The following is a 162,488-nucleotide window of genomic DNA, read 5'->3' on the forward strand; positions in this document are numbered from 1 at the left end:
GCAGCTGAACAGCTTTCCGAACCTGTGGGGTACGTGTGATTACATTACGCACCCCCCGACCAACGGTCAATTACAAGCCGCACCCCGGGCGTGTCGCCCACCCACAGTCCGAGGGTCGGCCCACGAGGTTTCGACCAGCGCGCTCCGCGCGCAGGCTCAACCAGCGAAATGTTTACCCTCCCGCTGGTTGAGCCGCGACGGCGGAGCGGGCGCCACGCCCCCGCGCGGCCTAAACGAACGCGCACCCCGGTCCGTGGATCGGCCCACGAGGTTTCGACCAGCGCGCTCCGCGCGCAGGCTCAACCAGCGAGATGGACCAGCGCGCTCCGCGCGCAGGCCCCCGGATTGAGCCTGTCGAAATCCGCCGGATTGAGCCTGTCGAAATCCGCCGGATTGAGCCTGTCGAAATCTCAACTAGCGAGATTGGGACCAGCGCTTCGGGGCGGGTGGCTGACGAGCGCGAGGAACAGGAACGGGCCGACCGGCCGAAGCCGATCGACCCGCGGTGGGTGCTGAGGGAATTAGTCGATCAGGTCGTGGCGGACTACGACGGCCTCGCGGTCGGGGCCGACGCCGATGACCGACATGCGCGATCCGCTGATTGCCTCGAGCGCCAGCACGTAGTCCTGGGCGTTCTTGGGCAGGTCGGAGAACTCGCGCACTCCGGTGATGTCTTCGGTCCAGCCGGGGAACTCTTCGTAGATCGGGGTGGCATGGTGAAAGTCCGACTGGGAGACCGGAACTTCTTCTACGCGCACACCATCGACGTCATACGCGACACAGACCGGGATCTTGTCCAGACCCGTGAGTACGTCGAGTTTGGTCAGCACGAAGTCGGTGACACCGTTGATGCGGGCCGTGTAGCGCGCGACGGGGGCGTCGTACCAACCGGTGCGGCGAGGCCTGCCGGTCGTCGTGCCGAACTCGAAGCCCTTGGCGCGCAGGAACTCGCCGGAGTCATCGAACAGTTCGGTCGGGAACGGGCCCGCGCCGACGCGGGTCGTGTACGCCTTGACCACGGCGATGATGCGGTCGATGCGGTTCGGGGCCACTCCCGAGCCGGTGACCGCGCCGCCGGAGGTGGCGTTCGACGACGTCACGAACGGATACGTTCCGTGGTCGACATCGAGCATGGTCGCCTGGCCGCCCTCGAAGAGCACGGTCTTGCCGTCGTTCAGCGCCTCGTGCAGCAGCAGGGCGGTGTCGGTGACCATGGGGCGCAGGCGTTCGGCGTACGTCAGCAGTTCGGTGACGATCTCGTCGACCTCGATCGCGCGGCGGTTGTACACCTTCACCAGCAGGTGGTTCTTCTGGCCCAGGGCGCCCTCCACCTTCTGGCGCAGGATGTTCTCGTCGAAGAGGTCCTGTACCCGAATGCCGACGCGGTTGATCTTGTCGGCGTAGGCCGGGCCGATGCCGCGGCCTGTGGTGCCGATCTGGCGCTTGCCGAGGAATCGCTCGGTCACCTTGTCGAGGGTTCGGTGGTACTGGGTGATGAGGTGGGCGTTCGCGCTGACCCGCAGCCGGGAGACGTCCACCCCGCGCGAGCTCAGGGCATCCAGCTCTTCGAACAGCACCTCGATGTCGATGACGACACCGTTGGCGATGATCGGCGTGACGCCGGGGCTCAGGATGCCCGACGGCAGCAGGTGCAGCGCGTACTTCTCGTCGCCGACGACGACGGTGTGGCCGGCGTTGTTGCCGCCGTTGAACTTGACGACATAGTCGACGCGGCTGCCGAGCAGGTCGGTTGCCTTGCCCTTACCCTCGTCGCCCCACTGCGCTCCGATCAAAACGATCGCGGTCATATTTAGTCTTCTCCTCGAATAACAAAAGCTTCGGTCGGCGGTGCCGGGTCAGAGCCCGGCGACACGGCGGCCGCAATAATCTGTGCCACGGCGGTCGGATCGGCGTCGGCGAGGAACGCGCCCAGGCGTTCAACCTCGTCGGTTTCACCGATCTCGGCGGCGGCACGGCGCAGCGCGAACAGGGCGCGCAGCACCCCACGGTTGGGTTCGTGGCGCCACGGCACGGGGCCGGCACCCTTCCAGCCGGACTTGCGCAGGGCGTCGAGTCCGCGGTGGTAGCCCACGCGCGCAAAGGCGTAGGACTCGAGGATGCCGCCCTCGGCGTAGGCCTTGTCGGCCAACAGCGCCCAGGCGAGGGAGGAGGTCGGATGCGCCGCCGCAACACGTGCGAGATCGGGCCTGCCGGTTCGGCTCAGCGCCTCGAGTACCTCCACTTCTGCGGGGAGGAGGGTCTCGGGCCTATTGAGCAAATTATCGCCGGTCACAGTAGATCTTATCGCGGCGCGGTTGAGGACCGAGTGACGAGCGCCGGAGGGATCGATATCGGCGGTATGGCGGGGTCGTTCTGCGTAATACGGGCCAAAAGAGTCTCGGCGGCCTGCACTCCCACGTCGAAGTTGCGGTTGTCGACGGTGGTGAGGTCAAGATAGCGGGACGCGGCCAGGGGGGAATTGTCGTAGCCCATGAGGGAGACATCCGTCGGTACCGCCCGCCCCTGCTCGCTCAGGGCGGCGAGGGCGCCGAAGGCCATGGTGTCGTTGGCGGCCAGGATCGCCGTGAGCTCGGGAGCCGCCCGCAGCAGGGCGAGACAGGCCTGGTAGCCACCTTCCTCGGTGGCCGGCCCGCCCAGTCCGGCCAGGTGCGGGGTCAACCCCGCCGCCTGCACGGCCTCCTGGTAGCCCTCGCGGCGCCGCGCCGCCGAACCGCCCGCGGCCGTGAGGTGCCCAATGTGGCGATGCCCGAGCCCGACCAGGTAGTCCACGGCGAGCCGGGCACCGAGGGCATCGTCGTTTCGCACGATATCGGCGCCGACCATCGTGGTGTCACGGGCTCCGGCGATAACCACGGGCACCCCGACGGGCCGGATGCCCTCGGTTCCCGGTTCTGCGGCGAACACGATTCCGTCGACGTTCATCGACAGGAACCCGTCCAGGGCGCTCTGGCGCAGCACGCCGGTGGAATGCTGGTCGCTCACCGTGACGTGGTAACCGTGGGCGTCCATCACGTGTCGGATTCCCTCGAGAAGCTCCACGAACCACATGTTGCGATAGTCGTCGATGATGACGCCGATGCTGCGGGAGTGGTGGCCCGCCAGCGTCGCGGCGGCACGGCTGGGCTGGTAGCCCAGCTCGGTTATCGCCTGCAGTACGGCGGTGCGGCGTTTCTCGCTCACTCCGGGTGAGTCGCGCAGCACGAGCGACACGAGCGATTTCGACACCCCGGCCTGACGGGCAACGTCGTAGATGGTCGGTCGATTGTCGTCGGACCGCTTGTCGTCGGACACGGGGCATCCATTCAGATTGAGTCTTGACACGGGAGCGTGGTGGTCCTTATCTTATATGGAGCGCTGCAATTGGAGCGCTCCAATTCAGTATTCTCGGTGCCGTGCGCGGCACCCAGGTCAAAGGAGACACGAGTGTCCGACAGCATCGGCGTTGCAGTCATCGGGGCAGGCATGGCGGGCAAGGCCCATGCGGCCGCCTATCGCACCGCACCCACCCTGTTCAGTCCCGTCCTTCCGCGGGTGCGCCTGGTTTCGATCGGCGATGTGAACGAGCAGCTCGGCGCGGCCACCGCGGCGCGCTTTGGCTACGAGCGCACGGATGCCACCTGGCAGGCCATCGCGGCAGCCGACGACATCGACGTGGTGAGTGTCGTCATCGCCAATCGCCTGCACCTCGAGGTGGTGGAGGGCCTGCTCGCCGCCGGCAAGCACGTGCTGTGTGAAAAGCCCTTGAGCGATGGGCTGGCGGATGCCCGGGCGATGGCCGCGGCCGCGGCGCGGGCCTCCTCGGTCGCCCGGGTGGGCTTCACCTTTCGCCGCACGCCGGGTATCGCCGCCATCCGTCAGCTGATCCAGGACGGCACCCTCGGCCGGGTGCTGCACTTCAGCGGCCGCTACTGGACCGACTACGCCGCCGACCCGATGGGCCCCATGAGCTGGCGCTTCACAGGCGGCGCCGGCTCCGGCGCCCTCGCCGACGTGGGCAGCCACCTGGCCTACGTCGCCGAATTTCTCTGCGGCGACGTGCGCTCGGTCAGCGGTGGTCGGCTCGCCACCGAGATCACCCGACGCCCGGTGCCGATCGGGCCGGTCGTCGGGCACGACCACGCCGAAGTCAGCGACGTATTCGAGACCGTGGATAACGACGACTACGCCGCGTTCTCGGCCGAATTCGAACACGGCGTCGGCAGCCTCGAGGTGAGCCGCGTCGCCGCCGGCCACGCCAACACCCTCACCTTCGAGGTGTTCTGTGAGAACGGCTCGGCCACCTTCGACCAGCGCCGACCGGCCGAAATCGGCCTGTTCCTGAATAAGGGACAGGCCACGCACAACGGCTATCGGCAGGTGATCCTGGGCCCGGGTCATCCTTATCTGGCCGGTGGCCTGGCCATGGATGCCCCGAGCGTGGGCTTCGGCCAGAACGACGCCTTCGCCTACCAGGCCCGCGCCTTTCTCGACGAGGTGGCCGGCCTCGACCCGGCGTCGTCACTGCCCCGCAACGCCTCCTTCGACGACGGCGTCCACAACATGGAGATCCTCAGTGCGGCCACCGAATCGGCCACCCGGAACGGACACACGGTCACCGTCGACCAGAAGGAGATGGCCCGATGAGACTCGGTATCTACAACGCAATCCTGCACGATCGCTCTCTGCCGGAGGCCCTCGAGGTCGTCGCCTCCCTGGGCCTGACCGGCATCGAGATCAACTCCGGCGGTTTTCTGCCCCCGGTGCACATCCCCAACCTCGACGAGATCATCGCCAGCCCGCGGGCAGCGGATGCCTACCTCGCCCAGTTCGCCGGCACCGATGTCGAGATCGCCGGTCTCAACTGCAACGGAAACCCGCTGCACCCGAACCCGGCCATCGGGCACAAGCACGCCGAGGACATCCGTCGCTCGATTCGGGCCGCGGCCGCGCTCGGCCAGACCCGCGTGGTGACCATGTCAGGCCTGCCCGGCGGCGAACCGGGCGCGACCCGACCGAACTGGATCGTGAACGCCTGGAACTCCGGCTCGCTCGACCAGCTCGACTACCAGATGGACGTCGCGGCCACACTCTGGTCGGAGATCGACCAGCTCGCCCGCGACCACGGTGTCAAGGTGGCCCTCGAACTGCATCCGCAGAACCTGGTCTTCAACCCGGCCGGGATCCGCGAACTCGTCGAGCGCACCGGCGCCACCAACATCGGGGTCGAGCTCGATGCCAGCCACCTGTTCTGGCAGCAGATGGACCCGGTCGCCGTCATTCGCGACCTCGGCCCGCTGATCTTCCACGCGGCGGCGAAAGACATCCGGGTGAACCCGGCCGCCGCCGTGTACGGCGTGCTCGACAATCGGTTTCGCCGGCTGCGCGACGACGAAGATCGCACGAGCCTCGGCGGAGACGAGTGGGTGAACGAATGGCCGACCAACTCGAGCTGGGACTTCGTGGCCCTCGGTAAGGGCCACGACACGGCCTACTGGACCGAGTTCCTGCGGGCCCTGCACGAGGTCGACCCGGACATGGCCGTCAACATCGAGCACGAAGACGTACAGCTGGGCCGCATCGAGGGCCTCGAGATCGCCGCCGCGGTGCTCAAGGACGCCGACGCGGCCCTGAGCCGGTCGCTGGCAGGAGTTGCTCGCTAGGCGGGGGTCTGCTGGCGGGCCGCGACGCGCCATCCGCCGTTGACGAAGACGTAGGTGGTCGAGACGTTGACCTCGATCACCTCGGCTCCGCGCTTGGTGACGGCGCGGTAGACGACGACCCCGGCGTGATCGCCCAGGCGGATGATGGCGGGGTCGCGGATGCCGTAGTTCTCCCAGGAGGCGGTGTCGTCGAAGTGTGCGGCGACCTTGTCGCGGGTCACGATCGCGCCCGGCAGGATCATCAGGGCGTCGTCGGTCATTTCGCGCTGGAAGTATTCACCGCCACGGCCGGCCACCACCGCCTGCCAGGCGGCGTTTTCTTCGTGCAGCAGTCGGGCGGGCAGATCGTCAGTGATCGCAGTCATGACCTCACGGTATCTCCTGCGCCTGCGCCGTGGGGAGAAAGTTGAGGTAAAAAGCCACCCTAGAAGTGGTGCTGCATCACCCAGGAGTGCATCGTGACGGCGGCGGCAGCGGAGGCGTTGATCGACCGGGTGGAGCCGAACTGGCTGATCTCGACCACGGCGTCCGCCGACTCGATGGCCGCCTCGCTCAGCCCGGGGCCTTCCTGGCCGAACAGCAGCACGCAGCGCTCCGGAAAGGTGAAGGTTTCGATGATGACCGAACCGGGCACGTTGTCGATCGCGATGATCGGCAGGCTTTCGGACTCGGCCCAGGCCACGAAGGCGGCCACGTCGGGGTGGTGCAGCACGTGCTGGTACCGGTCGGTGACCATGGCGCCGCGCTTGTTCCAGCGTTTGCGGCCGATGATGTGCACGGTATCGGCGGCGAACGCGTTGGCGCTGCGCACGATTGAGCCGATATTCATGTCGTGCTGCCAGTTCTCGATGGCCACATGGAACGGATGCCGGTGCTCGTCGAGGTCAGCCACGATCGCGGCCATGTTCCAGTACCGATACCGGTCGATCACGTTGCGGGTGTCGCCGCGCTCGAGCAGCTCGGGGTCGTAGTAGCTCTCGGTCGGCAGTTCTCCGGTCCAGGGTCCCACGCCGTAGGTCGTCAGTTCGGGCGTGGGGTTCGGCTCGGTCGGGTTCAGCGCATCAGTCACCTCCCAAGGGTAAGGGCTTTCGGCACGCCTAAATCTTGGCTAGGGTTTCGGTATGCCTAAATTCGCACGCCGCACCGCCCTCGTTTCCGTTCTGCTCGGGGCATCCGTTGCCCTGAGCGGATGCGGCGCGGCGGTCGATGCCGGCGACCCGGCCGGGTCCGGGGCGGGTGACGACGACCGGCCCCTCGTGCTGACCACCTTCACGGTGCTCGCGGACATGGCCCGCGAGGTGGGCGGCGACGCGGTGCGGGTCGAGTCGATCACCAAGGTCGGCGCCGAAATCCACGGTTACGAGCCCACGCCGTCTGACCTGACCCGCGCGCAGGACGCCGACCTCATTCTCGACAACGGCCTCGGCCTCGAAAAGTGGTTCGAGCAGTTCACCGAGGGCCTCGACGCGCCGACCGTGACGTTGAGCGACGGCATCACCCCGATCAACATCAGCGTCGGCGAGTACGAAGGCACCCCGAACCCGCACGCCTGGATGTCCCCCACCGCCGGCGAGATCTACGTCGCCAACATCGCGGCTGCCCTGACCGAGCTGGCACCGGATGCCGCGGCCGACATCGCGGCGAACGCGTCCGCCTACACGGGCGAGCTGACGGCCCTGTCTGCGGAGCTGGCATCCGCGGTCGCCGAGATCCCCGAGGCCGAGCGCATGCTCGTGTCCTGCGAGGGCGCCTTCAGCTACCTCGCCCGCGACGTGGGACTCGACGAGGGCTACCTGTGGGCCGTGAACCAGGAGAGCCAGGGCACGCCGCAGCAGGTCGTCGCGCTGATCGAGACCGTCAAGGAGCGCAACGTGCCGGCCGTGTTCTGCGAGTCGACCGTCAGCGACGCCTCGCAGCAGAATGTGGCCGAAGAGTCCGGCGCGCGCCTCGGCGGCACGCTCTACGTCGACTCCCTGAGCGATGGCGACCCGGTTCCGACCTACCTCGAGCTGTTGCGCTACGACATCCGCACCATCGTGGAAGGGCTGACCGAATGAGCACTGCCGTGACCCCCGCTACCGAAACCGAAACCGACACCGGCCCGCGACCCGGTACCACCGGCCCCGCCATCGAGGTGCGCGACGTGACCGTGCGCTACGGCGACGTGACGGCCCTCGACCGCATCACCCTCACCGTGGCCAGCGGCCAGATCGTGGGCCTGCTCGGCATGAACGGGTCAGGCAAGTCAACCCTCTTCAACGCGCTGATGGGGCTCGCGAAGCCGGACGCGGGCAGCATCCGCCTGTTCGACGGCAATGCGAAGCGCGCCCGGCTGGCCAACCAGGTCGCCTACGTGCCGCAGTCCGAATCGGTCGATTGGGACTTTCCCATCTCGGTGCGGGAGGTCGTGATGATGGGCCGCTACGGCACCCTCGGTTTCACGCGGCGGGCCAAAGCCGCCGACCGCCAGGCGGTCGCCGAGGCGATCGAACGGGTCGGCCTGACCAGCCTCGCTCACCGGCAGATCGGCGCGCTGTCGGGCGGGCAGCGCAAACGGGCCTTCGTGGCCCGCGGCATCGCCCAGAACGCGCGGCTGCTTCTGCTCGACGAACCGTTCGCCGGCGTGGACACCACGAGCCAGGCGACCATCAGTCGGTTGCTGCACGAGCTGCGCGACGAGGGCCGCACCATTCTCATCTCCACGCATGACCTGGCGGGGGTGCCCGCACTCTGCGACGATGTGGTGCTGCTGCAGCGGCGCATCCTCTTTCAGGGCCCACCAGACCAGGCGCTGACCCCGGCGCTGCTCGCCCGAGCGTTCGAATCAGCGGAGGTCCCGTCGGACGTGGGGAGCGCAGCATGATCGACTGGCTGATGGAACCCCTGCAGTACGGCTTCATGACCCGTGCCCTGCTCACGACGCTGATCGCGTCGGTCACCTGCGCGCTGCTGAGCTGCTGGCTCGTGCAGATCGGCTGGTCACTGATGGGCGACGCGGTCAGCCACTCCGTGCTGCCCGGCGTGGTGCTCGCCTACATTCTCGGCTGGCCCTTCGCGGTCGGCGCTTTCATCTTCGGCATCGGCGCGGTCGCGCTGATCGGCGGCATCCAATCCACGACGAAGATCAAATCGGATGCCGCGATCGGCGTGGTCTTCACGTCCCTGTTCGCGCTCGGTGTCGTTCTCATCAGTGTCACCCCGAGCCAGACCGATCTCTCCCACATCCTGTTCGGCAACGTGCTCGGCGTGAGCGTCGGCGACCTCTGGCAGGTGTTCATCATCGGCCTGCTGACCTGCGTGATCCTCGTCGTCAAGCGCCGCGACTTCACCCTGCTGGCCTTCGACCCGACCCACGCGCACGCGATCGGCATCAACGTGCGCGTGCTGCGCGCCCTGCTGCTCGGGCTCCTCGCCCTGACGGTCGTCATCACGCTGCAGGCCGTCGGCATCATCCTCGTCGTCGCGATGCTGATCATTCCGGGCGCGACGGCTTATTTGATGACGGCAAGCATGGGGCGGATGCTCGTGCTCGCGGTGGGGGCAACATCCGTCGCCGCACTCGCCGGTGTCTACGTCAGCTACTACGCCGACGTGTCCACCGGCGGCGCGGTCGTGCTCGCCCAGGCCGTCTTGTTCCTCGCGGCCTACCTGTTCGGCCCGCGCGGCGGCATGCTCCCCCGCATCGCCCGCCGCCGGCGAGCCACCCGCGACCGCCTGGCCGTTCAGACCACTACCGTTATAGACACAGATGAAAGAGACCGGAATGAAGCAGTCCACGCCCGCGGCTGAGGACTACCTCAAGACCATCTACGGCCACACCGAGTGGCAGCCCAACCTCATCACCCCCTCTGTGCTGGCCGCGCGCCTCGGCATTGCGCCGTCATCGGTGACGGAGATGGTGAAGAAGCTCGCGGCCGCGGGGCTACTGCACCACGTGCCATACGGCCCGCTGATGCTCACCCCCGCCGGACTGCGCGCCGCCACGGCCGTCGTGCGCCGGCACCGGCTGATCGAGACCTGGCTGGTGCGCGACATGGGCTTCCACTGGGACGAAGTCCACGAGGAGGCGGAGGTTCTCGAGCACTCCATCTCCGACCGGCTGCTCGACGCGATGGATGCCCGCCTCGGGCACCCCGCGCACGACCCGCACGGCGACCCGATTCCCGATGCCAACGGCGCGGTCGCCCGGGAACCGGCGATTCTGCTCGCCCAGGCCACCGCCGGGCACAGCGGACGGGTGCTGCGCATCAGCGACAAGGACTCGGCGATCCTGCGCGACCTCGCCACCGATTCGATCGGGCCGGGGTCGGCGTTGACCGTCGTCGAAGCCCTGACGGTCGTCGAGCCGCTGACCGTGCGGCTGCCCGACGGCCAGATTCGCCAGCTGTCACCGGCCGCCGCCGAGCTCATCTGGGTGTCCGCCTAACAAGCGTCCACATGATTCAGCGGACGGCATCCGTGACGTGGCGCGGCGAGATTAACCTCGGGGAAACCTCCCCCGGTTAGGCTGAAACCCCGACGAGAGGAACGCCACCATGGCCCGCCGAGACGAAATCGAATGCTGGCTCACCGACATGGACGGTGTGCTCGTGCACGAAAACGCGCCGCTTCCCGGTGCTGCCGAGCTACTGCAGCAGTGGACCGACACCGGCACGCCGTTTTTGGTGTTGACGAACAACTCCATTTTCACGCCGCGGGACCTGAGCGCGCGGCTGAAGGCATCCGGGCTCAATGTTCCCGAGGATCGCATCTGGACGAGCGCCCTCGCCACCGCCGACTTCTTAAAGCAGCAGATGCCCGGCGGTTCTGCGTTCGTGATCGGCGAGGTCGGCATCACGACCGCGCTGCACGAGGCCGGTTTTGTGATGACCGAGACGAACCCCGACTACGTCGTGGTCGGCGAGACCCGCAACTACTCGTTCGAGGCGATCACCAAGGCGATCCGCCTGATTCTCGGCGGCGCCCGCTTCATCGCGACGAACCCGGATGCGACCGGGCCGAGCGCGGACGGCCCGATGCCCGCCACCGGCGCGATCTCGGCCCTGATCACCAAGGCGACGGGCATGGACCCGTATGTGGTCGGCAAGCCCAACCCGATGATGTTCCGCTCGGCGATGAACAAGATCGGTGCGCACTCGGAGAACACGGCCATGATCGGCGACCGCATGGACACCGACATCGTCGCGGGCATCGAGGCCGGGCTGCACACCATCCTGGTGATGACCGGCATCAGCGACGCCGCGGAGATCAGCCGCTACCCGTTCCGTCCCGACGAGATGCTCGCCGGCGTGCACGAACTGGTCTCGAGCGAGCTCATCGAGAGCGACGAGATCTAGCCTCTGGTCGGGCTTCGCGAGGGTGAGGTGCGGAGAACGTGCCTTCCTCGCGCCCAGGAGAGCACGAAGTCCGCACCTCAGCGCAGCGGCAGCCGCGCGCGGATGCTGCCGCCCGGCCGTCAGGGGTGAGGTGCGGAGAACGTGCCCTCCTCGCGCCCAGGAAGGCACGAAGTCCGCACCTCAGCGCCCGAGATGGCCTCAGGCGGTCGGGCCGGGGCCCGCGAGGGTTGCGGTGAGGGGCCCGCCGCTCGAGCGGCTCACGAAGCAGTAGTAGTGGCGTTCGCCGGCGGTCCACTGCTCGTCGGTGACCGGGTAGCTGCCCTGCACCTGCACGTCGGCGAGGGTCGCCGCGGCGGTGAGGTCGATGAGGCCGACCGCGCTGCAGAGCACGTTGATCTGCGCGGCGAGTTCGGCCTCACCGGGGAAGGGCGTCGCCGCGTCGCCATCGAAGGTTCCGCGAAAGACGAGCTGTGCGGTGTGGGCGGCGGCGCAGTCCACCACGGTGAACTCTTCGGCCCAGGGCGAGTCGTAGGGTTCGAGGCATTCGCCGCCGAAGAGCGTGTTCCACGGGTGCACGCCGGCCGACTGCATGGCCGTGACCTCGGCCGCCGCGGTGGGCGTCGGAGTCGGGGTGGGCGTCGCCGACGGCGTGCTCATGGGCGTCGCGACCGCGACCGGCGCCCCGCCGCCGAGTCGCTGCCCCACGAAGAACAGGCCGACCAGAACGATGACCACGACGATTCCAGCCAGCACCCACACCAGGGTGTGGGGACGTTTGCTCTCGATGCCGACCCGACGGCCGGACGAGTGCCGCAGGGCCGCGACGGGTGCTGCCTCCGACGCGTCCACCGCGCGGGCACGCGTGACCGGGGGCTCAAGCGGCTTCGGCATGACGGCGGTCGGCGCATCGACGGCGGGGGGCGTGATGACTTCGGTCGGCGCATCACCTTCGGCCGGCTCGGACAACGTTTCCGGTCGCGATTCGGGTTCGGGTTCGGGTTCAACGGCGGGCTCGGGGGCGATGACGGATGCGGCTTCAACGACGGGTGCAGCCGGATCACCAGCGTCTGTGGACGGGGCCCACGCCGACACCATCGGGGTCGTCCACCATGGTGCGGGAGGCACGACCGGCGCGTCCTCGCCCTGCGGAACGATGGGCGCAACCGCAGGAGCATGCACGGCCGGCGTCGGCGCGAGCGGCTCAGACTCAGACTCAGACTCAGACTCAGACTCAGACTCAGACTCAGACTCAGACTCAGGCTCAGGCTCAGGCTCAGGCTCAGGCTCAGGCTCAGGCTCAGGCTCAGGCTCAGCGTTCGGCCCGGGAGCGGGGGCCGCCTCTGGCGGAGCGGCCGCGATCGGTGCGTCGTTCTGCGGGGCTGGCGCCGGAGCATCCGTCGCCGGTTCTGTCGGCTCGGGTGCCGCAGTCGGCTCGACCGGATCGTCGCTGAGTTGCGCGCTCAGCCAGTCCAGATCGCCGTCGCGATCGTCGTCGCGGGGCACTAGCTCAGTCCCAGGTCCTCAAGGGAGATGGCGGCGAAGTAGGGGTAGCCGGCGGCTTCGATGATTTCGCGGGCGCCGGTGGCGCGGTCGACGACCACGGCGACGCCGGCGATGATGGCGCCGACCTTGAGCAGGGCTTCGATGGCGGCCAGCGGCGATCCGCCGGTCGTCGAGGTGTCTTCGAGCACGATGACGCGCTTGCCGTCGAGGTCGGGGCCCTCGACCTGGCGGCCGCGGCCGTGGTCCTTGGGTTCCTTGCGCACGACGAAGGCGTCATATTTCGCGCCGCGGGCGACACCCTGGTGCAGCACCGCGGATGCGATGGGGTCGGCGCCCATGGTGAGGCCGCCGACGGCCGCGACATCGGGGATGTCCTGGATCAGGTCGAGCATGACCTGCCCGATCAGGGGCGCGACGCGGTGGTCGAGGCTCACGCGGCGCAGGTCAACGTAATACGTTGCCTTCTTGCCGCTCGTGAGGGTGAAGTCCCCATGGAACACGGCCTCGGCCGCGATGTAGTCGATGAGCTGCTGCCGTGTATCCGTCACAGTAAATACTGTACCGGTCGGCGGCAGCAGCGTGCTTCAGCTAAAAACGCGCGGCTAGAAGGCGCGAACGAGGTTGCGCTCGGGGAGCTGACGGTAGCCGTCGCGGGACACCTCGCCGACGAGGGCGGTGAGGGAGGTGAGGGCGACGATGACGATGACTGCGATGAGGACGAACACGAGAAAATGCCTTTCGAAGGGGGGTGGAGTGGCCGTGCACGGAGGCGCCATTGCTCGTGTTGACCCTTCAGTTGACCACGCCAGACCATTCACCACAATCGCATTGTTCTGCACTCTAGATGTAGCTTGTCTTAAACGTTAGAGTGAGGGAATGGAGCTGAACTGAGATGGACGTGCAGCGACTCGAACTCCTGCGCGAACTCGCCGACCGCGGCAGTGTGACCGCGGTCGCCGCGGCCACCCACCGCACGCCATCTGCCGTGTCCCAGCAGCTCAAGGTGCTCGAACGGGAGGCAGGCCTGCCCCTGACCGAACGCCGCGGCCGGGGCCTCGTGCTCACCGACGCCGGTCGGGCCCTCGCCCGCAGCGCAGCGGATGTCGCGGTGTCCCTCGCGAAGGCGACCGCGCTCTGGGATGAATTCCGCAACCACGCCACCGGCGAGGTGAGCCTCGTGACCTTTCCGACTGCCGGCCAGATGCTGCTGCCCGGTGTGATCCGGGACCTGGCCGCGGTCACCGGCCTCGTGCTCAACTGCGCCGACGACGACCCCGAACTCAGCGACTTTCCCGCCCTCACCGCCGACTTCGACATCGTGCTCGCCCATTCCATGCGCGGCGCCCTCTCGTGGGCGGGGCGCGGGCTCACGGTGGCTCCGCTCATGACCGAGCCGCTCGACGTGGGTGTGCCGGTCGGGCACCGCCTCGCCGGCCGCACCTGGGTGTCGCCGCGCGACCTCGACGGTGAGACCTGGATCGGAGTGACCGACGGGTATCCGTTTGAACGGGTGCTGCAGGCGATCGAGCAGGAGGCCGGCACCCGACTCTCGATGGCGCAGCGCTTCGCCGACCTCTCACTCATCGAGTCATTTGTCACTGCCGGACTCGGCATCGCGCTCGTGCCGCGGTACACCTCGGGCGGCGGCCGGCCCGGCCGGCTCGTGCTGATCCCGCTGCGCGGCGTCGAAGCGGAGCGGCAGATCGTGGCGCTGATGCGCCCCGACCGGGCCGAACGCCTCGCCGTGCGCACCGTCGTCGATCTGCTGCGCGTGCGCGCGGCGCGCGTGCAGGCCGAGCACACGCATCCGCTGCCCGCCGAGTAACCACCCCGCTGCTCTGCCCGCGGATTGACCATTCGCTGGTTGAGTAGCGGGCACGCTCCACCGCCCGCGTATCGAAACCTGGCGGGCCGACCCTCGGACCCGCGCGGCGGGGTGTGAAGTCGGCTCGCGAGGTTTCGACACGGGCGCAGAAAGCGCGCGCCCCACTTAACCGGCGGGATTTCCGTCAGTCGTGCTGGGGGAACCCGAGGTTGATGCCGCCGTGGCTCGGGTCGAGCCAGCGACTCGTCACGGCCTTCTCGCGGGTGAAGAAGTCGACCCCGGCCGGGCCGTAGGCCTTGGACGCCCCGAACAGCGAATCCTTCCAGCCGCCGAACGAGTGGTACGCGACCGGCACCGGGATCGGCACGTTGATGCCGACCATGCCCACCTGCACCTCGTTCTGAAACCGGCGCGCGGCCCCGCCATCGTTGGTGAAGATGGCCGTACCGTTGCCGTAGCGGCTGCGGTTGATGAGCGCGAGGCCCTCGGCGTAGCTGTCGACGCGCACGATCGACAGAACCGGGCCGAAGATCTCGTCGATGTAGACGGCCGAATCCACGGTGACCTTGTCGAACAGGGTCGGTCCCAGCCAGAAACCGGATGCCTCCCCGTCGACCTCAACGCCGCGTCCGTCGACGACGACCTCGGCCCCATCCGCTGCCGCGACATCGATATAGCCGGCAACCTTGTCGCGGTGCGCCTCGGTGATCAGCGGCCCCATGTCGCAGCCGCGCAGCCCGTCGCCGACCCGCAGTCCGCTCATGCGCTCGGTGATCTTGGTGATCAGGTCGTCGGTGACCGGCTCCACGGCGACGATCACGCTGATCGCCATGCAGCGTTCGCCGGCCGATCCGAAGCCGGCGTTCACGGCCGCGTCGGCGGCGAGGTCGAGGTCGGCGTCGGGCAGCACGAGCATGTGGTTCTTGGCCCCGCCGAGGGCCTGCACGCGTTTGCCGTGCCCGGCGGCGGTCTCGTAGATGTACTTCGCGATCGGGGTGGAGCCGACGAAGCTGATCGACTGCACGTCGGGGTGCACGAGCAGCGCGTCGACGGCCTCCTTGTCGCCGTGCACGACGTTGAAGACCCCGTCGGGAAGGCCGGCCTCGGCGAAGAGGGCGGCCATCCAGTTCGCGGCCGAGGGGTCCTTCTCGCTCGGCTTCAGCACGACGGTGTTGCCGGCGGCGATGGCGACCGGGAAGAACCAGAGCGGCACCATCGCGGGAAAATTGAACGGGCTGATGATGCCGACCACGCCGAGCGGCTGCCGCAGCGTGTACACGTCGACGCCGGTCGACACGTTCTCGGAGTAATCCCCCTTGGTCAGGTGTGGCATGCCGAGCGCGAACTCGACGACTTCGAGGCCGCGGGCGATCTCGCCGAGGGCGTCAGCGGTCACCTTGCCGTGTTCGGCGGTCAGGATGTCGGCGAGCTCGCCCTTGCGGGCGTTGAGCAGCTCCCGAAACGCGAACATCACGGCCTGGCGCTTGGCCTGACTGCTGTCGCGCCAGCCCGGGAACGCGGCGAGCGCCGCGGCGACGACGGTGTCGACATCCGCTGCGCTGGCCAGAGTGACCAGCTTGGCCACGGCGCCGGTTGCGGGGTTGTAGACGGGGGCGGTGCGGGTCGAGGTACCCGCGAACGGCGTATTGCCGCGCCAGTGCGGGATGGTCGGGGTGGCGGTGATCGGGGTGGCGGGAGTGGTGACGGTCATGGCAGGGATCCTTCAGTGAGTCTGGCGCCGTACCATTCGACGGAGTTCGGCCTCACAACGGGCTATTTTCGGCCGAAAAGCATGTTCTCGGGGCGAAACTCCGTCGAATGGTACAGGGCGCGAGCGGTCAGGGGGCGAGCAGGTCGAGGGCGAGCACCTCGTCGATGATCGCGATGCCCTCGGCGATCTCGGCGTCGGTCACGACGCACGGCGGCACGACGTGGATGCGGTTGTCGATCACAAACGGCAGCAGTCCGCGCCCGAGCAATTCGGCCTTGATGCGGGCCATCACCTCCGGACCGACGGGTTGCCGGGTGACCGGCTCGGTGACGAGGTCGAGCGCCCAGAAGACGCCCTCCCCGCGCACCGCGCCGATGATCGGGTGCTTCGCCTGCAGCGCGGCGAGCGCCGGGGCGAGCACGTCCCGGCCGATGCGGGCCGCGTTCTGCACGATTCCCTCCGCGCTCATCGCGTCGAGCGCGCCCACGATCGACGCCATGGCGAGCGGATGCCCGCTGTACGTCAGCCCGCCGGGAAACACGGTCTCGTCGAAGTCGGCCGCAATCGGGTCGGAGATCAGCACCCCGCCGGTGGGCACGTACCCCGAGTTCACGCCCTTCGCGAAGGTGATCAGGTCGGGCACCACCCCGTAGCCCTCGAACGCGAACCAGCGGCCGGTGCGGCCGAATCCGCACATGACCTCGTCGAGAATCAGCACGATGCCGTACTTGTCGCAGAGCGCCCGCACCCCCGGCAGGTACCCCGGCGGCGGCAGCATCACGCCGGCGGTGCCGGGGATCGTCTCGAGCAGCACCGCCGCGATTGACGTGCTGCCCTCCCCCACGATCACGTGTTCGAGGTGCTGGAGGGCACGCTCGCACTCCTGCTCTTCTGTGGTCGCCCAGAACTCGGTGCGATACAGGTAGGGCCCGAAGAAGTGCACGTGCCCGCGGGCGTACTCATTGGGCACCCGGCGCCAGTCGCCGGTCGCCACGATCGCCGCGCCGGTATTACCGTGATAGGAGCGGTAGGTCGACAGGATCTTGTCGCGCCCCGTGTGCAGGCGGGCCAGGCGGATGGCGTTCTCATTCGCATCCGCCCCGCCGTTGGTGAAGAAGACCCGGTTGAAGCCTTCGGGAGCGCGGGCCACGATGCGGCGGGCCGCCTCGCCGCGGGCGAGATTCGCGGTCGCCGGCGAGATGGTGGTGAGCAGCGCGGCCTGATCGGTGATCGCTTTCACCACCGACGGATGCTGGTGGCCGATATTCACGTTCACCAGCTGACTCGAAAAGTCCAGGTAGGTGCGGCCGTCGTGGTCCCAGACCCGGCAGCCGAGCCCCCCGGCGATGACGAGCGGTTTCAGGGCGGCCTGCGCCGACCAGGAGTGGAACACGTGCGCCCGGTCGAGCTGGGTGGTGCGGGCGTTGAGACCGGTGCCGGTTGTCGTGGTGCTCGTCATCAGTTACCGCCCTCCTCCAGGGTGACCTCGATGGGCTCCCAGTCGGCGCCGTTGACGTCGACGCCTTCGGCTTCGAGCTCGTCGAGGGCCTGCTGCACGTACTCGTTGGAGTACGCGGTGGCCGGCGGGTCGTCGGTGATGATGGTCGCGCCGGTCTCGTTCGTCGTGTCCTGGGCGATCTCGACCGTGGTGTCCCACGCGTCTTGGTCGATCAGGCCGACCCCATTCTCGGAGGGGAAGATGAGCTTGCTGACCTCGTTGGTCATCCACAGCTGGTGGCTCTGGCCGAGCGTCGAACCGGCGGCCGTGACGATGCCGGCGGCCTCTTCGGGGTTCTGCGCGGCATAGATCCAGCCCTTGATCGATGCCTTGATGAACTTGACCGTGGTGTCGGCGTAATCCGCGTCATCGGCGAGCCGGTCGGCATCCGCCCAGATGGCGTCCTGCAGCATCGCGGTGCCCTCGTCGTTCCAGTCGATCACGTTGAGGTCGTCGGGCTGGTACAGCTCACCGGTGTCGGGGTTGATCGTTTCGAGCACCTGCGCGTACTCGTTGTAGGTCATCGCCTGCGCCGCGTCGATATCGCCGGAGAGAAACCCGCTCATGTCGAAGGCCTGCTGGATGAGCGTGATGTCGTCGAGGGTGACGTCGTTTTGCTGCATGCCGGCGAAGAGTTCCCACTCGTTGCCGAAGCCCCAGCTGCCCACGTTCTTGCCGGCGAGGTCGGCGGGGGTCTCGATGTTCTTGTCCGCGAAGGAGATCTGGGTGGTGGCGCTGCGCTCGAAGATCTGGGCGACGTCGGTGATGTTGGCGCCCTGTTCGATCGAGCCGAGCACCTTGGGCACCCAGGAGATGGCGTAGTCGGCGTCGCCGGCCGCGAGCACGTCCTGCGGCACGATATCGCCGCCACCCTCGGCGATGGTCACGTCGAGGCCCTCGTCTTCGTAGTAGCCCTGGTCGACCGCGGCGTAGTAGCCGGCGAACTGGGCCTGGGCGACCCACTGCAGTTGCAGGGTGACGGGGGTGAGGTCGCCGGCATCCGCCGAATCATCGGGGGTGCCGCCGCTGCTGCAGCTGGTCAGGGCGAGGGCGCCGAGCGCGAACGCGGCCACGCCGGCGATCGAACGGATGCGTCGGGTCTGGTGTGTCATGTGAATCCTCCAGTAGCTGTGCGGATGAATGCGATGCAGGGAGCGAGACTAGGTGCGTCGGGTGGCAAGCTTTTCGATGCCGAGGGCGCCGCCGTAGAAGACGAGGCCGAGAATGATGGAGCCCAGAACATAGGCCCAGGCGAGGCCATAGTTGCTGCTCGCGGCGGCCGACGTGATCGACTTGCCGAGGCCGCCGACCGGGCCGCCGAAGTACTCGGCGATCAGGGCGCTGATCACCGCAAGCGACGACGCGATGCGCAGGCCGGTGAACACGAACGGCAACGCCGTGGGCAGGGTCACCGTGCGGGTCGCCTGCCAGCTCGACGCGGCGTAGGAGCGCATGAGGTCGCGGTGCACCGGGCGCACCTGCCGCAGGCCCCGCAGCGTGTTGAAGTAGACCGGCACGAACACGGCGAGCGCGGCGACGAGCTGCCGCGCGGTCTCGGCGCCGGCGCCGAACATCGTGTAGAGCACGGGGGCGAGAGCCACGATCGGCACGACCGCGATCGACGACACGATCGGGGCGGCCATGCCGTCGAGCACCCGCACGAGCGCGGACAGGATCGCCAGCAGCACCCCGAGCACCGCGCCGAGCAGCAGCCCAACGAGGGCATTGCCGCCGGTGACGGTCATGCCCGCGAGAACGCTCTGCAGGTTGGCGGCGAGTTCCGCCCCGATCGCGAACGGCGCCGGCAGGATGAAGGGCTTGATGGCGAACGCGGTCACCGCACCCTGCCAGGCCAGCACCACGAGGAGGCCGAGCACGATCGGCGCGAGCACGGCCTGCACCGGTCGCGCCCGGCGAAGCTCGGTCGCGGTGCTCATCGGGTTTCCACCCCCCGCGGCGCGCCGATCGCCGGACCGTCGTCGCCGTGCAGCAGGTCACGCACCGTGCTGAGCGACCGGAAGAAGCCGGCGTCTTCGCGCAGGTCTTCCCCGCGGTCCCTCATCGCCCCGAGTCCGACCGGCACGACCCTGCGGATGCGCCCGGGTCGCGGCGACATCACCACCACCCGGTTGGAGAGGAACACGGCTTCGGGAATCGAGTGCGTGACGAAGACCACGGCGGCGGCGGTTTCGGCACAGATCCGCACGAGCTCGTTCTGCATGCGCTCCCGGGTCATCTCGTCGAGGGCGCCGAACGGCTCGTCCATCAGCAGCAGGCTCGGCCGTTCGGCGAGCGACCGGGCGATCGCAACCCGCTGCTGCATGCCGCCCGAGAGCTGGTCGGGATAGCTCCCGGCGAACTCGGTCAGCCCGACCAGCTCGATGAGTTCGGCGGCGCGGGCGCGGCGGCCCGGCCGGTCGACGCCGTGCAGCTCAAGCGGCAGTTCGATATTGCCGGTCACCGTGCGCCACGGCAGCAGCCCGGCCTGCTGAAAGGCGATGCCGTAGTCCTGGTCGATGCGGGCCTGCCGGGCCGGCTTGCCGAACACCCGAATGTTGCCGCTCGTGGGCACGTCGAGGTCGGCGATCAGCCTCAGCAGGGTGCTCTTGCCGCATCCGCTGGGCCCGATCAGGGACACGAATTCGCCCGGTGCAACGGTCAGGCTGACATTGTCGAGCGCGGTGACGGATGCCCCCTTGCGCCCCGGGAAGATGCGGCCCACACTCCGTATATCAACGGCGGGCACATCGACCGCGGGCACTGCCGAGTTGCTCAGTGTGCTCATGCGTTGACCTCTCCCCTGCGGAAACGACGAAGGAACAGGCCGATCAGGCCGACAAAACCGGCGGCGACGAGGCCGACCAGCACGGAGCCGAAAATGGGTGCCCAGGGTTTGCCCGGGTCGCCGCCGGCCGCTCCGGCGTACTCCACGATCAGCCGCCCGATGCCGCCGCGCAGCCCGATCGACACCTCGGCGACGACACTGCCGATCACCGCGCTGACCGCCGCGAGCCGAAGCGCGGGCAGCAGGTAGCCGACGCTCGCCGGCAGGCGCAGTCGCCAGAGGGTCTTCCACCAGCCGACCGCGTAACAGTGCATCAGGTCGACGTGGTTCGCATCGGGTGCAACGAGCCCCCGCAGCGCCCCGATCGACACCGGGAAGAAGGCGAGGTAGGAGGCGATCAGGGCCACCGACATCCAGTTTTCCCAGGCGAACTCGCCGAGCTGCACCTGTGCGCCCCAGCGGCGCACGAGCGGGGCGATCGCGATGAGCGGCACGGTCTGGCTCAGTACGATCCACGGCAGGATGGCCGCCTCGGCCAGCCGGAACCGCTGCATCAGCAGCGCCAGCGCAAGGCCCACGGTGACCCCGACGATCCAGCCGACGGCGGCGATGCCGAGGGTGAAGGCGCAGGCCTGCAGCACGGCCAGCCAGAGCGGCAGCGCGGTCGCCGCCCCGGTCACCGGCTCGAACAGGCGCAGGGCCATCGTGGCGAGGTGCGGCATGGCGAGGTCGCTCGTGCGGGGCAGCACGGTGAGGTCGCCGATCAGGACACCGTTGTTCGGGCCGAAAAACTTGTACAGCTCCCACAGCACGGCGAGGGCGACCAGCCCGAGAACACCCAGCAGCGCCGGACGGGCGAGGCGGGGTATCCGCCATCGCCTTTCTGGTGTCAGCGTTCGTTCGGTCATGCCGCTGGCTTCTGGGTGGCGACGATCTGTTCCGCGAGGGCGGGAATCACCGCTTCGCCGTAGACGCGCAGGGTTTCCTCTTTGTTGTCGTGCTGCAGGTACCCGGCGAACTGGTCGACGCCGATGGCCTGCAGGGCGCGCAGCTTTTCGATGTGATCGCTCGCGGTTCCGAGCAGGCAGAACCGGTCGACGATCTCGTCGGGCACGAAGGCGGCGTGTTCGTTGCCGGCCTTGCCGTGCTGGTTGTAGTCGTAGCCGGCGCGGCCGGCGATGTAGTCGGTCAGCGCCTTCGGTACCGGGGAATCGGCGCCATACTTGGCGACAATATCGGCCACGTGGTTGCCGACCATGCCGCCGAACCAGCGGCACTGGTCGCGCATGTGCGCCCAGTCGCTGCCGATATACATCGGGGCGGCGACACAGAATTTAATGGATGCCGGATCCCGGCCCACATTCGCGGCCGCCGCCCGAACGGTGGTGATCATCCACTCGGCCACGTCGAGGTCCGCCATCTGCAGGATGAACCCATCGCCCACCTCGCCGGCGAGCTTCAGGGCGAGCGGGCCGTAGGCGGCAACCCACACGTCGAGGGTCGAGCCGCGGCTCCACGGAAACCGCACGGTCGCGCCGTTGTATTCGACCGGGCGGGAGTTGGCGAGTTCGCGAATGACGTGAATCGATTCCCGCAGGGTCTTCAGGGTCGTCGGGGCGCCGTTGGTCGCCCGCACCGCGGAATCACCGCGGCCGATGCCGCAGATGGTGCGGTTGCCATACATCTCGTTGAGGGTGGCGTAGGTAGACGCGGTGACCGTCCAGTCGCGCGTGGCCGGGTTGGTGACCATCGGGCCGACGATGATGCGGCTGGTCTCGGCCAGGATCCGGCTGTAGATCACATAGGGTTCCTGCCAGAGCAGGTGCGAGTCGAAGGTCCAGACGTGGCTGAAGCCGTGGGCCTCGGCCAGCTTGGCGAGTTGCACCGTGCGGGCCGACGGCGGGTTGGTCTGCAGTACTGCTCCAAAATCCATGGGGCTTCCTCTACTTGTCCGGCCTAGATGAGGTACTGGCTCAAGCCGCGCTTGATGAATCGGCCGTCGCCCTTGGCGCCCAGGTACTCGCCGCGGTCGATGACGACCTTGCCGCGGCTGATGACCGTGTCGACGTGGCCGTCGATCTCGTAGCCTTCGTAGGCGGAGTAGTCCATGTTCATGTGGTGGGTCTTGCCGACGCCGATGGAGGTGTGCCCGTTCGGGTCGTAGATCACGACGTCGGCGTCGGCGCCGGGCTGGATGACTCCCTTCTTTCCGTACATGCCGAACATGCGCGCCGGGGTCGTGGAGCAGACCTCGACCCACCGTTCAAGCGAGATCTTGCCGTCGACGACGCCCTGGTAGAGCAGGTCCATGCGGTGTTCGACCGAGCCGATGCCGTTCGGGATCTTCGAAAAGTCGGTCAGGCCCATGTCCTTCTGGCCCTTCATACAGAACGGGCAGTGGTCGGTGGAGACCATCTGGATGTCGTTCGTGCGCAGGCTCTGCCACATGTGGTGCTGGTGGCCCTCTGACTTTGCCCGCAGCGGCGTCGAGCAGACCCACTTCGCACCCTCGAAGCTGCCCCACTCGTCGCTCCGGGCACCGAGGTTGTCTTCGAGTGAGAGGTAGAGGTATTGCGGGCAGGTCTCGCCGAACACGTTCTGGCCCTTGTCGCGGGCCTGGGCGATCTGGTCCACGGCCTGCTTCGCCGACACGTGCACCACGTACAGGGGAGCTCCCGTCAGGTTGGCGAGCATGATCGCCCGGTGCGTGGCCTCCTCCTCGGCCTGCCAAGGTCGGGTGAGGCCGTGGTAAAGCGGGCCGGTATTGCCGGCGGCGACGGCCTGCTGCACGAGCAGGTCGATCACGCTGCCGTTCTCGGCGTGCATCATGATCATGCTGCCGTTGCTCGCCGCGCGCTGCATGGCCTTCACGATCTGGCCGTCATCGCTGAGGAACACGCCCTTGTAGGCCATGAACAGCTTGAAACTCGACACGCCCTCGGCGACGAGCTCGTCCATCGCCGTGAGCGAACTGTCCTGTACGTCCGAGAGGATCTGGTGAAAGCCATAGTCGATGGCGCACTGACCGAATGCCTTCTCGTGCCACTTCCGGTACTGCTCCAGCACGTTCTCCCCCGCGTACTGCACCACGAAGTCGACGATGCTCGTCGTGCCGCCCCACGCGGCGGCGCGGGTGCCGGTCTCGAAGGTGTCGCTGGCCTCGGTGCCGCCGAACGGCATCTGCATGTGAGTGTGGGCGTCGATGCCGCCGGGGATCACATATTTGCCACCGGCATCGATCACCCGGTCGACATTGGCTTCGACGTCGAACCCCAGCAGCGTCGAGCCGGGCGCCAGCACCGCCGCGATACTCTCCCCATCGATGAGCACGTCGGCGAGGGCGGAACCCGTGGCGTTGACCACGGTGCCGTTCTTGATGAGCGTCTTCATGGCATCCTCTGCTTCGGTGCTGAGTCAGAAACGGCGGGCGATCAGGGCGCGACGAGTTCCTCGTAGGAGTCGGGGCGGCGGTCGCGGTAGAACTGCCAGGAGTTGCGCACCTGGCGGATCAGGCCGAGGTCGAGGTCACGAATCACGATCTCCTCGGTATCTGTCGAGGCGACCTCGCCGACGTAATTGCCCTGCGGGTCGACGAAGTAGGAGCTGCCGTAGAAGGTGACGGCCTCGTCGCCGAACTCCCCGGTCTCGGTGCCGATGCGGTTGTTGGCACCGATGTAGTACTGATTGGCGACGGCCGCGGCGGGCTGCTCGAGTTCCCACAGCCGGTTCGACAAGCCCGGCTTGGTGGCGGAGGGGTTGAAGACGATCTCCGCACCGGCGAGGCCGAGCGCCCGCCAGCCCTCGGGAAAGTGCCGGTCGTAACAGATGTAGATGCCGACCTTGCCGACCTTCGTGTCGAAGACGGTGTAGTCGGTGTTGCCGGGACGAAAGTAGAACTTCTCCCAGAACTGCGGCAGGTGGGGCAGGTGGTGCTTGCGGTATTTGCCGAGGTAGCTGCCGTCGGCGTCGATCACCGCTGCGGTGTTGTAGAGCACCCCGGGTCGCTCCTCCTCATACATCGGCACGACGATGACCATGTTGAACTCGGCCGCGAGTTTCTGGAACCGCTCGACGATCGGGCCGGGAACGGCCTGCGCGTACTCGTAGTACTTCGCGTCCTGCACAATACCGAAGTACGGCCCGTGAAAGAGTTCCTGGAAGCAGATGATCTGCGCGCCCTGCGCGGCGGCCGAGCGCACGAAGCCCTCGTGCTTCTGAATCATCGACTCTTCGTCGCCGGTCCAGGTGGCCTGGGTGATGGCCGCCCTCACAATGTTGGTGTCGGGGTAGGTCTCGCTCATGCTGTGCCTTTCGCTTGAGGTGCTCGGGCCGTGCTCGTGATGCTGTGCTGGCTAGTATCTGGGCTGCGGATTTCGAAAATGTTTCTGCTGGTGACGCGCGCGTTAAGCATCCTGTCGGCGCCCGGCCCCGCGGGCAAGCAATTTCTGGCTGCGTGTCCAGATTGGAATAGGCTTGCTTACAGACCGCCGGTTGGCTATAACCGGTCGAGCTGACCTGGATTTGGGCAGCAGTCCCGCACCTGCCCCCACTCTCGACTCCTCTCGACTCGAAAAGGTCTCATGACACGTCGCCCTGTTCGCGCGCTCACCGCATTCGCCCTGCTGGCCGGTTCGGCCCTGCTGCTGAGCGGGTGCGCCGCCGCCGACCCGGCCCCGGCGGCCGCCACGGCGACGGATGCCGGCTCGGGCTATCCCGTGAACCTCACCAACTGTGGCGTCGACGTCACGGTGTCGGCGGCGCCCGAGCGGGTCGTGACGATCAAGTCGTCAACGACCGAACTGATGCTCGCGCTGGGACTTTCCGACCGCATCGTGGGGTCCGCGTTTCTCGACGGCCCGCTTCCGGACTCCCTCACCGACGAAGGCGCCGATCTCAACGTGATCAGCGACTTCGTGCCCGGGCAGGAGGCGACGCTCGGGCTGACCCCCGACTTCATCTACGGCGGCTGGGAGTCCAACTTCTCCGCCGACGGTGTCGGCGAGCGCGCCGGCCTCACCGAGCTCGGGGTGGGCAGCTACGTCTCCCCCGCCGCCTGCAAGGGCGACTTCATGCCCGACCCACTCACCTTCGACACCGTCTTCGACGAGATCATCGAGGCTGGCGCCATTTTTGACGCGACGGATGCCGCCACCGAGCTGGTGTCGAGCCTCGAATCCGACCTGGCCGCCCTGAACCCGGCCGCTGGCGACGACGGCACCACCGCCCTCTGGTACTCAAGCGGCACGACCACCCCATATGTCGGTGCGGGCATAGGCTCGCCCGCCATGATCATGGAGGCCGCCGGTCTGACGAACATATTCCAGGACGTGCATGACACTTGGAGTTCGGTGGGCTGGGAGTCGATCATCGAGGCCAACCCCGACGTCATCGTGCTCGTCGATGCCACCTGGAACACCGCCGCCGACAAGATCACGAACCTCGAAACCAGCGCCGCCACCCAGAACCTCGACGCGGTGCTGAACGAGCGCTACATCGTGCTGCCGTTCGCGGCCACCGAAGCCGGCATCCGCAACGTGGAGGCCGCGGCGTCAACCATCGACCAGCTCGCCGCATTCGACCTGGACTGAGAATGGCGACGGGTGGCGTGACGCGCGAGGCAGGGCCGGGAGCGCCGGGCAGGGTTCCGCGCACCGCTCGGTCACTCGCGCACGCCCGTTTTGTGCTCGCGCTGGCCCTCGCCGTGATCACCCTCGTGCTGGTCGTGATGCTTGCGGTGACCATCGGACCGGCCAATGTCGCCCTCGGGCAGGTGAGCGGCAGCATCCTCGGTCATCTGGGGCTGGGGCCGAGCGGCGCGGAGGCCGGGGCGGTGCCGCTGCTGATCGACTCGATCGTCTGGGAGCTGCGACTGCCGCGGGTGCTGACCGCCGCGATCGTCGGTGCCGGGCTCGCCATCAGCGGCGCGGTCATGCAGAGCGTCACCCGCAACCCGCTCGCCGACCCATACCTGCTCGGGCTCTCGAGCGGGGCATCCCTCGGCGCGGTCTGCGTCGTCATCCTCGGGGTCGGGTTCGCCCTGCCGGCCGCCGCGTTCCTCGGTGCCCTGCTCGCCTTGTTCGCCACGCTCAGCATCGCCCGGGTCGGCGGCACGATCACGCCGGCACGCGCGGTGCTCGCCGGCCTCGCGATCGCCCAGCTGGCCGGAGCCGGCACCTCGTTCATCATCTTCTGGTCGGCCAAGGGCGACTCCTACCGCGAAATCCTCAATTGGCTGCTCGGCTCCGTCGCCGGCGCCACCTGGGAGAGCGTCATCATCAGCGGCACGGCCCTCGCGCTGGTCGGCACCGGCGTGGTGCTCGCCGCAACCCGCCTCGACGCCTTCGCGTTCGGTGACACCGCCGCCGCGAGCCTCGGCATCAACGTGAACGCGACCCGGTGGGCGCTGCTCGGCTCGGTCGCGCTACTGACCGGCGCGATGGTCGCCGTGAGCGGGGCCATCGGCTTCGTCGGGCTCATCCTGCCGCACCTCGTGCGCGGGCTGAGCGGGCCGGGCCACCGCCGCCTGCTGCCCCTCGTCGCGGTCTGCGGCGCGCTGTTTTTGGTGGTGGCCGACACCCTCGCCCGCACCATCTTCGATCCGCGGGAACTGCCCGTGGGCATCATCACCGCCTTCATCGGCGTGCCCGTCTTCATAGTGCTGATCAAACGAAAGAAGTCCTCCGCATGGTCGTAACGAGCGCGGGCGTGGTGATTGAGAACCTGGGGTTCTCGATAGACGAGCAGGTCATTTTGGCGGGAGTAAGCGCATCCGTCGCCGCGGGAACCGTGACCGGGCTGCTCGGGCCGAACGGAGCCGGCAAGTCCACGCTGTTGCGCCTGGTCGGCGGGCTCGCCACGCCCGCGACCGGGTCGGTGACCCTGGACGGCGACGAGATCGGCTCGCTGCCGCGGCGGGAGGCCGCCCGGCGCATCGCACTGCTGGAACAGAACACCGCCCCGAGCGTCGACCTGTCCGTGGAGGATGTGGTGCTGCTCGGCCGGATTCCGCACCGCACCCGCCTGCTCGGCAGTTTCGGCGGCGACGACGACCGAGCGGTCGCGGCGGAGTCGCTCGCGGCGGTCGGCGCCGGGGAACTCGTCGATCGCATGTGGCACACGCTCAGCGGCGGGCAGCAGCAGCGGGTGCAGATCGCCCGGGCCCTCGCCCAGCGGCCGAGCCTGCTGCTGCTCGACGAACCGACCAACCACCTCGATGTCAGCGCGCAGCTGTCGCTGCTCAGTCAGGTCGGCGGCCTCGGCATCACCGCGATCATGGCGTTGCACGACCTCAACCTCGCGGCCGCGTTCTGCGACCAGATCCTGCTGCTGCAGGATGGCCGGCTGGTCGCGGCCGGCACCCCCGCCGAGGTGCTCGTGCCCGAGATCATCGGCGCGGTCTACGGGGTCGAGTGCGACATCATCGAGCACCCGCGCGACGGGCATCCGGTGATCGTGTTCTCGGCGCCGCGCTCAGCGGGTTCGTCTTCGGATGCCCCGGCAGCGGACCTCGCGGCGCCCGCGTTCTCGGCGGTGCACGCATGAAGATCGTGCTGCTCGCCGGCGGCGTCGGTGGCGCCCGCTTCACCCGCGGACTGCTGGCGGAGCTCGCCGCCACGCGGCCGGGGGCATCCGTCACCGTGATCGTGAACACCGGCGACGACATGTGGCTCGACGGGCTGCGCATCTGCCCCGACCTCGACACCGTCATGTACACCCTCGGCGGCGGCATCAACGAGGAGCAGGGCTGGGGGCGGCCCGAAGAGACCCGCCGGGCCTCGGCGGAGATCGCCGCCTACGGCCGCGGCTGGTCGTGGTTCACACTCGGCGACCTCGACCTGGCGACCCACATCGTGCGCACCGACCTGCTGCGCGGCGGGGCGACGCTCTCCGAGGTCACCGCGTTCCTCTGCCGGCGCTGGCAGCCGGGGGCGACTCTGCTGCCGATGAGCGACCAGCCGGTCGAGACGCACGTGCGCCTCGCGGCGGATGCCGGCGAGCACCGCGCGGGCGACCTGATCCACTTCGAGGAGTGGTGGGTGCGCTACCGGGCGTCGCTCGAGGCGACCGAGTTCGTACAGCGCGGGCTGGAGGGGGCCGTTCCGGCGCCCGGGGTGCTCGCGGCGATCGCGGGGGCCGACCTCGTGGTGCTGCCGCCGTCGAACCCGGTGGTGTCGGTCGGCACGATCCTCGCGGTGCCGGGAATCCGTGCGGCGCTGGCAGCGACGTCGGCGCGGGTCGTGGGCGTCTCACCGATCATCGGGGGAGCTGCGGTGCGGGGCATGGCCGACGCGTGCCTGCGCACGATCGGCGTCGAGACGAGCGCGCTGGCGGTGGGGCTGCACTACGGCGGGCGCGGGGACGGCGGCCTGCTAGATGCCTGGCTGGTCGATGACGCGGATGCCGCGGCGCTGCCCGAGCTCGCGGCCGTCGGCATCCGCTCGGCCGCCGTGCCGCTGTGGATGCACGACGAGGCCACCACGCGGGCCCTCGCCGCCGCCGTGCTCGCGGTGGCGGGCCTCAGCCCAGTGCCCCAACCCTGAGTTCGGTGTCGCAGGCCTGATCGGCAGCGAGCTGCGCGCACTTGAGCACAGCAAGGGCGCAAATATGGCATGCGCGAGGTGCTTTTCGTGGCCATCGAGCGTCGGCGAGAAGACTCTGACGCGCGGTGGTGCAGGTGACCCCGTGCCCCGCTCACGAGTGGGCTCAAAAGGCCCCATGGTGTGCGCGAGTGGGCTCAAAAGGCCCCACGAAGCGAATTCAAGGGGCTATTTGCGCCCACTCGCGGCGGGCGCGTTCCCCTCAACGGGCGTTCTGTGACACCTCGCTCACGAAGTGGCAGAGATGGCCCCTTGGGCACGCAGATGCCCGGGTTCATCGGGGCTGTCCGGCGGGGAGGGCATCCGCTGCCAGGAGTGCGGCGGTGTGCGGGCCGAGGCCGAGCGTTCGCGCCACCTCGAGGTCGGCGGGGGTGTCAACATCACGACGGATGCTCGCGGTCGCCGCCACCTCGAGCGGCACGTGCCCGGCCGCCTCGTGAGCGGCGCGGGATCCGAGCCCGAACCGGGGGGTGAGGCTGACGCCGACCCGCGCGAGCAGCATGATCGTGCCCGTCCCCTCCGCGTCGGGCATCATCGAGCATTCGTGCCTCGCGGCGAGGCGCAGGGCGTGGTCGACATCATCGCTGCGGAGGGCGGGCAGGTCGCCGGTGACGATCGCGAGGTGGGCCGTCGGTGCCAGGCGGCGCGCGGCATCCGCCCCCTGAACGATCGCGGCGTTGAGCGGATCACCCGCCGCACGCGTCTCGGGCACAATCACGGCGCCGAGCGCGGCCAGCCGGACGCCCAGGGCGGCGTCGGCCGTCACCACGACGACCCGCTCGACAGCGGATGCCGCCACCAGCGCGGCAACGGTGTCGAGCGCGAACGCATCGGCGAGCGCCGCCCGTTCGGGCAGCGCCTCGAGTCGGGTCTTGGCGCCCGGGTTGCCCTTGACCGGCACGACCACCACCCAGCTCACTGCGGGTTAGACCTGTCGTCGAGAGTTGCATCCATGCGCAAAAGCTACCAGCGCGGGTCGTGCAACCCCCCGCAATGTGGGGCAACGCGGGGTACACGGTCGCCGCGGTACCCTCAAGGGTCGGCCGCACGCATCCGTCGACCCGATTTTCAGATGAGCGGCCCAGGAGGTCCCATGTCACCGTCACTCACGTCCGAGCCCGTCGCCACGCAGTCCCCCGAGCTGGCGACCGCGATCGTCACGTACCTCGACCGCAGCGTCAGCGCTCGCCCGCAGTCCGCGAGCCTCACCTTCGTCGACGATGCCGTCGTCGTGGATGACGGCAAGACCTACACCGGCCAGGCGGCCATCGCCGGGTGGCTTTCCGCCACCGCAGCAGAGTTCGAGTACACGACCACGCGGCTGAGCGTCGGGAGCGATGACGCCGCGACGACCGTGGTCAACCGCATCGAGGGCAATTTCCCCGGCCGCAGCGTCGACCTCAGCTACCGGTTCGAGCTGAACGCCGAGAGCGGCCTCATCCAGAAGCTGACCATCTCGCTGTAGGGCTCACGCCTTCGGGCCCCTCCGGGAGTGGCGGCACTCGTTTGGCCAGCCGGCACCTAGTACAACGAGTGCCGGCTTGCTGAAGCAGCGCCGCGACGCGCGGAATTACCGAGCAGGGTCGATCAGGCCGGTACTATCCCGCCTGAGCTCCGCCGGTTCGCCCGGGGGGGCAACTGGTGGCGGCGGGTTCAGCGCGCGGCGGCGGCCTGGCCCGCGGCGAACCCCTCGGCGTAGGCCTCCGCGGTGCCGAGGCGGAACATGTCCGTTGCACTCGGGCGCTGCAGGGCGCGAGCCCCGACGACGGATGCCGCGGCATCCGCTGTCGACACCACCAGGTGCCCCAGCCCGCGCACGACCGCGACGGGGTTGCCGCTGGTCTTGCCCTTGACCAGGTCGGCGGCGCCCGCGATCTCGTCGCCCACGGCGGCGACGGTGACCTCGAGGCGGCGGCCGGAGGCATCCGTCTGACCGCGCAGGTCGTCGAGCACGAGCACGCCGGCGGCGCCGATCGCGATGTCGGTCTGTCCTTCACGCCAGGGGCGACCGGCGGTGTCGGTGATGACGACACCGAGGCGCAGCCCGGTCGCCCTGACAACCCCCTCGAGCAGCGCGCGGGCCGAGGCATCGGGGTCGACCGGGAGCAGCAGCACGACCCCGTCGGGCGCGTTGCTGGTGTCGACACCGGCGGCGGCCATCACGAGGCCCTGCCGGTTTTCGACGATGCGGGTGACCCCGCCCGGGTATTCGCGGCTCGCCACGACGCGCACGGTCTCGTCGGTGATCGCCTGCTCCCGGTCGGCGGCCGCGACAGCACGCCCCTCGGCCTTCGAGACGATTTTGCTGGTTACGGCGAGAATGTCGCCGTCCTGCAGCAGGCCGGCGGCGGCATCCGCGATCAGCGCGGCGAGGTCGTCACCGGCCGCGATCTCGCCGAAGCCCTCGAGGGCGAAAACGCTGAGCATGGGAGAAACGCGAAGCTGCACTAGCGAACGAGCTTCGGCAGCACCTGCGCGCCGAAGACGTCGATCCACTGCTTCTGGTTACGGCCCACGTTGTGCAGGTAGATGCGGTCGAAGCCGAGGTCGACGAACTTCTGGATGTACTTGCGGTGCTCGTCGGGGTCGGCGGAGATGACCATGCGACCTTCGAAGTCCTCCGGGCGCACGAGCTTGGCGATCTGCTCGAATTCGAACGGTGAGCGGATGTCCCCCTTCGGAAACTTCATGCCGCCGTTCGGCCACTCGAGCAGGGCATTCTTCATGGCCTCTTCGTCGGTCTCGGCCCAGCTCATGTGCAGCTGCAGCACCTTCGGCATGGTGGACGGGTCTTTGCCGGCATCGCGGGCGCCGTCGTCGAACTTGCCGAAGAGCATCGAGATCTTCTCGAGCGGAGCGCCGACCGTGATGAGGCCGTCGGCGTGGCGGCCGGCGCGCTTGGCGGTGACCGGTCCGGCGGTCGCGACGAGGATTTCGGGGGCGACCTCGGGCATCGTCCACAGGCGGGTCGACTCGAGCTTGTAGAACTGGCCGGAGTGCTTGACGTCCTTGCCGGCGAGCGATCCGGTGAACAGTTTCGAGATGATCTCGATGGCCTCGAACATGCGGTTGATGCGCTCGGGGGCTTCGGGCCAATAGCCGCCGACGATGTGCTCGTTCAGGGCCTCACCGCTTCCGAGGCCCAGCCAGTGCCGACCCGGGTACATCGACGCGAGGGTCGCGGAGGCCTGGGCGACCATCGCAGGGTGCCAGCGGAAGGTGGGCGCGGTGACGCCGGGGCCGAGGTCACCTGTCGTGCGCTCGGCGATCGCGGCGAGCACGCTCCAGACGAAGCTCGACTGCCCCTGCTGCGGAACCCAGGGCTGAAAATGATCGGCTGCCATCACGCCGCTGAAGCCGTGCTCTTCGGCGTAGGCCGACAGGGCCACCGCCTCGGCGGGGGCGAACTGCTCCAACATGGCCGCGTAGCCGATCTGCAACTCCGTCATGAGTGACCCTTCTGTCGTCGATGGCAACTTGAGCACTGCTACCCAGCACTGCTACTCAGTACTCTGCCACCCAACCGGCACAACACGGGCCGGACCGACTTCGTTACCCGGCCCGCGGCATCCGCCCACAGAGCGGTCAGAACCAGCGCACGCGGCGCCGCGACAGCCCGCGGCGGTCGGGCGCGGGGCTGACGATGCGCGGGCCGAGCGTTCCGGTGTCTTCGACGGGATAGAAACCGGTGCCGAACCGGTCCGTGAGCGCCAGGGCGCCCAGTGCGGCGGCACAGCCCACGGTGATGCCGGCGATGAAGAACGACGGAAAGACGAAGGCGAGGCCGATCATGACCGCGGTCAGCGCGATCCCGGCAAGCTGGGCCCGACGCCCGACGACGTGCACGGCGAACACGAGCCGGGCGGGGGACTCCGGGGCGTCGGCGTCACACCAGATCGTGTGCACGGCGAGCGCGGGCGGCAGGGCCGCGTCGGGGAGCAAGGCATTGGTGGTGGTCAAGTGTGTGCGTTCCCCGGTCATGCGCCCCCTGATTTCCGACGACTCGCAGCCGCCCCCTCAAGCATACCGACTGACCCGGTTATCCGCGTCGGAGCGGAGCCGGGCCCGCCCCCGAATAGGCTGGACCCATGCGAATTGCCACCTGGAACGTCAACTCCATCCGTGCCCGTGTCGACCGCACCGTGGACTGGATGGTGCGCGAAGACGTCGACGTTCTGGCCATGCAGGAGATCAAGTGCAAGCCCGAACAGTTTCCGACCCAGCAGTTCGAAGACGCCGGCTACGAGCTCGCGATCCACGGGCTGAACCAGTGGAACGGTGTCGCGATCGCCAGCCGACTCCCGATGACGGATGTTCTCACCGGCTTCCCCGGAATGCCCGGCTTCCTGAAGGGCCAGGAAGGGCCCGACCAGCCGCTCGAAGCCCGAGCGCTCGGCGTGACCGTGAACGACCAGCGGCTCTGGAGCCTCTACGTACCCAACGGCCGTGCCCTCGGCGACCCGCACTACGCCTACAAGCTGGACTGGCTCGCCGCCCTGCGCGAGCACGCCCGCGCCGAACTGGCCGCCAACCCGCGGCTGGCCCTCGCACTGATGGGCGACTGGAACGTCGCCCCCCGTGACGAGGACATGGGCGACCCGAGCTTCGTGCCCGGGGAGTCGACGCACATCTCCCAGCCCGAACGGGACGCCTTCGACGCGTTCGAGGGCGCCGGCCTCACCGATGTGGTGCGGGAACTCGTGCCCGAGGGCTTCACGTTCTGGGACTACAAGCGCCTGCGCTTTCCCCGCAACGAGGGCATGCGCATCGACTTCATCCTCGGCTCCCCCGCCTTCGCCGAGCAGGTGACGGATGCGAGCATCCACCGCAATGAGCGCAAGGGCGAGGCCCCGAGCGACCACGTTCCGGTGCTCGTCGACCTGATCACCGACGATGAAGACGACGACCGGCCGATGATCTTCTAGTTCTCGGCCGGCTCAGGCACTGCTTCTGATCGTGACACCGCGGACATCTGCCGGGTAGGCGGCGGGGCGATACTGGGGCAATGACTTCACAAGAGTCGGATCGACTCACGCCGGCGTCACCCTCGCCCGCCTCGGCATCCGTCACCGTTTCCATCACCCGTACCGTCGACCCCGCCCGGTTCACCGAGGCCAGCGAGTGGGTGCAGTTCGGCATCAACCTGGCCCAAAAGTACCCCGGCTTTCTCGGGTCGGGCTGGGTGCGCGGCAGCGAAGACTCCGCCACCTGGAACATGCTGTACCGCTTCTCCAACCCCGACAGCCTCGAGGCCTGGGAGAACTCCGACGAGCGCACCGAGTGGCTCGAAGCCGGCACCGACCTCGTGCTCGACGCCCACGTCGAAAAACGCACCGGCATCGAGGGCTGGTTCGACGGCATGCAGCCGGGTGAGCCGGTGCTGCAGCCGCCGCCGCGGTGGAAACAGTCGGTGAGTATCTGGCTCGGTTTCTTCCCGGTCAACCTCGTCTTCACGCTCCTCGTGACCTGGCTGGTTCCCGGTTGGGGCGACCTCAATACGGCGCTCAAGGTGTTGCTCACCACGCTGGTACTCACCCCGCTGATGGCGTACTTCGTGTTGCCCTGGGTGACGCGGATGCTGCGGCCCTGGCTGCACCGTCAGCCACAGTAGGCCTGGCGTGCGTCAGGCCAGCAGCGCGGCGACGACGATGAGCGCGGGCACCGAGGCGATCGTCGTCAACAGCACGGTGTCCCGGGTCGCCACGACGCCGCGGTTGTAACGGGACGCGAAGTTGAAGATGTTTTGCGCCGTGGGGAGCGCCGAGACGGTCACGACGGCAAACAACTCGGCATTGTCGAGGTCGAAGACGAAGCGTCCGAACAGATAGGCAATCACCGGCATGAACGCAACCTTGATGACGGTGGCAACGATGACCTGCCGGCGGCCCGACCCCGGTTCCAGCAGCCGCTGGCCGTGCAGGGACATGCCGAAGGACATCAACACCATGGGGATGGCGGCGCCGCCGATCAGGTCGAGTGGAGCCATGACGGCCTCGGGGATCGGGACCTCGAGGGTGGCGAGCACGACTCCGGTGACCGACGCGATGATCATCGGGTTGCGCAGCGGCTGAGTGAGGATGGAGCGCAGCGAGACCTTGCCGCTGGTCGTCACGTCGAGCACCGCGAGGGTGATCGGCGCGAGAATGAGCAGCTGCAGCAGCAGCACCGGTGCCACGTACTGGGCACTGCCGAGCACGTAGATGGCAACGGGCAGCCCGATATTGTTCGCGTTCACATAGGTCGCCGACGTCGCCCCGAGCATAGATTCCGGAACCGGCATACGAAAGAAGATGCGGGACAGAATGACGTAGATCAGCATGCCGACCAGCACCGTACAGAGCACGGTCACGAGGAACGACGAGAAGAGCACCCGCACGTCGGAGTGCACGAGAACGGTGAACAGCAACGCGGGGGTGGCGACGAAGAAAGCCATGCGGTTCAGCACCCGCCCGGCACCGGGCCCGGCGACACCGAAGCGTTCGACGAGGTAGCCCACCAGGATCACGAACCCGATGATCGAGAACCCGACCAGTACTCCACCCATCTCACTGAGCCTAGGCGACCGAGCCGCAGCTCAAAATTCGAAGCCCGCAGACGTGCGCACGCAGGCGGGCCGCTACTACGCTCGGACCATGCCGAACCTCAACGTTGCGGGAGCCGATCTGTACTACGAGACCGATGGGGATCCGGCGGCGCCCGCGCTGCTGCTCATCCACGCGGGTATCGCCAACCTGCGCATGTGGGACCCGCAGATCGCCGCCCTCGCGAGGCACCATTTCGTTGTGCGGTTCGACACTCGCGGCTTCGGCCAAACCGTCACGAAGAACGTCGGGTTCTCCAACCAGGCGGATGCCCTTGCCGTGCTCGATCACGTCGGTGTCGACCGGGCGACCCTCATTGGGTGTTCGCGCGGTGGCTCCATCGCGATCGATGTGGCGGTCGAGCATCCGGAACGGGTGGCCGGCCTGGTCGTGATCGGCGGCGGCCCCAGCGGGTTTCCCGAGGTCGAGTTGACCGACGCCGAAGACGCCCTGTTCGACGCCCTCGACGCGGCCTTCGAGGCCGGGGACTGGCCGCAGCTGGCCCGGCTCGAGGTGGAACTCTGGGCGGTCGGGCCGCTGCGGAGCGCGGCCGACCTCGACCCCACCTTCATCGCCGCCGCACAGACCTTGAACCTGGCCAACGTCGTGCACGCCGAGGACGCTCCGGTGCCGCAACGCCTGGATCCCCCGGCCGTCGACCGGGTCGTCGACCTGGAGGTGCCGGCGTTGATCGCGGTCGGGGAGTTCGACATCACGCCGGCCCTCGCGCAGTACGAGTATCTGCTCGAGACCGTGCCGCAGGCCACCGGGTGCACGTTTCGGGACGCCGCGCACCTGCCGAGCGTGGAGCATCCCGAGGAGTTTCAGCGGGTGCTGATTTCGTGGCTCGCGCAGAATGGCCTGTAGCGAACACAGCCTGGAGCGAACACGGAACCGGCGCACAAAAAGGCCAGAAAGAAGGCCAGAAAAAAGGCCGGAGCCCCGGTTTCGTGGTCACCATCCCTCGCGGGTCAGTGCCGACAATATAACTCGGGGCTCCAGCTACAAAAAATAATAATCCGGCCTCGAACGGTGTCAAGGCCGCCGCGATAAATACTATGGAGAATTTTTCAATGGCTGGTGAACGTATGATTCCGCTGCTGCCGTGCGCGTCGATCGACGACATGCAGTCGTTCTTCGAGCTGTTCGGCTTCGAGACGACGCATCGGCAGACGAAGCCGAATCCGTACATCTGCTTTCGACGCGAGGGCATCGACCTGCACTACTTCGGCCTGCCCCAGTTTCGGGCCGCGGACTCCTATGGTTCGTGCGTCATTCTGGTCGACGACACGGAACCCCTCTTCGAGGTCTTCGCTGCCGGGCTGCGGTCGCGCTTCGGCAAGTTGCCGCAGACCGGGTTCCCCCGCATCACGCGTCCGCGCCGTCGGGCGAACGCCGGCAACCTCAGCGGATTCAGCCTCGTCGACCCCAGCGGCAACTGGATTCGGGTGATGGCGGCCCCGGCGAGTGGCGACGTGACAGCGGCAGCGGATGCAGCGGCCTCCGCTGCCGCACTGTCTCCGCTCGCGCGGGCCCTCGCCAACGCGATCGTGCTCGCCGATTCGAAGGGTGACGTGCCCCAGGCGACGAAGATTCTGCGCGGTGCGTTGGCGCGCGCGGCCGCCGACACCCCGGAGGCCGACCGCGCCGCCGCGGCCGAGTTTCTCACCGAGCTCGACGAGCGCGCCGAACCCGAGGCTCCCGTCGCCGAACTGTGAGTTAAGCATCGGTTTCGGCCCGAAAGCCATGCTCAACTCACAGTTCGGCGAAGGGGACTACGGGAGGGCGTTCGCGCGGGCGACGGTGCCGAGCCAGGCGAGGCTCGGCTTCGGGGTGCGCACGAAGGTCTCCCGGTCGACGGCGATGAGGCCGAAGGTCGGGCGGAATCCGCTGGCCCACTCGTAGTTGTCCAGGGCGCTCCAGTGCTCGTAGCCGATGACCTCGATGCCGTCCTCGATCGCGGCGTGGAGGCCGCGGAGGGCGCCGTCGGTGTAGTCGATACGGCGACTGTCGTCGGCGGTCGCGATGCCGTTCTCGGTCACGAACACGGGCACGTGCTCGGTCAGGTCCCAGGCGGCGCGCACGCCGAGTTCGAGGGCGGGCGGGAAGTACTCCCAGCCGGTGAGGGTGGTTTCCACGTCATCACGCACGGGGATGGGACCGTCGGGGCCGATGAAGGTGCGCGTGTAGGCCTGCACGCCGATGAAGTCGTCGCCGCGGGCGTTCTCGAGGTACCAGTCGTCGCTCGGGTAGGCGTATTCGCGCAGCTTCTCGTCGGCGCCGGGTTCGCCGGTGGAGTGGAACGCCTGCGTCGCCACGGTCCAGCCGCTCTTGATGCCGGGGACGCTGGCCAGCACCTCGCGAGATGCCTTGTGGGCGGCGAGCAGGGCATCCGCTACCTGCAGATCGGGCCGGGGCAGGCCGAACGCGACGAGGTTCGCGGCGGTCTCGCCGCCGGCGAGCATCGCGGCGATGTTCGGCTCGTTGATGGTGACGACGTAGTCGACGTCGGCAACGATGGGCAGCGCCGTCTCGGTGAACCGGGCGAACAGGCTGGCGGCGTCGGGGTTGCGCCAGAAACCCTGTTCGAACATCCACTGCGGCACGGTGAAGTGCAGCAGGGAGACGACCGGGTTGAGGCCGAATTCGCGGGCGGTGTCGACCATGCGGCGGTAGTGGTCGATTTCGGCGCGGGAGACAAAGCCGGGTTCGGGTTCGATGCGGCTCCATTCGAGGCTGAACCGGTAGGAGGTGAGGCCGGCGTCGGCGAGCAGGCGCATGTCTTCGCGGTAGCGGTGATAGCTGTCCATGGCGTCGCCGCTGGGTTCGACGATCGTCGTGCCGGCGGCGTGCTCTTTGACCCACCAGTCGTTGTTGGTGTTGTTGCCTTCGACCTGATGGGCGGCCGTGGCGGCGCCCCAGAGAAATCCGTCGGGAAAAGTGAGCATGGTGTTCCTTACTATCGGTGCAGATTTCGGAAAGTCAGTGCCCCACGGTGGGGTGGGGAATGGCATCGAGCAGCCGGATCGTGTACTCGTCCCGCGGGTTCTGCAAGACGGATGCCGTAGCCCCCTCTTCGACGACGGCCCCCTGGTTGAGCACCATGATCTGGTCGGTGACCAGGCGCGCCGAGAGCAGGTCGTGGGTGATGTAGAGCATGCTCACGCCCCAGGTTTCGCGCAGGCTGTCGAGCAGGGCGAGCACCCCGGCGCGCAGGGACACGTCGAGCATCGAGACCGGCTCGTCGGCGATGATCACCTGCGGGTCGCTCGCGAGCGCCCGGGCGATGACCACGCGCTGGCGCTGCCCGCCCGAGAGCTGGTGCGGCAGCCGGGCCGCGAACTGTTCCACGGGCGTGAGGCCCACGGTTTCGAGCAGTTCGAGCATGCGGCGGCGGGCGTCCCGCCCCCGCAGCCCCCCGAAGTTCACGATCGGCCGGGTCAGCGTGTATTCCACGGTGTGCAGCGGGTTCAGGGCCGAATACGGGTCCTGAAAGACCATCTGCACCTCGGTGTGCAGGCGTTTCAGTGACCGGCGTTTGATGCGGTCGACCTGCAGGTCGCCGAAGGTGATCGTGCCGCTCGTGGGGTGTTCGACCCCGGTGATCATCTTCGCGATGGTGCTCTTGCCGCTGCCGCTGGCCCCGACGAGCGCCATCGAGGCGCCCGGCTCGAGCGTGAACGACACGTCATTCACGGCCCTCACCGGCTTCTCGCCGCGCCGCGGCGGCGGGTAGACCTTCGACACGCCGCTCACCACGATGGCCTCGCGGGCGGCGCGGCCTTCGCGGCGCTGCACGCCCTCGGTGCCGGCGGCGCGCGCGCGGGCCTCGTCGGAGACCGGCACGAAGTCCGTCTTCAAGTGCGACACCGCGGGCGCACGCTTGGCGCCGCGGGCGGCGAGCCCGGGCACCTCAACGATCTCGGCGCGCGGGTCGCCGTAGTGGCTGAGCAGCATGCGGGTGTACGGATGCTGCGGCGAGACCAGTACGTCGGCCGCCGGCCGGTCCTCGACGATCAGGCCGTTGTGCATAACCATGACCCGTTCGGTTACCTCGAGCACCATGCCGAGGTCATGGCTGATCAGCACGGCGGTGAAGCCCTCCGACTTCTGCAGCTCACGGATGGTGTTCATCACGGCATGCTGCACGAGCACGTCGAGTGCGGTGGTGGGTTCGTCGAAGATCATCAGCTGGGGTTCGAGCGACAGGGCCAGCGCGATCGACACGCGCTGGCGCATCCCGCCGCTCAGTTCGCCCGAGAACCGGTCGAGCACACCGGCGGGCAGTTCGACCTTGCCGACCAGTTCGATCGCCCGGGCTTCCCGGTCGCCGCGACCGACGTGGCCGTGCGCGGCGAAGATGTCGAAGAAGTGGTTGCGGATGCTGCGCACCGGGTTGAGCGCGTTCATGCCCGACTGCAGCACCATCGCAAAGCCGCCCTGGCGTTGCACGCGCAGGTCTTCGTGGCTCATCCCGGCGATATCGACGCCATTGAAGAGGATGCTGCCCCCGCCGATGCGCGCCGGCGGCTTCGAGAGACCGGTCAGGGCAAACCCGAGTGTCGACTTTCCGGAGCCGCTCTCGCCGACGAGTCCCACGAAATCGCCGCGGCCGAGGTCGAAGGTGGCGCCGGAGACGGCGTGCACCGGCTCGCCGCCGGTGGGTTCGTAGACGACCGACAGGTTCTGCACGCTCAAAAGTGTCGCGGCCTGGGTTTCGGTGGCGCTCATCGTTTCGCTCCTTCGCGCAGGCGCGGATTGCTGAGGCCGTCGACGCCGAAGTTGATCAGGCTCAGCGACGTCGCGAGCAGGGAGATGCAGAGTCCGGGAGCGAAGAGCAGAATCCACTGGCCGGTGAGCAGCGCGTTGCTGTTCTGCGCCCAGAACAGCATGGTGCCCCAGCTGATCGTGGTGGAGTCGCCGAGCCCCAGGAACGACAGCCCGGCTTCGGCGAGAATAGCGGCGGTCGCGGCGCCGAAGAAGCTGCCGACGATGAGCGAGGTCATGTTCGGCAGAATTTCGCGGAACACGATGCGGAACGAGCTCTCGCCGCTGAAGATCGCGGCGGTCACGAAGTCGCGGGAGCGCAGCGACTGGGTCTGCGAGCGCAGCACCCGGGCGCCCCAGGCCCAGCCGGTGATCACCACGACGAGGATGATCATGCCGATGCCGCCGTTCTGCAGGTAGGCGGCGATCACGATCATCAGCGGCAGCGCCGGAATCACCAGGAACAGGTTGACGATGAAGTTGATTACGTCGGCGGTGACGTTACGCAGGTAGCCCCAGCTGAGGCCGATCAGCACGGCGATGATCGTGGAGAACAGGCCGGCTACGAAGCCGACGAACACCGAGACGCGGGCGCCGTGAATGATCTGGGAGAGCACGTCCTGGCCGGCGGCGGTGGTGCCGAGCAGGTGCGCCGCGGTCATGTCCTCGCTGCGGCCGAAGTCGTTGGCGGTCGGGTCGTAGGGCGCGATCAGCGGGGCGAAGACGGCTCCCAGAATGAAGATGCCGAGCATGACGACACCGATGCGGGCCTTCGGAACGCTCCAGATCGTGGTGACCGCGCGCCAGAGCACGGCCAGCGGATGCGCCGGGCCGGCAACATCCGTCATCGGCTTCTGGTCGGGACTTTTATCGGTGAGGGTCATCGTCTCGTCCTCGGGTCCAGGATGCCGTACAGAATGTCGACAATGAAGTTGGCCAGGAGCACGCTGATCGTGATGATCAGGAAGAGCGCCTGCATGAGCGGAAAGTCCTGGTTGGTGACGGCGGTGTAGAGCAGGTAGCCCACCCCGGGGTAGGCGAAGACCCGCTCCACGAGCAGCGAACCGCCGACGACACCGCCGAGGGCGAGACCGAAGCTGGTCAGGTTGGGCAGAATGGCGTTGCGGGCGGCGTAGCGGATGGCCACGGTGCGGGGCCTCAGCCCGTTGGCCTCCGCAAAGGTCACGTAGTCGTCACCGAGGGTGTTGATCATGGTGCTGCGCATGCCGAGGATCCAGCCGCCGAGCGAGGTGATCAGGATCGTGGTGGCCGGCAGGATCGCATGGTAGATCGCGTCGAGCAGAAACTCGACCGAGAATTCGGGGGTCGTGCCGCGGCCGTAGGCGCCGCTGGTGGGAAACCAGCCGGCGACGTAGCCGAGGAAGAAGAGCAACAGCAGCGCGGTCCAGAAGTAGGGGAACGCGCTCGCGAAGGTGCCGCCGACGGTGGGGAGGGTGTCGAGCCAGGTGCCGCGTTTCCAGGCGGCGAGCACGCCGAGCAGGGTGCCGAAGATGAAGGCGATGATCGTGACGAGGCCGACGAGCACGAGGGTCCACGGCAGGGCCGCGGCGACGAGGCCGGCGACGGGCTGCGGGAAGAAGGTGTACGAGACCCCGAAATCGAAGGTGGCGACGTTGCCGAGGTACTGCAGGTACTGGTCGAACATGCTGCCGGTCGGCACGCCGAGTTGCGCCTCGACGGCGGCCCGGGTCGCGGGGCTGACCGGGCCGTTCTGGGCGAGTTTGGCGAGGGCGGCATCCGCTGGTGACCCCGGCATCAGCCGGGGCAGCAGAAAGTTCAGCGTGACGGCGGCCCACAGGGTGAGCAGCAGGAGGCCGAGTTTGGTGAACACAAAGCGCACGGGGACAGCACCTTTCTCAGGCTTTCTGGGGTTGTGGAGAAACCCCGCTGGGTGGGCCTGCTCTCACCGATGAAGGGAGAGCAGGCCGTTCAGCGTGCGGGTTAGTTGGCCTTCTCGAGGTTGGTCAGGATCAGCAGCGGCGTTGAGTTGTACGTGTTCGGCGGTGCGTAGGGGTTGTCCTCGCTGGGCCATCCGGTGTAGTTCTCGTCGGAGTAGAGACCCCAGAGGCCGCCGTAGAACATGCTGATCACGGGCAGTTCGTCGTAGACGGTCTGTTGCAGCTCGGCGGCGATGTCCTTCTGTTCATCCTCATCGGTGGATGCCTTCAGCTCGGCCAGCAGGGCATCCGTCGCCGGGTCACTGAACCGACCGAAGTTACCCGTCGTCGTGGTGCCGAGCGGGGTGGCGAATTCGCTGTTGAGCAGCAGGTTCATGTCTTGGAACACGCTGCCGGTACCACCGAAGCCGGTGATCGCCATGTCGAAGTCGCCGGCGCCGAGGGACTCCTGATAGGCGGCGGGCTGCGGCTGGCTGAGGGTCACGTCGATGCCCACGGCACCGAGCTGGGACTGCACGGTCTGCAGGCCCTGCAGCCAGTCGGTGTAGCCGTTGGCGGTCATGATGTTGATCGCGACCTGGGTTCCGGAAGCGTCGACGAGCTGGTCGCCGTCCATCGTGTAGCCGGCCGCTTCGAATGCGGCGAGGGCGGCATCGGTGTCCTGGGCGATCTCGCCGCCGTCGGGAAGGTCGTCGCTGAGCCAGGCTTCCTGGTTCGGAAGCAGCAGGCCGGACTGGCCAGCGGCATCCACGTAGCCCTGTTCGGCGTCGTCGGCGATCTTCTCGCGGTCGAGGGCGAGGCTCAGGCCTTCACGAAAGTTCACGTCGTTGTAGGGCGCCTTGGTGAGGTTGGGCACCAGGGCGATGGTGCCGCCCGGCGGAAACCAGTACTTGTTGAAGTCGGAGTTGGCGTTGACCCAGGTGCCCTCGACGTCGGTGATGAACGCGTAGGCCCAGTCATAGCCGTTGTTGACCACGTCGAGCTGGCTGTTCGCGGCCGGCAGGATGAGCTCCTCGACGGCGACCTTGTCGGCCTGCCAGTAGTCGGCGTTCTTGGTGAGCGTGTACTGGTTCGGCGTGAAGTCGCCGAGCACGTAGGGGCCGGTCGCGATGGGGTCTTCATTGGTGAAGGTGAGCGGGTCTTCAACATCGGCCCAGATGTGCTCGGGCACGATGAGCTGCTGGTCGATGATCGACGTGGCGGGCACGTCTTCGGCGAGCAGGTGGAACACGACGGTGTTGCCCTCGACCTCGAGGCTCTCGATGTGCTGCCAGACGCCCTTGTTGTCGAGCGCCGGCACCTCCTTCATCAGGTTGAAGGTGAAGAGCACGTCGGCGGGGGTGAACTCGGTGCCGTCAGACCAGGTGACGCCCTCGCGGATCGTGTAGATCAGCGTTTCTGCGTCGACCTGCTCGGCGCCGGTCGCGAGGAACGGCGTGGACTTGCCGTCGAGGGTGTTGACGACCTGCAGCGGCTCGTACATGTACGTAGCCGTCACGCGCTTGCTGGTTGAGAAAGGGTTGAAGTTCTTCTCAAAGGTGGGGGATCCGTTGTCGGCCGCGACGAGCATGGAGCCCTCGGTGCCGGAGTTGTCGGATTGGCTGTCGACGTCGATGCTGCAGGCGCTGGTGGCCAGAACGGCGGCCACGGTCGCGACGGCAAAAACCGTGCGAGTACGACGCCCTCTCGTGTGCTTCATTGCGGGAAACTCCTTCGTGTCGTCATTGACCGTTCGGCTTGGTGGGCGGCCCAGGGCCTGCGCACGTATTACGCCGAGTGTATGCGCATACATCACGCATTGCAAGATATTTCTGACAGCGGATGCCCGGGCACTCGCCCGCGCTCCGTCATCATCCCGTTTGTGTGGCCGGTCTGCACGCCTCGAGCACCGCAGCAGTCACGCAGAGCACCAACTCTGACACCTCGCCACCGGCAAGGGGCCATCTCTGACACCTCGTGAGCGAGGTGTCAGAGAACGCCCCATGAATGCCATCTCCGCGCCGCGAGGTGGCAGAGATGGTCCCATCAATCGACTTCAAGGGGCCATCTCTGACACCTCACGAAATCCATGGGGCCATCTCTGACACTTCGCTCACGAGGTGTCACAGATGGCCCCATGAGCCGTCCTGCCGAGTTTCGCGCCACCGCGAGCCCTGACCAGGAGCGCTGTCTAGAAAACCCAGCCCGCAGCATCCATGCGCCCTTGCCTTGAATCCCTAGAGCCGTGGAGCCTGTGTGTGCCCCGCCCCTACTCGAGCTTCGACCCGAACACCTGGGCCTCCACCAGCGGCTTCACCGCAGCCTCGAACCCGGGGTCCACGAAGTACTCCTTCAACCGGTCGTCCAGCAGCTCATTGGCGATCGCGCCCATGATCATCGACTGGTCGAGCGACAGGTAGCGATCGGCGAGGGTTCCGCTCTTCGTCGCCACCGCGTCATAGAAGCCTCCCGGCCCGTAGGCCTTGAGCTCGGTCTTGATGCCGGCAAGGTTGCTCATCACCGCGGGCTTGTCGTAGGGCAGCGCGAGGAACGAGGCGTGCGGGGTGACCACGCCGTCACCGAACGCCGGCGTCGGGTTGGTGGCCTCGCGGCATCCGTCGTAGCCGGCATCGACGTTGGTGCGTTCCCGATCGGAGGCGTAGCCGTCCGTCGACATGCCGATTCCCTCGACGCCGTATTCGGCGTACTCGCCGAACGGGTCGCTGGCCGGGGAGAAGCCCCAGAAGCCATAGCCGGCCTCGTCGATGCCGTGCTCGATCTGGGCGCGAACGGATGCGGGGTGGTTGACCGCCCAGGACTGCTGACCCCAGTCGCTCTCGGGCACGAGCAGGTCGGGCATCAGCGCCTCGAACATGCTGCCGCCCCAGGCCGGAACGAGCTTCATGCCACGGTATTCGTAGACCCCCTCGTAGACGCTGACCCCGAGGTATTCGCGGGTTTCGCCGGTGGGCTTCTGTTCCTGCCAGGAGAAGTCGCAGCCCTGGTCGGGCATGGTGCGCAGGGTGCCGTAGTAGGCCTCCGGCGGGATCTGCCCGTTGGCGATGCCGAGGTAGGTCGCGATGCGGGCCTCGCTCACCGTCGTGTCGTAGTGGTGACAGGTGTAATACACGTCGGCTCCGTCGTCGCCGTAGTTGCCGGGAACGTTGCAGCCAGGAGGCGGGATCACCCAGAAGCCGCCGCGGTTGAGGCCGACCTCGGCGCGGGCGTCGAGGTTGTGGAACCAGCCGAAGTCCATGCTCGCGTAGAGCCGGTCGGCCTGCTTGTCGAGGCGGGGCTCGGCCTCGCCGACCATGCGGAAGGCCGCGGCGAGCCATCCATTGTCGACGGTGCTCAGGAACGGGTCGACGGGGTCGCCGCTGCCGGGCCACTCGGTGAGCTTGTGGCCGTCGAGGGGCGAGTACCAGTTGTAGAACATGCCGCTCGGCTCGTGCCGCTCGATCTTCTCGAGGGTCTTCAGCGTGGTCTTCATGCGGGTGAAGGCTTCGCTCTTACTGATGATGCCGAGGTCGCGGGCCGAGATGGTCGACCAGAGGTAGCCGCCGATGTTGGTCGGGCTGGTGTTCTCGCTCGCGACGGTGAGATCGCCGGAGAGCTTGTCGGCGGGCAGGCCGGTCTTCTTGTCGGTCATCGCGGCGAGGGACTTCCAGGTGTCGGCGGCGTAACCGGCCAGCACGGCGTCGTCTCCGGACACCGCGCCGGGGCCGGCAGCGGATGCGGGTTCGGCCACCGCGGCCGGAGCAATCAGGAGCGTGCCCGCTACGACGGCGGCACACACCACGGCGAACTTCGATGTTCGTTTCACAGGATTTCCTTCGTGTCGTCATTGACCTTGGTGCCCTGAGTGTAAGCGCATACATCATGAAACGCAACGATGTCTCATCGACAGAACGACCCTAGAGGTGCCCCTCAGAGCTTTCGCGCAGCAGCACCTTCACCGGCAGGCGCAGCGAAATCGGCGCCTGGTCGGGGTTTTCCAGCCGGCTCAGAATCGCGCGCATGGCTGCCCGGCCGAGGTCCACCATCGGCTGCCGCACGGTCGTCAGTCGCGGCGACGCCTGCCGGCCCGCCTCGATGCCGTCGAAACCGGTGACGATCACGTCGCCGGGAACGCTGACCCCGTGCGCGCCGAGCACGTCGAGCACGCCGAGGGCCATCTGGTCGTTCGCGCAGACCACGGCCCGGGGCATCCGTCGCCCGTCAAGCAGCGTCGAAGCCACCGCGCGCCCGCGCAGCCGGGAGAACTCACCGCGGTGCACCGGGACCTGCGCCGGGTCGAGGCCGCGGGAGTGCAGCGCGGCGACGAATCCCGCGTGCCGCTCGGCATCGTCGGGGGAATCGACCGGGCCGGCGACGTAGGCGAAATCGGTGACGGCGCATCCGTCGATGAGGTGCGTCGTGAGGGCCTGCATGCCCTCGGTGTTGCCCACGCTCACGTGGTCGAAGTCGTCGCCGCGGCGGGGCCCGGCGATCAGCACGACCGGGATGCGCCGGGAGACGTGCTCGAGCACCTCGGCGGAGACGCTCTGCGCGAGAATCGCCATGCCGTCGACCCGACCCGCGATGTCGCCCACCATGTCGGTCGGGTTGGTCCCGCGACCGACGCCGACCATCAGCGCGAAACCCTGTCGCCACGCCTCGAACTCGCTGCCGCGCAGCACCTCGTCGAAGTAGAGGTTGGGTGGGCGCACGACGCCGGAATCCGGCATGTCCACGACGAGGTCCACGAGCGGCGCCCCCGGCGCGGGGAGAAATTCGGCGTCGCCGAGTTCTTCCATCGCGTCGAGGGACGGAAAGTACAGCCCGAGAACGCCGGTGCGCGACGCCGCGAGGCCGCGCGCCGCGGCGCTCGGCACGTAGCCGAGTTCACGCACCGAGGCGAGCACGCGCTCGCGAGTGGATGCGCGTACATCGCCCGGCCGTCGCAACACTCGGGAGACGGTGGCGATGGAGACACCCGAGTGGGCGGCGACGTCGTAGACGGTCGAGGCCTTGGCCACATGTCCCCCTGACATCAAGCGTGAGTCTATCCCCGCTTCGCACCTGAGCGTTGGCTGGGGACGGCACCCCCAAAGTTGGGGAGTCGGCGCCCACCCACCTGCGGCTGTGCCTGTCCGGAGCACGGCCGCAGGATGAAGCCATCCTGATCGGAGGTTTCATGGACACCGACGAACACCCGAATCGCCCACATACCGACCGCCTGACCGTTCACCTGTTCGGTGCGTTGCGGGTCGGCCTGCCCGGTGGCCGACTGCTCACGGCGCGACAGCTGGGCGGCCCGAAACAGCGCCATATCCTCGAAATCCTGCTGCTCCAGCTCGGCACGGCCGTCTCGAAGGATCGACTCATTGAACTTCTCTGGGCCGGAACCGCGCCTCCCGAGGCCCGGCCGACCCTCGAAAGCTACGTCAGCATTCTGCGCCGTCACCTGCAGCCGGGTCTCGGCCGTTCCGGCCCGTTGCGCACCACCAACGGCGGCTACGTGATGGATCCCGAGCTTATCGACCTCGATCTGGCCCGGTTCGAAGCCCTCGTGCAGCGCTCCGCTCAGCTGCAACACCCCGCGGCACTCCCGCTGCTGCGTCAGGCACTCGACCTCGCGGCGCACCCGCTGCTCGCCGATGAGATCCTGACGGGCTGGACGACGGATGCCCGCGCACGCGTCGACGCGCGCGTCACCGACGTTCGCATCCTCGCCGCTGAGACGGCCCTGCTGGTGTCCGCGTCGGAAGATGCTGCCACGTGGGCACGCCAGGCGCTGGGCGGCGACCCCCTCAACGAGCGTGCCTGGCTGGCCCTCATCCTGGCCTGCGAGCAGGCCGGGCGGCCCGCCGAGGGGGTGCGGGCCTATGAGCTTTGTCGCGACGCACTCGGGCGTGAACTGGGCTGCTCCCCCGGACCCGGGTTGCGGGCCGCGCAGCTGCGCCTGCTGCGGGCGACCGCGGAGTGCGACGACGAATTCGCGCAGGTGATGGGAGCCCTCCTGTTGCTCAACGAGCGCACCATGGGTTCCTCGGACCTCTCGGCAGACAGCGACGACCTGTCGATCGCGCGCATGTCCCGTGGCGAAGCCGGTGCGGTCGTGAGCGCGTTCCTGCGCCGCACTCTGAACGCCTCACCGCAGCAACCGTCGACCCTGAGCGCCTAAACCGGCATCATTTTTACCACACCCCGCCACGAAGGGGAATCCCTCGACACCCCCGCCCGGTATCCAGATAATGAAGGCGCTGTTGAAACTGGCACCGTGCGGGACGACCAGAAAGGCGCCATCCACGATGATGACCCTCGTCCCCGATGCCCTCGCTCGCACCCGCATCCTGCTCGTTGATGATCACACGACGTTCACCGAACTCCTCGCGGGGTCCCTCGATCGCCAGCCGGATCTCTGCAGCGTGGGATCGGCCAACTCGGTGCGCAGCGGCATCGACGAGTGTCGCCGGCTGCGTCCCGACGTCGTCGTGATGGACTACCACCTGCCCGACGGCAGCGGCCTCACCGCCGCTGCCGCCATCCTCTCCGACGCGCCCGGCACACGGATCATCGTGCTGACCGGAGACCCCTCGGCCGCTGCGCTCGAACAGGCCGCGATGATCGGCGTGTGTGCTTTTCTGCCCAAAGACGGATCCCTCGCCCTCTTACTCGACACCGTGCGACACGCTCGAGCCGGGGGAATCGTCGTCCATCCCTCACTCGTTGCGCAGCTCGGAAACCTTCACCGCCCCCTCCGCGACGCCGCGCCACTGTCTGAACTCACCCGCCGCGAGCACGAGGTACTGCGCCTCATGGCGACCGGCCAGGACGTGCGCTCGAACGCCATCGCCCTGGGCATCTCCGAGAACACCTGCCGTGGTTACGTCAAGGCCATCCACACGAAGCTCGGGGCGCACTCGCAACTCGAAGCCGTCGTCATCGCCACCCGACTCGGCTTGATCGGTGGGCGTGGGTAGCCCCGCCGCGGCGGCGGGGACTCGTGCGGTGCGACGACCGGATGTCCACGCGGACACCGCCGCCGATGACCGCTCCGAGGTGCGTCGCGCCGTCACGCGGTTTCTCGGACTGGGCCTGCTGGCACTCGTGGTCGTCGCGGTGCCGGCGGCCCTCTGGATTCGGGCCGAAGCCGAACAGCACGCCCTCGCCAACGCGATCGTGATGACCGACCGGCTCGCCGAGTACTCGATCGGCCCGCTCGTGACGCAGGATGTGCTCGACGGCGACCGGCGGGCCATGGCTGAACTCGACGCCTGGGTGCGGCCCTGGCTTGCCGAGGACGCAATCGTCCGCATCAAGATCTGGAACACCGACGGGCGCATCGTCTACTCCGACGTTCCCCAGCTCGTCGGGCGCCGGTTTGACACCCCGCAGTGGTGGTCCCGAGTGGTCGCCGGCGGCGCGGGCGAAGCCAGCCTCGGCCACCATCTCGCACCCGACAACGCGTATGAGAGCGATTCGGGCGAACTGGTCGAGGTGTACGTGCGGGCGCACGCCGAGACCGGCCAACTTCTCATTGTCGAGGCCTACTTCGACGATGCGGCCGTGCGGGCCGAGCAGACCGCCGTGCTGCTGGGCATGGCTCCGGTCTTTCTGCTGTCGCTGGCTCTGCTTCAGCTCGTACAGCTGCTCCCGGCGATCCGGCTCGCCCGACGAATTCAAGTACACCAGGCCAACCGTCGCCGCCTGCTGCAGTTCGCCGTCGAGGCCTCCGACCTCGAACGCCGACGCATCGCGCGGGACCTGCACGACGAGGTCATCCAGGACCTCGCCGGGCTGTCCTATGCGTTGGAAGCGGAGGCGACGCACGGCAGTCACGTGCCCGGCACGCTCCTGGAACGCGCCCGAGCGATTCTGCGTGCCAATATTCAGACCCTGCGCGGCATCACCCGGGACCTGTACCCCGCCGACCTGGACACGCTGGGCTTGGACACCGCCCTCGCTCGGCTGGCCGATCCGCTGCTCGAACGCGGCATCGAGGTGACCGTGAGCGTGCCCGACGCCGGTCCCGACCGCTCCCTCGATCGGGAACGGTCCGCGCTCATCTACCGCGTCGCGCGGGAAGCCCTGAGCAACGTCCTGAAACATTCGGGTGCGGACTCCGTCGAGCTGAGCCTGACCCGGAATGATTTTCGCGTGCTGCTGATCATTCGCGACGACGGATGCGGCTTCGACCCGTCGGCCGCACCGACCACGGGCCATCTGGGGTTGCGCATCCTGCGCGACACGGTCGACGTGGCCGGCGGGTCGCTGACGGTGCAATCCACGATCGGCGGCGGCACGTCCGTGATCGTGTCACTGGATCGTCCGTTCATGGTTCGCGGTCGCTGACCCGGCCGGCCGATCAGCGCCGCGGCCTCGTCCGGCAGGGCGAACACCATCAGAAGCCCGACCGCTCCGGCCCTGCGCGCGGGCACGTCAGGTGCCCAGCGGAAAGCCGGGCAGGTACGTGGGCGGGTACGCGCCGTCCGGCAGCGCGTCGAGATACGCCGGATCCGAGCTGACGGGGTCGTTCACACGCCAGTCGCCGACCGCGAACTGCACCATCATGTCGTGGTCTTCGTGCACCAGGTTGTGGCAGTGGATCATGTGCCGCCCGCCCGCCGAAGCCCCGGTGTCGAACTGCATGAGCGCGGTGATCGACTCGTTCTCGCCGGCGGGCCGGAATCGGCCACGACCTGTGCAGGTGGGTGACGGTGTTGTTGCCGCCGGCGTGCAGCAGCCCGGTGGTCGGCAGTGCGTTGCGGATGCGAATCTCCGTGCGAGTTCCCTGCCGTGAGCGGATGGTCGGGCCTGGGAAGATCCCGTTACAGTCGGCGATCGTCGTCGACAGTCCGGGCACGATCTGGGCCTGCCCGAACTTCTGGGTGAGCGCGTAGCGGGCACAGGGACGGGCCGGGTCACCGTCATCCAGCCCGGTTGCGAAGGGGGCGAGGTCGGGCGGGCGCCGAAACGCGGCGCGGAACGGGACGGGCATATTGGCCGGGGCGAGCAGGCTTCGGGTGGCCAGCGGCACGTCCGCTGTGACGGGAGCGTCTTCGGCACCGTCTTTCATGCCGAGAATTCCGAGGGCGCCGAACGCGCCGAGCTGGAGGACTCCCTGCGTGTGGTCATGATTCCTCCGAGATGATCTGGTGTGCGAGCGGCGCAGCGGTGGTGCGGAGGAGGCCGGCCGGCGACTCGGGCAGAGTCGCCGGCCGGCCCATACTGCCGGGTTAGAGCACGGCGCCCGTGGTGAACACCCAGGTGCGGGTCGCCACCGGGTTGCCGGCCAGGTCGCGCACCCCCGTGTCGCTGCCGGTGATGGTGACCCGGTACTGCGTGTTGGCGACGAGGCTGGCGCTCGGGTTGATCGTCAACACTCGGGTGGCGGCGTTGACGGTGCGTGCCGCGGCAACCACCGTTCCGTCCGACACCCGGGTGATCTGGACATTCGCGGCGTTGGTCCCCGTGATCGCCTCGCTGAACGTGGCGGTCACGTTGGCGTTACGGGCGACGCCGGTGGCGCCGTTCGCGGGCGAGATCGCGGTAATGACGGGGGCCGGGCCCGTGGTGAAGGTGTAGTTCACCGTCGTCAGCAGGTTGCCCGCCGTGTCTCGGATGCCCGTGAGGGTCACCCGGTAGGTGCGGTCGTTCAACAGCGCGGCGGTCGGGTTGAACGTGGCGACGTTGGTGGCGGCGTTGTACGTCACGGCACCGTTGATGCTCGTGGTGCCGAGCCGCAGCACGAACGTCGCACCGGACAACCCGGTGACCGGTTCGCTGAACGTGGCGGTGAGGTTGGCGTTCACGCCGACCGCCGTCGCATCCGCTGCCGGAGTGGTCGCCAGCACGGTCGGGGCGATGAACTCCGTTTGCGGAGTCACCGCCGCCGCCCGAGCCGACGGCGCCCCAGTGCCGACCGCGTTGATCGCGGCGACGTCGAAACGGTACGCGGTGCCGTTGGTGAGCCCGGACACCACCACCGTGGTGACGTTGCCGGTCACAAGCGGGGTGCCCTGCTGCACGTTGCCGATGAAGGTGCGCACCGAGTAACCGGTGATGGGCGACCCGCCGTCCGACGCCGGGGCGGTCCAGTTCACCGTGGCCGAGGCGATGCCGGCAACGGAGACCCCGATGGTGGGCGCTCCCGCCGGGCCGACCGGTGTGGCGACGGCGGACCGTGCCGAAGCCGGGCCGGTGCCGACGGAGTTGATCGCCGCGACATCGAAGGTGTACCCGGTACCGTTCAGCAGCCCGACGATGCCGATGCTCGTCACGTTACCGACCGTCGAGGTGCGCACCGGAACCGTTTCGGAACCAACATAGGTGCGAACCACGTATCCGGTGACGGGCGGCGAGTTCGGAATCGCGACCGGCGGCAGCCAGTTCACGGCGACCTGGGCGTTCCCGGCGACGGGGACTCCGATGATGGCCGGACCCGGAACAACCGGAGCGATCGGCGTGACCGCGTTGGACAGAGCCGAGTAGGCGCTCGTTCCGTTTGCGTTGGTCGCCGAGACCTGGAACCGGTAGGCGGAACCGTTGGCCAGGCCGGGAACGACCAGGCTCGTGGTTCCGGCCGCGGCCGGCCGAAGAGCGCCGACCTGGGTTCCGGCGGCGTTGATGACAACCACCGAGTAGCCGGTGGCGATGCCGGTGACCGGGGCGGTCCAGGTCACCGTCGCCTGGGCGTCACCGGCAACGGCAGTGCCGATGACGGGAGCGCTCGGGGCGACCGTGTCGGAGAACACCAGCCGTTCGATGTTGCGGAGGGTGTCGGTGCCGTCGATGCCGGCGCCGTTGTGCACCACGGTCGTGACCGAACCGGCGGAACCGAGAACGCCGGTGCCTCCGGTCGTCGTGACCGTGTAGTTGGCCCGCACGTCACTGAACGCGGCCGCATCGCTGTTGCCGGCGGTCTGGGCTGCGGTGGGGGTGATGATCTCCCTCACCATCACGAGGTTGCCGGGGTCGATGACTCCAGCGGCCACGTCCTGCGCCAGGGTGCGCGTGTTGCCGGCCTGGTAAGGGCGCTCCATGAGGTCCGTGCTGCCGATTTCGGTGCCGGCACCGTTACGAACGCTGATGCGTACCGTGAGGTAGCGGTCACCGTCGATGACGTCGTTGGCGCCGCGACCCTCGAGGGTGTCGCTCCCCAGGCCGCCGAGGAGGATGTTGCCGTCTCCCCAGACCGGGCCTTCGAGCGGGCACACCCGCATCGGCGACAGCGCCTCGACCGGCGCGAGCGGGGTGCTCGGTGCCGGCAGGAGCGCGTTGAGGCCCGCGATACGGTCGATTCCGGCCTGGTCGAGCACGTCGCATCCGCTGAAGCCCGCACCGCCGACCGTGCTCGGCACCGCGTCGTCACCGCGGATGACGTCGTTGAAAGCGGAGCCCGAGTTGGCCTCCACCTCCTGCCAGCGGTCACGGTTCGTGACCACGGGCAGCAGCACGCCGGCAAGGTTGTTGTTGATCTTCATGTCGTCGTCGGCTGCGACGGTGTCGTACTGGTGCGATACCCAGTCGAACCCGGCGGCAAGCGCGTACCGGTCGATGGTGGCGTTTGACGTCACGATGTCGTCTCCGCCCTCGCCGTCGTAGTCGTTGGCCCCGGACTGGCCGACGAAGACGTCGTTGCCGGGCTTGGTCTGGGCCGGGTCGTCGAAGAACGGCGCCCCGTGATCACCGATGAGCAGGTCGACGCCCGATCCTCCCTGGATCCAGTCGTCACCACCGTCACCGAACACGACGTCGGCGCCGTCACCGGCGTGGGCGAAGTCGTCGCCCTCACCCGCGAAGGTTTCGTTGTCGTTGGCACCGCCCAGGGAGAAGTCCTTGCCTGAACCGGGCATCAGGATGTCGAGGCCGATTCCGGCGTTGATGTAGTCGTTGCCGGGGCCTCCCTTGGGCACGTCGTTGCCGGCCGAGTCGGTGATTCGGTCGTTTCCGTCGCCACCGAGCACGACGTCGTCACCGCCCTGGCCGTCGATCACGTCGTCGCCCTCGTTGCCGAGCACGGTGTCGTTGTCGTTGCCGGCCGCAATGCGGTCGACGCCGGCTGTGCCGTTGTACACCGCCTGGCCGTTGATGCCGGTCGGGTCGACGGAGTTGACGGCGCGGTATTGGATGGTGCCGTCGGGCTTGCGCAGCAGAAGCGCCATCTCGTCACACTCGGAGGCTGCGTCGTCGGCGACCGTCGGTCCGGATGCGGTGTAGCCGGCGGGGGTGCCGGCCAGGTTGCTCATCTGGAACTTGCAGTCGGCGGTGGCGAAGGCATCCGCTTTCAGGGTGTGGGCGTCGGTGTTGCGCATGATCATCTCGGCGAAGGAGTTTCCCTCGAGCTGGGCACGAAGGTTCATTCCGGGCGTGCGGGCCAGGTAGTACAGCCGGTCGCCGTTCTGCAGGTCGGTCATCTGGTTCTCGAACACGTAGTTGAAGGTGCTGCCGAGCAGTCCGCCGAAGAGGTTGGTCTTCTCGGCCAGGCCGCCGACCCACAGGTCGACCTTGTTGAGGCCCGTTTCCTGGTTGGACCACGTGGCGGCGCTGTTCATGAAGTCGAGGGCTTCGACCGTCGGCGAGATGCCGGGGCCGGGGTCGACGATCGCCGTTGCCGCCGCGCGCTTGCCGGCGAGGGTGGTCGCGGCCGTGATCGTCGGGAAGGTGCCGTAGGCAGCCACGAAGTTGGTCAGCGATTCCGGGTGCTTGAGGTTCTGCCCGAAGTCGGCCCAGCTGGTGTACGGGGCCAGTTGGCCGTCGTTGGTGGCGTCACTGATCTGGCGGCGCACCTCGTTCAGCGGCGGAATGCCTTCGGACCGGGCCCGGGTCATGTTGATCGCGGCGAGGTCGAGCGGCAGTCCGAGCAGGTTGTTGCGCAGGGTGTCGGTGACGAACTCATCGAGTTCGTTGCCCACCTGATCGCTCATGCCCATGATGACGCTGCCGGCGGCTTGTTCAGACGTCAGCACACCGGCCGAGCCCCCGTCGGTGTACGACGGCGGGTTGAGGAACCCTTCGAGCAGGGAGATCGAGTTGTCGCTGCCGTCGTTGTTGGTGCGCGAGATCGTCTCCGTCAGCATCGAGTGGCCGAAGCGGTACACGGCGTGGGCGAACTCGCCGGTGATCGCCGGGTTCACCTCGGTGTTGTAGCTGAGGAAGGGCTGGATGGCAGGCTGCACCTTGCGTCCGAACTCTTCGAACACGAGGTGTTGGTACTCCATCTCGGTGACGAAACGAGCGGCCTGGAACAGGCGTTCGCCGTTCCAGCCGTCAGCTCCGGCGGCGAGCTTCCACTCGGCCAGGGCGGCAATGCCCTTGCTGGAGGTGTCGTTGCTCAGCGTGGTCTTGAACTCGACCGCGAGGCGGTCGTGCTCGGAGTGGAAGACCTGGTGAATGGCGGTCAGGCCGATGTTCTCGTTGACGCGGCCATCGCCGGCGGCGAAGTGCAGGTCGAGCATTTCGTTGTCGTATGTTCCCGCGGGCTGCGCCGCGAAGTCAGCGGATGCCGTGGAGTCAGCGTCGGCTACCAGGCCGGCCTTGGGCTCCGCGTTGTGCGCGATGTCGGTGAGGAACGGAGTGTTGAAGTGCAGCGTGTCGGCCGGCACCGGCACGGGGGTGGCCAGGTTGCCCTCGACCAGGCCCGTCGCGGTCACGTACTGCGGAAGCCCGCTGGTCGGACCGGGAATGAACTTGCCGTAGGGGTCGACGGCCATCAGTGGAACGTTGGTCACGTCCTGGTCGGTCAGGGCCAGGCCGAGCAGGTTGCGGGCCTGGGCCTTGACGGTCGCCCAGGTGGACATGCCGCCCTCGGTTGCCGTGCCGGCCGGGCCGCCGAGCAGCTTGCCGGTGGAGACCGGCTTGCCGGCGGTGTTGTTCACATACTCACGCAGGAACACCTGGTGAGACGGGTGCGACGTGTAGGTCTGCGACTGGTCGACAAACGGAGTGTCGGTGTTGGCGGCATCACGCACATCGTCGCTGGTGCCGAGCACACCGTCGGGGCCGGGCTGGTTCTGCGCGCGGGTCAGCACCATGAATGCCTGGTTGGCCGGCACCTCGTCATTCGTGTTCGCAATGCCGTCGGGGCCGACGGTGCGCAGCGGGTCATCCGCGTTGAGGGGCACGAAGACCGTGCCGCCGCCCTTCACGGTCTGGTCGACACCGTGGTCGAAGAACTGTCCGAACAGGGTGAAGAGCGAGTTGTACGGCGGAGACAGGCCCACGTCGGTCGTGACGTTGGGAATGAACAGGGTGCTGCCGGTCGGCGTGCAGCCGGCGGGGATTCCGGCCACGGGCACGGCCGCGAGCGGGTCGGGATCGGTCGTGCACGGAACAACGCCGGTGTTGCCCTGGGTGCGCACCGGCGTTCCGGCCGCGGCGACGGCGGCGGGGTTGGTCGAGGTCTGGTCGACGATGAGGTTGCTGATCGTGCGGGGCTGGCTGTCGAAGACGTTGCCCGACAGGCTCTGGTAGCTGGTGACGGTGGGCGGCCCGAACAGTGGCGGGTTGGCCTCGGCTCCCGCGAAGGTGGGCGTGGTCATCCGACCGAACAGTGCGTCGGCGGCGCCGAAGGTTTCGCGGCCGCTGAGCAGGTTGTTGCAGGAACCGTCGACGGTGCGCAGGCCGTAGGAGGTGAGCGCGTCGGGAATCTGGTTCGGGCCGCTGCCGACGAGGGCGCCGCAGGGGCCGGTGAGCGATGTCGTGTTTTCGACGTGCGTTTCGGCGATCTTGATCTGCTTGAGAATGAAGGCGAGGTCGGCGCTGGTGACGGTGAATCCCTGCCCGACGGGGGCGGCGGCTGCGGCCGTGACCGCCGAGAGGCCGAGCACTCCGCAGAGCACGACGGTCAGCCCGGCGGCGACTGCGCGGGTCGACCGGCGGTATCCGCTGACCTGGCCGCGTGCTTCGCTGGTCCGATTCTGCGGGGTGGCATCCCTCCGATCCCTTGGATCCATGTTTTTGCCCGCGAATGTACTCATGGCGCACCTGCCTCTCGAGAGTGACTGAATGCAGCAAGAGTGCAGTGCGGGCCTTGCGGAAACCTTGCGGTCGCTGGGTGCAGGTGTGGGAGCCCTACACCGGCGAGAGCACGCGGGTTTCGGTGGCGAGCGTGGCGAGATCGACCCGGGTCACGCTCTCGGCGGGCAGCGGCTCCCAGCCGACGATGTCGAGGCCGCTCGAGGCGAAGATCATCGTGCCGTCATCGAGGCGGCGCTGCCGCATCAGGTAGTAGGCCGTGCGGTGGTCCTGCGGAAGGTCCGCCTCCGAGAGCCCGCTCGCGTCGAACAGATCGTGGGGCACCTCGGCGTCGGCGCTCGCGTGCACCGCGATGAGGGCATCGTGGGAGAGGATCAGGGCGTTCATGCTCGCGTCGGGAAACAGCGGGCGCAACTCGGCGACGGTGTCGCAGACGGCGTCGAACAGGGTGTGCCCGGCCGCGATCTTGCTGCGGATCACCGCGAAGTACCGTTCGCTGTCGGTATCGCCGCGCAGGCCCGCGAGAATGCTCGGCTCGACGAAGGCATCGATGGTCTCGGCCGGCATCAGGGATCCGTTGTGGGCGAAGGCGAGGCCGTCGACCAGGAACGGATGCGTGTTCTCGGCGTGGCAGGCCATGCCGTCGGTCGCCATCCGCAGGTGCACGATCTGGGCGCTCGAGAGACGCTCGGCAAGGGCCTGGGTGAGGTCGAGGCTGCCGGCCCCGGTTTCGGGGGAACGCTGCTTATGCACGGTGGTGAGGGCATCCGCCGTCGAGTGCTCACCGGGGGTGTGCTGATCAGCCGCGAGCCAGGCGCTGCCCCAGCCGTCTTTGTGCAGCTGGGTCATGTCCTGAAAAACGGCGCTCTGATTGCCGCTCAGCACCGACCGGGTCGTGACCGGCACTGGCGCCGCGTAGCCGAGCAAGCGGCACATGTCGAACCTTTCGTCTTCCCCGTGGTTCATTCAACTTTAGCGAAGATCGTGCGCTAGCCAAGCTGGCGCAGGGCACGGATGCCCACCGGCGCCTGCCGCTGCAACGGCACGATCGCGAGGCGGGCCGCGTGCACCGCCCGAACCCGCGTGATTTCGGCCAGCTCACCCCGCGCGCGCTCCCGCAGTAACAGTGCGTCAGGATGGGCCGCCGCGATCGAGTTGTTGACGATCCACGCCCACGGCATGATTCCGGCGCGCTGCAGTTCGTCCTGCAGGCCCACGGCCTCGAGCACCGGGGTGGTCTCGGCGAGGGTGACCACGATGACCTTGGTCTGGGCGGGGTCCTGCAGCTTCATCATCGGGGTCGTCAGGGTCAGGCCTGGGGCGAGCTGGCGTTTGACCTCCCGGTCGTAGCTTCCGGTGGCGTCGATGAGCAGCAGGGTGTGCCCGGTCGGGGCGGTGTCCATCACCACGAAACTGTCGCGGGCCTCACGCGTCGCGCGGGAAAAGGCCTGGAAAACAGCGATTTCTTCGGTGCACGGTGAGCGCAGGTCTTCGCGCAGCATGGCCCGGCCGGCCTCGTCGAGGGCAGCGCCGCGGGTGCGCAGCACGTGTTCGGTGTAGCGGGCGATTTCGACGGCCGGGTCGATGCGGGAGACCGTGAGGGTGGGCAGCACGTCGCCGGCCAGGGTCTCGTTCAGGTGCGCCGCCGGGTCGGTCGTGGTCAGGTGCACCGGCAGGCCACGCTCGGCGAGGGCGACCGCGATCGCCGCGGCGAGGGTCGTCTTGCCCACGCCGCCCTTGCCCATCAGCATGATGAGGCCGTGGCCGTCGGCGGCGATCTCGTCGATCAGGGCGCCCAGCGGGGCAGCAGCGAGCGGTGCGGTCTGCTCTCCAACCGGCGTCGCCGCATCGGGGGTGTCCCCGAACAGCCCGCGCAGCGCCGAAACCCCCACCATGTTGCTGTTTTTCAGTGCCACCCGGTCGAGCGTGAGCGGCGCGAGGCTGCCCGGCAGCTGGGCCAGGGCACGCTCCTCGCGCTCGTGGATGGCCGCGGCCAGCGGGTCGCCGTCGACGGCCGCGGCCGGCAGAATGCCGTTCACGACCAGGAACTGGCGTCCGAGACCGATGCCGGCGAGCTCATCGTGGGTGCGGGCCGCCTCGGCGAGGGCGCTGGCCGCCGGGCGCCCCACGAGCACCAGTCGGGTGCGGGCCGGGTCGGCGAGGGCCGCGACGGCGTCGGCGTAGATGCCGCGCTGCTTGTCGAGGCCGGAGAGCGGTCCGAGGCAGGAGGCGTCGCCGGTGCCCTCGGTGAGAAAGTCGGTCCAAGATCCGGGCAGCTGCAGCAGCCGGATCGTGTGCCCGGTCGGCGCGGTATCGAAGATGATGTGATCGTACGCCGCGGCCCAGGCGGCGTCGGTGAGCAGGTCGGTGAACTCATTGAACGAGGCGATCTCGGTCGTGCAGGCGCCCGAGAGCTGCTCCTCGATCGCGGCGACCTCGAGCGCGGGCAACAGGCCGCGCACCGGGCCGACGATGCGTTCGCGGTAGACCCGGGCGGCTTCGGCCGGGTCGATGTCGAGCGCCGACAGGCCCGGCACGGCGGCGATCGGCGTGACGTGTGCGCCCACGGTGACGCCGAAGACCTGGCCGACGTTGGAGGCGGGGTCGGTGCTGACCAGCAAGACGGATGCCCCCTCGTCTGCCAGCCGTACGGCGGTTGCACACGCGATGGACGTTTTCCCTACCCCGCCCTTGCCCGTGAAGAACAGAAACCGCGGCGGATCCCGCAGGAAAGCGGGGGCGGTGGTGACGCTGGTCTGATTCATGAGGTGACTAGCAGCATCCGCCGCCGACGGCGCAGCTGTTCCCGTCGGCCTCGGGGGCGGTCGCCATCATGAGCAGGCGGGGCGAGGCATCCGGTTGCAGGGCGGCGTTCTCGCTGAGCCCGGCCCACTTCGCCAGTTCGTCCCGCGACGGGTACCGCCCGGTGAGGGCGGTGATTCCGTCGACGAGGGTAAGCGGAAGGCCCTCCTGACCGACCGTGTGCACGAAGGCGCGGGCGGTCTCGTTGTCGACGAAGGCGAGCGGTTCCTGGGCGAGGTTGAACCGGGCGGCGGGCGCGCCCTGGGCGCGCAGCCAGTCAAGATCGGCCGACACGGTCACGAGCGCCTGGTCGACGTCGACCCCGCAGATTCCGGTGCCGCAGCACAGCCCCGGTTCAAAAATCTCGATCTGCGCCATGGCTGCCCCTGTTCCGTTGAAGTCCGTCATCCCACTATATCGATAAACATCGATAAAGGCTGGGGATGGGTCGGCGATCGGGGCTCCCTTTCGGGCTAACATGACTGGCATGAAGCGCTTTGCAGCCGACATTCAGATTGACGCCGAACCCGACGCCGTGTGGGCGGTCATCACCGACGCGAGCCGGTACACCGAATGGGATTCCGGGGTCACCCGCGTCGACGGTGAGATTCGCGACGGCGAGAAGATCGTCGTGCGGGCTGCGGTCGGCGGTGACCGCGCGTTCCCGGTGAAGGTCGAGCAGGCCCCCACCCACCGCTCGATGACCTGGACCGGCGGCATGCCGTTCGGCCTGTTTCGCGGCGTGCGCACCTTCACCCTCACCGGGCGAAACGGAGGCACCCATCTCGACCTGCACGAGGAATTCACCGGCCCGCTGCTCGGCCTGATCGGCCGGTCGATGCCCGACCTCGGGCCCTCGTTTCAGCAGTATGTCAGCGGGGTCAAGGCCGAGGCCGAGCGCCCGAAGTAGGCGCCCGGCCCGGGCCTGCTCCGTTAGCGCTGGGTGAGCGTGACGAGCGTGAAGCCACCCGGCGCGATCGTGACCTGGCCCGCCCGGTCATGTCCTTTCGCGCCTGGGCGTTCGGCCACGGCCTGCCCGGCCCGGTCATAACCGCGCTGGGTCAGCACGAATCCGCGCGGCACGGCCACCTTCTGGGTGCGGGTCTCGGTCGTCGCGCTCACGTAGAGCGTCGAGTCGCCGCCCGTTCCCGACACGGCGACGGTCGAGATCTGCGGCTGCAGCAGCAGCGCGTCGACGGATGCCGCACCATCCGTCGTTCCCGTCACCATCGTCGCCCGGCCGGGCAGCGCCCGGTCCAGGCTCAGCGGGGAGAGCGTGCCCGCGGCATCCGTGATGCCCTGCGCGCCGGCGTCGCCGTTGAGGGTACTGCCGAGCTTCTGCCGACCCGAGGTCCACCGGGTACTGCCCGAGGCGGCTTCGCCCTGGTTCACGATCGGGTACACGTTGCGTGCCGTCTCGCTCGCCGGAACGGTGATCGTGAGCGTGTCGCCCGCGTTCAGCGCGACGTACGCGCCGCCCGACCAGTTGGCTTCTCCGGTCCATGCCGATTCGGGCATGACATTCATTCCCGTTCCGGAAATTACCCCGGACTCGGCCTCGACAACGCTCAGCCCGCTCGTGGCCACCGTCGTGTCAATGCCGAGCGCGGCGGCCTTGAGAGTTGGATTTGCGTCAAGGGTCAGCATCGAGAACAGCGCGTGGATCGTCGATTCGGCACCGGAGTTCGGGTTGACCCGGCCATCCCTTTCGATGCCGTCCACGGCGGTGCCCGTCGCCGGGTCGTAGGCGGGTTGCCCGCTGCGGTTCGCGCCGAAGTACCAGCCGGCGGTGATCGCGGCCAGATCGAGCAGGCCGGGCGCATCCGCGGCCTCGGCGGTCTGCACGAGGCCCTGCAGGCGCGAGTCCACCCCGTAGGCGATCTGGGCCTCGCCCGGGGTCGGCGACCAGGCATTGTCGGGCCCGCCGGCGGCGAGCAGTTGCGGGGTGAAGGTGGCCGAGTCGGTCACCGCGGCCGCGAGCAGGTCGGGCCGGTCGAGGGCGACGGATGCGTCCGCCACCGCCGCCGGGGCGAGCCCGCCCCAGGCGTGCCAGAGGGTTTGCGACTTGTTCCACGGCATGATCGCGCCGAACGGCCACTCGCTCACGGAGCCCGCACTCATGCCCGCCACACCTTCGGCGAGCCGGCTGAGGGCGATCCTGGCGAGCTCGTCGCCCGGAGCGACCGCCGTGTAGGCGGCGAGGCCGAGAACGGCCTCGGCGCTGGCATCCGCTCCCCCGGCGATCAGCCAGGCGGGCACCTGGGCGCCATCGGCCACGTCGAACTCGCCGTACTTCGCGAGCGACTGCTCGTTCAGCGAGTCGAGCGAGAGGTGCAGGCGGTCCTGGAGAAAGGCGGCGAAATCCGGGTCGTCGTTCTGGAAGGCGGCAAAGCCTTCACCGAGCGCCCAGACCGTGCGGGCAACCCAGTAGGACTCGGCCGAGTCGCTCGGGTCGGGCAGTTCGATCGGGGTCGCGCTCGGCGTCAGGGTGCCGTCGGCCTGCTGCCAGAGCACCACGTTGCCGGCGTTCGGGCCGCTGTCGGTCTGCAGGTAGGTGAGCGAGCGCAGCGTCTGGAACGCGTTTTCGCGGCTCGACTCATCGCCGGTCTGCTGCCAGTGCCGCAGGTACACCACGGCGGTGCGAGCGATGTCGTCGGCGTTGTACGCGCCCTGGGTCCAGTGCCCGGTAGCCGGGTCGAGGTCGCCGCCGCCGACGCGGGTGTAGACGCCGTCGGTGTGGTCGGCGTAGGTCCACGGGGCGAGAACGTCGGGGTGTTCGGCGAGCCGGTAGGTGGTGTGACCCGGCACCGCCGTCAGCGGCACGGTGTCGAGCAGAAAGTCGAGGTGCGCGAGGTTGGTCAGCGGCGCGGCGGCATCGATCGCGGCGCCCGCGGCGTTTCCGCCAGTATCGAGGCTTCCGGCAGCGGATGCCCCGCCTCCCGGTGCCGGGGCGGCCTGCGCGGCCAGTCCCCCGGTGCCCGCGAGCAGCATGGCCAGTGTGCCGGCGAGGGCGAGGGACGCCAGCCGCCGCCGGGCTCCACGCGGCGCGGCGGCTGGGGATCCGGGCCGCGGGTGGATGGGTGAACGGACAACACTGTGCGTCATGGAAGATCTCCTGGGTCAGGGTGCACGTCGGTGTGCACGCCGGCGCGGGCCCCCACCCTGAACCGGTTCAGCGCTCACTACTAAACCGGTTCAGGTAGAGAAAGTCAAGCAATCGGTGGCCCTCGCAGTACACTCCCGGCATGGTTCTCGGCCTGCTCGGCGCGTTTTTCCTGGTCCTCGGCGGCGCTGCCGTGCTTACCGGCATCCTGCCCCTTCCTGACGTCGTCACGCTCGTCGACCGGGTCGCCCCGATCCTGCTGTTCGTGCTCGCGATGACCGTCATCACCGAACTCTGCAGTGAGGCCGGGGTCTTCCGCGTGCTGGCCCGGCGCCTGCGGCACTGGGGGCGCGGCAGCGGATGGCTGCTCTGGCTGCTGGTCTGCGGCCTCGCGATCGTCACGACCGTGTTTCTCTCGCTCGACACCACGGCCGTACTGCTGACCCCGATCGTCGTCAACGTCGCCCGCCAGGCCGGGCTGCCGCCGCTGCCGTTCGTGCTCAGCACGGTCTGGCTCGCGAACACGGCGAGCCTGCTGCTGCCGATCTCGAATCTCACCAACCTGCTCGCCCAGCACCGGCTCGACGGCCTGTCCCCGCTCGCCTTCGCCGGCCTGATGGCTGCCCCCGCGCTCGTAGCGAGCCTCGTTCCGATGATCGTCGTCGCGGCGCTCTTTCGCGCCCAACTCGGCAAGCGCTACGCCACGGTGCCCGTTCGCCGCATCCTGCCGCCCTCGACCGAGCCGGGCAGTTCGCCCGGCCCGTCCTCGACCGCCACTTCGAGCATCACCGCTCCGGCCGGCCCCGACCGGGTACTGCTCGGGCTCAGCGCGGCCGTGCTCTTCGCGCTGCTCCCCGCGCTGGTGTCGGGCCTGGAAGTCTGGCTGCCGGCATCCGTCGCCGCGGTCGTGCTACTCGCCGCCTTTCTCGTGCGCCGACGAAGCGTCATTCGCTTCGGCCTCGTGCCGTGGTCGCTGCTCGTCTTCGCGAGCGGGCTCTTTCTGATGATGGCGGCGCTGCAGAACCTGGGCCTGCCGCAGCTTGTCGGGGGAGTCGCCGGCACCGGCGACTCCCCCGGTGACCTGCTGCGGCTCGGCGCCTCCGGACTCGTCGGCGCCAATCTCGTCAACAACCTGCCCGCCTATCTCGCCCTGGAACCGATCGTCAACAGCACGACCCGGCTGCTCGCCCTGCTCGTGGGGGTCAACGCGGGGCCGCTCATCGCGCCGTGGGCGTCGCTCGCGACCCTGCTCTGGCACGACCGGCTGCGCGCGATGAATGTGCAGATCAGCTGGCTCGCCTACGCCATCTTCGGCCTGGGCCTCGCCCCGCTCACGGTGGGGCTGAGCATCCTCGCCCTGATTCTCGTCTCCTGACCGGGGGCTTGCGTCTCAGCTCTGGCGGGTGACAATGAACCATGATCACTCTGGCCGGAATCGACGACATCGTCGCCAATGGCGGCATCGTGGTCTCGAGCGACGGCACCCGCCTCGGCTCCGTCGAGCAGGTCTTCCTCGGGGAGGACTCCGGCGACCCCGCCTTCGTGACCGTGCGCACCGGACTCTTCGGCATGGCCGAGTCCTTCGTGCCGCTGAGCGGTGCCCGCATCGACGGATCCCGCATCCTCGTGGCCTACGACCGCACCCGCATCCGTGGTGGCCCACGCATCGACAGCGACCGAGGCTCGCTCCGACGACGAACAGCAGCTATATTCCTATTTCGGCATATTCACGACCACACCCGTCACGACGACGGATGCCCCCACCACCGACACGGCCGCCCCCTCGGTTGGCGCCGCAACAGTGCCCGCCCAGCGCTCACCACCACCAGCACCAGCACCAGCACCAGCACCAACACCGCACGGGCCGCCGCCTCCGCACCTCGTGCGTCACCACATGCCCCACCCACCGCCCGCGCCGCCCAAACCCCCGCCCGCCCACTGAGGTACGGACTTCACACCCTCAACCACGCCACGAAGGCACGAAGTCCGCGCCTCACGGAACGCGCCACCGGCTCAGCCGCGCCCGAGGTCGCGGTACTTCTGCACCCGCTCCGCGAGCAGCTCGTCGATCGGCACCGCGCGCAGGCGGGAGAGTTCGTATTCGATGGCCCGGGACATCCGCTCGCAAAAGGCACGAGCCTCGAGGGCCGCGTCGGGCCGTTCGTCGACGAGGTGGTCGACCAGCCCGTTCGCCCAGAGGGCCGCCCCGTGCACTCCCTGCGCGGCGCTCATCTCCGACGCGAAGTCGACGCTGCGGTGCACGATCGCGCTCGCGCCTTCCGGCGGCAGCGGCGACAGCCAGGCATGCTGCGCGGCGAGGGTGCGGTCGGCGGGCAGCAGCGCGAGCGCCCCGCCGCCGGCGCCCTGACCGAGCAGCACCGACACGCTCGGCGCGCGCAACCCGATCAGGTCGTGCAGCGAGCGGGCGATCTCCCCGGCGAGGCCACCCTCCTCCGCTTCCTGCGAGAGCGCCGCCCCGGCGGTGTCGATCACGGTCAGCAGGGGCAGGTGCAGCTCTTCGGCCAGCCGCATGCCCCGGCGGGCCTCGCGGAGGCTCGCCGGCCCCATCGCGTTGTCCTGCGAGGGCCGGCGCCGATTGTGCCCGAGCACCACGCAGGACTGGGCGCCGAACCGCGCGATCGCGAGCAGCAGCCCCGGGTCCTTCTCGCCCTGCCCGGTGCCGTTCAGCGGCAGGGCGTCACTGGCACCGAAGGCGAGCAGCTGGCGCAGGTCAGGCCGTTTCGGGTTGCGCGAGATCAGCACGGAGTCCCATGCCGAGACCGTCGCCGGCCGCACCGTGAGCGTGGCCGGCTCCGGCACCGGGGCAGCGGATGCCGGCACCAGGATCCCCAGCGCCCGGTGCAGAACCTCGGGCAGCTGCGCGGGCGCGACCACCGCGTCGATCAGCCCCTTGTCGAAGAGATTTTCGGCGACCTGCACCCCGGTCGGAAACGGCCGGCCGTAGAGGGCCTCGAAGACCCGCGGGCCGAGAAAGCCGAGCAGTGCGCCGGGTTCGGCGACGGTCATGTGTCCGAGCGACCCCCACGAGGCCATCACCCCGCCGGTTGTCGGGTGCCGCAGGTACACCAGGTAGGGCAGGCCGGCCTGCCGGTGCGCGCGCACGGCCGCGGTGATGCGCACCATCGTCAGAAACGCGAGGGTGCCCTCCTGCATGCGGGTTCCGCCCGAGGCCGGTCCGGCCAGCAGAGGCAGTCCCTCCCGGGTCGCCCGTTCCACGGCGGCCACGATCCGGTCAGCGGCGGCCTGCCCGATCGACCCGGCGAGAAACGCGAACTCGCTCACGATCACCCCAACCCGCCGACCACGGATGCGGCCTTCGCCGGTCACAACCGCCTCGTCGCATGCGCTGCGGGCCCGGGCGCGCCCGAGGTCTGCGCGGTAGCCCGCGTCGATCGTGGCGTCGTCGGCCGGGTCGGGCACCGGCACGTCCCAGCTCACGAACGACTCCGGGTCGACGGCCACGTCGATGAGTTCGGCGGCACTCAGATGTTGGGCGGCACCAAGGTGCTGCTGTGCTGGCTGCTGCGGGGAAGGGGCTGGAGTCGAGGCCATGCCCCGAGCCTCCCATACCCTGCCGGTAGTCAACCGCGGTCCGACCGAGCTACGCGGGTAGTCGCGGGTGAAGCACTCCCCGCGCACCTCCCGACCGCCCTTGAACGGCCGTTCGCAGCGCGGGTGCTGCGCCGTTACGCGGGACTCACGCCACGAGAATGCCGCCGGGCTACCCGGCGAGCACGCCGGCCCCGACCCGGTACCCCGCGCCGCGGTGTTCCTCGGGCAGGCGGTCGCCGCGGCCGTGCAGCTTCTGCCGCAGGGTGCCGTCGGCGTACTCCGTGGGGTACACGCCGCGCTTCTGCAGCTCCGGCACCACCCACGTAACGACGTCTTCAAAGGTGCCCGGGGTGATCGCGTAGGCCAGGTTGAAGCCGTCCACGTCGGTCTCCGCGACCCACTCTTCGAGCTGGTCGGCGATCTCCACCCCGGAGCCCACGATGAACGGGCCGAGCCCGCCGATCGCTCCCGCGCGGGCGATGTCGCCCACGGTCCACTCGCCGCCGTCGGGCCGTGCGGCCTGAAAGTTGGCCACCGTCGACTGGATCGCGTTGCTCTTCACGTTACCGATCGGCTCGTCGAGGTCATAGGTCGAGAGGTCGACGCCCATCCAGCCACTCATGAAGACGAGCGCACCCTCCTCGCTCGCGTAGCTCAGGTAGTCGCGGTATTTCGCTTCCGCTTTCTCGGGTGTCTCGTCGGTGATGATCGTCAGCAGCGTGTAGATCTTCGCCGAATACCGGTCACGGCCGGCGGCCTCGAGCGCGTCCCGAATCTTGGTGACGGTGGCCTTCAGCCCGGGCTTCGTCGACGCGGCCACAAAGATCGCCTCGGCGTTTCCGGCAGCGAACGCGATTCCCCGAGCGGATGCCCCGGCCTGGTAGATCACGGGCGTGCGCTGCGCAGACGGTTCCGACAGATGAATACCGGGCACGGTGAAGTGCTTCCCCGCGTGATTGATCGAGTGCACCTTCGACGGGTCGGTGAACACGCCGGTCTCCCGGTCGCGCACGACCGCGTCGTCCTCCCAGGAGCCCTCCCACAGCTTGTAGAGCACCTCCAGGTACTCGTCGGCGTGGTCGTAGCGGTCGTCGTGGGCCAGCTGGTCCTCGTTGCCGAGGTTGCGGGCGGCGGACGGCAGGTAGCCGGTGACCACGTTCCAGCCCACGCGACCCTTCGTCAGGTGGTCGAGAGTCGACATCCGCCGGGCGAAGGGATACGGGTGTTCGTAGGCCGTGCCGGCGGTGACGCCGAATCCGAGGTGCTCGGTCACGTAGGCCATCGCGGGAATCACGAGCAGCGGATCCGCCACCGGAATCTGCGCGCCGTTCCGAATCGCGGCCTCGTTGGTGCCGCCGTAGACGTCGTAGGTGCCGAGCACGTCGGCGAGGAAGATGCCGTCGAAGCGACCGCGTTCGAGGGTCTGGGCGAGCTGGGTCCAATACTCCAGGTCGGTGTAGTTCTGGGAGCGGTCGTCGGGGTGCCGCCACAGCCCGGAGGACTGGTGCGCGACGCAGTTCATGTCAAAGGCGTTGAAGCGAATCTGTCGAGGCATGGCGCCAGCCTGTCGAAATCCACCTGGGAACGCACCCCCGCCCGCAACACCGCGTCACACTCTGCGCTTTTGCTGCGTGCCCTAGGTTGGGAGGCAGGACCAAGGGAGCTTTCATGACCGGCTGGCGTTTACGCGATTTCCACTCCGACGACCTTGACGGCGTGCTGCGCCTCTGGGAGGAGATCAAGGCCGCCAAGACCGAACCGGTCTACGGCCTGCCCGAAGTACTCGCGAGCTGCCAGAAGGACCACGCCATCGTCGCGATGCACGGCGAGGAACTCGTCGGGGTTGCCGTCGGCCGCGCCGCCCACGCGCAGGGCTGGATCGTCTTTCTCGCGACCGCGCAGAAGTGGCAGAGCCAGGGCATCGGCTCGGCCATGCTCGCCGCTCTCGAGAACCGGATGGCGCCCTACGGCCTCACGAAGCTGTCGGCGCTGATGCCCGAATCGGCGAGCAGGGTCGACGCCTTCCTCAACCGCGGCTTCGAGGTGAAGAAGAACCTGCGCTACTTCGAACGCCACATCCCGGTGCAGCGCGAGGAGCTGAAGGCCCTCTCCGAGCTCGGCGGCCGGGTGCTCTCCCGCGACCTGTGGACCGCGGTCGGCGGTATGAAGCGTGAGAAAGAGCTTCTCGAACGACGCCTCGTGATGCCGCTCGCCAACCCCGACAAGGCCGAGGAGTTCGGCGTGGTGCCACCCAAGGCCGTCGTTCTGTTCGGTCCTCCCGGCACCGGCAAGACCACTTTCGCCAAGGCGATCGCGTCCCGGCTCGAGTGGCCCTTCGTCGAGGTCTTCCCGTCACGGCTCGCCGCCGACCCCAAGGGCCTGGCCGGGGCGCTGCGCGAGACGTTCATCAAGATTTCCGAGCTGGAACACGCGGTCGTCTTCATCGACGAGGTCGAGGAGATCGCCGCCCAGCGCGGCGGCGAGCCGCCGTCGGCCCTGCAGGGCGTGACCAACGAGCTGCTCAAGATCATCCCGGCGTTCCGCGAGCAGCCGGGCCGGCTACTGGTCTGCGCGACGAACTTCGTTCGCGCCCTCGATTCCGCGTTTCTGCGCCACGGCCGGTTCGACTACGTGATTCCGATCGGGCTGCCCGACCAGGCCGCCCGCCGGGCGATCTGGGAGCGCTACATTCCCGAGGCCGTCACCGGCACGGTCGACCTCGAAGCCCTCGTCACGGCGACCGACGGGTTCTCCCCCGCCGACATCGAATACGCGGCTCGTCGGGCCTCACAGGAAGCGCTCGAACGGGCCCTGTTTGGGCGCCCGGCGGATGTCGAAGACGGCGCGGATGCTCCGACCACCGGGAAGGGCTCGGACGCCATCACCGGACCGAGCACCGCCGACTACCGGAGCGCGATCCTCGCGACCCGCACAACGGTCTCACCGCAGGTCGCCGCCGAATTCCTCGAGGACATCGACACCCTCGCCCGGCTGTAACCGCCCGCGCGACGCCCGCTAGTCGCGAACGGCCGGCTCGCGAGGCTCCGTGGGCTCGACGAGGTCCGCGGGCAGGGTCGGGCTGACGGATGCCGCCGCTTTCCGCTCCTTGCGCGTCGCGTTGGCCGCCTTGTACAGCTCGGATAGGATCGGCAGCCCCGACAGCAGCACGATCGCGATGATGAAGTACTCGGAGTACTTCTCGACGAATTCGATCTGGCCGAGCAGAAATCCGACCATGGTCAGGCCGACACCCCAGGCGAACGCCCCGATCATGTTGAAGAGCATGAAGGTGCGGTATTTCATGTGGCCGACACCCGCCGCGACCGGCACAAACGCCCGAAACACCGGCAGGAAACGGGCGATGATGATCGCCTTGCCGCCGTGCTTGACGAAGAAGGCGTTGGTGCGCTCCACGTTCTTCGGGTTGAAGAAGCGGTTCTTCTCCCGCGAGAACACCGCCGGCCCGGCCTTGCGGCCGATGTAGTAGGCGAGCTGGTCGCCCGAGAAAGCGGCGATGAAGATGACGAGGCAGGTGACCCAGATCGGGAACGGCACGTCGCCGGTCGCGGTCAGAAGGCCGACAGTGAAGAGCAGGGAGTCACCCGGAAGGAACGACAGCACGAGAAAGCCGGTTTCGATGAACACAACCGCGGCGACGCCGAGCAGAACGAACGAGCCGAACCATCCGATCAGCCACTCCGAGTCGAGAAAATCGATGCCGAAGAGCATGGGCTGCATGAAGGTTCCTGACTGTCGGGGGTAGACCCTGTGTAGGGTAGCGCATGCTCGGGAGTGCGCGCTGCACGGAACGCGCGACCGGGGTGTGTGACTCTTGATGTAGACCACAAGCACCAGGAGACACCCATGCCCGATCCAGCCAACCCGCTCGTCCAGCCCGAAACCACCGAACCCCGCCACAGCGATCGCATCACCCTGCGGTTCATGGCCGTGCCGCAGGATGTCACCGCGGCGGGCACCACCGTCGCCGCCGGCAGCGTTCTCGAGTGGATCGACAAGGCCGGATACGCGTGCGCGGTCGGCTGGGCAGCCTCCTTCTGCGTCACCGCCTACGTCGGCAACGTGCACTTCACCCGCCCGATCGAATCCGGCCACCTCGTCGAGGTGCACGCGCGCATCATCCACACCGGACGCACGAGCATGCAGGTGCTCGTCACGGTCGAGACGACGGATGTCCGCGAACGCGCCTTCACCCCCGCCACGCACTGCATCCTGGTTTTTGTCGCGATCGACGACGCCGGCAAGCCCCGTGAAGTGCCCACCTGGCAACCGGAAAACGACGCCGACCGCGCCCTGCAGGCGAATGCCATGGACCGGCTCGAGCCGCGCAAGCGCATCCAGGCGTCCATGCGCGCGCAGGAATATGCCGTCGGCGGCACCGCCCCGCGCACGGTGTTCCGCTTTCTCGCCGACCCAGCTGACGCCAACTGGGGCGGCAATGCCCACGGTGGAACCGTCATGCGCTGGATCGACGAGGCCGCCTACGCGTGCGCGGCCAGCTGGAGTTCCGAAGCCGCCGTCGCCGTCTATGCCGGCGGCATCCACTTCTATCGGCCGATCCACATCGGCCACATCGTCGAGGTCGACGCCCAGATGATCCGCACCGGCGCGCGCAGCATGCACATCAGCGTGCGGGTGCGCTCCGGCAGCCCCCTCACCCCAGACGACCTTCAGCTGACGACACAGTGCATGAGCATCTTCGTGTCGGTCGGCACCGACGGCCGGGCCGAAGCCGTCGCGCCACTGCCCCTGACCACCGAGCAGGACCTGAACCTGGACGCGCACGCCCGCGAGTTGATGCTGATGCGCGAACCGATGAAGACGATGCCGGTCAACCTTGTGCGGCGGCACCGCCCCTAGTCCGCGCGGCTAGGCCCGCGCGTCCGCGCTGGCCTGGTCGGCCTGGTTGGCCTCTTCCGCCTCTTCCGCCTCTTCCGCCTGCACAGCCTGTTCGACCGACGGCGCGGTGAGCACGGGCCGGGCGCCGAGGGCATGGTGACGGCGCAGCACGAAATCGCGCTTGAGTGCTTCCCAGCGCAGTTCCGATGCCGTGTGCAGGAGCGGGTCGTGCGGTGCGTCGGTCATCACGGGTTCTCGCAGTCTCTGGTTCAACAGGCATTCTGTGGCAGCAACGCGGACCCACCCGGTCAGCGCCACAGGTGACCCGCATGCTCCGCCCGAAGGCAAAAGAACCGCGCTCCTGTATATTACCGCGGGCGCCGCACCGGCAGCTCGGGTTGTCTGACCCCAAACGCCCAAAATCGGTGCGTAAAGTGGACCGAATGCAGCCCTACCCCGCACCCGACGCATCCGTCACCGACCCCGCCCCGAACCTGCGCGGCGGTTTCGTGCGCGTGCGCGGCGCCCGCGAGAACAACCTGCAGGGCGTCGACGTCGACGTGCCCCGCGATGCGATCGTCGCCTTCACCGGGGTCAGCGGCTCGGGCAAGTCCAGCCTCGCCTTCGGCACCATCTTCGCCGAGGCCCAGCGCCGGTTCTTCGAATCGGTCGCGCCCTACGCGCGCCGGCTGATCCAACAGGGCCACACCCCGCACGTCGATGAGATCACCGGCCTGCCGCCGGCGGTCGCCCTGCAGCAGCGCCGCGGCACCCCGAGTTCCCGGTCGAGCGTCGGCACCGTCACCACCCTGTCCAATTCGCTGCGGATGCTGTTCTCCCGCGCCGGCCTGTACCCGGCGGATTCCGCCGGTCGCCTCGAATCCGACTCGTTCTCACCGAACACCGCCATGGGCGCCTGCCCCGAGTGTCACGGCCTCGGCATGGCGCACACCGTAACCGAAGCCTCGCTCGTGCCCGACCCGAGCCTCAGCATCCGCGACGGTGCGATCGAGGCCTGGCCGGGAGCCTGGCAGGGCAAGAACCTGCGCGACATCCTGATCGAGCTCGGCTACGACGTCGACACGCCCTGGCAGCGCCTCGATCGGGCGACCCGGGACTGGATCCTCTTCACCGAGGAACAGCCCGTCGTGCAGGTCACCCCGCAGCGTGACCGCATCGCCAAGCCGTACCAGGGCCGGTTCTGGAGCGCGAAAAGCTATGTGCTGCACACCCTCGCCGACTCGAAGAGCCAGAGCGTGCGCGCCCGCGTACTGCGCTACGTGGAGACCGGCCCGTGCCCACTGTGCGGCGGCGCGGGCCTGCGCCCGGATGCCCTCGCGGTGACGTTCGCCGGCCAGAGCATCGCGCAGTTGAACGCGCTGCCGATGTCGCAGCTGGTCGGGGTGCTCCGCAGCGGCGCCGAGTCGAGCGAGGTCGCCGCCACGATCACCGCCGACCTTGGCCGCCGAATCGACGTGCTGCTCGACCTCGGCCTCGGCTATCTGAGCCTGGGCCGGGCCACCCCCACCCTCTCGCCCGGTGAGATGCAGCGCCTGCGCATCGCGACGCAGCTGCGGTCGGGCCTGTTCGGCGTGATCTACGTGCTCGACGAGCCCTCGGCCGGGCTGCACCCCGCCGACGCCGAGCCGTTGCTCGTGGTACTCGAGCAGCTGAAGCTCTCGGGCAATTCGGTCTTCGTCGTGGAGCACAACATGCAGGTCGTGGCGCAGGCGGACTGGGTCATCGACGTGGGCCCACGCGCCGGCGAGGGCGGCGGGGTCGTGCTCTACAGCGGTCCGACCGCCGGGCTGGCCGACGTGCCCGAGTCCGTCACCCGCGACTACCTGTTTCCGGCCGCTGCCCCGGCGAGCGTCACCGTCGCCCACACCCTGCGGCAGCCCCACGCCTGGCTCACCCTGCACGGCATCACCCGGCACAACCTGCGCGCCCTCGACGCCGAATTCCCGCTCGGCGTGCTGACCGCGGTCACCGGCGTCTCCGGTTCGGGCAAGTCCACGCTGGTCAGCCAGGTGCTCGCCGAGGCCGTCGGCGAACGCCTGCACCCTGGAGCAGACGCCACGCCCGACGACGCCGACACCACCGACGACACCGGCGACACCGAAGGCACTGAGGCCCGCGTCGAACCCGACGAGGGTGTCACCGTCGAGCGCATCGACGGCCTCGACGCCGTCGATCGGTTGGTGCGGGTCGACCAGAAGCCGATCGGCCGCACCCCGCGGTCCAACCTCGCCACCTACACCGGTCTCTTCGACGCCGTGCGGGTCGCGTTCGCCGCGACCGACGCCGCGAAGAGCCGCGGGTTCGGCGCCGGCCGGTTCTCGTTCAACGTCGTCGGCGGCCGCTGCCCGACCTGCCTCGGCGAAGGCTCAGTCGCCGTCGGGCTGCTGTTTTTGCCCGGCAGCTACGCGCCCTGCCCCGACTGCCTCGGATCCCGCTACAACCCCGAAACCCTCGAGGTGACCTACCGCGGCAAGACCATCGCCGAGGTGCTCGGCCTCACGGTGGACGCCGCCGCCGACTTTCTCGGGGATGTCGCATCCGCTGCCCGCAGCCTGGCCACCCTGCGCGAGGTAGGCCTCGGCTACCTGCGGCTCGGCCAGCCCGCCACCGAACTCTCCGGCGGCGAGGCGCAGCGCATCAAGCTCGCGACCGAGCTGCAGCGCGCCCGCCGCGGCCACACGCTCTACCTGCTCGACGAGCCGACGACCGGGCTGCACCCGGCCGACGTGGAGCTACTGCTCGCGCAGCTGAACCGGCTCGTCGACGCCGGCAACACGGTCGTCGTCGTCGAGCACGACATGCGGGTGGTCGCCGCCGCCGACTGGGTGATCGACCTTGGGCCCTCCGGTGGCGATGCCGGTGGCCGCATCCAGGTCGCCGGCACCCCCGCGCACGTCGCCGCCCACCCCACGAGCGCCACCGCCCCCTACCTGAGCGCGGCCCTGCACCCGTAACTGCCGGCGACGGATGCTCATCGTCGCGACCCCGAGGATGACCACGGCCCCGCCGACCAGTTCACTCAGATACGGCAGTTCCCCCAGCCAGACGAACGCGATCAGCACGGCGACCGGCGGCACCAGGTACAGCAGTGACGTCGCCGCCGCAACGGGCAGCCGGGCCGCAGCGAAGCCCCACAGCACGAAGCCGAGAGCGGAGGGCAGCAGCCCCAGGTACACGGCCGCGCCCCAGGCGGATGCGTTCGCCGCCAGCAGGTCGGCCCACGCGAACGGCAGGCACGGCAGCAACATGACCGAGCCGGCGATCATGCCGTAGGTGGCGACCTCAAGGCTCGAATAGCGCTTCAGCAGGGGTTTGGTCAGCGGATGGTAGACACCCTGCACGACCATCGCCGCCACCAGGATCCACACCGCGGCCGACAGGGTGAACCCCGACCGCGCCAGGGACACCATCACGACGCCGGTGAGGGCGATCGCGCTGCCGACGATCTTCAGCGCGGTCAGTCGTTCGCCGAACACGCCGGCCGCGATGGCCACGCTCACGAGCGGCGCCGCCGCCACGATGATGCTCGCCGTGCCGGCCGGCACGTAGAACTCGCCCCAGTTCAGCAGCACCTGGTAGGCGGCCATGCCGAAAAAGCCGCAGGCGAGGATGAGCGGCACGTCCCGCCGGGCGGGCAGGCGCACCGTCATGAGCGGCGCGAGCACGAGCAGGGCGACGGCCGCGATGCCGAGCCGAGCGAGGGACAGGCCGAGCACCCCGAGCTCGGGGGCGGCCACCCGAATGGCGGGGAACGCGCTCGCCCAGAGCACCACCACGCCGAGGCCGGCCAGGACAACAGAGGTGCGGGAGGAGGTCATGCACCCAGTGTGCCGAACCCAAGAGCAAACATCCATTTACTTTTACTGCCACTTCACCTAAGGATGGTTGATGTGTTAGATGTCAGAAAACTTCGCATGCTCGCCGCGCTCGACCGCCTCGGCACGATCGCCGCCGTCGCGGTCGAGCTGCACCTCACCGCGCCCGGAGTGTCGATGCAGCTCGCCACTCTCGAGCGTGACGTGGGACTCACGCTCACCGAACGCCACGGCCGCACGCTCGCCCTCACCCCCGCCGGTCGACTGCTGGCCCGGCACGGCCGCGACCTCGTCGACCGCCTGTCGCTCGCTGAGATGGAGGTCGCCGCCCTGCGCGGGGGTACAGCCGGCACCTACCGTGTCGCGGCCTTCCCCTCGATCGCCCGCACGATCGTCGCCGATACCTGGCGAACCCTGCTGGAGCGGCCCGAACTCGGCCTGAGCATGGAACTGCTCGAGCTCGAGCCTCAGGACGCCCTGCCGGCCCTCGCCGCCGGCAGCGTAGAACTCGCGCTCACCCACGCCTACTCGAATATGCCACAAACGGCATTCACGGGATATGTGGCCGTTCCGCTGGCCACCGAGCCGGTCTGGCTCGCTGTGCGAGCCGACGACCCGGCCGCCCCCACGCCCGCCGGCACCGGCCCGGTGCCGGCCGACCTGCGCGACTTCGCCCGCCACCCCTGGATCATCCCGCACCGCAGCTGGGCCTGCCACGAGATGGTGCAACGGGCCTGCGGCCTGGCCGGATTCGCTCCCCGAGCGGTCGCCGAGGCGACCGATTTCGCGGTCTCGCTGGCCCTGGTCGCGGCCGGCGTAGGAGTGGCCCTCGTGCCGCACTTCGCGGTCGCACGCGTGCCCGCGGGCGTGACGCTGCATCCGCTTCGAATGCCCATCGTGCGCCACGACTACCTGGTCACCCGGGAATCGACCTATGCCGATCCCGGAATACAACGACTTCAGGCTCTGTTCGCCCAGTCGGTTGCCCGCATCGCCCCCGATTGTTCACCCGTTATCGGGAATAATCAGGCCGGCGTGGGCGCTGTGGCTCAGAGTGCAGATCGTGATCCACACCGTGGGCCGGCGGCACCACCAACCACATCAATGCCGTAGCAAGGAACCACCATCACCGAATCCACACTCACCGGTCCCCAGCCGACCGTGACGAATGCCCGGGCCGTGCAGACCCCGGCCGACGCCTACAACGAGCACACCGACCCGAAGCACGACGCCCGCAACCAGCTGGTCATTCGGCTGTTGCTCGTCTCCGCGTTCGTGGTCATCCTCAACGAAACGATCATGGGTGTCGCGCTGCCACACCTCATGACCGACCTCAGCATCACGGCGACCGCCGCGCAGTGGTTGACCACGGCGTTCATGCTCACCATGGCCGTCGTCATCCCGATCACCGGATTCCTGCTGCAGCGCTTCAACACCCGCCCGGTCTTCATGGCCGCGATGGCCCTGTTCAGCGCCGGCACCCTGATCGCCGCGATCGCGCCGGGCTTCGAGGTGCTGCTGGTCGGCCGCATCGTGCAGGCCACGGGAACCGCGATCATGATGCCGCTGCTCATGACGACCGTCATGACGCTGGTACCCGCATCCTCTCGCGGTAAGACCATGGGCAACATTTCCATCGTCATCTCCGTCGCCCCCGCCATCGGCCCGACCATCTCCGGAATCATCCTGAGCGTGCTCGACTGGCGCTGGATGTTCATCCTCGTGCTGCCAATCGCCCTCGGCGCGCTGGCCCTCGGCGCCGCACGCATCAAGAACGTCTCCACTCCGCGGGCCGTTCCGCTCGACGTGTTCTCGGTCGTGCTGTCGGCCTTCGGTTTCGGTGGCTTCGTCTACGGCCTCAGCAACCTCTCGTCAAGCTCGGCCGGCTGGCTGCCCCTCGGCGTCGGGGTCGTGGCCCTCGCCGGGTTTGTGCTGCGCCAGCTGTTCCTGCAGCGCACCGACCGGGCCCTGCTCGATCTGCGCACCTTCACGTCCCGCACCTTCACCACCGTGGTGCTCATGCTCAGCGTGAGCATGATGGCGCTGTTCGGAACCATCATCCTGCTGCCGATCTACATGCAGACCGTGCTCGGCCTCGATGCCCTCGCCACCGGCCTGCTGCTGCTGCCCGGCGGCCTGACCATGGGCATCCTGGCGCCGTTCGTGGGTCGTATCTTCGACCGCTTCGGCCCCACCGTGCTGCTGGTTCCCGGCACCATCGTGGTCAGCGCCGCGCTCTGGTCGATGACACTGATGACCGAGCGCACCGAACCCTGGATGCTGCTGATCGCGCACGTCGCGATGAGCGCCGGCCTCGCGTTCATCTTCACCCCGCTGTTCACCTCGGGCCTCGGCTCGCTGCGTCCGTCGTTGTACTCGCACGGCAGCGCCGTGGTCGGTACCGTGCAGCAGCTGGCCGGAGCAATCGGAACGGCCCTGTTCATCGCGGTCATGAGCGCCCAGATCGCGACGCTCACGGCCGAGGGAATCTCGGAGGTGTCGGCGACGGCATCCGGTGTGCACGCCGCTTTTGTGGTCGGCGCGTGCATCTCGCTGCTCGCGATTCCCGCCGCGTTCCTGGTGCGGCGCCCGGTGGAGTCGCCCGAGAGCGCGTACGCGCACTAGCCCTTCGCTGCAGAAACGCACCCTCGCCGGTTGGTGGGGGTGCGTTTGTGCATTCTCTGGTCGGTAGCTCGGGCTACGTCGTGAGGCCGGGGTGCTCGGCCGGCAGGCCGTGTCGTTGCCCGCTGCGGGCGAGGCGCAGGTTCTTGCTCTCCCAGTCCTCGAGCGCCTGGCGGAGCGGTTCGAGGGCTGCCAGTTCGGCGCAGCGCACACTCGATTTTCCACAGACGCAGAGCTGCGGATGCTCCGGGTCGACCCGGTGCAGCGCGTTCAGCCGCCAAATCACCGCCATGGCCCAGTCCACCTGCTTGCCGGCGAGCTGACCCTTGCGCTCGGCGCGTTTGATCAGGTCGTTCTCGAGCAGCGCCCGCACCCCGCCCACAGCGGTGTGGTCGAAGTTGCCGGTGACGACCTTGCCGAGCTGGGCGACCTGTTCGGCCAGGCCCGCGATCTCGGTGTCCTTACCGCCGATCACGGCGACCGAAGCGGCGGCGAAATCGGTGTTGGCCTCCTGTTCCTCGGCGAAGCGGGCTGCCCACGCGGTGACGTGCTCACGGTCGCGGCGTTCGGATTTCTCCGAGCCGATGTGGCGCACGCACTGCGGGCAGACGACCTGGTCGGTGGTCGAGGTGAAGGTGAACGGTTGCGCGCTCAGGCAACACAGGCACTGGGCCTGAATGTCCTGGTGCAGCGGATAGCTGTGGGTCAACGGTCGAATCCCTGGGTCTGAATGTCGCGGTGCCTACGACCCTACGCGAGTCAGGCCCGACCCGAGCCAGGCCCTACGCGACGGGCCGAACGCGGCGCTGCAACGACGGCTGCGTGCGAAACTGGCCGGCCAGCACGAGCGACATGATGACGGCGGCCATCATGATCCAGGCCACCCAGCCGAGCGGACCCACGGCGACCGGGTCGGCGACCGAGTCGACGGCGATGACCAGGCCCAGAAAACCGGCCGTCGCGTTGAAGGCACCGTGGGCGAACACGGCGGGCCAGATCGATCCGGTGCGCAGGCGCAGCCAGCCGAGCAGCACGCCGTAGAAGACGCAGCCGCCGACCATCATGGCGACCCCGAGCAGGTTGGGCTGGGCGAAGTTGTAGCCGAGCAGGATGAGCGGGCTGTGCCACAGGCCCCAGAGCAGGCCGGTGAGCAGCAGCGCGGGCCAGGTTCCGAGCGGGAGCAGGCTCGGCAGCAGCCAGCCGCGCCAACCGATCTCCTCACCGAGGGCGAAGATGCCGTTGAACAGTGCGGCCAGCGGAATCAGCAGCAGCTGCAGCAGAACGACCGTGCCCACGGGTATGGGTACTCCGCCCGGGCTCGCGGCTTCGAGCACCGCGGCAAAGCCCGAGAAGGTGACCACGTCGAGCTCGACCAGTCCGAGACCGGCGGCGAGGAATACCCCGGCCACGACGAGCAGGCCGCTGCCGAAGATTCCGGCGACGATCATCCAGATGGTGCGCTTGGCCGGCCGCAGTGGCCACAGCCCGAGGTACTGGCTGCTCGGTCGCGGCCGGGGCTTCTGTACGAAGAACACAACCACGAGGGTTGCCAGCAGCGGGGTGAACATGATCGCGGGCAGCAGCAGTCCGGCCAGCGGATGGCTCAGCCCGTCTCCCGAGAGCCACAGCGGCAACGCGACCAGCCAGGCAAGACCACAGGCCAGCAGGGCGAAGGTGATCACGGCCGGCCACGGCACTCGACCCAGCACCAGGCCGTCGGCCGCGGGCGACGTGCCCGCGGCACTCTCCGCTTCCGTGTTGGAACGATCGTCGGATGCAGTTCTGTGGCTCATGGTGCTCTCCCCCGAGTGTGGCGTGGCTTTTAAGCCTAGCGGGCACATCCGTTAAAGAAAACCGTACGCCTTGATTCTGGGCCGGGTCAGGAGAGGATGTCTTTGGTCGCGAACCGGCCGTAGGCGAGCGCCCCGAAGACCAGGATGTAGCCGCCCTGCAGCAGCGCGTTGTCGCTGAAGGAGTCCCACAGGATCGGCTGGCGCAGAATGTCGGCGAATCCCAACCAGTAGTGGCTGAACAGCCACGGATGCAGCCACGCGAGCTGTGGCAGGGCGTCCAGAATTTGAGCGGTCACCGCGACCACGATCGTCGCGGCCATCGCCCCGACCGGCACGGTCGTGAGGGTTGAGATGAACAGCCCGATCGCCGACAGCCCGAGCAGCGACACGGTCACGTAGAGCGCGATCAACAGTGATCGCCCGACGGAGTCCGCGACGCTGATCGTGTCGCCCGAGAGCAGGGTGACCGGCCCGATGGGGAAGAGGATCGCCCCGATGATCGCGCCCGTGATCACCACGGTCAGGGTCGCGACCAGGCAGAACGCCGCCGCGCCGGCGAATTTCACGAGCAGCAGCCGCACCCGCCCCGCCGGAGCGACGAGCAGGTATCGCAGCGTGCCGAGGCCGGCCTCACCGGCGATGGTGTCCCCCGCAGCGACGCCGATCGTCAGCGGCAGAAAGAGCGGAATCGCTACGACGAGCGCGGTGATGCCCACGAAGAGGCCGTTCTGGGTGATCCGGTCGAGAAACGGCGGTCCCTGCCCGGCCGAGACCTCGTTGCTCGAGAGCCGCACGGCGACCGCGATCAGAATCGGGATCAGGGCAAGGGCGAGCAGCATCGCGATGGTGCGGCGGCGGCGAAACAGCACCACCAGCTCCGAGGCGAGCAGCGCCCACCCGAACGCCGCTCCCGCAGCGCCCCGCTCCGGGGCATCCGCCGGGGAAACCTCGGTGATGGGGTTACTGGACGACATCAAAACCCTCCCCGGTCAGCGCCACGAAGCGATCTTCGAGGCTGGCCTCGTCCACCACGAAGCCACGCACCCGCACGTTTGCGGCCACGAGCGAGGCCACGATGCCCTCAGGCGTCACGCTGCGGTCGGTGAGCGGCGCACTGACCGTCCAGCCGGTGGCCGCGTCGACATCCGTCGCTGAGGCCTGCTCATCGAGAGCCGTCGGTGCCAGTCCCAGCCGCAGCAGCACGCCGCGGGCGATGTCCACGTCGGGAGTGCGCAGCCGCACGAAGGCCTGGCCCACCCGGCGCAGCTCGTCGAGGGTGCCGGACGCCACGAGCGACCCGGCGCTCATCACGGCGGCGTGCGTGCAGACCTGTTCAATCTCCGCGAGCAGGTGACTGGAGACGAACACGGTCGCGCCGCCGGCGGCGAGAGACCGCACCAGGTTGCGCACCTCGCGGGTGCCCTGCGGGTCGAGGCCGTTGGTGGGTTCGTCGAGCACGAGCAGGTCGCGGGGCATCAGCAGGGCGTTGGCGAGGCCAAGGCGCTGCTTCATGCCGAGGGAGTAGGCGTGCACCTTCTTGGTGGCGGCGTGGGAGAGCCCGACCCGGTCGAGGGCCTCGGCGACCCGGGCCGTGCGGGTGCGCCCGGGGGCGAAACGGTCGGCGGTGTCGAGGCGGTGCAGGTTCGCCGAGCCCGAGAGAAAGGGATAGAAGGCGGGGCCCTCGACGAGCGCGCCGACCCGCGGGAGCACCTGCTGCAGGCGGCTCGGCATGTCTTCACCGAGCACCCGCACCCGGCCGCTCGTTGCGCCGGCGAGGCCCAGCAGCATGCGGATCGTGGTGGTCTTGCCCGAGCCGTTGGGGCCGAGAAAGCCGTAGACCGCGCCGCGGGGAACGCGCAGGTCTACCGCGTTGACGACGGTCTGGTTTCCGAACCGCTTGGTCAGTTCAAGCGTCTCAATCGCCAGGCCGTCGCTGTGCGGATGGTCGCTCACTCGGCGGCGGCAGCCTGCAGGCTCTCCACGGGCACGGATCCGGCGAGCACCCGCCCGTCATCGGTGACGAGCACGTTGAGCAGGCTGGTGGAGAACAGGTAGCCGCCCGTAATCGCGGTCGTGACCTGTGTGAAGAGCGGCGAGGCCGTCACCTCCGCGTCCACCGTTCCGGCAGGCAGTTCGGCCACGGCGGCCCAGCCCTCCCCGGTCACGGTCACGGGCAGGTCTCCGGCCGGTTTTTCGCCGAAGTCGTGGTCTGACGTGCCGTCATGATCGGGCAGGGCCTGCTCGGTGACGGTGGCGCCGGCCGGCGGGGTGAAGGTGAACAGCGCGGCATCCGGTGCCGTGAAACTCACCTCGGTGAACGCGACCTGGAACGCCGGGTCCTGCTGGCCCTGGGCACGCACGTTGACGCTCAGCGGCATGCCGGTCTCACTGTCGACGAAGATCGACGCCGAGGCGACGAGCGTTTCGTCGGTGCGTGGGGTCAGCCGCAGCTCGTAGGCGTCGCGTCCGGCGATCGCGGTGTCGGTGCCCACGGTCACCTCGGTGCTCGAATCCAGGTCGGCGAGCAGGGTGTCGGCCAGTTCGGCGGGGGTCGGCATCTCACCCAGTTCGGCGGCAGCCTTCGTCTTGGCCTCTTCGAGCTGGGCGCGGGCATCCGCTTCGGTGCCGGCCGGAATGCTGAGGTGGGTCGCTTCATTGCTGTCGGAGTCGTAGAACCAGACCTCGTCACCGTTCACGATCAGGTTGCGCTCGTCGAGACGGTCGATCACCTGCACCCGCAGGTTGCCGGGGCCGTCGGCGAACACCCGGGCGGTGTGCGAACCGGTCAGCAGTTCGAGGGCGGTCGTGGCGGCGGATGCGGCGGCATCCGTTCCGGAATCACTCGAGCCGGTCGACATACCCGACAGGGCGGAACCGAGGTCGGGCAGGCCGAGGTTCGAGGTCTGTTCGATCGTGCCCGAGAAGCTCGAGACGGTGCTGTCGCTGACGAGTGCGAGCACCTCGGCGGCGGTCTTGTCCGGAAGGTCGACGACAGCGCCGGCCTGCAGCGGAACGGCCACCACAGCCACGGCGATCACCGCGGGAACCACAACGGCGGGCATCCACCGCAACCACACGCGACTCATTCGGTCCATCCCTCAGACAGCTGATCCATACGCCCGAGGGTACGCCGCGTGGCCGCCCGCTGTACACCCCAGTGCACCGAGGACGTCCTGCTCGTGGCGGATTCCCAGCCGCCGGCGCCCGGCGCTCGTCGTGATATTCCGGGCCGCGATAATCTGGACGGATGCAGCCGATGCCACCCCCACCCAGCCCCGGCCCCGTGCGCCAGGCCCTCGCCGGCGTGGGATTCCTCGGCAAGGGCTTCTCGATGTGGATCACCTCGCCGCGCCTCATGCTTATCGGCGCCATCCCGGCGCTGATCGTCGGGGCCGTCTATGTCGTCGGCATCGTGTTCCTGGCGATCAACCTGAGCGGCATCGCGGAGTGGGCGACCCCTTTCGCGGCGGGCTGGGCCGAGCCGTGGCGCACGGCCGTGCGCTTCGCGGTCGCGGCGGTCGTCGTGATCGGCAGCATCGTGCTGCTCTCCTATACCTATGTCGCCGTCACCCTGCTCGTCGGCGACCCCTTCTATGAGCGCATCTGGCGTTCGGTCGAAGCCCGTCTCGGCGACGCGCCGGCCGAGAGCAGCACCGGTCTCGTGCGCTCGGTGCTGCGGGCCGTTGCCGATGCCCTCCGCCTGCTCGCCCCGGTCGTACTCGTCGGTCTCGTCATCCTGGTCTGCGGCCTGATCCCGGTGGTCGGCGGCCTGCTCGCGTTCACCCTCGGCGCCCTGTTCGGCGGCTGGATCCTCGCCCTCGAACTCACCGGCCTCGCCTTCGATGCCCGCGGCTACACGCTGCGTCAGCGTCGGGCCCTGCTCGCCGGCCGCCGCGCCACGAGCCTCGGTTTCGGCGTCGCCACCTACCTCTTGTTCCTCATCCCCGTGGCAGCGGTGTTCGTGATGCCCGCCGCGGTCGCCGGTGCCGCCCTGCTCAGCCGCGACGCCCTCGCGCGCGCGGCCCTGCCCGCGCCGACAGGCTGAATCAGCCGGGCAGCAGAATCGTCAGGCCCCAGATCGCCACGGTCAGCACCACGAAGACGACGGGCAGCACGACCCATTCGTGGTGGGCGCGGCGCGGCGCATCCCCACTCGGCGCATCGTCGCAAAACGTCGTGGACCGGGCCACCGACGGGGCCAGCCAGGCCCGGGCATCGCGAATCTGCACGAATTCCGCGAAGCTGAGCGGCTCGCCGGGGCGGCCGGAGGGCGGCGCATCCGCCGGGTCGCGCGGCTCTGTCGGCCGCGGGGCGGCGCGGGGCGCGGCGGCACGCATCAGGTCGCGGGCTTCGATCAGGCGCACGAACTCGGCGGTGGCCGCCCGAATATCGGCGTCGGTGGCCCCGACAAACCGGTCCGGGTGTGACGCGCGGGCCCGGCGCTGAAACGCCCGGTCGATATCGGCGACGGATGCCCCACCCCCCACGTTCAGAATGGCCGCCGCTTCCGAGGGAGTCACGACGATGCCCGGAACGACCGCAGGTACGCCTCGTAGGCGAGGCGGTCGAGCTCGACCTTGACGCGGGGCGCATTCTCGCGCAGATTGTCCATCAGCGCGGCGTTGACCTTGTCCATCCGCCGACCGGCCCGAATGATGAGGATCGGCCCCCACAGCATCGCCGCCCAGAAGACCACGAACAGACCGATCGGGGCGGACAAAGAATACAGGCCGGTCGTGACGATGACCCCGAGCGCCAGAACGAGAAGTCCGATCCAGATCGATCGGCGGGCCGGTGCCGTATAACTGTGGGCGTACTGTTCCCAGGCCCCTTCGTTGCGGCGCCAGAACACCCAGCCCGGCGGCGCGGGCGGACAGTCGGGGGTGGGCGTCCAGCCCGGTGCGGGCTCCCAGCCCAGGTGCCCGGCCACCCAATCACCGGTCGGCGCGGGCCATCGCGGGGGCTGCTGAAACTCCAACGGCAGCAGGCGTGCGAACTGCGACGCGTCGACCATGCGACGAGCGTAGTGCGCCTGGCCCCCCAGGTGAACCCCCGCCGCCCGGGAACACGCGCTCGGAGACACGTATGCGTAAACACGCACGCGTAAACACGCACGCATAAACACGCACGCGTAAACACGCACGTGTAAACACGCACGTGTAAACACAGAAGGCCCCCGATTGCTCGGGGGCCTTCTCTGTCGATCTTTACCCAGCGGTGCGATTTCCACCTGTTCACGTGTGCGCGAGAGGGGACTTGAACCCCTACGTCCTTTCGAACACTGGCACCTGAAGCCAGCGCGTCTGCCAATTCCGCCACTCGCGCGAACTTACAGATCGTAGCACTGGACAAGTCCCGGGCGCGAATCGACCCCGGCGGCACCCACAACGTACCGGTACGGTTGGCACCCCGTAGACGCACCGGATCACCCCCGAATGTCGATCCGGGGAATTGGTCGGGCCGGAAAGGGCCACGTAAGATACCCTTTTGTGCCCGTCTGGGCCCTTCAGCAAGGGTTAACACCCGAGACAAGTAGCATGCTCATAGCCAGAAATACGGATCGGGAGACCTGTGGGCATTTTAGATAGCTTCGAGAAAGGCCTTGAGCGTGTCGTTAACGGCGCGTTCGCCAAGACCTTTCGCTCAGGGCTGCAGCCGGTGGAGATCACCTCCGCGCTGCGACGCGAGCTGGACACGAAAGCCGCGGTCGTCTCGCGGGAACGCATCCTCGCGCCCAATCGCTTCGCCGTGCGCATGTCCCACCCCGACTTCGTGCGCATGTCCGCCCTCGGCTCGACGCTCATCGACGAGCTCACCGACCTCGTGCGGGCCTACGCCACCGAACAGCGGTACCAGTTCGCCGGCGGCATCTCCATCGACATCAACGAAGACCCCAGCCTCACCGAGGGTCTGGTGCAGATCGATTCCAGCACGACGAAGGGCGGCGACAATCGTCCGGCCAGCGCCCCGGCCCCGGCGGGTCCCCGCGCGAGCACGGCCGCCCGCATCCCGGTGCTCGACATCAACGGCACGCAGCACCGCCTGGTCAAGACCCGCACCGTCATCGGCCGCGGCAGCGACGCCGACATCACCGTCGATGACACCGGCACCTCCCGCCAGCACGTCGAAATCCTCTGGGACGGCACCCACGCCCAGGTGCGCGACCTCGGTTCCACCAACGGCTCCCAGCTCAACGGCACTCCCGTCAGCCAGGCCGCCCTTGAGAACGGGTCGGTCGTGACCATCGGACGCACTCGCATCCTCTTTCGCCTGGTCGAACAAAACCCGACCGGCACGAACCACCCCGACGCCCGCCCGGACAACTCGTCGGACCGCCACGACATGGGCGGATTCTGGGGGCCGGCCACATGAGTCCCAGCGAACTGACCCTGCTGGTGCTGCGCCTCGGCTTTCTGCTGCTGCTCTGGCTTTTCATCTTCGGCATCGTTTACGCCCTGCGCAGCGACCTCTTCGGCCAACGGGTGCGCAAGATGAAGACGGATGCCCCGGCCACGCCGGTTCCGGCCGCCGCCTTCGCCGCAGCATCCGCTGCCCCCGCCGCCGCCCCGGCGCCCGCCCGGGCCGCAGCCACTCCGACCCCGCCGAGCAGCGTCGGCGAACGCGCCACGGCGCAGAACGCGACCCGCCTCGTGATCACGAGCGGCCCGAAGGCCGGCGTCGAGTTTCCCTTGACGACCGAGTCGATCACTATCGGTCGCTCCAACGACTCGAGCCTTGTCATCCGCGACGATTACACCTCCACCCACCACGCCCGGCTGATGCTGTGGAACGAGGAGTGGATGATCCAGGACCTCGACTCGACCAACGGCACTTTCCTCGCCGGCAGCCGGGTCGCGATCCCGACGCCCGTGCCCCTGAACGCCACCATCAAAATTGGCGCGACCAGCTTCGAGCTTCGGCGGTAGCTGCATGGCGACAGTGAGCCACAGCGCCGCCGCGTCCCACGTGGGCAAGGTGCGCGCGAACAACCAGGATTCCGGCTATGCCGGGCACAGCCTGTTTGTGGTCGCCGACGGCATGGGTGGCCATGCCGGCGGGGATGTGGCTTCCTCGATCGCAACGAAACGCATCATCGAAGCCGACACCCGTTACCTGTCGGCGCAGGAGGCCGAGTTCGCACTGCGCGCCGCGCTCGTCGCCGCGAATTCCGAACTGGCCGAAACGGTCTTCGAGCACGCCGAACTGACCGGAATGGGTACGACCGTGAGCGCGCTCGTGGTGCTCGAGAACGAGGTCGCGATCGCCCACATCGGCGACTCCCGCATCTACCTGCTGCGCGACGGTGAACTCTCCCAGATCACCACCGACCACACCTTCGTGCAGCGCCTGGTCGACAGCGGTCGCATCACGGAGGCCGAAGCGGCCGTGCACCCGCGCCGTTCGGTGCTGATGCGCGTGCTCGGCGACGTGGAATCCTCCCCCGAGGTCGACACGTCGATCCTCGCGACCCTCGACGGTGACCGCTGGCTGCTGTGCTCCGACGGCCTCACCGGCGTGGTCTCCTTCACCGGCATCGCGAATGCCCTCTCCAGCGGCCTGAGCGCGACGGATGTCGCCGATCGCCTCGTGAAGGAAAGCCTCGACGGCGGTGCCCCCGACAACGTCACGGTCGTGATCGTCGACGTCGGGGAGGGCGTGCCGCGCACCGATAGCCCGACCGTCGTCGGTTCGGCGGCAAATCCGCTCGCCTTCGGTGAAGAACCCGGCCGGGTGCGTGCGCTGCGCATGCCCGCGCTGCGCCTGCACCCCGTGCGCGAGGCGCACTTCGAGCCCGACTCCCAGGACTACCTCTCCGAGCTCATCGAAGAGGATGCCCGCCGCGCCCGCCGCCGCAAGGCCACCTGGCTCGTCGCGATCATTTTGCTGACCGTGTCGATCGTCGGTGCCGCGTTCCTCGGCTATCAGTGGACCCAGACCCGGTATTTCGTGGGCGTCGAAGGCACCACGGTCGCCATTTACCAGGGCGTGCAGCAGGATCTCGGTCCGATCAAGCTGTCCAGCGTGTATGAGGACACCGATCTGGAACTGTCTGCGCTGCGGGTCTACGACCGCCAGCTGGTGGAACAGACCATCAGTGCCACCTCGCTCACGGATGCCATGAAAATCGTCGACCGGCTGACCAATTCGAGCAGCGCCAACATTTCGAGCAGCGAGTAGGCCGCCGTGACCCTGAACACCGCCGCCACCAGCGCCATTCCCGCCGATCCCGGCCCCAAGGTGCGCCTGCCGCAGAAGATGCGCAACCTCGAGCTGTTCCTGCTGCTCGTGGCCTGCGGCATCAACGCGAGCGCCGTGGTGCTCGTGCAGCTCGGCGCGCTCGGGGAGATCGACACCACACTGCTCTTTCTCGGAGTGACGCTCTCGGTGCTGGTGATCGCGCTGCACTTCGTGCTGCGCTTCGTGGCCCGCGACGCCGACCCTTTCATCCTGCCGATCGCGACGCTGCTCAACGGCCTGGGTATCGCGATGATCTACCGCATCGATATCGCCGTGCAGGACAGCGGCTGGGAGAGCGCCGCGGTGCGCCAGACCGCGTGGAGCGCCCTGGCCATTGCCAGCGCGATCACCGTACTGCTGATCATTCGCAACCACCGGGTGCTGTTTCGCTACACCTATATCTTTGGTTTCCTCGGCGTGCTGCTGCTGCTCTTGCCCCTGGTTCCCGGGCTCGGCAAGGAGATCAGCGGCGCCCGGGTCTGGATCAGCGTGGGTTCGTTCGCGACCTTCCAGCCCGGTGAGATCGCCAAGATCGCCCTCGCCGTGTTCTTCGCCGGTTATCTGGTGCGCAACCGGGACAGCCTCGCCATGGTCGGCAAGAAGTTCCTCGGCATGCGGTTTCCGCGGCTGCGGGACCTCGGCCCGATCCTGGTGGTCTGGGCCCTGTCGATGTCGGTCATCATCTTCCAGCGTGACCTTGGCACCGCGCTGCTCTACTTCGGCCTGTTCCTGGTCATGCTCTACCTCGCGACGGCCCGGATCAGCTGGGTTATTCTCGGTGTCGGTCTGTTCCTCGGCGGCGCCGTGCTCGCCAGCCAGACCCTCGAATACGTCAACGGCCGCTTCACGAACTGGCTCGACGCCCTCAACCCGGCCGTCTATGAGGCCCGCGGCGGCAGTTTCCAGCTCGTGCAGGGCCTCTTCGGCCTCGCCAAGGGCGGCCTGCTCGGTACCGGTCTCGGCCAGGGCCGCCCCGAGATCACCCCCGTGCCCCAGAGTGACTACATCATCGCGAGCCTCGGCGAAGAGCTCGGCCTCGCCGGTCTGTTCGCGATCCTGGCCCTCTACCTGCTGCTCGTCGCCCGCGGGTTCCGCATCGGGTTCGCCGGCCAGGACGATTTCGGCAAGCTGCTCGCCGTGGGCCTCGCCTTCGTCATCGCGCTGCAGTGCTTCATCGTCATCGGCGGCGTCACCCGCGTCATCCCGCTGACCGGCCTGACCACCCCGTTTCTGGCCGCCGGCGGCTCCTCCCTCATCGCCAACTGGATCATCGTCGCCCTGCTGCTGCGCCTGTCCGACACAGTGCGCAACCAACCCCGGCTGGTGGTCTAAATGAATCGCGAACTCAAACGCGTGAGCATCGTCGTGATGTTCATGTTCATCGCCCTGCTCGGCTCGACGACGGTCGTGCAGGCCTTCGAGGCCGAGAGTCTCAACGCGGATCCCCGCAACACGCGCACGCTCTACGACAGCTATTCCGTCGAGCGCGGCGCGATCCTGGTTGACGGCGACCCGATCGCCCAGTCGATGCCCGCGGACGACAACTTCAAGTACCTGCGCACCTACGCGAATGGGCCGCTCTACGCATCCGTCACCGGTTTCATCCCGATCAACGGCGCGCCGACCGGCCTCGAGTTCGCCCTCAACAGTGAGCTGACCGGAACCAGCAACTCGCAGTTCTTCGACAAGATCAGCGACATCGTCACCGGCGCCACCCCCAAGGGAGCGGCCGTGGAGATCACCATCGACCCGGTCGCCCAGCAGGCCGCGTGGGATGCCCTCGGCGACAAGACCGGCTCGGTCGTCGTCACCGAGCCGGCCACCGGGCGCATCCTGGCGATGGTGTCCAAGCCGAGCTACGACCCGAACCTGCTCACCGTGCACGACAACGCGGCGGTCACCGAGGCCTACGATTCCCTGGTCAACGATGAAAATGACCCGCTGATCGACCGCGCCACGAATTCGCTGAACCCGCCCGGTTCGGTCTTCAAGCTCGTCGTGACGACGGCGGCGCTCGAATCGGGCGATTTCACCCCCGAGAGCACCTTCCCGAACCTGCAGACCTACACCGCCCCGGGCACCACGAGTGAGATCGAGAACTCCGGCGGCGGCACCTGCGGCGGCGGCGACACGGTCACCCTCGCCACGGCGCTGCGGCTCTCCTGCAACATTCCCTTCGCCGAGCTCGGCGTGCAGCTGGGTGACGCCGCGATCCTCGAGACCGCCGAGAAGTTCGGCTTCAACAGCGAATTCCAGATCCCGATGGATGTCGCCACGAGCGTCTACCCGACCGGCGGGCTTGACGACGCGTTCACCGCGCAGACGGCTTTCGGCCAGTACGAGGTGCGGGCGACCCCGCTGCAGATGGCCATGGTCTCCGCCGCGATCGCCAACAAGGGCATCGTCATGCGACCGAACGTCGTCGAGGAGATCCTCGCCCCCAACCTGAGTTCGATCAGCGCCTTCGAACCCGAAGAATTCGGCCGGGTGATGAGCGCCGCTACGGCGGCCACCCTCAGCGAGATGATGGTCAACGGCGTTCAGTCGGGTGCCGCGAGCAATGCGAGAATAGACGGGGTCAACGTGGCGGGTAAAACAGGCACAGCACAGAACGGTTCAAGCGAACCGTACACCCTGTGGTTTACCGGTTTTGCTCCGGCGGAAGACCCGGACTACGCAATCTCCGTTCTCGTCGAGGACGGCGGGGGAATGGGCCAGACCGGGTTCGGTAATCTACTTGCCGCACCAATCGCACAACAGGTACTAGAGGCGGTGCTACAGAAATGAGACCCACTACAGGGCTCACCTTCGGGGGACGATACGAGCTGCAGTCGCGGATCGCCATCGGAGGCATGGGCGAAGTGTGGAAGTCCACCGACCTCGTCATTGGTCGTACGGTCGCCATCAAGATCCTGAAAGACGAATACCTCGGTGACCCGGGCTTTCTCGAGCGTTTCCGCGCCGAGGCCCGCCATGCCGCCCTCGTCAACCACGAAGGCATCGCCAACGTGTTCGACTACGGCGAAGAAGACGGCAGCGCCTTCCTGGTCATGGAACTGGTGCCCGGTGAGGCGCTCTCCACCATCCTCGAGCGCGAGCACACCCTGCCGACCGACAAGGTGCTCGACATCGTCGCGCAGACATCCGCTGCCCTGCACGCCGCCCACGCCGCCGGGCTCGTGCACCGTGACATCAAGCCGGGCAACCTGCTGATCACGCCCGAGGGCCGCGTCAAGATCACCGACTTCGGCATCGCCCGCATCGCCGACCAGGTTCCCCTCACCGCGACCGGCCAGGTCATGGGCACCGTGCAGTACCTCTCTCCGGAGCAGGCGAGCGGCCACCCCGCCTCACCGACCACCGACATCTACTCGATCGGCATCGTCGCCTACGAGTCTCTGGCCGGGCGTCGCCCGTTCACGGGGGAATCGCAGGTCGCCATCGCGATGGCGCAGATCAACGAGATCGCGCCCGACCTGCCCGACACTATCTCCGAACCCGTGCGCAACCTGGTCTTCGCCTGCCTCGCGAAGAACCCGGCCGACCGCCCGGCTTCGGCCGCACACCTCGCCCGGGCCGCCTCGGCACTCCGCCGCGGTGACGTCGCCGCCGCCGCGGCCGCCGTGCCGGCGATCCTCGACGGCACCACGGCCACCGCCGCGACCATGCTCATGCCCGGCGCCGGCAACAACGATGCCACCACGATCATGCCCGCCGCGGTCCCCGGTTCCCGCGCCGACGCGGCCGCCGCCGAGGCCGACGGCACGAAGAAGAAGCGCAGTCCCTGGACCTGGCCGCTCATCGCCCTCATCGGGCTGCTCGCGATCGTGCTGACCGGCACGCTCATTGCCCTGGTCACCCAGAACAACGACACGCCGGTTCCCGCCGAGACCTCGGCCTCGGCCACCCCGAGCCGCTCGCCCACCCCCAGCGCATCTCCGACGCCGTCGGCCACGCCCACACCCACGACCGTCACCGTGACGCAGGCCGATTTTCTCGGGCTGTCGAGCGCCGACGCACGCGCCAAACTCGAGGGCATGTCGCTCGTCGCGAACATCGAGTCCGGTAACGCCGCCACCACGGGCGAAGAAGAAGACACGGTCTACTCGGTCAACCCGACCGGTCCGGTGCAGAAGAACGCCACCATCACGGTCAAGGTGTATGCGGCCATCGTGACGCCGAGCACGCCGACCGGCGCGCCGACGGTCACGCCGGCCGCTACCACCCCGGGTACCGCCGTCACGGTGACCTGGACCGACCAGAGCTGCCCGAGCGGGCAGGCGCTGTCCGGCTACGAGGTCCTGGCCGAGGGTGGCGGCACGTCATCGCCGGCACCGGCGGGCGCCGAGGCCAACTCGGCCACCGTGACCGCGGGTTCCTCCACTTTCACGGTCAAGTTCCGCTACTTTTGCGGCCAGGTTGGTTCCGAGTACTCCCCGACCACCACCGTGACGGTGGCCGCTGTGCCGGCCGCCACGCCGTCGCCGACGGCCACAGCAGCCGGGTAGGCCACGAGACGCCGAGACCGACGGCTGCTACACGGCTACCCGGCTACACGGCCACTCAGGGAAGGTTCGCTAAACTATCGATCACTGCGCGTTGCGCCAGTGATCGAGCGCGGGGAGAGTTGCATTGTCTGAGGATGGCCGTTTGTTGGCCGGTCGTTACCGGATCGGCGCCCTGATCGGACGCGGCGGCATGTCTGACGTGCACGTTGGCACTGATTCCCGTCTCGGCCGCACCGTCGCGATCAAACTCCTGAAGTCGACCCTCGCCGTCGACCCGGCCTTCCGCACCCGCTTTCGCCAGGAGGCCCAGGCGGCGGCCCGGATGGCGCACCCCACCATCGTGCGCGTCTTCGACGCGGGCGAAGAAACCGTCACCGACGACGACGGCAGCGAAACGCAGGTGCCCTTCATCGTCATGGAGCACGTCGACGGTCGCCTGTTGAAAGACATCATCCGCGAGGGCCCGATCGACGCCAAGGAGTCGGTGCGCATCATCGACGGCGTGCTGACCGCCCTCGAATACTCCCACCGCGCCGGGGTCGTGCACCGCGACATCAAACCGGGCAACATCATGATCACCAAGTCCGGCCAGGTCAAGGTCATGGACTTCGGCATCGCCCGGGCCATCTCCGACTCGTCGGCGACCGTCGCCCAGACCACCGCCATCCTCGGCACTGCCTCGTATTTCTCGCCCGAGCAGGCCAAGGGCGAGTCCGTCGATGCGCGCACCGACCTCTACTCCACGGGCGTGGTGCTCTTCGAGATGCTCACCGGGCGCACGCCGTTCCGCGGGGACACCCCGGTAGCGGTCGCCTACCAGCACGTCAGCGAGATCCCGGTCAAGCCGAGTTCGCTCAATCCGAAGGTGTCACCGGCCCTCGATATCGTTGTCGCCCACGCGCTCACCAAGGATCGCTTCGGCCGCTACCAGAGCGCCGTGGAGTTTCGCAACGACGTCGAAACCGCCGGCGCCGGCACGGTGCCGGTCCACCGCACCGTGGAGGAGGCCGGCGGCGGCCTGTTCGGTTCGGCCCCGCTGGTCGCCTCCGGCTCCGAGCTCGCGCTCAAGCAACTGACCGAAGACCAGACCATGGCGCGCACCCAGCGCCGCCCCCCGGTGATCTGGGTCTGGGCCGGCATCCTCAGTGTGATCGTGATTGTCTTTGCCGTCGTCTACTGGGTATACAACCTCACCCCCTCCGACAACCTGCCCGACACGACCCGGGCGGTGCCGACGCTCACCGGGCAGACCTACGACGCGGCCCAGGACATTCTCATCGACCTCGACCTGCCGGCCACCCGCGCCGAGGAGGCCAGTGCTGATGTCCCCGCTGACCAGGTCATCCGCACCTATCCGCCCGCGGGCACCCTGGTCAACCTGTCCGAGGTCATCAAGGTCTTCGTCTCAACCGGTGCGCAGCCCGTCGACGTTCCCGACGTCACCAATCGCTCGATAGCGGATGCGCAGGCCGCCATCACCGCGGCCGGCCTGGTTCCCGGCTCGGTCACCTCCGAGAACTCACCGAACGTCGGTGCCGACGTCGTGCTGCGCACCGACCCCGAAGCCGACGTCGAAGAACAGGCCGGCCAAACCGTCAATTTCATCGTCTCGAGCGGCCAGGTCACCCTTCCGGACCTGACCGGCCAGTCGCTCAGCGCGGCACTCGACCTGCTCGGGGACGCGAACACCCTGCTCGCGGCCACCCCGCAGCCCGATCCGAGCTGCCCCGGTGAAGCGAATTCGCCGATCACGACACAGTCCCTCGCGCCCGGCGACGTGCCCCAGGGCTCGACCATCACGCTCACCTACTGCGCCGGCTGACCCGCTTCGCCGGGCGCCAGGCCCCGCACCAAAACCGGATGAAACGCTCGAAGGCAGCTCAATCGGGTCCGTCGAGGCTGTGCGGTCCGTCGAAGCTGTGCGGTCAGGCGAGGCGCAACAGCGGGTGCAGCCCCTGGGCGGTGGCCTGGGCCTCCGGCAGGCCACACAGGGCGAGCCAGTTCGCGAGCATGAGGTAGCCGCCCTCGGTCAGCACGGACTCCGGGTGGAACTGCACGCCCAGAATCGGTGCGGTCTCGTGTCGCAGCCCCATGATCACGCCGTCGGCTGTCGTCGACGTCACGACCAGCTCGTCCGGCACGGTCGACGCGACGACGGCGAGCGAGTGGTACCGCGTGGCCGTGAACGGCTGCGGCACCCCCGCGTAGAAGGGGCTGTCGTCGTGGCTGATGACGCTCGTCTTGCCGTGCATCAGCTCTTCGGCGTTGGTGACCGTCGCGCCGAAGGCCTCCGCGATCGCCTGGTGCCCGAGGCAGACACCGAACAGGGGCACCTGGGCCGCCAGGGCCGCGTGCACGAGCGAGATCGACACCCCAGCATCCGCCGGCGCACCCGGCCCGGGGGAGAGCAGCACACCGTCATACAAGCGGATGCGCTCGGCCGCCTCGGACGCGTCGAACGCGTCGTTCCGCAGCACGTCGGTTTCGGCGCCGAGTTCCTGCAGGTACCCGTTCAGGGTGTACACAAAACTGTCGTAGTTGTCGATGACAAGGATTCGGGTCATGGACTACCCACCGTGGCTTCCTGATTGTTGACGAGCGTATCGACCCAGGGGAATACCCAGGTCGCGAGGGCGTAGAGCGCTCCGACCAGCAGGAGCAGGGCGAGCAGGATGCGCAGCCACAGCGGGCCGGGCAGTACGCGCCAGAGTGCAAGATACATCGGTAAGTCCTATCCCGCGGCCTGCGCGGCAATGATCGGGGCGAGGTCGGCCGGGGCTCCGGCCGAGGTCGGCTGCCACGACTCGAAGACCCCGTAGGCAATGATGCGTTCGGCGGTGGAGTACAGGGGGTTACAGCTGGTGAGGGTGATGATGCGGTCGACGGCCGCGGCATCCGGTGCGTTGGGAACCGGGGCGATGACGCCGACAACCGAGGGGTCGACATATTCCATGTCCCGGTACCGGTACGTGTAGTAACCATCGGCGGTCTGCACGTAGATGGCGTCGCCGAGCTGCAACTCGTTGATGAGGTGCATGCCGCCACCGTAAGCACTGCGGTGCGCCGCGACGGCGAAGTTGCCCACCTCACCGGGCATCTGGGTGTCCGGATAGTGACCGATACCGAGGCGGGTGCTGTTCAGCACGTCGTGACCGGTGCCTTCGGCGACCGTGCGGTGATACTCGGCACCGAAACGCGGAACGTAGAGCACCGCGAAGGCGGTGGCGTTGCCGGGGGCGGCCGCCACGATCGGATCACCGTAGTCGGTCGCACCGGGGGTCTCCGCCGTTTCCTCGGGTTCGGCGGTCGCCGACGCTTCGAGCTCGGCCTGGGCGAGGCGGTCCTGTTCGATCCAGTCCTGGCTGATCTCACTCGCCGCGTCGGACTGTTCGTTCGCCATGATGGCGTCGTTCCACCACAGCTGCCAGCCGAGGAACAGCATCACCAGCACTCCGGCCGTGATGAGCAGCTCTCCAAGCACGCCGATCACGGACAGGCCGGGGCGTACCCGGCGACTGGTTCGGGTTCGGCGTTCCGCGCGCCGCGAAGGTGCGCTGGTTTCGGCCGGATCCGTCATGGCTCGAGTCTAATGGCGGGCATACGTGGATACGCCCAGAATGCCACGGACCCGTGCGGGTAGGGCGTGGACTACGTGGACTACGTGGACTACGTGCCCACGGAGAGGCGCAGGCCGCGTGTGCAGTATATGGAGGTAGGATCGCACCTATGGCACGCACCGATCCCCGCTCTAAGTCCGCTCGCGATTCTCAGCCGGCCCGTGAAACGGTCGTCCGGTCGGGCGAACAGGCGCCGAACGCGGTCTGGTTCAAGCCGGTTATGTTCGGCTTTATGCTGCTCGGCCTGGCCTGGATCATCGTGTTCTACTGGAGCCAGAGCCTGTACCCGATTCCTGCGCTCGGTTCGTGGAACATTCTGGTGGGCTTCGGAATCGCCTTCGTCGGCTTCCTGATGACCACCCGCTGGCGATAGCCAGTCGCCCCCAGCACAACACCCCCAAACTGGGGAACGCGATTTTCGCCGGTTTCTGAGTTGAGTTACACGGGTGTAATTATCCCCATGTGGAAACTCCTGTGGATAACTCCCCACCCCTGAAACGGGCCTGAACGGCCCGTGAACACCTGCCTAACGGTGGGGTGAGCCTGTGTGTACCGACGGCCCGGTCAGGCGACGAGATACCAGCAGGAGAGAGCCAGCAGCACCGCGGCGAAACCCGCGATCAGCAGCGTCTGCAGCGATTTTTGACGGATGCGCCGGGTCTGTACGTAGATCAGCCCGATGACGGCCCCGCCGATGAGACCGCCCACGTGGGCCTGCCAGGACACGTTGAGCCCCGGCAGAAAACCGATCACGAGGTTGATGCCCACGAGAACGAGCAACTGGGTGGCGTTGCCGCCGAGGCGCCGCTGGATGACCAGGAACGCGCCCATGAGGCCGAAGATGGCACCGGATGCCCCGACCACGCCAGCGTTCGGATTGGACAGGAAGAGCACGCCGAGTGAACCCGCCAGGCCGCTGAGCACGTACAGGGTGAGAAAGCGCCACCGGCCGAGCATGGGCTCAAGGATTTGCCCGAAGATCCACAGCGTGTACATGTTGAGCAGCACGTGAAAGATCGAACCGTGCACGAGCACGGTCGTGAGCATCCGCCAGGGCTGGAATCCGCCCGGGTAGGAGTACGCACCGGCGTAGAGCAGCAGGTTGGTGATCTGGCTGCCGAGCAGAAACTGCAGGGCGTAGACAAAGAGTGTGATGCCGATGATGGCATAGGTGACGGCGGGCTTGCCCTGGCCCGTCAGGCGGGTCAGGATCGCCGGCTTGGTGCGTGGTGCGTTCTTGCGCTGCTCGTTCATGCACTCGGGGCAGATCACGCCCACGGCGCCCTGTGTCTGGCATTCCGGGCAGATGGTGCGGCCACAGCGCTGGCAGAGGATGAAGCTCTGCCGACCCGGGTGTCGGTAACACGAGTTGGCGCCCGAGGTCGGCAGATCACTCATCTTCAGGTGTGGGTTATTCGGTGTGACTAGACGGACTCGACGGAGACACTCTCGATGACGACGTCCTTGAGGGGACGGTCGCGGCCATCCGTGGCGACGGTCGCGAGCTGGGCGACGATGGCGCGGGAGGCCTCGTCTTCGACAGCGCCGAAGATGGTGTGCTTGCCCTGGAGCCAGGTGGTCGGAACGACGGTGATGAAGAACTGCGAGCCGTTGGTGCCCCGGCCACCCTGCAGGCCGGCGTTGGCCATGGCCAGCACGTAGGGCTGCGTGAAGTCGAGGTCGGGGCTGATTTCATCGTCGAACTGGTAGCCGGGGCCGCCGGTGCCCTGGCCGAGCGGGTCGCCGGCCTGGATCATGAAGTCTTTGATGATGCGGTGGAAAACGGTGCCGTCGTAGAGGGGAGTGGTGGACTTCACACCGGTGGCGGGGTGCTTCCACTCGATCTCACCGGTGGCCAGACCCACGAAGTTCTTGACGGTCTTCGGCGCGTGATTGCCGAAGAGGTTGACCTTGATCGGTCCGAGGGTGGTGTTCAGGGTGGCGACAGCGGTGTGCTTAGACATGCTGTAATTCTTGCACAACGCCCTCTTCCGTTCCTGATTGGGAAGGGTTTGTGCAGAAGACCCGCGCAGATACTCAGAGCGCTCCCAGTCGATTCAGTGGCAGGATGGGGTTATTCGCCACACGATTACAATGGAGGGTCCAGATGAGCCTGTCACGCAAGCGCCGCAAGGAACTCATTCGCCTGCGCAAGAGCGCTGATGAACTGTGGAGCCACCAGCAGGAAGTGTTGGATCGCGCCAACACCGTAGCCCGGGAAGCCGGCCACCAGGCCAGCGTGCTCACCCGTGAAGAAGTTGTCCCCCGCGTCCGCGAGGGATATGAGCACTACCTGCGTCCCGGCGTCACCGCCACGCAGGACCTGGCCGACGGGGTACGCCGCAAGGTTGTGCACGACGTGCTGCCGGGCATCGGCACCGCGATCGGCACGGTCATGAGCGTCGGCGACGTCGCCCGTGACGCCCGAGTGCGCGCGGCCCTGAACCGTTTCCACCTGCAGAAGCCCGTTGTGGTCGAATCTAAGGGCCCGGGAGTCGGGTCCTACCTGGCGATCGGCTTTGCCGTCGTCGCCGCTGTGGGCGTCGCCTACGCCGTCTGGCAGACCTTCCGCGCCGACGACGAGCTCTGGGTCGCCGACGACGAGCTCGACGCGGCCGTGCGCGAAGCTTAACCCGTACTCGTGCAGAGGGCCCGCATCCGTTGGATGCGGGCCCTCTGCCGTTAAGGCCGACCCGCGCGGGGTTAACGACAAAAGCCCGGCCGAAGCCGAGCTGAGAAGACTGTGGAGAGAAAAACTGTGGAGCCACGGGGAATCGAACCCCGGACCTCCTGCTTGCAAAGCAGGCGCTCTACCAATTGAGCTATGGCCCCGACTCTTCACCGGCTGTAAGGCGGGAAGACGACAGGTACTGCGTGGGGATACCGGGATTTGAACCTGGGACCTCTTCATTATCAGTGAAGCGCTCTAACCAACTGAGCTATATCCCCCCGTGGAGCAGATTAGAGACTACCTGACTCCGGGCGAAACCTGAAATCGAGCGCCACCTTCGTGGAAAAACCGCGTGCCGGTGGCGCTCGACTCAGAGAAAAACAGGTGTTGCTAGTTGTTCGTGAAGCCGACGAGCAGTCCGCCGGTGATCTTCACGCTCAGGTTGTACAGCACGGCGTAGATCGCGCCCAGGGCGGTGATCACGACCGTGTTCAGCACGGCCACGACGACGGCGAAGCCCATGACGTTGGCCACCGACAGGATGCTGGTCAGATCGGCTGAGCTGCCCGCGATATCGGTGTACAGAGCGTCGGCCTTGGCGAAGATGCCGGTCTGGTTCAACACCGTGAAGATGAGGAAGGTCGCGACGATCGTGACGATGGCCAGGCAAATGGCGACCAGGAACGACAGCTTGACACTCGACCAGAAGTCGACGTACACCAGTTTGAGGCGCACCTGCTTGGTCGACGCCTGCTTGGTCGATTTCTTGGCTAGTTTCTCTGCAACGCTACTCATTGGGCGATTCTACTTTCCCCGAATCACTTTCCGGTGTACCGTCTGTCTCTTCGACAAGGATCTCTTCGGCCACCAGATTGCGTTCGATGTTCTTCGCAATCGAAATGATTCTGTCTTCATCCGCAAACTTAGCGAAGACCACGCCCATCGTGTCCCGGCCCTTGGCCGGAACCTCGGCGACGTTGGAACGGATGACCTTGCCGCTGGCGAGCACGACGAGAACTTCATCCTGCTCGCCGACGATCAGGGACCCCACGAGGTCACCCCGGTCATCGTTGAGCTTGGCAACCTTGATGCCGAGGCCACCGCGGTTCTGCAGGCGGTATTGCTCGGCCGCGGTGCGCTTGGCGTAGCCTCCCTCGGTGACGACGAAGACGTATCCGTCGTCGGCGATGACCGAGGCGTCCAGCAGGGTGTCGTCGCCGCGGAAGTGCATGCCGATCACGCCGGAGGTGCTGCGGCCCATCGGGCGCAGGGCCTCGTCGGTCGCGGTGAAGCGGATCGACATACCCTTGCGGGAGACGAGCATCAGGTCGGAGTCATCGTCGACGAGCAGCGCCGAGACGAGCTCGTCGCCCTCACGCAGCTTGATGGCGATGATGCCGCCGGTGCGGTTGGTGTCGTACTCACTCAGGGCGGTCTTCTTGATCAGGCCGTCGCGGGTGGCGAGAGTCAGATACTGGGCGACCTCGTAGTCGCGGATGTCGAGGATCTGGGCGATCTCTTCCCCCGGCTGCATGGCGAGCAGGTTGGCGACATGCTGGCCCTTGGCGTCGCGCCCGGATTCCTGCGCTTCGTAGGCCTTGGCCCGGTAGACCCGGCCGGTGTTGGTGAAGAAGAGCAGCCAGTGGTGGGTCGTGGTGACGAAGAAGTGCTCCACCACGTCGTCGGCACGCAGCTGCGCACCCTTGACCCCCTTGCCCCCGCGGTGCTGGTTGCGGTAGTTGTCGCTGCGGGTGCGCTTGATGTAGCCGCCGCGGGTGACGGTGACAACCATTTCCTCTTCGGGAATGAGGTCTTCGATCGACATGTCGCCGTCGTAGCCCATCATGATCTCGGTGCGGCGGTCGTCGCCGAACTTGTTCGTGATCTCGGCGAGCTCGTCGCTGATGATCGTGCGCTGACGTTCCGGGCTCGCGAGGATCGACTTGAATTCGACGATCTGCAGTTCGAGGTCGGCGGCCTGGTCGATGATCTTCTGGCGCTCGAGGGCGGCGAGGCGACGCAGCTGCATCGTCAGGATGGCGTCGGCCTGCAGCTTGTCGACCTGCAGCAGGTCCATCAGGCCTTCACGGGCGTCGTCGACGGTCGCAGAGCGACGGATGAGCGCGATCACCTCGTCGAGGGCGTCGAGGGCCTTCAGGTAGCCGCGCAGGATGTGGGCATCCGCTTCGGCCTTGTTCAGGCGGAACTGGGTGCGCCGAACGATGACCTCGATCTGGTGCGCGACCCAGGCGGAGATGAAGCCGTCGAGGGCGAGGGTGCGGGGCACCCCGTCGACGATGGCGAGCATGTTCGCGCCGAAGTTCTCCTGCAGCGGGGTGTGCTTGTAGAGGTTGTTCAGCACAACCTTCGGCACCGCGTCACGCTTGAGCACGATGACGAGGCGCTGGCCGGTGCGGCCGGAAGTCTCGTCGCGGATGTCGGCGATGCCGCTGACCTTGGCATCCTTGACCAGGTCGGCGATCTTGATCGCGAGGTTGTCGGGGTTGACCTGGTACGGCAGCTCGGTGATGACAAGGCAGGTGCGCCCCTGTAGCTCTTCGATGCTGACGACGGCGCGCATGGTGATGGAACCGCGGCCCGTGCGGTACGCCTCCTGGATGCCCTTGACGCCGAGGATCTGGGCGCCGGTGGGAAAGTCAGGGCCCTTGATGCGCTGGATCAGGGCTTCAAGCAGCTCGTCGCGGGTGGCCTCGGGGTTGTCGAGGTACCACTGGGCGCCGGCGGCGACCTCACGCAGGTTGTGCGGGGGAATGTTGGTCGCCATACCCACGGCGATGCCGACCGAGCCGTTGACGAGCAGGTTCGGAAAGCGGGAGGGCAACACGGTGGGCTCGAGGGTGCGGCCGTCGTAGTTGTCCTGGAAGTCGACGGTGTCTTCGTCGATGTCGCGCACCATCTCGAGGGCGAGCGGCGCCATCTTCGTTTCGGTGTACCGGGGGGCGGCGGCGCCGTCGTTGCCGGGGGAGCCGAAGTTGCCCTGGCCGAGGGCCAGCGGGTAGCGCAGGCTCCACGGCTGAACGAGGCGCACGAGGGCGTCGTAGATCGAGGAGTCACCGTGCGGGTGGAACTGGCCCATCACGTCGCCGACCACGCGGGCGCACTTCGAGAACGCCTTGTCAGGGCGGTAGCCGCCGTCGAACATGGCGTAGATCACACGCCGATGCACGGGCTTCATGCCGTCACGCACGTCGGGCAGCGCACGCCCGACGATGACGCTCATGGCGTAGTCGAGGTAGGAGCGCTGCATTTCCAGCTGCAGGTCGACCTGGTCGATCTTGCCGTGCTGGGTCAGGTGCGCGGCCGCTGCCGCGGCATCAGCTGCGATGATCTGGCTTTCCGCAGTGGAATCGGTGGTGCCGTCGCCGGTGGTGTCATCAGATGTCAAGGAAACGCACGTCCTTTGCGTTCTTCTGGATGAAGTTGCGTCGGGATTCGACGTCTTCGCCCATCAGGGTGGAGAAAATTTCATCGGCGGCAGCAGCGTCGTCGAGCGTGACCTGCAGCAGGGTACGGGTTTCGGGGCTCATCGTGGTCTCCCACAGCTCCTTGTAGTCCATCTCGCCGAGGCCCTTGTAGCGCTGGATGCCGTTGTCCTTGGGGATGCGCTTGCCGGCGGCGGCACCGTCGGCGAGCAGGGCGTCGCGCTCCTTGTCGGAGTACACGTATTCGTGGGCGGAGTTGGCCCACTTCAGGCGGTACAGCGGCGGCTGCGCCAGGTAGACGTAGCCGAGGTCGATCAGCGGGCGCATGTAGCGGAACAGCAGGGTCAGCAGCAGGGTCGTGATGTGCTGGCCGTCGACGTCGGCATCGGCCATCAGCACGATCTTGTGGTACCGCACCTTGTCGGGGTTGAATTCTTCGCCCATGCCGGCGCCGAACGCGGTGATCATGGCCTGCACCTCGTGGTTGGCGAGGGCGCGGTCGAGCCGGGCCTTCTCCACGTTGAGGATCTTGCCGCGCAGCGGAAGGATCGCCTGCGTCTCGGGGTTGCGGCCCTGCACGGCGGAACCGCCGGCCGAGTCACCCTCGACGATGAAGATCTCGCTCAGCGAGGGGTCCTTGCTCTGGCAGTCCTTGAGCTTGCCGGGCATGCCGCCGCCCTCGAGGAGTCCCTTGCGGCGCGCGGTTTCACGCGCCTTGCGGGCTGCCTGCCGGGCAGTGGATGCGGAGAGCGCCTTGCGAATGATTTCGCGCGCCGAGCTGGGGTTGCGGTTGAACCAGTCGCTGAGCTGGTCTCCGGCGACGCGCTGCACGAACGCCTTCGCCTCGGTGTTGCCGAGCTTGGTCTTGGTCTGGCCTTCAAACTGCGGTTCGGCGAGCTTGATGGAGACGACCGCGGTCAGTCCCTCGCGCACGTCGTCGCCGGTGAGATTGTCATCCTTTTCTTTCAGGATGCCCTTCTCCCGGGCGTACTTGTTGACCAGCGTGGTCAGAGCGGCGCGAAAACCCTCTTCGTGCGTGCCGCCCTCGTGGGTGTTGATGGTGTTCGCGTAGGTGTGAACGCTCTCGGTGTACGCGGTGGTCCACTGCATCGCCACTTCGAGGGCGATCTTGCGTTCGTGGTCTTCCCACTCGAACGAGATGATCTCCTCGTTGACCAGGTCGGCTTTCTTGGCCCGGTTCAGGTATTCGACGTAGTCGACGAGTCCCTGCTCGTACATGAACGTGTTGTGCACGAACTTGCCCTCGTCGTCGAGGTTCTCGAGGCGTTCGTCGGTCAGCGTGAGCTGCAGGCCCTTGTTCAGGAACGCCATCTGCTGGAAACGTGCGCGCAGGGTCTCGTAGTCGAAGACCGTGGTCTCGAACGTTTCCGCGCTCGGCCAGAACGTGATCGTGGTGCCGGTGGCATCGGATTCCTCGCCCTTTTCAAGCGGGGCGTTGGGGTGCCCGTCGGCGAAGCTCTGACGCCAGACGTGGCCCTGGCGGCGCACCTCGACCTCGAGGCGGCTCGACAGAGCGTTAACGACGGAGCTGCCGACGCCGTGGAGTCCACCCGAGACGGCATAGCCGCCGCCGCCGAACTTGCCGCCGGCGTGCAGCACGGTCAGCACGACCTCGACGGTCGAACGGCCCTCGGCCTTGTGGATGTCGACCGGGATCCCGCGGCCGTTGTCTTCGACCCGCACCGCGCCATCCGCCAAAATACGGATGCCGATGGTGTCGCAGTAGCCCGCGAGGGCCTCATCGACGGAGTTGTCAACGATCTCGTAGACGAGGTGGTGCAACCCGCGTGGACCGGTAGAACCGATGTACATTCCGGGTCGTTTGCGAACGGCTTCCAGGCCCTCGAGAACCTGGATATCGTCTGCGCCATATTCGTGTGCCGGCTCGGCGTGCGGTTCAACCGTCATCTGAAATTGTGCTCCTGACCGTCGCAAAGGCGACGATTTATTCTATCAAATGGCCAGGCCCCCGCCCGCCACAATCGCCGCGTAACGCGTTGGCCACACCGTTTGACCAGATTTGACGGCTTAGCCGTAGGTATCGCGCGGGCCGCGCCCTGGGATTGATCTGGGGCCCTTTTTCCAGGAGGGGGCATTGGGCCCGTGAAAACGGATCGAGGCGATGCCGGCATCCGGGTATTTCGAGATGATATGGGTCATGATGTCGACCCGCATGAGGCGCAACTGGGTCGCCCAGGCCGTCGACTCACAGTGAACGGTCAGCACGCCCTCATCGATGCCAGCCGGGCTGGAGTGGTTCGCGGTTTCGTCGCCGGCGATTTCGCGCCAGGAGGCGAGCAGTTCGGACTGTGACAGCGGCGAATTCCAGCCCAGCTGCGCGGTGAGGGAGGCGATCGTGTCTCCGAGACCGCGGGGATCCCGCCCGGCACCGAACGGAACGGATGAGCCTTGCGGGTCGGGCTGACGCTTGCGGCCTCGTGACCGGCGGGCATTGGGATCACCGAAAACGTCTTTGAAGCGCAGAAAGACGCGGGCGGCCTCGCTCGGCTCGGTTCGCTCGCCTGTCGGCGCTGCGCCCGTGGAGGGCACCGTCGGTTCAGCCATCGACCACCGCACCTCCTCGAATATGTATAGTGTGCGCCACCAGGGCCTCCGGCACATCCTCCAATACCGCCGAGGTGATGAGTACCTGCTCGAAGCCGGTCACCGCGGCCGCAAGACGGGTACGGCGCTGCTGGTCGAGTTCGGCGAACACGTCGTCGAGGATCACGACCGGATCGCCGGTGACCGAATCCCGGCGCAACAGCTCGGCGGATGCCAGTTTCAGCGACAGCGCAAACGACCAGGATTCACCATGGCTCGCGTAGCCCTTGGCGGGAAGGTCGTTGAGGGAGAAGATGACGTCGTCGCGGTGCGGGCCGGCCAGGGTGATGCCGCGCTCGAGTTCTTTGCGGCGGAGGCCGGCGAGGGCGGATCGGAAGACATCCGCCGTGGTCGCTCCGGGAGCGATCAGGGGGATCCGCGTCCCGGCTGGAGTGTTGCTCGAGCCCGTCATGGCGGAGCCCGTCGCGGTGGTCGAGCTTGTCGAAATCTCACCATCGGCATCCGCTCCGAGGATGCTCAGCGCGCCGGACAGCGTGGGCCCGTGATCGGCGCCGACGACCGCCCGATAGGCCACCCGCAGGGGTTCGCCCAGCTGGCGCACGAGTTCGGCCCGTTCGTCGATGATCTCGGAGCCGAAGGCGACCAGCCGTTCGTCCCAGATTTCCAGCGTGGCCAGCTGGTTTCCCTTCACACCGGACGACCGTGCCGACTTCAGCAGGCTGTTGCGCTGTTTGAGCACCCGGTCGTAGTCGGCGAGTACCCCGGCCAGCCGCGGGGTGCGCAGCACGAGCAGCTGGTCGAGAAACCGGCGACGCCCGCCCGGATCGCCGCGCACGAGAGCGAGATCTTCGGGGGCGAAGACCACGCAGGAAAAATATCGCGGCAGGTCACGGGTACGAATGACGGAGCGGTTGACCTGGGCCCGGTTCTGCCCGGTGCGGTTCAGCTGTACCTCGGCCAATATCTGCCGACCGTTGGATTCGAGCCGAGCCCGAATGATGGCGGCGTCCTGTCCGGCCCGGATCATGGCGGTCAGGGTCGACACGCGATGGGATCCGAGCGTGCTCAGGTAGCCGAGCGCTTCGACCAGGTTGGTTTTGCCCTGGCCGTTACGCCCGACGATGAGGTTGGGCCCGGCAAACAACGGCACCTCGGCCTGCGCGTAGTTGCGAAAGTCCGTGAGGGAGAGGTGGGTGACGCGCACCTAGCGCAGCAGCAGGTTGGGCTGCAGCAGGTACTTGTAGCTGTCGGCGCCGGCCGTTTCGCGCGACGTCTGGCTGGTGATGAGCACCGGGCCGGGCTTGTTCGGGTTCTCGGTCTTCGTGAAGGAGATACGCACGAACTCGGAGTGCACCGCGCCGAGGCCGTCCAGCAGAAACTGCGGCTTGAGGGACACGACGGTGTCGACACCGGACAGGATCGCGTCGACGGATTCCTGTGCCTGCGCCTGTTCGGAGCCGACGGCTTCGAGGGTGAGGCCGTCCTGGGTGAACGTGAAGCGCAGAGCGGCTTCGCGTTCGAGCACGAGCTGCACGCGACGCGTGGCCTCGATCAGGTCAGCGGTGTTCATGACCGCGTAGTTGTCGACATTCTCGGGGAAAAGTCGGCGAACGGGCGGAAAGTTGCCCTTGATCAGCAGTGATGTGACGGTCTTCTTGTTCGCCGTGAAGGCGATCAGTTCGCGATCGTCGGTGTTGGTGATCGACACCGAAATGGTTCCACTGTGGCCGAACGTCTTGCCGACCTCCTGCAGGGTGCGCGCCGGCACGAGCGCGGTGATGGTGCCCTGGGCGGTGTTGCTGCCCGGATCCCAATCGATCTCGCGAACGGCGACCCGGTAGCGGTCGGTAGCGACCAGGCCGAGGCTGTTTTCGGAGACTTCGAGCTGCACACCGGTGATGACCGGGGTGACGTCGTCGCGGCTGGCCGCAACGGCGACCTGCGCCACGGCGGCGGCGAATTCTTCGGCCGGTACGAGTCCGGATTCGGCGCTGACCTGCGGAATGCTGGGATATTCCTCAACCGGCATGGACAGCAGGGTGAAGTTCGCGGAGCCACAGCTCACCTTGATTCGAGACTCCTGGGTCTCAAAACGCACCGGGGCGTTGGGCATCCGGCTGGCAATCTCGGCCAGCAGCCGGCCGGAAACCAGCACCTTGCCAGGCTCTTCGATGTCCGCGGCGATTTCGGTCTGGGCGGATACCTCGTAGTCGAACGAGGACAGCACCAGGCCGTTTTCTGTCGTCTCGATCAGCACTCCGCTCAGGATGGGCAGGGTGGTGCGCTGGGGCAGGAGCTTGACGGCGAAGGATACGGCTTCGCTGAAGACATCCCGGTTGGCCGTAAATTTCACGAAACCACTCCTGTTCGATCGATGCGTGGAGGCTCAACACTAGTCGTCTTGTAATTCGCTCAGGGACGAATCGGGCCTGAGCGGCCGGGACCGGCCGGCATCCGGTGCGAAAGCACAAAAGGTTGTCGGCCGAAGAGAGAGAGAAGTTAAAGGTTAATCTTCTTAACCGTTGTGGAAACTGTGGATAACTTTGTCATTCCCGCTGAATCATTGGGAACTACAGGAATGTAAGTTGTGGGCGACCTGTGCGAAGTCGAGGTACAACATCGAATGACAAGAATTGTCGGCACCGGAGTTTTCACAACCTGTCATTTTCTGTCAACAGGTTGTGCCAGTTAATTCTTGTAGTTTCCACAGGCTTATACACAGGTGTGAAAACTACGAAAAAGCCCGAAAAATCCTCCAGAGCCCAGGATTATTTGAAGCGATGGTCCTGTTTGATGCGGTTGGTGAGCTCGGTGACTTGGTTGTAGATCGAGCGACGCTCCTTCATGAGCTCACTGATCTTCTTATTGGCGTACATGACGGTGGTGTGGTCCCGGTTACCGAAAAGCTGTCCGATCTTGGGCAGCGACAGGTTGGTGAGCTCCCGGCAGAGGTACATGGCGATCTGGCGAGCGTTCGCCACGGCCTGGGACCTGCTCGAGCCGTAGAGATCGTCCACGGTGAGCTTGAAGTAGTCCGCGGTGTTGGTGATGATGTCGACCGGCGCGATGACATTGTCGTCGTCGAGGGTGATCAGGTCCTTGAGCACTGTCTGAACGAGGTCCATGTCGACGGGCGTGCGGTTGAGGCTGGCGAAGGCCGTGACGCGGATCAGCGTTCCTTCAAGCTCACGAATGTTCGACGAGACCTTCGAAGCCATGAACTCGAGGATGTCATCGGGCACCTGGAGTTTTTCGCTCTGCGCCTTCTTGCGCAGAATGGCGATCCGAGTTTCGAGGTCGGGTGCCTGAACGTCGGTGATCAGGCCCCACTCGAAACGGCTGCGCATGCGGTCCTCGAAGCCGGTGAGGTGTTTGGGCGGCAGGTCGCTCGTGATGACGACCTGCTTGTTGTGGTCGTGCAGGGTATTGAAGGTGTGGAAGAACGCTTCCTGGGTCTCTGCTTTCCCCTGCAAGAACTGGATGTCGTCAATCATCAAGATGTCAATGTTGCGATACCGGGCCTGGAAAGCCGAACCGCGGTTGTTGGCGATCGAGTTGATGAAATCGTTGGTGAATTCCTCGCTACTGACGTAACGCACGCGAATTCCCGGGTACAGGCTCATCGCGTAGTGGCCGATGGCGTGCAGCAGGTGGGTCTTGCCCAGTCCGGACGAACCGTAGACGAAGAGCGGGTTGTATGCCTTGGCGGGCGCTTCAGCGACGGCGACCGCGGCAGCGTGGGCGAACCGGTTGGATTGGCCGATGACGAAGTTGTCAAAGCTGTACTTGTTGTTGAGCCGGGTGTCGTGCGGGCGTTCGGGGGAGGACGCGGCAGTTTCGAACACGGACTGCGGCGCGGCGACACTCAACACGTCGGGCTGGGCTGGCGGCTGGTGCACCGGGCGCAGCGATTCCTGCTCGAGTTCGGGGTTGACGACGACATAGAAGGTGGACACGGCCGTCGCGGCGTCAAGCTGGCCCATCGCGGTCAACAGGGGAACGCGCATCCGCTGATTCAGCATGCTCGCCGTGAACTCGTTCGGTACCTCCAGGTAGAAGGTGCCGGCGGCGATGCCCTTGGGTTCGACGAGGCTGAGGAACCCGTAGAGCATGGGCGTGATCGTGACGTCCGACTCCAGCGTGGTCAGAACCGACCGCCACGTCTGCATGATGGGCTGTTCGCCGTCTGCCATGGTTTCCTACAATCTCTGTGCGTGAAGCCCGATACGTGGACTCGTGTGATCTATTCACAAAGTTATCCACCGCCTGTGAGTAAATCGAAGAAAACTCGCAGGTTGCGCGCAAACTGGGGCGTCTGCCTGTGGATAACTTTCATTCACGGTAGCCAAATCTGGTCCCGGAGGCGAATTTTCACGGCATATTGGCCCCATTTTTGCCGCGTGTCACTACACGACGGGCAGCGGAGAACTGTGCAGAATTGTTCTTTTGGGGCCTCGAGTTTGACCAAAAGGGGTCGAAGCCGTAGTTTTAATCAGTTGACCCTGTCCTCGGGCCAACCAATTCTTTCCCGGCCGCTGTTTCGGCCAGCGGAGACAACAGTGGAGAAATCATGAGCAAGAGAACGTTCCAGCCGAACAACCGTCGTCGCGCCAAGGTGCACGGCTTCCGTCTGCGCATGCGCACCCGCGCCGGCCGCGCAATCCTCGGTGCCCGCCGTCGCAAGGGTCGCACCGAACTCTCCGCGTAAGCACTGCGGTGCTGGCACAGGTAAATAGGATCACGCTTGGCAGCGACTACAAATCGGTCGTTCGTCGGGGTGTGCGGGTCGTCGGCCCGCACATCGTGACCTATCTGCGCCGTAGCACCACCGCTCCAGGCCCGGATGCGCCGGCTCGTTTTGGTTTTATCGTCGCGAAGAATGTCGGTAATGCCGTGCGGCGCAACCGGGTTCGACGGCGCCTGAAAGCTGCCAGCTTCGCGCTGCTCGACTCGGTTCCCCCGGGAACCGATATTGTCTTTCGGGCTCTCCCCGCGGCCTATGCCGCGGAGTGGTTCGAACTGACCTCTGAAGTTCAGCACGGGGTCACAAACGCTGTTACCAAGGGGCATCGCCCGCGATGAATCCCCTCGTCGGTACCGTGCTACTGCTGCCTCGCAATGTGGGCGTACTGCTCCTTCGAGGCTACCGTGCAGTGATCTCCCCGCTTTATGGCGACGTGTGCCGGTATTATCCTTCTTGTTCGGCCTATGCACTCGGGGCCGTTCAGGAACACGGCCTCGTGGTTGGATCGGCCCTGGCCGCGCGTCGTCTGGCGCGATGCCATCCGTGGGCCGAAGGTGGAATCGATGACGTTCCCCTGAAGCGCAAACGTCGCTATGTCGTGACGTCGTTCGGATTTGTCGTCACACAAAGCCACGGAAAGGGCTGACCCGAAGTATGGACATCCTAAGTGTGATCCTCTGGCCACTGAAGTGGGTCGTTGAGCTCTTGCTCGTCGCATTCCACTGGCTGTTCTCCCAGACGGGTATTGCCGCTTTAGGCTACGACGAAGGCCTGACCTGGGTGCTCTCGATCGTGGGGCTCGTCATCGTGGTCCGCGCAGCCCTCATCCCCATCTTCGTGCGGCAGATCAAGAGCCAGCGCAAGATGCTCGAGGTCGCGCCGCAACTGAAGAAGATCCAGGACAAGTACAAGGGCAAGAAAGACCAGTTTTCTCGTGAGGCCATGTCTCGCGAGACGATGGCAATGTACAAGAAGACGGGCACCAACCCGCTGAGCTCGTGCCTTCCCTTGCTGCTGCAGATGCCGATCTTCTTCGCCCTCTTCTCGGTACTCAACGACGCCCAGCGCGCCAAGGCCGGTGTCGGGCCGCTGAATCAGAGCCTGGCTGAAAGCTTCGGCAACGCGACCCTGTTCGGCAATGCCCCGCTCCACGACACCTTCGCGTCGCAGTGGACTGACTGGATTGCCGGCAACGACTTCAACCTCGCGGTCATGCTCATCGCCGCCACCATGGTCGTGCTGATGACCGCGTCCCAGTTCATCACGCAGCTGCAGATCGTCTCGAAGAACATGTCGCCGGAAACCAAGGCGAGCCCCATGTTCAAGCAGCAGCGCATCATGCTCTACCTGCTCCCCCTCGTCTTCGCCTTCTCCGGTGTGGCGTTCCCGCTCGGCGTCATGTTCTACTGGCTGACCTCCAACATTTGGACGATGATTCAGCAGTTCCTCGTGATCCGCAACATGCCGACGCCCGGCAGTGAGGCCGCCAAGCTCCGTGAAGAGCGACTCGCCCGCAAGGGCAAGCTCATCGCCACTGACGGGGACGTTATCGTTGTGGAAGAGCCCAAGAAGCCCGTGCAGCGCCAGCAGCCGGTCAGCAAGAACCGGGCCAAAAAGCAAATCGGCCCGAAGAAGTAGTTCGAGACTCAAGAAGGAAGCGGACTCCTGTGACTGAAGTGAGCGAAAACGACGTGGCCGAGAACTCCGCCCGCGCGGACGGTGTGACGGCCTCCGTCAGCAGCGTGGCAGAGCCGGCGGCAGCGACTACCGGCGTCGCATCCGTCGTCGCCAAGCCAGGGGCTCCAGCTCTTCCCTTGGTCACCGAAGCGGCGGCTCAGGTTACTCCGAGCGTGGGTGACGACATTCCCACCGTGGACCAGCTGGAACAGGAAGGCGATATCGCCGCCGACTACATCGAGGAGTTTCTCGACATCTGCGACCTCGATGGGGACATCGACATTGATGCGCGCAACGGTCGCGCGTACCTCTCCGTGAATGCCGCAGAAGGAGCCAATCTGCGGGTCCTGTCCAAGCCGGACACCGTGACAGCTCTGCAGGAACTCACCAGGCTGGCCGTACAGAACAAGACGGGATCGTTCTCGCGCCTGATTCTGGACATCGGCGGTTCGCGTGAAGCCCGTGAGGCCGAACTGGCAGACCTGGTGGGACGTGCGATTGAACGCATCGAAGCCGGTTCCGCCGACGCTGCCCTTCCGCCGATGAGTTCCTACGAGCGTAAACTCGTGCACGACCTCGCTTCGGCCCGCGGCTACTCGTCGGAGTCCGAGGGCGAAGGCCGCGACCGCCACACCGTCATCTCGGCGCTCTAATTATGGGTGTTGAGCTCGACCTGGAGACGGAACCTGTCCAGGCGGCGGAACTCTGCGGTGATCACCTGGACAAAATTCGTGCATTTACCAATGATTTAGCTGATCAGGGCGAAATACTAGGCCTTATTGGACCGCTCGAAATTCCGCGGCTGTGGAGCCGGCACATCCTCAACTGTGCCGTTGTGGCGCCACTGCTTCGGCCGGGTGTCGTGGGGGATGTCGGGTCCGGCGCCGGCCTGCCGGGTCTGGTCCTCGCCATCCTGCGACCGGACGTCACGTTTGTTCTGATCGAGCCGATGGAACGACGGGTTGCCTGGCTGAGTGATCAGGTCGCTGCCCTGGGACTACAGAACGTCACGGTTACCCGAGCGCGAGCCGAAGAGGTGCATCCGGAGTATCCGTTCGATCAGGTCACTGCCCGAGCGGTGAGCGCCTTCCGCACACTGATCCCCCTCACTGCTCCCCTGCTGCGCCCGGGTGGTGAACTGGTGCTCATGAAGGGCGCCAAGGCCGAGGACGAGATCGAGGGCGCCGCCAAGGCGATTCGTAAATATCGCTTGCAGAACGTCGAAGTCATCACCCTCGGTGAGGGTGTGCTTTCCGACGTGACCCGGGTCATCCGAGCTACAGTGGATTAGTGCCGGGTCTCCAAGAACCAACCATCCGAACCGTCCATTGAGTGTCCAACGCAAAGGTTTCACGTGAAACATCCTGGTGAAGACCAGCACCTCAGCGACAAGGCCACGGGATTTGACGGAACCACGCCACTTGCCCGCGAGATCGCCGAACTGACCAGGCGACGCCAGGTCATCGCGGCAGACGAGCTGCCCAAACCCGAGTCGACCCGTGTGTTGACCATTTCCAACCAAAAAGGTGGAGTGGGCAAGACGACAACGGCCGTCAACTTGGCCGCCGCCCTGGCCCGTCAGGGCGCGAAAGTGCTCGTGATCGACCTCGATCCCCAGGGCAACGCCTCGACGGCCCTCGGTGTGGAGCACCACGCGGAAATATCCAGTGTCTACGACGTGATCGTGGGTGACGTTCCCTTGGGCGAAGTCGTGCAGCGCAGTCCCGAGTTTGGCGAACTGTATTGCGTGCCGGCCACCATCCATCTCGCCGGAGCCGAAATTGAACTCGTATCGATGGTTGCGCGTGAACAGCGCCTGCGTCGAGCCCTCGACCAGCACTTGCGTGAACTGGACGAGCCCTATGACTACGTGTTCATCGACTGTCCCCCATCGCTCGGACTGCTGACGATCAACGCCTTCGTTGCCGCAAGCGAAGTACTGATTCCCATCCAGTGCGAGTACTACGCGCTCGAAGGCCTCAGCCAGCTCCTCAAGAACATCCAGTTGATTGAGAAACACCTGAACCCCGAGTTGCGTGTTTCGACCATTCTGTTGACCATGTACGACGGGCGTACCAACCTGGCCAACCAGGTTGCCCAAGATGTTCGGGAACATTTTCCGAATCAGGTTCTCAAATCTCTTATTCCGCGTTCTGTGCGGGTTTCTGAGGCCCCCAGCTACGGACAAAGTGTCGTCAGCTACGACCTGAACTCCGCAGGATCGCTCTCCTACCTCGAAGCGGCGGCCGAAATCGCCCGCCGCGGCGCTCCCTCAAAAGGAAGATAACGCACATGGCAAAACGGACTGGCCTCGGCCGCGGCATTGGTGCCTTGATTCCAGTGCAGGAAGACGCTGAAGCAGCGCGCCCGGTTGACGTTTTCTTTCCGCGTACCGTTCCGGCAAAGACGGCGCGGGTATCCGTTCCCGACGGTGTCGCTCACCCGATGAGTAGTGTGAGTTCGGCCCCGGAGGCGGACCTGATCCCCGTTCCCGGGGCCCGGCTGGCTCATCTGGACCCGAACGATATCGTTCCGAACGCGCAGCAACCACGCACCACGTTTGATGACGCTGATCTCGACGAGCTGGTCCGCAGCATCATCGAGGTCGGTGTCCTGCAGCCCATCGTGGTCCGTCCGCTGGCGGATCAGCCCGGCAAGTACGAGCTGGTCATGGGTGAACGTCGCTTGCGCGCGACGAAGCAGGCCGGCCTGTCCACGATTCCGGCCGTTGTCCGGGACACCGCCGACGTGGATATGCTGCGGGACGCGCTGCTGGAGAACCTGCATCGAGCAGAGCTGAATCCGTTGGAAGAAGCGTCGGCGTATCAGCAGTTGCTTGCCGACTTCGGGATCACGCAGGAACAGCTGGCGGCGAAGATCGGCCGGTCACGACCGCAAATCACGAACACGCTTCGGCTCCTCAAGCTGCCGGAGGCCGTGCAGCTTCGGGTTGCCGCCGGTGTGCTGTCTGCCGGACACGCCCGTGCGATTCTTTCGGTGGGGGATCCGGCCGGGATGCTCAAGCTGTCGGATAAAATCGTGAACGAAGATTTGTCGGTGCGTGCGGCTGAGGCGGCTGCGTCGGCCGGAGTGCGTGCAGTCGAGCCCGTGGCGAAGCCTGAGCCCGGTCGACGCCAGGGACACCTCGATGAGATCGCGGAACACCTGGGGGATCGGCTGGATACCCGCGTGAGGATCAATCTGGGAGCCCGAAAAGGGCGCATTACCGTTGATTTCGCGACCATCGGTGACCTGAATCGTATTCTGGGCACGTTAGGCGAGCCCGGCTTCGGAGCCAATTAGCCTCTGCTTCTCCCACGGTTGTTTCACGTGAAACGTCAGGGTGATCTCGACAGGCTCGATCGGCGTGGGGTGGCTTGCGCCGGTCGTCTCGCCTTCTCGTTGGTCGAGCTTGTCGAGACCACGGTTGTTTCACGTGAAACGTGACGGTGATCTCGACAGGCTCGATCAGCGTGGGGTTGGGTGTGTGGGTCGTCTCGCGTGTCCGTTGGTCGAGCTTGTCGAGACCACGGTTGTTTCACGTGAAACACAGGCGTGAGCGCGGGTCCGCCTTCCCGTTGGTCGAGCTTGTCGAGACCACCGTTGTTCCGCGTGGAACGTGCGGTGATCTCGGCAAGCTCGATCAGCGTGTCGGTGGGGCCGTGGTTGTCTCGCGTTTCAGTTGGTCGAGCCTATCGAGACCGTCCGGCGCAACGTAGCGTGGCCCTGTGGACGAAATGGGGGACACGAGGGGAGTCGCAACTGTGAATTTGCATCACATCACTTGTATTTACTGGGCTGTGAGGTGCCCTAACAGTGCGAATCTGGAGCGCGGCCTGTGGATAACCCTGTTGAAACTCAGGTTTATGGCAGCATGCACGCATGCCATTCATGTACATACTGCGGTGTTCTGATCGGTCATTCTACGTTGGTAGCACCTGGGATTTGGAACGGCGGCTGTGGCAGCATAGCCAGGGCGAAGGTGCCGAATACACCAAACGACGTCTGCCTGTTCGTCTGGAATACTTCGAGGAATACGAGCGGATGTCTGAAGCGTTCGGGCGTGAGAAGCAGGTGCAGGGGTGGGGGCACAAGAAGCGCCAGGCGCTCATTGATGGTCGTTTGGCCGATCTTTCGGCGTTGAGTCGGACGGCTAAGAAGGATCCTCCGGGTGACGCGAGCCTGTGATCTCGACAGGCTCGATCAGCGTGTGGGTGCGGTCCGTGAATGATCTCGACAGGCTCGATCAGCGTGTGGGAGGTGGGTCGTCGGTGGTCGAGACCAAGTGTTGTGATCTCGACAGGCTCGATCAGCGTGTGGGAGGTGGGTCGTCGGTGGTCGAGCTTGTCGAGACCAAAGGTGGTGATCTCGACGGGTTCGATCAGCGCGTGGGGCCGGTAAGCACACGTTTCACGTGAAACACTCCGTGGGGGAGTGGTCAGGGATGTGCGATGGCGTCGCGGGCCAGAGCCTCGTAGACCTCGCCGAGGGTCTGGCCCGATGCCTCGATGGCCTGCGGCACGAGACTCGTCTCGGTGAGGCCGGGCAGCACGTTGGCTTCCAGGAACCATGGGGTGCCCGCTTCGTCCACGATGAGGTCGATGCGGGAGAGGTGGCGCAGCCCGAGCAGTGTGTGGATCGCGACGGCCGTCTCGGCGACGCGTGCGGCGACAGCCGCTTCGATGCGGGCTGGCGTGTAGAAGTCGGTCTCCCCGGCGTTATACCGCGCCTCGAAGCTGTACACGCCATTCACCGGCACGATTTCAACCGCCGGGAGTGCCACCGGGCCGTCGCCGAGGTCAACGACGGCGACAGCAAGCTCGGTACCGATGACCTGGTTCTCGACGAGTGCGACGTCGGCGTAGGTGAAGGCGTCGACCATCGCGCGCGGGAGTGCCGTGGCAGCGGTCACGATCGTGACGCCCTGCGCGGAGCCACCCTTGGTGGGCTTCACCACGACGGGCATTCCGAGCGAGCTCAAAACGTGCTCAAGCACACTCGCGGCTCCGAGGTCACGGAACGTCTCCTTCGACAGCGAGAGTGACTCCGGTGTCGGATACCCGGCCCGGCGCACGAGTTCTTTCGCGGTGGGCTTCGACCAGGCCAGTGCCGATGCCGCGCCGCGGGATCCGACGTACGGGATTCCGGTCGTCGCCAGCAGAGCCCGCAGCGCGCCGTCCTCGCCGGTGGCGCCGTGCAGGGCCGGCCAGATGACGTCGGGCTTGCGCTCGGCCAGTTCGGTGAGCAGGCCGGCGCCGGGGTCGAGCACCGCGACCCGGTGTCCGAGGTCGGTCAGGGCATCCGCTACCCGTCGACCCGATCGCAGCGAGACGTCACGCTCGTGCGAGATTCCGCCCGCAAGGACGACGATATCGAGAGCTGTTGATTCAGTCATGATCAGGCCTTTTCCTTGCTGGTGCGGTGGTGGAACGGAAAATCGGGCAGAACACCCGACAATCTAGGAGATATCGGGTGGCGGGGCGCCGAAGCGACGGTTGTCGCGGTGTGAATCGAGCGATCCGGTGCCGGCGAAGGTGTCGAGCAGGTCGAGTTCGCCGCGAATCACGGTGGCGAGCCGGCGGATGCCGACGCGAATGTGTTCCGGCGTGGGGTAACAGAACGAGAGCCGCATATTCTGGCGGCCTTCACCGTCGGAGAAGAACGCCGTGCCGGGTGTGTACGCCACGAGCTCCTTGACCGCGCGCGGCAGCATGGCCTTGGAGTCCAACTGCTCGGGCAGGGTCACCCAGACGTAGAACCCGCCGTTCGGGTTGGTCCAGGTGAGCTCCGGCAGGTATTCCTCGAGCGCGGCGATCATGGCGTTCTTGCGCTCGTGGTACACCCCGCGGAAGGTGTTGATCTGGCCCTTCCAATCCGCTGTTGAGAGATACTCAGAGATGATCAGCTGGGTGAACGAACTCGGTGAGAGCACCGCCGCCTCGTTGGCCAGGACGAGTTTCTCGCGAATGGCGTGCGGCGCGAGCGCCCAGCCGACGCGAAATCCCGGTGCCAGTGTCTTCGAGAAGGTGCCCAGGTAGACGACGCCGTCCCGCTCGAGTGAGCGCATCGCATCCGGTGCCGGACGGTCGAAGTACAGCAGGCCATAGGGGTTGTCTTCGAGAACGAGGATGTCGTTGTCGCGGCAGATTTGCAGGATCTCGATGCGGCGTTCCCATGACAGGGTGACCCCGGCCGGATTGTGGAAGCTCGGAATCGTATACAGAAACTTAATGTTGCGTCCGGCGGCCTTCAAGCGAGCAATATGCTCACGCAGGGCCTCGGGAATGAGTCCGTAGTCATCCATCGGCACGTGCTCGACGTCGGCCTGGTAGGACCGGAAGATGACGAGCGCGGTGACGTAGCTCGGGCCCTCGGAGAGCACGACATCGCCGGGGTTGAGGAAGAGCTTGCTGACAAGCTCCAGGGCGTGCTGGGAGCCGGTCGTGACGACGACGTCGTCGGCGTTCGCCTTGATGCCCTCCAGCGCCATGATCTCCAGAATCTGCTCGCGCAGCACGGGAACCCCCTGGCCAGAGCCGTATTGCAGGGCAGCGGGGCCCTGCTGGCGCATGACCCGTTCCATCGCATTGATGACCAGGTCCTGGGGCAGGGCGGCGACGTAGGGCATGCCCCCGGCGAGGGAGACCACCTCGGGCCGGGAGGCTACGGCGAAGAGCGCGCGTACCTCTGAGGCGCGCAGGCCACCGGCCCGTTCTGCGTAGTGGTGGTACCACGGGTCGAGGTTGTTGCTGGCTTGGGAAGAGCCCTGTTTTGTCACGTCACATCCGATCTCAGTTCACTTCATCGTATGGGGTCGGCCCGCACTCGCCCGTCCCGGGGCCGTTGCGGCGGCCGGGCAGATACGCCGAAGCCCCGCACGGCGGGGCCGGGCGGGGCTCTCTAGCGGGCTCGTGTGAGCCGTGAGACCTAGACCAGGTAGTCGGCGAGGTCCTTCTCCAGGGCGGGCTTCGGCTTGGCGCCGATGACGGTCTTGACGACCTCACCCTTCTGGAAGACCTTCATCGCGGGGATGGAGGTGATCTGGTACTTCGCGGCGAGGGCCGGGTGCTCGTCGACGTTGAGCTTGACGATGTCGAGCTTGTCGGCGTGCTCGGCGGCGATCTGGTCGAGGATGGGGCTCACGGCGCGGCAGGGGCCACACCATTCGGCCCAGAAGTCCACCAGAACGGTCTTCTCGTTGTTGATGACTTCCTGGTCGAAGGTTGCCTCGGTGACTGCGCGTGCGGACATGTAGTGCTCCTTAGTTGATTGCTGCAACGAGTGTGGGGTCGGTGATCTCGGCTGACTCGGCGTCGGCCAGCGAGGCTTGGGAGAGCAGCTCCTGGGGAAGCGTGCTGAGGTAGTGCTCGGCGTCGAGGGCGGCGACGGTACCGGATGCCGCCGCGGTGATCGCCTGGCGGTAGCTGGGGTCGATGACGTCACCGGCGGCGAAGACACCGGTCTGGCTGGTCTTCGAGGTGCGGCCGGCCACGGCGATGGTGCCGTCGCTGGTGAGGTCGAGCTGCTGGTGCACGAGGTGGGTGCGGGGATCGTTGCCGATGGCGATGAACACACCGCCGACCGGGAGGTGGCTCTCGGCCCCGGTGACGCTGTTCTTAAGGGTCAGGCCGTCCACCGCGTTCTCACCGGTGATGCCGACGACCGTGGAGTTGTACACGAACTCAATCTTGTCATTGGTGAAGGCACGCTCCTGCATGATCTTCGACGCGCGCAGGGTCTCGCCGCGGTAGACGACGTAGACCTTGTCGGCGAAGCGGGTGAGGAAGGTGGCCTCCTCCATGGCGGAGTCGCCGCCGCCCACCATCGCGATGGTCTTGCCCTTGAAGAAAAAGCCGTCGCAGGTGGCACACCAGGACACACCGCGGCCCGAGAGACGCTCTTCATCGGGGAGGCCCAGCTTGCGGTAGGCGGAGCCGGTCGCGAAGATCACGGACAGGGCTTCGTGCGTCTCACCGTTGCCGAGCGTGACGGACTTGATCGGCCCGGTGAGATCGAGGGACTCGACATCGTCGAGCACGACCTCGGTGCCGAAGCGCTCAGCCTGTTCCTGCATCTTCATCATCAGGTCGGGGCCCATGATGCCTTCGGGGAAGCCGGGGAAGTTTTCGACGTCGGTGGTGTTCATCAGCTCGCCGCCGGCTTCGACCGAACTTGCAATGAGCAGCGGATGCAGCTGGGCGCGGGCCGCGTAGATCGCTGCGGTGTATCCGGCCGGTCCGGAACCGATGATGATGACTTGGCGCACGCAAACACTCCTTGACTGGGCTGACAGGGATACCTAACAGGGAAACCGGCTGAACGAGCGGTAATTGCCTCGATGCCCGGTACAACACATCCTATTCGGTCGCTATTCCATGCCCCCCGAGCGGCCGGGCGGATTACCAGCCGGGCGGCCGGCGACATCCGCTGCCTAACGGCGCAGGCGGGCGCGCAGGGGCGTGAGGAAGGCCGCCAGCTCGGCGCTGCGCATCAGTAGCAGCATGCCGAAGTAGGCTGCCGCCATCACGAGGCCGACGAGGATCATCGTCGTGATCGCCCCGAGCCGCCCGGAGACGGCGAAGCCGCCGTCTTGGGTGCCGCCGAGCAGCCAGACCAGGCTCAGTCCGAGCACAACGGGAATGACGGCGGCGACCAGGTAGGTGACGAGGCTCCGCAGCATCCGTCGGCCGTCGAGACCGCCCAGGCGGCGCCGGAGCAGCGCGGCCGCGAGCACCGTCTGCAGCACGCCGGACACCGTGATGACCCCGGCGATGCCGACCGCAATCCACTCGACCGGCAGCTGGGTGCAGCCGAGCACTCCGAGCAGGATCAGCACGACCTGGAACAGGGTGAAGAAAAACGGGGTGCGGGTGTCGCCGAGGGCATAGAACGTGCGCTGCAGCACGAACAGCACGCAGAACGGCACCAGCCCGACGATGAAGGCGAGGATCACGTTGCCGATGCCGACGATCTGGTCGAAGGGGGAGACGAAGACCGCCGCGAAGGGGTAGGCACAGACGGTGATGACGGCCGAGGCCAGCACGATCAGGAGCGTCGTGCCACGGATGGCGGAGGAGGCATCCATCTTCACGAGGTTAAATTTGTGCAGGGCCGCGTGCTCGCTCATCCGGGTGAAATACGCCGTGGCCACCGAGACGGTGATGACCGAGTGCGGCAGCATGAAGATGAGCCAGGCGGTGGCCAGCACGAAGACGGATGCCTGCCCCGTCGCGAGCGTGGCAACCTGCGTCTCGGCGATTCCCGCGCCGGTGGTGAGCAGCAGCATGCCGAAGGTCCAGCCGGCCATGCGGCCGGTCGCCCGCAGGCCGACGCCGCGAAAGTGGAAGTCGGGGCGGAATCGCAGGCCGATCCGACGCCAGAAATAGAACAGCACGAGGGCCTGTGCGACAACGCCGAGGGTGGCGCTGCCGGCGAGCACGGCGATCATGGCGGGGGTGATCTCGCCGGCGGACCGCGTGCCGGTCGGGTCGGCGCCGAACATGACGGCGAAGACGACCAGGCCCGCGATGGCGACGACGTTGTTGAGCACGGGCACCCAGGTGAAGGGGCCGAACGATTTGCGGGCGTTGAGCACCTCGCCGAGCAACGTGTAGAGGCCGTAGAAGAACATCTGCGGCAGGCACCAGTAGGCGAAGGCGATGGCCAGGGCGAGCTGGTCGGGCGAGAGGTTGAGCCCGATGAAGCCGGTGATGAGCGGGGCCAGGGCCACGGCCAGGATGGTTGTCGCGGTCAAAATGAGCAGGGCTAGGGTGAGCAGTTTGTTGATGTACGCGGTGCCGCCGTCGGCATGCTGGCTGGCGCGCACGATCTGCGGCACCAGCACGGCCGTCAGGATGCCGCCGGCAACGATCGTGTAGACGGTGTTGGGCAGCTGGTTGGCGATGCTGAAGGCGTCGGCGGTGTCGCCGAACGCTCCGACCATGGCCGCGAGCACGATGAGCTTCACAAAGCCGAGGATGCGGGACACGATCGTGCCCGACGCGAGGAACAGGCTGGCGCGGCCGATTCCGCCGGAGTCGCCGGAGCCGGCCGCGTCGGCCGGTGCGCTAGCCACGGGGCTGCACCGTGAGCGGATGCGCTGTCGTGGGCGGTGTCGTGGGCGGCGACGTCGGGTCGGGCAGCTCACCGGCGGCTTCGCGTTCGGCGCGCTCCTTGCGGCGTCGCACGATGTTGCGATAAATCCCGAAACCGAAGAACGCCACGACGAGGGCGGCGAAGATAGCCGCGCCAACGCCCTCCCAGTCGGCGCGCACGTTGACCGCAATCGGGGCGGATTCACCGATCGTCGTACCGGCGGGCGTGAACAGCGTGACGCGCAGGGTGACGTCGCCGTTTCCAATCGCCGCCGACACGGGGATGGTGATGGCCTTCGCCGAGTTCGGATCGATGGTCGTGTCCACGTCGCTATCGACGATCAGGCGTCCGTTCGAGGGAATCACCTGTACGCGCACGGTGACGGCCTGGTCGAAGGTGTTGTTCAGGGTGATCGGAAACGGCACCGTGCTGCCGAGTACCTGCACCGGACCGCGCGTGGTGACGGTGACCGCTTGCAGGGTCTCCGCGGATGCCGCGAGGCTCGTCGTGACCTGATCGCGCCAGTTCGAGGCCTGATCGGCCCAGGAGGAGGCGAGCAGCGCGAGCAGCTCGAGTCGGGCGGGTGCGGTGATCGTCAGGGGGTCGGCGAGCACGCTGGAGAAGGCGGTCAGCTCGCCCTCCCGCTCGAGCAGCGCGCGGGCCGGGCCGAGCTGGCTGTCAGGCTCGACCCCCGCGTTGAACTCCACGTCTTCGGCAGCGGGTGCGCCGAGAGCGGACTGCAACGTCGCCGGGGTTTCCCAGAGGATGCCGCTGAGCGCTTCCAGGGTCTGGCCGACGCGGTCGGCGGACTGCGGCCAGCCGCGGTCGAAGGTGGCCACGAGCGTGCGCGCCGTGCTCGGATCCTCGGCCGAGACGACGGCCAGGCGGGACGCGACCTCGGCCATGGCGGCGGTCCAGGTCGCATCCGTCGTCGCCATCGCCGCGGTGTGCAGCGCGTCGGAGAGGGCATCGTCGGTCACCAGGCCGGTGCCGGTCGGGAGGGCGACGACGGCGTTCGGGGTGGGAATCTCGGAGCGGGTCACGTTCGTCTCGGACAGCACGGTCGTCGTGAGGCCGCTCGCGGCGAAGAAATCGAGGTCGTCGCGGGCTACCGCGCCGGCGCCGGGCCAGGCGATATCGGTGCGGGTGTACTCCCAGGCCAGCAGGTCGGCGCTCGTGGGGGGCGTGGTGGTGGCCTGGGCATCCTCCGCGGCGGGAGCCTCCGACGAGGTGCCGTCCGTGCCGTCAGCGGGCGTCGTCGGCGTCGCGGTCGGGGTGACGAACAGCGACGGGTCGATCAGCGGGTCGAACGAGATCGGGGCGAGCACCGCAGCGGCGCCGGCCTGCGATTGCACGGCGGGGTCGGCATCCGCGTAGCCGAGTGGGAAGATTTCATTGCTGGCGAGGCTGAGACGGTCCAACCAGGCCACGGCGCTGGCCGGCGCGGAGGAACCGAGAATGCGAATCGACGCGATGATCATCGGGTCGATGGCGATCGCCACGGGGCGGTCGATGACGCCGTCAAGCTGGCGGGTCAACAGCCCGCTGTCGTTGGTATAAGCCTCGAGGGCGATGGCCGGGATCAGCCCGGCGGAGCTTTCCGGCGTGGTGATCGGCATCAGCACCGACAGGTTGACGGGTGTGATCTCGTCGTCGAGGAACCAGACGAAGGTGCCTCGACCCTCGATCTTCGTGTCGTTCTCGGCCTCGAACGTGGCAGCGATGCCGCGCGCGCCCCAGCTGTTCAGCGCGCTCAGTGAAACGGATGCCGCGGGCACCGTCACGGGAAAGGTCACCGTCGTTCCGGCCGGGATCACACCGGTGGTGGGCACGCTCGCCAGCCGGTCGCCCCGGGTGGTCGACTCCGCTTCGGCCAGCCAGTCCTCGACGGCCGTGCGGGTGGTGAGTGCGCGCTGGGCAAGGTAGACCTCAACGGTTCCGAGCCCGATCTCGGCGCTGGTCGGGTTTGACACGGTCACCGACACGGCCAGGTCGTCGCCCGGGCGCAGTGGCGTCAGGGTGGCCGGGGCAACCGAGAGGCTGGGCTCGGACGCTTCGGACGCTTCGGACGCGGCCGTGAGGACCGTGCCGCTGGCGGATCCTCTAGTCGGCTCGGACGCGGCCAGTCCGGACGTTGCTGCGGGGAGCAGAACGCTGGACGCGGCCAGCAGAAGGCCGGCGGCGGCGGCTGCCCACGGCATCCGTCGGCGTGGCCGAGCGCCGCGCACGGCTCGGGAAACTGCAGGCCGGCGCGCGGGAATTGACTCGGCCACCATGAACTGAATCTTACGGCGATGACTGGGGAGTCTCGTGCGCGGCACGGTGCCCCGTCGATCCGGGGGCGGCGCCGGGGACGGCGGGGGCTGCTTCGGCAACTAATATAGAGGGATGCAAAGCGTCGCGTCTGCCCTCGCGCGACTGGGTGACCTGGCCGCGTCCCCCACCGTTTCCCGCCTCGCGACCGCGTTCGCGGCGGGCGGCCACGAACTGGCGCTGGTCGGCGGCCCGGTGCGTGACTCCTTCCTGAACCGGCCGGTGCACGACCTCGACTTCACCACGGATGCCACGCCCGACCGCATCCTGCAGCTCGTGAAGCCGCTCGCCGACGCCCACTGGGACATCGGCCGGGCCTTCGGCACCATCGGCGCTCTGGTCGGCGGCGAAACGGTGGAAATCACCACCTATCGGGCCGACAGCTACGACGGTGCCACCCGCAAACCCGACGTGGTTTTCGGCACCAGCCTCGAAGAAGACCTGCTGCGGCGGGATTTCACGGTGAACGCCCTCGCGCTGCGGCTGCCGACGGTCACCCTTGTCGACCCGTCCGGCGGCATCGACGACCTTCTGGGCAAGGTGCTGCGCACCCCCTCGACCCCCGAGGTTTCGTTCGGCGATGACCCGCTGCGGATGCTGCGCGGGGCCCGCTTCACCGCGCAACTCGGCTTCACCCTCGATGCGGAGACCGCCTACGCGATGGAATCCATGCGGGAGAGCATCGCGATCATCTCGGCCGAACGCATCGGCGAAGAGGTTGCCAAGCTGCTGCGCGCGGACAACCCGCGGGCCGGCATCGAAGTGCTGATGGAATCCGGGCTGGCCGACATCGTGCTGCCCGAAATTCCCGCGTTGCGCCTGGAGATCGACGAGCACCACCACCACAAGGACGTCTATCAGCACACTCTGACCGTGCTCGAGCAGGCGATCGGCTACGAAAAGAGCCGCGGCACCCTCGGCGGGCCCACCCATGAACCCGACCTGATCATTCGACTCGCCGCGCTCATGCACGACATCGGCAAGCCGGCGACGCGCAAGCTCGAGCCGGGCGGCGTCGTGAGCTTCTACCACCACGACGTGGTCGGGGCGAAGCTCGCTAAAAAGCGTTTGCGTGCCCTGCGCTATGACAACGACACCATCAATGCGGTCGCGAAGCTGATCGAGCTGCACCTGCGCTTCTTCGGGTACACCGAGGGCGCCTGGACCGATTCGGCCGTACGCCGCTACGTGCGCGACGCCGGCGACCAGCTGGAACGGCTGCATATCCTCACCCGGGCCGATGTGACGACCCGCAATCGGCGCAAGGCCGACCGGCTCGGTTTCGCCTACGACGACCTCGAACACCGCATCGCCGCCCTCGCCGAGAAGGAGGAGATGGATTCGGTGCGCCCCGACCTCGACGGGGAACAGATCATGGCCATTCTTGAGGTCGGTCCCGGTCGCGAGGTCGGCGAGGCCTACCGGTTCTTGCTCGAGCAGCGCTTGGATGACGGCCCACTCGGTGTGCCCGAGGCCACCCGCCGTCTGCAGTCCTGGTGGGCCGAGCGCAGCTGACTCCCGCTCACCTCCCACGAATGAGCAGTTTGTGCACTTCCCGCGCTCGGGAAGTGCAGAAAATGCTCACTCGCGAGATTCCGGGGGCTCCTCCACAGGGCGCGGCCGCGGTGGATTTTGCACAAATCGGGGTTCTTCTGCCCTGAAGCGGATGCATCAGGCCCACTATGAGCGCAGTAGTCGGCGCGGAGGGCGCCGAACGCACGGAATAGTGTTTGGCCCTTTCGTGCGGTAGTCTGGGCAGGTTGTCTGCGCGCCGAACTCTCGGCCTCCGCGTTCGACACATGCACAACCCTCCTGTTGCAGAAAGTCTGCAGCCGTTTTAGTCCGAAGGAGGTGGGTTAGTCATGCATCAGTACGAACTTATGGTTATCCTCGATCCCGAGATCGATGAGCGCACCGTAGCTCCCAGCCTTGACAAGTTTCTCAACGTTGTTCGCAACGATGGCGGAACCATTGACAAGGTTGATGTCTGGGGTCGTCGTCGTCTCGCTTACGAGATCAACAAGAAGACCGAAGGCATTTACGCCGTTGTCGACTTCACCGCGAATGCTGACGCGACGGTCGAGCTCGACCGTCAGCTGAAGCTGTCCGAAGCCGTCATGCGCACCAAGGTGCTCCGCGCTGAAGAGGGCATCGCCCAGGTTGTCGTGGCCGGCAAGCTTGCTGCCGAGAAGGCCGCCCGCAAGGCAGCCAACCCGAAGGTCATTGCTGCCAAGGCTGAGGCCGCTACCGCTGCTGCTGCCGCGAAGATCGCTGCCGCTGCTGCCGCGAAGACTGCTGCTGCAACCGCTGAGGCAACCCCGGCTCCGGTCGAGGCTCCGAAGGTCGTCGCCCCCGCAGTCGTCAAGGCTCCGGCTCCCGCTACGGCCAAGTCTGCCGCTCCGGCAGCCAAGGTCGCCGCTGCTGCCGCTGCTGCGAAGCCTGCCGCTGCGAAGCCGGCTGCCGCCAAGGCCGCCGAGGCTCCCGCCGCGGACGCGTCCACCGACAAGGCAAGCGACAAGTAGCCCATGGCCGGCGAGACCGTAATCACCGTAGTGGGCAACCTCACCAGCGATCCGGAACTGCGTTACACGCAGAACGGGCTGGCCGTTGCCAACTTCACCATCGCCTCCACTCCGCGCAATTTCGATCGCGCAACGAGCGAGTGGAAAGATGGTGACGCACTCTTCCTGCGTGCGAGCGTTTGGCGTGAATTCGCCGAACACGTGGCCGGCTCATTGACCAAGGGTGCTCGCGTCATTGCGACCGGGCGTCTCAAGCAGCGTTCCTACGAGACCAAGGAAGGTGAGAAGCGCACGAGCATGGAGCTCGAGATCGACGAAATCGGTCCTTCGCTGCGCTACTCCACCGCCGCGGTCACACGGGCACCGTCCAACGGTGGTGGCGGCCAGCAGCGAGCGAACACTCCTGCCCCGCAGCAGCAGAACGATGAACCCTGGGCTCCCACCGCCCCCGCCAAGACGGCCGCACCTGCGGCGTCCGGTGGTGACGCGTGGAACAATCCGGGCAACTTCGGCGACGAGACTCCCTTCTAAGCTGCGGCCCTCGGGCCTGGCTCACGACACATTTTAAGAAAGCAAAGGAAATCATGGCTGGAAAGTCGAGCGGCGACCGCCGCAAGCCGCTCCGCGGTGCTAAGGGTGGCAAGAACGCAGCCCCCGCGAAGTCGATCCGGGTTGGTGTCATCGATTACAAGGATGTCCCCACCCTTCGTAAGTTCATCTCCGAGCGTGGAAAGATCCGCGCGCGTCGCATCACAGGCGTTTCCGTTCAGGAACAGCGCCTCATCGCCCGTGCCGTCAAGAACGCCCGCGAAATGGCCTTGCTGCCCTACGCAGGCTCAGGCCGGTAAGGAACCCCAACATGTCGAAATTGATTCTGACGCATGAGGTCTCCGGCCTCGGTGCACCCGGCGACGTCGTAGACGTCAAGAACGGCTACGGCCGCAACTATCTCGTCCCCAAGGGCTTCGCTGTGGCGTGGACCCGCGGTGGCGAGAAGCAGATCGAGCAGATCAAAGCCGCTCGTCTGGCCCGTGAGCACGCAACCCTCGAAGAGGCCCAGGCCTTGAAGGTTGCCCTCGAAAACACCAAGGTCAAGCTGGTCGTCAAGGCCGGCGCTGGCGGACGCCTCTTCGGCTCCGTCAAGACCGCCGATGTGGCCGACGCGGTTGCCGCGGCCGGCCTCGGTGCCATCGACAAGCGCAAGATCGAGCTCAGCGCGATCAAGCTGACTGGCGAGCACCAGGCTACCGTTCGTCTTCGTGACGAGCTCAGCGCAACGATCACCCTCGAGGTTGTCGCCGCTAAGTAGTCGCAACACCCGTTTCACCAGCACCACCAAGTACAGCGTTGTAGCGGAGGACTCCGGAAGGAGTCCTCCGCTACACCTCGTTAACGGCTCATTCGGCAGGCTGGATTGCATACCGAACGGGCCGGTTTGTGCACAGGGCGCCTCGCCTCTGGCTCTCGTCGCGGCAATCCACAAACAAGTTTTTCCACAGGGCTGTGGATTATTTAATAGCCTGATCAGAAGCAATTTAAATTGAATAAATCTTTCTTTATCCACAGGCCCATCCACAGGTTGTGCACACGCTCAGCGGCGTTTCGCCCAGATTCTCCACAGAGTTATCCACAGGCACATTAGGTGGACGCCGCGTGAGGTATCTAGGGTAGGCGAGCGTCACATTCCTTTCGACGATGGCGCTCGGGGAGTGTCAGAGGGTGCTGGTACACCGGAACTACACGCAGGGGCCACGGCCTCACGACAACGGCATCACAACTTAGGGAAGAGGCGCGGAGTGTCAATCACTCATCTGGGTCTGGCTGATCAGCGCGGCACGTCTGAGCGCGGCCTCGAATCGCGCACGACGGAAGCCCCGCGCAGCTCCGAACGCACCCTGCCGCACGACCTGCTCGCCGAGCAGAGCGCCCTCGGCGGCATGATGCTCAGCAAGGACGCCGTCGCCGACGTCGTCGAGACCGTGCGCGGCGGGGACTTCTACATTCCCAAGCACGAGATCATCTTCGACGCGATCCTGTCCCTGTACGCCCAGGGTGAGCCGACCGACGTCATCACCGTCACCGACGAGCTGACGAAGGTCGGTGAGCTCTCCCGGGCGGGGGGCGCCGACTACCTGCACACGCTCACCAGCCTCGTGCCCACGGCCGCGAACGCCGGGTTCTACTCGACGATCGTCGCCGAACGCGCCCTGCTGCGCCGCCTGGTCGAGGCCGGCACGCGCATTGCGCAGATGGGCTATGCCGCCGAGGGCGAAGTACTCGACCTCGTCAACACGGCACAGGCCGAGATCTACGCGGTCACCGGCGGCACCCAGACCGAAGACTACGTTCCGCTGACCGACGCCGTCACGGCGGCGATCGACGAGATCGAGGCCGCCAAGCTCAAAGACGGCCAGATGAGCGGCGTGCCCACCGGCTTTGCCGACCTCGACGAACTCACCAACGGTTTCCACGGTGGCCAGCTCATCATCGTCGCGGCCCGCCCTGCGCTCGGAAAATCCACCCTGGCCCTCGACTTTGCCCGGTCGGCTTCGATCAAGCACGACCTGCCCAGCATCTTCTTCTCCCTCGAAATGGGACGCAGCGAGATCGCGATGCGCCTGCTGGCGGCGGAAGCATCCGTTCCCCTGCAGAGCATGCGCAAGGGCAGCGTCGACGCCCGCGACTGGACCACCATCGCCGCCACCCGCGGGCGCATCAACGATGCGCCGCTCTACATCGACGACAGCCCCAACATGACCCTCGTCGAGATCCGCGCCAAGTGCCGCCGCCTCAAGCAGCGCGTCGGCCTCAAGCTCGTCGTCATCGACTACCTGCAGCTGATGACCTCGGGCAAGAAGGTCGAGTCGCGCCAGCAGGAGGTCAGTGAGTTCTCACGGGCGCTCAAGTTGCTCGCCAAGGAGCTGCAGGTTCCGGTCATTGCGCTGTCTCAGCTGAACCGTGGGCCCGAGCAGCGCGCCGACAAGATGCCGGCCATCAGCGACCTGCGCGAGTCCGGTTCGCTCGAGCAGGACGCCGACATGGTCATTTTGCTGCACCGCGAGAGTGCCTACGAGAAAGACAACCCACGCGCCGGCGAGGCCGACCTGATCGTGGCCAAGCACCGTAACGGCCCGACCCGCACGGTGACCGTGGCGTTCCACGGCCATTACTCGCGCTTCGCGGACATGGTCGCCGGAGGCTGACCCTCCTCGCCCCGCTGACCCTTCTCGCCCGGCCGCTACCCCCGGCTGGGGGTAGCGGATGCCGCCGGCCCGCGTCGGCGGAGCGGTAGGGTGGCAGGACGTGGCTCCCGGTTGGGACCGCGAACAGTGGGGTGCCGCAGATGAGCAGGTGGACGAGGGTCGGTCGCGGCTCGCTGACGGCATCCGTCGCCGTTCTGCTCGCCGCCCTCTCACACCTTGCTGCCGGCGGCACGGCCCCGGCCCTGCTCGGCATCGTCGTGGCACTCGCCTTCGCGGTTCCGGTCAGCGTGCTGCTGGCCGGTCGGACCTTGTCGCTTTTTCGCCTGTCGCTGGCCGTAGGCGTGAGCCAGCTGCTGCTGCACGCGCTGTTCGGGCTCGGTGCCGCAAGCCCGTCCGCGCTGAGCATTGCCGGCCATCACGGTCTGGTGACCGTCGCCGCTGACTCGGCCTCCGTCGCTGCCCTGCATTCCGGCGGCGCCATGTGGCTCGCTCACGGCCTCGCAGCCCTCCTCACGGTCGTCGCCCTGCGGCGCGGCGAACGCGCCGCCTGTGCACTGCTGCAGTTCGCCCAGACACAGCTGCGCACCGTACTCATCGCCTTCAGCGGAAACCTGCCCGTACTCATTCCCCTCGCCGCCGTGCGTACCGCACTGGTGAGCGCCATTGTGCCGACGCTGCTGGCCGTGCTGCTGTCGCCGATGCGCCATCGCGGCCCGCCCCAGGTGCAGACGGCCTTCTAAGCCAGACGGCCTTCTAAGCCGTTCTGCCCGCCTGCACGCCTGCCCGCCTGCCCGCGACGTTCGCGGCGCCGGCGGTCGCCATTCGCTGACGGATAGCGCAGCCCTGCCCGTTCGGCAGCGCTCTGCGCGCGCCAGCAGCGCCCCCGCATCACCGCCGATCCATGTTTCGGAAGGTCGCCATGAGCGCGCCCCTGCCCACCCTTCGTCATCTGCCTGGCACTGTGGCACGCACCCTCGTGTTCGGTGCCGTCACGGCGGTGGCGCTGCTTCTGCCGATGGCGCTGGCCGCCCCGGCCAGCGCGCACGATCAGGTGACGTCAACCGTGCCTGCCGAGGGCGAGCACCTCGACACGGCACCGACCGAGGTGTCAATGACGTTCACGAGCGACATCCTCGAAATCGGAGCGATCATGCTCGTGGTCGATACACACGGCGAGGACTGGGCTGACGGCCAGCCGCACCTCGACGGCGATAGTGCCGTGCAGGCGCTCACAGACGGCGTTCCGGACGGCGCCTACCAGGTGCGCTGGCGGGTGGTCTCGGCCGACGGACACCCGATCTCGGGAACCGTCGACTTCACGGTCGGCATTGCCACGACACCGACGGATGCCGCGGGCACGGAACCAACGTCACCGGCGGCCGCGATCGGTGGCGTCACAACCGGACCTGGCACCGACCCGGTAACCGACCAGGCAGCCGCCCAGACGATCGTCAACGATTTTCCGCTGTGGCTGACCAGCCTGATCGGGGCATCCGTCGGCCTCGGAATCTACCTGCTCACCGTGTTCCGGCGACGCCCGCGAACCACCTCACCCACTCGAAACCCCACGATCGGAAATTTGATTCCATGACACGCACACACACCGCCCCCCGTCTTCTTGTTCTGGCCGCCGCGGCCCTGCTGGCCCTGTCCGGATGCGCGGCGAGCCCGGAGGTCCCCGCGGAAACGGCCGTCGCCACGCCTGCCGCTGACAGCCTCGCCATCCAGGATGCCTGGGTCAAGGCCGCCGAAACCGGCATGTCCGCCGCTTTCGGCACCCTGGAGAACTCCTCGGACACCGACATCACCGTGGTCTCGGCCGACAGCGAAGCGGCGACCATGATCGAACTCCACGAAACGGTCGAAGACGACGCCGGCGCGATGGTCATGCAGCAGAAGGAGGGTGGCTTCGTCGTTCCGGCCAACGGATCGTACGAGTTGGCGCCCGGCGCCAACCACATGATGCTGATGGGCCTCACGGCCGCCCTGCCGGCCGGCACCGAGTCGACCTTCACGCTGACCCTCTCCGACGGCTCCGAATTCGAGTTCGCGGCCCCGGCCAAGGACTATGCCGGTGCCAACGAGTCCTACGAGGGTGACATGGACGCCGACCAGTAATGACCTCCGCAGCCACTGGCGATCCACACCCCGGTCGTCGCCTGAGTCGCCGTCACCTGCTGCTCGCCGGCGCGGCGGCGGGCATCGGCGCGGCATCCGCCGTGGGTATCGACCTGTCTACCCGGCCGGCCCGCTCGGCGCATCAGGCGGCGGGCGCCGCCACCGCGGCGGTGCCGGCCACCGACGGAACCGAGACCGTCACGTTCTACGGCGCTCACCAGGCCGGCGTCGACACCCGACCGCAGGCATCCGTCACCCTGCTGGCGCTGGACCTCAACGCCGGCACCGACGCGGGCGCGCTGCGACGCATGATGCGGGTACTGACCCAGGACGCGGCGCGGCTGACCCAGGGCACGGCGGCCCTCGCCGACTCGGAACCCGAACTCGCCGTCACCCCGGCGCGGCTCACCGTCACCTTCGGGTTCGGCCCGGGCCTCGTCGCACGGGCCGGCGGCGAGCGGCCCAGTTGGCTGCGACCGCTGCCGGCCTTCGGCATCGACCGGCTGGAACCAGCCTGGAACGACGGCGACCTGTTGCTGCAGATCGCCGCCGACGATCCGGTCACCGTCGCCCACGCGACCCGCATGCTGCTCAAGGACAGCCGGTCGTTCACGACCGTGCGCTGGCGGCAGACGGGGTTTCGCCGGACGCCAGCTGTTGAGAAGCCCGGCACGACGATGCGCAACCTGTTCGGTCAGGTCGACGGCACCGTCAACCTGGTCGCGGGCACCGCCGATTTCGACTCGCTGGTCTGGGGCGCCGCCGAAAACCCGGCCTGGCTGCACGGCGGCACCGGGTTCGTGCTGCGCCGCATCCGCATGAACCTCGACAAGTGGGACGGGCTCGACCGAGCCGGGCGGGAGGCATCCGTCGGCCGCACCCTGGCCGCCGGTGCGCCCCTCACCGGCACTCATGAGAGCGACGAGCCCGACTTCGCGGCCACGACGACGATCGGGTTTCCGGTGATTCCGGAGTTCTCGCACATGCGCCGGGCGCGGTCCGAGAACACGGCCGAACGCATCCTCCGCCGCGGCTACAACTATGACGACGCCCCCGCGTCCGGGAGCGTCTCCGACTCGGGGCTGCTGTTCGTGACCTTTCAGGCGGATGTCGACGCCCAGTTCGTTCCCATCCAACGCCGCCTCGACGAGCTCGACCTGCTCAACCAGTGGACCACGCCGATCGGGTCCGCCGTCTTTGCGATTCCCCCCGGGTGTACGGCCGACGGGTACATCGGTGACACGCTGTTTTAGGCGCGCCGCCGGTTCGGGACCGCGGCCGGACGGGGCGAGCGGTACCGCTGCGACCCCGCAGTCACGTACAGGTGGGCCGCGTAGACTGAGTAGGACCTGTCCCGTGATGAAAGGGGTCGTGCGTGGCGAATTCGCAGCCGGCATCCGCTGCCCTGCCGCGGTACTGGACCGTACCGATCGGCCGCGCCGTCGTCGCCCTCGTCGCCACCGCCGTGATCACCTTCAACCGGGATCACTCGGCCGCCTTCGGGCTGCTGGTATTCGGCGGTTACGCCCTGATCAGCGGCCTTCTCCTGATCGTGGCCAGCTGGCGCACCCTGGCCGACGCGCGCGACCGCCAGCTGTTCGTCGTGCAGGGTTTCGTCGGCGTGCTCGCCGGTGCCCTCGCGCTGGGTTTCGCCGGTGGCGGCCTCGGCTTCTTCCTCTACCTGGTGAGCGTGTGGGGTGCCGTGACCGGCTTCCTCGAGTTGTACAGCGGCCTCCGCCGCCGACGCGCCGCCCCCGTCGGAGTCAGCACCCGTGACTGGATGAGCATGGGCGGCCTCACCGCGGTGCTCGCCCTGGCCTTTCTGCTGCTGCCGCCGAACACGGTCGTCGCCGTCGGCCTGCTCGGTGCCTACCTTGCCGTGTTCGGCATTTTTCTTGTCATCGGGGGGCTTTCCCTCAAATGGGCGGCGACGGATGCCCCGCGTCCCGTCGCCCCCGTCGCCAACGAATCGGACTCCCAGTGACCCAGAACCCCCCGCACCAGCCCAGCCGATCCGACCGTTTGAAGCCTGCCGAGCTCGTCGGAATCTCCGGCGTGATGGGACTCTTCGTCGGCCTCACGATCCTGCTCACGACCCGAGAGGTCGTGCTGAGCCTGATTGCGCTCGGCATCACGTTCATCATCGCGCTCGTGGTCATCGCGATGCTCGTGCTCGGCATGAAGCCGAACGCCGCTGAGATCGACGACCTCGACGAGCAGAACAACCACTAGCCCGGCACCTGCCCTACCCCGTCCCTGATGCCGCGAGAGCGGGTGACTCGTCGATTTGAGCGGGTCTCACCGACGAGTCACCCGCTCTCGCGGGGTGGGTAGCGCGGGTTAGCGCAGGTAGTCGACCAGCGGGGACGCGAGGCCGACGTACGTCGCCGGGGTGAGCGCGAGCAGGCGGGCCTTGGCGGCGTCGCCGATCTCGAGCTCGGCCACGAAGGCGACCAGGTCGGCCTGGGTGATGCGCTTGCCCCGGGTGAGCTCCTTGAGCAGCGCGTAGGGGTCGGCGATGCTCGACCGGCCGGCGGACACCTCCGCGCGGATCACCGTCTGGATCGCCTCGCCGAGGATCTCCCAGTTCGAGTCGAGGTCGCTCGCGAGCAGCACCCGGTCGATGTCGATCTCGCCGAGGCCGCGCTCGATGTTGTCGAGGGCGAGCAGCGAGTGGCCGAAGCCGACGCCGATGTTGCGCTGGGTGGTGGAGTCGGTCAGGTCGCGCTGCAGTCGGCTCGTGACGAGAGTCGCGGCGAGCGAGTCCAGGATGGCGCAGGACAGCTCGAGGTTCGCTTCGGCGTTCTCGAACCGGATCGGGTTGATCTTGTGCGGCATCGTCGAGGAGCCGGTGGCGCCGACCTGCGGGATCTGGCGGAAGTAGCCGACCGAGATGTAGGTCCAGATGTCCGTGGCGAGGTTGTGCAGCACACGGTTGGCGTGGGACACCCGGGAGTAAAGCTCCGCCTGCCAGTCGTGGGACTCGATCTGGGTGGTCAGCGGGTTCCAGCCGAGGCCGAGGCCTTCCACGAACTCCTTCGACACGGCGGGCCAGTCCACGCTCGGTTCGGCGGAGACGTGCGCCGCGAAGGTGCCCGTGGCGCCGCTGAACTTGCCCAGGTACTCGTTGTTCTCGATCTGCTTCTGGATGCGCTCGAGCCGGTAGATGAAGACGGCGATCTCTTTGCCCATGGTCGTCGGCGTGGCGGGCTGTCCGTGGGTGCGGGCGAGCATCGCATCCGCTCGAAATTCCTCGGCGCGGGTGCGCAGGGCCGCGATGACGCCGCGGTACTTGGGCAGCCAGACCTCGGCGACGGCCTGCTGCACGGTGAGGGCGTAGGAGAGGTTGTTGATGTCTTCGCTCGTGGCGGCGAAGTGGGTGAGCTCGGCGATGTGGTCGAGTCCCAGGGCGGTCAGGCGACGGCGCACGAGGTACTCCACGGCCTTCACGTCGTGGCGGGTCGTGGCTTCGAGCTCGGCGAGTTCGTCGATCTCGGCCTGGCCGAAGTCGGTCACGAGGGCGCGCAGGGCGGCCTTCTGGGCGGCGTCGAGGGCGACGCTGCCGAACAGGTTGCGGTCGGTCAGCACGATGAGCCACTCGACCTCGACGCGCACGCGGGCACGGTTGAGGCCGGCCTCCGACAGGTGCTCACCCAGCTCGGTTACGGCGGCGCGATAGCGGCCGTCGAGGGGACTTAGCACCTGCGGGGGTAATGAACTCATCGGACTCCTTGTCGAATGGCGGGGGCAAGCTGCTTGAAAAGCGCGGTGTTTGCCCTCTCAATCATGCCCAATACCGCGTCAAACAGTGCATCGTCGGAATAGTAGGGGTCAGGCACGTCCCCCATCGCGGCCTGATCGGCGTCGAAACTGAGCAGCAGGTGCACCTTCATGCGGTCCCGCTCCGACACGGCCCAGTTGCGCAGAATGCGTTCTTGCGTGCGATCGAGCACCACGACGAGGTCGAAGTCGGTGAACCAGGCCGGGTCGAACTGGCGGGCCCGGTGGTGGCTGCCGTCGTAGCCGAGCCGGGCGAGGGCCGTGATCGTGCGGGTGTCGGCCTGCTCGCCGACGTGCCAATCGCCGGTGCCGGCCGAACTGGTGGTGATCAGGCGGCCGAGGCCGGAGCGCGTGACGATGTCACGCAACACCACCTCAGCCATCGGAGAACGGCAGATGTTGCCGGTGCACACGAAAATGATTCGGAAGGGCGTCGCTTCGTCTGGGCTGAGCGAGGCGAAACTCATACTCCCATTGTGAAGCACGCCAAGCCCATAACGAAGCACGAATGCCCGATCGCGCAGCACCGGTAGTGGTCGGGAAGCACGTCCCCTCCCTCCACAGAGTCGAAGGCTGACCGGAGTTTCCACATATAACCGGATCAGCCAACGCCGGGCAGCGGATGCGCGCACACTCGAGCCATCGACTTCGGTGGCGGCCACGTGAGGAGGCACGGTGAAGGATTACCTGATCGGCGTGAGTGGGGGAATGGGGACCGCGGACCAGCTTCACGCCCTGCGCGAGCAGCGACGGCTGCTCGGCGCCCTCCTCGAGGACGTCGGGCACACGCAGCGTCGGCTCGACATCGAGCCTGGGGCGGGAGCCGCCTGGCAGTCGGCCGCACAGAAGCAGTACATGCTGAGTCGTCTCGACCTGCGCAGCGAATTCGGACAGGTCCTGTGGCTGATCGAGGAGGCCCGGTCGGTGCTGGGCGGCACCATCGCAGAGGTGGCCCGCGGGTGACCGGCCGGTCGACGGATTCCGGCGACGGTGCGCCCGTCACCGTGGGCGGCCCGGACGGCGTCGGTGGTGGCCCGCTGATGGTCAGCGGGGGCGGATCGACGAAGGTCGCCACGGGGGAACTTTTCGCCGAGAGCGCGGTGCTGCGCCGGGCCGTCACCGACGCCGACGATTGGCTGGTCCAGCTCGGAACCATCAGCCGGCTGCAGCCCGTCTCCTCGACCGGGTGGTCCTATCTGAACGGTGGGGCTGAGCTGACCGCGGCTTCCGCGGCGATCCGCGAGCTGCGGGACCGGGCCGCCGACCTCGCCGCAGCCCTCGATGTCGTGGCGGAAAACTATGGCGCCGCGGAGCGCGATGTGCAGCGCCTGTTCCGCTCGCTCGGCGCCGATGTCGGTTGGCTGATCGGCGTGACGTCGTACCTGTGGCTGCCGCTGCTCGCCGGTCCCGTGATCGCCGCGAGCGCGATCAGCGGCCTGATCGCCTCCATGATCACCGGCAGGCCGGTGAGCGATCTGCCGGACGAGGCGGTCCAATGGATCGCGGACCATCCCGAGATCTACACCGACCCGGCCTTCGTCGAGCTGGTCGCGGTGGCGGTCGCCTCCGCCGATGACACGGTCGCAGGTCGGCTCGGCGTGCCGCACTGGCTGACGCGGCTGATGGGTGACGACCAGCTCGCGCTCTTCGGGGCGTCGACCTCGGCGGCCGGGCTCTCGCTTCTGCTCGCGCCCGCCGGGGTCGGCCGCCGCACCCCGATCGTCGTCACACCGGTCGGCGCACCGAAACCGGTACAGCCGCCACAGGACTATGAGGACGCCATCGGCCGTATTCCCCCGTCCGTTCCCGGAATCCCGCAGATCCGCATCGAGGAGTATCCAGGCCCCGACGGGCCGGCCTTCTTCGTCTACGTCGGTGGCACCGTCGATTGGAGCCTGATTCCGGGCGACGAGCCCTTCGATATGTCGTCGAATCTGCAGGGCGTCGGGCAGCTGGCACCCGGGTCTCGGGAAGCCGTCGAGAAGGCCATGAGAGACGCCGGCATTCGGCCCGGTGACAGCGTTCAGGCGTTCGGGCACTCGCAGGGCGGACTCCTCGTGGCCCAGATCGCCGCGTCGGAAAAATTCGGCATCGACGGGGTCACGACCTTCGGGGCGCCGAGCGGCCAGGTCCCGGTCTCGGTGTCGACACTGGCCTTTGAGAACACGGACGACGCGGTCGTGGCCACGGGGGGACGGTCTCAGCAACCGTCGCCTGACCGGCTGGTCGTCGGGCACCAGGCCTATCTCGACAAGGAGATTCCGAAGGGCGAGGGCATGCCTGCACACCAGATTCCGGCCTACACCGACACCGCGGGGCTGGCGGACGCGTCAGAGGACCCGCGTGTGCTGGCGAAGAAAGCGGCGACCTTCGATCTCGGTCTGGGGCCGGGCACAGCGGTGGACTGGAGGGCAGATCGGGTCGAACCCCGGCCTGCCGGCGGGGGCGGTGGTGGCGGCGGGAACTGAGGTTACGGTGGTGTTTCAGGTACGGGCGGGGCGCACGATCAGGCCGAGCAACCAGGCGATGATGCCGAGCACGAGGGCTCCCAGCACGCCGGTCCAGAAGCCGTCGACGACGAGGCCGAAGCCGAGAAAGTCGGAGACCCAGGCCACGAGCAAGAGCAGCAGCCCGTTCACGATCAGGGAGAACAGGCCCAGCGTCAGCACGTAGAGCGGAAAAGCCACGATGCGCACGAAGGTGCCGATGAAGCTGTTCACGAACCCGAAGATCAGGGCGATGAGCAGGTAAGTGAGCACCTGGGCGCCGGTATCGGAGGCGTACGCGACGACGTCGACTCCGGAGACGATGAGGGCGGTGAGCCACAGGGCCACGGCATTGACGATCAGGGTGATCAGGAATCTGGCCATGTCTCAACTATGACACTGCAACCCGGGTGCGGCACGGTGCCAGCGCAGCGGAGTTCGACGCGGCAGCGCATACGGCAACGCGAATATGTCGCGGCGTAGAATCGCCGAGTGAGCCCTACAGACACGTCCGGAGTCCGCCTGCGCCCCGAAATCGTCGCACTGCCGGCGTATAAGCAGGGCAAAGCGGCCGACGCCGACGCCTTCAAGCTATCCAGCAACGAGAACCCCTTCGATCCGCTGCCCGGCGTCGTGGCGGCCGTGCAGGCCGAAACCGCCTTCAACCGCTACCCGGATGCCTCGGCGCGGGCCCTGCGCGAACGGCTGGCCGGCAAGTACGGTCGCCCCGTCGACGAGGTGCACGTGGGCTCCGGCTCCGTCGCCCTGCTGGCCCAGCTGATCCTGGCCGCCGCCGGACCGGGCGACGAGGTGCTGTACTCCTGGCGCTCGTTCGAGGCCTACCCGAGCCTCGTCACCGTCTCCGGCGCCACGAGCGTGCGCGTGCCGAACCGTGCCGATCACGGTCATGACCTGCCCGAAATGGCGGCGGCCCTCACCGACAGCACCCGAGTTGTGATTGTCTGCTCCCCCAACAACCCGACCGGCACCATCGTGACGGCGGAGGAATTCACCTCCTTCATGGCCGTCGTTCCGAGCGACCTGCTCGTGATCCTGGACGAGGCCTACGTCGAATTCGTGACGGACCCCGAAGCCGTGAACGGGCTCACCCTGCTCGACCTGTACCCCAACCTTGTCGTGCTGCGCACGTTCTCCAAGGCCTACGGCCTCGCCGGGCTCCGGGTCGGGTACGCACTCGGCGCCGCGGCGATTCTCGATGCCGCCCGGGCGACCGCGATCCCGCTGTCGGTGACCGGCCAGGCCAGCACCGCGGCCCTCGCGTCGCTCGACGCGGAGGTTGAGCTGCTCGCCCGCGTGCGGGTGCTCGCCCACCGCCGAGACGCCGCCTGGCGCGCGCTGACCGAACAGGGCTGGGCCATTCCCCGGCCGCAGGGCAACTTTCTGTGGCTGCCCACCGGCGCCGAGACCGCCGCGGTCGCCGAGACCCTCGCCGAGGCGGGCCTGGTGGTGCGCGCATTCGCGCCCGAGGGCATCCGTGTCTCCATCGGTGAGGACGAGGCCCTCTCAACCCTCCTCATTATTTGCGCAGACATTGTGCAGGGTCTTCTCTCAACCCACGCCGCACGGCAGTTAGGTTAGGACGATGCCAGCGACCCGAAACGAAGCAATCGTGCCAGAGGTGGCGCCCCCGAGCCCGTCCGTGACGGCGACCCGCACCAGCGTCGCGCCGAGCGCCGACGGCCCCACCGTGCGCCTGCTGTCGCCGTCCGGCGCCTTCGCGCCGAGCGCCGCGGCAGAGGAATACCTGCCCTACCTGGATCGGTTGACCGAGGCGGACCACCGCCGGTTCTACCGCGACATGGTCGTCGTCCGCACCTTCGACATCGAGGCCGCGAACCTGCAGCGCCAGGGCCAGCTCGCCCTCTGGGTGCCCAGCCACGGGCAGGAGGCCGCGCAGGTCGGCTCGGCCTACGCCACCCGGCCCCAGGACCACGTCTTCCCGTCCTACCGCGAACACGTGGTCGGCATGATCCGCGGCCTCGACGTCGTCGATATTCTGCGGATGCTGCGCGGCGTCACCCTCGGCGGCTGGAAGCCCGAAGAGCACGGCAACTTCCACCTCTACACGCTCGTGCTGGCCGCGCAGACCCTGCACTCCACCGGCTACGCCATGGGGATGACGCTCGACGGGTCGACCGGAACCGGCAACCCCGAGACCGACCAGGCCGTGATCGTCTACTACGGCGACGGCGCCAGCTCCCAGGGCGACGCCAACGAGGCGCTCGTCTTCGCGTCCAGCTACCAGACCCCGCAGGTGTTCTTCATGCAGAACAACCACTGGGCCATCAGCGTGCCGGTGAGCCGCCAATCGCGGTCACCGCTGTACCTGCGGGCGAGCGGCTTCGGCATGCCCGGCGTGCAGGTCGACGGCAACGACGTGCTCGCGAGCTTCGCGGTGACCGCCAAAGCGATGGACGATGCCCGCGCCGGCCACGGCCCCTCACTCATCGAGGCGCTCACCTACCGGGTCGGCGCCCACACCACGGCCGACGACCCCACCAAGTATCGCGACCCCGCTGAGCTGGCCTACTGGGTCGCCCGCGACCCGATCGAACGCTTCCGCGCCTACCTCAAGGGCCGCGGCGTCGAGCAGGAGTTCCTCGACTCCGTCGATGAAGAGGCGAAAGACTTCGCCTCCGACACCCGGCGCCGAGCCCTCGAGATCGTCGGCCCGGACACCTCGGTGATCTTCGACAACGTCTACGCCGAACCGCACCCGCTGGTCGCCGAACAAAAAGCCTGGCTGGGCCGCTACGAAGCATCCTTCGAAGGGGGTCAGAAATGACACCGACCAGCACAACCGGAACCTCGGCGGCCGGAACCTCGGCGGCCGACACCGCGGCATCCGCTGCGGCGAACCTGCCGATGACCAAGGCGCTGAACGCCGGCCTCCGCCAGGCCATGCTGAACGACCCCAAGGTGATTTTGATGGGCGAGGACATCGGCCCGCTCGGCGGCGTCTTTCGGGTGACCGAGGGCCTCATCAAAGAGTTCGGCGACAAGCGCGTGCTCGACACCCCGCTGGCCGAGTCCGGCATCATCGGCACCGCGATCGGGCTCGCCATGCGCGGATTCCGCCCGGTCTGCGAGATCCAGTTCGACGGCTTCGTCTTTCCCGGCTTCGACCAGATCACCAGCCAGCTCGCCCGCATGCGCAACCGCCACGAGGGCGGCCTGATCATGCCCGTCGTGATCCGCATCCCCTACGGCGGACACATCGGCTCGATCGAGCACCACCAGGAAAGCCCGGAGGCATACTTCGCGCACACTCCGGGCCTGCGGGTGGTCAGTCCGTCGAACCCGCACGACGCCTACTGGATGATGCAGCAGGCGATCGCCTCCAACGACCCGGTGATCTTCTTCGAGCCCAAAAGCCGCTACTGGCCCAAGGGCGAGGTCGTGTATGCCGAAAGCGGCATAGACCTGCATGCGAGCCGCGTGGTGCGCGTCGGCAGCGATGTGACCGTCGTCGGCCACGGTGCCATGGTCAGCGTGCTGCTGCAGGCGGCCGAGATCGCCGCGACCGAGGGCATCAGCCTCGAGGTCATCGACCTGCGCTCGATCTCCCCGATCGACTTCGGCCCGATCCTCGCGTCGGTGGAGAAGACCGGTCGGCTCGTGGTCGCCCAGGAGGCCGCCGGCTTCGTGAGCGTCGGCTCCGAGATCGCGGCCACGGTCGCCGAGCGGGCCTACTACTCGCTGGAAGCCCCCGTGCTGCGGGTATCCGGCTTCGATACCCCGTTCCCACCGGCCGCGGTCGAAACCCATTTTCTGCCGAGCCCCGACCGGGTGCTCGAGGCCGTTGACCGTGTCCTCGCCTACTAGCGCGTTCCTTTTCTCTCCCTATCTTTCTCTCCATATCTTCTAGGAAGGCACCCCATGAGCGTGTCGAAATTCACTCTCCCCGACGTCGGTGAAGGCCTCACCGAGGCAGAGATCGTCGAATGGAAGGTGGCCCCCGGCGACACCGTCGCCATCAACCAGGTGCTCGTCGAGATCGAGACCGCCAAGTCCCTCGTTGAACTGCCCTCGCCCTACGTCGGCGTCGTCGGGGAGATCTTCGTGACCGCCGGCACCACCGTCGATGTGGGCACCCTGATCATTACGATCAATTCGGCAGCGGATGCCGCGGGCGGTTCCCCGACGGACACAACGTCACCGGCGCCCTCCGCAGTGCTCGCCGCCGACCCCGAGTTCACGGCCGCCGCGAGCGACGTGAGCGCCAGCATCTCGGCCGAAGAACCCGAAGAGAAGCCCGAACCGGTGCTCGTCGGTCGAGGAACGGCCGCGACCATGCCCACCCGGCGTCGGCGTCACGTGGGCGCCCCCGTCGCACACGAGGCACTCGCTCCCGCTCCCGCGCCCCGCGTGGAGGCGACGCCCCTCGAACGGATGCCGCGCCGGGCATCCGTCGGCCCGGTGCTCGCCAAGCCGCCCATTCGCAAGCTCGCCAAGGACCTCGGCGTCGACCTGGCGTTCGTCGAGGCGACCGGTCCGATCGGCGACGTGACGCGCGAAGACGTGCTGCGCGGCGCCACCCAGGCCAGTGTGTTCCGCAACATCCAGACCCCGGAGTGGCCGTCTGACCGGGAGGAACACATCCCGGTCAAGGGCGTGCGCAAGGTCATCGCGCAGGCGATGGTGAAGAGCGCGTTCACCGCCCCGCACGTGAGCCTGTTCGTCGACGTGGACGCGACCCGCACCATGGAATTCGTGAAGCGACTGAAGGCATCGACCGACTTCGCCGGCATTCGAGTGTCGCCGTTGCTGATCATGGCCAAGGCCATGATCTGGGCCGTGCGGCGCAACCCGACCGTGAACTCCACCTTCACCGAGGAAGAGATCATCGTGCGGCACTACGTGAACCTCGGGATCGCCGCGGCGACGCCCCGCGGCCTGATCGTGCCCAATATCAAGGAAGCGCAGGACATGAGCCTGCTCGAACTGGCCGGCGCCTTGGAAAAGCTCACCCAGACCGCCCGCGACGGCAAGACCAGCCCGGCGGAGATGTCCAATGGCACCATCACCATCACCAACATCGGCGTGTTCGGGATGGACACCGGCACGCCGATCCTCAACTCGGGCGAGGCCGGCATCGTGGCCCTGGGCACGATCAAGCAGAAGCCGTGGGTTGTCGACGGCGAGGTGCGGGCCCGCTTCGTGACCACGATCGGGGCGAGCTTTGACCACCGAGTCGTCGACGGCGACGTGGCCAGCCGGTTCCTGGCCGACGTGGCGAGCATCATCGAGGAGCCCGCGCTGCTTCTGGAATAGCAGCGCCCGTCCGAAACCCCTCGAAGGTGCCTAGATGGTTTTGACAATCATTATCATCAGGGCTACTTTGGGGGGATGCACAAACGATATTTCGCTGCCCCCGCCCTTGTCGCTGCGGCCGCCCTGGCCCTGTCCGGTTGCGCGTCGACCCCCGCCAGTAGCAGCGCCGCGGACGGCGACCTGCGCGTCGTCGCGACGACGACCCAGATCGCCGACTTCACCCGCAGCGTGGTCGGCGACGCCGCCGGTGTGTCGATCACCCAGCTGGTGCAGCCCAACCAGAGCCTGCACAGCTATGATCCCTCGGCCGCCGACCTGACGGCCCTCGGCGCGGCCGACGTGCTCGTCATCAACGGTGTCGACCTTGAAGAATGGCTCGACGACGCCATCGACGCGTCCGGCTTCGACGGCGTGACGATCGACTCGGACGAGGGCATCGACATCATCGAGAGCGAGGTCGACGAACACGCCGAGGACCACGCCGACGAGACCGACGAGGAGCACGCGGCCGAAGAAGCCGCCGCTGCCGCCGAGGAGGCCGAGCATGCCGACGAGACCGAGGAAGAGCACGCCGCCGAAGACGACGGCGAGCACGCACACGACGGTGGCGACCCGCACATCTGGACCGACGTGAATAACGCCATGAAGATGGTCGGCACCATTGCGGGTGGTCTCGAAGAGGCCCTGAGCGCCGATTCCGCCGACACGGCGGCGGCCATCGAGGCCAACGCCACGGCGTACAGCCAGCAGCTGTCCGAGCTCGACTCCTGGATTCGCACCAACGTCGACACCGTTCCCGCCGCCGAACGCCTGTTGGTCAGCAACCACGACGCCCTCGGGTACTACACCGCCGCCTACGGCATCACGTACGTCGGCGCCGTCATCCCGAGCTTCGACGACAATGCCGAGCCCAGTGCCGCCGCGATCGACGAACTCGTCGCCGCGATCACCGCGACCGGCGTGCAGGCCGTCTTCTCCGAAGCCTCGCTGAACCCGAAGACCGCCGACACGATCGCCTCGGAGGCAAACGTCACCGTCTACTCGGGTGACGACGCCCTCTACGTGGACTCGCTCGGCCCCGACGGCAGCGCCGGCGCGACCTACATCGCGGCGCAGCTGCACAACACGACAGCGATTCTCGAATCCTGGGGCGTCACACCGACGGATGTCCCCGCCGACCTCGAAAAATAGGCAATAGTTAACGAGTGAACGAGAATCCTTCTCAGCAGTCGACGACTGCGCCGACTGCGACCAATACTGAGACCGCCCACGCCCCCGCACTGCGGGTGGCGGGGGCGTCGTTCGCGTACGGCGCCGTACCGGCCCTGGCCGACATCAACTTCGAGGTCGCGGCGGGAGCGGCCGTCGCGATGATCGGACCCAACGGGTCGGGCAAGTCCACGCTGCTCAAGGGTGTGCTCGGGCTCATCGCCCGCACCGCGGGCACCGTCGAGGTGCTCGGGGTCTCACCGGCACCGGCCGGAACCGTCGGCTACGTGCCGCAGACCGACGAACTCGACCCGCAGTTTCCGATCACCCTCGAGCAGGTCGTGATGATGGGGCGGTACCGGGCCCTGGGCTGGCTGCGGCTGCCCGGCAAGCGTGATCGGGCATCCGTCGCCCACGCCCTCGAGGCCGTGGGCCTCAGTCACCGTGCGAAGACCCGGTTCGGCGAGCTGTCGGGAGGCCAGCAGCAGCGCGGCCTGCTGGCCCGGGCCATCGCGTCGAGCCCGCGCCTGCTGCTGTTGGACGAACCATTCAACGGGCTCGACCAGCAGAACCGCGACGCGCTCATTGAGACCGTGAAGCGCCTCAAGCGCGACGGTGTCGCGGTGCTCGTCTCCACCCACGACATCGAACTCGCCCGCGCCGTCTGCGATTCGGTGTTGCTGCTCAACGGCGAACAGGTCGCGTTCGGCCCGCTCGAACAGGTGCTCACCCTCGACAACGTGCAGCGCGCGTTCCACAACGTGGGCATCGAAATGGACGAGCACACCGTTGTGGTGCCCGGCCACGGCGGCCACTAGGCCCGTCATCATGGATCTCAGCCCCCTCATCGACGCCTTCGCGCTGCCCTTCATGTCCCGGGCGCTCGTGGTGCTCGTCGTGCTCAGCCTCGTCGCCGGCCTCGTCGGCGTGCTCGTCAACCTGCGCGGCCTCGAATTCATCAGCGACGGCCTCACCCACGCCGTCTTTCCCGGCATCGCCATCGGTTTCGTCTGGGGCGGCCGGGACGGCCTGTTCCTCGGCGCCATGATCGCGGCGCTCCTCGCGGCCGTGGTGCTCACCCTGATCGTGCGCAGGGCCGTGACGACGGATGCCGCCATCGCCATCGTCTTCACGGCCATGTTCAGCGTGGGCGTGATCGTGGTTTCACGGGAAACGAACTACGTCGGACAGTTGGAGCAGCTGCTCTTCGGCCGGTTGTTGACCGTCAGCCCGACCGAGGTCGTGCAGACGATCGTCATCTGCGGGGTCGCCCTGCTGCTCGTCGGGCTGACGCTCAAGGAGCAGGTGTTTCGGGCCTTTGATCGGTCATACAGCGCCGCCGCCGGCTTTCGCCCGCTCATGCTCGACATCGTGCTGAACGTCGCGATCGCCCTGGTGGTCGTCGCGGCGAGCAATGCCGTGGGCAACCTGCTCGTGCTCGCCGTGCTGATCGTGCCCGGTGCGTTCGCCCGGCTGGTGACCCAGCGGGTGTGGTGGCTGTTTCCGCTCGCCGCCGGTTTTGCCGGGCTCGCGGCCTGGTTCGGGCTCGCGCTGGGGTACGAGGCATCCGTCAACAACGGCATCGACCTGCCGAGCGGAGCGACCGTGGTGCTCGTGCTGGTTGCCGGCTATGCGATTGCGCTGGTCGTGCGCCTTGCACTCGACCGGGTACGCGGGGGTAATCGCACCGTGTCTCGAGAGGCTGGACAACCGGCTCCTGGCGCNACTCGACCGGGTACGCGGGGGTAATCGCACCGTGTCTCGAGAGGCTGGACAACCGGCTCCTGGCGCGGGACCTGCGCCGCTGCGCGGGAAGCGTGCGACCCGCGCAGCGGCGCAGGTGGCGCGTACCGCCGCCACCGACGGGCTCGGTCGCTGATGGGCTACTTCGAACAGGCCCTGCTCGCCGCGGTGACGATCGGCGCCCTCAGCGGGCTCGTCGGTACCCTCGTGGTGCTGCGCCGCCGCACCTTCTTCGCCCAGGCCCTCACCCACGCGACCTTCCNGGGCTCGTCGGTACCCTCGTGGTGCTGCGCCGCCGCACCTTCTTCGCCCAGGCCCTCACCCACGCGACCTTCCCCGGTGCCATCGGGGCCGCCATGCTCGGCTGGAGCATCCCGCTCGGCGCCGCGATCGCGAGCGTCGTCATCGTGGGCATCATGACCCTCATCGGCCGCGTGAAGCGGCAGGGCAGCCAGGTAGCGTCGGGCATCCTGCTGACCGCGGGATTCGCCCTCGGCGTGACCCTGCAAGCGCTGAACCCGTCGCTGCCGGTGCACGTCGACTCGTACCTGGTCGGGTCGATCCTCACGGTCACGACCGGCGACCTGGTGCTGGCCACGTCGGTGCTCGGTCTCGCCGTGCTGGTGCTCGCCGTGTTCGGCAAGCAGATTCTGTTCTCGACCTTCGACGTCACCGGGTACCGGGCTGCCGGGTACCGGGAATGGCCGATCGAAGTGCTGACCCTGGCGCTGATCACGGCGACGGTCGTGACCGCGATGCCCGCCGTCGGCGCGATCCTCGCGATCGCCCTCATCGCCGCTCCGGCCGCCGCGGCACGGCTGGTGACCCGCAGTGCGAGCCACATCTTCGTCGTCGCACCGGTGCTCGGCGCGGTCTCGGGGGTCTCCGGAGTGCTGCTTTCCCGCAGCCTCGACGTGGCCGCGGGCCCCGCCATTGCGCTCTGCGCGGCGGCCCTCTTTGTGGTGGCCCTGCTCGTTCGCTCGCTCGAACGAATGTGGCTACGGTTAAAGACATGAAGCGAAACACCTGGCAGCGCGAAGCGGTGCGCGGCGCGCTCGACGCGAGCGGCGGATTCGTCAGCGCCCAGGGCCTGCACTCCGCCCTGCACGCGAGCGGCTCCCCGATCGGACTGGCCACGGTCTATCGCGCCCTCGCCGACCTCGCCGTGGGCGGCGACGCCGACTCCCTGCAGTCACCCGACGGCGAAAGCCTCTACCGGGCCTGTAGCACCAACGAGCACCACCATCACCTGATCTGCCGCAACTGCGGGCTCACCGTTGAAATTGAAGCGGATGCCGTGGAAACCTGGGCGAAGAACGTCGCCTCCCAAAACGGCTTCACCGACGCCGCGCACGTGGTGGACGTTTTCGGGCTGTGCGCCGCCTGCACGGCCACTGCGGCGGCATCCGCTGCCCCCGCCTAACGCCTTGTTTCTGGTCGCGACGCGGGAATCGTCGGTCAGCCAGCGTCTAGCGACGAATCAGCCGCTCTCACGGAAGGTGGGGCCGTCGTCGGCCAGTGGATTTGCGGGTCGGGGCCGCGCCCTGTAGTGTGGGACGCTGCTGCGCCTCTGTGCGTGCATTGCGTTCTTCCCCTCGGGGTGAACGCCGACAAGGGATCTTGGGAAGAGCATTCGCTCTTCGGTAATGGAGGAAAACTATGGCATCTGTATGCCAGGTGACTGGAGCTGTTCCCGGCTTCGGACACAACATTTCGCACTCGCACCGACGCACCAAGCGTCGTTTCGACCCGAACGTGCAGAAGAAGACGTACTACGTGCCGTCGCTTCGTCGCAAGGTCACACTGACCCTGTCCGCAAAGGGCATCAAGGTAATTGATGCTCGTGGCATCGAGAGCGTCGTCAAGGACGTTCTCGCCCGTGGGGTGAAGATCTAATGGCTAAGGCACATGACGTACGTCCGATCATCAAGCTGCGTTCCACGGCTGGAACCGGTTACACCTATGTAACCAAGAAGAACCGCCGGAACAACCCCGACCGTCTCGTACTCAAGAAGTACGACCCCGTAGTGCGCAAGCACGTTGACTTCCGTGAGGAGCGCTAAAAATGGCGAAGAAGAGCATGATTGCCAAGAACAACCAGCGCAAGGTTATCGTCGAGCGCTACGCCGCGAAGCGTCTTGAGCTCAAGAAGGCCCTCGTTGACCCGGCCGGCACCGACGAGTCGCGCGAAGCGGCTCGCAAGGGCCTGCAGAAGCTGCCGCGCAACGCGAGCCCGGTGCGCCTGCGCAACCGTGACGCCGTTGACGGTCGTCCCCGTGGCCACCTCTCCAAGTTCGGCATCTCGCGCGTACGTTTCCGCGACATGGCGCACCGCGGCGAGCTGCCCGGCATCACCAAGTCCAGCTGGTAACACCCGGCTGTTGACCGTCTAACAGCACGATGGGATGTCGACTTCGGTCGGCATCCCATCGCGTCTTTAACGAGATCTCACGGGCGGATGCCCCGCTCGGTTTTCGCGGACAGCGAAAATGACGGCGAATCGCCCGGGAAAAGCGCCACAAAGCGGCGGAAATCCGCGGAATCCTGCGGATGTCTGTTAGATTCAACGCGGTCGAACCGACCAACGGAGCGCCTTATGGGCGCGCCCGCTTCATCAATACTTTTCTGTTAACACAGACGAAGGTCCGAGGAGGACACTCAATGGCTGACAAGTCGCTGAACAAGACCGAGCTCGTTGCCAAGGTTGCCGCTGACTCCGGACAGAGCCAGGCCACCGTTGACGGCGTGCTGAACGCATTCTTCGCAACCCTTGCCGAGACCGTTGCCGCTGACGGCAAGGTCACCATCCCGGGCTGGTTGGGCGTCGAGCGCACCGCAACCGCCGCTCGCACCGGCCGCAACCCGCAGACCGGCGAAGAAATCGCCATCGCCGCTGGCCACCGCGTCAAGCTGACCGCCGGAAGCAAGCTCAAGGCTGCCGCAAAGTAGTCTTCCGCACTGCCTGCATTTCTGCAGAACCTGAAAGGGCGTCGACTTCGGTCGGCGCCCTTTTTCGTGCCCGGGCGGTCGTGCAGGCCGGAACCGTTAAGATTGAGGCGTGCCTCGCCTCGTTCGCCTTCTCGGACCGGCAGCCCTGCTGCTGGTCGCCGTGCTCTCGACCCTTGGCGCCCTCGCCTACGGCGGCGGGGCCGCGGCCCAGCTGCTTGCCGACCCCGGCCCCGTCGTGCGATACGGCCTGCCGCTCGCGAAGCTGCTCGTCAACATCAGCGCCGCCGGCACGATCGGCGCGCTCGTGCTCGCCCTGTTCGCGCTGAGCCCGAAGGAACGGGAATTCGGCACCGCCCTCGACTTCGCGGCGGGCTCCGCAGCGGTCTTCGCCGTGGCATCCGCCGTCACCGGCTTCTTGACCTTCCTGCTCGTGACGAACGTCTCGATCAGCTTCGACGACCGCTTCAGTGCCACCGCCGGCCAGTTCTTCGGACAGATCGAGATTGGCCAGGCCTGGTTGGCCACCACCCTCATCGCCGCCGGGGTCACCGTGTTGTGTTTCGCGGTGCGCAACCAGACCGCGCTCATCTTCGTCACCCTGCTCGCGCTGACCTCCCTGCTGCCGATGGCGCAGCAGGGCCACTCAGCCGGCGCTGAGGGGCACGACGCGGCGATCACCGCCCTGGGGCTGCACCTGGTCTTCGCGGCCGTCTGGCTGGGCGGGCTGCTCACCATCGTGGTGCTGCACCGGCAGCTGGGTGCCGACCGGCTGCGCACGGTACTCGGGCGGTACTCGACCCTCGCCCTGGTCAGCTTCATCGTGGTCGCTGCCTCGGGCTACGTCAGCGCCGAACTGCGGGTGGGCACCCTCGAGAACCTCATGACGCCCTACGGGCTGCTGGTGCTCGTGAAGGTCGCCGCGCTCATCGTGCTCGGAGGCTTCGGCGCGCTGCAGCGTCAATTCTTCCTGCGCAGGATCGCCGCCGAAGCCCAGCAGAACGCGCGGGCCGCTCGGGTGCCGGTGGCGGACGGGCGGGCATCTGCCGCGTCTTCCTCGGCGGGCGACGCCGAGCGGATGCCGCGGTCGGCGCCCGCCGCACGCCCGGCCACCGCAAACCCCGCCGGCAGCACTCCCGGCCGGTACTTCTGGTGGCTTGTTGTGACCGAGCTCGGCTTCATGGGACTCGCCAGCGGCGTCGCGGCGGCCCTGGCCCGCACCGCGACCCCGGTCGCCCAGGTCGTCACCACCGAACAGCTCACCTCGACCCCCGCTCAGGTGCTCACGGGCCAGGTGCTTCCCCCCGAACTGACGTTCTCGCGCTACTTCACCGAGTGGAACTTCGACATCGCCTGGGCCCTGTTCTGCGCCTTCGGCATCTTCTTCTACCTCGCGGGGATCTGGCGGTTGCGGCGTCGCGGCGACACGTGGCCGTTGCACCGCACGATCCTCTGGGTGGCCGGCCTGCTGGCGCTGTTCTACATCACCAACGGCGGCGTGAACGTCTACGAGAAGTACCTGTTCTCGACCCACATGCTCGCCCACATGATGCTCACCATGCTGGTGCCGCTGCTGCTCGTACCCGGGGCCCCGGTCACCCTGGCCGCCCGCGCGATCGCGAAGCGCCAGGACGGCAGCCGCGGCGCCCGCGAGTGGATCCTGCTGGCCGTGCACTCTCGCTTCGCCGGCATCATCGCCAATCCCCTCGTAGCCGCGGGCCTTTTCGCCGGGTCGCTGTACGTGTTCTATTACTCCCCGATCTTCAGCTGGGCCACGACCGACCACCTCGGCCACATGTGGATGATCGTGCACTTTCTGATCACCGGGTACCTGTTCGTGCAGTCCCTGATCGGGATCGACCCGGTGCCGTTCCGGCTGTCGTACCCGTTCCGGCTGCTGCTGCTGATCGGCACGATGGTATTCCACGCCTTCTTCGGGCTCACCCTGATGATGGGCACCGGACTGCTGCTGGCCGATTGGTACGGGGCCATGGGGCGCACCTGGGGCCTCAGCGCGATCGGCGACCAGCAATTCGGCGGCGGGATCGCCTGGGGTGTCGGCGAACTGCCCACGATCGCGCTGGCGATCGTGGTCGCGATCCAGTGGAGCCGCAACGACGAGAAGGTCACCAAACGGCTCGACCGCAACGCGGACCGCACCGAGGACGCCGAGCTGAACGCCTACAACGAACGCTTCGCCAAGCTCGCCGCGCACGACCAGCACTGACCATCACGGCCAGCCCTGACGGCTGGGATCAGCCCTTGCGGGCACGACCGGCACCGACGACCGGGCCGTGCGGGTCAGCGCAGCTGGATCGCGAGGTTGCCGTCGGACTGGATGGTCACGCTCAACCCGATCAGGAACGACACGTCCTCGTCGCGGGTGCTCTTCTCGCCGTCGAACAGGGACTGCACCTCGACCACGATGTGCGCCAGACCGGTCGTGGACGCCATCTCGAACGATGACTCACCGGCCTCCAGCACCACCGGCGGATATTCGGCGATCGACCAGACCGGAGCGCTGAGCACTCGGTCGTCGATCGTGATGCCGAACGGGCAGTTCGAGGGCTGCAGCACCTGGTCCACGATGCACTTGTCGAGAAAACTGTTCAGCTCTGCCTGCACCTGGCCGGTGAACGTCTCGGTCGGCATGGCGTTGATGGTCACATCGGTCGGACCGGAGGCGGCAACGGGCACGCTCAGCGGTTCGGCGCTGAGCATGGTCGACTCGTGTGCGAAGGTGTATCGGGTCGGGGCAAAGGCCAGGTAGGCGGCCTGAGTGGAGAAGGTGTCGGGGGCATCCGTCGCCGCCTGGGCACGGGTGTCGAGGGCGAGACCGTTCACCGTGAAACTGCGTTCGTGCAGCACGGTGACCTGCAGCACGGCGAGCGGACTGGTCGCGAATGTCCAGCCGTTGAACACTCCGGCGAAGGTTCCGGTGCTCTGCACCGTGAACTGCATGCTCGAGGCCTCCCCGTCGAGGCTGAAGTCGTAGACGACGGTGTGCAGGCCGGGAGCGGTTTCGATGTCGCTGACCTGCTGCAGGTCGGTCAGGGCGCCGAGAACGGATGCCCGCAACAGGGTGTCGGGCAAATCCTGCGGGAGTGAGGCGGCGGCGAGGTCATCGTTGGTCGGAACGACTCCGGGCAGGGCGAGCGCCCCACCCGTGTCGTGGCGGGCGAGGGCATCGAGGTAGCTGCCGACGAAGCCGCCGGCGCTGTACACGCCCCGGTTGAGGGCGGTGACCGCGGCGAGCAGCGCTCCGCCGAGCAGAACGGCAATGACGAGGGTGGCGATCACGGCCCGCAACGTGCGGGTCCGCGTGCGGGTTTCCGGCGTGGCCGGGGCGGATGCCGGTGTCGTGGGCGGGCGCAGTGCGTCGCGGCGCCGAGCGCTTGATTGCGGCTGTCCGCCCCCGTTGGTCACCCCAACAGCTTACGGGGGCGACTACAGTGGAATGTCCGGCCGCGCCTGCGACTACGCCCACCTTGCCCCGAACTGAGAGGGCCCCCTTGACCGAGATTCCGCTGTCGCGTGAGCAGGCCGAGGTCTTCGCGGCCATCGAGGGAACCAAACAGAACGTGTTCGTGACCGGACGCGCCGGCACCGGCAAGTCCACGCTGCTGAACCACCTGTCCTGGCACACCAGCAAGCAGATCGTGATCGCTGCGCCCACCGGCGTCGCCGCGCTGAACGTGGGCGGACAGACCATCCATTCCCTGTTCCGCCTGCCGATCGGGGTCATCGCCGACAGTCCGATCGATCAGAACGACCAGGTGCGCAAGCTGCTCAACACGATCGACACGCTCGTGATCGATGAGGTGTCGATGGTCAACGCGGACCTCATGGATGCGATCGACCGCAGCCTGCGGCAGGCCCGCCAGCGCCGCCACGAGGCGTTCGGCGGAGTACAGATCGTGCTGTTCGGCGACCCGTACCAGCTCGCGCCCGTGCCCGGCGGCCCCGACGAGCGCGCGTATTTCGCCGACCACTACCGCTCGATGTGGTTTTTCGACGCGAAGGTCTGGCAGGGCGCCGACCTGCGCATCTTCGAGCTGACCGAGATTCACCGCCAGCGGGACAACGACTTCAAGGTCATGCTCAATGCCGTGCGTCACGGGCAGGTCACGCCCGAGATCGGCGGAGCCCTCAATGGTGCCGGTGCGCGCACGCCTCCGACCGAGGGAGTGATCACCCTGGCGACCCGCAACGATTCGGTGAATCGTATCAACGCGGCGGCGCTGAAACGCCTGTCGGGCAAGTCCCTGACCGCCAAGGCCCAAGTGACCGGCGACTTCGGCGGCCGCAACTTTCCGGCCGATGCGGAGCTGGAGCTCAAGGTCGGCGCCCAGGTCATGTTCCTGCGCAACGACTCCCCGCTGGACGGCGGACCGCGCTGGGTGAACGGCAGCATCGGCACGGTCACGAAGGTGAAGGACACGGTGTTCGTGGACATCGACGGTGACGTGCACGAGGTCGAACCGACGGTCTGGGAGAAATACAAGTACACCTACAACGCGGCCACAAAGAAGCTCAGCCGGGACGTCGTGGCCGAGTTCACGCAGTTCCCGCTGCGCCTGGCCTGGGCCGTCACGATCCACAAGTCCCAGGGGGCGACCTACGAGCGGGCAATCGTGGACCTGGGAACCCGAGTCTTCAGCCCCGGCCAGACCTATGTGGCGCTCAGCCGGCTGACGAGCCTCGACGGCCTGTACCTGACCCGTCCGCTGCGACCGAGCGACATCCTCGTCGACGAGAACGTCATCCGCTTCATGACGGTGCTGCCCACGCAGTGATCCCGCGCTCGTCGGGATGCGCGCTGCTCCCACTAAACTGATCCCACGAAAGCGGGTGAGCCGTCGGTACGGAGCACCCATACCGACGGCTCACCCGCTCTCGCGGCGCGGGGCCGTTTCAATGGCCGCCGTGGGAGGTGCCGTGCGGAACGGCGAGTTGTCCGGCATCCGTCGCGGCCAGGGCCGGTGTGGTGAGGCCGGAGAAGATCGCGCCGCCGAGCGCGAGGGCCGTCACAAAGCGCCAGCCGCCGGCGACGGCCGGGCTCGTGCCGGTGCGGGCGACGGATGCCGCGCCCGTGGCCGATGAGGCGGCCTCGTTCGACCGGCGTCGCTGGTGCACCGCCATCACCACGGCCAGGAAAAGATTGAAGAGCGAGGCGATGGCCATCGAGTAGAACGGCAATCCGGTCGCCTCGGCCGAAACCCCGAGGCCCGATCCCAGGGCCGCGGTGGCGCCCCACACGAAGACCGGGATAAGCGCTGCGCCGGAAACGGCACGCGGCACCGGCAGCCGCCCGAGCGCGAGGGCCGTGACTCCCCAGGCGAGTTCGGCGACGCCGAAGCCGATCAGGAGGACAGACAGCGGGAATGGAGCGCTCGCTCCGACCGCGACGTGGATCATGCCGGCGCCGAGTGCGGCGAAGCCGAGCCAGAGACGTGTGACGGCGCTCATGAGCGCTCCATTCCGTGGGTGCTGCGTGGGTGTTGCGTGGACGTGCGTGGGAGACCGGGCGGGCCGGGCGATTAGACGCTGGCCTTGGCGCCCACGGTCTTGTCCGCGGTGAGGCCGACTCCGAGCAGCACGATGGCGCTGGCCAGGTGCAGGAAGTGGTCGGCCGTGTTCAGGGCCAGGATGTTCAGTGCCGAGTCTGCGATGAAGAAGCCAACAAGCCCGAGGAGCAGGTAAACGGCTCCGACCGTGGTGTTGGTGGCCTTCGCGGCGGACGCGCTGGACAGCCCGGCGATCAGCAGTGCCGCACCGATGAGAAGGTGGGCGACGTTGTGCAGTGGGTTGACCTCGAAGATTCCGAGGAGCAAGCCACCCTCGGTGGCGATGAAGCCGACTCCGCCGGTGACGGCGAATCCGAGCAGTCCGACGAGCACATACACGGCACCGAAGACGGTGCCGATCAAACGGTTGGGTGAAGTGCGCATTGCTGGTGCCTCCTGTTGGTTTCACGGTTGACCCGTGCCTGTGGTTAGTTATTCGTTCCTCCCGCTGTTTTGGATTGGAACTCGCCCGACACCGCTTTTGTCGAATGGGCGCGCCGCGTCTCGGCGCCTTCGCAGGAGCTTCCTAGCGAAGGATTTTAGCGAAAGTGGGAGGTGACCGAAAGGTGCACGTGACCTTACTGGGAAGTGCCCACGCAAAACCCCGGAGCGCCCGCTGTGCGGCGCTCCGGGGTCGGTGGTGCGGGTGTGTTGACGGTCAGGCGGTGGTGCGCCGCGTGACGGCGCCGTAGATCAGCAGCACGATCAGGGAGCCGGCGATGGCGAGCAACCAGGTCGAGATGGAGAAGAACTCGTTCAGGTTGACGCCGAAGATGAGGCCGCCGAGCAGCCCGCCGAGCAGCGCGCCGACGACGCCGAGCAGCAGCGTGACGAACCAGCCCCCGCCCTGCTTGCCCGGCAGAATCGCTTTCGCGATCGCGCCGGCGATGAGGCCGAGGAGGAGAAATCCGAAGAAGCCCATGGGGGTGTTCCTTTCTGGTGAGGGATCAAATCTGGTGAGGGATCATATCTGGTGAGGCAAGGCGCTGCGTGACTAGTCCTTGAAGGTGTCCTTGACGGCATCCTTCACGTTTTCGCCGGCCTGCTTGGTGTGGGCGCCGGCCTGGTCGGCCTTGCCTTCGGCGACCTTCGAGTCGTCGTTGGTGGCCTTGCCGACGGCTTCCTTGGCCTTTCCGGCGAGGTCCTGGGCGGCATTACGAATCTTGTCTGATGCACTCATACGGGAGTTCTCCTTAGGTGGGTTGTGCGTGTGGATGGTGAGGCCGGTGAAGTCTGGGGGTGGTGCGGTGTCCGGTAATCGGCAGGCCCCAGTCGGACAGGGCCAGCAATGCGGCTGCGGAAGCCGCCACCGATCTGGACTAGTACGGGTATCTCGGTGCCCAGCGTGTGGTCCAGGCCGCGAACGGCTTTCTCTACCGTGGAGATAACGGCGAGCGGTGCCGCGCCTCGCCGGGTGGTAATCCCCACCCTGAGCATTGAAGCGCCGTTTACCCGATATGTCGAGGCGTGCACGCCGAGGAATTCGGCCTGACCGGCCAGAGCCTGCTCGAGCGCCTGCTCGGCGAAAGCCGCATCCACGCGGGTCTGGCCGTGGTCGGTCGGCGTCGCGTCGAGCAGGTGCGAGGTGCTGCCGCGTCCCTGCCGCACGATGAAACGCCCCAGTCCGACGACGAGCAGGGCGATGACCACTAGAAGCACCAGCCACATCCAGCTGACACCGGACGCCGCCAGCGGGGTCGCCGACAACATGACCTCGGTGCGGGTGACCACGGCGCCGGCGAACTCCCGCCACCGATCCGGCGCTTCCGGAATGATCGCGACCAGGGCCGCGGCGGTTCCTGTCGCCAGCAGCAGGATGCCGCTGAACGCGAGCAGCAGCCGATTCAGACCGCGGTTCGTGGAGGTCATGCGCCGACCCGCCCGGCAGCGGCGATGAAAAGTCTGGGGTGGATGCTCGGACGCAGCGCGATCTGGTCGAGCGCGGCGACGGCCGCTTCGCTCAGGCGAGCTCGGTGAAGCTGAATCCCGGAGGTCGGCGTCACGTGGATACTCGCGGACCGGCGGCCGACCGTGACGCGCACCGCATCCGGTGCAACACCGGCGGCGATAGCCGTCGTGCGGGCAAGAGCGGATGCGATCACCTCATCGTCGATCACCACCGCGAGTCGGGCGGTGGACAGGGTGTGACGCATCCGGTGCCCAGGAAGCAGGGCGGCGAGGAGCAGAACCAGGCCGAGCAGGGCTACCCCGATGCCGGTGGGGATGGCGAGGCGGCGGAGAACCTCGGACGGCGCCGCCGCCGCATGCACGGCCTCCGTCGGGGAGAGCAGCACCGGGTCGCGACCGATCAGCTGCAGGACAACCTCTGTTGCGAGGTACAGGCTGGCCACGATGAGCAGCAGGGCGATGCCGATCGCGAAGCCGGAGCGCGGTGAGTGCGTTTCGCGGCGAAGAACACGCCGATCGCGTGTGGCGGGGGTGGTCACAGGACTCGCCGTCCTTCGGCTCGAGGTGCTCGTTGGGGTCGACGGGGAGTCGAACGGATCAGCGCGCCGGTCACCTGCACGACGACCCGGACTACGTCGGTTCCCGTGAGGCGGGCGGTTTCGTGACGGATGTGTTTCTGGGCGCGCTCGGCCCGCTCCAACACTGTCGCACCAGTGCTCGGCCCGGTCAGTGCGCCGATGCCGATGGGGGCGCGCACGTGCACGGAGAGCCGACCGGCGGCATCCGTCAGCCCGACGGTGACCTGGTCGGCCGCGACCGCGAGAGCGTCGGCGGTGACCCGGGCGATGAGCCTGGTCAATGCCCGAGTCGTGATGCGGGTGCGGCCACGGGGCACGTCGCCGGGCGGGGCGGTCACGAGGAACTGCGCTTGCCGCGGAAGACGTCGACGAGGGCCGACACGTCCAGACGCCCGTCCACGACCCGACCGATGAGGCCGCCGATCAGCATGGCGACGGCGACGAACGCGAAGACCCAGAAGCCGAGCAGCGCCCAGGTGAGGGCCAGAACACCGCCGACGGCGATGCCGAGCGTCGTCATCGCGTGGGTCGGGGTCACTGGACTCGCGCCTCGGCCGGGTCGGTGTCGTCGTCGTCACTGGCCATGTGCACGTCGTTGATCGTGATGTTCACCTCGGTCACCTGCATGCCGACGAGGGTTTCAATGGCCGTGATGACGGCGAACCGAACGTCGTCGGCGACCTTCTGCAGTTCGATCGGGTACTCGGCGACGAGGGAAATATCGACGGCGACCTGGGTTTCACCGACCTCGACGCTGACGCCCTGCGAGAGGTCCGTGGAGCTGATCGCGTTACGGATGGCGCCGAGGGCGCGGGCAGCGCCGCCACCGAGGGCGTAGACGCCGGTGACTTCGCGAGCCGCTATTCCGGCGATCTTGGAGACGACGCTGTCGTGGATGACCGTTTTTCCCGTTCCGGTGCTGAGCCCGTCGATGACGGTGGAGGTGTGCGGGGTGGGATCGATGTTGGTCATGGAGGGCTCCTTGTGTCGGTGTAGACGAGGTCGGTAACCACGGGTAGTAAATCCGAAGTGGCCATGTCATAGTCATTCCGGATGGTTACAGGTGAGACGTGCCGTCACCCCGATTCGTCACACAACCGGGCCAACTATTTATCGGGCCACGATTTTTCTGCACATGGCCCAGATCCGATCGGCACCGTATGACTCTGTCCGACCGCTCCGCTCCCCGGCAGCTCGACCCACCCGCGGTCGCGCCGTTCGCGCTCAGCGACGCGCCCGACGGCATTCTCGCCGGTCGGGCAGCGGATGGCGACGCTCGCGCTTTCGAGGTTCTCGTGCGTCGTCACGGCCCCCTGATGCGCGCCTACGCCACCCGCATGATGGGCGGCACGAGCGAGTCCGACGACATCGTGCAGGAGAGCTTCATCACGGCCTGGGAGCAGCTTCCCACGCTCAAGGACGGAAACGCCGCCCGGGCCTGGCTTATGCGCATCACCAGCCGCAAGGCGATTGATCGCATCCGTGCCCGCAAGCATGACGAGCCGCTGCACGACTGGGATGCTGAGGCCCCGACCTCACAGTCTCCGGCGCACCGGGTCGAGGTCGCGTCGCAGCGGGAACGCCTGGCCGAAGCCCTCGCGGGTTTGACGCCGCCGCAGCGACAGAGTTGGCTGTTGCGTGAAGTGGGTGGCTGCAGCTATGAAGAGATCGGTGAGCAGCTCGGTATTCCGCTGTCTACCGTGCGCGGGCTTCTGGCCCGGGCGAGGCGCACACTGGTAACGGAAATGGAGGACTGGCGATGACGCACTCAGAAGACGCCGGCGGTCGCTCCGTTGACCCGGTTGCGCTCGACGCCGATCTCGACATCATCGAGGTGCTCACTGACTACCTTGACCGCGGTGTGGATCCGCCCCGCGAGCTGCTCGACGGCTCGCCCGCCCACCACCTGGCCCTCGACGCGCTGGTGCGCTTCCGTCGCGTGACGAGCGTGCTGCTGACCGAGGACATCGCCGCCGAACCCGAGCGCGACGACGGATGGGTCGCCACCATCCTCGCGAACATCCACAGTGAGGCGCGGGCCGGGCGATCGATTCCGTTGGCGCATCCGTCGTCGATTGCCGATTTGAGCATGTCGGAGGGGGCCGTTCGCGGGCTCGTGCGCGCTGCCGGGGACGCGGTCTCGGGCACCCTCATCGGTGCCTGCCGGCTCGAGGGTGACGTGACAGATCCGGGGGCGCCGATCACCGTTGCCGTGGAGGCGAGTGTGTTCTGGGGCGAACGCATTCCGGCGACCGCGGAGCACATCCGCGCGGCGGTCGAGTCTGCCCTGCTGCTGCACACCGAACTGAACGTGGTGGCGGTCAACGTGACCGTCACCGACGTGCACCTACGTCGCACAGAACAGGAGGGACGCTGATGTCTGACCCATCACAGCAGGAGGATCTGGGGCGGGACGAGCTCGTGGATGCCGGTCTGGATCGAGTCGAACTGCGGGACAACCTGAACCGGGTGCTGCGGGAGGTCGACGGGGTCACGGACCTCTACGACGCCCGGCCGACCGCGCTCGCGGCCGTGACGGCCGTGGCGACGCGGCTCACCGGGCGGCCTCCCGTCGAACCCGTCGTGGTCGCCTCGTCGAGGGAGGGCCTGACCGTCAGCGTGAGTCTGGCCGTCAGCGAGAATCTGCCGGCCGCCGATACCTGTCGACGGGTGTTTGACGTGGTTCACGACTTCGTCGCCGCGCATGCCCCGGAGGACACGCTGCGCGCGGTGCGGATTCGTGTCAGTCGTATCGGGTAGCCTCGGGGCGAACCGGTGCCGACGCCGGTAGCTGGAAGATATGACATGACAATCGCCACGAACCTGACCGGGTCAGCCCTGACCGGGTCAGCCCTGACCGGGTCAGCCCTGACCGCGTCGACCCTGATCGCCGATGTTCCCTCCCTCTGCGTCTTCGACCTCGAAACCACGGGGGTCGACACCGACGAAGACCGCATCGTCACCTCGTTCATCGGCCGCATCATGCGCGACGGCCAGGTGAACGGGTCCTACAGCTGGCTGGTCAACCCCGGCGTGCCCATCCCCGAGGGCGCCTCGGCCATTCACGGCATCACCGACGAGGTGGCGCAGCGCGACGGAAAAGCCCCCGCCGCGGCCATCGCCGAGATGCTCGTGGTGCTGCGGCGCAGCATCGCCGCCGGCCGGCCGATCGTGGCCTACAACGCGAGCTTCGACCTGTCGATGCTCAACGCGGAGGCACGTCGCTACGGGCTCGAGCCCATCGACGACTTCGGCCCGGTTCTCGACCCCTATGTCATCGACAAGGCCATCGACAAATATCGCAAGGGCAAGCGCACCCTGATCGTGACGAGCGAGTTCTACGGCGTCACCCTCGAGGGTGCCCACGACGCCGAAGCGGATGCCGTCGCCACCGGCCGGGTCTGCTGGGCCGTGCTCGCGAAGTCCGAGGAGCTCGAGCTGCAGGCGCTGCACGCCCGCCAGGTGGTCTGGGCGGCCGAGCAGGCCGCGAGCCTGCAGACCTATCTGCGCCGGTCCAAGGCCGACGACCAGATCGTGATCGACGGCTCCTGGCCGGTGCGGTAGTCGGCACGGGTAAGCGCGGGCCCTGATTAGCTCAGGCCCTGATTAGCTCAGGCCGCCGATGCGTTCCAGCACCTTCTGCATGATCTGTTCTTCGGGGCTCAGTGAGGAATGGTGGTTCTCGTAGAACGCCTCGAACCACTGCAGAACCTCGGATGCCTCCAGGCCGACGGCGGCCCAGTCGACCCCCGCGGATGCCGTGACGACGGTCGCTCCGGTCTCAAGGTCTTCGGAGGCGGTTGCGATGATGCGGTCCTCTTCCGGGCCGTCGGGGTTCCAGAGCAGGGCGATGCTGTGGTTTTCATCGTCGCCGTGGGCGTGTTCGATCTCGCCGGATCCCAGCCACGGCAGGGTCATCAGCTCACCGGTGATGAGCACTTCGATCAGCTCGAGGGCGACTGGTTCGGTCTCGGGCACGAAGATCAGCAGGCCACTGTCGTACCAGTCGGCGGCGTCGTCGACGGTGTCTTCGAGGTCTTCCAGCTCGCGCACGAGCGCGGTCAGGCGCATCGCCCAGGCGACGATCGCGGCGGTGTCGCGGGTTCCCCACGGCGACTCCGACTCTTCGCCCGGGCCGTGAAAGTGGAACGCCGGCTCGCCGTTTTCGATGATGACGTGGAGTTCGCCGCTGTCGAATCCCACGGTGATGCCGAGGGCGTGGTCTTCGTCCCAGTCAGCCATCAGGGTCGGGTTCTCGAAGCCCCGCGGCAGGGCCCGCGGAGGAAGCGCTGTGACGTTGCCGAGGTCGAACACGGCCCTAAAGCGCACCGACGGCATCCGCAGACTCTCATCGGCCATGGCGCACGCTCCGTTCGCTGGGGGCTTCGGTGCGACGGGTGTGGCTGCGACGTGTGGACATGGTCCAAAGTTTACTGGGGCCCTCGGACACGCTGAGCGCGGCAGCGGGCCCTGCTGCCGCGGCTCGGCGGGTCAGGCCGAGGTGAGCGAAGCGGCGGTGAGGGTGACGCGCAGGGTCTCCTCAATCTCGGACTCGCTGATCGGCTTCGTGCAGAAGAACCAGTCCTGGCACTCGATACCCGACGTCTCGTCGGTGGAGTCCTGCATCCGCTCTTTGGCAGTGCCGCAGGATCCGGGCAGCGGAACGATGACCGGTTCGCCGGGCACCCAGTCGGCGGGGGTGGCGACGTCGAACGTGTCCGCGGTTTGCAGGGCCTTGATGACTCGCAGCAGCTCCGGAAAGTTGCGGCCGGTGCTGAGCGGATAGTAGATGATGGTGCGAATCGTGCCGGTCGGATCGATGATGAACACCGCGCGCACGGCCGAGGATGCGTGTTCGCCGGGCATGATCATGCCGTACTGCATGGCGATGCTCATGGTGTGGTCGTCGATGAGCGGGAATTTCACCTGCACGCCGCTGTGGCCGCGGAAGGTGATCTTCTCTTCGATCGTGCGCAGCCAGGCGATGTGGCTGTACAGGCCGTCGACCGACAGGCCGACGAGGTCGGTGTTGTACTCGGCAAATTCGGGGTGCATCACGGCGAAGGTCATGAACTCACTCGTGCAGACCGGTGTGAAGTCGGAGGGGTGGCTGAAGAGGATCACCCAGCGGCCGGCGTAGTCCTCGGGAAAGGTGATCTCGCCCTGCGTGGTGACGGCGGTGAAGTGCGGTGCCGGGTCGCCGAGGCGGGGCATCGAGTACGGGGCGGGTGTGGTCGGGGTGATGTCGGGCATAGGTGCTCTTCTCTTGTCGATGAGTCGACGCAAGAATCCGTGGACTCGAGGCCCACTATACCCCTTGGGGTATCAAGTAGTAATGCCACAAAGTGGGCGACCCGCCTGCCCGCTCTAGCTGTCGAGGTGGAAGGGTGATTCGAGGTGGAGTGCGGTTTTGCTCTGCAGTCGGATTGGGGTGTGGTTGGGGTCTGCTTGTGTGGGTGGGATGAGCCAGTATTCGTGGTTGGTTCCGTCGGGGGTGGTGGTGCGGGTGATGGTCCAGCCGTCGTTGTGGAGG

Annotated in this window: 157 protein-coding genes, 3 tRNA genes and 6 pseudogenes; 82 read left to right on the forward strand and 84 right to left on the reverse strand. The window is 67.4% G+C overall.

The genetic code is table 11. The features are described from left to right. Positions 1-521: 521 nt before the first annotated feature. The 3 genes from D6T64_RS16060 to D6T64_RS16070 are packed head-to-tail and all read right to left on the reverse strand — an operon-like array spanning position 522 to position 3,312. Entirely contained in the window at positions 522-1,808 is a 1,287-nt protein-coding gene (locus D6T64_RS16060) for an adenylosuccinate synthase (RefSeq protein WP_119975702.1), read from the reverse strand. Between the two features lie 2 nt (positions 1,809-1,810). Continuing rightward, a complete protein-coding gene (locus D6T64_RS16065) occupies positions 1,811-2,293 on the reverse strand; it encodes a DUF3151 domain-containing protein (RefSeq protein ID WP_119975703.1) in 483 nt (160 codons plus the stop codon). Positions 2,294-2,301: 8 nt separating this feature from the next. Then, entirely contained in the window at positions 2,302-3,312 is a 1,011-nt protein-coding gene (locus tag D6T64_RS16070; protein WP_119975704.1) for a LacI family DNA-binding transcriptional regulator, read from the reverse strand. A 132-nt stretch (positions 3,313-3,444) separates the two neighbouring features. Between D6T64_RS16070 and D6T64_RS16075 the strand changes: the two genes are divergently transcribed. Then, complete coding sequence (locus tag D6T64_RS16075) at positions 3,445-4,644, forward strand: Gfo/Idh/MocA family protein (protein WP_119975705.1); 1,200 nt, start codon at positions 3,445-3,447, stop codon at positions 4,642-4,644. Beyond that, positions 4,641-5,660: a sugar phosphate isomerase/epimerase family protein gene (locus D6T64_RS16080; protein WP_119975706.1), complete on the forward strand. Its 1,020-nt coding sequence runs from the start codon at positions 4,641-4,643 to the stop codon at positions 5,658-5,660. Before D6T64_RS16075 ends, D6T64_RS16080 begins: the two co-directional genes overlap by 4 nt. On the opposite strand, the gene D6T64_RS16085 is transcribed toward D6T64_RS16080, so the two are convergent. Both D6T64_RS16085 and D6T64_RS16090 read right to left on the reverse strand, forming a co-directional pair. Continuing rightward, entirely contained in the window at positions 5,657-6,025 is a 369-nt protein-coding gene (locus D6T64_RS16085; protein WP_119975707.1) for a DUF4440 domain-containing protein, read from the reverse strand. The two genes, D6T64_RS16080 and D6T64_RS16085, sit on opposite strands and share 4 nt — an antisense overlap. A gap of 59 nt (positions 6,026-6,084) precedes the next feature. After that, the gene (locus D6T64_RS16090) at positions 6,085-6,729 is read right to left on the reverse strand and encodes a TrmH family RNA methyltransferase (protein ID WP_377011863.1); all 645 of its coding nucleotides are present in this window, start codon (positions 6,727-6,729) and stop codon (positions 6,085-6,087) included. Positions 6,730-6,781: 52 nt separating this feature from the next. Between D6T64_RS16090 and D6T64_RS16095 the strand changes: the two genes are divergently transcribed. The 5 genes from D6T64_RS16095 to D6T64_RS16115 all read left to right on the forward strand — a co-directional run bounded on the left by D6T64_RS16095 (position 6,782) and on the right by D6T64_RS16115 (position 10,996). Then, positions 6,782-7,717, forward strand: coding sequence for a metal ABC transporter substrate-binding protein (locus tag D6T64_RS16095; protein ID WP_119975708.1), 936 nt, complete (start codon positions 6,782-6,784; stop codon positions 7,715-7,717). Then, positions 7,714-8,523, forward strand: coding sequence for a metal ABC transporter ATP-binding protein (locus D6T64_RS16100; protein ID WP_119975709.1), 810 nt, complete (start codon positions 7,714-7,716; stop codon positions 8,521-8,523). The genes D6T64_RS16095 and D6T64_RS16100 overlap by 4 nt, the downstream gene beginning before the upstream one ends. Further along, positions 8,520-9,449, forward strand: a complete 930-nt coding sequence (locus D6T64_RS16105) for a metal ABC transporter permease (RefSeq protein ID WP_199719195.1) — start codon at positions 8,520-8,522, stop codon at positions 9,447-9,449. The genes D6T64_RS16100 and D6T64_RS16105 overlap by 4 nt, the downstream gene beginning before the upstream one ends. Then, positions 9,424-10,086, forward strand: a complete 663-nt coding sequence (locus D6T64_RS16110; protein ID WP_119975710.1) for a metal-dependent transcriptional regulator — start codon at positions 9,424-9,426, stop codon at positions 10,084-10,086. Before D6T64_RS16105 ends, D6T64_RS16110 begins: the two co-directional genes overlap by 26 nt. 109 nt (positions 10,087-10,195) lie before the next feature. Then, on the forward strand, positions 10,196-10,996 hold the full coding sequence (locus D6T64_RS16115; RefSeq protein ID WP_119975711.1) for an HAD-IIA family hydrolase: 801 nt from the start codon (positions 10,196-10,198) through the stop codon (positions 10,994-10,996). Between the two features lie 198 nt (positions 10,997-11,194). Here D6T64_RS16115 and D6T64_RS16120 read toward each other — a convergent pair whose 3' ends face one another. The 3 genes from D6T64_RS16120 to D6T64_RS23460 all read right to left on the reverse strand — a co-directional run bounded on the left by D6T64_RS16120 (position 11,195) and on the right by D6T64_RS23460 (position 13,224). After that, positions 11,195-12,121 (reverse strand): hypothetical protein, encoded by a 927-nt coding sequence (locus D6T64_RS16120; RefSeq protein WP_147364596.1) that lies wholly within the window; start codon positions 12,119-12,121, stop codon positions 11,195-11,197. Positions 12,122-12,498: 377 nt separating this feature from the next. Beyond that, entirely contained in the window at positions 12,499-13,047 is a 549-nt protein-coding gene (gene pyrE, locus D6T64_RS16130; protein ID WP_119975714.1) for an orotate phosphoribosyltransferase, read from the reverse strand. A gap of 54 nt (positions 13,048-13,101) precedes the next feature. Next, entirely contained in the window at positions 13,102-13,224 is a 123-nt protein-coding gene (locus D6T64_RS23460) for a hypothetical protein (protein ID WP_267900492.1), read from the reverse strand. 167 nt (positions 13,225-13,391) lie between these two features. On the opposite strand from D6T64_RS23460, the gene D6T64_RS16135 reads away from it, so the two are divergent. Further along, positions 13,392-14,324, forward strand: coding sequence for a LysR family transcriptional regulator (locus D6T64_RS16135; protein WP_119975715.1), 933 nt, complete (start codon positions 13,392-13,394; stop codon positions 14,322-14,324). A 184-nt stretch (positions 14,325-14,508) separates the two neighbouring features. Here D6T64_RS16135 and D6T64_RS16140 read toward each other — a convergent pair whose 3' ends face one another. The 9 genes from D6T64_RS16140 to D6T64_RS16180 form a co-directional block, all read right to left on the reverse strand. Further along, entirely contained in the window at positions 14,509-16,035 is a 1,527-nt protein-coding gene (locus D6T64_RS16140) for a CoA-acylating methylmalonate-semialdehyde dehydrogenase (protein ID WP_119975716.1), read from the reverse strand. A gap of 127 nt (positions 16,036-16,162) precedes the next feature. Then, positions 16,163-17,494, reverse strand: a complete 1,332-nt coding sequence (locus D6T64_RS16145; protein ID WP_119975717.1) for an aspartate aminotransferase family protein — start codon at positions 17,492-17,494, stop codon at positions 16,163-16,165. Then, a complete protein-coding gene (locus tag D6T64_RS16150) occupies positions 17,494-18,645 on the reverse strand; it encodes an ABC transporter substrate-binding protein (protein ID WP_119975718.1) in 1,152 nt (383 codons plus the stop codon). The genes D6T64_RS16145 and D6T64_RS16150 overlap by 1 nt, the downstream gene beginning before the upstream one ends. Positions 18,646-18,693: 48 nt before the next feature. Beyond that, entirely contained in the window at positions 18,694-19,470 is a 777-nt protein-coding gene (locus D6T64_RS16155; protein ID WP_119975719.1) for an ABC transporter permease, read from the reverse strand. Next, positions 19,467-20,318 carry an ABC transporter ATP-binding protein gene (locus D6T64_RS16160; protein WP_119975720.1) on the reverse strand — a complete coding sequence of 284 codons (852 nt, stop codon included), beginning with the start codon at positions 20,316-20,318 and terminating at the stop codon, positions 19,467-19,469. Before D6T64_RS16160 ends, D6T64_RS16155 begins: the two co-directional genes overlap by 4 nt. After that, a complete protein-coding gene (locus tag D6T64_RS16165) occupies positions 20,315-21,226 on the reverse strand; it encodes an ABC transporter permease (protein ID WP_119975721.1) in 912 nt (303 codons plus the stop codon). The genes D6T64_RS16160 and D6T64_RS16165 overlap by 4 nt, the downstream gene beginning before the upstream one ends. Further along, positions 21,223-22,251, reverse strand: a complete 1,029-nt coding sequence (locus D6T64_RS16170) for a TIGR03842 family LLM class F420-dependent oxidoreductase (RefSeq protein WP_119975722.1) — start codon at positions 22,249-22,251, stop codon at positions 21,223-21,225. Before D6T64_RS16170 ends, D6T64_RS16165 begins: the two co-directional genes overlap by 4 nt. Positions 22,252-22,274: 23 nt before the next feature. Beyond that, positions 22,275-23,708, reverse strand: coding sequence for a dihydropyrimidinase (hydA, locus tag D6T64_RS16175; RefSeq protein WP_119975723.1), 1,434 nt, complete (start codon positions 23,706-23,708; stop codon positions 22,275-22,277). Between the two features lie 41 nt (positions 23,709-23,749). After that, positions 23,750-24,619 (reverse strand): nitrilase-related carbon-nitrogen hydrolase, encoded by an 870-nt coding sequence (locus D6T64_RS16180; protein ID WP_119975724.1) that lies wholly within the window; start codon positions 24,617-24,619, stop codon positions 23,750-23,752. 279 nt (positions 24,620-24,898) lie between these two features. Here D6T64_RS16180 and D6T64_RS16185 point away from each other — a divergent pair, with 279 nt between their 5' ends. Genes D6T64_RS16185 through cofD form a run of 4 tightly spaced genes read left to right on the forward strand, consistent with a single transcriptional unit; the run spans position 24,899 to position 28,858 of the window. Continuing rightward, entirely contained in the window at positions 24,899-25,906 is a 1,008-nt protein-coding gene (locus tag D6T64_RS16185) for a putative F420-0 ABC transporter substrate-binding protein (RefSeq protein WP_119975725.1), read from the forward strand. Between the two features lie 2 nt (positions 25,907-25,908). Beyond that, entirely contained in the window at positions 25,909-27,012 is a 1,104-nt protein-coding gene (locus tag D6T64_RS16190; protein WP_119975726.1) for a putative F420-0 ABC transporter permease subunit, read from the forward strand. Continuing rightward, positions 27,003-27,860 carry an ABC transporter ATP-binding protein gene (locus D6T64_RS16195; protein WP_119975727.1) on the forward strand — a complete coding sequence of 286 codons (858 nt, stop codon included), beginning with the start codon at positions 27,003-27,005 and terminating at the stop codon, positions 27,858-27,860. The genes D6T64_RS16190 and D6T64_RS16195 overlap by 10 nt, the downstream gene beginning before the upstream one ends. Next, a complete protein-coding gene (cofD, locus tag D6T64_RS16200) occupies positions 27,857-28,858 on the forward strand; it encodes a 2-phospho-L-lactate transferase (protein ID WP_119975728.1) in 1,002 nt (333 codons plus the stop codon). The genes D6T64_RS16195 and cofD overlap by 4 nt, the downstream gene beginning before the upstream one ends. A gap of 331 nt (positions 28,859-29,189) precedes the next feature. Here the strand turns inward: cofD and cofC are convergent, their stop codons facing one another. Then, a complete protein-coding gene (gene cofC, locus D6T64_RS16205; RefSeq protein WP_119975729.1) occupies positions 29,190-29,834 on the reverse strand; it encodes a 2-phospho-L-lactate guanylyltransferase in 645 nt (214 codons plus the stop codon). A 174-nt stretch (positions 29,835-30,008) separates the two neighbouring features. On the opposite strand from cofC, the gene D6T64_RS16210 reads away from it, so the two are divergent. Continuing rightward, complete coding sequence (locus D6T64_RS16210) at positions 30,009-30,380, forward strand: nuclear transport factor 2 family protein (protein WP_119975730.1); 372 nt, start codon at positions 30,009-30,011, stop codon at positions 30,378-30,380. Positions 30,381-30,568: 188 nt separating this feature from the next. Here the strand turns inward: D6T64_RS16210 and cofE are convergent, their stop codons facing one another. The 3 genes from cofE to D6T64_RS16225 all read right to left on the reverse strand — a co-directional run bounded on the left by cofE (position 30,569) and on the right by D6T64_RS16225 (position 32,875). Continuing rightward, complete coding sequence (gene cofE / locus D6T64_RS16215) at positions 30,569-31,342, reverse strand: coenzyme F420-0:L-glutamate ligase (protein WP_119975731.1); 774 nt, start codon at positions 31,340-31,342, stop codon at positions 30,569-30,571. 20 nt (positions 31,343-31,362) lie between these two features. After that, positions 31,363-32,364, reverse strand: a complete 1,002-nt coding sequence (locus tag D6T64_RS16220) for a TIGR03557 family F420-dependent LLM class oxidoreductase (protein ID WP_119975732.1) — start codon at positions 32,362-32,364, stop codon at positions 31,363-31,365. Positions 32,365-32,500: 136 nt separating this feature from the next. Further along, positions 32,501-32,875 carry a hypothetical protein gene (locus tag D6T64_RS16225; protein ID WP_147364597.1) on the reverse strand — a complete coding sequence of 125 codons (375 nt, stop codon included), beginning with the start codon at positions 32,873-32,875 and terminating at the stop codon, positions 32,501-32,503. A gap of 128 nt (positions 32,876-33,003) precedes the next feature. Between D6T64_RS16225 and D6T64_RS16230 the strand changes: the two genes are divergently transcribed. After that, positions 33,004-33,840 carry an exodeoxyribonuclease III gene (locus tag D6T64_RS16230; RefSeq protein ID WP_119975734.1) on the forward strand — a complete coding sequence of 279 codons (837 nt, stop codon included), beginning with the start codon at positions 33,004-33,006 and terminating at the stop codon, positions 33,838-33,840. Positions 33,841-33,920: 80 nt separating this feature from the next. Then, positions 33,921-34,526, forward strand: coding sequence for an antibiotic biosynthesis monooxygenase (locus tag D6T64_RS16235; protein WP_119975735.1), 606 nt, complete (start codon positions 33,921-33,923; stop codon positions 34,524-34,526). Positions 34,527-34,538: 12 nt separating this feature from the next. On the opposite strand, the gene D6T64_RS16240 is transcribed toward D6T64_RS16235, so the two are convergent. Further along, positions 34,539-35,459, reverse strand: coding sequence for an AEC family transporter (locus D6T64_RS16240; protein ID WP_119975736.1), 921 nt, complete (start codon positions 35,457-35,459; stop codon positions 34,539-34,541). 88 nt (positions 35,460-35,547) lie between these two features. On the opposite strand from D6T64_RS16240, the gene D6T64_RS16245 reads away from it, so the two are divergent. Both D6T64_RS16245 and D6T64_RS16250 read left to right on the forward strand, forming a co-directional pair. Continuing rightward, positions 35,548-36,363 (forward strand): alpha/beta fold hydrolase, encoded by an 816-nt coding sequence (locus D6T64_RS16245; RefSeq protein ID WP_158594905.1) that lies wholly within the window; start codon positions 35,548-35,550, stop codon positions 36,361-36,363. Positions 36,364-36,569: 206 nt separating this feature from the next. Beyond that, positions 36,570-37,214, forward strand: a complete 645-nt coding sequence (locus D6T64_RS16250) for a VOC family protein (RefSeq protein ID WP_147364598.1) — start codon at positions 36,570-36,572, stop codon at positions 37,212-37,214. A gap of 57 nt (positions 37,215-37,271) precedes the next feature. On the opposite strand, the gene D6T64_RS16255 is transcribed toward D6T64_RS16250, so the two are convergent. The 7 genes from D6T64_RS16255 to D6T64_RS16285 all read right to left on the reverse strand — a co-directional run bounded on the left by D6T64_RS16255 (position 37,272) and on the right by D6T64_RS16285 (position 47,194). Next, positions 37,272-38,444 (reverse strand): glycoside hydrolase family 1 protein, encoded by a 1,173-nt coding sequence (locus D6T64_RS16255; protein ID WP_119975739.1) that lies wholly within the window; start codon positions 38,442-38,444, stop codon positions 37,272-37,274. Positions 38,445-38,478: 34 nt separating this feature from the next. After that, the gene (locus D6T64_RS16260) at positions 38,479-40,227 is read right to left on the reverse strand and encodes an ABC transporter ATP-binding protein (RefSeq protein ID WP_119975740.1); all 1,749 of its coding nucleotides are present in this window, start codon (positions 40,225-40,227) and stop codon (positions 38,479-38,481) included. Next, on the reverse strand, positions 40,224-41,147 hold the full coding sequence (locus tag D6T64_RS16265; RefSeq protein WP_233551277.1) for an ABC transporter permease: 924 nt from the start codon (positions 41,145-41,147) through the stop codon (positions 40,224-40,226). The genes D6T64_RS16260 and D6T64_RS16265 overlap by 4 nt, the downstream gene beginning before the upstream one ends. Beyond that, positions 41,144-42,124, reverse strand: coding sequence for an ABC transporter permease (locus D6T64_RS16270; protein WP_119975741.1), 981 nt, complete (start codon positions 42,122-42,124; stop codon positions 41,144-41,146). Before D6T64_RS16270 ends, D6T64_RS16265 begins: the two co-directional genes overlap by 4 nt. Before the next feature lie 101 nt (positions 42,125-42,225). Continuing rightward, positions 42,226-43,881, reverse strand: coding sequence for an ABC transporter substrate-binding protein (locus tag D6T64_RS16275; protein ID WP_119975742.1), 1,656 nt, complete (start codon positions 43,879-43,881; stop codon positions 42,226-42,228). A 549-nt stretch (positions 43,882-44,430) separates the two neighbouring features. Then, positions 44,431-45,984 carry a glucoamylase family protein gene (locus tag D6T64_RS16280; protein ID WP_233551279.1) on the reverse strand — a complete coding sequence of 518 codons (1,554 nt, stop codon included), beginning with the start codon at positions 45,982-45,984 and terminating at the stop codon, positions 44,431-44,433. Positions 45,985-46,075: 91 nt separating this feature from the next. Beyond that, positions 46,076-47,194 carry a LacI family DNA-binding transcriptional regulator gene (locus D6T64_RS16285; protein ID WP_119975743.1) on the reverse strand — a complete coding sequence of 373 codons (1,119 nt, stop codon included), beginning with the start codon at positions 47,192-47,194 and terminating at the stop codon, positions 46,076-46,078. A 143-nt stretch (positions 47,195-47,337) separates the two neighbouring features. Between D6T64_RS16285 and D6T64_RS16290 the strand changes: the two genes are divergently transcribed. The 3 genes from D6T64_RS16290 (at position 47,338) to D6T64_RS16300 (ending at position 50,498) form a co-directional block, all read left to right on the forward strand. Then, positions 47,338-48,327 (forward strand): AfsR/SARP family transcriptional regulator, encoded by a 990-nt coding sequence (locus tag D6T64_RS16290; protein WP_119975744.1) that lies wholly within the window; start codon positions 47,338-47,340, stop codon positions 48,325-48,327. 127 nt (positions 48,328-48,454) lie between these two features. Continuing rightward, positions 48,455-49,126, forward strand: a complete 672-nt coding sequence (locus tag D6T64_RS16295; protein ID WP_233551281.1) for a response regulator transcription factor — start codon at positions 48,455-48,457, stop codon at positions 49,124-49,126. Continuing rightward, a complete protein-coding gene (locus tag D6T64_RS16300; RefSeq protein WP_119975746.1) occupies positions 49,113-50,498 on the forward strand; it encodes a sensor histidine kinase in 1,386 nt (461 codons plus the stop codon). The genes D6T64_RS16295 and D6T64_RS16300 overlap by 14 nt, the downstream gene beginning before the upstream one ends. An 87-nt stretch (positions 50,499-50,585) precedes the next feature. Here the strand turns inward: D6T64_RS16300 and D6T64_RS23255 are convergent, their stop codons facing one another. From D6T64_RS23255 to arsD, 6 genes and pseudogenes are all read right to left on the reverse strand, one after another. Beyond that, positions 50,586-50,795, reverse strand: a complete 210-nt coding sequence (locus D6T64_RS23255) for a multicopper oxidase domain-containing protein (RefSeq protein ID WP_233551309.1) — start codon at positions 50,793-50,795, stop codon at positions 50,586-50,588. 133 nt (positions 50,796-50,928) lie between these two features. Then, positions 50,929-51,222, reverse strand: a pseudogene (locus D6T64_RS23260) (hypothetical protein); the annotation flags it as partial. 160 nt (positions 51,223-51,382) lie between these two features. Next, a complete protein-coding gene (locus D6T64_RS16310; RefSeq protein ID WP_119975747.1) occupies positions 51,383-57,124 on the reverse strand; it encodes a peroxidase family protein in 5,742 nt (1,913 codons plus the stop codon). Positions 57,125-57,218: 94 nt separating this feature from the next. Next, the gene (locus tag D6T64_RS16315) at positions 57,219-58,058 is read right to left on the reverse strand and encodes a class II glutamine amidotransferase (RefSeq protein WP_158594906.1); all 840 of its coding nucleotides are present in this window, start codon (positions 58,056-58,058) and stop codon (positions 57,219-57,221) included. Between the two features lie 53 nt (positions 58,059-58,111). Continuing rightward, complete coding sequence (arsA, locus tag D6T64_RS16320) at positions 58,112-59,887, reverse strand: arsenical pump-driving ATPase (protein WP_119975749.1); 1,776 nt, start codon at positions 59,885-59,887, stop codon at positions 58,112-58,114. Positions 59,888-59,894: 7 nt separating this feature from the next. After that, a complete protein-coding gene (gene arsD, locus D6T64_RS16325; protein WP_199719196.1) occupies positions 59,895-60,332 on the reverse strand; it encodes an arsenite efflux transporter metallochaperone ArsD in 438 nt (145 codons plus the stop codon). Positions 60,333-60,411: 79 nt separating this feature from the next. Between arsD and D6T64_RS16330 the strand changes: the two genes are divergently transcribed. After that, positions 60,412-60,834, forward strand: coding sequence for an SRPBCC domain-containing protein (locus D6T64_RS16330; protein ID WP_158594907.1), 423 nt, complete (start codon positions 60,412-60,414; stop codon positions 60,832-60,834). 23 nt (positions 60,835-60,857) lie between these two features. Here the strand turns inward: D6T64_RS16330 and D6T64_RS16335 are convergent, their stop codons facing one another. Beyond that, on the reverse strand, positions 60,858-63,029 hold the full coding sequence (locus tag D6T64_RS16335) for a carbohydrate-binding protein (RefSeq protein ID WP_147364599.1): 2,172 nt from the start codon (positions 63,027-63,029) through the stop codon (positions 60,858-60,860). 140 nt (positions 63,030-63,169) lie between these two features. Here D6T64_RS16335 and D6T64_RS16340 point away from each other — a divergent pair, with 140 nt between their 5' ends. Further along, positions 63,170-64,402, forward strand: a complete 1,233-nt coding sequence (locus tag D6T64_RS16340) for an ArsB/NhaD family transporter (RefSeq protein WP_119975753.1) — start codon at positions 63,170-63,172, stop codon at positions 64,400-64,402. A 41-nt stretch (positions 64,403-64,443) separates the two neighbouring features. Next, positions 64,444-64,653: pseudogene (locus D6T64_RS23680) on the forward strand (PRC-barrel domain-containing protein); the annotation flags it as partial. Positions 64,654-65,040: 387 nt separating this feature from the next. Here the strand turns inward: D6T64_RS23680 and D6T64_RS16350 are convergent. After that, entirely contained in the window at positions 65,041-66,600 is a 1,560-nt protein-coding gene (locus D6T64_RS16350; RefSeq protein WP_119975754.1) for a carboxyl transferase domain-containing protein, read from the reverse strand. A gap of 169 nt (positions 66,601-66,769) precedes the next feature. After that, the gene (locus D6T64_RS16355) at positions 66,770-68,155 is read right to left on the reverse strand and encodes an LLM class flavin-dependent oxidoreductase (protein WP_119975755.1); all 1,386 of its coding nucleotides are present in this window, start codon (positions 68,153-68,155) and stop codon (positions 66,770-66,772) included. A gap of 113 nt (positions 68,156-68,268) precedes the next feature. On the opposite strand from D6T64_RS16355, the gene D6T64_RS16360 reads away from it, so the two are divergent. After that, positions 68,269-69,597 carry an ATP-binding protein gene (locus tag D6T64_RS16360; RefSeq protein ID WP_119975756.1) on the forward strand — a complete coding sequence of 443 codons (1,329 nt, stop codon included), beginning with the start codon at positions 68,269-68,271 and terminating at the stop codon, positions 69,595-69,597. 18 nt (positions 69,598-69,615) lie between these two features. On the opposite strand, the gene D6T64_RS16365 is transcribed toward D6T64_RS16360, so the two are convergent. Continuing rightward, positions 69,616-70,338, reverse strand: coding sequence for a DedA family protein (locus D6T64_RS16365; RefSeq protein WP_119975757.1), 723 nt, complete (start codon positions 70,336-70,338; stop codon positions 69,616-69,618). 126 nt (positions 70,339-70,464) lie between these two features. Between D6T64_RS16365 and D6T64_RS16370 the strand changes: the two genes are divergently transcribed. Continuing rightward, positions 70,465-71,478 (forward strand): acyl-CoA thioesterase, encoded by a 1,014-nt coding sequence (locus tag D6T64_RS16370; protein ID WP_119975758.1) that lies wholly within the window; start codon positions 70,465-70,467, stop codon positions 71,476-71,478. A 9-nt stretch (positions 71,479-71,487) separates the two neighbouring features. Here the strand turns inward: D6T64_RS16370 and D6T64_RS16375 are convergent, their stop codons facing one another. Next, positions 71,488-71,703, reverse strand: coding sequence for a hypothetical protein (locus tag D6T64_RS16375; RefSeq protein WP_119975759.1), 216 nt, complete (start codon positions 71,701-71,703; stop codon positions 71,488-71,490). 197 nt (positions 71,704-71,900) lie between these two features. Here D6T64_RS16375 and D6T64_RS22700 point away from each other — a divergent pair, with 197 nt between their 5' ends. Beyond that, positions 71,901-74,432, forward strand: coding sequence for an excinuclease ABC subunit UvrA (locus D6T64_RS22700; protein WP_158594908.1), 2,532 nt, complete (start codon positions 71,901-71,903; stop codon positions 74,430-74,432). Positions 74,433-74,459: 27 nt separating this feature from the next. Here the strand turns inward: D6T64_RS22700 and D6T64_RS16380 are convergent. After that, positions 74,460-75,332: pseudogene (locus D6T64_RS16380) on the reverse strand (DMT family transporter); the annotation flags it as partial. A gap of 60 nt (positions 75,333-75,392) precedes the next feature. Here D6T64_RS16380 and D6T64_RS16385 point away from each other — a divergent pair. Together D6T64_RS16385 and D6T64_RS16390 are read left to right on the forward strand one after the other, a co-directional pair. Beyond that, on the forward strand, positions 75,393-76,406 hold the full coding sequence (locus D6T64_RS16385; protein ID WP_233551283.1) for a LysR family transcriptional regulator: 1,014 nt from the start codon (positions 75,393-75,395) through the stop codon (positions 76,404-76,406). A 48-nt stretch (positions 76,407-76,454) separates the two neighbouring features. Beyond that, the gene (locus tag D6T64_RS16390; RefSeq protein WP_377011822.1) at positions 76,455-77,918 is read left to right on the forward strand and encodes a DHA2 family efflux MFS transporter permease subunit; all 1,464 of its coding nucleotides are present in this window, start codon (positions 76,455-76,457) and stop codon (positions 77,916-77,918) included. 73 nt (positions 77,919-77,991) lie between these two features. Here the strand turns inward: D6T64_RS16390 and D6T64_RS16395 are convergent, their stop codons facing one another. The 5 genes from D6T64_RS16395 to D6T64_RS16415 all read right to left on the reverse strand — a co-directional run bounded on the left by D6T64_RS16395 (position 77,992) and on the right by D6T64_RS16415 (position 82,794). Then, the gene (locus D6T64_RS16395; RefSeq protein WP_119975762.1) at positions 77,992-78,624 is read right to left on the reverse strand and encodes a hypothetical protein; all 633 of its coding nucleotides are present in this window, start codon (positions 78,622-78,624) and stop codon (positions 77,992-77,994) included. A gap of 73 nt (positions 78,625-78,697) precedes the next feature. Continuing rightward, positions 78,698-79,708, reverse strand: coding sequence for a CPBP family intramembrane glutamic endopeptidase (locus tag D6T64_RS16400; RefSeq protein ID WP_119975763.1), 1,011 nt, complete (start codon positions 79,706-79,708; stop codon positions 78,698-78,700). Between the two features lie 86 nt (positions 79,709-79,794). Further along, the gene (locus D6T64_RS16405; protein WP_119975764.1) at positions 79,795-80,682 is read right to left on the reverse strand and encodes an ABC transporter permease; all 888 of its coding nucleotides are present in this window, start codon (positions 80,680-80,682) and stop codon (positions 79,795-79,797) included. Continuing rightward, complete coding sequence (locus D6T64_RS16410) at positions 80,669-81,661, reverse strand: ABC transporter ATP-binding protein (protein ID WP_119975765.1); 993 nt, start codon at positions 81,659-81,661, stop codon at positions 80,669-80,671. Before D6T64_RS16410 ends, D6T64_RS16405 begins: the two co-directional genes overlap by 14 nt. After that, positions 81,658-82,794, reverse strand: coding sequence for a LolA family protein (locus D6T64_RS16415; protein ID WP_199719197.1), 1,137 nt, complete (start codon positions 82,792-82,794; stop codon positions 81,658-81,660). The genes D6T64_RS16410 and D6T64_RS16415 overlap by 4 nt, the downstream gene beginning before the upstream one ends. A 170-nt stretch (positions 82,795-82,964) precedes the next feature. On the opposite strand from D6T64_RS16415, the gene D6T64_RS16420 reads away from it, so the two are divergent. Continuing rightward, on the forward strand, positions 82,965-83,753 hold the full coding sequence (locus tag D6T64_RS16420; protein WP_119975846.1) for an EI24 domain-containing protein: 789 nt from the start codon (positions 82,965-82,967) through the stop codon (positions 83,751-83,753). A 1-nt stretch (position 83,754) separates the two neighbouring features. On the opposite strand, the gene D6T64_RS16425 is transcribed toward D6T64_RS16420, so the two are convergent. The 3 genes from D6T64_RS16425 to D6T64_RS16435 all read right to left on the reverse strand — a co-directional run bounded on the left by D6T64_RS16425 (position 83,755) and on the right by D6T64_RS16435 (position 85,033). Further along, positions 83,755-84,228 carry a J domain-containing protein gene (locus D6T64_RS16425; RefSeq protein WP_119975766.1) on the reverse strand — a complete coding sequence of 158 codons (474 nt, stop codon included), beginning with the start codon at positions 84,226-84,228 and terminating at the stop codon, positions 83,755-83,757. Further along, positions 84,225-84,722 carry a hypothetical protein gene (locus D6T64_RS16430; RefSeq protein WP_119975767.1) on the reverse strand — a complete coding sequence of 166 codons (498 nt, stop codon included), beginning with the start codon at positions 84,720-84,722 and terminating at the stop codon, positions 84,225-84,227. The genes D6T64_RS16425 and D6T64_RS16430 overlap by 4 nt, the downstream gene beginning before the upstream one ends. Positions 84,723-84,949: 227 nt before the next feature. Next, positions 84,950-85,033 (reverse strand) — tRNA-Leu (locus tag D6T64_RS16435). Positions 85,034-85,279: 246 nt separating this feature from the next. Between D6T64_RS16435 and D6T64_RS16440 the strand changes: the two genes are divergently transcribed. From D6T64_RS16440 to pknB, 7 genes are all read left to right on the forward strand, one after another. Then, complete coding sequence (locus D6T64_RS16440) at positions 85,280-86,080, forward strand: FhaA domain-containing protein (protein WP_119975768.1); 801 nt, start codon at positions 85,280-85,282, stop codon at positions 86,078-86,080. Further along, on the forward strand, positions 86,077-86,634 hold the full coding sequence (locus D6T64_RS16445; RefSeq protein ID WP_119975769.1) for an FHA domain-containing protein FhaB/FipA: 558 nt from the start codon (positions 86,077-86,079) through the stop codon (positions 86,632-86,634). Before D6T64_RS16440 ends, D6T64_RS16445 begins: the two co-directional genes overlap by 4 nt. Positions 86,635-86,638: 4 nt before the next feature. Beyond that, positions 86,639-87,886, forward strand: a complete 1,248-nt coding sequence (locus D6T64_RS16450; RefSeq protein ID WP_119975770.1) for a protein phosphatase 2C domain-containing protein — start codon at positions 86,639-86,641, stop codon at positions 87,884-87,886. A gap of 78 nt (positions 87,887-87,964) precedes the next feature. After that, complete coding sequence (locus D6T64_RS16455) at positions 87,965-89,278, forward strand: FtsW/RodA/SpoVE family cell cycle protein (protein ID WP_119975847.1); 1,314 nt, start codon at positions 87,965-87,967, stop codon at positions 89,276-89,278. After that, positions 89,279-90,733: a peptidoglycan D,D-transpeptidase FtsI family protein gene (locus tag D6T64_RS16460; protein WP_119975771.1), complete on the forward strand. Its 1,455-nt coding sequence runs from the start codon at positions 89,279-89,281 to the stop codon at positions 90,731-90,733. After that, on the forward strand, positions 90,730-92,454 hold the full coding sequence (locus D6T64_RS16465) for a protein kinase domain-containing protein (RefSeq protein WP_119975772.1): 1,725 nt from the start codon (positions 90,730-90,732) through the stop codon (positions 92,452-92,454). Before D6T64_RS16460 ends, D6T64_RS16465 begins: the two co-directional genes overlap by 4 nt. A gap of 142 nt (positions 92,455-92,596) precedes the next feature. Then, the gene (gene pknB / locus D6T64_RS16470; protein ID WP_267900493.1) at positions 92,597-94,276 is read left to right on the forward strand and encodes a Stk1 family PASTA domain-containing Ser/Thr kinase; all 1,680 of its coding nucleotides are present in this window, start codon (positions 92,597-92,599) and stop codon (positions 94,274-94,276) included. 103 nt (positions 94,277-94,379) lie between these two features. Here the strand turns inward: pknB and D6T64_RS16475 are convergent, their stop codons facing one another. From D6T64_RS16475 to D6T64_RS16480, 3 genes are read right to left on the reverse strand one after another with little or no spacing between them, the layout of a single operon-like run. Next, on the reverse strand, positions 94,380-95,018 hold the full coding sequence (locus D6T64_RS16475) for an anthranilate synthase component II (protein ID WP_119975774.1): 639 nt from the start codon (positions 95,016-95,018) through the stop codon (positions 94,380-94,382). Beyond that, positions 95,015-95,176 (reverse strand): hypothetical protein, encoded by a 162-nt coding sequence (locus tag D6T64_RS22940; protein ID WP_199719198.1) that lies wholly within the window; start codon positions 95,174-95,176, stop codon positions 95,015-95,017. The genes D6T64_RS16475 and D6T64_RS22940 overlap by 4 nt, the downstream gene beginning before the upstream one ends. A 9-nt stretch (positions 95,177-95,185) precedes the next feature. Continuing rightward, complete coding sequence (locus tag D6T64_RS16480) at positions 95,186-96,031, reverse strand: class E sortase (RefSeq protein WP_119975775.1); 846 nt, start codon at positions 96,029-96,031, stop codon at positions 95,186-95,188. A gap of 149 nt (positions 96,032-96,180) precedes the next feature. Between D6T64_RS16480 and D6T64_RS16485 the strand changes: the two genes are divergently transcribed. After that, positions 96,181-96,444 carry a cell division protein CrgA gene (locus D6T64_RS16485; RefSeq protein WP_119975776.1) on the forward strand — a complete coding sequence of 88 codons (264 nt, stop codon included), beginning with the start codon at positions 96,181-96,183 and terminating at the stop codon, positions 96,442-96,444. A 191-nt stretch (positions 96,445-96,635) separates the two neighbouring features. Here the strand turns inward: D6T64_RS16485 and D6T64_RS16490 are convergent, their stop codons facing one another. Together D6T64_RS16490 and D6T64_RS16495 are read right to left on the reverse strand one after the other, a co-directional pair. Next, the gene (locus D6T64_RS16490) at positions 96,636-97,469 is read right to left on the reverse strand and encodes a rhomboid family intramembrane serine protease (RefSeq protein WP_199719199.1); all 834 of its coding nucleotides are present in this window, start codon (positions 97,467-97,469) and stop codon (positions 96,636-96,638) included. 26 nt (positions 97,470-97,495) lie between these two features. Further along, positions 97,496-98,035 carry a peptidylprolyl isomerase gene (locus D6T64_RS16495; protein ID WP_119975778.1) on the reverse strand — a complete coding sequence of 180 codons (540 nt, stop codon included), beginning with the start codon at positions 98,033-98,035 and terminating at the stop codon, positions 97,496-97,498. Positions 98,036-98,178: 143 nt separating this feature from the next. On the opposite strand from D6T64_RS16495, the gene D6T64_RS16500 reads away from it, so the two are divergent. Next, on the forward strand, positions 98,179-98,703 hold the full coding sequence (locus D6T64_RS16500; protein ID WP_119975779.1) for a hypothetical protein: 525 nt from the start codon (positions 98,179-98,181) through the stop codon (positions 98,701-98,703). Positions 98,704-98,830: 127 nt separating this feature from the next. On the opposite strand, the gene D6T64_RS16505 is transcribed toward D6T64_RS16500, so the two are convergent. The 9 genes from D6T64_RS16505 to dnaA form a co-directional block, all read right to left on the reverse strand. Continuing rightward, positions 98,831-98,903 (reverse strand) — tRNA-Ala (locus D6T64_RS16505). Between the two features lie 43 nt (positions 98,904-98,946). Beyond that, positions 98,947-99,020: transfer RNA gene (locus D6T64_RS16510), tRNA-Ile, on the reverse strand. Positions 99,021-99,132: 112 nt separating this feature from the next. Further along, positions 99,133-99,537: a DUF3566 domain-containing protein gene (locus D6T64_RS16515; RefSeq protein ID WP_119975780.1), complete on the reverse strand. Its 405-nt coding sequence runs from the start codon at positions 99,535-99,537 to the stop codon at positions 99,133-99,135. Then, positions 99,530-102,088, reverse strand: coding sequence for a DNA gyrase subunit A (gene gyrA / locus D6T64_RS16520; protein WP_233551297.1), 2,559 nt, complete (start codon positions 102,086-102,088; stop codon positions 99,530-99,532). The genes D6T64_RS16515 and gyrA overlap by 8 nt, the downstream gene beginning before the upstream one ends. 49 nt (positions 102,089-102,137) lie before the next feature. Beyond that, positions 102,138-104,114: a DNA topoisomerase (ATP-hydrolyzing) subunit B gene (gene gyrB, locus D6T64_RS16525; protein WP_119975781.1), complete on the reverse strand. Its 1,977-nt coding sequence runs from the start codon at positions 104,112-104,114 to the stop codon at positions 102,138-102,140. Positions 104,115-104,234: 120 nt separating this feature from the next. Continuing rightward, positions 104,235-104,771 carry a DUF721 domain-containing protein gene (locus D6T64_RS16530; protein ID WP_119975782.1) on the reverse strand — a complete coding sequence of 179 codons (537 nt, stop codon included), beginning with the start codon at positions 104,769-104,771 and terminating at the stop codon, positions 104,235-104,237. Beyond that, complete coding sequence (gene recF, locus D6T64_RS16535; RefSeq protein WP_119975783.1) at positions 104,764-105,975, reverse strand: DNA replication/repair protein RecF; 1,212 nt, start codon at positions 105,973-105,975, stop codon at positions 104,764-104,766. The genes D6T64_RS16530 and recF overlap by 8 nt, the downstream gene beginning before the upstream one ends. Continuing rightward, a complete protein-coding gene (dnaN, locus tag D6T64_RS16540; protein ID WP_119975784.1) occupies positions 105,976-107,124 on the reverse strand; it encodes a DNA polymerase III subunit beta in 1,149 nt (382 codons plus the stop codon). It lies immediately after the preceding gene. 415 nt (positions 107,125-107,539) lie between these two features. Then, positions 107,540-108,964, reverse strand: a complete 1,425-nt coding sequence (dnaA, locus tag D6T64_RS16545) for a chromosomal replication initiator protein DnaA (RefSeq protein WP_119975785.1) — start codon at positions 108,962-108,964, stop codon at positions 107,540-107,542. 377 nt (positions 108,965-109,341) lie between these two features. Between dnaA and rpmH the strand changes: the two genes are divergently transcribed. The 10 genes from rpmH (at position 109,342) to D6T64_RS16595 (ending at position 115,610) form a co-directional block, all read left to right on the forward strand. Then, complete coding sequence (gene rpmH, locus D6T64_RS16550; RefSeq protein ID WP_010204566.1) at positions 109,342-109,479, forward strand: 50S ribosomal protein L34; 138 nt, start codon at positions 109,342-109,344, stop codon at positions 109,477-109,479. Positions 109,480-109,487: 8 nt separating this feature from the next. Continuing rightward, complete coding sequence (gene rnpA / locus D6T64_RS16555) at positions 109,488-109,853, forward strand: ribonuclease P protein component (protein ID WP_119975786.1); 366 nt, start codon at positions 109,488-109,490, stop codon at positions 109,851-109,853. Continuing rightward, the gene (gene yidD / locus D6T64_RS16560; protein WP_119975787.1) at positions 109,850-110,161 is read left to right on the forward strand and encodes a membrane protein insertion efficiency factor YidD; all 312 of its coding nucleotides are present in this window, start codon (positions 109,850-109,852) and stop codon (positions 110,159-110,161) included. Before rnpA ends, yidD begins: the two co-directional genes overlap by 4 nt. An 8-nt stretch (positions 110,162-110,169) precedes the next feature. Next, positions 110,170-111,153: a membrane protein insertase YidC gene (gene yidC / locus D6T64_RS16565; RefSeq protein ID WP_119975788.1), complete on the forward strand. Its 984-nt coding sequence runs from the start codon at positions 110,170-110,172 to the stop codon at positions 111,151-111,153. Positions 111,154-111,365: 212 nt separating this feature from the next. Continuing rightward, positions 111,366-111,845, forward strand: a complete 480-nt coding sequence (locus D6T64_RS16570) for a Jag family protein (protein WP_233551299.1) — start codon at positions 111,366-111,368, stop codon at positions 111,843-111,845. A 2-nt stretch (positions 111,846-111,847) separates the two neighbouring features. Next, the gene (gene rsmG, locus D6T64_RS16575; protein ID WP_119975789.1) at positions 111,848-112,483 is read left to right on the forward strand and encodes a 16S rRNA (guanine(527)-N(7))-methyltransferase RsmG; all 636 of its coding nucleotides are present in this window, start codon (positions 111,848-111,850) and stop codon (positions 112,481-112,483) included. Positions 112,484-112,546: 63 nt separating this feature from the next. Further along, positions 112,547-113,479, forward strand: coding sequence for a ParA family protein (locus D6T64_RS16580; protein WP_119975790.1), 933 nt, complete (start codon positions 112,547-112,549; stop codon positions 113,477-113,479). Between the two features lie 5 nt (positions 113,480-113,484). Further along, entirely contained in the window at positions 113,485-114,495 is a 1,011-nt protein-coding gene (locus tag D6T64_RS16585; protein WP_119975791.1) for a ParB/RepB/Spo0J family partition protein, read from the forward strand. Between the two features lie 579 nt (positions 114,496-115,074). Next, a complete protein-coding gene (locus tag D6T64_RS16590; protein WP_119975792.1) occupies positions 115,075-115,380 on the forward strand; it encodes a GIY-YIG nuclease family protein in 306 nt (101 codons plus the stop codon). A 35-nt stretch (positions 115,381-115,415) separates the two neighbouring features. Beyond that, complete coding sequence (locus D6T64_RS16595; RefSeq protein ID WP_147364601.1) at positions 115,416-115,610, forward strand: hypothetical protein; 195 nt, start codon at positions 115,416-115,418, stop codon at positions 115,608-115,610. Between the two features lie 20 nt (positions 115,611-115,630). Here D6T64_RS16595 and D6T64_RS16600 read toward each other — a convergent pair whose 3' ends face one another. The 6 genes from D6T64_RS16600 to D6T64_RS16625 all read right to left on the reverse strand — a co-directional run bounded on the left by D6T64_RS16600 (position 115,631) and on the right by D6T64_RS16625 (position 123,563). Next, positions 115,631-116,587: a D-alanine--D-alanine ligase family protein gene (locus D6T64_RS16600; protein ID WP_119975794.1), complete on the reverse strand. Its 957-nt coding sequence runs from the start codon at positions 116,585-116,587 to the stop codon at positions 115,631-115,633. A 63-nt stretch (positions 116,588-116,650) separates the two neighbouring features. Continuing rightward, positions 116,651-117,970, reverse strand: coding sequence for an aminotransferase-like domain-containing protein (locus D6T64_RS16605; protein ID WP_119975795.1), 1,320 nt, complete (start codon positions 117,968-117,970; stop codon positions 116,651-116,653). Between the two features lie 149 nt (positions 117,971-118,119). Next, complete coding sequence (trxA, locus tag D6T64_RS16610; protein ID WP_119975796.1) at positions 118,120-118,443, reverse strand: thioredoxin; 324 nt, start codon at positions 118,441-118,443, stop codon at positions 118,120-118,122. Positions 118,444-118,453: 10 nt separating this feature from the next. Then, entirely contained in the window at positions 118,454-119,458 is a 1,005-nt protein-coding gene (gene trxB, locus D6T64_RS16615) for a thioredoxin-disulfide reductase (protein ID WP_119975797.1), read from the reverse strand. 165 nt (positions 119,459-119,623) lie between these two features. Then, positions 119,624-121,267 carry a murein biosynthesis integral membrane protein MurJ gene (murJ, locus tag D6T64_RS16620; RefSeq protein WP_233551285.1) on the reverse strand — a complete coding sequence of 548 codons (1,644 nt, stop codon included), beginning with the start codon at positions 121,265-121,267 and terminating at the stop codon, positions 119,624-119,626. Beyond that, positions 121,260-123,563 carry a DUF6049 family protein gene (locus D6T64_RS16625; protein ID WP_147364602.1) on the reverse strand — a complete coding sequence of 768 codons (2,304 nt, stop codon included), beginning with the start codon at positions 123,561-123,563 and terminating at the stop codon, positions 121,260-121,262. Before D6T64_RS16625 ends, murJ begins: the two co-directional genes overlap by 8 nt. A gap of 112 nt (positions 123,564-123,675) precedes the next feature. On the opposite strand from D6T64_RS16625, the gene D6T64_RS16630 reads away from it, so the two are divergent. The 12 genes and pseudogenes from D6T64_RS16630 (at position 123,676) to D6T64_RS16685 (ending at position 133,675) form a co-directional block, all read left to right on the forward strand. Continuing rightward, a complete protein-coding gene (locus D6T64_RS16630) occupies positions 123,676-125,115 on the forward strand; it encodes a CCA tRNA nucleotidyltransferase (protein WP_119975799.1) in 1,440 nt (479 codons plus the stop codon). 347 nt (positions 125,116-125,462) lie between these two features. Further along, a pseudogene (rpsF, locus tag D6T64_RS23540) lies at positions 125,463-125,831 on the forward strand (30S ribosomal protein S6); the annotation flags it as partial. A gap of 294 nt (positions 125,832-126,125) precedes the next feature. After that, complete coding sequence (locus D6T64_RS16640; RefSeq protein ID WP_119975801.1) at positions 126,126-126,653, forward strand: single-stranded DNA-binding protein; 528 nt, start codon at positions 126,126-126,128, stop codon at positions 126,651-126,653. Between the two features lie 53 nt (positions 126,654-126,706). Continuing rightward, positions 126,707-126,970, forward strand: coding sequence for a 30S ribosomal protein S18 (gene rpsR / locus D6T64_RS16645; RefSeq protein ID WP_035835236.1), 264 nt, complete (start codon positions 126,707-126,709; stop codon positions 126,968-126,970). An 11-nt stretch (positions 126,971-126,981) separates the two neighbouring features. Beyond that, positions 126,982-127,431, forward strand: a complete 450-nt coding sequence (gene rplI, locus D6T64_RS16650) for a 50S ribosomal protein L9 (RefSeq protein WP_119975802.1) — start codon at positions 126,982-126,984, stop codon at positions 127,429-127,431. A 487-nt stretch (positions 127,432-127,918) separates the two neighbouring features. Beyond that, a complete protein-coding gene (dnaB, locus tag D6T64_RS16655; RefSeq protein ID WP_119975803.1) occupies positions 127,919-129,325 on the forward strand; it encodes a replicative DNA helicase in 1,407 nt (468 codons plus the stop codon). A gap of 140 nt (positions 129,326-129,465) precedes the next feature. Then, the gene (locus D6T64_RS16660) at positions 129,466-130,065 is read left to right on the forward strand and encodes a hypothetical protein (protein WP_147364603.1); all 600 of its coding nucleotides are present in this window, start codon (positions 129,466-129,468) and stop codon (positions 130,063-130,065) included. A gap of 221 nt (positions 130,066-130,286) precedes the next feature. After that, complete coding sequence (locus D6T64_RS16665; RefSeq protein ID WP_158594909.1) at positions 130,287-130,916, forward strand: copper resistance CopC family protein; 630 nt, start codon at positions 130,287-130,289, stop codon at positions 130,914-130,916. Next, a complete protein-coding gene (locus D6T64_RS16670; RefSeq protein WP_119975806.1) occupies positions 130,913-131,443 on the forward strand; it encodes a copper chaperone PCu(A)C in 531 nt (176 codons plus the stop codon). Before D6T64_RS16665 ends, D6T64_RS16670 begins: the two co-directional genes overlap by 4 nt. Beyond that, on the forward strand, positions 131,443-132,696 hold the full coding sequence (locus D6T64_RS16675; protein WP_119975807.1) for a Dyp-type peroxidase: 1,254 nt from the start codon (positions 131,443-131,445) through the stop codon (positions 132,694-132,696). Before D6T64_RS16670 ends, D6T64_RS16675 begins: the two co-directional genes overlap by 1 nt. 122 nt (positions 132,697-132,818) lie before the next feature. Beyond that, entirely contained in the window at positions 132,819-133,427 is a 609-nt protein-coding gene (locus tag D6T64_RS16680; RefSeq protein WP_119975808.1) for a DUF308 domain-containing protein, read from the forward strand. Continuing rightward, on the forward strand, positions 133,424-133,675 hold the full coding sequence (locus tag D6T64_RS16685; RefSeq protein WP_233551287.1) for a hypothetical protein: 252 nt from the start codon (positions 133,424-133,426) through the stop codon (positions 133,673-133,675). Before D6T64_RS16680 ends, D6T64_RS16685 begins: the two co-directional genes overlap by 4 nt. A gap of 108 nt (positions 133,676-133,783) precedes the next feature. On the opposite strand, the gene purB is transcribed toward D6T64_RS16685, so the two are convergent. Together purB and D6T64_RS16695 are read right to left on the reverse strand one after the other, a co-directional pair. Beyond that, entirely contained in the window at positions 133,784-135,166 is a 1,383-nt protein-coding gene (gene purB, locus D6T64_RS16690) for an adenylosuccinate lyase (RefSeq protein WP_119975809.1), read from the reverse strand. Then, positions 135,163-135,690, reverse strand: coding sequence for a low molecular weight protein-tyrosine-phosphatase (locus D6T64_RS16695; protein WP_119975810.1), 528 nt, complete (start codon positions 135,688-135,690; stop codon positions 135,163-135,165). Before D6T64_RS16695 ends, purB begins: the two co-directional genes overlap by 4 nt. A 208-nt stretch (positions 135,691-135,898) precedes the next feature. Here D6T64_RS16695 and D6T64_RS16700 point away from each other — a divergent pair, with 208 nt between their 5' ends. Both D6T64_RS16700 and D6T64_RS16705 read left to right on the forward strand, forming a co-directional pair. Next, entirely contained in the window at positions 135,899-136,186 is a 288-nt protein-coding gene (locus D6T64_RS16700) for a hypothetical protein (protein WP_147364604.1), read from the forward strand. Then, entirely contained in the window at positions 136,183-137,691 is a 1,509-nt protein-coding gene (locus D6T64_RS16705) for a hypothetical protein (RefSeq protein WP_119975812.1), read from the forward strand. Before D6T64_RS16700 ends, D6T64_RS16705 begins: the two co-directional genes overlap by 4 nt. A 15-nt stretch (positions 137,692-137,706) precedes the next feature. Here D6T64_RS16705 and D6T64_RS16710 read toward each other — a convergent pair whose 3' ends face one another. Beyond that, complete coding sequence (locus D6T64_RS16710; protein ID WP_119975813.1) at positions 137,707-138,093, reverse strand: phage holin family protein; 387 nt, start codon at positions 138,091-138,093, stop codon at positions 137,707-137,709. Between the two features lie 108 nt (positions 138,094-138,201). Here D6T64_RS16710 and D6T64_RS16715 point away from each other — a divergent pair, with 108 nt between their 5' ends. The 15 genes and pseudogenes from D6T64_RS16715 to D6T64_RS23265 all read left to right on the forward strand — a co-directional run bounded on the left by D6T64_RS16715 (position 138,202) and on the right by D6T64_RS23265 (position 151,129). After that, positions 138,202-139,308 carry a histidinol-phosphate transaminase gene (locus tag D6T64_RS16715; protein ID WP_119975814.1) on the forward strand — a complete coding sequence of 369 codons (1,107 nt, stop codon included), beginning with the start codon at positions 138,202-138,204 and terminating at the stop codon, positions 139,306-139,308. A 4-nt stretch (positions 139,309-139,312) separates the two neighbouring features. Continuing rightward, a complete protein-coding gene (locus D6T64_RS16720) occupies positions 139,313-140,515 on the forward strand; it encodes a thiamine pyrophosphate-dependent dehydrogenase E1 component subunit alpha (protein WP_119975815.1) in 1,203 nt (400 codons plus the stop codon). Positions 140,516-140,595: 80 nt separating this feature from the next. Continuing rightward, positions 140,596-141,555, forward strand: coding sequence for an alpha-ketoacid dehydrogenase subunit beta (locus tag D6T64_RS16725; protein WP_233551305.1), 960 nt, complete (start codon positions 140,596-140,598; stop codon positions 141,553-141,555). Between the two features lie 54 nt (positions 141,556-141,609). Further along, the gene (locus tag D6T64_RS16730; protein WP_119975817.1) at positions 141,610-143,004 is read left to right on the forward strand and encodes a dihydrolipoamide acetyltransferase family protein; all 1,395 of its coding nucleotides are present in this window, start codon (positions 141,610-141,612) and stop codon (positions 143,002-143,004) included. A 75-nt stretch (positions 143,005-143,079) separates the two neighbouring features. Then, positions 143,080-144,195 carry a metal ABC transporter substrate-binding protein gene (locus D6T64_RS16735; RefSeq protein WP_119975818.1) on the forward strand — a complete coding sequence of 372 codons (1,116 nt, stop codon included), beginning with the start codon at positions 143,080-143,082 and terminating at the stop codon, positions 144,193-144,195. Positions 144,196-144,209: 14 nt separating this feature from the next. After that, entirely contained in the window at positions 144,210-145,031 is an 822-nt protein-coding gene (locus D6T64_RS16740; protein WP_119975819.1) for a metal ABC transporter ATP-binding protein, read from the forward strand. Between the two features lie 52 nt (positions 145,032-145,083). Further along, the gene (locus D6T64_RS16745) at positions 145,084-145,962 is read left to right on the forward strand and encodes a metal ABC transporter permease (RefSeq protein ID WP_456064321.1); all 879 of its coding nucleotides are present in this window, start codon (positions 145,084-145,086) and stop codon (positions 145,960-145,962) included. 129 nt (positions 145,963-146,091) lie between these two features. Then, positions 146,092-146,145, forward strand: a pseudogene (locus D6T64_RS23685) (hypothetical protein); the annotation flags it as partial. Between the two features lie 86 nt (positions 146,146-146,231). Beyond that, positions 146,232-146,972 (forward strand): annotated as a pseudogene (locus tag D6T64_RS16750) (metal ABC transporter permease); the annotation flags it as partial. After that, entirely contained in the window at positions 146,969-147,379 is a 411-nt protein-coding gene (locus D6T64_RS16755) for a Fur family transcriptional regulator (RefSeq protein ID WP_119975822.1), read from the forward strand. The pseudogene D6T64_RS16750 and the gene D6T64_RS16755, both read left to right, overlap by 4 nt. Positions 147,380-147,615: 236 nt before the next feature. Then, complete coding sequence (rpmB, locus tag D6T64_RS16760) at positions 147,616-147,852, forward strand: 50S ribosomal protein L28 (protein WP_035835252.1); 237 nt, start codon at positions 147,616-147,618, stop codon at positions 147,850-147,852. After that, positions 147,852-148,019, forward strand: coding sequence for a 50S ribosomal protein L33 (gene rpmG / locus D6T64_RS16765; protein ID WP_022885354.1), 168 nt, complete (start codon positions 147,852-147,854; stop codon positions 148,017-148,019). The genes rpmB and rpmG overlap by 1 nt, the downstream gene beginning before the upstream one ends. 2 nt (positions 148,020-148,021) lie before the next feature. Beyond that, complete coding sequence (rpsN, locus tag D6T64_RS16770; RefSeq protein ID WP_119975823.1) at positions 148,022-148,327, forward strand: 30S ribosomal protein S14; 306 nt, start codon at positions 148,022-148,024, stop codon at positions 148,325-148,327. A gap of 290 nt (positions 148,328-148,617) precedes the next feature. Continuing rightward, positions 148,618-148,905, forward strand: a complete 288-nt coding sequence (locus tag D6T64_RS16775) for an HU family DNA-binding protein (RefSeq protein ID WP_119975824.1) — start codon at positions 148,618-148,620, stop codon at positions 148,903-148,905. A 109-nt stretch (positions 148,906-149,014) separates the two neighbouring features. Then, positions 149,015-151,129 (forward strand): cytochrome c oxidase assembly protein, encoded by a 2,115-nt coding sequence (locus tag D6T64_RS23265; RefSeq protein ID WP_233551289.1) that lies wholly within the window; start codon positions 149,015-149,017, stop codon positions 151,127-151,129. A gap of 74 nt (positions 151,130-151,203) precedes the next feature. Here D6T64_RS23265 and D6T64_RS16790 read toward each other — a convergent pair whose 3' ends face one another. After that, positions 151,204-152,328 (reverse strand): hypothetical protein, encoded by a 1,125-nt coding sequence (locus D6T64_RS16790; protein ID WP_199719200.1) that lies wholly within the window; start codon positions 152,326-152,328, stop codon positions 151,204-151,206. An 86-nt stretch (positions 152,329-152,414) separates the two neighbouring features. Here D6T64_RS16790 and D6T64_RS16795 point away from each other — a divergent pair, with 86 nt between their 5' ends. Beyond that, positions 152,415-153,698, forward strand: coding sequence for an ATP-dependent DNA helicase (locus D6T64_RS16795; RefSeq protein WP_199719201.1), 1,284 nt, complete (start codon positions 152,415-152,417; stop codon positions 153,696-153,698). 118 nt (positions 153,699-153,816) lie between these two features. On the opposite strand, the gene D6T64_RS16800 is transcribed toward D6T64_RS16795, so the two are convergent. The 9 genes from D6T64_RS16800 to D6T64_RS16840 form a co-directional block, all read right to left on the reverse strand. Beyond that, positions 153,817-154,371: a hypothetical protein gene (locus D6T64_RS16800; RefSeq protein ID WP_119975827.1), complete on the reverse strand. Its 555-nt coding sequence runs from the start codon at positions 154,369-154,371 to the stop codon at positions 153,817-153,819. 71 nt (positions 154,372-154,442) lie between these two features. Then, positions 154,443-154,853, reverse strand: coding sequence for a DUF4383 domain-containing protein (locus D6T64_RS16805; RefSeq protein ID WP_119975828.1), 411 nt, complete (start codon positions 154,851-154,853; stop codon positions 154,443-154,445). A gap of 274 nt (positions 154,854-155,127) precedes the next feature. Beyond that, the gene (locus tag D6T64_RS16810) at positions 155,128-155,391 is read right to left on the reverse strand and encodes a GlsB/YeaQ/YmgE family stress response membrane protein (protein ID WP_119975829.1); all 264 of its coding nucleotides are present in this window, start codon (positions 155,389-155,391) and stop codon (positions 155,128-155,130) included. 72 nt (positions 155,392-155,463) lie between these two features. Beyond that, positions 155,464-155,649, reverse strand: coding sequence for a CsbD family protein (locus D6T64_RS16815; protein ID WP_119975830.1), 186 nt, complete (start codon positions 155,647-155,649; stop codon positions 155,464-155,466). Further along, entirely contained in the window at positions 155,646-156,338 is a 693-nt protein-coding gene (locus D6T64_RS16820) for a hypothetical protein (protein WP_119975831.1), read from the reverse strand. Before D6T64_RS16820 ends, D6T64_RS16815 begins: the two co-directional genes overlap by 4 nt. Beyond that, positions 156,335-156,916, reverse strand: a complete 582-nt coding sequence (locus tag D6T64_RS16825; RefSeq protein WP_119975832.1) for a DUF6286 domain-containing protein — start codon at positions 156,914-156,916, stop codon at positions 156,335-156,337. The genes D6T64_RS16820 and D6T64_RS16825 overlap by 4 nt, the downstream gene beginning before the upstream one ends. Then, positions 156,913-157,293: a hypothetical protein gene (locus D6T64_RS16830; protein WP_119975833.1), complete on the reverse strand. Its 381-nt coding sequence runs from the start codon at positions 157,291-157,293 to the stop codon at positions 156,913-156,915. Before D6T64_RS16830 ends, D6T64_RS16825 begins: the two co-directional genes overlap by 4 nt. Next, positions 157,290-157,493, reverse strand: coding sequence for a DUF2273 domain-containing protein (locus D6T64_RS16835; RefSeq protein WP_233551290.1), 204 nt, complete (start codon positions 157,491-157,493; stop codon positions 157,290-157,292). The genes D6T64_RS16830 and D6T64_RS16835 overlap by 4 nt, the downstream gene beginning before the upstream one ends. Further along, positions 157,490-157,927 carry an Asp23/Gls24 family envelope stress response protein gene (locus D6T64_RS16840; protein ID WP_119975834.1) on the reverse strand — a complete coding sequence of 146 codons (438 nt, stop codon included), beginning with the start codon at positions 157,925-157,927 and terminating at the stop codon, positions 157,490-157,492. Before D6T64_RS16840 ends, D6T64_RS16835 begins: the two co-directional genes overlap by 4 nt. Before the next feature lie 188 nt (positions 157,928-158,115). Between D6T64_RS16840 and D6T64_RS16845 the strand changes: the two genes are divergently transcribed. From D6T64_RS16845 to D6T64_RS16860, 4 genes are read left to right on the forward strand one after another with little or no spacing between them, the layout of a single operon-like run. Further along, complete coding sequence (locus D6T64_RS16845; RefSeq protein ID WP_119975835.1) at positions 158,116-158,718, forward strand: RNA polymerase sigma factor; 603 nt, start codon at positions 158,116-158,118, stop codon at positions 158,716-158,718. After that, positions 158,715-159,332, forward strand: a complete 618-nt coding sequence (locus D6T64_RS16850; protein WP_119975836.1) for an Asp23/Gls24 family envelope stress response protein — start codon at positions 158,715-158,717, stop codon at positions 159,330-159,332. The genes D6T64_RS16845 and D6T64_RS16850 overlap by 4 nt, the downstream gene beginning before the upstream one ends. After that, the gene (locus tag D6T64_RS16855; RefSeq protein WP_119975837.1) at positions 159,332-159,715 is read left to right on the forward strand and encodes a hypothetical protein; all 384 of its coding nucleotides are present in this window, start codon (positions 159,332-159,334) and stop codon (positions 159,713-159,715) included. The genes D6T64_RS16850 and D6T64_RS16855 overlap by 1 nt, the downstream gene beginning before the upstream one ends. Before the next feature lie 45 nt (positions 159,716-159,760). Beyond that, positions 159,761-160,519 carry an exonuclease domain-containing protein gene (locus tag D6T64_RS16860; protein WP_119975838.1) on the forward strand — a complete coding sequence of 253 codons (759 nt, stop codon included), beginning with the start codon at positions 159,761-159,763 and terminating at the stop codon, positions 160,517-160,519. A gap of 42 nt (positions 160,520-160,561) precedes the next feature. Here D6T64_RS16860 and D6T64_RS16865 read toward each other — a convergent pair whose 3' ends face one another. Both D6T64_RS16865 and D6T64_RS16870 read right to left on the reverse strand, forming a co-directional pair. After that, entirely contained in the window at positions 160,562-161,314 is a 753-nt protein-coding gene (locus D6T64_RS16865) for a hypothetical protein (RefSeq protein WP_119975839.1), read from the reverse strand. A 132-nt stretch (positions 161,315-161,446) separates the two neighbouring features. Further along, entirely contained in the window at positions 161,447-162,208 is a 762-nt protein-coding gene (locus D6T64_RS16870) for a peroxiredoxin (protein WP_199719202.1), read from the reverse strand. Between the last annotated feature and the right edge of the window lie 280 nt (positions 162,209-162,488).

This window comes from Cryobacterium melibiosiphilum (assembly GCF_003602235.1).
In the GTDB taxonomy this organism is placed as follows: Bacteria; Actinomycetota; Actinomycetes; order Actinomycetales; family Microbacteriaceae; genus Cryobacterium; species Cryobacterium melibiosiphilum.

Bases quoted from the DNA above. Each gene is read 5' to 3' on its own strand.
- D6T64_RS16145 (WP_119975717.1), bottom strand. From the start codon at position 17,494: ATGACGAGCACCACGACAACCGGCACCGGTCTCAACGCCCGCACCACC.
- D6T64_RS16480 (WP_119975775.1), bottom strand. From the start codon at position 96,031: ATGACGGATCCGGCCGAAACCAGCGCACCTTCGCGGCGCGCGGAACGC.
- gyrB (WP_119975781.1), bottom strand. From the start codon at position 104,114: ATGACGGTTGAACCGCACGCCGAGCCGGCACACGAATATGGCGCAGAC.
- D6T64_RS16135 (WP_119975715.1), top strand. From the start codon at position 13,392: ATGGACGTGCAGCGACTCGAACTCCTGCGCGAACTCGCCGACCGCGGC.
- D6T64_RS16455 (WP_119975847.1), top strand. From the start codon at position 87,965: ATGCGCAACCTCGAGCTGTTCCTGCTGCTCGTGGCCTGCGGCATCAAC.
- D6T64_RS16290 (WP_119975744.1), top strand. From the start codon at position 47,338: ATGGACACCGACGAACACCCGAATCGCCCACATACCGACCGCCTGACC.
- D6T64_RS16245 (WP_158594905.1), top strand. From the start codon at position 35,548: ATGCCGAACCTCAACGTTGCGGGAGCCGATCTGTACTACGAGACCGAT.
- D6T64_RS16350 (WP_119975754.1), bottom strand. From the start codon at position 66,600: ATGGCCTCGACTCCAGCCCCTTCCCCGCAGCAGCCAGCACAGCAGCAC.
- D6T64_RS16815 (WP_119975830.1), bottom strand. From the start codon at position 155,649: ATGAGTGCATCAGACAAGATTCGTAATGCCGCCCAGGACCTCGCCGGA.
- yidC (WP_119975788.1), top strand. From the start codon at position 110,170: ATGGACATCCTAAGTGTGATCCTCTGGCCACTGAAGTGGGTCGTTGAG.
- D6T64_RS16725 (WP_233551305.1), top strand. From the start codon at position 140,596: ATGACCAAGGCGCTGAACGCCGGCCTCCGCCAGGCCATGCTGAACGAC.
- D6T64_RS16370 (WP_119975758.1), top strand. From the start codon at position 70,465: ATGCCCGATCCAGCCAACCCGCTCGTCCAGCCCGAAACCACCGAACCC.
- D6T64_RS16720 (WP_119975815.1), top strand. From the start codon at position 139,313: ATGCCAGCGACCCGAAACGAAGCAATCGTGCCAGAGGTGGCGCCCCCG.
- D6T64_RS16475 (WP_119975774.1), bottom strand. From the start codon at position 95,018: ATGACCCGAATCCTTGTCATCGACAACTACGACAGTTTTGTGTACACC.
- D6T64_RS16490 (WP_199719199.1), bottom strand. From the start codon at position 97,469: ATGAGTGATCTGCCGACCTCGGGCGCCAACTCGTGTTACCGACACCCG.
- D6T64_RS23255 (WP_233551309.1), bottom strand. From the start codon at position 50,795: ATGCAGTTCGACACCGGGGCTTCGGCGGGCGGGCGGCACATGATCCAC.
- D6T64_RS16265 (WP_233551277.1), bottom strand. From the start codon at position 41,147: ATGACCCTCACCGATAAAAGTCCCGACCAGAAGCCGATGACGGATGTT.
- D6T64_RS16180 (WP_119975724.1), bottom strand. From the start codon at position 24,619: ATGAGCGAGACCTACCCCGACACCAACATTGTGAGGGCGGCCATCACC.
- D6T64_RS16160 (WP_119975720.1), bottom strand. From the start codon at position 20,318: ATGAGCACACTGAGCAACTCGGCAGTGCCCGCGGTCGATGTGCCCGCC.
- D6T64_RS16235 (WP_119975735.1), top strand. From the start codon at position 33,921: ATGACTTCACAAGAGTCGGATCGACTCACGCCGGCGTCACCCTCGCCC.
- rpsR (WP_035835236.1), top strand. From the start codon at position 126,707: ATGGCTGGAAAGTCGAGCGGCGACCGCCGCAAGCCGCTCCGCGGTGCT.
- rpsN (WP_119975823.1), top strand. From the start codon at position 148,022: ATGGCGAAGAAGAGCATGATTGCCAAGAACAACCAGCGCAAGGTTATC.
- D6T64_RS16675 (WP_119975807.1), top strand. From the start codon at position 131,443: ATGACCTCCGCAGCCACTGGCGATCCACACCCCGGTCGTCGCCTGAGT.
- D6T64_RS16670 (WP_119975806.1), top strand. From the start codon at position 130,913: ATGACACGCACACACACCGCCCCCCGTCTTCTTGTTCTGGCCGCCGCG.
- D6T64_RS16585 (WP_119975791.1), top strand. From the start codon at position 113,485: ATGGCAAAACGGACTGGCCTCGGCCGCGGCATTGGTGCCTTGATTCCA.
- rpmH (WP_010204566.1), top strand. From the start codon at position 109,342: ATGAGCAAGAGAACGTTCCAGCCGAACAACCGTCGTCGCGCCAAGGTG.
- D6T64_RS16800 (WP_119975827.1), bottom strand. From the start codon at position 154,371: ATGAGCGCCGTCACACGTCTCTGGCTCGGCTTCGCCGCACTCGGCGCC.
- D6T64_RS16420 (WP_119975846.1), top strand. From the start codon at position 82,965: ATGCCACCCCCACCCAGCCCCGGCCCCGTGCGCCAGGCCCTCGCCGGC.
- D6T64_RS16365 (WP_119975757.1), bottom strand. From the start codon at position 70,338: ATGCAGCCCATGCTCTTCGGCATCGATTTTCTCGACTCGGAGTGGCTG.
- rpmB (WP_035835252.1), top strand. From the start codon at position 147,616: ATGGCATCTGTATGCCAGGTGACTGGAGCTGTTCCCGGCTTCGGACAC.
- D6T64_RS16060 (WP_119975702.1), bottom strand. From the start codon at position 1,808: ATGACCGCGATCGTTTTGATCGGAGCGCAGTGGGGCGACGAGGGTAAG.
- D6T64_RS16710 (WP_119975813.1), bottom strand. From the start codon at position 138,093: ATGGCCAGATTCCTGATCACCCTGATCGTCAATGCCGTGGCCCTGTGG.
- D6T64_RS16415 (WP_199719197.1), bottom strand. From the start codon at position 82,794: ATGAGTCGCGTGTGGTTGCGGTGGATGCCCGCCGTTGTGGTTCCCGCG.
- cofD (WP_119975728.1), top strand. From the start codon at position 27,857: ATGAAGATCGTGCTGCTCGCCGGCGGCGTCGGTGGCGCCCGCTTCACC.
- rsmG (WP_119975789.1), top strand. From the start codon at position 111,848: ATGGGTGTTGAGCTCGACCTGGAGACGGAACCTGTCCAGGCGGCGGAA.
- D6T64_RS22700 (WP_158594908.1), top strand. From the start codon at position 71,901: ATGCAGCCCTACCCCGCACCCGACGCATCCGTCACCGACCCCGCCCCG.
- D6T64_RS16805 (WP_119975828.1), bottom strand. From the start codon at position 154,853: ATGCGCACTTCACCCAACCGTTTGATCGGCACCGTCTTCGGTGCCGTG.
- trxA (WP_119975796.1), bottom strand. From the start codon at position 118,443: ATGTCCGCACGCGCAGTCACCGAGGCAACCTTCGACCAGGAAGTCATC.
- D6T64_RS16085 (WP_119975707.1), bottom strand. From the start codon at position 6,025: ATGACTGCGATCACTGACGATCTGCCCGCCCGACTGCTGCACGAAGAA.
- cofE (WP_119975731.1), bottom strand. From the start codon at position 31,342: ATGCTCAGCGTTTTCGCCCTCGAGGGCTTCGGCGAGATCGCGGCCGGT.
- D6T64_RS16165 (WP_119975721.1), bottom strand. From the start codon at position 21,226: ATGACCGAACGAACGCTGACACCAGAAAGGCGATGGCGGATACCCCGC.
- D6T64_RS16115 (WP_119975711.1), top strand. From the start codon at position 10,196: ATGGCCCGCCGAGACGAAATCGAATGCTGGCTCACCGACATGGACGGT.
- D6T64_RS16230 (WP_119975734.1), top strand. From the start codon at position 33,004: ATGCGAATTGCCACCTGGAACGTCAACTCCATCCGTGCCCGTGTCGAC.
- D6T64_RS16630 (WP_119975799.1), top strand. From the start codon at position 123,676: ATGCAAAGCGTCGCGTCTGCCCTCGCGCGACTGGGTGACCTGGCCGCG.
- yidD (WP_119975787.1), top strand. From the start codon at position 109,850: ATGAATCCCCTCGTCGGTACCGTGCTACTGCTGCCTCGCAATGTGGGC.
- D6T64_RS16195 (WP_119975727.1), top strand. From the start codon at position 27,003: ATGGTCGTAACGAGCGCGGGCGTGGTGATTGAGAACCTGGGGTTCTCG.
- D6T64_RS16105 (WP_199719195.1), top strand. From the start codon at position 8,520: ATGATCGACTGGCTGATGGAACCCCTGCAGTACGGCTTCATGACCCGT.
- D6T64_RS16275 (WP_119975742.1), bottom strand. From the start codon at position 43,881: ATGAAGCACACGAGAGGGCGTCGTACTCGCACGGTTTTTGCCGTCGCG.
- D6T64_RS22940 (WP_199719198.1), bottom strand. From the start codon at position 95,176: ATGTATCTTGCACTCTGGCGCGTACTGCCCGGCCCGCTGTGGCTGCGC.
- arsD (WP_199719196.1), bottom strand. From the start codon at position 60,332: ATGACGGACTTCAACGGAACAGGGGCAGCCATGGCGCAGATCGAGATT.
- D6T64_RS16400 (WP_119975763.1), bottom strand. From the start codon at position 79,708: ATGAGCCACAGAACTGCATCCGACGATCGTTCCAACACGGAAGCGGAG.
- D6T64_RS16500 (WP_119975779.1), top strand. From the start codon at position 98,179: ATGAGCCTGTCACGCAAGCGCCGCAAGGAACTCATTCGCCTGCGCAAG.
- D6T64_RS16260 (WP_119975740.1), bottom strand. From the start codon at position 40,227: ATGAGCGCCACCGAAACCCAGGCCGCGACACTTTTGAGCGTGCAGAAC.
- D6T64_RS16375 (WP_119975759.1), bottom strand. From the start codon at position 71,703: ATGACCGACGCACCGCACGACCCGCTCCTGCACACGGCATCGGAACTG.
- D6T64_RS16695 (WP_119975810.1), bottom strand. From the start codon at position 135,690: ATGAGTTTCGCCTCGCTCAGCCCAGACGAAGCGACGCCCTTCCGAATC.
- D6T64_RS16170 (WP_119975722.1), bottom strand. From the start codon at position 22,251: ATGGATTTTGGAGCAGTACTGCAGACCAACCCGCCGTCGGCCCGCACG.
- D6T64_RS16450 (WP_119975770.1), top strand. From the start codon at position 86,639: ATGGCGACAGTGAGCCACAGCGCCGCCGCGTCCCACGTGGGCAAGGTG.
- D6T64_RS16405 (WP_119975764.1), bottom strand. From the start codon at position 80,682: ATGTCGTCCAGTAACCCCATCACCGAGGTTTCCCCGGCGGATGCCCCG.
- D6T64_RS16485 (WP_119975776.1), top strand. From the start codon at position 96,181: ATGGCACGCACCGATCCCCGCTCTAAGTCCGCTCGCGATTCTCAGCCG.
- D6T64_RS16495 (WP_119975778.1), bottom strand. From the start codon at position 98,035: ATGTCTAAGCACACCGCTGTCGCCACCCTGAACACCACCCTCGGACCG.
- D6T64_RS16155 (WP_119975719.1), bottom strand. From the start codon at position 19,470: ATGAGCACCGCGACCGAGCTTCGCCGGGCGCGACCGGTGCAGGCCGTG.
- D6T64_RS16445 (WP_119975769.1), top strand. From the start codon at position 86,077: ATGAGTCCCAGCGAACTGACCCTGCTGGTGCTGCGCCTCGGCTTTCTG.
- D6T64_RS16295 (WP_233551281.1), top strand. From the start codon at position 48,455: ATGATGACCCTCGTCCCCGATGCCCTCGCTCGCACCCGCATCCTGCTC.
- D6T64_RS16775 (WP_119975824.1), top strand. From the start codon at position 148,618: ATGGCTGACAAGTCGCTGAACAAGACCGAGCTCGTTGCCAAGGTTGCC.
- D6T64_RS16460 (WP_119975771.1), top strand. From the start codon at position 89,279: ATGAATCGCGAACTCAAACGCGTGAGCATCGTCGTGATGTTCATGTTC.
- D6T64_RS16465 (WP_119975772.1), top strand. From the start codon at position 90,730: ATGAGACCCACTACAGGGCTCACCTTCGGGGGACGATACGAGCTGCAG.
- D6T64_RS16340 (WP_119975753.1), top strand. From the start codon at position 63,170: ATGGTTCTCGGCCTGCTCGGCGCGTTTTTCCTGGTCCTCGGCGGCGCT.
- D6T64_RS16855 (WP_119975837.1), top strand. From the start codon at position 159,332: ATGTCTGACCCATCACAGCAGGAGGATCTGGGGCGGGACGAGCTCGTG.
- D6T64_RS16660 (WP_147364603.1), top strand. From the start codon at position 129,466: ATGAGCAGGTGGACGAGGGTCGGTCGCGGCTCGCTGACGGCATCCGTC.
- D6T64_RS16530 (WP_119975782.1), bottom strand. From the start codon at position 104,771: ATGGCTGAACCGACGGTGCCCTCCACGGGCGCAGCGCCGACAGGCGAG.
- purB (WP_119975809.1), bottom strand. From the start codon at position 135,166: ATGAGTTCATTACCCCCGCAGGTGCTAAGTCCCCTCGACGGCCGCTAT.
- D6T64_RS16240 (WP_119975736.1), bottom strand. From the start codon at position 35,459: ATGGGTGGAGTACTGGTCGGGTTCTCGATCATCGGGTTCGTGATCCTG.
- D6T64_RS16590 (WP_119975792.1), top strand. From the start codon at position 115,075: ATGCCATTCATGTACATACTGCGGTGTTCTGATCGGTCATTCTACGTT.
- D6T64_RS16755 (WP_119975822.1), top strand. From the start codon at position 146,969: ATGAAGCGAAACACCTGGCAGCGCGAAGCGGTGCGCGGCGCGCTCGAC.
- rpmG (WP_022885354.1), top strand. From the start codon at position 147,852: ATGGCTAAGGCACATGACGTACGTCCGATCATCAAGCTGCGTTCCACG.
- dnaA (WP_119975785.1), bottom strand. From the start codon at position 108,964: ATGGCAGACGGCGAACAGCCCATCATGCAGACGTGGCGGTCGGTTCTG.
- D6T64_RS16845 (WP_119975835.1), top strand. From the start codon at position 158,116: ATGACTCTGTCCGACCGCTCCGCTCCCCGGCAGCTCGACCCACCCGCG.
- D6T64_RS16850 (WP_119975836.1), top strand. From the start codon at position 158,715: ATGACGCACTCAGAAGACGCCGGCGGTCGCTCCGTTGACCCGGTTGCG.
- D6T64_RS16310 (WP_119975747.1), bottom strand. From the start codon at position 57,124: ATGAGTACATTCGCGGGCAAAAACATGGATCCAAGGGATCGGAGGGAT.
- D6T64_RS16140 (WP_119975716.1), bottom strand. From the start codon at position 16,035: ATGACCGTCACCACTCCCGCCACCCCGATCACCGCCACCCCGACCATC.
- D6T64_RS16865 (WP_119975839.1), bottom strand. From the start codon at position 161,314: ATGGCCGATGAGAGTCTGCGGATGCCGTCGGTGCGCTTTAGGGCCGTG.
- D6T64_RS16870 (WP_199719202.1), bottom strand. From the start codon at position 162,208: ATGCCCGACATCACCCCGACCACACCCGCCCCGTACTCGATGCCCCGC.
- D6T64_RS16095 (WP_119975708.1), top strand. From the start codon at position 6,782: ATGCCTAAATTCGCACGCCGCACCGCCCTCGTTTCCGTTCTGCTCGGG.
- D6T64_RS16330 (WP_158594907.1), top strand. From the start codon at position 60,412: ATGAAGCGCTTTGCAGCCGACATTCAGATTGACGCCGAACCCGACGCC.
- D6T64_RS16335 (WP_147364599.1), bottom strand. From the start codon at position 63,029: ATGACGCACAGTGTTGTCCGTTCACCCATCCACCCGCGGCCCGGATCC.
- D6T64_RS16315 (WP_158594906.1), bottom strand. From the start codon at position 58,058: ATGTGCCGCTTGCTCGGCTACGCGGCGCCAGTGCCGGTCACGACCCGG.
- D6T64_RS16110 (WP_119975710.1), top strand. From the start codon at position 9,424: ATGAAGCAGTCCACGCCCGCGGCTGAGGACTACCTCAAGACCATCTAC.
- D6T64_RS16190 (WP_119975726.1), top strand. From the start codon at position 25,909: ATGGCGACGGGTGGCGTGACGCGCGAGGCAGGGCCGGGAGCGCCGGGC.
- D6T64_RS16600 (WP_119975794.1), bottom strand. From the start codon at position 116,587: ATGACTGAATCAACAGCTCTCGATATCGTCGTCCTTGCGGGCGGAATC.
- D6T64_RS16355 (WP_119975755.1), bottom strand. From the start codon at position 68,155: ATGCCTCGACAGATTCGCTTCAACGCCTTTGACATGAACTGCGTCGCG.
- D6T64_RS16625 (WP_147364602.1), bottom strand. From the start codon at position 123,563: ATGGTGGCCGAGTCAATTCCCGCGCGCCGGCCTGCAGTTTCCCGAGCC.
- D6T64_RS16860 (WP_119975838.1), top strand. From the start codon at position 159,761: ATGACAATCGCCACGAACCTGACCGGGTCAGCCCTGACCGGGTCAGCC.
- D6T64_RS16820 (WP_119975831.1), bottom strand. From the start codon at position 156,338: ATGACCTCCACGAACCGCGGTCTGAATCGGCTGCTGCTCGCGTTCAGC.
- D6T64_RS16515 (WP_119975780.1), bottom strand. From the start codon at position 99,537: ATGAGTAGCGTTGCAGAGAAACTAGCCAAGAAATCGACCAAGCAGGCG.
- D6T64_RS16080 (WP_119975706.1), top strand. From the start codon at position 4,641: ATGAGACTCGGTATCTACAACGCAATCCTGCACGATCGCTCTCTGCCG.
- D6T64_RS16210 (WP_119975730.1), top strand. From the start codon at position 30,009: ATGTCACCGTCACTCACGTCCGAGCCCGTCGCCACGCAGTCCCCCGAG.
- D6T64_RS16150 (WP_119975718.1), bottom strand. From the start codon at position 18,645: ATGACACACCAGACCCGACGCATCCGTTCGATCGCCGGCGTGGCCGCG.
- D6T64_RS16730 (WP_119975817.1), top strand. From the start codon at position 141,610: ATGAGCGTGTCGAAATTCACTCTCCCCGACGTCGGTGAAGGCCTCACC.
- D6T64_RS16840 (WP_119975834.1), bottom strand. From the start codon at position 157,927: ATGACCAACATCGATCCCACCCCGCACACCTCCACCGTCATCGACGGG.
- D6T64_RS16385 (WP_233551283.1), top strand. From the start codon at position 75,393: ATGCTCGCCGCGCTCGACCGCCTCGGCACGATCGCCGCCGTCGCGGTC.
- D6T64_RS16735 (WP_119975818.1), top strand. From the start codon at position 143,080: ATGCACAAACGATATTTCGCTGCCCCCGCCCTTGTCGCTGCGGCCGCC.
- D6T64_RS16220 (WP_119975732.1), bottom strand. From the start codon at position 32,364: ATGACGGAGTTGCAGATCGGCTACGCGGCCATGTTGGAGCAGTTCGCC.
- D6T64_RS16185 (WP_119975725.1), top strand. From the start codon at position 24,899: ATGACACGTCGCCCTGTTCGCGCGCTCACCGCATTCGCCCTGCTGGCC.
- hydA (WP_119975723.1), bottom strand. From the start codon at position 23,708: ATGAAGACGCTCATCAAGAACGGCACCGTGGTCAACGCCACGGGTTCC.
- D6T64_RS16250 (WP_147364598.1), top strand. From the start codon at position 36,570: ATGGCTGGTGAACGTATGATTCCGCTGCTGCCGTGCGCGTCGATCGAC.
- D6T64_RS16360 (WP_119975756.1), top strand. From the start codon at position 68,269: ATGACCGGCTGGCGTTTACGCGATTTCCACTCCGACGACCTTGACGGC.
- D6T64_RS16255 (WP_119975739.1), bottom strand. From the start codon at position 38,444: ATGCTCACTTTTCCCGACGGATTTCTCTGGGGCGCCGCCACGGCCGCC.
- D6T64_RS16430 (WP_119975767.1), bottom strand. From the start codon at position 84,722: ATGGTCGACGCGTCGCAGTTCGCACGCCTGCTGCCGTTGGAGTTTCAG.
- D6T64_RS16810 (WP_119975829.1), bottom strand. From the start codon at position 155,391: ATGGGCTTCTTCGGATTTCTCCTCCTCGGCCTCATCGCCGGCGCGATC.
- D6T64_RS16285 (WP_119975743.1), bottom strand. From the start codon at position 47,194: ATGTCAGGGGGACATGTGGCCAAGGCCTCGACCGTCTACGACGTCGCC.
- D6T64_RS16640 (WP_119975801.1), top strand. From the start codon at position 126,126: ATGGCCGGCGAGACCGTAATCACCGTAGTGGGCAACCTCACCAGCGAT.
- D6T64_RS16100 (WP_119975709.1), top strand. From the start codon at position 7,714: ATGAGCACTGCCGTGACCCCCGCTACCGAAACCGAAACCGACACCGGC.
- rplI (WP_119975802.1), top strand. From the start codon at position 126,982: ATGTCGAAATTGATTCTGACGCATGAGGTCTCCGGCCTCGGTGCACCC.
- arsA (WP_119975749.1), bottom strand. From the start codon at position 59,887: ATGAATCAGACCAGCGTCACCACCGCCCCCGCTTTCCTGCGGGATCCG.